The sequence below is a fragment of the Ruegeria sp. HKCCA5491 genome (assembly GCF_013034565.1).
In the GTDB taxonomy this organism is placed as follows: Bacteria; Pseudomonadota; Alphaproteobacteria; order Rhodobacterales; family Rhodobacteraceae; genus Ruegeria.
Genome location: NZ_WQGG01000001.1, coordinates 517,816 through 746,837, shown reverse-complemented (window position 1 = coordinate 746,837; position 229,022 = coordinate 517,816). Strand labels below are relative to the sequence as shown.

Genomic DNA, 229,022 nt, shown 5'->3' with positions numbered 1-229,022 from the left:
CTTCCCTTCCGCTATCGGGGTGCGCGGGGTGCCGAGGTGAATTCGCCCCGTGCGACACTCAATCGAGTGTATTCTTGTAGATCACGCCGTCTTTCATGATGATTTTCAGATTGGCGTCCGGCTCGGCCAACAGAAGGATGTCCTCCAGCGGGTTGCCATCGACGAGTAGAAGATCTGCATAGGCACCTTCCTCGACCACGCCGAGGGGGCCGTCTTGATACGGGTTGTTCAAGCCGGTCAGTTGGTTCATGCGGGCGCCGTTCGACGTAGCGATGCGCAGAATGTCATATGCGCTGAAACCCGCTTCGTGCAGATACCCGATTTCGTCGTTCATCTTCTTGTCTTGCTCAAGCGTCTGATCCCAGTTGTTCACAAGGTCTGTGCCCAGTGTGTAGAGATCGATCATGCCCGGCGTCGTCTGGATTACTTCGATCATATTGGCTGCAGCATCGCGCACGCTTTTCCATTTTACAAAGGACGCTGGCGTGTAAAAGGCTTCCGCTTGTTCGGTGGTCACCGAGTAGACCGGGGCCACCGCCGTCGCGAACATGATCTGCTTTTCGACCATAATCTCGGCAGCCTCCTTGGTCAGGAACGGGATGTGTTCAATCGTCTTGGCGCCATTGTCGATGCAGTTGCGGATCGCCTCTTCGGTGAACACATGGCAGGTGACATAGGTGCCCCATTGCGCGGCCGTCTTGACCGCCATCTGGATCTCGTCAGCCTGATACTGAAGTGAGTGCAGCGGATCAAACTCTGACGTAACCCCGCCGCTGACCATGATCTTGATCTGGGTTGCCCCGCGACGCAGGTTTTCACGCACCGCCATTCGGATTTGCTCAGGTCCGTCGGCGATAAAGCTCATGTCCGTCTCGACCCAATGCGAAGGACCCTGTCCGGAGAGTGTCGGATGCCGGTCGTTCAGTTTGCGGAAATCGGCATGACCGGATGTCTGAGTGATAAACGCTTCCGAGGAATAGATACGCGGGCCGGGAAACATTCCGGTGTCAATGATGCGGGCGATGGATTTGGCCGGACCACCAAGGTCGCGCACGGTTGTGAATCCGTTCATCAGGATGCGTTCGGACCGGATCGTGGCGACGCCGCCAAGGTGAAAGGGAGTGATGTTCTGGCGTAACCCGTCGCTGAGCGGATTGAATACCGTAAGATGCACGTGCTGGTCATGCATGCCTGGCATTAGAGTTCGCCCACCGCCGTCGATGATTTGCGCATTGGCCACAGCCAATGGTTCGGTCGAGATCTCGGCAATTAGATTGTCGATCACCAAAACATTGGCATTCTCGATCCGCTCCTCATTGACACCGTCAAAGACATGCACATTGGTGAAGAGGATTGGAAAACTCTCCTCCTGAGCAAACGAATTTGTTGCGACCGCCGAAAGAACAGTGGCGACCATTAAGCTTTTGAACATTCTATATTTTCCTTGAAGATGCGCTGCGCTACGCGATTCTATTTTGGCGTATTGCGCCCAACCTGTCATTGGCTTTATGGTTGATGTTTCAAAAAAATTGATCCAAAGTGCTAATTTGAAGTCCGAAACTTCGACTTGAAAATCTGATCTGCACATGAAGCTCCCCACTGTTGAATGCTCGATGGCGCAACCCTTTGTGTCCGTTGCCCTCAGCCATGGCCTCGAAGTCGAACGCTTTCTTGAGCCATCTGGCCTAAGTTTAAAGGACGTGCAGCGCGGCGAAGCGTTCATGGCAGGGCAGCATTGGTACGATCTTGCCGACAATCTCGCTCATGCATTAAAAAACCAGCATCTGGGGTTTGAGATTGGGGCGAATGCCGCTCTGAAGACATTGCCCAACCTGTCGATCCTTGAAACTGAAAATGCGACGCTGGGTGAACTTTTGATATCGCTTGTAGTGGACGTCGGCCGGATTTCGTCCATGGCGAACTACAATCTCGAGACTGATGGCCGTGTCGGCAGTTTGGTTGCAAAACGGACATTCACGCCATCTTCTCCACCCGGCCAAGCCGACGGCTATTATCTGGGTTTCATGGTCCGATTGGTTCGATCCGTCTGCGATCCCGACTGGGACTCCAAAAAACTACGCTTCTGGGTTTGCCAACCTGATTGCATACCCGATTGGCAGAAAAAGGAGATTTCGGTACGCAGGACCAATCGCTTGGGCGCTCGAATCGAATTCCCGGCGAACTGGTTGCTACTTCGATACGGAGGTGGGCAAAGCCAAAACCTCCCGGAAAACTTCACAGGCGGCGATGATTTTCTTCAGCAAACCCGCGATCTGCTGGAACTGCATCTCGACAAGCAACCTGCCACTCTGAACGGTTTTGCTGAGTTGTTTTCGCAAAACCCCGGGCGTTTGAAACGCACCTTCCGAGCCAATGGTACAAGCTTCAAAGTAGAACTGGAAAAATGTCGGGCGAAGCGAGCCAAGACTTTGCTTGCAAGCAGCCAACTTTCGATAAAGGAAATTGGTGAAAGTGTTGGGCTTCTGGACCAACCGACATTTCACAGGAGCTTTAAACGATGGACCGGGATGACCCCGGGCGAGTTCAGAAATCGCAGTCGAAATGCGACGCCGCCTGATTGATGCCCGGAGGATCACCTCTTTGCAATTCGGAGGAGAAGATGCAATTCGCATTTTGTCGCGGGCGTTAGGTCGATCAGGATATCCGGCGTTTTTCCGTGGGACTTCAACGCCGCGTACAGCGCAAAGACTCTGCCTCAACGCCTCAACGGCCTTCTCATGGGCGATTCTTAGATGGACCGGGATGTCCTCAGCAGCCTTCAAACGATCGGTCCGGTAAGCTTAGCACTCTAAGGAATGCCGCTTCTGGAAAGCGGACGTTCGCCAAATGGCGGCTTCGTCCTTTTTTGTGTGAGTTCGAGCAGCTCCAGCTTTGCGCGTGCAGCGAATGTCCGGTTCGACAGGCCGCGCTGCGGCAACGGGCACTAAAAGAGAATGTCCGCAATGGGCCGTTCACGAGGGTCTGAGATCGTGCTGCGCTTGCGAAGTGCGGTGCTCGACCAACGACCGCAATGCGCAGATAGCGGCCGTATAGGGGCGCAAGGCGAACGGCGGGAAAGTCCGCAATGCAGTCATTGAGCGTAGTTGAGCGAACGTCTGCCTCGAGCCCAAAATACGGAACGCTGCACCGTGTGCCAATGTCGGCATTGCGGTGCCCAAGGCTGACAACCGACGATGAAAAGGAGGAGCATCGAAACTTTGACACAATCTTTTCATGGCCTCTCTGGCGGAATCAGCTTTGGAGATCTCCAAAAGAGATTCTTCCCCCGCAAATTGTCAGCGCAATGCGCGCATGGGCCAACTGGTTTTTATCAATTGAAAACAGATCCTGTTCGAGGATGGCGATGTCGGCCAGGTATCCTGGCTTCAAGCGGCCCTTTCGGTCCTCGTTAAACTCTAGCCAGGCATTGTCATGCGTATAGGCAGACAGCGTAGCCATAAGGCTTTGACGGTTGTCCAGCCAAGGAGGTGGCAGCTCAGTGCAGTTAACGGCCCCGGCAACCGTCATCATTGTGTCGACAGGGACGACTGGCCAATCCGTCGAGAAACAGACTTTGGCGCCGCTCTCACGGATCTTGTTCCATGCAAAAGCAAAAGGGATTTGCTCCGCTGTCAGAATATTTCCGGCGGAATAGGGGGAAAACAATCCTCCTGCGGGTGAGTGCAGGGGTTGAAGAGAGGCAACGACGTCAAGGGCAACCAGCCGGGGCAGGTCCGCGGGGTCTATTACTTCAATATGTTCAATGCGGTGTCGGGAATCTCGGGCGCCGTTGGCGTTGCGCGCTGCCTCGTAACCGTCCAACGTACGCCGAACGGCACCGTCGCCAATGGCATGCGTGCTGAGTTGCAACCCCATTGCATCAGCGCGAATACAGGCTTCGTTGAAGTGTTCCGCACTGAAAACGGCATCACCGAGGCTCTTAGGTTTTCCCGGATAAGGCGCAAGCATCAGCGCCGTGTAGCTGTCCAGCACGCCGTCCATGAACATCTTAACCCGCCCTGACCAAACCATATTGGACGCAAAACGGCGGCGCATTTCATCGGCCTCTTGCAACCGATCCAGAGGGTCGGTGTTCTTCAAATGCATGGGCACCTGAACACGGATCGGAAGGCGCCCCTCGGCCTCAAGTTCGCTGAGCAGTTCAAGTTGATAAAAGTTGCCATCCATGTTGTGCAGCCCCGTAATCCCGTGGGATGCACAGTGATTCAGGCCACGTAGGATGACCTCTTTGTCAAAGGCGCGTTCTTTGGGCGTTGCGGGTGGCTCGGGATCCGCTCCTGTGACGTAGCCCAGCAGATCACGTCCTCCCAGTTGCGACAGGCGCAGAACCGGGCCAAAAGCACCGGTTTCATTCAGCTGACCTTGTGCGGTGCCGTCCCCAGCCATCACGATTTCCGAACCGGGGGGAACAACTGAGCCGTGAAGAATGCCTGCCTTCTCCAAGGCAATTGTGTTCGCCCAGACCGTGTGGTGGTCAGCCGACATCAGCGCAACGGGACGCTCAGACAGAATGCGATCCAAATATTGCCGAGTGGTTTTAACGCCTGGTCCAAGAATTTCGTAATCGGCCGCAACGCCCATCAGCAAAGGTTCTTCTGGGTGCTCAGCCGCAAAAGTTCGCAACGCCTTGGTCAGAGCATCTGCGCCCATCGTTTCGCGCAGGTCCAGCATTCCCAACTCGGCCGCCCCGCCAAAAAGGTGCACGTGGCTGTCAATAAAGCCGGGCATAACTGTGCCACCGGCAGCGTCGATGATTTTGGTTCCGGCCCCAGCCATGGCGCGAATGTCGTCGGTGTCTCCGACAGCCACAATTGTGTCGCCCCGAATGGCCAATGCCGAAGCCTTTGGTGTGGCCTCGTCAAAGGTCAGAAGAGAGCCGTTGAGGATAATCAGATCAGGTGTCGGCGACATGCGGCCTCGTGTGTCTGAGATGGGTTTCGAACTAACCAAGCGCGCGAATGATGGCCTCGCAAGCGAGCACGGCATCGTGGCTAAAGGACTGGATCAGATAGTCGGGCCAGCTGGACAGCTTGACGATAACGACGTCCGCCATCAGATCAATGAAGATCAGTTGACCAAAAACTCCACGCGCCATGAACACGCCCCGACCGGGGTCGTGAACCCACCAGAACCTTCGGTATGCCCCTTGGGGAGACAGCACGTCATAGGGATCACCATGTTTCGAGGGGTCCGCACCCGAACAAATCCCCGAAACCCAGCTTTCCGGCACCACTTGTTGGTCACCAACTTTGCCACCATCGGCCATCATCCGACCGAACCGCGCATAATCGCGCAGCGTTGCGTTGAACCCACCGTCCGCGAGCGCGGTCTTGGCGTCGTCCACTGTGAAAAAGCCGGAATGCACGCAGCCAATTTTTTGCCAGATACGGCTCGACAAGAGCGAAGCAAGGTCTTCTCCGCTGACGCGTTCCAAGGCCCAGGCTACGACATCCGTCTCGATCGAGCGGTAAGAAAACACCTGCCCATGGGGTCTGACTTGAGGCAATGTCAGAATAACGTCCCGAATGGTTGGCTTGATTTCACCCTTGCGAACGGGGCGCCAGCCTGACGCCACATCGACGCGGGTCATGTCGCTGTCCGGAAGGCCGTAATCCTCGGTGAAACGCACCCCTGATTGCATATCAAGCGCCTGATCCACGGTGCATCCGGCATAGCCTGTCGCGGCCAATTCCGGCACGATGTTTTCAAGCGGTTCCGTGAGGTCGAGCTTGCCTTCTCCATGGAGCACACCGGCCAGAGATCCAATCAGGGATTTGGAGACGGATTGGCCCAGATGCGTAGCGTCTGGAGTGAAATCGTTGGCGTAAATCTCGGTAAGTATCTGGTCACCCTTCAGCACCAGGAAACCATCTGTGTAGCTTTCAGAGAGCCAGGCCGCGACGGAAAGGGGGCGGTCGTCAAAAGTTTGAAATTCGATTTCCAACAGGTCGCGGTGGGCCTGTTTCAATTCTCGGGTCTCCGGTCCTGGACGCACATCTACCGTAGGAAACAGGCTTCGCATGTTCTGGAAAGTCCAGCGATTGAACGGAGCAAGGTCCCAGTTCTCGAGCGAAGGACGCTTCTCAGGCGGGGGCGGGAAGCCCTGCATGATGCCGATCTCACGCGCCGTCTTGGGCCTGGTGCCGGATTTGCTGTCGTGCATTTTCCACGCTCCCGCAGGGCGACCAAAAAGGGGTCGCAGTCAGAGTAAGAAACTTCGGAAAGTGACGGCCCGGCCAACGGCGGGCCGTCATTCAGGAGACTTCAAGCCTTATTGCTTCAGGCGGGTCCAAACCTTGTTGTAAAGGTCAACGACATCCTGATCGCAGGGCTTCACAAAGTCCGGAATCGGTGCATCGGCGGGCATGACGATCTCAGGCGCGCTGAGCATCTCGGGGTCCATAAAGGCCTCCGACCCTTTGATACCGTTGGCATAGCGCGCGAAGTTCGAGGTCATCGCGGCGTTCTCCGGGTCCATCATGAAGTTTACAAAGAGCTTTGCGTTTTCCATGTTGGGTGCATCGGCAAGAACGGCAACATTGTCCATCCAGCCAGTGAAACCCTCTTTTGGATAGGCGTATTGCAGCGAGGGGCGATCCGCCCGAGCGCGCATGGCAGCGCCATTCCAGCTTTGCGACAGGTCTACGTCTTTCGATGTCAGCTTCTCGATCACCGCATAATCCATCGTGCGCCAGTCGCCCTTGGCCTTGGCGAGAAGCGCCATCAGCTCTTTCATCTGATCGGGGTTCGAGTTGCAACGCGGGTATCCGAGGTAACGCAGGCCGGCGTTGATCACATCGTTCATGTCATTGAGCATGTTGATGCGACCTTTGAGTTCTTCGGGAGTATCAAAGATCAGACCAAGCGTGTTGATGTCGCCGCTGTAGACTGCGCTGTCGACTGTAAAGCTGGTGGTGCCCCACTGGTAGGGAACTGAATACTTGCGACCCGGATCCCAGTAGACATCGACCCAGTTCGGATCCATGTTCTTGAAGTTCTCCATTTCGGACGCGTTGATCTCGGCCAGCAGGCCTTCGCCAACCATGATCGCAATCATGTAGTCGCCGGGCACAACGACGTCATAGCCGGTGTTGCCTTCCTTGACCTTGGCCAACATGGTTTCATTGCTGTCATAGCCATCCAGCGTGACTTCGACGCCATATTGGGCTTCGAATTTCTCGATCATCTCGGGGTTGGTGTAGTTGCCCCAGTTGTAGATGTTCAGTTTGCCTTCGGCGTGGGCCGAGGCTGCGCTAAGCGCGAGGGCTGAGACAGCGGCGGCTTTGAGTAGTGAGAGTTTCATTTTAGTCCTCCGTTGAGTGGTTAGCGTCCCGCACCGACGCGGGCTTCTTGTTATTTTCGTTTGCGTTGCAGAAAGAAGGTGAGCGTGACCATGGCCACGGTCAGCCCGATCAGGATTGTCGAGACGGCGTTGACCTCTGGCGTCACGCCACGACGGATCTGGCCGAGGATGTAGATAGGCAAAGTGGTCTCGCCCGGGCCGGCCACCAGAAGCGTGATGATCACGTCATCCAGCGATACGACAAAGGCCAGCATGGCGCCCGCCATGACTCCGGGCATCAGGAGCGGCAGCGTCACATGGCGGAATGTTTGCCAGGGTGTTGCGTACAAATCCGCAGCGGCGGCTTCATAGGTCACGGACATATCTGACAAACGTGCGCGGATCGGCATGTAAGCAAAGGGCACGCAGAAAACCGTGTGGGCGAGGATCAGCCAGCCGATCCCGGTTACCCCCGTGAGCTGGCGCAGGATCGAAAAGAAGGCCAGCGTGGCAATCGCCGTGACAATCTCGGGGATCATCAGGGGTTGGTTTATGAGCGCGATGGCCGCAGAGCGACCGCGATAGACGCCCCCGCGCGTTGTTGCCAATGCTGCCATTGTGGCAATGATGGTGGAAAACACGGTCGCCGTGAGCGCAACCTGAATAGAGATCATCGCCGAACGCCGGATGTCGTCGTTTTCCAAGGCTGCCGCGTACCAGCGCAAGCTGAACTCGGTCCACCGCACAACAGAGCGGTTGTCGTTGAAAGAGAACACGACCAGTACGGCAATTGGTGCGTAGAGGAACAACAGAACCAGCCAGGACATGCCAGTAAACAGGGGTTGCCTGCGCAACTCGCGAGACCCGGTCGACGGGCGGAAGATCGACAGCAGTTTATCCATTTCCACCCTCCTTCGAAGCACCTGCCCGCAGGCTGACAAGGAGCGCGATCAACACAACTGCCATCAGGATCAGCGCTGCCGCGGCCCCAAAGGGCCAATTGCGCCCCGACCCGAATTGCAAGGCGATCAGGTTGCCGATCATCAGTTTCTTGCCACCGCCCAACAGTTCCGGCGTGATGTAGGCCCCGAGCGCCGGGATCAGCACCAGCACGCAGCCTGCGACGATGCCCGGGCGGGTAATCGGGATGATGATGTGGCGGAAAACCTGCGTACGCGTCGCATAGAGGTCATGTCCGGCCTCAAGCAGCGAAAAATCGAACTTCTCGAGCGAGGCATAGATCGGGAGGATCATGAATGGCAGGTAGCTGTAGACCAGCCCGGCAAGTACCGCGCCGTCGGTGTACAACATCTCAAGCGGTTCGCTGATCAGGCCGATCTTCATCAGCATCAGGTTCACAAAGCCCTCGTCCCGTACGATCAAAAGCATCGAGTAGGTACGGATCAAGAGGTTGGTCCAGAACGGCAGCGTGATGGCGAAGAGCCAGAAATTGCGTTGCTCCGGAGGGCGGGCCGCAATGAAGTAGGCCACGGGAAACCCGAGGATCAGGGTGCCAATCATGGTGGTGATGGCGAGACCAAAGGAGCGCCCGAAGATTTGCAGATAGGCGCTGTTGAAGCTCAGCGTATCATCAAAGATGTCCCTCTCGAAAAGGAACTGCACGTAGGCGTCGTAGGAGAACACCCATTCAACGCCGCCGTATGTTCCGGGCTCAAGAAACGAGTAAACCAGGGCAATCGAGAGCGGGAACAGACCAAAGATGCCAATGATCCCGAGTGCTGGGGTCAGCAGGAAGAGCCGCGTTCTGCGCCTTTGACGCGCGCGTTCTTCTTGGGCCGCGCGCAATCTCGTTTCGGCGTCGGTGCGCGAGATATGTGCAGCGGCACTCATCAGTCTTCCAGTACGTGCAGCATGGAGGTGTCACATTCGAGGCCAACCCGCGATCCGACGGGGCGTGGGGTGGAAACCTGGACATGAACGCTGACGCCATCTTCCAACAGCACGAGCATCTGTGACCCGGCCCCGAAATAGATGCTGTCTACGACCTCACCTCGCAAGAGCGCCGTCTCTGCACTCTCATCAACCACGCGGATGGTTTCAGGGCGTAGAGCCACATGCACGGGGCCGGGTGTGAGCGAGGTGCTGGCTGTATGAACCGTGAGTGGTGAACCCTCGCCAAATTGGATTTTTGCCGCATCCCCGTCAAAGCCAAGCAACGTCGCATGCACGATATTGGTGTCGCCAATAAAGTCCGCGACGAACCTGCTTTGTGGAGCTGTGTAGATCTCTTCCGGTGTGCCAACTTGGCGTATCGCACCTGCCGACATCACTGCGATCTGGTCCGACATTGCCAGCGCTTCACCTTGGTCATGGGTGACAAAGACAAAGGTAATGCCTGTCTCATGCTGCAGCCGCTTCAACTCGCTCTGCATCCCTTTTCGAAGTTTCAGGTCCAGCGCAGAAAGTGGCTCATCAAGAAGAAGAACCTTGGGACGCGGCGCCAGCGCGCGCGCCAAAGCCACGCGTTGCTGCTGCCCGCCTGACAACTGATCTACACGACGCGTTGCAAACTCTCCGAGCTGGACCAGATCCAGCATCTCGTTGATGGTGCTGTCGATTTCGGCCTTGGGCCTCTTCAGCATCTCAAGGCCAAACCCAACGTTGCGGGCCACGCTCATGTGGGGAAACAGCGCATAGTTCTGGAACACTGTATTCACGGGGCGATTGTTTGGAGCCAAATGGCCGATCGACTCGCCATCCAGTGTAATCTCGCCTTCGGTCGGAAGCTCGAACCCGGCGATCAATCGCAAAAGCGTCGTCTTGCCACAACCCGACGGGCCCAAAAGCGTGAAAAAGCTTCCTTCGGGAATGGTCAGCGACACGTCTCCCAGAGCCGTTACGGCCGCTTGGCCTTCGCCAAAGCGTTTTGTCACATTCTTTACGTCGATCATGGTCTGATCCAGACACCTGCACTTGTTGGTATGCAGAATCAGCCTAGAGCCATGAGACCGAACCTGTGAATACCTCCAAAGGGCGGGGTGACTTGTACCCCCAAAGGGGTAGGCCTAGTCGTTGGTCGAATGCAGGAACATCGAAAACAGGGCAGATTGAGAAGAAATCCCCAGCTTTCGGTAGATGTTCTTGCGATGCACTTTGATCGTCGAAGGGGAAACGTCCAGCAAAAGTGCTATCGACCGCGTCGAGTGCCCGCGCAAAAGGGATTGCACCACCTCGATCTCCCGCTGTGTCAAACCCTTGCAAACCTTGTCGATCACCCCATCGAAATCGACCTCGCTATCTTCGAACTGGCCTGATGAGGGGGTGCGATGAAAGTGCTGCTCGCAAAGCGCCGATATTATTGGATGTAGATCCGTTAGCCTTTCGACATCCCGCCGGGAGAACCGGGTTCTTCCCTCCGAGGGACCGAGGGAAAGAAACAAGGTGCCGTTGGCAATTGTCACGAAAACCCCCATCTCATCTCTTAGAAACAGGGTCTTGTAGTAGATGCGAAAGTAGTCGGAGTTGGCAAACCTGTCTGGCGCTACATCTCTCAGCACCATCACCGGTTCGTGGCGTTCACCGATGAAACGAACAACAAATGGGTCCAGCAACCAAGCGCGATCAAGCCATCGGTCCACAACGACCGAGCGGCGTTCTGCACGTACATTGTCATAGACATGTTCGGGCGCTTTTCCTGGGTTCAGAAGGCTGACAAACGCGCCCTTGAACGAAGCTGCTCCGCGCATGAGGTTCAACAACTCTGGCATAAAGTTGGACGTCCCTACGGCCCGAATAGCCCCAGCTACGTCTTCCGAGTACGTTGGTTGTGCGGACTTACCCAAGTATCCCACCTAGCGATAGGGCGTTTCCAAGCCAATGTGGACAGTCGGAATTAACTTGGCAACCTTTTCACACTGAAATCTGCCTCGAAAAGCTTTTCCGCATCGGCTCGCTGGATCAATTCCGCAATCTGCTCCAGCACAAGTCTTCTAAGATCAAAGAGGCCAGGTAACTTTGAGTTGTCACTTGTATCGCTTCAGCACTTGAACCTGATGATTTGCCAAATCTGGGTAACTTCGTGTCTGTGCAAAGGAACTCTGATCCAAGGAATAGCTGAGTGTTTCGACTGGAAGCGGACATTGCATCAATGGCGATGGATGGCAGCTTTGTCCGCACAGCAGACATAGTCGTTTTACGACACAAAGTCTGGTTCCGTTCTTTAGCGGACATCCAGGAAAACTGCTCAAGACAGAGAGTATCTGGTCCCCATCGAGCCACCCCGCTGAAACATGGTCAGCTTTTGTTCTTCAAAACTTTCAATTTCTTATCATCTTTCTGTGACCGGATAGCTTACCCTGAACTGGTCGCGGAGCATGCGAAAGATGAACTTGGCCTTGTGACTTATAGTCAAAGGTTCATTCGAAATTCTAAGACTGTTCCACTTGCTGGAGCAAGTTGATCGCCAGGTGTTCAGCGTAGCTGCGCCAACACATCTTCCGCGGCCCTTAATCCTTCTAGGTGGGCTCCGCTGACCGAGCATTGTTGGTTAGGATGTGTAGCTTCACCGGCGAAGTGCACCCGCTCAGCATGAGACTGGCGTAAGACAGCGCGTTTGTTGTGGCCTCCCGGCTTGGCTCCAGCGTAAGAACCACGCACATAGGGTTCATTTCGCCAAGCGGTAGCGTGGCCTTTGATGAAGGCTTTTCTGACTGTTGTGCCGAAAAAGCCAACCAATGTTTCGAGCGCGTGCTCTATGGCGCTTTCAGGCCCCGCGTCCTGCAAAAGTCTGGAAAAGCTTCCAGAACTTTCAAAGCTGGTAAGGCCGGTGTTTGCGATGTTGCAAAGAAAACCGCCTCCGCGGGCTACCCCGTTGGCGTCGGGTTCTAAGTGGTACGTCAACCAAGTATCGGGTTGCACTGGCAAAGCTCCGGAGCGGAAAAGGAGGCCAGCGTGATTGTAGTCTCCCATAGTGATGAGCTCGAGCGCTGAGCGTCGGTCGGATTCTAGCGGGGGATCAAAGTGGATGATGTCTTCGGCTAGGACGCCGACGGAAACTGTAACAATTACGGTTCGAGCTTTGATCTTGCCAGTGGCCGTAGTTATCTGCACCCCTTCAGTGAGAGATTTTATTTCTGTGACCGGAGTGGCCAATTTAATTGGCAGCCCCTTTGCAGTGCATGCAATTAGGTGTCCGAAGCCTTCGCGACAAAACCAATCGTCTCCGCCCTCCCAGGCACTGATGTCTCGCAGAGATGTATCCGGCAAATCTCTGGCAATCGACAAGGCAAATGTCATCGCTGCCGTGAACGACCAATGCCCTTTGTTCTGCCAAATGTCTGCCAAGGACCGGTCTGTTGAAATTCCGGTACTTGCTTCAATTTCTGCATCGATGCGCGCCGCTTCAGTGATCGCGCTATGAAGCTCGTCGACTTCGTCCCACAGAACAGCGTCATCCTCCAAGCCATATGTCACCGCGTTGTCTGGGGCTGCATAGAGATCAAGGCCGAGTGCGAGACCTGGAGCTTTCAGAGCGTTTGCATGTTCGGTATGCATCCAGTGCGCACCCATGTCGAACGGGACGCCAAAGATTTCCGTGTCCGTGTGTGTGCGCCCCCCGACGCGGTTGGATGCCTCGATGCAGACTACTGAGAGTCCCGCGGATTTGAGAGCGTGAGTAGCTGCAATTCCTGCTGCTCCGGCGCCAACGACAACGACGTCAAAGTCGTGAACTTTCAATGCTTTCGCTCCAGAAATGAGATTGGCATGAGAGATGGTTTTCGGAGTGGGTTTGCGCTTTCCTTACATTTTGAGAATTTACAAGGATTTGAGTTATCCAAGGATTTTGTCGTTTGCGCGGAAGCAGTCATTGATTGGTTCTTGAGTTTAGATTGCAAACGAATTCTGGAATTGAAACGCCCTCGTATCTAGCCAGATCGAGCGGATCTTCCGTGTCAAGCTTGCTGCATCTTCGGTAGATTTCCAGCATCTCGGCAGAAAGCTCGCCGCTCTTAAAAAAATACATCGCGGCAGCATATCTTGTGGCGCCAGAGCCAGGTTTTCCGATGGCTGTTACCAGGAACTGCGTTTGAGCTTCTGCTTCCTCCACTTTGAATATACCTTTAGTCACGATTTCGGCTCAGCGGACATCGCATCATTCAACGCGGCAACTTCATCTTCTCCAGGCGCTGATTCAGAGTTGTAGATTGGCAGAATGTTCCTGAGATGGTCATGATGAGAGCGCACGCCGTACTCGAGATCAGAAAGATAGAAGCCTTCAAACGCCTCCGAAGCCATGGCTTCGTTGGACCATATCGTGAGCTGAATATCTTCTTCCACTGTCTCTCGATCAATCCGGGCGGCAAGGTAGCGTGCCGCTCTTTGTTGGCGGTCTTCGTTCGGGTTTCGGTATGTCGCGCTCCGTAGAATGGATTTATCCGTCGTGATCGGAAACTCTTGATAAAAGAGGGTCGTCTCAGGTGTGACGGCTATGACCGCATTTGGAAAAATGCCGTAGTAAAGCCAAGTTTTGTGCAAGTGTTCTGGCAGGTGAGGCTGTGGTTTAGTGAATTTCTTGTAGTTGCGAACGGCCCACCTCCGGCCCTTTGTCGGAGTGAATTTTCCGTCAGAACGTGAGATACCATCGACATATGGTTCGTCTGAATAGGTCGAGCCATACAGATCCTGAAGGGCAGGGTGCGCGAGCGGGACATGATACCCTTCGTTGTCGACATCTCTGATCGATTTCCAGTTTACAGGAGTCTCCTCGGTCCAGATTCCGTCCGTCGGGACATGTTCGGCCATTTTGTAGGCAGAGACTTCCTGTTCAATCGGGGCTAGCAGTTCGGCTACTGATGGCTGGGGTCCAGGTTTGAATCGGACGAAGACAAAACCCTGCCAGATTTCCATTTCAATCTCTTTCAGGCCAAACTCGTGCTTGTCTAGATCGGGGAACGACTCTGGACGGGCGGCGCCGCGTAGCGTTCCATCAAGATTGTAAACCCAGCCGTGAAATGGGCAGACTAGAGCGTTTGCACATTTTCCTTGCTCTTTCGAGACCAGCCGAGAACCGCGGTGACGACAAACGTTTAAAAACGCGCGGATGTCCGAGTTGCTGTCCTTCAAGATCAGGGCGCGCTCACCGCACATGTCAAAACATAGAAAATTACCGGGTTCCGGAACATCCGAAACATGGCACGCGATTTGCCAATGCGTTTTGAAAAGTTCGCTCTTCTCAAGTTCAAGAAGGGCATTGCTGTGATAGCACCAACCGGGCAACCCGCGACGGTCCCAATTGGTAGGAATTTCTGTGTTTCTTACTTCGTCGCGCATCGGAACAACCCGCATAGTTTTGGTTTGGTCAGTTTGGGTCTCAGATGGGGACAGTATCCAGGAGTGAAAATTTGGCCTTACTGGATCCGCCACTCTTCGACTGAGTGTAGGTGTCGCTTAAATTGACTTGCTCGTCAACTTTTTCTGACTGAATGATCATTCAGAAATGTGCTGCTAGTCACGCCTGTGAGGTTTCCTTGGTCGATGGTTTTCGATTTACCTGCTCAAATCAGGTGCAAAACCAGTGATACGTAGAGATATGATCAAAATTCATTCAACCAAGCTTGACAGTGCAGATTTCAGCGGACTACCGTTTTGAATGACCAGTCAGATAAAAACATAGCGACTTGGGGGAATGGGGTGCTTGGTGATCGCGCCGGCAACGCAGGCGCGATCATTCGAGAAGACAGACTAGCAAACAAGGCAAGACAAATTCAGCCACCACTCAGGGAGAGGAAGCGAAGTTATGAACTCAATCAGGAAAATCGCCGGAATTACAGTTATAGCAGCAACTACTACTGCAGTTTCGGGATCGGCTTACGCGCAAGAGCGTGTGTTGAAGGTTACGAATTGGGGAGAATACATCGCTGAAGACACAATCGAGAACTTCGAAAAAGAATACGGTATTAAGGTGATCTATGATCCGTATGACTCTGCCGAAGCAATTGATGCCAAGCTACTCGCGGGAAACAGCGGATATGATGTGGTTAGTCATGCCGGCAGTGATACGGCTCGTCTGATTAAGGCGGGAATTGTTGCACCGTTGGATATGTCGAAGCTGGACAATATCAAGCACATCGACCCGGCAATCATGGAGCAGTTGTCAAGTGAATGGGATCCAGGCAACCAACACTTCATTCCTTATATGTGGGGAACGCACGGCGTCACATACAACGAAGAATTGGTGAAAGAGACGTATCCAGATGCCCCCATAGGCTCGATGGATATGGTTTTCGATCCTGTTCACATGAAAGAGCTGTCCAAGTGTGGAGTTTCATTCCTGGATTCCCCGGGCGACATCATTCCGATGGCTTTAGCGCATATGGGCCTGGATGCGAACTCCACAAACAAGGAAGACTATGAGAAGGTTGGGGAGATGTTGGCGGAAATCAGGCCATACATCAAAACCTTCGATAACTATGCTTATCAACGGATGCCTCAGAAAGAGTTCTGTGTCTCAACCACATGGGGCCCTGACGGTCTCCTTGCCATGTCTGGCGCAGCGGAAGCCGACACTGGTGTAGTGCTAGACTTCTTCCTGCCCGAAGGTGATCGTACAGCGCAGCTGTGGATTGATGGTTGGCTAATCCCGGAAGACGCCGCGAACAAAGAAGACGCTCATCTTTTCCTGAACTATATGATGCGCCCCGAGGTTGCGGCCAATGATAGTAACTTCACCTGGTATGCGACCGCCAACCTGACGGCCAAGCCCATGGTTGATGAGGCTGTAACCTCCAGCCCAGCCGCGTTCCCAACATCGGATCAGGTTGCCAAGATGTACACGACTGCCGTTCTTCCTCCCAAGGTCGAGCGCTTGCAGACACGTACCTGGACTGACTTTAAGGCCGGAAACTAAATCCACTCACACCGGCAAATGAAGTAGCGGACCAGACCGGTTCGCTACTGCATCCCCAGATCCCGACTGGCAGACTAAGAGGCCCAAATTGACTGTTTCCACGGCTGTCAGCCCAGAACCATGGCTCGATCAAAAAGAACAGGAACCTCTGGTCAAAATCAGAGGCGTAACCAAAAAATACGGTGCAGTGACTGCTGTCGATAACGTTGATCTGGATATCTACAAAGGAGAGTTATTCTGCCTTTTAGGCGGATCTGGATGTGGAAAGTCGACACTACTTCGAATGCTTGCTGGGTTTGAGGATTTGAACAGTGGTACAATCACTATCGACGGAGTCGATATGGCCGATGTGCCAGCTTACGAACGTCCGACCAATATGATGTTCCAAAGCTATGCGCTGTTTCCGCATATGACCGTCGAAAAAAACGTGGCTTTCGGGTTGGAGCAAGACCATGTCCCCAAGCTAGACATTGCGGACAGAGTTCACGACATCCTCAAGCTTGTTGAGTTGGAAGATTTCAAAAAGAGAAAACCTAAACAATTGTCCGGTGGGCAACGCCAGCGTGTTGCATTGGCGCGGGCCTTGGTCAAACGTCCCAAGTTGCTGCTCCTGGATGAACCTTTGGCTGCTCTGGACAAAAAACTGCGTAAGCAAACGCAGTTTGAGCTTGCCAACATTCAGGACAAGGTCGGCGTCACGTTCATCGTCGTGACTCACGATCAGGAAGAAGCAATGACCCTGTCTTCGCGAATGGCCGTTATGGACGCGGGTCGCTTCAAACAGATTGGAACTCCGACAGAGATCTACGAGTTTCCAGAATCCCGCTTTGTGGCTGACTTTATCGGATCAGCAAATATTTTTGAGGGCAGGGTGACCGAGGATGGGGTCGACCATGTTCGGGTCGAAACCGAGTTCTGCGAAGTTTATATTGATCACGGTCATTCTGTTAAGGCTGGCAGCAAGATTTGGGTTGCGCTGAGGCCCGAGAAAATTCGACTTGAGAAATCTGATACAATTGCTGAGGGCGCGAACCAGACAGCGGCCGTTATCGACGATGTTGGGTATTTGGGAGAGACATCGATCTACAAGGTAAGGCTTCCCAATGGCGAAATCTTCGACGTCACTCAGCCCAACCAGTCACGTCCGACGCATGCTGCGCAGCGATTAACCTGGGAAGACAAGGTAAATATCAGCTGGGATCCGTCTAGCGCCATGTTGCTCCACTCATGACGGATTTCACCGAGGATATGTTCGAACCGCCGCAGGTTGAACGACAACCCATGATCCGTTTAGTGATGCGGCGTATCCATAGCAGATGGCGTCAGATCGTCACCGTCATACCGTTCTTCTGGTTGCTTGTATTCTTTCTGGCACCGTTCTTCATTGTCGCCAAGATAAGCTTAGCTGAACTGGCGATTGCGAGCCCGCCATTCACAAGTTTAATTGAGTGGACAGGTGACGGGATCATGACAATCCGCCTGGTCTTCGACAATTTTGTCTACATCTGGGAAGACAGCCTGTACTTTGACACTTACGTAAATTCACTCAAGATTTCAGTAACGTGTACGTTCTTGTGCCTCTTGTTTGGCTACCCTATTGCCTATGCAATTGTACGATCGGGGCCGGTTGCGAAGCCGCTCTTGTTGTTTGCAATCATTCTTCCGTTTTGGACGTCTTTCTTGTTGCGGGTCTATTCGTGGATGGGCCTGCTTGCGGATCAAGGCACGATCAACAACCTTCTGATAGCGCTGGGGGTGATCGATGAGCCGATCCGCATGCTTTACACGGAATTCGCCGTCTATATCGGGATCGTCTACACCTATATGCCGTTCATGATCCTGCCGCTGTACGCGAATATGGAGAAGCTGGACAACAGCCTGAACGAGGCGGCCGCCGACCTTGGTTCCAAACCAACGAACACTTTCTTCAAAATCACATTGCCTCTGACGATGCCTGGAATTGTCGCTGGTTCACTGCTGGTCTTTATCCCTGCGACCGGCGAGTACGTTATCCCCGATCTGTTAGGTGGCGGCAACGTGCAGATGATTGGGCGGGTTCTCTACAATGAGTTCTCTAGAAACAGCGATTGGCCAGTGGCCGCCGCAGTTGCGATTGTTCTGCTGTTCATACTGGTGCTGCCAATCATGGTTTTCCAGCACTACCAAGGCAAAGCAGCGGAGGAGCAATAGATGTACGCCAAACGCTCCCGTTTCTTAACCATCATGCTGACCTTGGGACTGGCATTCTTTTACATCCCAATGATCCTGTTGGTTATTTACTCATTCAACTACTCCAAGCTGGTACCGGTTTGGGGTGGATGGTCGTTGCGCTGGTACAAAGAGCTTTTTCAATCTGCGGAAGTCTGGAGCGCTGTTTCACTCAGTCTTCAGATTGCCGTTGTCAACGCTACTTTTGCCACGGCGCTTGGCACCTTGGCAGGTCTGGCTATGGTGCGCTTTGGACGGTTCAAGGGGCGGACCTTGTTCGGTGGCATGTTGGTCGCGCCCTTGGTGATGCCCGAGGTGATAACCGGATTGTCCTTGCTGGTTTTCTTCATCTCGCTGAACCAGCTGATCGGATGGCCTGCTGAGCGCGGTTTTGCGACGATTACGATCGCGCATATTACCTTTTCCATGGCCTATGTGGCGGTAACAATTCAGGCACGCTTAACCGGTGTGGGGCAAACACTGGAAGAAGCCGCCGCCGATCTTGGCGCAAAACCGTTCAAAGTTCTGACGGCCATAACGATCCCACAGCTGACGCCGGCACTAATTTCGGGATGGTTGCTGGCCTTCACGCTGTCTCTCGATGACTTGGTCATAGCAAGTTTTGTTACCGGCCCAGGCGCAAATACCTTGCCAATTTTGATCTTTTCGCGCATTCGACTGGGCCTCAGGCCGGACATCAACGCGCTAGCAACCATCATGATTCTTGTGATCGCTATCTGTGTCGCTATCGCAGCAATAATTATGTTCCGGCAACAGAGAGCGGATTTGTTGGACAGGCAAATGGCTGAACGAGAGGAGAGTTAAATTGGAGACGCATGAGCTTCAGAAAAAACGACGCACCGAACCTCCCGAAGTTCGTCGCTTACAGTTGATCATGGCCGCCATAGACTCGATCTCGAAACGCGGGTTTTCTGACACGACGCTTAAACACGTGACAGAAACAGCCAATCTGTCCCATGGCGTGGTGAATTATCACTTCGACAGTAAGGAAGCTTTGTATGACGCCGCGCTGGGTTTCCTTGCACAAGAACACTATGAAAATTGGCTCAAATACTATGAGGCTGCGGAACCTACAGCCGCACATCGGCTGGCTGCGATTATTCGAGCGGACTTTGACAAGAGCATTTGTACCCACAAGCGGTTGGCCGTCTGGTTTGCCTTCTGGGGGCAAGCGAAGTATCGGCCTAATTACCTGAAGATTCATAATAAATATGACAACGAAAGATATGATAGAATTTTGCACCTATGTGGTGAATTGATTGCCGACGGTGGCTACGACGATCTTGATCCAGAAAAAACAGCTCGGGCCGTAGAGGCGATGTCAGACGGGGCCTGGCTAAGTTTGATGTTGTATCCAAAAGTGGCTGATCGTCGGGAATTCAGGGATGTTTGCATGCTTTCGCTGTCGCGGTTCTTCCCAAAACACTTTCCAGTCTGAGCGAAAGCATCGAACAATATGGCTTCAGCGCTTTATTTTGTGCATGCCGGGGTCATAGAGCGGCTTTAACGAGGCTGCCGCGTCGTATTTCTCGTCTGCGATTTCGATCTGCCAATGCCCAGTTGCGACTATGTCCGCGGTCAACGGTTCGTCAATCTCGGCGAAACCAATGCCGACGGCAGCGCCGAGCGTGTGCCCATATCCGCCAACTTGAATATATCCGACTTCATTGCCGTTTAGATAAATCATCTCATTGCCGTACATGAGAGGCTCTGGGTCTTTTAGCAGGAACTGCAACATCCGGTTGTTGGGCGTGCCTTTCGCCTTGATCGTGGCGAGTGCTTCCCTGCCGATGAAGCCACCGGGTTTGTCCAATTTGATGGCAAAACCAAGCCCGGCCTCAATTGGGTTGTCCGTGTTGTCCACGTCAATTCCGAAATCACGATAAGCCTTCTCTAGCCGTAGGGAGTTGAGAGTTTGCATTCCAGCATTGCGAACACCCAGATCTCGACCTGCTTCCATAATCAGATCGTAGGTCTGAATGGCCTGAGTGGCCGGTACGTGAAGTTCCCAGCCGAGTTCGCCAACAAACGTCACGCGATAGGCCATAACTACGGCGTACCCGATGTCGATTTCACGCGCTGTCATGAAGGGAAAACCTTCGTCCGACAAATCAGCTCCGGATATTCTGCTCAATAGTTCACGCGACTTTGGGCCGTGAACGTTGATTTGGCAGCGCCCTGCGGTGATGTCTGTTATAACAACGTTCTCGTTGTCCAGGACGTGCCGTCGCATGCGCATCTCGGTATGACCCGCCGAGTTTTCTCCCACGATGACCCAGTATTTCCGATCGGATAGCCGGGTAACCGTAAGGTCTGCCTCAAACCCACCCCGTTCATTTACCCAGGCCGTGTAGACGACGCGACCGGGTTCAACATCAACGTCATTGCAGGAAAGGCGAGAGAGGAGGGCGCAGGCATCCGGTCCTTCGACGCTGAAACACGCCATTGATGTCATGTCCATTACGATGACATCCTCGCGTGCTGCCCGGTGTTCTTCAGCGTGCCATTCAAACCAATTTTGGCGATGCCAACTGTATTTCTCGACTTTGGCCTCTTCGGGCGTCGGAGCAAACCAATCAGGTTGTTCCCAACCATTTCCTTCGCCGAAAAAGGCTCCGGCCGCTTTGAGACGGTCATAGAGCATTGAACGCTTAACGTTCCTGGCCGTTTTGTAGTTCTCATTGTGGTAGTGCTGACCAAAGAGCTTTCCCAGCAACTCAGGTGTTCTGTCGCGTCGAAAGGCCGGTGTCGCCATTTCACGGGAAAAGCGATTGACGTTGATGCCGGTAACATCGATGGGCGGCAAGCCGTCCACCATCCAATGGGCCAAAACCATTCCCGTACCCGCGCCATTCAGGATGCCAAGTGAGTTCATCCCACATGCAACCCAGAGATTGCGCAGTTCAGGCGTCGAGCCAACAAGCGGCGCAAGATCAGGCGTAAAGCTCTCAGGGCCGCAGAATAGTTTTTTGACACCGTAGTTCATGGTGTCAGGCACGCGCGAATAGGCTTTCTCCAGGTCGGGCCCAACACGTTCCCAATCTGGTTCAATCTCTCCGAATTGCCATTCATCCGGGATACCATCGAGCTTCCAAGCCGCAGCGCCGGGCTCAAAAAGCCCTAACATCATCCCGCCGACTTCTTCACGGTAATAAGTGTAGGTGGAAGGGTCTTCGAGAACGGGTAGATCGCGAGGTAGGCCCGGGATACTTTCCGTTATCAGGTAGTAGTGTTCAGCCGCCTGGAGCGGTAGATTTACACCGTGTTTTGCACCAAGTTGGCGAGACCACATGCCTCCGCAGATCACAACGTTTTCGGCTGTTATAGTATGACCGTTCGCAGTGCGGACCCCGGTCGCAGTGCCGTTCCTGGCTAAAATCTCTTCAACCCGCACGCCTTCAAAGAAACGTGCGCCTCTGTTTTTGGCTCCCTTGGTCAGAGACATTGTCACGTCCACCGGGTTGGCCCGACCGTCCTCCGGAATGAGGAACGCTCCAACGACGTCTGAGAGGTCCCCTATAGGGAACATATCCTGCGCTTCTTTTACTGAGACTTCGTGGTTGTTTATCCCAAAACGCCGCATGAAGGCTGCGACGCGACGCATCTCATGCAGGCGTTCTTCATTGGTTGCAATCTGCAGATATCCAACGTCGCGGAAACCTGTGGATATACCGGTTTCCTTCTCTAGTTTCGCATAAAGGTCTCGACCGTGCGTGTAGATAGCGCACTCAGCTTCGGATTTGAGAAGGCCGGCTACTATCAGGCCGGCGGCATGCCAAGTGGTCCCTGATGTCAGTTGTCCCTGTTCCAGAACGACAACATCGGTATGGCCAAGCTTAGTCAAGTGATAGGCCGTGTTCGCGCCGATCGACCCCCCACCAATAATCACGGTTTGGGCATGCGTCGGTAGGGTGTCAGCCATTGCGAGAAAATCCTTTTAGGCGTTCTTTTCTCCGAATACCAGCCAAATCACTTGCTGTCTACTGACTGAATGATCATTCAATTATAGCTGAATCTATGACCTGCGATTTCGCGATAAAGCTTGTCTGAGATGAGATAAAAGGTTTCACTGCAGTGACTGACTGACAATCAGATGCGGGGGAATCCTATGTCAGACGAGATCCTATATGACCAACAGGCAATCAGCTTTCTGGAAGAGCTCTGGGGAGAGGGGTTTCTTTCACCGGGAGGCCCTGAAGAAGTTGCGCGTGTTGTTAAAGGGATTGATCTGAAAGATAAGCATATCCTTGATATCGGATGCGGATCTGGGGCCATTGCAGTGTTGATGGCACGGGAGTTCGGCGCCGCTAGAGTTACGGGGATTGATGTAGAGGCCCCAGTTTGCGCGGCTGCGAGAGAGCGAGCTAAGCAGGCAGGCTTGGAGGAGAAGGTCGAAATCATACGGGTCACTCCAGGTCCAATGCCATTCGAAGATGGTGCTTTTGACGTAGTGTTTTCGAAAGACTCGATAATCCATATCCCCGACAAAGTAACGATGGCTGCGGAAGCTTTTCGTGTGCTCAAACCAGGCGGTCATTTCGCTGCTTCTGACTGGCTGACCAATCATGATGGTGAGATGTCACCAGAAATGGCGCACTACGTAAAGATGGAAGCCTTAGAGTTTCAGATGGCGTCGCCCTCTAAGTACCGCGCTGCGATGGAGCTGGCTGGCTTTGAGGACGTAGAGTTAGTCAACCGCAACCCTTGGTATGCTCAGGTATCAGCTGCTGAGCTTGAGGAATTGACCGGGCCAAACCGAGCCGACTGGGAAGCTCGGCATGGTGCGGAGTTTATCGAACATCAGATCGAGATCTGGGACGCTATGCAGCCAGTGTTGAAAACCGGAGAGCATTGCCCGCATCACATCCGTGGTCGGAAACCTGCCTGATCTGACTGGAACTTTGAATGGGCGCGATGACCGTTATGCGTCGTAGTCCTTGCTGACCTGCGCCATACCAGCTTCCATGATGTCGAACATTTCATCTATCTGCGACGGAGTTATGATCAGAGGGGGCGAGAACACGGCCATGTTTCCAAATGGTCGCAACAGGAGTCCCATCTCCTCGCACGCATCGTCCAGTTTCTGTCCAAACTTCACATGCGCTTCATAACTCTCGACGTTCAATTCAGGGCGACATTCTATGCACCCGAGGAGCCCGTCACCGCGCACATCCCCAACTATCGGAAACTTTTCCTTTATTTGATTTAGGCGGTCCTGGAAATGCGGTGTGACGCGTTGAACGTGTCCTAGGATGTCCTCGCGCTCCATGATTTCAATATTTTTAATGGCAGCCGCGCAGCTCACAGGGTGCCCGGAGTATGTGTAGCCGTTGTAGAAAACATCCTCTCCCGGTGCGTCTGAAATGCGTTTCACTACTGCGTCCGAGATTACGCAGGCACCTAGCGGCAGATAGCCCGAGGTTAAACCTTTTGCGCAGGTGATAATGTCAGGGACGATGCCAAAGACCTCTTCTGAGGCGAACCAATGGCCCAGCCTGCCAAAGCCGGTTACGACTTCATCCGAAATGTACAGAATGTCGTTTGCCCGGCAAATTTCGAGCGTGCGCTTGTGATAACCCGGAGGTGGAACGATCACGCCACCGGAACATAGGATCGGTTCCGCGATAAAGGCGGCAATACGGTTGGCGCCGACGTCAGCAATCAGGTTCTCAAGGTCCGCAACTTTGGCGTCGCACCAGGCATCAACACTCATGCCCTCTGGCCGGTGGTAGGGATTCACGTCGGGCAGAAAACGCACCAGATCCTGAGCTTTCTCAAAGCTCGTTTCGAAACGTTCTTTTCCAGTGACAGTCGCGGCGAGAAAGGTTGAGCCGTGGTAGCCTTTTTCCCGGCCGATCACGATCCTCTTCTCCGGTCGGCCAAGCCGTTTGTTCATGAAAAGTGCGGTCCGCAGTGCGGTGTCAACGGCCGTAGACCCACCGGTCGTGAAGTGCACCGTGTTCAGATCGCCTGGTGTACGTTCGGCGATCATTCGCGCCAAAACTGCCGCGGGTTCGGTCGTAAACGACCACGGCGACGCGTAGGGCATCTTCACAACCTGTTGGGAAATGGTATCAGCCATCTCTTGACGCCCATATCCGATCTGTGTGCACCACATTCCGCCAGGGCCATCGATATATCGCTTCCCTGCAGCATCCCAAAGGTAGATACCATCCGCTGTATTTACCCGCATGTACTCGTCAGACCCAAAGCCGTTGGTTCCGGCCCAAGGATGTAGGTGATGGTCGCGATCCCAAGCGACAAGGTCGCCGTCGGTTGGTGTATTACCCAGGGTGTTCACGTCTGCTTCTCCTTTAGGTGCGGGCCGGTGGCGTAGCTCGTGCGCGGGGCGGTGCGAAAAAGGCTTTGGTGACAGGAGTGAGGCGCGCCATCCTGGTGCGCCATTTGCCTTCTTGCAGAGTGTAAATCTCGGCCTTTAAGCCAGATGACCGGCCAGCATCCGGCATACGGACATGGGCCAACGCAATGCTGCGCTTGGCGGTCGGCGACCATATCCCGGATGTTATGTGCCCAACTTCTTTTTTGCGTCGATTGTAGATCAACGACCCTTCCGAGGGTTTGAATCCTTCGACATCGAAACGTAGGAGGAGGCTTCTTGGATTCTCTCGCTTGGACAGCAGCTCTCGCCGGCCATTGAAATGTCCTTTGTTGAAATCGACTAGCCGACCCAGACCAAGTTCGAAGGGTGTTTGGCCTCGGTGCAACCGTTCGGTCGCATGAACCGGTTGAAAATCCACACCTGCGGTCAGAAAACCGGCTTCGATGCGGGCCAAGTTTACAGCTTCGTATCCAATGGCGCGCAGTCCCTGATGTGTGCCGCCTTTCCAAATTCTGTCCCAAAGCGCTTCTGCCTTGTCCCAGTCGCACCAGAGCTCGTAACCTAAGTCACCAGTAAAACCCGTCCGCGAGATCATGAGACTGTGTTCAATTTGAGCGAGATCGAATGGCTTCAGCTTGCTGACATCTAAACCAGCGGCTTCCAAAACTGCATAAGAGGTCGGCCCTTGCAGCGAAAGTCCAGCAACACTGTGAGTTTCGTCGACGACTGAAACGTCAAAACCCCATGCAGCGTCGAGTAGCCATGTCAGCATTTGTTCCTGACAACAAAGGCGCCAATCGTTGTCGCCAAGATGGAAAAGAGTCCCGTCATCGATGATCATACCCTCTTCATCACACCAGACCGCGTACCCCACGCGACCAACGCTGATTTTTCGGACGTCCCGTGTCACGAGGCGATTGAGCATCGCGGTCGTGTCCGGCCCGGTCAATCGGTACTTGTGCATTGGTGAGATATCAAACAAAGAGGCCTGATTTCGCAGCGCGAAGTACTCGAACTCGACACTGTCCAGCACACCCGGGCCAGCATAACCGGCCCAATCGTACCAATTTTGTGCGCGATTTTGCTCTTCGAGTTTTTTGTGAAATGGCCCGGGTATCAAACCGAGTTTTGGATCGGTAAAGATGCTCATGGCAGAGCCTCCAGCGCCGCCAGGGCCGCATTGCGACCAGCGAGGCCCATGACGTCGCCACCGGGATGCGTTGCTGCACCGCATTGGAACAGCCCTTTCGGCCCCATGGAGTATCTGGACATCCCGTTCGTGGGCCGAAGTGTCAGGAGCTGGTCCAAAGACATTTCTGCATGGTGCCAGTGCCCGCCGGGCGCTCCGGTTGCGCTTTCGATTTTATCCGGTGTTATGACCTGCTTACCTGCAATTTGATCACCCAAGCCGGGCAGGGCGCGGCTAAGAGTTTCGACTGCAATTTCCGCAAGCTGTTCCTTTGCAGTCTCAGTCCAGCCGCCTTCAAGGTCAGATGGCGCATATTGCACTATGGTTGACAGCCAGCTTGCCCCGTCGGCTGTCTGCATTTTGAAAGCTTCAATCACAGGTGCTTTGGACATTTGACCATACTTAGCCGGATTGAACGCAGCTTCGACGTATTCCACAGAAGGAGCATAGATCAGACGTTCGTGTGCCAATTCGTCACTCAGGCTGGGCAGGGCGGAGCTATCCTTGAGCCGTAGATTGACCTTAGCCGTTGTTCCACGCGCCCGTATATTTCGCACTCGCCGCATCGTTTCGATGTCAAAGGCAGAGGGACCGGTCATTCGGCTTGTTAGTTTCGGGGCAAGGCTGCTGAGCACATTAGGCGCGGCAATGGTTCGTCCATCGGTGGTTTCCACTCCGGAGACTGCATCGTTGTCCAACAGAATGCGGGATACTTCAGTGTCCGGCATCAGCAGGCAACCTGCCTTTTGCGCAGCTTCCACCATCAAATCGGTTAACGCGCACATCCCGCCTGCTGGTTGAGTGATGGTCCCTCCGTGACCCAAACGATAGATCAGATTGAACACAGTGCCCGGAGATCTTGGACCAGTGGCTGTCCCCCAGATTGCATCAGCAGCAAGCATTCCAGCCACCGGTCCTTCCGACAGGTCATCTAGGATAATGTCGTGGACATTAGATAAGACGACCTGCAGGAAACGCCGCATTTCAGATTTGCCCAGCTTTTTCAGGTCTATGCCCAGTTTCGCCAGGCGCAAGAACTCGTTGAGCGCACCCCGGGAAAGGATGGCCTTTTGCCCCCCGGGAGGTGGAGCCTCGGCGAGTTGGCGCAAAAGGTCTCCATATGTAATCAGCTGGCGTGTCAGATCAGACCAGGCATCTGATTCCCGGTGTTTTGTCCCGTCGCTCCAATACACGCCGTCGTTCTTGAAGACGATGTGCCGCCCATCCTCAGACAGAGAGACCGTGGAGACGGGTTTGCTGGACAGGACAGGGTGTTGAATACCTATGCCGATGTCACCCAATGCCCGCGGGCTCAGGTTGTATAGCGAATGTGCAAGGGTCGGACCGCCGTCCACAGAATAAGACGCCATGCCGCCGAACCTGTCGGATTTCTCAATGATACAGACATTCTTGCCGCGTCGACCAAGGAGTGTTCCGGCAATCAGGCCGTTTACACCGCCGCCAACGACAATCGCATCAAATTGGCTCATGCGGCATACCCCTTCATTCGGCCATGCCGTGTTTCTTTTCTGAGAATAGCGCGGGCAGCGTTTGCACCTGGGGCCCCCATAACCCCTCCGCCGGGATGGGCGGACGACCCGCACAAATAAAGCCCCTTGATAGGTAAATTGTACTGCGACCAACCCGGGACGGGCCGATTGAAGAAAAGCTGATCAAAAGTCAGTTCGCCTTGGAAAATGTTGCCCTCTGTCAGACCGACCTCGCGCTCAATTTCCAATGGTGAGCGAACTTCCATATGAACAACGCGCTCGCGAATGTCGGGACACGCCACAGACATCTGGTCGAGTACAGTTTCTGCCATCGCGTTGCGCTGCTTTTCGTCCCAATTCTCGGCCGATTTAACGCCGTCGACTTCTAGGTCATAAGGCGCATATTGGACGAAAACCGTCATCATGTGGGCACCTGTCGGCGCCATAGTCGGATCAATCTGGCTAGGGATGAGCATGTCAATATAAGGCTTTTCCGACCAGCGCCCGACTTTCCAATCATCGTAGGCCTTTTCAAGTTCAAGGAGGCTCTGCGACACATGCAAATCACCCCTGAGGAAGCTGGTGTGCTCGGGTGCTGCAGGGAAATTTGGAAAGCGATCAAGTGCGATGTTGAGTTTCGCCGAAGATCCGCGAATTTTGAAGTTCCGCACCGCCTTGGTGAAGTCATCCGGCAACTCGGCCGCGTCAATATGGTGCAGAACAGTGCGTTTGATATCCATATTGGAGGCAACGACAGGGGCATAAAAAACCTTGCCGTCCTCGAGAGCTACACCTTCAACGCGTCCATCTTTGCTGAGGATTTTCTCAACCCCTGAACCTGTGTGAATCGTACCCCCGTGCTCTTTGAATGAGGCAGCAATCGCATTCGAAATCGCGCCCATCCCACCGCGCGCGAAACCCCAGGCACCGATGCCGCCATCAATGTCACCCATGTAGTGGTGCAGCAGAACGTAGGCTGTTCCGGGCGAATACACCCCGAGGCCGGTTCCGATAATACCTGAGCCTGCCAAATGGGCCTTAATCAGGTCGTTTTCGAAATGTTCATCCAAGAAGTCACCAATGGACATTGTCCAGAACTTCAGCGTTTCACCAAGCTCCCGACTGCCCAGACCATGTGCTTTTTTTACGAGGTATGCCAGTTCGCCGAGATCGCGCGGATGGAGAGAAGCGGGGTCCGGTGCGTCCCGAAGTAGAAAGGGACGGATAAAACGGCATTGCCGCATAATGGCTTGCGAATAGCGGCGATAGGCGTCGGCATCTTTTTCAGAATGACGTGCCATCTCACGCTTCAGTGCGTTGTGATCGGAATAGTAGGCGAAGTAATCCCCATCGCGTGTGAAGCTCGCGCCGCCTTCATACGGAATAACCTGAAGTCCGTATTTCGGAAGCTCGAGGTCCCTGGCAATCTCGCGCCGCAGAAGAGAGCAAACGTACGAGCAGTTGGAGTATGTCCAACCCTCGTGTAGCGACCGGCTGACTGCCGCGCCACCAATCCAGTCGTTCTTTTCGACCACCAAAACACGCATGCCAGCGCGCGCCAAATAGGCTGCGGCGGTTAATCCGTTGTGACCAGCGCCAGCCACAATCACATCGTATCTGTTATCAACTGTCAAATTGCTCCATCCCTTTCTCTTCCGTTTACAGATCGGGTGCGCGTTCGTAAAGTTTATTTGAGCGCTCAAATAAACTTCAAGCTATTGACGCATCTTTTTTGCGCGCTGTAGATGGCTGCATTCGTAGGAGGAGCGGCAATTGGTCGAAGTTGAGCGGAAACGTCCTCGCAAAGAGCGGAAGGAGAACGCAGATCGTCGTCGCCGGCAGCTGCTGGACGCGGCTTGCCGCTCTATATTGACGCACGGGTTGGCAAAAACGACGCTTGCAACGGTGGCGTCTGAGGCTGAGCTTTCTCAGGGTGTCGCGGCGTTTTACTTCAAGTCAAAACTAGGTCTTCTGACAGAAACATTGCGTGACCTTTACCAGCGTTACGAAAAGCACTGGACAGCTTCTTTAGAGCGAGCAGGGGACAAGCCCGCCGAAAAGATAAGGGCTTTGATAAAAGCTGACTTCCACCCGGATGCCTGTGGTCCCGATGTCTTGCCCCTTTGGTATGCATTTTGGGGCGAGCTTCGATTTCAGCTGCAGTATGACGAAGTTGCCGAGCATTTTGAGACACGTCGAAGAGAGACTTTGAGATTGATCTGGAATGAACTGCTCTCAGCAGACGACGCTATATCAGCAGATCAAATGGCTGAATGGATGGAGACATTAACTGATGGCTATTGGCAACGATTGCATCTAGCTCCGGAAGGCCTGAGCCGAAAGCAGGCGGAGCAAGCTGCCTGGGGATGCCTTGTTCGTTTGGTTCCAGAATTACTTGGAGATACGGCTTAGTCAATTTCGACTGAAAGGCCCCACAATATGACGCGAGTTCGGATATCGCAGCGGCCTCGGCCATCCTGGGGCGCCATCTTAAAAGAGGCGCGTTACCTTGCGCGGCTTGCCTTTCCGATAGTCATTTCTCTTGCTGCTGCTGCTTTGATTGGCGTCGTTGACACAGTGATGGTGGCCCCGTTGGGCACACTTCCTCTGGCGGCGGTCTCAATTACGGCCTCGGTGCTGATCATTTTCTATTCAGCGCTCTACGGCTTTGTGTCCGCAATTGGTGTGCGTATGGCCGAAGCTTTTGGGAAAACAAGTGACCAAGGGTTGGCAGCAGCAACAAACGCCGGGGTTTTTGTTTCCCTAGTCGTGGGGTCAGTTGGCGCTGTTGCAATGATCTGCCTTAAGCCTGCTCTTTCTTGGATTGGGCAGCCGCCTGAAGTGGTCAGTCTAATTGGCGGGTATTGGATTGCGATGAGCCTTCTTTTGGTGCCCTTCACGGTTTTCTACACGCTTAAGGCTCTCTTTGACGCCATGAACCGTCCGTGGATTGGGGTTGGTCTTGCGTTTCTTGCGGTCGGTTTCAACATCCCTTCAAACTATGTTTTGATCCACGGAGTTGGTGGCTGGCCAGGTCTGGGTCTTGTTGGCGCCGGGATTGCAAGTCTGTTGTCTCAGATAGTGCCGTTGATCATGGCGCTCGTGATCATACGAGTATGGAAAAGAAAGAGAGGCCTTCTGAGGGCCGCGAGTTTCGACAGATCCGAGGTCAAAGCGCAGCTCAAAGAAGGATTCATTATCTCCGTTGGTTATCTGGGGGAGGGGGCCGCTTACGCAGTTGCCGGCCTTATGCTTGGTTGGTTCAGCGCCGCTGCGCTCGCCGCGCATCAAATCGTTTCTGCGGTCAGCGACGTAGTTTACATGGTGCCCTTGGGCGTTTCGATTGCAATTTCGATACGTGTAGCTCAGGCCATTGGCGCCAATGAAAAAGAAAGGCTGAAGCCGATAGTATTGGCATCGCTGTTGGTCATCGTTAGTTGGATGGCCGTTGTCGTTACTGGTATTTTGATTGGCCGCGCTCCTTTGGCCAATAGCCTCTCAGATGATCCAAAAGTTGTTTCTCTCGCGATATCGATGTTCCTTGTGATTGCTGCAATGCAGATCGCAGATGGCGTGCAGGGGACAATGCTGGGCGCTTTTCGGGGCATGATGGACAATCACGTTCCTGTTGCGATTACCCTGATTGCATATTGGCTCTTTGCATTGCCGCTTGGATATGCGCTGGGCTTTTGGCTTGGGTTCGGTCCCAACGGAGTTTGGATCGGATACGGCTCAGGTCTCTCTTTGGCGGCTATCGCGTTGACCTATCGCTTCTTCTCCCAAAACCGCTAAGCGGCGCTGTTTGCTGGCCTTCTAAAGGCCCAACTTGTCTAAGAGTTTCAGGCGCAGGATTTCCGCTTCGACCAGAGTCTCTTTCGCAAAGGAGAAAGGCAGTGGTCTGAGGGGGGAGACCGGAAATTCCAACTCGTCTGATTTGGTTCCACTCGCCCATTTAGCGAGGACGCGCCCCATTGTAGTAGCTATAGCAACGCCGCGCCCATTATATCCCAAACCTGTCATAATCCCCGGTGTGAGCTCATGCAGATGTGGATAGTGATCTCTCGTCAATGCAACAAAGCCGCCCCACTCGTATTCCCACTGAACTCCAGATAACTGGGGGAAAAGTTCAACAGAAATGCGTTTCAACCGCTCAATTTGTTCGAGAGTGGAATTGTCGTTGTATGTGCCGCGTCCTCCCATCAGAAAGCGACCTTCCGCGTCTTGCCTGAAGTACAGAAGCAGGCGTCGTGCGTCCGACAAAGCGTTGCCTTCTGGCAGAATTGACTGGCGGACATTGTCGGACAGGGGCGCCGTAGCGACTTGGACCGAGCGAACGGGCAAAACGGATTTAGCCAAGCGCGGATGCAGATCTCCAGAATAGGCGTTCGTACAGATCAGCACTTTTTCTGAGATAACCGCTCCTTTGGGAGTTTCAATCCGAAAGCGACCGGCCTCTGACAAAATCTGCTTGGCAGGCGTTCCACCGAAAATTTGCACGCCATTGCGGCGACCTGCTTCGGCCAGCCCAAGTGCATAGTTTAACGGGTGCAAAACACCGCCGCGGCGATCCAGAACGCCGCCAAGGTAAGCTTCGGTCCCGGTCAGTCGCTGCATTTCGCTTTGATCAAGCGATACCATACCCCCGCCGTGGTTGTCCCAATCCTCGGCTAGTTTGTGTAGTTCACTGAGTGTTTTTTTACTATGCGCCGCGCGCAGCCAGCCAGGACGATTTGCGTCGCACTCAATCCCGTGCCGAGTTATTAAGTCAAACACAAGATCGGCGGCGTCACCGGCCATTCGGATCATTCTGGTTCCCCAGATGTCACCAAATTTGGTTTTGATGCCCGTCGGCCCGTCCTTTAGGCCTACATTGATTTGACCGCCATTACGTCCAGAAGCTCCCCAGCCCGGATGATGCGCATCGATGACAACAGCTTTGACGCCTTTCTCGGCCAGGTGAAGTGCTGCCGAAAGCCCGGTAAACCCGGCGCCAATCACGGTCACGTCAGAGTGCTGTTCGCCAACCAATTGTGGACATTCTGACGAATAGCCTGCTGTTGCTGACCACAGGCTATTTGCAATGACTGGGTTTTCGTTTCGGATCATCTAGTGGCCTCGCGCTTGCCTTGTGGGGGGAACTACGTAGGTTTGGCTCGTGATACTTGCCGGATAGTATGTGACGAATGCCCAGACTTTTGAACCAATTCGAATTGAAACCAACCGTCGAGCTCGATGCATTCGAGCAGGCGTGGAACGCGTTTGTCGAACACTTGATCAAGACGGACCTTGCCGCCGAGGGTGCGCCTTTGTGCAGGCGCATCCCCGCAAGTGGTTACGATACCGACGAGCTGCGCAACCATACGCTTATGGCTGTTGTAGAGTTCAGGGATCAATCGCAGGCAGACGCGGCTTGGGCCGCCATTGAAGGCCGCGTTGAGCCTTTGGGGGCTTTGCATCGTAGAGTTATTTCTTTGGTGCACGATCCGGTTTTCACTTTTTGGTCGGAACTCTAGATCTGCGATTGCGTACGTCCGGATGTTTTCACATCATTTTCTCTTTTCCATTGAATGATCGTTCAATCAATGGCATCTATCGCTTAGATGTCAATCGTCCACACGCTGAGTGAGAACGGCTGTTGGGGGCAGGCAAGACAAAAGAAGTGCTTAGTAGATGGGATGCATTTTGGTGAGACAATCGCCAATCGAAAAAACAAACCCTGAGGGACGGCGTCGTACCGAGTCCAAGGAGGTAAGGAGACAACAACTCATCGATGCGACAATCGACTCGATTGCCGAAAACGGGATTGGTGGAACGACCATGTCCACAGTGACCGAGATTGCAGGTTTGTCATTGGGCATCGTCAACTTCCACTTCAAAAGTAAGCAGAACTTGCTGGAAGAAACGTTGCTGTTTCTAGCAAAGGAACACCACGAACAGTGGTTGGAAGCCTTTGACAATGCAGGATTGTCAGCGCCTGAAAAATTGTTGGCGATCGTCGATGCGCACTTTTACCCTCAGATTTGCACGCCAAAAAAGCTAGCTGTTTGGTTTGCGTTTTTTGGAGAAGCAGGACGGCGCGAAGTCTATCGCAGTCTGATCAATGACATCGATCAGGAGCGGTACGACGTAGCACTGAGACTGTGTTCAGAGATTGCTGAAGACGGTGGATACAAGGACATACCGCCAAGGCAAGTCGTCAATATTCTGGAATCTCTGTACGACGGAATCTGGTTGGAGCTTTTGACCTATCCCGAGAACTTTCAACGTTCGGTTGCCCGGGATCACATTGCCGCCTTTCTTGCCAAGGTCTACCCAGATCACTTTCGAATGCCCGCGTTCAAAAACGGTGGTTGAAACAGAGCGGCTTTCAAACCGGACACTCCAGACAAGATCAGCCAGCGCATGGCGCAGCCAACCAAGGATCAAAAAATGGATAGGGACCCTCGCTACGATATCCTTTTCGAACCGGTTCAAATCGGGCCAGTTACTGCGCCAAATCGGTTCTATCAGGTGCCGCACTGTACAGGTATGGGTTGGCAATATCCGCGTACTCTTGCTGCAATGCGAAAAGTGAAGGCGCAAGGGGGGTGGGGCGTCATATGCACAGAGTATAACTCGATCCACCCGTCGTCTGATGACCTACCGCATCCTTATGCTTCGCTTTGGGATGAAAGTGATGTTCGGGCGCACACCCTTATGACCGATGCCGTACACGAATACGGTAGCCTGGCAGGTGCTGAGCTTTGGTACGGAGGCGCCAACTCGAACAACTTGTTTTCCCGGTTGCCGAGCATGGACGTCGACAGCCGTCCCAATACGAAAGGGCACCCTTTTCAGACCCGTGCAATGGACAAGCAGGACATCCGGGATCTACGCCGCTGGCATCGAAAGGCCGCATTGAGGGCACGGGACGCTGGATTTGACGTTGTCTATGTCTATGCAACGCACGGATACCTGATCTCGAATTTTTTGCATCCGCGCGTGAATACGCGCGGTGACGAATATGGTGGCAACTTAGAAAATAGGGTGCGTCTCACCCGAGAATTGATTCAGGAAACCAAGGACGCCGTTGGCGACCGGTGCGCCGTGGCCGTTCGGTTCTCGGCTGACGAAGAGATCGGCGAGGATGGCCAGCCAATCTATGGTGAGCGACGAGAGATGTTTGAGATGCTCTCCGATCTTCCGGATTTGTGGGATATCAACATCGCAGATTACTCGGTTGAGATGGGTGTCTCCCGTTTTACTAAAGAAGCTGCTCTTGAACCCTATATGCATTGGGTCAAGTCCGTGACGGATAAGCCCGTCGTGACCGTTGGTCGCTTCACGTCACCTGATACCATGGTCTCGCAAGTCAGGCGGGGGATTACGGATTTCATTGGGGCTGCACGCCCCTCAATCGCTGATCCTTACCTTCCAAAGAAGATCGAAGAAGGACGCTTGTCCGCGATCCGCGAGTGTATCGGATGCAATGTTTGTTACGCCAGTGACTCGATAGGGGTACCTATTCGATGCACTCAGAACCCAACAATGGGAGAGGAGTGGCGCAAAGGCTGGCACCCTGAAATCATTCGTAAGAAATCCTCAGATGCGCGCGTCTTGATTGTCGGGGCAGGCGCTGCCGGACTGGAAGCGGCACGGGCACTTGGCGTGCGTGGGTATGATGTCCAATTGGCGGAAGCTACTCGTGAGTTGGGTGGCAGGGTCTCGCGCGAAGCGGCTCTGCCTGGAATGAGCGAGTACATTCGCGTCAAAGATTATCGCGAGCAGCAATTGATGGAGATGCCCAACGTTGAAATCTACCGTGAAAGCCCGCTGACAGTTGACGATATCTTGGCCGTCGATGCTGACCACGTTGCGATCGCAACCGGCGCGACTTGGCGAAAAGAGCATTTTGACGAAGAACGTTTCGCCCCGGTCGCAAAAGGGTCAGCCTTAGGTCGGGTCTTTACTCCCGATGACATCATGGATGGGAATCTTCCCATTGGACCAACGCTCGTTTTTGATGGTGATGGCTACTACATGGCCAGTGTTGTTGCTGAAAAAATCAGAACGCAGGGACATGCCGTCACGCTGGTCACACCGTTTGACAGTGTTTCTGACTGGGCAAGAAATACGTCCGAACGTTGGCGCATCAGAAGGCATTTGCTTCGCTTAGGGGTCGAGGTCCTGCCGTCAAAGTCGCTTAAGCAATTTGATGGCGAAATCGCAGAGTTGGAGTGCGCCTATGGCGGTCCAAATGTGAATGTTCCGGTTGCCAACATAGTGATGGTTACTGCTCGGAAGCCAAATGATGGTCTCTACAGGGGATTACTGGGGCGGGCGAGTTCCGAGGATTTGCCGTTCAGCCTTCGTCGCATAGGAGATTGCGACGCTCCGGCGATAATTGCGGCGGCGGTTTATTCAGGCCATCGATACGCGCAGGAATTGGACGAAGCAGTGGATGAGGACATTCCACTTAGACATGATCGTCTGGATGTCCGGCAGCAGCCGATTTGACTGCGCTGGACGATCTCGGTTGTACGCACTCAAGGGAACGCAGGAGAAATCACCCATGCCGGAAGGCTTAATCATCCGTCCGCTTGAATTGAAAGACAACGAAGAGTGGCGGCGCTTATGGACGGCATACTTGGATTTCTACGAGACCTCTGTCTCAGAAGAAGTCTACGAGGTTTCGTTCAACAGATTGTTGTCAACAGATGCAGGTGAATACAATTGCCTCATCGCTGAGTTGGAAGGGAAACCGGTTGGACTAGCGCACTACCTTTACCATAGGTTCATGTGGTCGGTGGAGGATACCTGTTATTTGATGGATCTCTTCGCTGATCAGCAGGTTAGAGGAAAAGGTGTTGGTCGAGCTCTAATCGAAACTGTCTTCCAGATCGCCAAGCAGGACGGTGTTCCGACCACCTACTGGACAACTCAAGAATTTAATTATCCCGGTCGAGTTCTGTACGACAAAGTCGCTAAGAGAACGCCATTTATAGTTTATGAAAAAGATGAATAATTGGTAGCGACTTGCCAGAAAAACTCGTCTTAGCGCTGGTCTTGTCAGAAGAACTTGTCTTGAGGCAGGCAGGACGGTTGCGTAGCTTTTGCCCATGACCAAACCTGCCTCTTTCAAGTACTTCAAAACCAGTCCCGAGGTCATCCGCCTTGCGGTGATGCTGTACATCCGTTTCCCGCTCTCGCTTCGAAATGTCGAAGATCTGTTGCACGAGCGAGGCATCGACGTGAGCCACGAAACCGTCCGATATTGGTGGAACAGGTTTGGTCCAATGTTTGCAGCTGAGATCCGACGGAAGCGTGTGCAGCAGCTGCGCGCGTTCTCGAAATGGAAGTGGCACGTGGACGAGGTTTTCGTAAAGGTGAATGGCAAGCGACATTATCTGTGGCGTGCAGTAGATCACGAAGGTGAAGTGCTGGAAGCAGTTGTCACCAAGCGCCGAAACAAGGCTGCAGCACTAAAATTCCTCAGGAAATTGATGAAACGGCACGGTTGCGCCAAGGAGGTCGTCACAGATCGCTTCGCTTCCTACAAGGCTGCGCTCAGAGAAATAGGCGCGTTCGAAAAACAACAGACGGGCAGGTGGCTCAACAACCGCGCCGAGAATTCACACCTGCCGTTTCGACGACGCGAACGCGCGATGCAGCGTTTCAGGCGCATGCGAAGTCTACAGAAATTCGCCTCCGTCCATTCCTCCGTCTACAATCACTTCAACCAGGAAAGATCGCTAGCCAGTCGAGACACCTTCAAGCTGACCCGCGCCGCCGCTCTTAGCGAGTGGCGTCAGCTTTGTTCCGGATAGGTTCGCGGTTTCCGCGGCAAACTGAGACTGGTTCGAATTCGTCTGACAGCACCCTTGTTTACTTGAAGTAAACGTCGGGTTAAAACGATGTATTATTTCATTTTTGTGACAGCGCCGAGGCGTGGTCAGCTATTGTGTTAACGAGTGCAGGAGGCCCAAAATGCCGGGAGAAGAATTTGTCGTTCCTCTTGGCCAGAGCGCGTCGGTTCGTTCTAAGTACTTTCGTATCAATTCGTTGATTATTGTTTGTTTATTTGCCCTCTCGATGATCTCGATTCTGATCCTTGAGAGCACGGACAACCGGGTTCTTAAGTTCTTCGCCTGGCGTTTTAATCACGATGTCGAGCAAAGCGTTCCAACGATTTACAACTACTTTCTGCTCGTCTCGAACTTTGGCCTGTTAACCTATGTTTTTTTGATTAAACGAACGCAAAAGGATAGCGACTCGGTCTATTGGTTGATCCTTGCTGTGGTCATGTTTCTGATGGGATATGACGAAGCGGCCCAAGTGCATGAGAAGTTTACGCAGCCCATGCGCTCTATCCTGCCCGAAAGCCCGCTTTGGCATTTTTCCTGGACGCCGATCGGGGCTTTTTTCGCACTTGTTGTGGGGGGGTTCTATTTGCCCTTTCTCATGCGCCTGCCAAAAGCAGTCGCCAGTCTGATGGCACTTGCTGGCGCCACTTACCTGTTTGGTGCGTTGATGGTCGAAACTTTGGGCGGTTGGGTGGATTTCTACAATGACGACCGCGGCTGGAGGTTTTTCTTACTGGCGACGATTGAAGAATCCTTTGAGATGCTTGGAATGGTAATCTTCGGATATGCCCTTTTGCGGCAGATTTCCTTTTTACAAAACGACGACAACCCGGCCTCGGCATAGGATGCCTCCCGCCCGCTGGGTAGAATGGCTCAAATGTGTTCGAACAAGCGGCCCGGTAATGCGGCGTGGCGGTCAAGTTTCAACCTTTGGATCATGCAAAAGACCATTGCTTGATTGGAGGTGATCACTGGCTTTCCCAGATGCGCCTCAACTCTGTCGATGACCTCGACCGCGCGCATGTCAGTGCAACTCAGAACGATTGCCTGCGCATCCGGATGGTCTGCTTGGCAGGCTAGGTCAAACACCTCATCTGGGGTCAGTTCGCCTTGTCCGTAATTTCCCAATTCGCGCCCTATATCTGCGCAACACACGGTCTCAATCCCGTTCTGAGACAAAAAATCCATGGCCTGTGTGTTGATCTCACCAAGATAAGGCGAGGAAAACCCAACCTTTGTTGCGCCCAGAGCTTTGATCCCAGCGATCAATGACCCCGCGGCTGTCAGAGAGTCTGCACCTGATTGTGTCTTTATCTGACCTGCGAGTTCTGTATCGAATACAGGACCATGCGTCAGGGTGGCTGACGTGCAGCCGTACAGCACAATATCTGGCCGAACGCCCGCGATCATCCGTAGATCATGGCTGATATCCGAGGCACCCAAACCTGCCATCTGTTCAGCCCCCGGAATCTCATCCACGTCATAGCCACCCATGCGTTGGAAATGAACCGTGGTATTCGGCGGACGCAACATCTCCATGTCAGGTTCAAGATTGGTGTTTGTGTAGGGGACGAGCACACCAATCTTGGCTGCGGTTCGTGTCTCTGTCATGCCAACACTCCTTTCAACACGTTCAGGGCATTGTCCATAATCGCAGGAGCGCAAATCGTTGCGCGCAGACAGTCCGGCAAGCCATAGCCTGCCATTCCGCGCATCAGTAGGTTTTCGGTCCGCAATGCGGCGTCGGCTTTTTGAGCGTCGTGTGTGGAACCAAAGCGGAGCAAGACAAAATTCGTGTGGCTGTTCGGCACGATCAGCCCAAGGGCACAGCAATCTTGCGCAAATTGGTCGCGAAGGCTTGCCGTTTGGCTGACCACATCGCGCATGTGGGATTGGTCGCGCATAGCAGCGGCGGCTGCAGCTTGTGAAGCTGATGATATGTTGTTTGGGTTGAGAAGTTTCCGCAACTCAGCGGCGATGGGCAGAGAGAAATATCCCCATCCGACGCGGGCGCTGGCTAAGCCATAGGCTTTGGAAAAAGTTCGGGTGATGACGGTGTCACCTCGGTCCACCAGCGCGAAGATGTCCGCAGGGTTGTTGGCCATGTCCGAAAACTCGGCATAGGCTTGATCAACTACTAGCAGCACATCGTTCGGCAGGGCGGTGCGCAGTCTAAGTATGTCGGAGTTCGGGATAAGCGTTCCAGTCGGGTTGCCTGGATTGCTAATGAAAACAATGCGTGTCGCAGGCGTTACCCCGGCAAGAACTTCGTCAACTGATACGGTCAGGCCAACCTCGGGTGCCGTCCGATAGTCCGCCTGCGCTTGTGCGGTTGCCGACGCCACGAAAGCATATCCGTACTGCGTGCCCAGAACCCGAACACCGGGTCCGGCGAATGCGCGGATCAGGCAACCTATCAGCTCCATTGATCCGGCTCCGCATAGGATGCGCGCTGGGTCCAGGTGGTGCACGGTCGAGATCGCTGTGCGTAATTCTGTCCACTCGGGGTCAGGGTAAAGCGTCAGGTCAGACGCCGCAGCTTGGCCTGCACGCATCGCGGCGGGGCTGGCGGGAAACGCGCTTTCATTCTGCGCCATCGAGATTGTCTGCGCCCCGCCCAGATCGGCAAGGGCATAGGCCGCCATGTTAGCGACATAAGCGTTCGGGCGGATCATGTGTCATCTCCATAGGCTTTTGCCCCTTCTGCGGTCACCAAACCACGTTTTAAATCGAGGTCGAGGGAAAGGGGATCGCGCAGCTTTGGATCTCCGAACCCGCCGCCGCCGGGCGTTTCAAAGATCAGGTAATCGCTCGGTTCAACGCGCAGCTCACCTTTGCCCGAAATGTCCTCGGCAGAGTTGCGAAGGTGAATGCGGCCAGGTTTGCCCGCACCGCCGCCCATCCTGCCAAGGGCGGGGAATTTCAACCGTTCAACCGATAAAAACACGACAAAAGGCGCGCCATTGGACGAGGTCATTTCTATGCGCTGACCCAGCCCGCCGCGAAATTGCCCCGCGCCGCCGGAATCCGGTCTAAGCTCGCGCCGCCAAATCGTCACGGGCGCGACGCTTTCGGTGATTTCGACCTGACTGCCAAAAACGCCGGACGGGTAGGCCGTCGCGGATAAGCCATCCGAATGAGGCCGCGCGCCTGTTCCACCATTATGTACTGGTTCGATCGCAAACTCCCGTCCACCGTCGCGGGCCACTTCGGGCGCGTGACGCATGGGCAGGTCAAACATGCAGCTTGCGCCCTCTGCCGGGACTTGATCAGGCAAGGCTTGATGCAAGCATCCCAGTACCAAGTCAGGTGTCACCTGACCAAGAGTATGCCGCATGGCGACGGGAACGGGCCTTTGGGCGTTCAGGATGCACCCTTTCGGCCCATCAACGGTGAAGGGCTCTAGTGATCCTGCGTTGTTCGGTATGTCCGACCCAACGATGCAGCGCAGCGCAAATACGGTATAGGCCGTGGCATAATTCAGCGGCACGTTGATCCCTTTGCGCGAACATCCAGAGGTGCCAGCGAAATCCACATGCATCCTGTCCTGATGGACGGTCAGCGTGGCGTGAAGTTCCAGTTCATTCTCATACCCATCCATTTTCAGGACGTTTTTATAGACACCATCAGGCACTTCGGAGATTGCAGCTTGGGTGCCACGGCGCGACGTGTCGATGATATAGGCGCCCAGCGTTTCCAGATCGTCGAGGTTGAATTCCTCCATCATGGATAGCAGACGGTCGACCCCAGACTCGCAACAGGCAATTAGTGCGTAAATGTCGCCCTCATTCGCGACGGGTTCGCGGGAATTTGCGCGGATGATGTCAAGAAGCAGGGCATTTGGCACGCCTTGATCGACCAGTTTGCAGGGCGGGATCAACAAACCCTCGTCATAGATATCGGACCCCTCAGGCCCCATTCCAAGCCCGCCCAAATCGACCAGATGAGAGGTGCATGAGGTAAAGCCAACGACCTGTCCGTTCCGGAAGGCCGGCATCATCAGAAGAAAGTCGTTCAAATGCCCCGAGGCCAGCCACGGGTCGTTGGTCATATAGATGTCACCCGGTTTCATGTCTTGAACGGGGAAGGCCGCGCGCAGGTGCTGAACCGCTTCGGCCATTGTGTTGATATGTCCGGGCGTGCCGGTGACGGCCTGCGCCAGCATGCGCCCATTCGCATCAAAGATACCGGCGGAAATATCCCCGCACTCGCGCACGATCGGGCTAAACGCCGCCCTGATCAGGGTTTGCCCCTGTTCTTCGACAACTGCCAGAAGACGGTTCCACATAACTTGAAGTCGGGCCGGAGAGAGAGTCATCATTCTGTTCCTTTCCGGGTAAGGACAAGGTTCCCGATCGCGTCCACACGGGCTGCGAAGTCGGAGGAGACCAACGTTGTTGTCTGTGGCTCGGTAATCAGCGCGGGTCCGGGGACATAGTCGCCCGCGCGCAGGTCGGGGCGGGCGATCAATGTGGCCTGTACGGTTTGTCCGGTCAGGTCGCAGGTGATGGGGCGTGTCTGCGATGACTTGGTTGCGCGAGGTACCGGCGCATCTGTCAATGCAGCCGGTTCCTTTCCGACGGTCGCCACGCGCACCGACCAGTTCAGGATTTCTATCTGCATTCCCGGCACTGGGCGCGAGAATTGCTTGCGGTATTCCTCTTCAAACGCATGGGTAAGGGGGGCTATGTCTGCGCCAGAAAGAGGACGGTCGGGCATTGGGATTTCGATCTCGTGGCCCTGACCGCTGTAGCGCATGAACGCGGTACGCTGCGTTTGAGTTGGCGCATCGCTTGCGCCTTGGGATACCACCTGTTTTGCTTCGGAAATCATTGCGTCGAAGAGCGTGTTGATTGCGTTAACTTCGATGCTTTCCAACAAAGAGTAACGAGACCGCACAATCTCAAAACTGACAGGCGCGTAAAGAAAACCAACAGCCGAGCCGACACCAGGGTTTGGTGGGATCACGATCTGGTTGACCCCGGCGGACCGGGCAACCCGTGTTGCGTGCAGGGGACCATTGCCGCCAAACGCGATCATAGTTCGGGTGCCCAGTTCCTTGCCGCTTTCGACGGCGTGCATGCGTCCGGCGCTGGCCATGCTTTCGTCGACGATGCGACTGACACCATCTGCGGCACCGGTTGCGTTAAGACCGAGCTTGGTCCCGATCACGCGATCCAAAGCATGTTTCGCAGCCTTAAGGTCAATCGCGATGTGCCCTTCGGCAAAGGTTTCGGGGGTGATGTAGCCCAGTGCGATATCGCTATCTGTGACCGTTGGCTCTGTGCCGCCGCGTAGGAACGCGACGGGGCCGGGTTCCGAGCCAGCCGATTTCGGCCCAACCGTCAATCGCCCCAACCGATCCACCCCAGCGATTGAGCCGCCGCCCGCTCCGATTTCGATCATTTCGATCACGGGAATTCGCACAGGCATGCCTGAGCCCTTGATGAACCGGGCCGCACGCGCGATTTCGAACTGACGCGAGGTCTGCGGGCGCGCGTTGTCGATCAGGCAGAGCTTGGCCGTTGTTCCGCCCATGTCAAAGGACAGAACCTGATCCAGACCCGCGCGTGCGGCGATCCGGGCGGCCAAAATGGCGCCCCCGGCCGGGCCGGATTCGACAAGACGGATGGGGAATTGCGCCGCGGTGTTTAGGGTGCACATTCCGCCACCGGCCGTCATCATCAGGATCGGGCAGGCAAGACCTTCGTCACGGAACCGATCCGCGAAACGCGTCAGGTATGCCTGCATCAAAGGCTGGATATAGGCGTTTGCAACCGTGGTGCAGAGGCGATCAAACTCACGCGCCTCGGGGCTGACCTCGGACGAGATTGAGATGGCCAGTTCGGGGCGTTCTTGGGCCAGAGCTGATTGCAACTGCCGTTCGTGCGCAGGGTTGGCGTAAGCGTGCATAAGGCAGATGGCGACGGCGCCCACACCGCTTGCGTCGATCTCTTCCAGCACTGCGTCGATTGCGGACTGCTCCAGCGCGATCAAAACTTCACCGTCTACCGACATACGTTCACGCACCGTAAACGCCCGTTCCCGGGGCACCAGCAGGTCGGGCTTTTCCAGGTTGATATCGTATTGCGCATATCTCCGCTCGTAAGCGATTTCGAGGATATCGCGGAAGCCTTCTGTCGTGATCGTTGCAACCTTGGCCCCGCGCCGTTCGATCAGGGCATTGGTGGCCAAAGTTGTTCCATGAATGAAGCCGGAGATGTCGGATAATGAGCGTTCAGATAGCTCGATAACCCGCCTCGCGCCCTCCATCGCGCCGTTAGCGGGGTTTTGATGAGTGGTCAGCGTCTTGGTGGATGCAAGGATTGTGTCCTCACCCGAGAATAGAACCGTGTCGGTAAAAGTGCCGCCAATATCAATGGCGAGGCGCAGCGCATCAGGGGTCATTCTGTAGTCCGAAGTCAGAGTAATCGCAGTCCGTCGCAAAGGGTACAAAGCCCTTGGCTCAGGCGGCAACCACCAGATCACAACCCGTCGCGCGACGGTTCATCGGATGAGAAATACAGGCCATACGCATACCGGAAGTTTGCAGGCGCAGGCGGTGCCTTACTAGTGGAAATGCGACGTTATTGCATGTAAGCGACATCAAAACGCGCAGTTTTCGGGAGGCATCAATAATGCGGCGGGTTGAGCCCGGCCTGAAACCAATTGACGAAGGTGACCATCGAAAACACCGGAAGGTTCGTAGCCTTTTGAATGTCAGCCGCATAGGGACACATGTTGGTGCATTCCAGAACGATCGCTCCCAAGTCAGGGTTCTTTGCCTGCAGGGATAACGCAGCGGCGATGTTATCCGCACGGGCCTTGTCCACATCCATCGTCAGCTCATTGCCAAGAATTGCGCGTGTGAATTCGTCACCCCCCTCAGTAGTTCCGATTGGAGTACCCAGTGGAACATGAGCGCCAGACAAATGTTCATCCGTCAGGGTGGACGCTGAAATCGTCAGGATGCCCGCGCGTTTGCCCGCTGGAAGGGTGCGGTTTACCATTTCCACTTGCATCAAAGATGATGTCGCGACCGGGACGGGAATGGCTTCGGACAGTTCCTTTTGAAAGACCGAAAGAAAGCCGCAATTTGTGGTAATGCCGTCAGCCCCGTCCTTGACCAGATCCAGAGCCGCATCGACGAACGCGCCCAACATGCCTTCGGCCTTTTGGCGAACAACTCGGTCCGGTGACGCATCACGCACTATTCGGTAGAGCACGGGAAAGGGCCATGTCAGCGCGTTTCCCATATCTCCGGGAATTCGTGGAAACTGCGCATCCAGCATAAGAATGCCCACCGAGGCACCGTAAATGGATTTTCCACCTTGCACGATCATGCCTCAAGCCTCCTCAATGATGCGGGTCGCGATTTCGTCGGGCCCCTCCATATAGATGCTGGAAATTCCCTGACGTACTGCGTCCTGTACCTGATCCATCCGCCTGGAGATATGGGCCCCCATTATCCGCGCGGCCTCGTCCGTGTTTCGCTCAAGCATGGCGTTCATTACACCCTTGTGCTGATCTTTCGAGCGATGAATGCGGTCCGCAGTCATCGAAACCCACCGGATATACCGGATACGGTCATTGATCCGGCTGAGGGTTTGCAGCAATTCGCGATTGCCCGACAACCGCGCGATTCCGATATGGAATACCTCGTCGCGCGCTACGGCTTCTTCGACCGTCAGGCCAGTTATGTCGATGCCTGTGTCGTACAGTTCCTGTTCAAGCGCCTTCAGCTCTTGATCCGTTGCCTTGGCGCAAGCCGCACGTACTGCGGCCACTTCTATGATCTGGCGCAGTTCGAACAGGTCGTACACGCTCTGGGCATCCAAGGGTCTGCAAAAAAACCCCTGACCGGGGCGAAAGTCGAATAGGCGTTCGGCGACCAGACGGTTCAGCGCCTCGCGCAGGGGGGTCCGGCTTACGCCGAGTTCTTTGGAGAGTGCGACTTCGTTCAGGCGGTCACCCGGACGCAGGCGAAATGACACCGCCATCGCCTTTACCTGATCGTAAATGTCATCGACTCGTGGACCCGCCATCAAATATTGCCTTCCTCTGCTTCTTTTCAGGGGTGCCACAGGTCGATCTTGAATTCAATATGCAATACTGTATACAGTTATGTATTCAATCCTTGATGAGGGCAAATATGACGGGCGTGAACTACCTGACAGGGGCTGAGGCGATGGTAAGAATGCTTGAAGCCCATGGCGTGACTCACATGTTTGGTTTGTGTGGGGACACGACCCTGCCGTTTTATGATGCGTTGGCGCGGATGGATCACGGCATTCAGCACATCTTAACCCGCGACGAACGACACGCGGCATATATGGCTGACGGTTATGCCCGCGTTACGGGCAAACCCGGTATTTGCGAGGGGCCATCGGGCGGTGGGGCGACCTATATACTGCCGGGTGTGGTCGAGGCCAACGAAAGCTCGGTGCCGATTCTGGCGATCACCTCTGATGTCGCGACAACCAGCCGGGGAAAATACCCGCTGACAGAATTGGACCAGACAGCTTTGTTCAAGCCGCTGGCGAAGTGGAACGCCTCGATCGACGATGCCTCGCGGTTGCCTGCAATGATGCGGGCGGCGTTCCGGGCTATGACGACCGGAACGCCCGGTGCGGCACATCTTGCTTTGCCCTTTGATGTTCAAAAGGCCTCGGTGGACGAAACTGAAATCTGGGCGGACGCGCGGCATCGCAGTTATCCGGCTGAACGGGCGGGGCCTGATCCTGACGCGATAGACGCGGCCGCGGAAGTCTTGGCTAAGGCAAAATCGGCAGTGGCCGTTTGCGGGGGCGGGCCTGTTCTGTCGGGGGCCAGCGATGCGCTGCGCCGGGTGGCAAAGGCTTTGGATATGCCTGTGGCCACAACGGTTTCAGGTCAGGGCGCGCTGGCCGAGACCGAGCCTTTGGCGCTGGGCGTCGTGGGATCAAACGGAGGCGTGCCAGCGACTCGGGCGGTTGTAGATCAGGCGGACGTGGTTCTGTTTATCGGTTGCCGCGCAGGGTCGGTTACGACCGAACGCTGGAGAAGCCCGGCCCGAAACGCAACGATCATCCACATCGACAGCGACCCGATGGTGATCGGCGCGAACTATCGGACTGAGGTGGCGATCTGCGCCGACGCGCGGCTGGCGCTGGAAGCGCTGGCGGACGCGCTGGAGGGAAATGATGATCTGCCCGGCCAAGGCGGTGCAGCCAAGGCCAAGGCCGCCTGGGCTGCCAAAACCGCCGCCTTTGCCCCGCTAGCGGCAAGCCGTGAAGCCCCGATCCGCCCCGAGGCCGTCATGGCAGCGCTCATGGATGTTCTTGATGACGATGCCACGATTGTCGCAGATCCGGGGACCCCTTGCCCCTATTTCAGTGCACATTACCGGTGGCAAAGCGCCGGGCGCCACTTCATCACGAACCGAGCGCATGGTGCCTTGGGATATTCGTTAGGGGCCGCGATGGGGGCGCATATCGGCAGGCCGTCCGTCAAAACGCTGGCCGTCATGGGAGATGGCTCTTTCGGGTTCACATGTGGTGAGTTTGAAACGATGGTACGGCACAAAATGCCGATCACTTCGATCGTGTTCTCAAACTCGGTCTTTGGGTGGATCAAGGCGGGTCAGGATGCTGGGTTCGGGCAGCGGTATTACAATGTCGACTTTGATCGCACCGACCATGCTGCGGTTGCTTCGGCCTTTGGGGTCAAGTCGTGGACTGTGAAAGACCCGGCCGACCTGCGCAGGGTGTTGGCGATGGCCGTGGAACATGACGGGCCAACCTTGGTGGATATACATTCCCAACCGCTTCACGAGGCCGCCGCGCCGGTGTCCGAATGGGTGGCGTAAGTCGCAATTGAAGCTGTGAGTTGGGCCAGAAAGTCCTGCGCAACAGTTGAGAGAGGGCGACCCTTGGCCGTTATGATCGCTAGGTCCAGCATCACGGCCGGCCGGAAGGGGCGGGTCTGATAGCCGGTCTCTTCATCGAAATTAACTGTAAAGGGATCAATCAGGGCAACGCCCATGCCTTGTTTGACGAAGCTCAGTAAGTTTTCAGACAGATGCGTGTGGATTTGTGTTCGCCACGTGCGCCCCTGCGTTTGAAACGCATCCCTAGTGCGCCGGTGCGTTTGATGTTCCGGCCCCATGACAATGAAAGGCTCGTTCTCCAGCAACGCAGGCGTCAGGACATCGTGGGCGGCTAGCGGACTGCCTTCGGGGAACGTGGCCAGAGTTTCGAAGTGGAACACCTGATAATTCAGCGTGTCGTGAAGGATTGGCATCTCGACGACCCCGATCTCGAACAGGCCCGAGGTTACCCATTCTTGTATTTTTGACGAATACTGCGATTGAAAACTGACGGACAGGTTTGGTCGAGTTTTGGCAAAGCGGGCGACCTCGCGCGGGATAAAGCCGAAGGACAACAGATGAGGGGCCGCGATCTGAAGCTGACCGGGATGCTTGTTTTGCAGGTCAGAGACCGCTTGGGCAACGTGATCCAGGCCGCGCACGACGGTGTCAACCTCACGGTACAGCAGCTCGGCCTCGGGCGTGGGTAATAATCGGCCTTTGCTGCGTTCAAACAGGGGCAGTCGGGCCTCGCGCTCAAGCTGTGCCAGAAGATTACTGATGCCCGGCTGCGAAATGCCCAGTACAGACGCCGCGCCGGTGACGGTTCCGGTTTCCATGATGGCGTGAAAAGCCTGCAATTGGCGAAAGCGCAGAGACATGGTTCATCCTATCATTTTTTCTGATGGAGTTGCGAAAACATAGTATTTGAAATGATATACAGGTCAAGGCAGGCTTCCGCTCATCAAGGGGATGCGGCATGGGCGACCTGTTTCAGAAAATTGTTGGGTTTGACCTGTGGCATCTGAAGCTGCCGGTCACGTCACGCCGTGATCATGGAATTGGCACTGTTGAAGGAAGTTGCGAAGTTGTCGTCTTGCGCCTGACGTCCGAGGACGGCTGTCATGGGTTTGGCGAGGCCTCGCCCTGGTCGGTGTTCACGGGAACGCCCGAGGCCACCTATGCGGCTTTGGACCGGTATATCCGGCCGCTGGTGATTGGCTCGTGCATTGCCGACCGGGCCGCCATCACGGAACAGGCGTCCCGCGTCGTCGCACATTGCACCGAAGCGAAGGCCGCGTTGGACAGTGCGCTGCTTGACTTGGCTGGTCGGATCAGTGGCGTGCCGGTGTGGGCATTGTTGGGTGGAAAGTGCCGCGATACCATTCCGCTGAGCTGTTCAATCGCCAACCCTGAATTCGCGCAGGACAAGGAACTGCTGGATCGGCTGCAGGACGACGGCGTTCGGATCGTTAAGCTGAAGACGGGGTTCAAGGATCATGCCTTTGACATCATGCGGCTGGAATATCTGGCGCAGAACTACCCGGATATGTCTGTCAGAGTGGACTATAATCAGGGGCTTGAAATTACGGATGCCGCTGCACGGGTGCGGGACGTCGCGCAATTTGCACCGGATTTCATCGAGCAACCCGTGCGGGCGCATCACTTTGGCATGATGGCCCGTTTAAGGCAGATGATTGATGTGCCCCTGCTTGCAGATGAAAGCGTTTTTGGTCCTGAAGATATGGAGCGCGCCGCGCGCGAAAACATATGCGACGGCGTTTCGGTGAAAATCATGAAATCCGGTGGGCTACACCGCGCCCAGACAACTGCGCGTATCGCAGCAGCCCATGGGTTGAGCGCGTATGGCGGCGACATGTTCGAAGCAGGGTTGGCCCACCTTGCGGGCACCCACATGATTGCGGCAACGCCCGAGATAACTCTGGGCTGCGAGTTTTATCAGTCTTCATACTTCCTTGCGGAAGACATTCTGCAAGATCCTTTCCGCGTGGCCGACGGCAACGTGATCGTTCCCGTTGGTCCGGGGCTGGGCGGGTGTCCTGACATCGGAAAACTGAACCACTATGCAATAACCAAGGCGGTGGCAGCATGAACGACGCAAAAACCATCGCGATCATCGGGGCCGGTATTGTCGGCGTGTCCTCTGCAATCTGGCTTCAGCGTGATGGGCATCGGGTGATCCTGATCGACAAAGCAGGCCCGGGCGAAGGCACCTCATACGGCAATGGCGGAGTGTTGGCTTCTTGCTCAATCGTGCCGGTGACCGTTCCAGGGTTGCTTCGAAAAGCTCCGAAGATGCTGTTTAGCCCCTCTCAGCCGTTGTTCATGAAATGGGGGTACTTGCCCAAGCTTCTGCCGTGGCTGTCCCAATATCTCAAACATGCGAATGCAAATGATGTGGAACGTATTGCGGCTGCACTGACCCCGATCGTGGGGGACAGTTTGAATGACCACGAAGCCCTTGCCAAAGGGACAGGGGCCGAAAAGTGGATCGTGCCGTCCGACTATCTGTTTCTTTATGAAAACCGGGCGCAGTTCGAAGGTGACGCGTTTGGGTGGGCGATACGTCGAAAGTACGGGTTCCAATGGCAGGAACTGGAGGGCGAGGCATTTCGTGCCTATGACCCTGTCTTTGGTCAGGAGATCGGATTTGCTGCAAAGCTTTCAGATCACGGCCACATCACTGATCCGGGGCGTTATGTGAAAGACCTTGCGGCACATGTCGAAGCGCAGGGCGGTCAAATTGTTCGCGCCACTGTCGAAGACATCGCCTATGAAAACGGTCGGGTGGTTGGTGTGCGGGCAGGTGGTGAGACCATCGCCTGTGATACAGCCCTGATCACTGCGGGTGTTTGGTCGGGCCCTCTGGCCGCGCGTCTTGGGGTTTCTGTTCCTTTGGAAAGCGAACGCGGCTATCATCTTGAATTGATAGAGCCTTCTGCGATGCCGCGTAGCCCGGTGATGGTGGCTTCGGGCAAGTTTGTGGCCACTCCGATGGATGGGCGAATTCGTTTGGCCGGTATCGTCGAATTCGGAGGGCTGGATGCGGCGCCGTCACGCGCGCCGTTCGAATTGCTGAAGAAAAACGCCCGAGCTGCCTTTCCGGGTGTAACATGGAAGGAGGAAGTTGAATGGATGGGGCACAGACCCGCCCCGGCGGATTCGATCCCGATCATCGGCGAAGTACCTAATATCAAAGGTGCGTATCTTGGCTTTGGGCACCATCACATCGGTTTGACGGGTGGGCCGAAAACCGGGCGCCTGTTGGCCCAGATGATCGCGGACAGAACTCCGAACACAGACGTGAGCGTCTATGCGCCCTCACGCTATGCAACACAATAATGTCGGTGAGAAACACCGGCGGTTCGATATTCAATAGGGAGAATACGATGAAGAAACTAACAAGTCTTTTGGCGGCAACCGCTTTGACAGCCGCTTCGGTCGTTCCGGCTGTGGCGGAAAAATGGGATATGCCCATGGCATATTCTGCATCCAACTTCCATTCCGCTACGGGGGCCGAGTTTGCTAAGTGCGTTACCACCGGAACCGGCGGTGAGATTGAAATCGTAACCCATCCGTCGGGGTCCTTGTTCAAGGGCGCGGATATCAAACGTGCAATTCAGACCGGACAGGCGCCAATCGGGGAACGCCTGTTGTCGGGGCACCAGAACGAAAATGCGCTGTTTGGTTTTGACTCGATCCCCTTCCTTGCGACGTCATTCGATGACAGCGCAAAACTTTGGGAAGCGGCCAAGCCGTCCATTGAGAACCTGCTGGCAGAACAGAACCTGACGTTGCTTTACGCAGTTCCATGGCCGCCGCAGGGTCTCTATTTCAAGAACGAGGTGAACTCGGTCGCGGATATGGAAGGCATCAAGTTCCGATCCTACAACAACGCGACCTCACGCCTTGCAGAGCTGACCGGGATGCTGCCAGTCACGATCGAAGCGGCAGAAATCAGCCAGGCATTTGCAACCGGCGTGGCCGACTCGATGGTGTCGTCGGGGTCCACCGGGTATGACCGTAAGGTATGGGAAAGCCTGAATTATTTCTACGAGGTGGATGCCTGGTTGCCGCGCAACTATGTGATGGTCAACTCAGATGTCTGGGGTGGTGTGTCTGACGCCAACAAGAATGTCATCAAGGCCTGCGCGGAGCTGGCGGAATATGCCGGTAACTGGCGTGCCAAGGAATATACTGGTTTCACCCTTCAAGGCTTGCGTGATGGTGGTATGACCGTTGGTCCGGCTTCTGAGCAGATGGTCAACGAGTTGAAAGAGATCGGTGTGACCATGACAAACGAGTGGCTCGAGGCGGCAGGGGACGAAGGCAAGGCCATCGTCGACGCATTCCAGTCGCAATAAATCCCTCAAACGGGCGGCGGGGTATCCTGCCGCCCTTTGTCTGACCAATCATAACATCGCGGGGACGGTATGGCAGCATTGCGAGGGCTTCGGTCCGTATTGGATTTCATTTATCAGGCCGCAGGCGTTCTGGCCGCGCTGAGCCTGATCGCCATCTTGTTGCTGATTGTGGTGCAGATGCTGGCCCGCTGGACAGGCGAGGTTTTTCCCGGTGCCCCTGACTATGCCGGATATGCCATGGCTGCGGCGTCCTTTCTGGCCTTTGCGAACGCATTGAACCGGGGTAGCCATATTCGCGTGTCGATCCTGTTGAACGCCGTTCCCAATGGTGTCCGCAGGGTGCTGGAGATCTGGTGCTTTGCCGTCGGTGCTGCCGTGATGTGGTACTTTTGCTGGTATGCCTATCGGTTTGTCTACTGGAGTTGGAAATTCAACGACGTGAGTCAGGGGCAGGACAAGACCGCCCTTTGGATCCCTCAGTCATCTATGCTGATCGGCGCGGTGATCCTTGCAATCGCCCTGACGGATCACCTGATCCATGTCGTCGTGAAAGGTGATCACCGCATCACTCGTGATCTCGCAGATCAGAGCCACGGGGAGTGACGGCATGGAAAATATCTCAGTCATCATTCTTTTTCTTTTCGTTCTGTTCACCTTGCTCGGCACGGGCGTATGGGTCGGCCTTGCCCTGATGGGCGTGGCTTGGGTGGGGATGGAACTGTTCACCACACGGCCGGTCGGCGATGTGATGATCACTACGGTCTGGTCAGCTTCGTCCTCGTGGACTTTGACCGCGTTGCCCATGTTTATTTGGATGGGGGAAATCCTCTATCGAACGCGATTATCTGAAGACATGTTCAAGGGGCTTTCGCCTTGGATGGCCCCGCTGCCCGGCGGGTTGGTACACACGAACATCGTAGGCTGTACCGTGTTTGCTGCGGTGTCTGGATCGTCTGCTGCGACCCTGACGACCGTGGGCAAGATGTCCATTCCCGAGCTACGCAAACGCAACTACCCCGAGCGCATGATCATCGGCACCCTGACGGGGGCGGCGACGCTTGGCTTGATGATCCCGCCATCCCTGACCCTGATCGTCTACGGCGTGACGATAAATGAATCCATTACCAAGCTGTTCTTCGCTGGCATCCTTCCGGGTCTGGTTCTGGCCGCCATGTTCATGGGCTATGTCGCGATCTATTCAAAGTTGGGCAAGGATTGGAATCCGAACGACGAGGGCAAGCTCAGCTTTTCCGAGAAAATCAGGAACTCTCGGTTTTTGTTGCCCGTGATCCTGCTGATCATGGTTGTGATTGGCTCAATGTATTTGGGCTATGCAACTGCCACCGAAGCTGCAGCGTTTGGGGTGATCGGGGGGCTTCTGCTTGCGGCGGGGCAGGGGTCACTGAACTGGAAGACCTTTACGGAAAGCCTGATGGGAGCAACCCGCACAAGTGCCATGATTGCGTTAATCCTTGCGGGGGCGGCCTTTCTGTCACTGTCGATGGGCTTTACGGGATTGCCACGTGGTTTGGCCGACCTGATCGCAGGGTGGGAGCTGACACGGTTTGAGCTGCTCATGGTGCTTTTGGTCTTTTACATCATTCTGGGTTGTTTCCTTGATGGCATCTCGTCGGTCGTTCTGACCATGGCCGTTGTGGAGCCGATGATCAGGGAGGCCGGTATCGATCTGATCTGGTTCGGAATATTCATCGTTGTTGTGGTTGAGATGGCGCAGATCACCCCTCCGATCGGTTTCAACCTGTTCGTCATGCAGGGCATGACCAATCATGAGATGGGCTATATTGCCCGCGCCGCGATCCCGATGTTCCTGATCATGGTCTTGATGGTCTTCGTGTTGATCTGGTTCCCGGAACTGGCCACATGGCTTCCGGACAACCTACGTCAGAGCCCCGGTGGGTAGCCCGTCTTGAACCCCTTGCATTGGGCCGCGCGCAACGGCCCGCTTGTTCTAGTGGCTGGACTGGTTGGTGGGTTGCTGCTGCCGGGACTGGCCGAACCGATGCGCCCGATGCTGCCCCCGCTGGTGGTTCTACTGTTGTTTGTGACCGTCCTGAGGATGGAGCCGTCGTCCATTCTGGGCTCGATGGGCGACTGGCGGCTTGTATTCGGGACTGTATTGGGTTTTCAATTCGCCATTCCGTTGGCTGTGCTTGCTGTTGGCTTTCTGTTTGGTTGGAACGCGGAGCCCGTGCTTTTGGCTTTGCTAATCATGACCGCAGCGCCATCCATCGCAGGCAGCCCCAATCTGTGCCTGATGATGGGGTACCCGGCGGAACACGCGATGCGTTTGCTTGTGGCCGGGACTGCCGTTTTACCGCTGACCGTGTTTCCCATCTTTTGGCTGATGCCCGAGATTGGTGATTTTCATACGGTGTTGCAGGCCGTGCTAAAGTTGTTCGTGACGATTTTCGCTACGACATTTGCAGCGATAGCTCTGCGTCGAACAGTGCTAAAATCCCCGTCGCAAGGAATACTGATGAACCTTGAAGGGTTGGGCACGATCACATTGGCCGTTTTCGTCGTGGGGTTAATGCCTTCGGTCAGCAGCACAATGTTGGACCAGCCCGGTACTGCTTTGTTTTGGATCGCTTTCGCGTGTTGCGCAAATTTTGGCGCTCAGGCGGTGACATATGTCCTGACACGCAACAGGCTGTCCCCGGCCAAAAGAACGGCCATGGCCTTGATTGCGGGCAACCGGAATATTGCCATCTTCTTTGTGGCGCTGCCTCCGGAGGTTACCGCGCCGTTGATGGTGTTCATCGGCGCGTATCAAATTCCGATGTATCTGACGCCGACCGTCATGCGACGGCTATACCGCGCAGGATAGTCTTGCTGGGGTTAAGGAACCTCAGTCCACCAAATTACTGCAACTGCAAGATATCGGGCACGCAAAGTTTGCGCTTGGCGGGCATCTGATCGGCCCCGTCTGACCGTTTCAGGCGCTTCGGCCCGTCCTTGACCTTAATGTTTGGCTTTGCCAGCGGACCGGTCGCCGTCACTGGCCACGGACTGCGGGACAGGGGATCACCGATTTTGCGAGGTTGCAGGTTAAGGTCCAGTGCCTTGTTGTTCACATCCACCGCGCCAAATACGACGACCTGAACCTGATCGGTCTCCAAGGTGGTTTGTTTGGTCGAGATATTGCCGTTTGCAATAGCCAGCGGTGCGCGTAAACAAACGATTGGCGCAACCTTCTGCTTTTCCTTTGAAAAGACCCAAGGTAGCAACCCAAGGCCCGCAAGATCCAATAGCTGGGTTTCAATCGACCCGTCGCGCATGGAAACGGTGGCGTTACCGCTCATGGATTTGACGAAATGTTTGGCCGAGTCGATCCCGCCGGTGACGTCGAAATCCGCGTAAATAGTTCCGCTGGCGCCTTTCTTGAAATTCAGGTTGTGCAGAATGTCGTTCAGCCGCCACCCCCCAGCCTGACCTTTAAGGTTCAGCCGGTGATCTTCGCCCGACAAGTCCATACGGCCACTGACGTCGAAATGGGCGCCACCATATTCAAACTTCAACGGCCCCGCTTTCAGTTCGCTTTCGTTCAGGGTCAGTTCGCTTTGCAAAGTGCTGATACCGTCCGAGCCTTCGATGTGGCGCAAGTCGATATCAACATCCATATTCATTCCAGACAGAAGGATAGAGCGCCCAATCGGTTTCAGCGTTACGTCCCTTAGGGCGCCGGGTTCCGCATGTGCGTCTGTTTCTGCTGTGGTATCCTCGTCGGCCACACCCAGTTTGCGTAACTGAGCGGTCGCCAGAACGATGCTGCGGATCTGGTCAATACGGATCAGGTCGCTTTCGATTAACCCCTTGAGGACAGGGTCCGAGGTCGCGTCGTCCAGAGTGGCTGAAAAGGTCAGGCCGGAATCGGCGACGGTCACATCCGCCTGTGCGCTCCAATCCGTACCATCGCTATGAAGGTCGATCGAAAATCCTGTATGTCCGGTATCTACGGGCTCTAGCGACAATGCCTGCAAAAGGTCGGCACCGGATGGGACTTCGATTTCGATGCCAAGGTCCAGGTTTTCGAACTTAAGAACGTTCTCGACAGAACCATGAACGTCCAGAGACCAGACATCCGTGTCACTTGTGCTTCCGTTCAAGTCCGAGAGCGAGAGCTGTTTGATATTGCCGGTCAGGGAAAACGCGCCGGAGAACTTTCCAAGTTGATCATCTTCGCCCAACAGTTCGGGGGAAATCAAACTGCTTGCCGGAATTTCAAGTATTCCTTCGCCTAAGACCTCCTGCAACTGCAACGCGTCCCCTACCGATCCGTTGAGAATGACAAACGGGTTCGCGGGGTCACCGATCCGCAGGTTCACATTGCCAACTCGCAGTTTTCCATCCGGCGTTCTGGACACTTCCGAGAATTTAACTGGGGGCGGGCCTTCGCCCGATGTGTCCAGTGTGAAACCATTGGTTTCAATGACCATCTGCCGCTGCGGTATTTCACCGGGGACGCTGTCCATGACCATGTCCACCGAAATCAGTTTCAGGTCATAGCGCGATGCAGCCGGCGCGGGCTCGGCCCCTTCTGGGTACAACCGAATCCGGGTCGTCAGGGACACATCTTCCGGATTGCCAAGCTCACCGATCTGACCGGTGAGCTCCAGGCTCTGCCGGCCTTCCAATTGTGCCTGTATGTTAAGGTCGTCCAGACGTGACACGCCCTCAGAGACCTTCAATACCGCTTCCGCACTTCCAGAACCTTCAAGAACACGGTTCAGCTTTAGAATATCGAGAAGTTGTCCAAGTTCATCAATCGTCGCAGTGGTAGCAATCGCCAAGCCCGCTTCGGCTTGAACCTCGGTCGCGGCAAGTGAAACCTGATCGAACTTGGCCGTTACCTGAAAAGGGTCTTGGTCAGGGAATTGGGCGCTTAGGTCAAATGCCTGCCCATTCAATGTGCCGTGCCCGTTGGCCGAGGCGACCGCGACCCCGTCGCCAGACGCCAATGTCAGTTCCGGCAGGCGTAGATCGAAATCGAGACCATTTTGCGCACTTTGATACAGGACCGTGATGTTGGTTAGGCTAAGTTCACGGTCTGCAAAAATCTCTGAAACAGCATTCGTCGTTAGCATTGGGCCGCTTGCGTCGTCTGTCTTTTGACCGGTTGGCCAGCTTGTCTTACCGTTTTCTGTTGCAATCAGGTTTAGGTGAATTCCGTCCACCATCAAATTGCTGATCGACAGTTTTGCCTTCACAAGATCCGCAGCAGAAACCGAAAAGCTGAGCGTATCTATCTTGGCAAGGTCGGTACCCTCCAGCGACGCAGAAGGCATCACAATGCCGTTGGCTGTGACCGACAATTGTGAGCCAAGCCCAACACTTATGTTTTCGTTGATAACCAATTGCTGACCCAGCTTGTTGGTCAGAACCTGTTGGGCCATGGCGGTGCGCGGGGTCGACAGAAACGGGGATGATAGAAACAGCCATGCGGCGGCAACGACGAAAAGGATAATTACGCCAATTATCAGCGCGCCTTTTAGCAAAACTCGCACTATATGCCCCTCTCAATTCATTCTTGCGTCCACTGTTGCTTGGTTCGCGGTGCGTCTTTCAGATCAAGTATTATCGGTTCTTCGTTAACCGATTCATTGCATCCACCTTAGCATCAAAACCCGCTAACACGTTCAACCAACCAATATATCGACACGCACCCGATCGCGTAGCCTGCGATCGGCATGGAATAAGTCGCAAGCCGCCCCGATCCAGAGGGTGTCATGAAATGCCATGCCATCAGAACCGCTGACAGGGTCGCAATAAACAAAAGCTGACCAGCTTCAACACCCAGATTGAAAGAAAGCAAGGCGGCGAAAACGTCCTGAGGGGGGATGCCGATTTCGGCCAATGCCCCGGCAAAGCCCAAGCCGTGCAGCAGCCCGAAGCAAAAGCATACGATCCAAGGGTACTGTTCCGACAACCGCAATTGCCCGTCCTTTCGGCGCAGGATTTCCAGCGCGAGGAAAACGATCGACAGGGCGATTACTGCTTCCACAGGCGGGCCGGGGACGTTCAGCACGCCCAGAGTTGCCAAAGCCAAAGTGATCGAATGGGCAACTGTAAACGCTGTCACCGCGCCGACCAGACGCCACTTGTCACGCACCAGAAGGAACAGGGCAAAAACGAATAGCAGGTGATCCCAACCTTCCAGAATGTGTTCGAAACCAAGGCGAAAATAGCTTGTGAAGACGGCCAACGTCGTAGGTTGTCGGGGAATTTCCAGTTCTACAGTGTCAGGCGTGAACCTGAGAGTTGTTGTCGGTGCATCAATGGGTTGAAGCCGCAAAAGCACGTCATTTCTTTGTGTTTCCAGCCCATCAATTTTAACTGAATTTCCCCCAAGGCCGGTTTCGCATTCAGCGACCCAAATCGATATCCATGCAACGCCGTCTGATGTGGGTTCAGGGCCTCGCGCGGGCGAGCAGGACTCTGGCAAAACCGCATCAATCGTCATGGGGCGGCCTGTCACATCAGGTTTTCGCCACAACACTTGCCAAGTGTTCTGAGCCAATTGCCTCAGCTCCAGATAGCCCGGGTCCAGCGCATGTGCCTGCGCCGGCGCCCCCGAAAGTGCGACCCAAACGGTCAACAACACAAACAGCGCAGCCTTCATTCTTGCGCCTTTTCGGTTTCCGGAGTGACGACCTGATAGGTTGCGGCCAAATCCTCGAACTGGGCCTGCGCCAATTCTTCACCCGTGTCCCGCCGCCATTCAAGCAAAACCGCATCATGGATATCCTCCAGTTCGGGCAATTTGGAGGGTTGCGTGTCGGTGATCCGAACCAGATGAAGACCATAACCCGACTGAATGGGGCCTTCCCACTCACCGAGCTTCAATTGGTTTACGGCGCCAGAGAACCCGTATCCGAACGCCGCATCGACTGAGCGTGCGGCAGATAAAGGCAGGGACAACGGCAGCAGTGTGCGCGCCCCGACGCCGGTCCAGTCTTCGCCGGCTCTTAGCCTTGCTAGCGCGGAGTCCATGTCAGCAGGCGTCGGCGCTTCACCCAGAAACACCTGATCAAATGCAATTAACCGAGGTGTGGTGAAGCGTTCCGCGTTCTGCTCCAGGTACGCTTGCAGAACGTCGGTTTCCGGCTCTACCGAGGACGCGATTGCATCTGTCAGAAAATCCATCTTCTGCGCCAGCCGCGCCCGGATTACCTGATCGCCACGGTCTAACCCAAGTTTGCGCGCTTCGCGAACAAGGACTTCTTCACGGATCAGAGCTTCAATCAACGCCTGTCGTTCGGTGTCCGTCGGTGGCCGTTTCCAACTGTCGGTAAAACGTGCAACCAGCAAATCCACATCATCCTGGTCGACAATTATCGTTTCTGCTGGAGGGGCAACTTCACCGTCCGGGGCAACAAGGAAGAACCATCCAAATATTCCGCACCCGATCAAGAGGAAGTGGAGCAAGGGGTCTTTCAATACACGCATGGGCTCTTTCTCGGAAGCGGAGGGCCGTGGTCATTACTGACCAGCGGCTCTTTTTCCGGTGACTTAATAGTGTTGATTAGTTGACGACTTAAGCCCGCGCATCACTCGCTGGGGGTGTACCATATTGGCGAGGAATAAGCGCGTTCCTGATGAACCAACTGGGCTTCTTCTGGCAAATCAATGCCAAAGCGCAATTTGTCATACAGAACCCAGCGCGGTGTCGGGATTTCCAACACTCGAACATAGTAGAATGCTCTTTGGCTCGGATCGAACTCGGGGTCGGTCCACACGGTCAGAAGTTCAGATGTCCCGATCGTATTGCTCCAGCTTGCGGTATCGAGATCGACTGTATTGCCAACCTCAGGCAACTGGCCATTCGAATCCAATGCGCGATCGCCGGACCAGGCGACATTGAACACTTTCTCCTGAAGCTCACCTTCAGCATCCAGCCAGCCCTTTACGACCTGTACCCGGTCCAGATTTGCGCCAATGGGGTCGCGCAGAGCGCCAATCAGGAAAGATGGCGCGCCATCGCCCTCACGCGGGCGCAAGTCGCTGCCCATGGGCACACCTTTGGTATAACCGACATCCGCGACCAGCCGCGTCAGTAGGTCGTCGTCCTGAAAATCCCAGCCACCGAAAAAGCGCAGGCCGATGCGCGGCCCGGTCGTGGCATAGGTCTCCCGGCGTTTGAAGGCGTCAAAGATCGCCGCACGAGTGTTATCGGACGCCCAAACCGCAGTGTACCCGGACGCGACAAGCGTGTGTCCTTCGAATGCGCCCAGTTCACTTTCCACAAAGGGATGCAGAACGCGCGTTGCCGAAGGTTCAGCACTTACCGACTTGCCAAAGTAGTTTTCCTCTTCCGCGGTCGCCAGTGAGGTGTGGCTGTCCGTGGCGCCGCCCATGCCGAATTTGTAGGGGTTCACTCCGAACTTTTCCTCAAGCGCCAAGCCGCGTTTCAACGCCTCGCGCGCGTATTCACCGGCCAGCATGTCCTCGGTCTTGAGTTCGGTGATATCCAGATTGCCAACATCCCAGTTTTCGTAATCGGCAAACGGATCATCGGGGCTGAGATAGGGGTGAGCCTCGCCGTCGCCCTTGATTTGCGTGACTTCGTAATGCGGCTCCCACTTTGCGCGGTTTTGAACATACTCTTCGTCCACTTTTCCGCCGTGGTAGGTGTCTTCGGTCGGGAACATCCAGCCATTGGACAGGTTTCCGTTATGGGCAAAGGCAACGGCCCGCCCACCGGTTTTTTCCTGATACTCTTCCAGCCAGGCGTACAAGGCCTTGGGATCGGTATCCCCATAGGGCGGCTGCGTGACCGGTGGAACCATTTGCAGCGCACGAATTGGACCATCGCGCAGCATGACGTTCCGGTGCAGGTTGAACCCTTTCGGAACCGAGGTCCATTCAAAGCCGATGAACGCAGTGAACTTGCCCGGATCATTATGACGTTCGGCCGCCAAAACGATCTGTTCCCAGGTGAACGCAAAGGCATCCGCGCCGGGGCTGTAGGATTCAAGCAGGATTTCCGGCAGGGTCATCTGCGAAAAATTCGTAATGATGTCAAAAGCAGCCTTGGCCGCGTTCTCGCCACCTGCCTTGTACCCCTCGTACCACTCCAGTCCTTTCGGATCGGACAGAACACCGGGTTTCCCGGCTTGCAGGTCAGGTGCAAACCCCATCAGATCGGTATGATCCGTCAGAACCATCCAATCCAGGGGCCGCGCCAACCGAACGGGCTGGCCTGTGGATGAAATGACTTGTTCACCTTTTGCAAACCGCCAGGCTTCGTCGGGCAGCAAGGTATTCCCGAATGCGCCAGCATCCAGTGACAGCCCGGTGTGAAGGTGCGTATCCCCCCACAAGGGGCGCTCGGGGAACGTGCGATTGGCGTAAGGTGAAAAGGGGCGTTCCGCAAACGTGCCTTCGGCGGCTTGCTTGCTTGGAACAGCGTCAGCAAAAGTAATGGTGGGCAGCGAAATAAAAGCCACCAAACACGAACGCAGTCTGACCATCGAAATCTCCCCAGTAAAAAAGTCGAAAAATACAGGCGATTCAGCCGTCTCCTAAGGATATTCTATTTTTCTAATATATCCGAATGAATTTTTGTTTGGGCGCGCCGGTAGGAGGGGTGAAACCAGAACCGCGCAACTGCGGCGTATCCCGCGAACAAAAAAGGTGCGCTCAGTTGTCCCGAACGCACCTAATTTCAGATCGTGTATTAGGCTTAGCCGAACCGTGCAATCGGGCCTTGCGGAATATCGGCCAATTCCACGGCTTTGTCGATCAGGAACAGCGCCTCCATCTTGGAGTGGGCCAGCAAAGAAACGTCGTCTCCAACATGGAACGAGAAGTTGGTCGGTGAATGCACACCTGCAAGTTCACCTGCCGGAATCTGGGACAGTCGGTGCGTCAATTGTTGAGCGCCCATACCCTTTTTCTTGTCATGGATAAGCAGGAATACCCCGTTGCCCCAATAGGTCGCAAAGTTGCGCCCTTCCTGTGTGACGGACAAAAGCGACGATCCTGCCGAAGCCAGGAATTCCCGGAATTCGCTGGACGGGCTTGACGCAAAAATCTCTTCTACATCTGCGACTTTTACGGCCACGATCTTGGAGGTTCTGGAGTGCATTGTCGCCAGTTGAACAACGTAGTTTTCGAACTCGGCCAATCCAATGCAACCTGTCAGATCTCCAAAATAGAGCGGGTCGGTCAGGCTGAAATTTGGATTAACTTCCGAGTCGTTATTCGCGTAAACATCGGCTTCCATCACTTCGATCGCTGCGCGTCGTTCCGCCGCCAGCCTGTATGCATCAGAAAGCCGTTGCTTCAGATCGGCAAACTCGAAGGGTTTGGTCACATAATCTGTTGCGCCAACCTCGAAAGCCTCGTCGATATACTGCTTTTGCACCATGGCAGTTACCATGATGATCGGCGTAAACTTGTAATCGGGCAACTTGCGCGCTTCTTCGCACAACGTAATGCCATTCATCTCGGGCATTTGCACGTCAAGCAGCAGGCAGTCGAACGGCTGATCGGTTTCTGACAAAATTCGAATTGCTTCGTGACCGCTGTTTGCCGTCACAACATCTTCGTAGCCGAACGCTCCCAGAACGCAGATTAGCAGCTCCAGAATGCTTGGGTCGTCGTCTACAGCAAGTATCCGCATAACTATTCACCAGGTTTTGCCACCGAACCGACCTTTGGGCATTGCAGACGTCAGGCAAAGATCGGTTGGCGAGTGGATTATTTAGGTTTGGTCAGCCTGTCGGACAAAAGCGGCAAAACATTGACACTTGAAGGGCGCGCATGTGTCCCACCTTACATTTTTTCGCGTTGCATCTTGGCACGGGTGAAATAGGCCGTAGGGCGCTATTGGTAGACTTGACCGTGCCAAAACCAGGCATTCCAAGTTGTGTACGATGCTCAGTTGTAGCCCGCGACTATTACGCGTTCCTTAATGTTTCCTGAAATTCTGGCTGAGTTTGGCGACCGCAAAGAAAAGCGGAGGTAAGTCAACCTCTTGCGAGAATGATCATGCCCTTAAAGCTCATGCCTAGAGCGTAAAATGGTCAAGCAAATATACATATAGGTATCTTGCGTTTGCTCAACCCAAGGTATGGGAGGAGATTTGGTCACACATGCCATACAATCATAAGGAGAGCGCCACTAATATATAGACTTGCCGTTCAGCTTCTTGGCATAAGTGTGGCAAAATTAAGAGCAAAATATGGACCGACCACTCAGGTACGAGCAGGCATACCCGGCGTCGCAACTTCTGCCGGACCTTGAACCTGCCAATGATATTCCGGCTGGGCCGAAAGTCTCGGCGCGGCAGAAGATGTTCGCGCTCAAGCGTGGATTGTCCGAGCGTCAAAGCAAGCTCGGCAGCATTCGTGCAACCACGTTGAACTTCCGCAATATGCACGAGCACGGCACTCTGCTTGCAAAGTACCTTGAGACCCGAAAGGCAATCTTCATAGACCGGCTGAAGTGGCAGATCGGCGAAGTCGATGGGATGGAGTTCGATCAATACGATACCCCAGCCTGCCGCTGGGTGATCCTGCACGAATTTGGCGAGGTGATTGGCGGGGTGCGGTTGCTGCCGACTTCGGCGCGCTGTGGCATGTACACTTATATGCTGCGGGACGCGCAGAAAGGCATCCTTCCGGGAATGCCTACAGACGTTCTGTTTTTTGAGGCTCCGGTAAATCCGAAAGTTTGGGAGGCGTCGCGCTTCTTCATCGCTGACAGTGTTCCGTCAGCACGCAGGATGGCCGTACAGCACGAACTGTTTTATCAGATGACGGTGAACGCCGAAAAAGGCGGTGCATCACGGATACTGGGAATTGTGCCGTCCATCTGGGCGCGTTGGTCGCGGCGTTTGGGCGTAGGGGCCGCACCCGTTGGTGCCAAGTTTGCGATCGAGGGAAGCTACAGCCAATCCGTGCTGTTTAATATTAAGAACGATTCAGACTGATCCGCCGCGATTTCTCGATAACAAGAGTGAATTCTGGCGCTTTTCGACGGCGCCCGGATCTGATAGAATACGGAGTAAGGTCAAGCCGTTTGGCATGCGCGCGCAGAAGCGCGTTTTGGACTTGAATTAACTATTTGATTTGACTTGTAAAAAATACGATCGGGGCACGGCATTGTCGAAATCCGCCCGTTGCCCGACAAAATAACGTCAAGAAATGAACAACATTTAGGGGCTTTTCCGGGCTTTTTGCCGCTGTTTCGTCCCACTCACTGCCTAGGCTAAGGGCGTTAATGAGGTCAAATGCGGTTCACCAGTCATGAAACATACGAACCCGGGAAAAGAACAATTCCAGCGTAAGCTGGAAACCCGCGCGCTGCAGAAAAGAACACTAAGAGTGCTTGCCGTCGACGACGAGCCGAGCATTTTGGAGTTGCTGCAGGCGGCACTGGCTGAATTCGAAAACTATGAAATCTCGGTCGCGGGTTCAGCCAGCGAAGCGTTGCAGGCCATAGAGTCGTCTGAGACACCGTTTGATTGTTTCCTGCTTGATATTCAGATGCCCGAAACAAACGGCATCGAATTGTTGCGCCGCATTCGACAAATCCCGGAACACGCGGAAACCCCGGCCATCATGCTGACCGCAATGAGTGGCCGCAAATACGTGGAAGACGCGTTTTTGCAGGGTGCGTTTGACTATGTCAGCAAGCCTTTTGATTTCTTTGAGCTGCGCAGTCGAATGCACGCGGCCCACTTGTTGATGCAGGAGAGGATCAAGGCGCGCAGGACATCTGCGTCGGTGAAAAATCTCCGCGAAGAACTGGACCATAATCAGCAATTCAGCTTCGAGGACCCGCTTACCATAGATGGGCTTGAACGCTGCTTGAAATATGTCGAGTTCGACAACTATATCGAACAACTTTCAAGAGGCCGTCTTTTTGAATCCTGGGTGACCGCTATCAAACTTCAGGATGCAGAGTTCCGCTTTGATCTGAACGATTTCGGAGGCTTCCGGCGCGCGATGGCCGATCTGGGCCGTAGTATCGAACTGACAACCGGGAACTCTGAGGCCGTGTTTTCCTACAGGGGAGGCGGCGCCTTCCTTGTGGTTGTTCATGGGCGGGATCGGGCGGCCGGGCTGCCCAAGGAAGACCAACTCAATCATGTTTTCAGTGACACACTCGGTCGACGGGGTGCCTCTGGCTATATGAGGGCTGTGATGAGCCCGCCGGTTTCAATGCGTTCAATTTCCAAGACAGGTGCGTTTGCTGCAATGAATAATGCTATCGAAAAAGTTGACGGTCGCGAAAAGGCTCTTCGAAAGGGGACCGAAGTCGAGCCCCAACAAAGATGCGAAGTCCGAGTAGGGCGCAAAGAAAAATCTCAGAAAAGACTTTTCGACACGGTTTTGCGCGAGATGTACGGAAACGAATCCTATCTGGCGGGTAAATAGTCTCGCCACCCTTGTTTCCATCAGGACCCTGCGGGGACTTCTTCCGCGTTCAAGATCAATGGACCGCTGGTCCGCATTGTAAATGTGAGAACAGGTTCCGGCATTTCGACATCTGACAGCGAAAAATGTATCCGCCTCAGGACTGAAGCCATCAAAATCATGATCTCGGTTTCAGCGTACTGCGCGCCAATGCAAATTCTGGGTCCGGCTCCGAATGGAATATACTGGCCGCGGGGTGGTGGAGTTCCCATAAATCGCTCGGGGCGGTATTGCGCGGGATCTTCCCACAACACTTCATTCCGATGCAGCGAATAAACTGGGAAGAAAAGCGCATCCCCTTCTTTAATTTTGACATCTTTGACCTGAATGGCCTCGGAGGCGTCACGGGCGAAGAAGGCCGCAGATGGGTAAAGGCGCAGGGTTTCCTTGATGTGGGCCCGAAGCAGCGGCAAATGCTCCAGATGAGAAAACTCAAGCTTGCCTTCGGGACATACTGTCCGAATTTCGTGCCGGATACGGGTTTGCATCTCTGGGTTCAGTGCCAGCAGGTAGTATCCCCACGCCAAGGCATTGGCCGAGGTTTCGTGGCCAGCGACAACAAAGGTCAGCAGGTTGTCGACGGTTGTCTCGGCATCCTCAAAGTCTTCCTTCAACGCATCAATCATCAGGTCGAGGAAGTCTTCTGGTTCTTCGCGGTTTTCCGACCGGCGCAGTTCAATAACATGCCGGGCCAGATCGCGCATGTCCGTGACCGGAGCCTTACTGCTAAGCCATTTCTTGCGAGGAAGCCATTTCGGAAGCCCCATCAAATCGAACAAGGACAGGTCTGAAATATAGTTGAAATAGGCGATAAGCCCGACGCGAATTTGCTCGGAGCTGACTTCTTCGTTCCCCGAGAAGATGACCCGTGAAATGTTTGTCAGCGTAGAAGCGGGCGCGATCTGCGAAACGTCGACCGGACCCTCGTTTTCGGCAAGAGACTCGGCAACTTCATACCCGGTCTCGGCAAAGTGGCGGGACAAAACAGGCAGGTTTCTGGCTGCAAAAAGCGGAGAATAACGGTGTCTTTGTTTGCGCCACTTTTCGCCTTCCGACAGGATCAGGCCGTTGCCGACCGCGGATCCGATAATGTCCTTTGTGAACTTTGCCTTTGGGAAATAACGGCCGCCTCCGACAAGCAGTTCGGTGACCATTTCCGGGTCGCAAATGTAGTGGATGTTCAGAGGCCCACGCACATAGGTCTGACGAAGCGTTTCGGCCGGAATGACTTCTAACATGTTCCGACCAGCGGATCGCGCGAACTGAAGCAACGTTACCGGCTTTTCAGCGAGCTTCGCTGAAACCGGCGTCACGTCGAACTGTTCCATCTGACGTTTCCCAATTGTGGTCAAAACGCGGTCCCTTTTCGCTTTTCGCCGGTTATTGGGAATATTTACGTGGAGAAAGTTCAAAAAAGCAATGAGTTAGTGATCTTAGACGAGATTGATTGGCCTATTTGGGGGAAACAATTCAAGACGTATGCAATTGTGCAACGTTCATCTAGGCGGGACAATTCTTAATAAGGTTCGGGAGTATTGCCAAACTGTGAACTAAATTCCGACCAACTACGTCCTCATTGTGCCGGTACAGACATCCTGAGAGGCAAAGTAATGAAGACACCGGGATGACGGCAATCGACGCATCGCAACAGGTTCGGGACTCGGGTGAGCCCGACGACAAGCTGCTGCAAAATATCAAAGACTATACCGCCATGAGCTTTGCGCTGCTGTGGCAGCGGCAAGCGATTTTTCTGGCGACCACGATACTTACGGGCTTTTTCTTCGACCCTCTCAACGCCCTGCTGTTTTATGGAACAATCCTGATCTGCGAAGCGCAGGACCTGTACCTGGCAAAACGGGTTGCGCGCCTAAACCCGGATGAACGCGGCGCAATCGCGGTGATGGTCGCCTGGATTTTGTTGAATACAATCCTCAGTTCCACCGCGATATGCTTGTACGCTGTTTCGGTGGCGCTTGAGCAGCCTACCGGCGGCCACTTCACCCCTTTGTTTTTCCTTTTTGCCGCTGCCCTGTTTGCCGCGATGAACAACCACCAGTTTGTGTGGGCGATGATCGTGCGACTGGCCATGTACGGTGTTTCGTTCATGGTCATCGTGGTTCGGGATATCTGGGTTGAACAACCTGACTTGTCTTCGGATTTGTGGCTGCACTTCTTCACAGTCGTTTTCGTGATGTACTTTTTGATCGACTGCTCGTTGGTCTTTCTCAAGCTCTACCGCAAAAACCTCGAACAGCTTGAAAAACTGAAAGAGGAACATGAGCGCACCAAGGCAGCTTACATCGCAAAAACTCAGTTCATCTCGACTGTGAGCCATGAATTGAGAACTCCTCTGACCTCGATAAAAGGCTCGCTGGACCTGATAAACTCCGGGGTCATGGGCGAGGTGCCGGAAAACATGCAAAACCTGATCGCCTTGGCGAGCAAAAACAGCGAGCGTTTGGCGTCCCTTATTAACGACGTTCTGGACATTCAAAAGATGGAAGCCGGCGAAATGGTCATGCGCCAGACGATGATTGAGGTCGCCCCGCTGGTTCAAGAGGCGATTGCCTGCAACCTTGGCTTTGCCAGCGCGCATGACGTGGAACTTGTCGAGGACGCACCTGAACAGCAGGACCTGTTGATCAAGGGCGATGCATCCCGCCTTATTCAGGTTCTGACCAACATGATCTCTAACGCGGCCAAGTTTTCGTTCGAGGGCGGAACTGTGACAGTCGGGTTCAAGAAGATCGGACCACGGGTGCGGTTGTTCGTGAAAGACCAAGGTGTGGGCATTCCCGAAGGTAGCCGGGACAAGGTCTTTGATCGCTTCTCTCAAATTGACTCGTCCGATGAGCGCCACGCCGGAGGCACCGGGCTTGGGATGAACATTTCCAAGGAAATCGTGGAACAGTTCGGCGGAACGATCGACTATTACAGTACCGTAGGTGTGGGGACTGAGTTTTTCGTAGAATTCCCGATTGTTGACGGGAAAAGGGGCGCAAGTCGCGCGTTTTCAAGAAAGCCCGACGCCGCTTGATGAGGCTTCTCCGCGACCCACGCGGCACTTTGTCGACGGTTTAGTTAGCGGCTTGCCGAGCCTACCCAAACCGTTGCCACGGACGAAGCCGACCTGTGCGCCTCGTAGCGAACAAGGCCAAAGCCGCTGACCTTGCTGCATTGGCGTGTCTCTTGCGCGAGCCAGCCAAAACCTTTCTTCTGGTGGTCTGAGCCCTGCTTGCAAGAGGTGGTCATATGGCAAAGTCTCAAGGGACGGAAACTCGGTTGCTGGTTGTTGTAACGCCAAGTTTCAATTTGGCTGCAACAATGGGTTTCATTGATCCTTTTCGGGCCGCCAACTACTTGGATGGAAAGCCGTATTTCAAGTGGGAATTTGCCTCGGAAACAGGTGGTTACTGTGTTTCCAGTAACGGCGGCGGGATCGACACGGTGGCGTTGGATCAAGTCGCAACCAAGGGCTATGACATTGTCATCATCTCGTCCAGTTGGACGCCGGAAAAACACGTGACAGCACATATCGCAAAAGCTCTGCGACAGTGGGCGCGCAATGGCGCGACATTGGGGGCGCTGGATACGGGTGCCTTCATTCTGGCGCAGGCGGGGTTGTTAAACGGAAAGAAGGCAACAGTGCATTATGAGCATATCGACGCTTTTCAGGAGTTGTTTCCGGACGTTGAGGTGGTCGAAAACCTGTTTGTGCTGGATGGCAACCGTATTACCTGTTGCGGGGGAACTGCCGCGGTTGATTTGGGGCTGCAAGTTCTGCAGGGCATCCATGGCAGCGCCTTGGCGAACGCTGCGGCGCGGTACGTTTTCCATGACAGATTGCGCGGTCCGTCGGACATGCAGCAACCGAAGACAAACGAGCCATTGGGGACGACTGTCCCGGCCAAGCTGAGAACGGCGATTCAGGTGATGGAAGCCAACCTTGAAGAGCCCCTACTGGTTCCAGAAATCAGCAGGGCGGCGGGCCTTTCGCAGCGTCAGCTTGACCGGTTATTCTCAACCTACATAAAGAAAACACCTGCCTTGTATTATAGGGACATTCGTCTGGACCGCGCGCGTGGGCTGGTCACCCAAACGGACATGCCGATCGCCGAAGTTGCGATGGCTTCGGGATTTGCCAGCCAAGTGCATTTCAGCCGGTCGTACAAGCAAAGGTTTGGGCTGCCCCCCAGTCAGGATCGGATCGAAGGCCGCGTTCCCTTTGAGTTTCGCGCCTGGCCTATGCATCGCAAGCCTCAGGCGGGGTGATCGGGCATCGGTTGATGTCTTGAAATATCAATTTTGTGGCCAGAAAAGTTTAGAATATTAGAGTTTTTCGGCAGAAAATAACTTCTACTATCCAACACCCAGTCAAGACATGGCCAAAATAAGCGGAGTGACCGATGAGCGAGCTTCCCTCGAAAACCCAGTTTGCGCGAATTTCAGATGGCTTCAGCCCTGATCCTTTGAACACCAGTTCCTTGAAGGCAGAAGCCTATGTTGATCCGGCATGGCACCAAGTGGACCTGAACGAAATCCTTGCTAAGACATGGCAATGGGTGTGCCATGTCGAAAAACTACGGGCGCCGGGGTCTTTTGTGACAGTTGAGATTGCGAACCGCCCGATTGCCGTTGTCCGCGACCGCGAGGGGACGCTTCGCGCATTCTACAACGTGTGCAAGCATCGCGCGCATCACCTGTTGTCTGGCGAGGGCGAGACCACTCGGATCATGTGCCCGTACCATGCGTGGGTTTACAAGCTGGACGGACAGCTTGTCCGTGCGCCGGAAACCGAAAACCTGACGGGGTTTAACACGTCGGACATCTGTCTGGATCAGGTTCAGGTCGAGGAATTCGCAGGCTTCGTGTTTGTGAACCTCGACAACGACGCGCGTCCGCTGACCGAAGTTTCGGGCGACTTGCAGACCGAGATACGCCACTGGGCACCGGATATCGAAGACCTAACCTTTGGGCACCGGCTGACCTATGACATCAAGTCGAACTGGAAGAATGTCGTCGACAATTTTCTGGAATGTTACCACTGCCCAACGGCCCACAAGGATTTCTGCGATCTGGTCGATATGGACACCTACAAGGTGACAACCTACGGCATTTACTCCAGCCACATGGCCGAAGCCGGTAAAAACAGCAACACCGCGTATGACGTGTCCAACGCAACCGTGCGAACGCATGCGGTTTGGTGGCTGTGGCCCACGACCTGCCTGATGCGGTATCCGGGGCGGTCGTCCATGATCGTGCTGAATATCATTCCGGTGGGCCCGGACCGGACGCTGGAGACTTATGATTTCTATTTGGAAACACCCGAGCCTGACGAGGCCGAGCTAGAGGCGATCCGCTATCTGGATGAGGTTCTGCAACGCGAAGACATCGATATCGTTGAAAGCGTCCAGCGTGGGATGAGCACTCCGGCCTTCACGCAGGGTCGTATCGTTCACGACCCCAGCGGATCGGGCAAGTCGGAACATGCCGTTCACCACTTTCACGGTTTGGTGCTGGATGCTTACGCGAAGGCCGCGCCGTGAACAAGCCCAACATTGTTGTGATCATGGCTGATCAGTTGGCACCCCATTTTTGCGGAGCCTACGGGCATCCAACGGTGAAAACCCCGCATATTGATGCGCTGGCGCAGCGCGGGATGCGGTTTGATGCGGCCTATTGCAACTCACCGCTGTGTGCTCCGTCGCGTTTTGCCTTCATGTCCGGGCAACTGATCAGCCGGATCGCGGCCTATGATAACGCCAGCGAGTTTCGCGCCTCGGTCCCGACGTTTGCGCATTACCTTATGTCGCTGGGATACAGGACGTGTCTGTCTGGAAAAATGCATTTTGTCGGACCGGACCAGAAGCACGGCTTTCAGGATCGGGTCACGACCGACATCTACCCGGCCGATTTTGCCTGGACGCCGGACTGGGAAGCACCGGACGAGCGGATCGACAAGTGGTATCACAACATGCAGACCGTCAAGGAAAGTGGCGAGGCAATAGCCACCTTCCAGACGGATTACGACGACGAGGTTGAGTTCGCAGCCCGCCGCTGGCTGATTGACCGCGGGCGAGAGCGAGCAGGCGGGGATGACGCGCCCTTTTGTCTGGTGGCCAGTTTCATACATCCGCATGACCCCTATGTCGCAAAGCCAGAGTGGTGGAATTTGTATTCCGCTTCAGATGTGCCGATGCCGGATTTTACGCTTGCTCCGGACGAGCAGGACCCGTTCTCGCGCCGCGTAATGGATGGGATCGAGGCAAGCTATATCCCTCTGACCCAAGAAGAAATTCAAAGGGCGCGCCGAGCGTATCTGGCGAATGTCAGCTATTTCGACAGCAAGGTCGGGGCAATGGTGCGTGCGCTGAAGGATATTGGTGAACTGGACAATACGCTGGTTGTCGTCACAGCGGATCACGGCGACATGTTGGGGGAACGTGGCCTGTGGTATAAGATGAACTTCTTTGAACACTCGGCCCGCGTGCCGTTGATCATGGCCGGGCCGGGTGTGGTTCAAGGTGTGGCTGGCAACGCCTGTTCTCTGGTCGATCTGCTACCAACCTTTGTCGATTTCGCGGGTGGTACGGCAGATATCTTCGGAGAGCCCATAGACGGCCGTTCGTTATTGCCCCTTGCGCGTGGAGAGTATGACCCGGTGGACGAAGCCATTGGCGAGTACTGCGCCGAGATGACACCATACCCGGTTTTCATGATCCGCAGAGGGGCGTTGAAATACATTCATTGCGACCCGGATCCACCGCAGCTTTATGATCTGGCGTTGGAACCGCACGAAAAGACCAATCTGGCCGCTGATCCTGCTTATGCGTCTGTTGCCAAGCAATTTGCTGCAGAGGTCGTAGAGCGTTGGGACAGCGAGAGCCTGCGCGCCGATGTGATCGCCACGCAGAAATCTCGCCGTGCCCTTCATGCGGCGATGGAGGCAGGAGCAGGCGAGACGTGGGATTACAATCCGCCACGCGATGCCTCGCAGGAATACGTGCGCAATCACATGGACTGGACAGTGGCCGCAAAACGGTACCGGTATCCGCCGTTGAAGGAGAACTCTGAATGATGCTGAAGGGGAAAACTGCACTGGTCACAGGCGGGCGCGGTGGAATCGGGCGGGCGATCGTGGCCCGGTTCCTGCGGGAGGGTGCGCGGGTCTATGCCGCAGACTTAACGCCAGAGGGGTCGCTTGCTGCCCACGATGACGATGGCAGCATCTTCGTTAAACTGGACGTCACGCAAGAGGCCGACGCGGTTGCAGCAATGGCGCAAGTCGGGCGCGAAGCGGGGCAGCTTGATGTGCTTGTAAATGCGGCTGGAATCGAGATCGAAAAGACCATCGAGCAAACGACGCTGGAGGAGTGGAACCTTTCGTTCGCTGTGAATGTGACAGGAACTTTCCTAACTGCCAAACACGCGCTGCCGCTGTTGCGAGAGGCGGCACAAGGGACAACCGCTTCGATCATCAATTTCGGCAGTTATGACGGATTTATTGCCGATCCCGGTCTTGCCGCATATTGCGCAACCAAGGGGGCCGTACATGCGCTGACAAAGGCGATGGCCTGCGATCACGGACCCGAGGGAATTCGTGTCAACGCCATTTGCCCGGGTTATGTTGATACGCCGATGCTGCAAAGTTTCTTTGCAGGCGAAGGCTCTGGCGGGGGCGGTCAGTCCATCGACCAGTTGCAACAGGCCGTTCGGGACGTGCACCCCATGCGCACTTACGGAACGCCCGAAGATATCGCCAATCTGGTCAACTGGCTGGCCTCGGACGAGGCACGCTACGCCAGTGGACAACTTTGGGTTCTGGACGGAGGGCTGAGCGCGCAGGTTCAGCAGATGAAGCTATGAGCACGCTACTCACTCATGCCGTGGAAGCATCGGTGAAGCGGGATCGGGCCGCGATAGGTCCGTCGATGCGCAGCAAACCTGCACATTGGTTCAACGTATGAGGGTCGTGCAGTGATGCGGTTAGCAGGAAAAACAGCATTCGTGACTGGTGGGCGGCAGGGAATTGGCCGCGGAATTGTTGACGCTTTCGCACGCGAAGGCGCGTCAGTGACGACATGCGGCCGTGGGCCAAGACCGGACGGGTTGAAGGGCGACATCGTCTGGATATCGCTTGATGTCACAGACGCTTCTGCCGTGGACGAATTGGCAACCTCGATCAAAGACCTGAGCATCCTTGTGAACAACGCAGGCGTGCAGGTTGAAAAGAATGTGGTCGACAGCTCGGAAGCAGATTGGGACGCGGTGGTTGGAACGAATTGTAAAGGCGTATTCAACCTCTGCCGCGCGATTATCCCCCGAATGGCAGAGGGCGGCTCGATCATCAACATCGGTTCGATATCAGGAATGGTCGCGGATCCCTCGATGGCCTTGTACAACGCATCCAAGGCCTTTGTGCATGGGCTCACCCGATCAATCGCGGTCGATCACGGACCGAGGCTGCGCTGCAATGCGATTTGCCCCGGCTGGATTGAAACAGGGATGTTGGACGCCGGGTTTGATCTGGCGAATGACCCCGACGCTGCGCGTCGCGACGCGCTGGCGCGGCACGCTGTTCGAAGGTTCGGCAAGCCACAGGATATTGCAAACATGGCGGTCTGGCTGGCTTCGGACGAGGCAGGTTTCGCGACCGGTCAGTTGTTCACTGTGGACGGTGGCATGACAGCGGCTTCGCCTCTAAATCCGGGATTGTTTTGATGGATATCCAGCATACGGCCTGTCTTGGCGGCGGTGTTATTGGCGCAAGTTGGGCCGCATTGTTCCTGGCATCGGGACGGTCCGTTTCGATGTTCGACCCTGATCCGCAAGCTGAAGGAAAGGTGCGCAGCTATATCGCTGACGTCTGGCCGTCTATGGAGGAACTTGGTCTTGTTCGAAACGGAAACCCGGACACGATCACCTTTTGTCACCGTGCGACGCAGGCCGTGGAAGGTGCTGGTTTTGTGCAGGAAAATGTACCTGAGCGGCTCGACATCAAGCACGCAACCTTCCACTTGATCGAACCTGCGTTAGAGCAGGATGCAATCGTCGCAAGCTCTGCCTCCGGCTTGACGCTGGGACAGATGCAAACCGGATGGGCGGACCCCTCACGCTTTGTCTTGGGGCACCCATTCAACCCGCCGCATTTGATTCCGCTGGTTGAAGTGCAGGGAAACGACAAGACAGCTTCGGGCGTTGTCCAAGCTGCACAGGGTTTTTACGAAAGCCTCGGCAAAACGACGATCCGAGTGAACAAAGAGGTGCCGGGGCATGTGGCCAACCGCCTGCAGGCTGCACTCTGGCGCGAGGCCATTCACCTTGTTGTCTCTGGCGTTGCGTCGGTTGAGGATGTCGATAAGGCGGTCTGGGCTGGACCGGGCCTGAGATGGGCGGCAATGGGACCGACCATGTTGTTCAACCTCGGGGCAGGAGAGGGTGGTCTGGAAGCGTTCTGCGACCACTTCTCAGACACGTTCAACGGATGGTGGGATGATCTGGGTCAGGTCCATTTGACGGATGATGTGAAATGGCAAATGACCGAGGGTGTTCAGGCGGCGTCACAGGGGCAGACGCCTGCTGAACTTTCCAGAAAACGCGATGCGCTTATCGTTTCAGTGCAAAAGTCTGTATCTGGGTTGCGATAAAGCAAAAACCTTACCCCCGGACCTAGTCAGGCGTCGTCTGCCCACCGGTCTTGCGACGGCCAGCCGCGCGGAGTTTGTCGGCCGCGCTGTCGCTCCACTCTAAACGATCCTCGCGGCTTTCCAGTATTTCAACGCGATCAGCATCCAGCATGAACGTCGCTCGCATTGGCATAAGACCGTCCACGACAACCATCTGGTGGTCGGTCGGATCAATGTTCAACTGACCCGTCAAACGGACAGGTTCGTGAAAATAGGCAGGTGTCCAATCACTGTTCAGCCTGACCCGGATCATCTGGTTCGGCGGAGGAGGGGGCATGTGGCTGCACATTCCCCGTTGGGGGACCAGATACGCAATCTGGCGACCTTCTGCGTCGGGCGGTGCCGGGATTGCAAATCCCGCAACGGTTATGTTTTTGCCATCAAATACCGGATTTCCCGCGTTCGCCGCTTTTTCCCGACGCTCCATGACGACGTGACGCTGGTCAAGCAACCAGTCGATGTCGATGCCGCCTGCGGCCAAGGCAGCTTCGGTTTCGTCCAGCATCTCTTGCCAGTTCTGACGTTCTTCTCTGGTTCCGCTATCCTGCTGTAGCCTGCCGCGCAGTCGGACGACAAACAGCACATCATCGAATTCTTCGGGGCTCAGGTCGCTGTAGGGGTCTTCAAAGACTTGGGCGATCGGGTCGGGCAGGTCCGCCCAGTCAACCGAAACACCAGCCGACGCACCACTCGCATGAAGTGATAGCGCGACACTCGCGACAGCCAAACCTTGAGCCCATTTCTTCAACAACAACGACTTTTCCCGCATTTCTTGCTTTCGCCACTCATAATATAGGTCACTTTGAGCCTGGAGAAGGCGGATAATTTCACCACCCAAGGTCAAAACAATCTTTTGATCCCGCGAGCGCCCATCCAAAGGGTCGTTCACTCACCCGCATATTGGTCGGCCTGAGTATAAATCGCCGCCTTAACTGCGACTTCGCTTTAGTTTCGCGCGTGCCGTTTCCCGCCTGATTTTCGCAAAGGCCGTCCTAAATCGAGGTAAATTTTTAGGTTTTGCCAAAACCCACTCAAAAAAAGTATAATTACCCAGCTTACTGTTGCTCTGGCTGGTTTTGGCCGTTCGCGTATTTGTTGTTTGTAAGAGTATTGTGGTTACCGATGGCTTCACAGAAACGAACTGTTAAGCGGCGGCACGTTTTTGGTGTGCTGGCCGCTATTGTTTTGATACCGCCGATCACACGGGTTGGTTTCCTGCGGATTAAGGACAACCCTCTTCCACCTGTTGCAGACCCCAAACCTGTCCTAGTCGATGGCTGGTTGCTGGACGAAAGCGATCTCGACGGTGGAGAGGTGTCATGATCCTCGACGCACGAGGCGACATTCCCGCATTGGATGACCGCTACGATTGCTGCATCGTGGGTGCCGGGCCTGCAGGAATGACGCTTGCCTTCAAACTGGCAGAATCCGGGCAACGTGTTCTTTTGCTTGAAGCTGGCGATTGGGAAGTGACCTGGGAATCTCAGGACCTGTACGAAGGGGAAAATCTGGGGTTGGAATACTACCCCCTGTCCGCCCCGCGCCTTCGGGCCTTGGGTGGAAGCACGGGTCATTGGGGCGGGGTGTGCCTATTGTTGGACCGTTCTGATTTCCTGCCGCGCGATGATGTTCCGCTAAGTGGCTGGCCAATCCGCTTTGAAGATCTGGTGCCCTATCAGGTAGAGGCGGCAAACCTTCTGCAAACCGGTCGCTTCAGCGCGGATATTCGAAAGCCCGTTGATGACCTTGGAAATCTGGAGGTCGTTGAACAGCGTTTCAGTTCCGACCGCCAGTTTCATGATGTTCGAAATGAAGACCCCGTTCGTTTTGGTGTCTCTTTTCAAGACAGATTGAAGAACACTCCGAATATTGATCTGGTCCTGAACGCCAATGTCGTGGGGTTTGCGGTCGATGGTGATACAGGCCGTATCACCCAGGCGCAGGTTCGCAATTATGAAGATGGGCAGGGCGTGGCCACGGCCGACCGGTTTGTGTTGGCATTGGGCGGCATCGAAACCAGCCGCATGTTGCTGCATCTGAATGCGGGTCACGAAAATCGCTTTGGCAACCAGAACGATATGGTCGGGCGGTGTTTCATGGAACACCCGATTATCGACAACGACACCTACTTTATTACCAAGCGGCTCTATTCGCACTCACCCACGTGGGAGCTTGAACGCCTGTTGCGCCGGTCCCGGCCTGAACTTTTGCTGAGCCCCAGTCACGATTACATGCTCAAGAATGGATGGCTGAATTCTGCTGTGCGGCTGCAACGTCTCAACCCTCTGCCGATCAGAGAAAAAGCAATCGGCGACGCCGAGTTTATCAAGAGCCTGCAATTCGAAGAGGACTACTTCTTTACCGGGACGTCCTTTGTGATGGGGGAACAGCAACCCAATCCCGCAAGCCGAATTGTGCTGACCGAAAATCGGGACAGGTTTGGCTTGGGCATCGTCGGGCTGGACCTGCGGTTGACCGAGAGAGATATCGAAACCCTGCGCGGCTCTACAGCCGAAGCTGCCAAGTTCCTGATCCGCAGCGGGCTTGGTCGAATGCGCGTCGATCCGTCCCTTTGGAATCGTGAGCCGCTGGAACAGTTGCCGCTTGACTATTCCAGTCACCATATGGGCGGCGCGCGTATGTCTTTGACATCTGAAACCGGCGTGGTCGACGCCAATTGCAAGGTGCATGGTGCGCCCAACCTTTATGTTGCGGGGTCAGGGGTTTTCCCAACCAGTGGGCATGCAAACCCGACCTTCACGATTGTTCAGCTTTCACTACGTCTGGCCGAGCATTTGGCTGATCCAACCGCCTAGGGTACCGCAGACCGCAAAAGACCGGATGGCCCCAATAAACGGTTGCGCAGTCGCGGTGTCCGCTGGCAAATTGCTGTCGCAAGCTGGGGGGACATCGAGCACATGAAATCGGGATCGTCGGGCAAGGCTGTTTTTCTGACAGGCAGCCTGATGCGGCACGTCACACGGATGTCGCTGACCACTAGTATCGGGTTGATGGCAATATTTGCCGTCGACTTCGTGGATATGGTTTTCATTTCGATGCTGGGTAATGACGCGCTGGCCGCGGCCGTGGGATACGCGGGCACTCTGCTGTTTTTTACGAATTCCGTTAATGTCGGTCTTTCGATCGCCGCAGGTGCGTTGGTGGCGCGAGAACTGGGTGCTGGGCGGCCCGAACGTGCAAGGCAGTTCGCGACCAGTGTTGCTATTTTGGGCATATTGTTTGGTTTAATCGTGTCCGCCATCGTGATGATTAACATACGCTTTCTTCTGTCTGCCTTGGGGGCAGAAGGTGAGGTGCTGCGTCTGGCGGCGCGCTACGTGTCGATCATTTTGCCGACCATGTGGGTCATGGCCATGGCGATGGCTGGCATGGCCGTTCTGCGCGCGAACGGGGACGCCCGGCGTTCGATGATGGCGACGATTTATGGTGGGATCACAAACGCTGTCCTGGACCCGATCCTGATTTTCGCTGTGGGGCTCGGTCTGGACGGTGCGGCCATTGCGTCAGTGATCGCACGCCTTTGCATGTTGATCGCTGCGATCAGGCCCGCCGTGCGTGTGCACCGCGCGTTTGCGCGCCCGTCGATTCAACAGGTTCTTGGCGATTTCCGCTCGGTACGGGCAATTGCTGTGCCTGCTGTTTTGACGAATGTGGCAACCCCGGTGGGAAATGCAATCGTCATCCGTGAAATCGCCCAATTCGGCACAGATGCCGTTGCTGGTATGGCCGTGATCGGACGGCTGATACCTGTTGCATTCTCGGTCATCTTTGCACTGTCAGGGGCAATCGGGCCGATCGTAGGGCAGAATTTCGGAGCCGGACAACACGACCGCGTAAAAGAAACCTTTTGGTCCGGGGTCAAGTTTACGGCCGTCTATGTCTGCCTCATGGCTGCAACGCTGTATTTCCTACGCGCACCTATCGCGGACTTGTTCCGCGCGCAGGGGGAAACGCGGGTCTTGATCTATCTTTTCTGCGGGCCTCTGGCGCTTGCGTCATTCTTCAATGGGGTGATTTTCGTCTCCAATGCCAGCTTTAACAATTTGGGTCACCCCGTGTATTCGACCTGGGTCAACTGGGGGCGACACACTTTGGGAACCTGGCCATTCGCCGTGGCTGGTGCCTATATCGCAGGCGCGCCCGGCGTTTTGATCGGGCAGGCACTGGGGGGCGTCATATTCGCGGCGATCTGTATCGTTTTAGTCCGCCGCGTCGTGTCGCGATTGAAGGAACCTCAGCCAGTTGATCCGTTTTCGGGACAAAAACGGCTTCAGGCCCTATTTGGACGGCGCGGTTGGTAGGCAAGGTCAGTCGAACTGACTGCTGCGCGCTTCCAACCTTTCAAGGTTCACCACAGTGGACAGCATGATGCGGTCGTGGCTCCAATCATCTGCCTGACGCACCGAGGCTGCGGCCAATCCAAGCACCATCGCAAACGCGATTGTCAGGCCGAGAAACAGAAGCGGCATGGAAGATTGAACCGAGGGTGCTTCGGCCAAGGCGATTACCCGTTGACGCAGCACTCGTTTTGCCTTGCCTCCCGTTACCAAGGCTACGTTCAAGACGCGTGGGCTTCCTTGAACAACGGTTCTGGCGCAATAGTCCAATAGACAGGTTGTATAGTCACGCGCATTGATACCCCTGCGGGCAACAACGGATTGGTCGCAAGCAAGTTCGCGGAGCCGGTCAAACTGGTATTTCAAAACAACATAGGCCGGGTTCCAGAACAGGAGCGGGCGCATCAATTCAAAACCCAGTTCCCACTCAACATCTCCGGCGCGCACGTGCTGCAACTCATGTGCCAGCGCAAAGCGCAATTCGCGCGGGGTATCAAGAAGATGGCTGGGCAAGACTACATGGCGTCGGCGCAGACCGCGCACCGCAAAAGGTACGGCGATGCGATCAGATAGCCGGATATCTACCTTGGCAGAACGCCGCCATAGATAGCTGCTGTTGATCGTGTTGCGTATCGCCAAAGCGTCATACGCAATCCGAACCGCGTACCCCACCGATATGATTGCAAGAAGGACAAGCACAGCAGAAACAACCGGATACTCGCCCGAGAAGACCAGATCGCCCCAGCGCTGACGTGTGTTGAGCAACGCCTCAAACTGAGTGGCTGGCATGGCAATATCGCCTCGCAGATAAGCGGCGACAGCGATATCCCCGATCGCGACAACACCGCGGGCCGATGTCTGAGCGGCCAGTGCGAAAACGCCAAGGGCAAGCACAGGACTGAGAACAACGCACAGGCACAGCGCCTTTAGCGCACGAAGCTGGATTACAAACCCATGTTGCAAAGGCGTCTTTGCAAGGGCAGCTCTGACCGCCAACCAAACAAATGCTGCCAGAACAAGTACAAGGTTCAGTTCGAGATAGGCATCGAGAACCGGTTTAACCGCCGTCATTTTGCAGTCTCCTTTCTACCAATGCCCGAATTTCCTCTAGATCGGCTTCGCTAAGGCCGGCGTCGTCCACCAGACGCGCGACAAGTGTGGCAGGTGTGTCGTCGAACAAAGTTCGTGACAGGTTCTGCAACGACCGGGCCTGATACCTGTCTTTCTCCAGAAGCGGCGTATAGATCAGCGTCTTTCCGTCCTTGCGGCTTTCGACAAAGCCTTTTTCGTCGAGAATACGCAGGATGGTAGCGCCGGATGTATAAGCGAGATTGCGTTCAGCAGGCAGACGATCAAGCACGTCACGGACCGAGCCCTGACCAAGTGCCCAAAGCTCATTCATGAACTCGAGCTCTACTTCGGTCAGCAGGTTTGTTGTTTTTTTCTTTCGCATCGGTCTTTCGTGTCGCATTTTTTAGTATGCCTGACAGACAAGCATCCTTTCGCTGTTTCGCAAAGCTCAAACTTTCCAGAAGACGAAAATACCCCAGCCGATTGACAGGAACAGCGGTGTCCAGACGGGCTGTCCCACGAACCCCAGCCAGGCAAGAAAGATGTAGGCCGATCCCAATAGGGTGATGAACAGACGATCGCCCAGTGTGGTCGTCAGGCCCAGAACGCCGCGCCGTTCGATCCCGTCGCGGTACTTGGTGGCTTCGAGGACGCCGATCAAAGCAATAGCTGAGAAGATGCCAACAAACACGGCCAGTGTGGCCGGCGTCCATGCCATCCAAAAATCGGGCCAAAGGGGATCCGTCCAGGAAAAACCTTTCTCTTCTTCCTGTCCGACATTGCCCCAACCGGCTTTGGCTTGGGCGAAGGCCGTTGAAGGCAGGAAGGGGAGGGTAAGTAGTAGTTTACGCATATCGAACCTCACACACGGCCCATCGCGAACCCGCGCGCGATGTAGTTGCGGACAAACCAGATGACGATGGCGCCGGGGATAATGGTGAGCGTCCCGGCGGCTGCCAGCAGGCCAAGTTCATACCCAGCGCTAGAGGCGGTGCGGGTCATCACAGCGGCGATGGGTTTGGCCTCAACCGCCGTAAGCGTCTTGGCCAACAGCATCTCGACCCACGAGAACATGAAGCAGAAGAACGCCGCCACACCCACGCCCGCTTTGATGTTGGGCAGAAAGATCGTCACGAAGAAACGCGGGAAGGAATAGCCATCGACATAGGCGGTTTCGTCCAGTTCCTTGGGGATGCCGCGCATGAAACCTTCCAGAATCCACACCGCCAGTGGCACGTTAAACAGCGTATGCGCCAGCGCCACAGCCAGATAGGTGTCGAACAGGTGGATCGACGAATAAAGCTGAAAGAAGGGCAGCGCGAACACGGCTGCCGGAGCCATGCGGTTGGTCAACAGCCAGAAGAACAATTGCTTGTCACCCAGGAACCGATAGCGCGAGAACGCATAGGCCGCGGGCAGGGCAACGCAGACCGAAAGTACTGTGTTAAGGGTCACATAGGTGATTGAGTTGATGTATCCCCAGTACCACGTCGGATCCGTAAAGATCGTGATGTAATTGTCCAGCGTAAAGGTCTGTGGAAACAGGGAAAAGCCCGACAGGATCTCGTTCGTGGTCTTGAAGGACATCGCCACTAGCCAATAGATCGGCAGCATCAGGAACGCGATATACAGGATCGGGATAAGGGACCGCTTCTTCATTGCGCGTCATCCTTTGTCATCAGAGTGTAGAAGAGCCATGAGACCAGCAGCGTGATGGCGAAATAGATCAGGCTCATCGCAGCTGCAGGGCCAAGGTCGAACTGTCCCAACGCGATCTTCACAAGGTCGATCGACAGCAAGGTGGTCGAATTGCCGGGGCCGCCTCCAGTCAGAACGAAGGGCTCGGTATAGATGTTGAAACTGTCCATAAAGCGCAGCAGGACGGCGATGGTCAGAACGGTTTTCATCTTGGGAAGCTGGATATAGCGGAACACCGACCACGGGCTGGCTCCGTCGATCTTGGCGGCTTGGTAATAGGCATCCGGGATCGACACGAGACCCGCATAACACAGCAGCACCACCAGCGAAGTCCAGTGCCAGACATCCATGACGATGACCGTGATCCAGGCCGACAGGGGCTGTTGCGTCATGTCATAGTTGATGCCTAGAACGTCATTCAGGAAATATCCCATCAGGCCGATTTTCGGCAGGGTGAAGATGTTCCACATCGAGCCAACCACGTTCCACGGGATCAGCATCGGCAGGGCCATCAGCACCAGACAGACCGGCACCCAGAACCCTTTGCGGGGCATAGACAGGGCCACGATGATGCCCAAGGGCACCTCGATCAGCAGGATCAGGAAGGTAAAGAGGAACTGCCGACCGAGGGCCGCTTGGAACCGGTCCGAACGCAGGATTTGTTCGAACCAGCCCAGCCCTTCCCAGAAGAACTGGTTGTTACCAAAGGTTTCCTGCACCGAATAGTTGACTACCGTCATCATCGGCACCAGCGCGTTGAATGCGACCAGTGCCAGCACGGGCAGGACAAAGAACCACGCTTTTTGGTTTTCCGTTCTCATTGCGACCGCTCCTCGGTTGCGATCCAGCCGTCGCGGTAGACGCGGGATTGTTCTGGTTTGAATTGCAGAAAGACCTCTGATCCTGGCTCGGGCACACTGTGTTCCGTCACCGCTTTCAGGGCCGTATTGCCGACCATGGCGCTGATTACATAGTGGCGGCCGATATCAGCCACTTTGGTCACATGGGCCGGGATTCCGGTGTCGCCAAAACCCACATACTCGGGGCGAATGCCCAGATCGGTGCGACCTCCGTCGCCGTGAGTGGGGCCTTCCAGCATCACCTCATGACCCTCGAAAACGGCACGGTCGCCTTTGGCCTCACACGGCAGAACGTTCATGCCGGGCGATCCGATGAAATGGCCGACAAACGTGTGCTGGGGCCGCTCGAACAGTTCAACCGGCGTGCCAATCTGTACAACTTCGCCTTCCTGCATCACCACCACTTCGTCGGCAAAGGTCAGCGCCTCGGTCTGGTCGTGGGTCACGTAGATCATCGTTGCTTTGACGCGCTGGTGCAGCTCTTTCAGCTTGGACCGAAGTTTCCACTTCAGGTGCGGGTCAATAACGGTCAGCGGCTCGTCGAACATCACCGCGTTCACGTCATCGCGCACCAACCCGCGCCCCATCGAGATTTTCTGCTTGTTGTCCGGGCTGAGGCCACTGGCGCGGGTGTTCAGCATATCGGTGACGTCCAACATCTCGGCAATCTCATCGACGCGGCGCTTGATGGTTGCAGGATCGACTCCCCGGTTCTTCAGCGGAAAGGCCAGGTTTTCGCCTACGGTCATCGTGTCGTAGATCACCGGAAACTGGAACACCTGCGCAATGTTGCGCTGATCAGGGGGCAGGGCGGTCACGTCCTGACCATCGAACAGGATCTGCCCCTCGGATGGGGTCAGCAGGCCCGAGATGATGTTCAGCAGAGTTGACTTGCCGCAACCCGACGGACCCAACAGCGCATAGGCCCCGCCATCGCGCCACGTCACGTCGATTTCCTTCAGTGCATAGTCCTCGGGACCTTTCGGGGCCGGCATATAGCTGTGCCTAAGGTTTGAAAGCTTGATCTGAGCCATTAGACAACCCTTTTTCCGTCTTGGCTGAAGTACCGGCAATGCGCTGGATTCATGTAGAAACTATGGTCTTCGCCAACCTGATAAGGGTGCACACCTGCCGCCAATGACACCCAGGCGTCGTCCCCATGTTGGAAATGCGCACTGGAATCCGAGCCCGAAAGCTCGGTCACGATCACGCGGCCCGTCAGTTCTACATCGATGTCAGATGTGCGGAATGGGGTCACCCGGTGCGGGCGGACGGCGACCATGTATTCGCCATCGGCCATGTCCGAGACTGCCCAGCCTCCACCACCTGCAAGCTGCGCCTGCGTGCCTGATACGGTGATGCGCGCCACGTTGATCGGCGGGTCTGAAAAGACGCGTGCAGCCGCGATGTTTTCGGGGTTGCGATAAATATCTGCGGTCGGGCCGAACTGCGTCACACGTCCATCTTCCATCAGGGCGGTGTAGCCGCCCAGCAGCAACGCCTCTTCGGGTTCTGAAGTCGCATAGACCACCACGGCCCCGCGCCCGGCGAACAGATCGGGCAACTGCTCGCGCAGTTCTTCGCGCAATTTGTAGTCGAGGTTGGCCAGCGGTTCGTCCAGAAACACCGCGCGGCTTTCCTTGGCAATTGCGCGGGCCAGCGCAGTACGTTGCTGCTGCCCGCCCGACAGCTCATGCGGGCGGCGGTGCAACATAGGGCGCAGTTGCAGCAGATCGGCTGCCTCTTCCACGCGGCCCTCGATCTCGGATTTCGCCATGCCCGCCACGCGCAGCGGCGAGGCGATGTTGTCGAATACAGTCATATGCGGGTAGTTCACGAAGAACTGGTGGACGAGGCTGATCTGCCGTTTTTGCGTGTTCAGCCGGGTCACGTTCTGCCCGTCCATCAGCACTTTGCCAGAGGCGATCGGGTCCAGCCCGGCCATCATCTTGATCAGAGAGGTCTTGCCTGATCCCGTCGCGCCCAACAGCACATTGAAATGGCCGGTCTGAAGCGTCAGGTTTGTGGGCTTGATGTGGATGACGTTGCCAACCCGTTTGGTGGCGTCTTGAAGTTCGATCATGTCCGTGGGTTCCGGTCCTTCAGTGCGGTGCACTGGTCTTGGTGTGGGGATGCCGCGCACGGCATCCCCGGTTTCATTGGCTTAGTTGGCCTGCCAGCGCGCCACCAGCTCGTCATAGTTGACAGTCTGGCCTTGCGGCTTTTCGTTTTCCAACTTGGCCTTTGGCGAACCGGCTTTCTCCAACCAGAAGGCAGGATCTTGCGGTTCGTTCAGACGCGGACCACAGCCGCCGTAGACACCGGCGCTTTCATCCGCAGCCTGCATCCGGGCCATGGTGATGTCCATTTCCTCGGCCAGACGGTCCATCGCCTCTTGCGGAGTGAACGCGCCCGAGTTCACATCACCGATCTGCTGCCACCAGATTTGGGCCAGCTTCGGATAGTCCGGCACGTTGATGCCGGTCGGCGACCATGCCACACGGTCAGGCGAGCGGTAGAACTCGACCAGACCACCCAGCTTGGGTGCACGTTCGGTGAACGACTCGTGGTTGACCGAGCTGTCGCGGATGAAGGTCAGACCCACATGGGACTTCTTCACATCAACAGTCTTCGACGTCACGAACTGAGCGTAAAGCCAAGCCGCCTGAGCACGATCTTCGGGGGTCGATTTCAGGAAGGTCCACGACCCCACGTCCTGATAGCCAACCTTCTGGCCGTCTTCCCAATAGGGGCCATGCGGGCTGGGGGCCATCCGCCACAACGGCGTGCCCTCGTCATCCACGGTGTTGTTGCCTTCGGATTTCGGCTTCACCATGTCGGCGGTAAAGGCGGTGTACCAGAAGATCTGCTGTGCCACGTTGCCTTGGCTGAGCGCGGGCAACGACTGGTAGAAGTCATAAGACGCCGCACCCGGAGGCGCATAGTTCCGCAGCCATTCGTCCCACTTGCGGATCGCATAGACCGCAGCCGGGCCGTTTGCAGCACCACCGCGCGAAACGGACGCACCAACAGGATTACAAGTGCCCGCTTCCATGCGGATGCCCCATTCGTCGACCGGAACACCGTTAGGCTCGCCCACGTCACCGGCACCGGCCATTGACAGCCATGCGTCGGTCATACGCCAGCCAAGGTCAGGCGCACGCTTGCCGTAATCCATGTGGCCATAGATCGCGACGCCGTCGACTTCTTTCACGTCGTTGGTGAAGAATTCGGCGATGTCTTCGTATGCCGACCAGTTGACCGGAACGCCCAGGTCGTAGCCGTACTTTTCTTTGAAGGCCGCCTTGTTTGCTTCGTCGTCGAACCAGTCCTTGCGGAACCAGTAAAGGTTGGCGAACTGCTGGTCAGGCAATTGGTACAACTTACCATCGGGACCGGTGGTGAACTGAATGCCCATGAAGTCATCCAGATCCAGTGTCGGCGAAGTTGTCGCCGACCAGTCGCCTTCCATCATGTCTGTCAGCGGATAGGCCAGTTGCAGACGCGAGTGGGTGCCGATCAGATCACTATCGTTGACATAGCCGTCATACAGGTTACGTCCGGTTTGCATCTGAGTTTGAACAGCCTGAACCACCTCACCCTCACCGAGGATCTGGTGGTTGACCTTGATGCCGGTGATTTCCTCGAACGCCTTGGTCAGAACCTCGGATTCATAGGAATGGGTTGGGATACCCTCTGACAGGACGTTGATTTCCATGCCGGCATAGGGCTGTGCAGCTTCGATGAACCACTTCATCTCACCCATCTGCTCGTCTTTCGACAGCGTTGATGGCTGGAATTCGTCATCAATCCAACGTTGTGCTGCGGCTTCGTCAGCCCAAGCAGGGCCGTGCCCCGCAATGACGGCAGCCGCCGCCACTGCGGAAAGTAGATGTCTCCGCATCTGTCTCCTCCCAAAGATTATGAGTTCCGGTATTGACCGGATGACGAACAGCATCAGCGATTTCGCGCTTAGCTGTCAAACTAATTTTTTAGTAAATGGCATAGTTTCTCGGTAAGTAATTGTTTTACATTGGAACGCATCGTTCTTGCGCAGTCTGAGGAGGCCGCGGATTAAAGCGCGCCTCATTCGGTCCTCAGGTTTATCTTTCCTTGCCAAGTCCTTGATTCTTTGTAAGCTGATCGTGATTTTACTGGTTTCGAGCGGATATCTTGTCCAGTGAATTCTCTATTTCTTTTAGACGACTGAGGTTCGACGATGTCCCAAAGTCTTTTGAAGTACACTCGTGTTCTGGAAATTGTCGGGGACACTATCAAGGTCAGGGTCCCGCTGGACGGCGAAGCCGATGCGGCGGTTCGGTTCAACGACCTGGCCGTGATCGAAACGGTGGACGGGCACAAGACGCTGGCGCAGGCGATTTTCATCGACCGCGATGTTGTGACCCTACAGGTGTTTTCCGGCACCAAGGGTATCTCGACCGAGGCAACCGCGACCTTTCTGGGCCACCCGATGCAGACGCCCTATTCGGCCAACATTCTGGGCCGCGTCTTTGACGGGGCAGGGGTGGCGATCGACGGTGGGCCGGACCTGTCCTCCGAGCCGCGGATCGACATTGGTGGGCCAACGGTGAACCCCTCGGAGCGGGCTGTGCCCAACAAGATGATCTGCACCGACGTGCCGATGATCGACGTGTTCAACACACTAGTCGAAAGCCAGAAAATCCCTATCTTTTCGGTTTCGGGCGAGCCGTTCAATGCGTTCCTCAGTCGGATCGGTATTCAGGCTGATGCCGATATCGTGGTCTTTGGGGGGCTGGGTCTGATCTTTGACGATTACCACACGTTCCGGACCTCGTTTGAGGATGCGGGCGTGTTTTCCCGCACGGTGATGTTCGTCAATCAGGCGATGGACCCGCTGGTGGAACGGCTCTTGGTGCCAGATATGGCACTGGCCGTGGCCGAGAAATTCGCGGTGGAAGAGGGCAAGCGCGTGCTGGTGCTGTTGACCGATATGACCGCCTATGCGGATGCAATGAAAGAGGTGGGGATCAGTCAGGAACGCGTGCCGTCGCAGCGCGGTTATATGGGAGATCTCTATTCCCAACTCGCGCGGCGGTATGAGAAAGCGTGTGATTACGCCAAGGGTGGCTCGGTCACGGTGTTGACCGTGACGACGATGCCCGGCAATGACGTGACCCACCCGGTGCCAGATAACACGGGTTATATCACCGAGGGGCAGTTCTACCTGCATTCGGGGGTTATTGATCCGTTCGGCAGCTTGTCGCGCCTCAAGCAGAACGTGATCGGTAAGACCACGCGCGAAGATCACGGGCAGATCATGAATACGATGATCCGGTTCTATTCGGAAAGCCGCGATGCGGCGCAGAAACAGGCGATGGCGTTTGATCTGTCGGATTACGATCACCAGTTGCTGAAATTCGGCGCGCTGTTCCGGGCGCGGTTCATGGATATCAACGTCTCGATCCCGCTTGAGGACGCGCTGGATCTGGGGTGGAAGACGCTGGCCGAGTGTTTCCAGCCTGATCAGTTGCTGATGAAGCAGGCCTTGGTCGACAAGTATTACCCAAAGGATGTCGATGGCGCGGTTGCAGCTGAATAAATCGTCGCTGGCCCGCCAGCAGACCCAGCTGAAAAGCTATGAGCGGTTCCTGCCGTCGCTGGACCTCAAACGCCAGCAGTTGATGGCGGAACGTGCCAAAGCCCGCGAAGACGTCCAACGCTTGCAGCAAGAGGTGCACGATCTGGCGCAGCAGGTCGGGGAAAAACTGCCGATGTTGGCGCAGCAAGGGGTCGATCTGGATGGGTTGGTTCAGCTGAAGGACTACAAGCTGAAAAAGGTCAACGTGGTCGGCGTCAAGATGCCCGACCTAGACCGGATCGAAGTTGCTGTGCGGCCCTATTCGGTGTTGGCGAAACCGCATTGGGTCGATGCCGCTGCCGGCCTGTTGCATGACATGATTGAGGCGCGGTTGCGCGTCAAAGTCGCCGAAGAACGGGTGCGCATCTTTGACAAGGCTGTGGCCACGATTACGCAGCGGGTTAACCTGTTCGAAAAGGTTCTGATCCCGCGCGCCAAGGCCAATATCAAGAAAATCCGCATCTTTCTAAGTGATGAACAGATGCAGGCGGTTGTGCGCTCGAAAATCTCTAAGCGTAAACATGCGCAGGAGGCGCTGACATGAGCGTTGCGCGGCTGAAGAAACTGTCCCTCGTCGGACCTGCCGCGCGGAAGGGCGATACGCTGGAGGCGTTGCAGGAGCTAGGCTGTATGCATGTGCTGCCACTTGCGCCTCCGCCCGCCGAGCCGGAAAAGATCAGCGAGCGCGGCGCGCGCAATGCGTATAAGGCGCTGCGCTTTTTGACGGATGTGCCAGAGCCGCGCCGACAGATACAGCGTGATCCGGTGTTCGATATGGATCAGTTCGTGCGTGACGTGTTGGACCTGATGCAGCGCACCCGCGATATGACGGATCGCCGGGATTTTCTGACCTACCGGATCGCGCAGGTTCGCCCTTGGGGGGACCTGGATTTTCCGCCGACCGATGTGCTGGCGGGTAATCGGCTATGGTTCTATCAGCTTCCCCTGAAACATCGCGATGCATTGTCAAACATCAATCTGCCCTGGGCGATTTTGCAGGAGGACCATCGGTACTTTTACGCCGTTCTGATCGCGCCCGATGATCCGGGCGATGATATCCTGCCGGTGCCGCGTACGCATACCGGTTCTTTGCCGATTCACGAATTGGAAGCGCAACTGGAAGAAGCCGAGATCGCGATTGAGGCGTTGGAGGCTGAACGGGTTGCCCAAACACGTTATCTGACCCTGATGCGCCGTAACTTGTCGGCAGCAGAAAGCGCCGCGGAACTGGCTCATGCGACCCAGAAGGTCCGCGACGCAGAGGCGATGTTCGCCTTGCAGGGCTGGGTGCCCGAGGACCGTATCGAAGCGGTTCTGGACATGGCCAAATCCAAAGATGCCGCTGTTCTGATTGAAGAACCGGGGCCGGATGACAATCCACCGACTCTGCTGGAGCAACCGGAGGACCGAAGCGCGGCCGTTGATCTTGCGTTGTTCTATCAGGTGCCGGGGTACAAGGACTGGGACCCGAGTATCATCGTCGCGGCCTCATTCGCGTTTTTCTTTGCCATGATCGTGGCGGATGCAGGTTACGGAGCAGTCATACTGCTGGGTCTTTTGGCATTCTGGAAACGCATGGGAAAAACGCCGAGCGAAAGGTCTTGGCGCCGATATGGAGTGATGATTTCCAGCGCTACGATCATCTACGGTGTGCTGGTCGGCAGCTATTTTGGTGCATCACCAGCCGACGGCACGGTTTGGGCCAAGCTCAAGATACTGGACCTCAACAACTTTGGTGCGATGATGATGATCTCGATCGTGGTTGGCGTATTGCATCTGGTGTTGGCCAATGCTTTGGCCGCGCGCGCGGCGTGGGGGCAGCGGAGGGCCGTTGCAAACCTTGGCTGGATCGGAGCCTTGATTGGTGGGTTTATTCTGTGGCTCAGCTATATGAAGGGTGGGACGAAGCTGCCGGGCTCGATTGTATTGGCTGCGGGTGTTCTGGCCATTGTCCTGTTTTCAAGTGAGCGGGCTGTGCGTAAACCAATCGACTGGCTGTGGCGGCTGATAGATGGGCTGCAAAGCCTTGCTGGTGCGATGGGGGCATTTGGCGATGTGCTGAGCTATATGCGTCTGTTTGCGCTGGGTCTGGCCTCGGCGTCGCTTGCGATCACGTTCAATGATCTGGCGGTTTCGGTGATGCAGGCGATGAAGGGGCCGGGCATTCTGTTCGGGCTGTTGATCCTGATCGTCGGTCATATTCTGAACTTCGCCCTCGCGATGATGAGCGGTGTCGTTCACGGATTGCGTCTCAATTATATCGAATTCTTTAAATGGGGTCTGCCGGATGAAGGCATCGTCTTTCGCCCGTTCGCCCGCAAGGAGGTACAGGAATGAATGAGCTTGTATTGACATTGGGTTGGCTGGGTATTTACGCGCCAATGGCGTTGGGCGCGGCGGCAAGTGCCATTGGGTGCGCAATCGCTGGGCAGGCCAGCATCGGCGCGATGACTGAAACCGAAGGCGGCTATGGTCGGTTCGTCGGTGTCTCGGCATTTCCGTCAACGATGGTGATCTACGGGATTGTCATCATGTTTACCCTGAACCGCGATGTGACGCCCGAAAATGCGGGCGGGTTGTTCGGGATCGGCATCCTATCGGGCATTGCGCTGATGTATTGCGGCATCTGGCAAGGACGGGCCTGCGCCGCGGCGATCAATGCAACAAAAGAGAAACCAGAAATCTTCGGCTTGGCGCTTGCTCCGGCGGCGATCATCGAAGGGTTTGGCGTTTTCGCCTTCGTATTTGCCTTGGTCATCAGCGCGGGGATTAGCTGATGGCACAGGATGGAATGATTTCTCATGGTGTTGATGCCCTGATCGACAAGCTGCGAAATGACGGCGTTGCCGCAGGTCAGGCCGAGGCCGAGAAGCTACGCGCCGAGGCCAAGGCTGAGGCCGCCAAGATCCTTGCAGATGCCAAGCACGAGGCTGAGGCGCATCAGAAGAAAGCCCGCGCCGACTCGGACAATTACCGCGCGGCTGGAGAAGAGGCGCTGAATACCGCGATGCGCGATGCCGTTTTGACGATGAAAGCTGGCCTGACCGACCGTTTCCGCAAGGATGTCGAGCGCCTTGTCACCAAGGAATTGGCTGATCCCGAGATGCTGAAACAGATGATCCTTGAGGTTGTTGGGCGGGCCGCAGCAGGTGCCAAGCTGGATGGTAAAGTGCAGGTGATCCTGCCCGCGAAAGTGGCCACTCAGGAAGATATCAAGCAGAACGCCGACGATATCCAGTCTGGTAAATTGACCAAGTATGTGCTGGGTTTGACCGCCGAAATGCTGCGGGAACAAGTCGAGCTGCACGCGTCAGACGATACGCAGGATGGCATTCGCATTCAGGCCGAGGAGCAGGGCGTTGTTCTGGACCTCACCGACAAAGCCGTGGCCTCGCTATTGATGGAGCATCTGCAACCCAGATTCCGCGCCGTGCTGGAAGGCGTGATCCGCTGACATGTCGGACCCGGACGCCTATATCGCGCTGATCAGCAGTTTGCCGGGCTCGGAGCGGTTGTTTGTGGCCAAGCAGCCGCCTCTGTCGCGACTGCGGCTGGATCGACGGTTGAAGGCGCTGGCACCCGAAGATGCCCGGGTTCTGCGCGTGTTGGAGCACGCTCTGAACTGGAACGATTACGACATGGATGTCACGGACGATCAAGCGATTGCGCGCTGCAGGAAGGCACTGGATAACATCCCGCAACCGACATTGAAAAAGTTGCTTATCGAACGGATGGACTTGCGCACCGTAGTTGCCGCGTTGCGACTTCGGCATCGAGGGGAACCACCGCCTGCGACGCCTTTGGGGTTTGGACGATGGAGCCGCCATATCCCTGCCCATTGGAATGACCCCGGTTTCGGGTTGGATGCGGCAATGCCTTGGATCAAAGACGCGCGTCAATTGCTGGAAGTCAACGATCCACTGGGGCTAGAAAGGCTGCTTTTGTCGATTAGTCACAAGCAGTTAAAGCGCCACGCCGCACGACATCTTTTCGATTTTGAGGCCGTGGCGATCTATGTGCTGATCTGGAATATTTTCGACCGTTGGGCGCAAAGCAGCGCGCAGGAGGCGGCAACACGATTTGAAAAACTGGCGCAACAGGCCATGGCCGACGTCGCTGATATCGACTTTGAGGGAGCTTACGCATGACCGCCCCAACCCCCGCTATCCAAACAGCCACCGCCCGTGTTGTCTCGGTCCAGGAGGGGCTGGTTCAGATCGAAGCAAAACCGGACGCAGAAGGTCGCCCCGGGCAGTTGATCAAAAACGAGGTGGTGTTTATTTTGCCGACTCGCCTCGGCCCCGGAGGTCGACAGGAACGCCTGAAGGCCGAAGTTCTGCGTGTGCGTGGGAAAACAGCGGACGTACAGGTCTATGAAAGCACGGATGGCGTTGCGGTGGGCGATCCGGTGGAGCAATCGGGGCAGTTGCTGTCGGTCGAACTTGGGCCGGGATTGTTGGGTCAGGTGTTTGACGGTCTGCAGTCCCCTTTGCCGAAAGTCGCGGCTGAGTTTGGCACTTTCCTGCCGCGCGGTGCGGATGTGGCCCCGTTGGACGATCAGGCAAAGTGGTCGTTTTCACCGTCCGTCAAAGTTGGTGATAGTGTTCGAGCAGGGGACAGTATCGGAACGGTGCCCGAGGGCAGGTTCGAACACAAAATCATGCTGCCGTTCAACTGGGTCGGCGACTATAAGGTTGTCTGGGTCCAGAAGGGCGCGGCTACGATCCACGATATCATGGCGCGGCTTGAGGACGAACAGGGCGGAGAGCATACTCTGACCCTTTCACAGAAATGGCCGGTGCGACGTCCATTGCCCGAAGGGGTTCTGAAACGCGCGCTGTCCGAAAGGCTTTATCCAACCGAACCGGTCCTGACATCTCAGCGCCTGATCGACACGTTCTTTCCCATTGCCCGGGGTGGAACAGCCTGTATTCCGGGGCCGTTTGGTGCCGGTAAGACAGTGTTGCAGAACCTGATCGCGCGAAACGCCAAGGTAGACATCGTCATAGTCGTCGCCTGTGGAGAGCGCGCGGGCGAGGTGGTTGAAACCATTAGCGAATTTCCAAAGATGACTGACCCGACCTCGGGTGGTAGCCTCATGGACCGGACGATCATAATCTGCAACACGTCCTCGATGCCCGTTGCGGCGCGTGAGGCGTCGATTTTCACCGGCATCACGCTGGGCGAGTACTATCGCCAGATGGGGTATGATGTTCTGTTGATTGCCGACAGCACAAGCCGCTGGGCACAGGCCATGCGAGAGACCTCGGGCAAGTTGGAAGAAATCCCCGGAGAAGAAGGGTTTCCGGCCTATCTGGAAAGCTCGATCAAGGGGTTGTACGAACGCGCGGGCGCATTGAAAACTAATGACGGCGCGCTGGGCAGCCTGACCCTGATCGGAACGGTCTCACCTGCCGGGGGCAACTTTGACGAACCGGTCACGCAATCGACCTTGTCGACGGTTAAATGTTTCCTCGGTCTGTCTTCCGAACGTGCCTATAAGCGGTTTTACCCTGCGGTCGATCCGATGCTCAGTTGGTCGCGCTATCTGGACCAGTTGTCCGACTGGTATGACAAGAACGCTGAGGCGGGTTGGACCAGCAAGGTTCGTGATCTTCTGGCGTTGATCGAAAAGGGCGAACAGGTCGACCAGATGATGCAGGTGACAGGCGAAGAGGGCGTTACGATCGAGGATTTCGTCACCCAGCAAAAGGCCTTGTTCGTGGACATGGTCTATCTGCAACAAGATGCGTTCGATAAAGTGGATGCGACCGTACCGCTTGATAGGCAGAAGATGACTTTCAAGCTGGTCTACGGCGTGACACAATCCACCGCCGAATTCGCCGATAAAGCCGAGGTTCGACAGGTCTTTACGCAGCTGACGGGATTGATGAAGAACTTCCACTATGCGACTGAAAACACGCCGGAATTCAAATCTACTTGGGGTCAGATAGAAGATCTGTGTCGCGAAAAATTCGGAGTGTAAGGGAAATGGTAGCCCGTAGGGGAATCGAACCCCTCTTTCCAGGTTGAAAACCTGGCGTCCTAACCGATAGACGAACGGGCCATTTAGGCGATACAAGCACAAGTGGTAGCCCGTAGGGGAATCGAACCCCTCTTTCCAGGTTGAAAACCTGGCGTCCTAACCGATAGACGAACGGGCCACGTTAGCTTGTGGAGCGCCTTTTACGGTTTACCTATCACCCCCGCAAGCCGAAAAATGCAGGGATGTGAAAGTTTTTTGGCGGGGCCGGGTGCTGGCCTAATTGGCCTCGGCTGCATCCTCCAGCCGAAGCTGCACAGATTGCCGTCCGCCCCATGTGTTGACCTCAAGCCTGCCGGCGAAATGGAACCGCGCGCCGCCATGGTTGGACAGCTTTTCGCCCATCGGCCCGTCGAACGCTCCGAACGCGATGGCGTCCAACCCGGCGCCTACGCCATCGGACAGCGAAAGTTTGAGATGAGATTCGCCCACTCGTTTGGCAAAGCGCACTTGTAGATCAGGCAGGGCATACCGTGGGGCAGGGGCACTTGCCCCAAATGGACCTGCCTCTTCGATCTGTTCGATAAGGTCCACTGTGGCTGCGCCCGGCATCAATGTGCCGTCCAGTTTCAGGTCCGCCGGGCCGCTGTCGCCCGCGCCTTGTTTGGCCAGAAGTTCAGACAGCCGCGCCATGGCCGGTTCCAACTGATCGCGCATCACGGTCAGACCGGCGGCCATTTTGTGCCCGCCGCCTTTGACCAGCAGCCCCTCGGCAGCCAGTCGCTGAATCGACGCACCCAGATCAACGCCCGAGACAGAACGGCCCGAGCCTTTGCCCTCATCCCCGTCAAAGCCGATCACGATGGCAGGGCGGTTCGCGGCCTCTTTCAGGCGAGAGGCGACGATGCCGACGACGCCCGGATGCCAGCCCTCACCTGCTGCCCAGACCAAGGGTGCGTCCAGCCCGCGTACTTCGGCCTGTTCCATGGCGGCCGCGCGCACGGCGTTTTCGATATCGCGGCGCTCGGTGTTCAGTTCATCAAGCCTCTGCGACAGCGCTTCAGCCTCGTGCGGCGACTCGGTGCTAAGTAGACGCGCGCCCAGATCGGCCTGACCAATCCGCCCGCCCGCGTTTACGCGCGGGCCAAGCAGGAACCCCAAGTGATAGCTGTTGGGGGCCGAATCCATCCGTGCCACATCCGACAGGGCCACCAGACCGGGCCGCTGCCGCTGGGCCATCACCTTCAACCCCTGCCGTACCAGCGCCCGGTTCGCCCCGATCAGAGGAGCCACATCGGCAACCGTCGCCAGCGCCACCAGATCCAACAGTGAGATCAGGTCAGGCCCCTTAACTCCGGCCTCGCGCAGTTGCCTCCCCGCCTCGACCAGCATCAGGAACACCACGCCCGCCGCACAGAGATAGCCAAGATCGCCGCTTTCATCCTGCCGGTTCGGGTTCACGACTGCCGCGCAATCAGGCAGGGTCTCGCCCCCCAAATGGTGATCCAGAACGATCACATCCGCACCCTTGGCAGCCGCTATCGGTTCATGGCTGAGGGTGCCGCAATCGACGCAGATGATCAGGTCGTGACGGGCGGCCAGGTCCTGCATGGCGGGTACGTTGGGGCCATAGCCTTCATCAATCCGGTCGGGGACATAGAGCGTTGCCTGAAGCCCCATCTGACGCAGCCAGACCAGAAGCAAAGCGGCTGAGCTGCCCCCATCCACGTCGTAATCGGCAAAGACGGCAATTCGCTGTTTGGCGCGTACCGCCGCCAGAAACCGGGTCGCGGCGGTTTCCATGTCTTTCATCGCGCGGGGATCGGGCAGTAATTCTTTCAGCTTGGGGTCCAGAAACCCGGGAGCCTCCATCGCGGGAACGCCGCGCCGGGCCAAAACCTGACAGACCGCACGCGGCAGGCCCGCTTGTTGCACCAGCATCTCGGTCGCGCGTTCCACATCTGCCGAAGGGCCGACCCAGCGCCGCCCGGACAAAGACTGTTCAACCCCTAGAAAGCTCATGACCTGCCCCTGATATGCCAAGGCCGGACCCTCGCGGACCCGGCCTTTGTTATTGTATGGATCGACTTGCGCACGCGGTTACGCGTTGTCGTGCGACCACATTGGCGTGCGGTAGGACATGCGCCGAACCGACCCGGTTTTCGACCGCATCAGCAGGGTGGTGGTCTCAACCCAGCCTGGCTCGCGTTTGATGCGCGGCAACAGCGATCCTCCGGTCACGCCAGTCGCGGCAAAGATGACGTCCGCTGTCACCATCTCATCGCGCGCATAGACACGGTCCAGATCGGTGATACCCGCCTTGGCCGCTCGTCCGCGTTCGTCATCGTTGCGGAACAGCAGGCGGCCAAAAATCTGACCGCCCATGCATTTCAAGGCAGCCGCAGCCAGCACACCCTCGGGCGCGCCGCCTTGACCCATATACATGTCGATGCCGGTCACTTCGCTTTCGGCACAGTGCATCACGCCCGCAACGTCACCATCGGTGATCAGACGGATGGACGCGCCGGTCTCGCGCACCTCGGCGATCATGGCCTCGTGCCGGGGGCGCTCAAGAATGCAGACGGTGATGTCGGCGGGTTCACACCCCTTGGCCTTGGCCAACGCTTCAACCCGTTCACGCGGGCTCATGTCCAGGCTGACGACACCTTCGGGGAAGCCGGGCCCAACGGCAAGCTTGTCCATGTAGACGTCAGGTGCGTGCAGCATCGAACCGCGCGGACCCATTGCGATTACAGTCAGCGCGTTGGGCATGTCCTTGGCGGTTAGCGTGGTGCCTTCCAGCGGGTCCAGCGCGATATCAACGCCGGGGCCGTTGCCGGTGCCAACCTCTTCACCGATATACAGCATTGGTGCTTCGTCACGCTCGCCCTCACCAATGACAACGACACCTGCGATGTCCAGCAGGTTCAACTGTTCACGCATGGCGTTCACAGCAGCCTGATCCGCAGCCTTTTCGTCCCCGCGACCCACCAGAGATGCCGACGCGAGTGCGGCCTGTTCTGCCACCCGCGCTAGGCCCAGTGACAGCAGGCGGTCGTTGAAATCAATCTTGGCAGCACTCATTTTTCAGTATCCTTAACTCAGTATCGGCGTTGTTTTGGGCATAGCCTGCGTTTTGGGCAGGCCGCAAGGGTCAAACCTCTTCGATCCGCAGGGCGACAGGCTCTCCGGCAACAACGTCTGTCTCGCGGAAGCCATCCAGCGCAACGTCGAGCGTGGCACGCGTTGTTTTATGCGTAACGATCAAAACCGGCGCGGTGCTTTCGGAATGCCCGTATTGGCGCATCCGATCGATCGACACACCTGCATCGCCCAGAATAGCGGCAACTTTAGCCAGCGCGCCGGGTTTGTCGAACAACGCAAGACGCAGATAATAGGGGGCAGGCAGGCCCGTGATCGCCGGGGCTGCATCCTGAAGCGATGTAGCTGGGCGCCCAAACGTCGGAATTTGCAGTCCGCGTGCCAGATCGCAGACATCACCCATCACAGCGCTGGCCGTGGGCCCTTCGCCTGCGCCAGGGCCGCGCAGAACAACCTGTTCCACTGCGTCGCCTTCGATCACGACCATGTTCGTTCCGCCTTCGAGCTGTCCCAAAGGTGAACCGCTGGGTACCAGACAGGGCTGCATCCGCTGTTCCAGCCCGCGCGCGGTTCGTTGTGCGATGCCCAGCAGCTTGATCCGGTATCCCATATCATCCGCCTGATGAATGTCATCGAGGCTGATTTGCTGGATGCCTTCGATCTCGATCCCGTCGAAATTCGGCTTGGTGCCAAAAGCGATTGAGGACAGCAGGGCCAGCTTGTGTGCGGCGTCGATTCCGCCGACGTCTAGATTTGGGTCGGCCTCAAGATATCCCAACTGCGCGCATTCTTCGAACAGAGCGTTATAGCCAAGTTCCTGCGACTGCATTCGCGTCAGGATATAGTTACAGGTGCCGTTCATCACCCCCATCACGCGGGTAATCTCGTTGCCTGCAAGCCCTTCGGTCAGGGACTTGATGACGGGAATACCGCCTGCGACGGCGGCTTCGAAACGAATGACGCGGCCAGCGGCCTCGGCCTTTTCCGCCAATTCCTGACCGTGGATTGCCAGCAGCGCCTTGTTTGCGGTGACGACGTCCTTGCCACTTGTCAGCGCCGCCTCGACCGAGGCTTTGGCGGGACCATTCTCACCGCCCATCAATTCGACAAATACGTCGATATCATCGCGTTTGGCCAAAGCGACCGGGTCGGTTTCCCAAGCGTAGTCAGACAGGTAGACGCCACGGTCCTTGCTCGCATCCCGCGCGGATACTGCCACGATTTCCACAGGGCGGCCTGTCCGCGCCTGCAACAGGTCCGCATGACGGCGCATGATCTTGACGACGCCCACGCCGACAGTTCCCAAGCCCGCAATTCCAAGCCGCAGCGCCTGTGTCATCCCGTGGGTTCCTTTCCGCTCGTAATTCTTTAATGCCGGGTTGCCCCGTTCAACGCTGCCTTAGCGGGTTCGGCGAAGGGGTGCAATGCGTGGTGAGCCGCAGCAATCACTTGGTCAGTTGATTTGTTCGCTTTGTAGCTGATCCGCCTTTTTCTGCAGCTCTTTGCGCCGTGTCTCAAGCTCTTCCTCTACCTCGGATGCCTCGCTGATCGGGTCGATCGTAGGGCCAAGGTTTTCTTGTAGGGGGATTAGTTTTGGATAGCGCGCTGATTTCAGGCTGGCTGGTTCGCTGCCTTCCAACTCAGGAAAGTCGGCACAGGCCGCACAGCAAAGGGTCAGGATCAGCAGGGGCAGGGGTTTCATACTGCTCTTTCGAATACCATTGCCCCCGTGATGCACTTTTTACCGTGGGCATTCAAGCGGGGTTCTATCTGAACATCCGTTCATATACGGTTGGGGCATGGCACGCACACAAGGTTCCCATTCCGATATTACCGGCCCCCGCATCCGAAAGGCGGCTTTGCGCCTGTTCGCGCAGCAGGGCTATGCCGCAGTTTCCATGCGCCAGATCGCGGCAGACGTCGGCGTGCAGGCTGGCGCGCTTTATAATTACACGCCGGACAAGCAGAGCCTTCTGTATCGCCTGATGAACGATCACATGCAGCATCTTCTGTCGACCTACGCAAAGCTTGAAAGGCCAGCGACCGCCCTTGAGGCGCTGCGCCAGTTTGTCGGTTTCCATATCCGGTTCCATCTTGAGCGTCCGGATGAGGTGTTCATTGCCTATATGGAGCTGCGCAACCTGACCCCCGAAAATTTCGGTGAAATCGAGGCGTTACGCCGGGCTTACGAAGACTCGCTCGAACAAATCCTAAAGGATGGGCAAGAGGTAGGGGCCTTCTTGGTCGCCGACACCAAGATGGCGACCTTGGCCGTCATTGCCATGTTGAACGGCGTGATGACGTGGTATCGCGCAGGCGGACGCCTTTCGCTGGATGAAGTCGAACAGGTCTATTGGGATATGGTCCGGCGATCCGTGACCGCCTGATCAATGCGCGGGCCGGATGAAGGTGCCGTTGCGCAGTTCCCGGAATGCCTGCTCAAGCTCGGACCGTGTATTCATGACAATCGGGCCGTGCCATGCAACCGGTTCGTCTATCGGTGTGCCGGAAATCAGCAGAAATCGCACACCCTCAGCACCTGCCTGAACCGTGATCTCGTCGCCGGTTCCGAAACGAACCAAAGTTCGGTCGCCTGACATATCGCGGATATTGACCTCTTGCCCGACGATTTCCTTTTCAAGCAGAACGCCGGTGGGTTGAGATGCATCCGCAAATGCCGCTTGCCCCTGAAAAACATAGGCAAACGCCCTGCGGTAGGTGTCGATACGAAACGTCTTTTTCACACCGGCCGGGATATGAATGTCAAGATATTGCGGATCGGCGGCGATGCCGTCTACGGGACCTGTCTTTCCCCAGAATTCGCCGACGATGACGCGGACCGTCGTGCCATCGTCATCCGTGATCTCTGGGATGTCCTTGCTTTCGACATCCTGATACCGCGGAGCCGTCATTTTCTGGCCGGACGGCAAGTTTCCCCAAAGTTGAAACCCGTGCATCTGACCCGCAGCGTTCCCTTTTGGCATCTCTTGGTGAAGGATCCCCGAGCCTGCGGTCATCCATTGCACGTCGCCTGCGCCCAGCGTTCCGGTATTTCCAAGAGAGTCCGAATGCTCGACTGTTCCCGACAAGACATATGTGATCGTTTCTATCCCGCGATGTGGGTGCCACGGGAAGCCAGCCTGATAATCCCGCGGGTGTTCGTTGCGAAAATCGTCAAACAGAAGAAACGGGTCAAGTTCGGACGGGTCTTGAAATCCAAAGGCACGATGCAACTTGACGCCGGCGCCCTCCATCGTCGGGACGGATTTCCTGATTTCCAAAGTGGGTCGTAGCGACATCGCGGCCTCCTGTTACTTGGTCGATCATGTAGTCTGTGCGCAATGTGCGTCAATTTGCGATTGGGCACGTGCTATGTGCAAAAATTAGCAATCAAACCGCCTCTGTCTTTCACCGCGGAAAGCCGCTAAACCCGGTCGAAATCATGCAGGGGATGGACATGCAGCAGGAAGTTCTGGCCACAGTAAAAGCGTCGACGCCCAGGCGGTGGCTTGGGGTTGGTATGTTGGCCGTGGTCGGTGCCATGGTTCTGTACGTGGCCTTGGCCGCGCCGCCCGAACCCCATTGGCAGGTGTTCCTGATCGCTGTTGGCGCTGCTGCGTTTTGGCTGGCGTATCGCATGTGGAATGCGACCGAAGATTGGATTGAGCTGACACAGACCGAGCTGCGCACCGGAACAGGGCGCATCATTGCGCGCGTTCAGGATGTCGAGGCCGTTGACCGAGGGGTCTTTGCGTTCAAACCATCAAACGGTTTTCTTGTGCGGACAAATTCCAAGGAAAAGAACGTTTGGGCACCGGGTCTGTGGTGGCGACTTGGGCGTCGGGTCGGTATCGGAGGAATGACCGCCGCTGCTGAAACCAAGTTCATGTCCGAGATGCTGTCTGCGATAATCGCAGACAGAGCATAAATCAGACGTCAGCCGCGATCTCGTTGGTGAAACGGGGGCGGGTGAACACAAAGTTGCGGAACGTATAGTCGTCAGAAACCCAACCGGACCCAAAAACAGGTACATAGTTGTTGGCTGTTTCGACGATAATCAACGTGTCCTGATCGGGCATCGGGGGCAGGCTATCCCGCATGTCCTTGATGTTCCCGTCGGTCCAGACTTGATTGTACCCACGTTCGGTTGACCACCGGACGTAGTGGCGATCATCCACTTCATCAAAAACAATGAGCGTGACCCGCAGCTTCATTTCCGAGCCATTGTTGACCATGCGCAGCATCAACTCATACAGAGAATCCACATAGGTGTCCGTAACTGTTTGAGTTTCCCGCGAGATGAGGTCGCCGATTGTATAGGCCGCCTTCAGGTTGGCCGCGCTTTGACGGAACCCGTCGAAAAAAGTGAAGGCCCCCGTCACAGTCCAGACCAGCATGGGGAATATCAAAACAGCTTCGACGGTCAGCAGACCGCTTTCGTCACGCGCGGTGCGGCTGAAGAGTTTTTTGAACTTGGACAGAAAGGACATGGGTCTATCAAGGCTCCTGAACAAATGCTGTGGTCGCGGTCAACGCGATCTGGCCAGTTTCGTCCGAAAGCGCACGACCCATCGCAGAGGTCGGGAACACCGGATCAACTTTTGCGCATGCGCGCAGGATCATCAGTTCGTTGGACTGGCCTTGTTTGAATTGACGCACGGGCTTCACTTCTTCGGAATTGTCAGTGCAATCCGGGGCAGGGGGCAGGTCGACGCCAACAAACGCGTTTTGGATGATCATCTCGAGCCGCAGGTTCTTCCCGCACTCTCTGACCATAATTGCCTTGTTGCAGATCGAGTCCTTGATCTGATCGTGGGTCAAGTTTGAGCCTGTGCCCAGGCGAATGTCCCGAACGGACTGATCGACCGCGCGCTCCAGCATCGCCTGCTGCAGGGTGACAAGCGAATACTCCACCGCGCTCAGGATGAAAAACAGGAACGCGGGGAAAATCAGCACGAACTCTACCGTCACAGAGCCGGCCTCTGATTTTCGGAATTTCAGGAGTTTTGCCAGGGCTTTCATGCTCATTGTGTCAGCCTCAGTTTTTTGATCGACGAAGCGATGGAGACAAAGGCGTCTCCCAGCGAAATACCTTCTGGATCATCGAATTCGTCGACTTTGTAGACATGACTGTCCGAACTCGCACAGTTCTTGATGGTCGTCAGACCTTCGTCCGGTGCTTCGAACGCGATACCGTAAACGATCACGCCCATGTCTTTGGCAGCGCCGCAGATGTTGCTGGTGCGCGTGTTCTTGGTTGTCGCACCCACCGATGAGCGAATGTTATAGTGCCAGTTACTCTCGTGGTTGTTCTGCCAGTAATAGTTGTTCTTGGCATTCCACCAGGTCGAAGCAAGGTTGAAGAGTTCAGGATAGGTCAGGCGCACAGATGTGCCGACTTCTTCGTTCGAAGCGTTTTCGTCGGGCGGATTGCCAAACGGATGCGTCGCCGTGACATAATAGCCCGCCGCATCTGTGTGCTGCATCCAGACCCAGCGATCCGGATTGGTCGAATAGCGAACACTGTATTCACCCAACTTACCATCGCCCCGGTCGTATTCGGGGTTGAACCAGACATTCGAATTGCCGCTGCGGTAATTTGAATTCAGCATATACTGCGTCGTGTTCTTACCGTCGGTCATGACGATGATAACTTTCAGAACATCATCCTCATAGCGCAACGGACGGTCGTCGAATTTCACAGGAACCGCGCCTTCGGTCGACAAGCTTTTGATAATGCCCTTGAATTTTGGGTCCAACATTGCGGATCCCCACTTCATTCCAACGTCGATTGATGTGTTGCCTTTCGCGGTCAGGGCATCAATGCGGTTGTGAAGTACGTCGATATCGTCTGTGACGGCCGTAATTTCACTGCCGACGCGGGTTGGGCACACAGGATATCTTGGAAATTGCTCTGCACCATTGGTGTAGCGGAACGGGTCAAAATGCGCGGTGCGCTGGAATGCCGAAGTCGGATCCATTGACGGGTCGTCAAATTGGGTCGACGAAAAGTTCACGCAGTGCGAATAGCTGTGTTCAGAGGTGACATTGCTGAACTTGCTCAGAATATCCTCGCCCGCATTTACCTGCGTCGCGTAAGGAACAATCGACATGGAAACTTCTGTCGCGTCTTGCTTCGACAGCATCAGCGTAACGAATTCTTTCGCGGCATCCCGCAGAACTTCGATCTTGGTTTTGCCGGCTTCGGCCGACGGGTTGTCCATCGAACCCGACATGTCGAGGACCAGCGAGATTTCGACAGCACCCACTGATTCTTCCGCAGTGCTCGCGGCGCGTGCGGTCAGTGAGTTGACCCCCGAAAAGCTCATGAAATGCGTTTTGACGACGGTTTCGGCGGTGGCCGAAACGGTTCTTGATCCCAATCCTTCAATCACGACGGGTTCGCCGACAAGTTTGCCTTCCAATCCGGCTTTTTCCAAATAGGAAGCAACAACCTCTTTCGGGGGCAGTTTCTGATCAAGGTCGGCCGCAGCCAGCACGGCGCGATCCAGCGTCGACTGCAAATTCGCGCGGTCACGCTCATAGTTCATCAAATCGACGCCCATCCCCGTTGTGGCGAAGATAACCAAGAAACCCAATAGTACGAAAATCGTGAACGTCCCGTCTTCGCGTTCAGCGAAATCGCGGACCGGTGCACTCTTTTTTCCAAATTTTCCAAATCCGCTGACAATAGCGTTCTTAATCATAGTGCTGACCTCGCTGAGCAGTGGCTTGGCCCTGCTAAGGAAAAGTTAACGCCAGAAAATTAGCTGGGAAACGTGGCGGGAATTGGGCGAAAAAACCTTAGATTAGGCCCTTTTCCTGTCGAATGGCGGATAATTCACAGAGTTCGCGCCGCTCTGTATTCTGATTGGGGACAATTCCGGGCGATGATCGAAAAGACTGCGACTCACCGCGGTTCGGTAAAAAAGTGTGAGGATTTTGAATTTTATTTTTGCTTAAATATTGATCGTTTACGCAAGGGGTGCGACAAAAAGTCAGAGCGTAGATCGCTCTTTGGCACGGAGGATTAAATGACGGCCACAAACGAACCCAGCTTTCGAGAGAGTGTTGATTTGATGTTCAACAGGGCGGCGTCCCTGATGGACCTCCCTCCGGGGCTAGAGGAAAAGATCCGGGTCTGTAACGCCACCTATACCGTGCGATTTGGTGTGCGGCTACGGGGCGATATTCACACGTTCACAGGGTACCGTTCTGTTCATTCAGAACATATGGAGCCGGTGAAGGGCGGTATCCGCTTTGCGTTGGCCGTGAACCAGGATGAGGTTGAAGCACTGGCGGCCCTGATGACCTATAAGTGCGCTTTGGTCGAAACACCCTTTGGCGGGTCCAAGGGGGGATTGTGCATTGATCCTCGGCAGTATGAGGAACACGAGTTGGAGCAGATCACGCGCCGGTTCGCGTATGAGCTGGCCAAGCGTGATCTCATCAACCCTTCGCAGAACGTCCCGGCGCCGGATATGGGCACGGGTGAGCGTGAGATGGCGTGGATGGCGGATCAATACGCCCGTATGAACACCACCGATATCAATGCGCGCGCCTGTGTGACTGGCAAACCCCTGAACGCTGGGGGGATCGCGGGGCGGGTCGAGGCCACGGGCCGGGGTATCCAGTATGCGCTGCGCGAATTTTTCCGGCATCCCGAGGACGTCCAAAAGGCAAACCTGTCCGGAAGGCTGGATGGGAAGCGCATTGTCGTACAAGGGCTGGGCAATGTGGGTTACCACGCCGCCAAGTTCCTGAGCGAGGAGGATGGCAGCCGTATTGTCGGTATCATCGAGTGGGACGGAGCACTTTATAACCCGGACGGAATTGATGTTGAATCGGTTCGACAGTGGATCGTCAAACACGGTGGCGTAAGCGACTATCCCGATGCGACCCATTCGGCAGACGGTGCGGCGGTTCTTGAGGCCGAGTGCGACATCCTGATTCCCGCCGCCTTGGAAGGTGTCATCAACCTGACCAATGCCGATCGCATCAAAGCCCCCCTGATCATCGAGGCTGCAAATGGTCCGGTGACTGCGGGCGCCGACGAGGTTCTACGCAAGAAAGGCACGGTTATCATCCCCGACATGTACGCCAATGCGGGCGGTGTGACCGTTTCTTATTTTGAGTGGGTAAAGAACCTCAGCCACATCCGGTTTGGCCGAATGCAGCGCCGGCAGGAAGAAGCCCGCCACGAGCTGATTGTAAGTGAGCTTGAGCGGTTGGATCGCTATCTGGGGGATGCCTGGTCAATGTCACCGGACTTTAAGTCCAAGTATTTGAAGGGCGCCGACGAATTGGAGCTTGTACGCTCGGGCCTGGATGACACGATGCGTATCGCCTACCAGTCCATGCGTGAAGTCTGGCATAACCGCGACGATGTCGAGGATCTGCGGACAGCAGCCTATATCGTGGCCGTGGACCGTGTGGCGAAAAGTTATCGCGCCAAAGGTCTCTGACGCATATGAAATCGGGGCGGTCGATTAAATGTTCGGCCGCCCTTATGTTTTCGGAAAGTACTCCGGGCAGGTGCAAATGGGCGATGGCGGGGATGCCCAGTGGCGGGTAAGCTGCCCGGAAGGAATCAAATCCGGGAGACAACCGTGTTGCGAATAGCAATGATTGCCTTTCTTGCGGCCACGCCTTTGGCTGCGCAGGAAGCCAAGAAACAAGACTGCCAATATCAGGCCGACGTCGTCGCAGCGATTCAGAAAGCGCGGCTTGATAAGGTGAAAGAGCGGGACGTGCCGGAGGCCGTTGCTGCATCAGCCCCGACTTGGCCGGATAATTACAATGCCGCAATTCCGCTGATCACACCGTGGGTCTATGAGCAAAAGATGCGCGATATCCGCAAAAAGGACCTTGCTGCCGCATGGCTGGAGCTGTGTTTGCAGCAATAATCCACAAGTTCAGTAATTCGCTGTGGACAAACGCGCGTCATCCCCTTGGCGCGCGTTTTCATTTCTGTCAGGTTTGACCCATGTCGTTGCCCCCCGGATTTCTTGATGAACTGCGCACTCGCCTTAGCCTGTCTCAGGTCGTTGGGCGCAAGGTCATGTGGGATCAACGCAAGTCCAATCAGGGCAAGGGTGACATGTGGGCGCCGTGCCCGTTTCACCATGAAAAGACGGCCTCGTTCCATGTGGATGATCAAAAGGGGTTCTATTACTGCTTTGGTTGTCACGCCAAAGGCGACGCGATCAGCTTTGTGAAAGACACCGAGAATGTCTCGTTCATCGAAGCGGTTGAGATTCTGGCACGCGAGGCCGGGATGCCGATGCCACAGCGTGACCCCAAGGCGCAGGAAAAGCAGGACCGCCGTGCGCAACTGGCTGAGGTGATGGAGCAGGCTGTGCAGTTCTTCCGCCTGCAGCTTAAGACCGGTGCAGGGAATGCTGCGCGCGACTATCTGACCGGCAGGGGGCTAGATGCGCAGGCGTTGGACCGGTGGGAGATCGGCTTTGCCCCCGATGGATGGCAGGCGTTGTGGGACCATTTGACGGGTAAGAACGTCACCGAGGACTTGATCCTTGGGGCAGGTCTGGCGAAGCCGTCGAACAAGGGCAAAAAACCTTACGACACGTTCCGAAATCGGATTATGTACCCGATCCGCGACCCGCGCGGGCGCTGCATCGCTTTTGGCGGCCGGGCGATGGACCCAAATGACAACGCCAAGTACCTGAACTCGCCCGAGACTGAGCTGTTCGACAAGGGGCGCAATCTCTATAACCACGGTCCCGCGCGGCAGGCTGCGGGTAAGGGGCAACCTCTGATCGTTGCCGAAGGGTATATGGACGTGATTGCGCTGGCCGAGGCTGGGTTCGGCGCGTCCGTTGCGCCTTTGGGCACGGCGATTACCGAACATCAGTTGCAATTGCTGTGGCGGATATCGGACGAGCCGATCATTGCACTGGATGGCGATACAGCCGGTCTGCGCGCCGCGATGCGCGCGGTTGATCTGGCGCTGCCGTTGCTTGAGGCTGGCAAATCCCTGCGCTTTGCCCTGATGCCCGAGGGCAAAGATCCTGATGACTTGCTGCGTGCCGAAGGGCCGGGGGCTGTGCAATCGGTGTTGGAGGGCGCAATCCCCATGGTCAAACTGCTGTGGCAGCGCGAAACCGAGGGTAAAGTGTTCGACAGCCCCGAGCGCAAGGCTGCGCTGGACAAGGTGCTGCGCGACAAGATCAAGCTGATCCGCGACCCGTCGATCCGGTCGCATTACGGGCAGGAAATCAAGGATTTGCGCTGGCAGCTATTCCGCCCACAGCGCCAGTCGCAGAATCGCCCTTGGCAACCGCGTGGCAAGTGGCAGCCCAAACCGGCGGCGACACCGGGTGCGCGCGCTTCGTTCCTTGCTTCGTCAGAGGGCGCGGAAATCCAACTGCGCGAAGGTGCGATCTTGGCGATCGCGGCGCTGAACCCGCAGGTCGTGGTGCAGTTTGAACATCAATTGGAAGAGATGGAGTGTCGTGACCCTGATCATGCCGCCCTGCGCGGCGCGATCTTGCGCCATGCTATTGATGATCCCGACAACCTGAAAGACCACATTGCCGAAACTTTGGGGCCGGACGCCCTTGAAAACCTCCTGCGCCTTCGCCATGTCGCAGTGATCCCCTGTGTGTTCAAACCGGGCGACGTTGAGAAGGCCGAGATGACACTGGCCGAGGAACTCGCAAAAATCAAAGCTCTCAGGGGGTTGGACGCAGAGATTGCCGAAGCCGAGGAGGAACTGTCTGAACTGCCGGATGAGGCGCTGACATATCGGCTGGCTCAGGCCGCCGAAGAGCGAAACCGCACAAGCCGCAGTCAGAACGAAGACAGGGCGATTTTCGACGTGGCCGACAATGGCGCGCGAATCAACCGCGACGAGAAAGACGCGTTCGAGGCAATCATGTCCGGAATCAATTTTGAGCGAAAACGCCGGTAAAGTGGTGTTTTCGTAAGGCACTGGAAAAGAAAAACGAGTAAACGGGTGGCCGAATCACTTCTACGCGCTAATGATTCGGCTCAGACGAATCACCCATCCCTGCAGGAGCATTGAATGGCCGCCAAGGATACCAACGAAGACCGCAAATCCGACGAGCAGGAACAGGAAATCTCGCTGGACATGAGCCAGGCCCAGGTCAAGAAGATGATCGCCGAGGCCCGCGAGAAAGGTTACATCACCTACGACCAGCTTAATCAGGTGCTGCCGCCGGATCAGGTCAGTTCGGAACAGATCGAAGATGTAATGTCGATGCTGTCCGAGATGGGCATCAACATCATCGAGGATGAAGAGGCCGAAGAAGAAGAAAACAAAGGTTCGACCGAACTCACCACGACCGAAAGCAACCGCGAAGTTGCCCTGTCAGGGGCAGCAACCGAAAAGCTAGACCGCACCGACGATCCGGTGCGCATGTACCTTCGCGAGATGGGCTCGGTTGAACTGCTGAGCCGCGAGGGTGAGATCGCCATCGCCAAGCGGATCGAGGCCGGCCGCAACACGATGATCGCCGGTCTGTGCGAAAGTCCTCTGACCTTCCAGGCGATCACCATCTGGCATGACGAATTGCTGTCCGAAGACATTCTGCTGCGCGACGTCATTGATCTGGAGGCCACCTTCGGCAACCAGATGGACGAAGACGGCGATGTCGAAGAACCGGTGGTCGATACCTCGAACGTGCAGGCTGCCAAGCCCGCGAAAGAGAATACCGGCCCCGAATTGGATGCCGACGGCAACCCGCTGAACAATGACGATGATGATGACGACGACGATCAGGCCAACATGTCGCTGGCCGCGATGGAAGCCGCGTTGAAAGATCAGGTTCTGACGACACTGGAGCGGATCTCGACCGACTTCTCGATGCTGTCTGAAATGCAGGACAGCCGGATTTCGGCCACCCTGAACGAAGACGGTTCATTCAGCGAAAAGGACGAAGAAACCTATCAGAAACTGCGGGCCGAGATTGTTGAGCTGGTGAATGGTCTTCACCTGCATAACAACCGGATCGAAGCTCTGATCGACCAGCTTTATGGTATCAACCGTCGCGTCATGTCGCTGGACAGTGCGATGGTGAAACTGGCGGATCAGGCGCGGATCAACCGTCGGGAATTCATCGACGCCTATCGTGGCCGCGAGCTGGACCCGAACTGGCTGTCGGCTATGGCCGAAAAACCGGGTCGGGGCTGGCAGATGTTCATCGAACGCTCGACCGCCAAGGTTGAAGAATTGCGCAACGATATGGCCCAAGTCGGGCAATACGTTGGTCTGGATATCCCGGAATTCCGCCGCATCGTGCAGCAGGTTCAGAAGGGCGAGAAAGAGGCGCGGCAGGCCAAGAAGGAAATGGTCGAAGCCAACCTGCGTCTGGTGATCTCGATTGCCAAAAAGTACACGAACCGTGGCCTGCAATTCCTTGATCTTATTCAGGAAGGTAACATCGGCCTGATGAAGGCGGTGGACAAGTTCGAATACCGTCGTGGCTATAAATTCTCGACCTATGCGACCTGGTGGATTCGTCAGGCGATCACGCGGAGCATCGCGGATCAGGCGCGCACCATCCGTATTCCGGTGCACATGATCGAAACGATCAACAAGCTGGTTCGGACCGGCCGCCAGATGCTGCACGAAATCGGTCGCGAGCCGACGCCGGAAGAATTGGCGGAAAAGCTTCAAATGCCGCTTGAGAAGGTTCGCAAGGTGATGAAAATCGCTAAAGAGCCGATCTCTCTGGAAACGCCGATTGGCGACGAGGAAGACAGCCAACTGGGCGATTTCATCGAGGACAAGAATGCCGTGCTGCCGCTGGACAGCGCCATTCAGGAAAACCTCAAGGAAACCACAACGCGCGTTCTGGCCTCGCTCACGCCGCGTGAGGAACGGGTTCTACGGATGCGTTTTGGCATCGGCATGAATACCGATCACACGCTGGAAGAGGTGGGCCAGCAGTTCAGCGTGACCCGCGAACGTATCCGTCAGATCGAAGCGAAAGCCCTGCGGAAACTGAAACATCCCAGCCGATCGCGCAAACTGCGGTCCTTCCTGGATCAGTGATCAAAAAAGGCGCCTGACATCAGGCGCCTTTTTCTTTGGGCATTCGTCATAAACACGAAGTCTTGTTCAAACCTCAAATTGGCGAGAACTCACAAGTTATAAGGTCTCGGGGTTTCTATATCGCGCTTGTCCACTCATGGGACGGGCCGGGGCGAGGCGTTTGCGCCAATGACCCCCGGTCTCAGGCTTTGGTCGACACATCCAGCCTGCTTCGAAACGCACTGGGGGCTTGCCCTGTCCATCTTTTGAATGCGGTCGAAAACGCAGGTTGATCGGCATACCCCAACGAGAACGCAATCTCGGACAGAGGCATTCCGTTGGTGATAAAGGTCTGGGCCAAATCACATCTCAAGTCCTCGACGATTTCGCGATAGCTTGTGCCTTCTTCCTTGAGCCTGCGGGCAAAGGTCCGGGTACTTAGCCCCAAATTTGCGGCGGCGTCTTCGGATTGAATGATCGCGCCGGGCAATGAGCGGGTGATCAGCCCTTCGACCTGAGCGCGCAGCTTTTGTTTCGGTTGCCGCTTTTCGGCGATGACACGGTCACCATATTCCAGCAGATGTTCGCGCAGTTTTGGGTCGTAGGTTGGAACCGGAAGATCCAGCGAAGACAGAGCCAGAACGATTTCCACCCTCTCAGCCCCAAACAACACGGGAAAACCCGCCAACCTTTGGTATTTGTTTCTGCTGCTCCCAACTTCGTGCTGAAAGCGAATTTCAATAGGAAAGAAGTTTGATTGCGTCAGGTCCCGCAGGCGGGCAAGACCCGCGAACAAAAGAAACTCGGTTCGCCGATGATAACGGGCATAACTTGCATCTTTCCATTCCGCCTCAATCGCGGCGAAATTTCCCGCAACCCTCAGGCTGAACATTAGGGCAGGGTCTATGAGACCGTGAAACCGGGACGCGTTTTCCAGTACCTGCTTCAGATCGCGGGAGTATTTACTGATATATGCCGTCAGGCTTGATGACGATTTGAACTGTAGGCCGGCCCTGGCCGCAAATGTAGCGTCAGCCAGCACATCGCAGGCGAACCGCACAAAAAGCGCCTCTTTTTGGGCGCTATAGGTCGCTGATGTCTGGTCGTCGCGAGTTAGGCCACTTTTTTCCAGAACCTGATCCACAATAGCCGGATCGTTCGCTTGATCTTCAAGCATTCTGGTCAACAATTGAAGGCGAGCAATATCAACGTCCATAATGTGATTTTAGCGCATACATTGTGATTTCCACCAGTTTACCTGCTGGGGTTCCCGTGTGAACTGTCTTTCAACTGACTGTAAATCGTAAAAGGTTGGCAGGATTCAGCAAGACCTGTGTTGGCGATCCATCTAATATCCGCGCGTTGTCGGGTCGGTACCGTTATGGGGATGAAGGTCAGAGCCCAGCCAAATTGTCGCGCAGACGACCAGAGGCTCCCCGACACGTGACCTGCCAATTATCCAGTGTACTTTGGCGCTTTCGGGGCGAAGCCCTGTAAAGAACGCGTGCAACTTGATACCATTCTAACGCGCGCTCACGTGAATTTTGGGCGCGCCTGAATTGATTGTGAACCGGTCTTGCTCGCTATGAATGTACACTATTTCAAAATTCACCTCGCAACAGGAAAGAGTATGATTATGAAAAAGTTTATCACCACGGCAGTGACCGCTGCGGTCTTGCTGAGTACACCAGCTTCTGCCTCAGCGGCGCGGAACGGATTTCAGACAGTTGCGCTGAACAACTCGGTTTTCGAAGTGATCCCGCGCTCACGCAGGGATGTTGATGGATATTGGTGCGCGGCTGCGGATTTTGCGCGTCGAACTCTGGACGCTGGCTGGCAGGATCGCATCTATGTCGTGCGTGGCTATGGCCCCAGCGAGGCAACGGGCCGCCGTACAGCCGTCCAGTTCTCGACCCAACCGCCTGCGGGTGAGGTGCCCCAGCAAGGCAGTTTCATAACTTCGGGTTTCAACCCCGGCGAAAGCATGTCAGTTCAGGGTGCCAATGGGCGTTGTAATGTCCGTCCTTTCTTGAACTGAGGTTAAGTGAACCACTAAATGCAGACCGAGTTTTTTATTTCGACGAAAGGGCCGGGGTTGTATGAATTCACCTTGGACCTGCGCAACTGGCTTAGCTCGGTCTCAGGTGACGGTTTGCTGACATTGTTTGTGCGGCACACGTCTTGTTCGCTTGTGATACAGGAAAACGCAGACCCCGAGGTTCAGACGGACCTAAAAGCCTTCTTTGAAAGGCTTGTACCGCCATCAGATCATCCGTCGATGTCCTACCTGCGTCATACCTACGAAGGGCCCGACGATATGCCCGCGCACATCAAGGCTGCTCTTTTACCGGTTTCCCTCAGCATTCCGGTAACGAACGGGCAGCCGATGCTGGGAACGTGGCAGGGCGTTTACCTGTTTGAGCATCGTGCGATGGCACACAATAGAAGGGTCGCTGCGCATTTTGCCTGAACCCTTTATCTTGCGGTGATAAATTCCGACTACCCAAACCCTAGCGGCTGCCCTATAGTTGTGGATAAGTAAGCCGTAGCGCTTACAAAAAGAGGTGGACAAAGGGACGAGGAGACGGCGGATGCGCTGCCCGTTTTGCGGAAATATCGACACTCAGGTCAAAGATTCACGTCCGGCTGAGGATCACGTTGCGATCCGCAGACGTCGCTTCTGCCCGGCGTGTGGCGGACGGTTCACGACGTATGAGCGTGTACAGTTGCGCGACTTGGTTGTAATCAAGACCAACGGCAAGCGCGAAGATTTCGATCGTGACAAGCTGGAACGTTCTATCCGCATTTCGATGCAGAAACGCCCGATTGAGCCGGATCGCATTGACCAGATGATCTCTGGCATTGTGCGCCGTCTGGAAAGCATGGGTGAAACCGATATCCCCTCAAGCAAGATCGGCGAGATCGTGATGGAGGCTCTGGCGCGGATTGACACGGTGGCTTATGTTCGCTTTGCCAGCGTGTACAAGAATTTCCAGGCGGCCGATGACTTTGAGGAGTTCGTCCACGAGTTGCGACCGCCGCAGCCTTCGTCAGACGAGTGATCGAAACAGATAAGCGATATATGGCGTTGGCCCTGTCCTTGGGTCAGCGCGGTCAAGGAACGTGTTGGCCAAATCCGGCTGTTGGTTGCGTTGTCGTGCGCGACGGTCGGATCGTTGGGCGTGGCTGGACGCAACCGGGCGGACGGCCCCACGCCGAAACCGAAGCTCTGAGGCAAGCCGGAGATGCAGCGCGCGGAGCGACAGCATATGTTTCGCTGGAGCCGTGCTCACATCATGGCAAGACGCCGCCCTGCGCCGAAGCCCTGATCGCGGCGGGTGTCTCACGCGTTGTTTCTGCGATTGAAGACAGCGATCCGCGCGTGGCCGGGCAGGGCTTTGCGATGCTTCGTGATGCGGGAATTGAGGTGACGACCGGGGTTCTTGCCGATCAAGCGGCGCGGGATCATGCGGGGTTCTTTTTGAAAACCGAACAGGGGCGGCCTTTTGTGACGCTCAAACTGGCCAGCAGTTTTGATGGCCGGATCGCGACCTCAAGCGGTCACAGCCAGTGGATAACCGGCCCCAAGGCAAGACGTGTGGTTCATGCGATGCGCGCCCGGCATGATGCGGTGATGGTCGGGGCAGGAACCGCGCGGGCAGATGACCCGTCGCTGAATGTCCGCGATCTTGGAATAGACAACCAGCCTGTCAGGGTCGTTGTCTCGCGCCACCTGGACATTCCGCTGATCGGTCAACTTGCCAGAACCGCCGCTCAAATTCCGCTGTGGCTGTGCCACGGCCCGTCGCCGGACACCGAACGTGCACGTGCGTGGGAAGGGCTTGGCGCGACGCTGATCCCTTGCGCGTTGAATGATCACCAGATTGATGCCACGGACCTTTTGCAGCAGTTGGGGCAGGCCGGTCTGACCCGTGTCTTCTGCGAAGGAGGGTCTGCGCTTGCGGCGTCACTACTTGCCGAAGACCTTGTCGATGAGTTGGTCGGATTCAGTGCTGGCCTGACAATCGGTGCAGAAGGCTTGTCGGCAATTGGTTCACTGGGGCTAGAGACTTTGGACACCGCACCTCGGTTCGAATTGTTGGAGGTGCGGGCCGTTGGGCCGGATGTGCTGCACCGATGGACGCGATCTTTCCGCTAACCTCTGCGCCAGAAATGCGCGTGCGTGGCAAAAACGCCCTGTAGTTTGGACAGCAGTCGAACAGACGCGCCACCTGTCGCCCCATAACCGTCCACCAAACGTTGTAGGGCGACTTCAACGGGGCAGGGTTGGCCAGTTACGGGGTCCAGATAGCGTGGATAGTCAATCAAAGACGCGTGCACCAAACCCAACAATGATGGGCGCGCTCCGCGCCTTGCAGGAACGGACCCCAGATCTTGGGTCAGTCCCCAGCCCGCATAGAAAGGTCCGCCAAGCGTCGTAACGCTGACACTGCGCAAAAGTGCCTCAAATCCCAGCAGCGACGTCATGGTCCAGACTTCTTGCACTTGGGTAAGCAACAGTGCGGGGTCGGAGTTCACTGCAACGACGTCAGTAAGACCTGCCGTGTCAATCTCGCCTTCGCGCAGCTTAGCTTCGACATCCGGGTGAGGCTTGTAGATGATGACGGCGTCTGGGTTCGCCTCGCGCGTCGTTCGCAATAGTTCAAGATTTGTCCGCACGTTGTTGGTGCCCAAAAGGATTGACGCATCATCCTCTACCTGACCGGGGACGAGTATCCGGTGACCCTCGGGCAGTTTCGGGCATGACCCACCCGTATTGTACTTGCTGAGGTTCGCAGACACGATGCGCGAGATAAGCTTTTCAGCTCGGATTTGCTGATCGGGACGCAGGGTTTCCCGCCGGGCGATCATCTCCTCAAGCTGGCTCGGACGGGTAGGGTCGTAGTAGATTCCGATGTCGTCGGTTGCCAGAGACAGGGGTGGCACAAGACGCGCGCCAAGCCCTCGGGACCGGAGAAATCCATCTTCGACCCGCGTGACATGCCCGGCATCGCGTGCGTGATTGCCCCACACCATGTGCGGCCGGTCCGTATTTTCAGGAATCTCGGTCGTGAACCGCATTTTCTTTTCGCGCCCGAACATCTGTTGCAGGTGTTTGCGCTTCCACAGCCGCATACCCGAGGCTGTCCAACCTTGGTGATCCTGCCGCCAAGCGCGCGTTTGCGCCTCAAGAATGTCGAGAACCGTTTCCAACTCGCACAATTGATCCTGAAACGGATCATACCACTTTGGGTACAGAACCATCGCAGCCGCAAACAACTGCGCGCGGGTCAAGGTGCGCTGCCTGCGGGGAAAAAAATGTTCGTCCTGCGTCAATCCCCAACCGGCATAGAACGGCTCGCCAAAAATGCGGGGTTTGTGCCCGGCGAGGATGGCTTCGAACCCCAACTGGGACGACAGGCTATAAACGCCGACGGCACCTTCCAGCAGCGTCCAGGGGCTGAGTGGTGCGTCAAAGAGTGTGACCCGGTCGGACAAGTCCTGTTCAGAATAATACCCGGCGCGATGCCCTTCGATCGTTTCAGGGTGGGCCTTAATCAAAACGCGTGCGCCCGGATTCTCTTCCTGCGCCATGACAAGCATCTCACGGAACCGGGCAGCGTCGCCTTTGCTGGCGGTGACGGATGCGTCGTCGCGCGCCTGATCCACGACCAAAACATATCCGGGGTCGGGTGGCGAAAGGGCCGTATCAAACGCGGAATACTTGCTGATGTTGAGCTCTTTCATACGGGCGATCCCGCCGCGCGCCCTGTTCAGCAGGGCGGTATCGTCCAGCGGGTGCGTGCTCAGAAGCGTTTCAATATCCGACGGTTGGGCCGGATCGAAGTGCAGCCCGGTTCGATCCAGCAACAGGCCCAGCGGCGCCTCGCCACTTCGGCCGGGATGCAGCGATCGAATAAAGGCATCCTCGACTCTGAGAAGGGGCGCGTTATGCTTCTCGGCTATGTTTAGGCCGCGATGGGCCGTTGGGCTGTTGCCCCAAATGCCGACAACATCGCCGTCCTTGGGAAGGCCTAGTCGGATGTCATACCTGGCAAGCGTCAGAATTCGGCGTATGCGCCGCCCGGTCAGAAAACCGACATTGTACACAAACAATCGGGTGCGATCCGCCCCGGCCGATTTCTCGGGATACATCAGCCGCCCGTAAGCGTGGCGACGTTCGCGAAGGGTGTCAGCCCGCCCGCGATAAGGGAAATTGACTTACTCCACTGGGAGTAGGGCGCCTCGGTCACATAGATCGTGTCGTCGTCGCGAATGACAAAGTCTCTGGCCACGAAAAGCCCGTTCGGGGCAGTCAGGTTCAGCAGGTAGATCATACGTTGATCCCCTTGCAAATCCGCTCGCCCCATAACTGTGCGTGCGATGTCCTGCCGCTCTCGCCGCAGAACGAAAATGCCTGTTGGGTCCGAAGACAAGGACTGCAAGCCACCAACCTGAGCAAGCGCTTCAAGCGCGGACAGGTCCTGACTGTCAAAGGCAACACGCGACTGTCCACCAGTGGCGCCCAATGCGATATATGACCGCGCGTCAGCCTCAACCAGAATTCGGTCGCCGCCGCGTAAGGCCACATCCATCCGAGGGTTGCTAAACAGGTCCTCGTACCACACCGTGCCCCGTTCGTTGCCGCGAATAAGCGTCACCAGTGCAATATCCGACCCGACAGCAACACCACCAGCTTGGGACAGCATGCCCGTCAGAGTGCGCGTCGGACGTTCAATTGGGTAGATGCCCGGCGCCCCGATAGTGCCTGTCAGTGAAACGGTTGATCCATCACCCGCGATACGGCGCACTTCGACCTGCGGGTCGGGCGTTTGATCCTTGAGCTCTTGGGTGATCTGCATGCGCAACTGTTCCGGGGTGTTCCCGGCTGCACGGACGCGCCCCGCGTAGGGCACAAAGATAAACCCGTCGCTGTCTACCTGAACCTCGTTCAGCGCAGTTGCGGCCCCGGCTGGCCCCGTCAACAGGCCGTCATCGACGTTTTCCCATACGGTCAGTCCCAACACGTCACCCGGTCGCACTGTGTCGGCGGCCAAGCTCTGCGCGCTTTGAAACGAGGCGGGAAAGCCAAATTGTGGAATCGCGGACGTGGCCTGCGCGACACGATCATCGACTTCTACAACGAAGGCGTTGCCACCGTTTTCGACGGACCCGGCCAGAATCTGGTTCTTGCTGGGGCCGGACTTTGGAAGTTGACACGCCGCCAGAAGGCCAAGCGCGGCCACAAGGGAAACCCCCCGTATCCATTGGATTGGAAAGCTCTGCACTGCCGAATATCCTCAGTCTTTTTTGTTTGCGTTACGCTATCTGTTTCTTCTCGCAACTTCCAGCATCAACCTGTTCGTTTCCTTCCACTATTCTTAACTGTGGCGTCTGAGTCTCTGTCACATCAAGGACCGAATGGTAAGGATCGTGCGGGCTGAGCATCATGTCCGCGACGCGGCGCAGCAACTGGCGTCGACCGTGTCTGGAATAGAATCCGCCCGGCACCTGGCAGGTTTTCAAAAGAAAGTCCCGATATACCTGATAGGCGTCGTGGTCGGGCGGATCAGGGCGCGCAAAGAACTCTGCAATAGGCTGTTCTGACACGAAATCCGGTTTGTCATAGACCGATGTGCCGAAGGTGCGAATAGGGATGCCACGCCACAAAACTTGCTGACCTGCTGTCGAGTTGATCGTAACTGCGGAATTCGCATCATCCAGCAGTTTCGCCAATTTTCCGCCCGGAACATAATGGACCCGATCCGCGATCCCGTATTTCTTGGCAAAAAAGCGGGTTTTGCGTCGCAAGGGTTCGCGATGGTTTTCCAGCGGATGCTCTTTTACGACAAGCTGGTGATGCCGGGGTGCGCCTTCAGCAAAACCTTGGATTGCATGTTCGAGAAAGTCGGACATGCATGTGTAATCCGAATGAGTCTGAACCGAACTGTCATGCCCCAACTGAAGCAGGACCAGATGATACGGCAATCCACTTCTGCGTGCTCGCGCCGTGGCCCATCGCCGCTGAACCCTGTGAAACGGCATTAGCATCAACCGTTTAAAGTACAAGCGGAATTCTTTTGAGACCGGCAGCTCTCGGTGCCGTCGGAAGTTGCTGTAACGATGGTTCAGAAACAAAAGGAACCAATGGTAGAGCGCGCCATAGAAAATGTGCTGCCGCATATCACCCCAATGCGACGGAGGGGGCGGCTTCGGCGCGTCAGAGCGATCCAGCGCCCGCTCCATCTGCCTGACATTCAGTGTCATCAGACGCGAATTGCCGTTGGAACCCGAGCGCTCATAAGTGGTCCACCATGGGCGAAGATACCCTTCTTCGAACACATGCACGGTGATGCCGCGGGTGCGCGCGATTTCGACCGCTTGGGCGTGGACGGGCCGGGTGTCTCCGTACAACACGATATCGGTGACGCTCAGGGTTTCGACGAAATTGCAAAACCACTCAGGCCATGTGTCGGCAGGGTCGGGGAAGGGAACGAAGCTGCTCCGGTCGAACCAGAACACCTCATCCCCGGCATTGAAACCCACGCGCCAGACTTTGGCCCCGGTTCCGCGCAGCGCGCGACCCAGAGCGCTGAAGAACGGCCCATGTGGCCCCTGTAGGAACAGGAACACGCGGCCATCGGCGCCGGAATTGAGTGGTGGCATTGGTACTGCTCGTTTCATTTTGGTGCGGAAATTATGCCTATTTGTGTCTATCACGGCAAGGCGGGGCTTGCCCCTACAGTCGGTTACGCTTACCTCGGCTTGGAAAACTGGTCACAGGTTAGAAGCTGAGGGTTAAAGCAATGTTTACCGGGATCGTTTCAGATGTTGGCACTGTTACCGAGTTGGACCAGCAGGGCGATCTGCGGGCGCGGATTAAAACGGCCTATGATACAGCCGGCATTGATATCGGCGCCTCGATTGCCAGCGACGGTGTTTGTCTGACTGTAATCGCGTTGGGTGATGATTGGTACGATGTCCAGATCAGCGCTGAAACCGTGTCGAAAACCAACTTGGATAGTTGGCAGGTTGGCAAGCGTGTAAACTTGGAGCGTGCTCTGAAAGTCGGGGATGAACTGGGCGGGCACATTGTATCCGGTCATGTCGACGGTGTGGCCGAAGTTGTCGCGGTGGAAGACGAGGGCGACAGTACCCGTGTAACTCTGCGTGCGCCCAAGGACTTGGCGCGTTTCATTGCGCCCAAGGGCTCGGTCGCTCTGAATGGAACGTCCCTGACAGTCAATGACGTGGCAGGTTGCGATTTCGGCATCAACTTCATCCCGCACACCAAGGAGGTGACAACTTGGGGCGGCGTCTCTGTCGGTGACAAAGTGAACCTCGAGATTGACACGCTGGCCCGCTATGTCGCGCGTCTGGCCGAAATGTCCTGACCAGACGCCGCGTTCTGGCCGGTTCGGGGCGTTTGCAGACTGGCCTTTGCGCGCGTGGTGGTCTATCCACCCGTGCAAACTTGCTCAGCGAAAGGCTGCCCAATGAGCTTTGAAACCCCCGGACCCGTCGAGGCGCAATTGCGCGACGCGATCAGCCCGATCGAAGAGATCATCGAAGAGGCGCGCAAAGGCCGGATGTATATTCTGGTCGACCACGAAGACCGCGAGAACGAGGGCGATCTGGTTATCGCCGCCGAGTTCGCGGATGCCGAGGCGATCAACTTCATGGCCACCCATGGGCGCGGATTGATCTGCCTGCCGATGACCGCCGAACGTGTGGACGCATTGGGTCTGCCGATGATGGCGGTCAACAACTCGTCGCGTCATGAAACAGCGTTCACCGTATCGATCGAGGCGCGCGAAGGTGTGTCGACCGGGATTTCCGCCGCTGACCGCGCGCTGACCGTGGCGACCGCGATCAACGAACAGAACACTATGGCGGCCATCGCCACCCCCGGCCATGTCTTCCCGCTGCGCGCCAAGCGGGGTGGGGTGCTGGTGCGCGCAGGCCATACCGAGGCCGCAGTGGATATCTCGCGCCTGGCCGGGCTGAATCCCTCGGGCGTAATCTGCGAGATCATGAAACCCGATGGCACCATGGCGCGGCTGCCCGATCTGGTGGAGTTCGCCAAAACCCACGACATGAAAATCGGCACGATCAGCGATCTGATCACTTACCGCTCGCGCAATGACAATTTGGTGGTCGAGACCTCGCGGGAAACCGTCACCTCGGAATATGGTGGCGAATGGGAGATGCGGATTTTCACTGATCAAACCCACGGCATCGAACACGTCGTCATGGTCAAAGGTGACGTGACTACACCCGAGCCGGTTCTGACCCGTACTCACGCTTTGCATGAAGCGCCCGACATTCTGGGCCTTGGACCCAAATCCTCGCGCGAATTGCCGCGCGCGATGGAGAAGATAGCCGAAGAAGGCCGCGGCGTGGTCTGCCTGTTCCGCCAGCCGCGCAATTCGCTTTATGCCGCCGAGGACGAAGGCCCGCGCACCATCAAGCAAACCGGTCTGGGCGCGCAAATCCTGTCCAAGATGGGCATTCAGGAACTGGTGCTGCTGACTGACTCGCCCGAAACCGTATATCTGGGGCTCGACGCGTTTGGCCTGTCCATCGTCGGCACCCGCTCCATCCTCAAGGAAGACTGATCGTGGCTGAACAAGATAAACACGGCGTCCTGCCGACCCCGACCTTCGACAAACCGGTGAAGCTGCTGCTGGTGGTGGCCCCGTTTTATCGCGCTATCGCTGACAATATGGTCGCCGGTGCCAAGGCCGAGATTGAGGCAGCAGGTGGTACCTGTGACGTGGTCGAGGTTCCCGGCGCGCTGGAAATCCCGACCACCATCGCCATGGCAGACCGTCAGTGTAACTATGACGGCTATGTCGCGCTTGGTTGCGTCATTCGCGGCGAGACCACGCATTACGAAACGGTATGCAATGACTCCAGTCGTGCCATTCAGTTGATGGGCCTTCAGGGTCTGCTGATCGGCAACGGCATCCTGACCGTCGAGAATGACGAACAGGCCGAGGTCCGTGCGAACCCAGAAAAGATGAATAAAGGCGGCGGAGCAGCCGCTGCGGCCTTGCATCTGATCGCGCTCAGCCGTAAGTGGGGCTCTTCCAAAAAGGGCGTGGGCTTCAAGCCGCCGTCCGAGTCCATCCTTGTGGCGGGCGACAGCAACGGACCCACGACAGCATGACCCAGACAGACGCGCCGAAACCGGCCAACCAGAAACGCCTGATGAAATCCGCCGCCCGGTTGTATGCCGTGCAGGCGCTGTTCCAGATGGAGCAGTCGGGTCAGACCACCGAACAGGTTGTCAACGAGTTTCTGGATCACCGGTTTGGTGCCGTCTATGAGGGTGAGGAAATGCTGGACGGCGATATCCGCCTGTTCCGCAAATTGGTCGAAGACGCCGTGAACTATCAGGCACCGATCGACCAGATGACAGACCGCGCGCTGGTTGCCAAATGGCCTATCGCGCGCATCGACCCGACCCTGCGCGCTGCGTTCCGCGCCGCAGGCGCCGAGCTGACCCAAAGCGACACGCCGCCCAAGGTGGTCATCACTGAATTCGTCGACGTGGCACGGGCGTTTTTCCCCGAAGGGAAAGAGCCGAAGTTCGTCAACGCAGTTCTGGACCACATGGCGCGCGAGGCCCAGCCCGAGGCGTTCTGACGCCTTTACGCAGGGCCCATATGCGCTAGGCTGAACGTCGGAGCGCAAGGAGGCCCGCAATGCCCAAACTGATCCGTCTGTATATTACTCAGGTTGCCTGGGGTTTCGCGATCTCGGCAGTGTTTGTCGGTGTCTTGCTGGCGTTTAACGTGGCCAACCTGCGCAGCCTCATCACCGGATCAGATATCGGTCTGGTCGCGCTGTTGATGATCTGGTTCATGAACGGCATCGTTTTTGCCGGTGTGCAATTCGCTTACAAGATCATGAGCATGGCTGAAAAGCCCGGTGGCCCGCGCCGTGGCTCGCCGGTTGTGCACAGTTTTGAGCCTGCTGTCGTTCGTCGGGACGCCCCTGCGGGGAAATAAGCTAAGCTTGAAAAAAATGTGGCGGGACCGCCAGTCAACCGTGCGGTGTGATTCCCGAGGACCTGTATGTACAGGTGGGCGCCAGGTAATCAGGCCAGGACCTGAACAGAGCCAGCCCCCTCGGAATTGCTTAAGGCCACCAGAATGCTACCAATCACAAGAAGGGCAGAACCCGCCAAGGGTCTAACTAGGTGTTGCTGACTGGATAAGCAAGGGTAGGCGGGTTGATTTTTGTTCTCTAATTGTTCACATTCCCCGGATGGTATTGGACTTGCAGCCTGGACAGAAGCTTGCACGCGGTGTCGCGCGCCATCTCAGCGCGCATGGATTTGTTTCTGTTGAAGAGTTTGTGCCCGTGCGCGGGTTGCGTGTGGATGTCATGGGGCTGGGCCCCAAGGGTGAGCTTTGGGTGGTTGAGTGCAAGTCCAGCCGCGCGGATTATCAGTCGGATGCCAAATGGCAGGGCTATCTTGAATGGTGTGATCGGTTTTTCTGGGCCGTGGATACTGATTTTCCAACAGACCTGCTGCCACAGGAAACCGGCCTTATTATCGCTGACGCCTATGATGCCGAGATTGTGCGCATGGCGCCCGAAGACAAGCTGGCGCCGGCAAGGCGCAAGAAAATGATACAAAAGTTTGCAACGGACGCGGCACGTAGACTGCACGCGCTTCGCGATCCAAGGTTTTGAAAAATCAGCCTTTTACCTCACGTGCGGCTTGCGCGGCGGCTCGGATTTCATCCGCAATCTCCTCGGCTTCTTCGGGGTCAAAATCCATCGGGACTTCCAGACCGTCGGCTTCGATGAACAGGCGCACCATGCCCTGATCGGTCGGGCCGATTTGCAGGTTGGCCTGAATGTCACGTTCGGTGTTGATGCCCATATTCGCCTCCGGAGATGAGCATTCGTGCTATCGCGCAAAGGCTTGAGAATCAAGACGCTGATGCGGTCAGATGCATTATGAACAATGCAAAGATAAGACCCTTTTGCGCTTCGGATGTGCCGTGGCTGGTTGAACAGCACGGGACCCTCTACGAGCGTGATGAAGGATTCGACGAAACCTTCGCACCGCTGGTTCAGCGGATTCTTGAGGATTTCGTAGCGACCCATGACCCTGAGTTTGAGCGAGGCTGGATTGCCGAACAAGAAGGTCAGCGTTTAGGCAGTATTTTCTGCGTCAGACTGGACGATAGCACCGCAAAGCTGCGCCTGTTTTTTCTTGTACCAGAGGCGCGGGGAATGGGGCTGGGCAAACGCCTGTTGTACACATGTATGGACCACGCGCGCGCTGTCGGGTTCGCTCAGATGTCATTGTGGACGCACGAAAGTCACCGCGCCGCCTGCGCGCTTTACAAGGCGACAGGCTGGCATTTGACTGGCAGCAAACCGGTCCATTCCTTCGGTGTCGATCTTGTCGAACAAAGCTGGAAAATTCGGCTTTAATCCTCTTGCATTCCCCGGGCGCGTTCGGTAAATCGCCCCTCACGAGTGCCGCCTTAGCTCAGTTGGTTAGAGCGCTGGATTGTGGATCCAGAGGTCCCCTGTTCAAGCCAGGGAGGCGGTACCACTTCTCCCTGATCAGAGATTGGTGGCACGGCAGGCTAGGCCGTTCATTCATGCATTGAAAATGAAGTAGCGCGCCGAAAATCAGCGCGCCAGGTTCAGCCTCAGCTTCATTTTGCTGCGCTTGGCGGCAGGCAGGTGCCGGTTCAGGCGCTTGTTGACCAGCCCGAACGCCCAGATGACCACGAGTGTCAGCAGGATGAAGTAGAAGGCCAGAATTGGGTAGGGAATGAAGGGGTTGAAGGTCTTGTCTGCAAAATACCCTGCGTAATACAGCGCATCGCCTCGTTGCTGCCAGACCGGAAACGCCGAGAAGAAGACCAGTGTGGTGGCGTGGAACAGAAAGATTGCTTCGTTCGTATAGGCGGGCCACGCCAGTCGCAGCATCGTGGGCCAGATGATGCGACGGAAGCGGGACCAACCTGTCATGCCATAGGCGTCTGCAGCCTCGATATCGCCCTTGGGAATTGAACGCAGCGCGCCGTAAAAGATCTCGCCCGAATAGGCGGCCGTGTTGAAGAACAGCACGATTAGCGCGCCCAGCCAGGCCGAGGTCAGCGCATCAAGGAGCGGAAAGCTCTGCTTGAGAGACAAGAAGAAGAAATAGGCAAAGAAGAACTGGATGAACAGCGGCGAGCCCCGGAACAGAAAGATGAACCATTCCGACGGTTTACGCAGCCATACATTTGTTGACGCTTTGCCCAGTGCCAGTGCCGTGGCCAGAAAGAACCCCGTGACCAGCGCCATGATTCCGAAATAGATGTTCCAGATCATGCCTGAACCGATCAGGGTGAATTGTTCGCACAGGGTGAAATCAGCCTTGGGAATGGCCCGCTCGCCAATACCGATTGAGCGCAGGCCATAGTCCTGAATGGTCTGGATACAGCTCATGCGGTGGTCTCCTTGCGCAACAGCTCTCCGCCTGATGTGGCCTGACCGTGGGACAGGCGGCGCATCAGCCGTTCGAGACCAATTTCAGAAACTCGGGTCATGCCCAGGTAGAACACCAGCAGGGCAAGGAAATACCACATGCGCCAGTCGCCATGCGGGTATTGCGTGAATTTCGGGTTCTTGAACGCGCCCAGTTCGCGCGCCCAATAAACGATGTCTTCGATACCCAGCAGGAACAACAACGGCGTAGCTTTGATCAGCACCATCCATAGGTTCGACAGGCCGGGCAGGGCATACACCCACATCTGGGGCACAAGGATACGCCAGAAGGTCTGGCTGTGTGTCATCCCATAAGCCGCCGCCGTTTCCAATTGCGCATGGGGAACCGCGCGCATCCCGCCAAACAGGACGTTGGCGGCGAAAGCTCCGAACACGATGGAAAAGGTGATCACGGCCAGAAAGAAGCCATAGGTTTCGTGCACCCATTCGGGGGCTGTGCCCAGCGGCAATTTCGCCGACTGACAGACGATAAAATCATTGCCCTGCCGGATTGGGTCCGTCCATTCAGGACACAGTATCTTGTGCCGCGTCCATTCAAACGCCTGATCCAGCGCGATTACGAAAAACATGAAAAATGCGATGTCCGGCACGCCGCGCACGATCGCGATATATCCCTTTCCCAACCACGTTAGCGGCAGGATATGCGACCGGGCAGCCATAGCCCCCAGAAAGCCGAATCCCAAGGCTACGGGCGCGGTAATGGCCAGCAGCAGCAAAACCTTGAAGAAGGACAGGTAAAACAGCCAATGAACGCCGTTGGTCAAATAGCAAGAGAACCAACGGACAGTGCCGAGCGTTTCGGGATCAGTGCAGAACGAGAAAATGGCGGGCCTCTTTGACTGGCAAAGGCTCAGAATGCGGCGCGCCCGGTTGTCAGGCGCGCCGCAATTAGCAATTTAGAAGGTCGAGGACACTTCCCACTTGGTGATCAGCTCGTTCAGGCTGCCATCGTCCTTCATGGACTGGATGGCGGCGTTGAACTTCTCTTTCAGCTCACCGTCGGACTCGCGGATGCCCATGCCGACGCCACCGCCCAGCGGGACTTCGTCACCGACAAAGACCATGCCCGAGCCGTCTTCGGTGAAGGGCACCAGGAAGGATTTGTCAGCTAAAACCGCATCAGCTTCGCCATTGCGGACGGCTGCGATGGTTTCTTCGGGGCTTGCAAACTCCACCAGAGTTGCGCCGGAATCTGCAATGTAGCCAGCCTGAATGGTGCCTGTTTGGGCCGCCACGACGCCGCCTTCCAGATCAACACCATCGGACATGGCAACATAAGCCGACGGATCTGGCGGGGTGTAGTTCTGGGTGAAGTCGATGACTTCGTCCCGCTCATCGGTGATCGACATGCCGGCGATGATGGCATCATAGTTGCCCGAGACCAGGTTCGGGATGATCGAATCCCAGTCGTTCTTGACCCATTCGCAATCCAGGCTGGCGCGCTTGCACAGCTCGTCGCCCAGTTCGCGCTCGAACCCGTCGATCTCGCCCGCGTCGTTTACGAAGTTCCACGGTGCATAAGCACCTTCAGTGCCCAGACGGATCGTGTCCGCCATGGCCATGCCCGCGCCAAGCGCCAGCGCTGCTGTGGTCAGAATCAGGTTTTTCATTGGTAACTCCCCAGTTTAGTTCTGTCCTGAGTTTATGCCGCCTTGGTGGCGGATAGAAAGCCCTGAAGCCGTGCGGATTCAGGGGTGGTGAAGATGTCTTCCGGAAGGCCCTCTTCCTCGATCAGCCCTTGATGCAGGAACACCACGTGGCTTGAGATATCGGCCGCCATTTTCATGTCATGGGTCACGATGATCATGGTGCGGCCTTCAGCGGCCAGATCCTTGATAACCTTGATGACTTCCTGCTCCAACTCAGGGTCCAGCGCCGAGGTCGGTTCGTCAAACAGCAGCGCCTCGGGCTCCATGCACAGTCCGCGCGCAATCGCGGCACGTTGTTGCTGACCGCCTGAAAGTTGCGCCGGATATACGTCGCACTTGTCGCCGATACCGACTTTTTCCAGATATTTCCGCGCGCTGTCCTCAACTTCGGTCTTGTCACGGCCCAACACGGTGACCGGGGCTTCCATGACGTTTTGCAGGATTGTCATGTGGGCCCACAGGTTGAATTGCTGAAACACCATCGACAGGTTGGTGCGGATACGCAGAACCTGTTTTGCGTCGGCGGGACGACGGTGTTGACCTTGGCCTGCCCAACGGACGGGTTCGCCCTTGAACAGAATTTCCCCCTGCTGACTGTCTTCCAGCAGGTTGCAACAGCGTAGAAGCGTGGATTTACCAGACCCGGACGACCCGATCAAAGACACCACATCACCGCGTCTGGCCGTAATATCCACCCCTTTCAGCACTTCTAGATTGCCGAAACTCTTGTGTAGGTTTTTGATCTCGATGACCGGAGTGGAATCTGTCACGGGAGCCCTGAGTGTTATTGGTGTTGGTGCGGTACTAGGGCTTAAATTTTTGAGCAATGCAATGCGCAAATGATGCGTTACCGCTCAGAAACTGTCAAAATGACCAGACGTTCTGGCCAAATCGGTCAGGGATTGAGCAAGTCGGCAACCGCTTGCGGTGGATTGGGAACAGCCAGATAGTCATCCGCCGGGATGTAGATAAGGTCCCGCAGAAGCAGCAGTTCTGCGTCCTGATCAGACAATTCGGTTATCGCCTTTTGAGTTGCCCGTGCGATGGCGGCTGCGTCTTGCCCGATGGCCGTGATGAAGGGAAGGGCGGGTGTCGGGGATGTTTCTTCAACAGGGCGCAACGCTGTTCCCAAGTCTGAGTGTTTCTTCAACAACGCCCAAGTGACGGCATCCAGACAGGCATAGTCGGCGCGACCATCCGCAACCGCTTGGGCTGAATACGCGTGACCGCCAGTCATAAGCAATTCAGACGGAAACTGGGCGTCTTTGGCAAGGTGAACCATAGAAGCGGCCCAGCCGGACTGCGAAAGCGCCTCGTTATAGGCAAATGTCCCGCCTGCAAGCTCTTTCAACCCACGGGGGTCATCCTGCCGGGCAACAAAGACCGAACGATAATGCCCCGGTGGACATCCCGGCAGCCCGTAATCCGGTGTTCCAACCAGTTGCACATTGCCGTGCAATCGGGTTCGGTAGGGCATCCCGCACGTCTGGGCAAACAGAAGGTCGGGACTCTGCCATATGCTCCATGCATCTTCGTCCCGTGTCAGGCTGGCGGGGCCGAAGCCAAGGTTTTCACGAATCAAAAGCCAGAAACGATCATTCGCGGATCGAACAGCGGGCATGTCATACATGCCCAACGCAGCGATCACGCTTTGGCTGCCTTTTGCCGCGCCAAGGCCGAGTCGACATCGCTGACCCCCAACAAGCTGACCACCAGTCGCAAAAGGGAATCTTCCTCTCCCGTGCGGTGCCCATCGGCCAGCGCAACCGACCACATTGCCTGAACCACGGCAAGCCGATCTTCATATTGGACGGCTTCCTTGATCGCGCGGGTAAAGCGGACGGTGTCCGGGGCTTCGGCCTCAAGATCTTCGGCGCGAGCGCGCAGGGCGGCCGCTTCGAACGGGGACAGGCCATAGCGTTCGGCGGAAATACGGTCGATCCGCGCCATCTCGCTGTCGGCATAGTCGTTGTCTGACCGAGCAATGCGGACCAATAGGGCGGTCAATGCCAATCGCGCATCGTCATCGGCAAGCGGGTCGGGCTGAGGCTGAGTAAGCCGGGACAGGAATTCACTGAACATGCGAAAGATATAGAGGCCGACTAGGTTTCTTCCAAGCGCCTTTGCACGCGGCCGCGTGCAGCTTGGCTGTCGTTGAAGCTGAGGCCCATCGCAATACGGGCTTCCTCGACGATCTTCATCTCGCCTTCGTCGGAATTGCCGTCGGCCAGAACGACCTCCCACAGGGCGTCTAGGGCGGCCAGTCTCTCGTGCAGGTCTGTGGTTTCGCGGATCAGTTTGCCGAACGTGTCAGTCTCGGGGGCCGCCGCGTGCAGTTTTTCGCAAGTGGCGCGGACCTTGGCGGCCTCAATCGCGTTGTGCTGGTACAGACGGGCAAGTATCCGATCAATCAGGCTGATTTCTTCCAGCTTATAGTCGCGATCCGCCTGCGCCACGCGCACCATCAACGCACCCAACGCCAATTCGGCGTCCGGGTCGGGCAGATTCGTATGCTGTGGCGGGCGAAACGCCTGAAAGAACTTCTTCAACATAAATTTAGAATATTCCATATTTTGTAGCCCGCCAAGCACGGACTACATGTCATGGACTGGAATCGTCAAAATCCCGCTTTGTGGGTTTCAGCGGGCCATAAGGCCCTGAAGTTTAGTTCAGAGCCTTTGTCGCCTGTTCTTGCAGCCATCCCAACATCTGTTTGTAGGGCACGGGGCCATAGCTGATGCGCGCCACGCCCAGTGATGCCAATGTTGCAGTGTCCGGTGTTCCGGGCAGGGCGATGATGTTTACAGGCAATTCGGTCGATTCGCATAACCGCGCGATAAGCACCTCATCCTTCAGTCCCGGCGCAAAAAAGCCGCTGGCCCCTGCTTCGGCATAGGCTTTGGCGCGTGCGATTGCATCGTCCAACATGTCATCGCTATGTGTATCGGGCCTGGCCTTGAGGAAAATATCTGTGCGCGCGTTGATAAAGGCGGGAATCCCGGCGGCATCACAGCCCTCGCGCATTGCCCGTACCCGCGCTTCCTGAGTCTCGATGTCATACAACTCTTTCGTGCCGACGATCTGATCCTCGAAGTTGAAACCGATCACCCCGGTTTCCAAGGCACGTTCGACATTTGCGGCCACGCCAAGCACGTCCGATGCGTAAGCCCCTTCGAAATCCAGTGTCACAGGAAGATTGACGGCCGACACAATGCGACGGGCATTGTCCAGCGCGGCCTCCATGGGAATGTTCTCACCATCCCCGTACCCTTGCGCCATCGCGACCGGGGCGCTACCCGTGGCAATCGCTTTGGCCCCGGCATCACGCAGGGCACCGGCGCTGCCAGCGTCCCAGATATTGTACAGAATAACCGGGTCGCCCTTCTTGTGCAGGGCGGCAAAGGTTTCTGCGCGTGTGATCTGATCTGTCATGGCCGGTCTCCTGTCGTTGTTGTGACGACAGTTAAAGGCGCAAACAGCCGATGCGTACAGAATTTTTCGCATCGGCTGTCACAAGGCAGTGATCCTGTGAAGGTCAGACCAGACGAGAGGTATCCTTGGCCGCGCGCACAAACTCGCGGAACAACGGATGCGGGTCGAACGGCTTCGACTTTAGTTCAGGGTGATACTGAACACCGATGAACCACGGATGGTCCGACCATTCGACGATTTCCGGCAGACGTCCGTCAGGAGACATGCCCGAGAATTTGAGCCCGGCCTTTTCCAATTGCTCGCGGTATTTGATATCGACCTCATAGCGGTGGCGGTGGCGTTCTTCGATGTTGGTGCCGCCGTAGACCTCGGCCACTTTCGAGCCATCGGCCAGAACCGCATCATATGCGCCCAGACGCATGGTGCCGCCTTTGTCGTCGCCGACTTTGCGTTCGACCTTGTGGTTGCCCTGAACCCATTCCTTCAGGTGATAGACCACAGGTTCAAAACGCTTTTTGCCGGCTTCGTGGTCGAACTCTTCGGAACCCGCCTCTTTGATGCCAGCCGCGTTCCGGGCTGCTTCGATAACCGCCATCTGCATGCCAAGACAGATACCCAGATAGGGAACCTTGTGCTCGCGCGCGTATTGCGCGGCTTTGATCTTGCCTTCCGTGCCGCGCTCGCCAAAGCCGCCGGGGACAAGGATGGCGTGGAATCCTTCCAGATGGGGCGCGGCGTCTTCTGTATCGAACACCTCGGCGTCAACCCACTCGACCTTGACCTTGACGCGGTTGGCCATGCCACCATGAGTCAGCGCCTCGGCAATCGACTTATAGGCGTCTTCCAGTTGGGTGTATTTACCGACGATGGCAACCTTTACCTCGCCTTCGGCGTTGTGGATGCGGTCGCTGACATCTTCCCATTTGGCCAGATCGGGTTTCGGGGCAGGGCTGATCTGGAACGCGTCCAGAACTGCCTGATCCAGACCTTCCTTGTGATAGGCCAGCGGCGCGTCGTAGATCGTGCTAAGGTCCTGCGCCGCGATCACGCTGTCAGGGCGCACGTTGCAGAACAGGGCCAGCTTTTCACGTTCTTTCTTTGGGATAGGACCTTCCGACCGGCAAACCAGAATGTCAGGGGCCAGACCGATCGAGCGCAGCTCTTTGACCGAATGCTGGGTTGGCTTGGTTTTCAACTCGCCCGAGGCCTTGATGTAGGGCAGCAGCGTCAGGTGCATGAACAGGCACTGGCCGCGCGGCTTGTCCTGGCTAAACTGACGGATGGCTTCGAAAAAGGGCAGGCCCTCGATATCGCCGACGGTGCCGCCGATCTCACACAGCATGAAATCAACCTCATCCTCGCCAATGGCAATGAAATCTTTGATTTCGTTGGTGACGTGCGGGATCACCTGAATGGTCTTACCCAGATAGTCGCCGCGGCGCTCTTTCTCGAGCACATTCGAATAGATCCGCCCCGAGCTGACCGAGTCGGTCTTGCGCGCGGCGACTCCGGTGAAACGCTCATAGTGGCCAAGGTCCAGATCGGTTTCGGCCCCGTCATCGGTGACGAACACCTCACCATGTTCAAACGGAGACATAGTGCCGGGGTCGACGTTCAGATAGGGGTCCAGCTTGCGCAGCCGGACCGAGTATCCGCGTGCCTGCAACAAGGCACCCAAAGCTGCCGAGGCCAACCCTTTGCCCAAGGACGAAACCACACCACCGGTGATGAAAATAAAACGCGCCATGTTGTTCGGCTAGCTCCCGTGAGACGTCAAAATCAGCTGCCCGACGGTTCCGAAAAACCGTTGCATCACGGGACTCCATACATAAAGGATTCGCGCCCAAAGCGCAAGAGAACCGCAAGATGCTGTTTCAGTTCTCTGTCAGGTTTCTAGGTTTTGTGGATCAGTCGGCCTGCGGGATCAGCGGCGCGTTGTCGCCCTGTACCGGAGGCAGAAGATCGTCCGCCGACGGAACCGCCGGTGCGCTTTCTTCAGTCGCAGCCGGGGCGGGAACGCCCAACCGGTCGATAACCGAGCTGCCCGAGGATTTCTGAGCCGCCAGAATCGTCAGCGTGATCGACGTGACGATAAAGCACGCCGCCAGAATCCATGTGACCTTGCCCAACGCAGTTGCAGCCGCGCGGCCACTAACGGCGCCGCCACCGCCGCCACCCATGCCAAGACCACCGCCTTCGGACCGCTGCATCAGGACGACGGCGATCAGGCCCAGAGCCAGAAGAAGATGGATGATGAGAACGACGTTTTCCATGGTGGTCCTGTACAGCGTGGCGTGTATCGCGTGGTACTTATGCAAGTTTGGTTCCGGGGGCAAGTCACGAGTTTCCATCAGGATCAATGATGTGTCTTATCACGGCAAAGGGACTGGACAGATCGGCGGATCGTGGCACAACCTGCGGCCATGCCCCATGATGATCACGACCACCCGCACGCCCTTTTGCCACCCGAACCTGCCTTGCGCGTCAAGGCGCTCGAGACGATTCTGACTCGCAAGGGGCTGGTTGACCCCGCGGCTTTGGATGAGATTATCGACACCTACCAAAACAAGATAGGCCCTCAGAATGGTGCACGTGTCGTCGCAAAGGCGTGGACGGACCCGGAATTCAAACGCGCTTTGCTTGAGGATGCGACCCCGGTTGTTGCTGATCTTGGATTTTATGGGCGGCAGGGCGAACACATTGTAGTGGTCGAGAATACGCCTGCCCAACATAATATGGTAGTTTGCACCTTGTGCAGTTGTTACCCGTGGCCGCTGCTCGGTATCCCCCCGGGGTGGTACAAGTCCGACGCATATCGCGCGCGTGCCGTTCGGGAACCGCGTAAAGTACTGACCGAGTTCGGCGTGACGCTGCCATTCGAAACTGCCGTTCGGGTTTGGGACTCGACCGCCGAGATCCGCTATCTGGTTCTACCAATGCGGCCCAAGCGCTCTGTATCGCTTGACGAAGACGCTCTGGCCGCCCTGGTGACACGCGACAGCATGATTGGAACCGGTTTGCCCAAGGTGCCCTCATGACACGGGTTCACGACATGGGTGGGCGGTTTGGCGATGGCCCGGTAGTCCCCGATGCCGTAGACGCGCCGGTTTTTCCCCAGGAGTGGCATGGTCGCGCATTGGCTGTAACTCTGGCAGCAGGCTTTCTAGGCCAGTGGAACATCGACATTTCGCGCCATGCGCGTGAGCGCTTATCGCCGAAGGATTACACGCGGTTTTCCTATTACGAAAAATGGATATCTGCCTTGGCTGACTTGTTGGTCGAGCAAGGTGTTCTGACATTGGCCGACTTGAGAGGGGCGGAACAAGAGGGGCCGCATCCTCTGGCATCAAGGACGCTCAAAGCTGAAGCCGTTAGTGCCGCGCTATCCAAAGGTGGTCCCGCGGATCGACCGTCCAACGTGCCCGTGCAATATGAAATCGGCCAGAACGTTCGGACAGTTCACCCTGCTTCCAATCGGTTGGTGGATGGCGGTCACACACGATTGCCAGCCTACGCCGCTGGAGCCGAGGGGCGGGTTCTGCGTGTTCACGGCAGCCATGTCTTACCGGACTCAAACGCGCACGGCCTCGGAGAATCGCCCGAGCCGCTTTATGCAGTGGTTTTCGCCGCATCGGAACTTTGGGCAGCGCCCGAAAATCCCAAGGACGAGGTCGTACTAGACCTCTGGCAAAGTTATCTGGAGCCATCATGACCGATTGCATCGCGCATACAGCTCCCGAGCCGGTATTTGCCGAACCATGGCACGCTCAAGTCTTTGCCGTGACAGTTGCGCTGAACGAAGCGGGGCGATTCGATTGGCCGGAATGGGCGACACGATTTTCTGCTACGTTGAAGCGTCACGGGTTGAAGAAGGAACTCGATGGCGGCGAGGATTATTTTCGCGCTTGGCTTGAGACACTGGAAACGCTTCTGGCGGATAGTGGTGAAACCAGTGCCGGCGATATCGACGATGTATCAGCGGCATGGGAAAAAGCGTATTTGACCACACCCCATGGCAGCCCTGTTGAATTGAGTGCCGACTAGGGGGCTCTGCCCCCGCCGGAGGCATCGCGCGCAGCGCGGTTATGGTCTGCGGCGAATTACCGGTTTCCCTGCCGCTTTCTCCTCGTTATACGAGCCGAGTTTGATATCTCAGCGCAAAAGGACCGGATATGGCCAATGTGGTTGTTGTCGGCGCCCAGTGGGGTGACGAAGGAAAAGGCAAGATCGTCGACTGGCTCAGTGAGCGGGCAGATGTCATCGCGCGTTTTCAGGGTGGGCATAATGCCGGGCACACGCTGGTCATCGATGGTGAAGTTTACAAGCTGAACGCGCTGCCTTCAGGTGTGGTACGTGGTGGCAAGCTGAGCGTGATCGGCAACGGTGTTGTTCTGGATCCTTGGCACTTGGTGAACGAAATCGCCTCGATCCGCAAACAGGGGGTCGAGATCACCCCGGAAACGCTGATGATTGCCGAAAACACGCCTTTGATCTTGCCCATCCATGGTGAGCTGGACCGAGCGCGGGAAGAAGCGGCAAGCAAGGGTACCAAGATCGGTACCACAGGGCGCGGCATTGGCCCGGCTTATGAGGATAAGGTGGGGCGCCGCTCGGTGCGCGTTGCTGATCTGGCTGATGAGGCAACGCTTGAGGCACGGGTTGATCGGGCGCTGCAACACCATGATCCGTTGCGCAAAGGTCTGGGGATCGAAGCAGTGGATCGTGACGCGCTGATCGCTCAGTTGAAAAAGATCGCCTCGGAAATCCTACCTTTTGCTGCTCCGGTCTGGAAAGTGCTGAATGAAAAGCGCAAGGCAGGGAAACGCATTCTGTTTGAAGGGGCGCAGGGGGCGCTGCTGGATATTGATTTTGGCACCTATCCTTTCGTGACGTCTTCGAACGTGATCGCAGGGCAGGCCGCAACGGGCGTAGGCATTGGGCCGGGGTCTGTGGATTTTGTTCTGGGTATCGTCAAAGCCTATACCACCCGCGTCGGTGAGGGACCTTTCCCGACCGAGTTGGATGACGAGGACGGCCACCGTCTGGGCACTCGGGGTCATGAATTTGGAACGGTGACGGGACGCAAACGCCGCTGCGGGTGGTTCGATGCCTGCCTTGTTCGGCAGACCTGTGCCACCAGCGGTGTGAACGGCATCTCGCTGACCAAGCTGGATGTGCTTGACGGGTTTGAGACGCTGAAAATCTGCGTGGGTTATGATCTGGACGGCGAGCGACTGGATTACTTGCCGACCGCCGCAGATCAGCAGGCCCGCTGTAAACCGATCTATGAAGAAATGCCGGGTTGGAGCGAATCCACCGAGGGCGCCCGCAGTTGGGCAGACCTGCCTGCCAACGCCATCAAATATGTGCGCCGGGTCGAAGAACTGATCGAATGCCCGGTTGCCCTGTTGTCGACAAGCCCGGAGCGGGACGACACCATTCTGGTGACTGACCCGTTTGCAGATTGATGGGCACAGATCAGAAACCAGGACTCAGCTATAAGGCACGCCGTCGTTGGTCGATGGTGTTGCTCCTGGTTGGTCTGCCGGCCTATATCGTGGCGGTGGTGACAATTGTGAATTGGCTCGACCGACCGCCGATCTGGTTGGAACTGCTGGTCTATGTCGTGCTTGGCGTCTTGTGGGCTTTGCCATTTAAGTTCGTGTTTAAGGGCGTCGGCAAAGAAGATCCGGATCAGCCATCGGAATAGGCGGTCTTTACTGCCTGTTTCCGTGCTCGGGTAATGGCCAAGTCAGGATTGCGCGCGCTAAGGCGTGATACTCGCCCGAAATTTCTTCGGCGAGGCTGAACGGGCTTGGCCATGGTGTGGTCAGTGTGGCCTCGACCTGTCCGGTGACAAGCTTCAATTCAGCTTTGTGTTTTGCCGCCAGACGGCGCATTTTCTGGTTCGTCGCCAGGCACAGCATATGAACCTCCCGAATGCCTCGGTTTCGCGCGGCTGCAATGATCCGAGAGAGTAGGGCGTCGCCGATACCGCGGTCTTGCCAGGATGCTTCGACTGTCATCGCAACTTCTGCCACGAAATTCTGGCTATCGGGTACAGTCCGAAGCTCTCCAACACCTCGCAGGCAGGAATCTGGAAAGGCCCCGAAAACAAGCGCGGCATTGTCAAATATTCCATCCAGATAGTTTTGCACGAATTCCGGTCTGACAGGGACGCCAAACCGAGAGGTCAGCGTGTCTTCGTTTAAGTTTCTGTAATGGCTTACTATTTTCGGTTTGTCGTATATTCGAAGGCGCCGTATTGGGAGTTCATACATGGCACGACTCCTGTTTTAATGAATTGTGGGCATCAAATTAGATGGCGACAGGTTACCATTATTCTGCAGTGCAGCAAAAAGGACGTTTCGTCACAATCGGGCACGGAGGTATCAGTTTGAATAGGCAAAAGAAAAGGCCGGTGCATAGCACCGGCCCCTTGATTTCAAGCTTGTATATGGTCAGCCAGCGGCGCGTTCGTCATTCGGGCGAAAGCCAATCTGGTTTGACGCTGCAAATCGTCCACCACCTGCTTTCTCGATCTTGCCGTCGCGCAGCAACTGACCGAAGGACCGCAGGCTTTCTTCGCGGTTGAACTCATCTTGCTTGAGTGAGCGAATCTTATTCATCAACTGCGGGCGCGAGAATTGCTCCTGACCTTCGATGAACGACAGGTAGGCCGCTGCGGCCTCAAGCAGATCGGGCAGGGACTGCGCGCCTTGCTCTTGCGCGAAGGATGCAAATCCACCTTCCTCGCTCGCCTGATCTTCATCCTCGGACTTTACACGGCGGGGCGTAACGGGGCCGGCATCTTCGTCGTGAGTGTCAATGCGTTGTTCTGCCACCAGCTTCAACGGAGCCAGCGTATTCGATTGCGGGCGCATGCTGGTCACCTGAACCTCGGGGCGGCGAGGGTTGACTACGGACGATGTCAGGTTGCGATATTCTTCTTCCTCATCGTCTGCCTCGGGCTGTTCTTTGCGCTCTGCTTCGGTTGCAGCTACAGCCGCGCGGAGGTGAGAATAGGTCTCGCGCTGTGTGTTCGCCGGATCGTCCATCTGAACACCGGCTTTGTCCATCAGGCGCGTCAAGTCCTGATCTGATGCCGCTGAATCGGCTGCGGGTTCGTTCGCACGATTGGCAAGAAACGCTTCAACCTCAGAGATTTCGCTAAGGAGGTTTTCTTCGTCCTGCGCGCTCAGAACACCTTCTTCGGCAGCGGTCTCTTCAATTTCGACATCGTCGTTGTCCGAGGCATCCTGGCTGAGGATATTGAGGATCTCTTCGTCTTTGTCCTGTTCGTCATCCGAAAGCTTGATTTCAGTCTCGGCAATCTCTTCCTCGATCACGTCCTCGGTGGGCAGCACCGAGGTTTCGTCCAGATCTTCGACGGCTTCAATCACCGCCTCAATGGACGGATCGTATTCTTCGGCAAGCTCGTCCAGTTCAGCAACAGGTTCCACGGCTTCGGGAGCCGCCTCGGCCGTGGGCATCTGGTCGTCTTCGGCAATTGGTGCGGTGTCCTCTGCTTCGAACGGCGCTGCGTCGGCTTGGGCAACATCTTCTGCCGGGACGTCTTCCTGCAGGTCTGCCGCGCTCAACGAACCGGCTTCAAAGGCGGCAGCGACGGCATCCGAGGGGCCAGCGGCCTCTCTCATCAGCGTCGTTTCTTCGTCCTCAGCGTAAATGACCGAATTCTCGTCGGTATGGGATACGACGGCACGGATGCGCTGCAGCTTGGCGGCTATGCTGTCAGCGGCCGGGGCAGGGGCGTTTTCAACCGCTTCCGCGTCATCAAAGAAAACAGCGGGGGCTTGTTCCGGCTCTGCCGCGCTCGGCGCTTGCTCTACTGGCGTTGCAGGTTCGGAAGGCGCTGCCGCAACTTCGGTTGCACGCAGCAACAGGCCGCTTTCGTTCTGGCGGGCTTCCACGCGTGTGGATGCGTCGCGCTGCGCGATGCGGGCCAACATCTCGGCGTCGGGCTGGGGAGGTTCTGACCCAAAGTACCGGTCTTCCGCAGCAAGGTCGCGAAAGTACTCGGCGATGGCCTTCATCGTTTCGAAGGAATCGTCAAAGCCTTCCAAAGTGCATGAGAAGGTTCCGTAGGAAACGGTTAAAACCTTGTTATTCTGTACCATCAGACGCACGTCCTTTACAAACTACCTGAACCAACCTGCCCAGGTCCGGGCACCCCTATTGGTTCGAAACTTTGCTTATAAACCTATCATTTTGTGGTCTGAATGTGTCCAAAACCGGGAAAAATGATCAATCTTAGAAAAAATAAGCCAATTGTGCGCTCTGACGAGCCAATTGTGCTGGTCGGAGGCGGGCAAATTGGGCCCCGCGATCTGGAAATCGCGCTGATTCGCGCAGGTAGGGTCGTAGCTGCCGATGGCGGAGCGATACCGGTGCTTGAGGCCGGACATATCCCCGAGGCCGTGATCGGTGATTTCGATTCGTTGGAGGCATCCCACAAAGCGCAGATTCCATCCGACCGTCTGTTTCCAATTCGTGAACAAGACAGCACGGACTTTGACAAGGCATTGCGCAGCGTAGACGCGCCGTTGATCCTGGGGGTCGGGTTTCTTGGCGGGCGGTTGGATCACCAATTGGCCGTGCTTAACGGGTTGGTCAGGCGGCAGGATCGGCCCTGCGTCCTGTTGGGGGAGCATGAGGTCGTGTTTCACGCACCGCCAAAAATCAGGCTTGCGCTTGCGCCGGGTGACGTCGTCTCATTGTTTCCATTTCAGCAGGTAACGGGGCGGAGTACGGGATTGGAATGGCCGATCGACACGCTGGTTCTGGAACCTGACGGAGTGGTCGGGACATCGAACCGGGCAGTATCTGAGGTTACGCTAATCATGGACGCGCCGGGGTTGTTGGTGATGGTCCCGAGGACGGCCTTGGATACGGTTATGCAGGCTTTTCTGTCGGGGCAGACCGGGCGCTGGCCCGCTCGCGCAGAATGACATACAGGCCGGCCAGAACGGTGATCGTAATACCGATCGCGGCCATGCCGTTGGGCAGGTCCGAAAAGACCAGCCAGCCGAACAGGGTGGCGACTGGTATCTCAAGGTACTGCATCGGGGCCAGCGTCGCCGAGGGCGCATAGCGCAGTGACCACGTCATAAACAGATGCGCGACGGTCCCAAGCAGGCCTATCGCCAAGAACAGGAAATGGGTGCCTTCAGTTGGGACGACCAGCGAAAGGTGCCAGACCTCCGTCGCGGTTCCAGCGATCAGGACGGGCAACATGATGATGGTGGCCATCGCACCCGAAACAGCTTGAAGGGTAATCGGGTCGGCCTCTTTCGCTATTTGTCGCGTGACCAGCATGAACAATGCAAAGACGATGGCGACGACCAGGGGCAGAAGGGCAGCCGCTCCGACCTGAATGAAGCTTGGCTGGATAACCATCAGCGTCCCCGCGAAACCTACGGCGCAGGCCACAAGGCGCCTCAGGCCGACTTCTTCGCCGAGCACGTAACGGCCCAGCAACAGCATGATGAAGGGCATGACAAAGGCGATGGCCACCGCGTCGGCCAATGGCAGATATTGCAAGGCGCTGAACATCGCGCTGATACCGAGAATGTGCAAAATCGTTCGAATGGCCGTCAGGCGCAGTACGCGCCCCCGCATCCGCCAATGTCGTCCCGTCAAAGCAACCAGCGGGATCAGGACCATCGCCTGCACCGCGAAACGGACGAAGACCAGCATCGCAACGGGCGTTGTCTCACCCAAAAGCTTGGCCATCGCGTCGCCCAAGGGGGCGAGCACGCAAAACCCAAGCATCAAGACGATGCCGAAGACGGGGCGATCCTGTGTCATGCCCGGGACGCTAAGTTGAATGGGGGTCTTCGGGCAAGGGCTGTACTTGGGTGTAGTCCGGCCCAATGCAGACCGGCAGATCGTCATTCAGCCTAAGCCATTCCAGCTTTTCTTCGTGGGCTACATGCAGCGTCGGCTGCAAAGCGTCGGGATTGTCCAGCGTCGCGACGTATAGATGCAGGATGCCCGACATCGCCTGAGACCGAAACGAGATCGGCGTGCCGCATTCCGGGCAGAAACTGCGTTCAACGCCGGGCGAAGACGTAAAGGTCTTTGGTTCCGTGCCCGTCCAGCGCCACTGGCCGTCGCGCACCCCGAAATATGTTGTCATTGGTGCGGCGCATTGCCGTCGGCAACTGTCGCAGTGGCAGGTCACGCAGGACAGGGCAGGGGGATCGACCTCAAAGGTTATAGAACCACATAGGCAGTGTCCGTGCATAAGGCTCCTCCGACTCGGGGCTCAACAATTGGGCACGTTCACGGCCAGACCACCCAACGATGTTTCTTTGTACTTTTCATGCATGTCATGCCCGGTTTGGCGCATGGTTTCGATGACTGCGTCCAAGGGGACAAAGTGACGACCATCACCGCGCAACGCTAAAGACGCTGCGGAAACTGCTTTGATTGCGCCCAACCCGTTGCGCTCGATGCAGGGAACCTGAACCAGCCCTGCGACCGGGTCGCAGGTCATGCCCAAGTGGTGCTCCAACGCGATTTCAGCCGCGTTTTCCACTTGCTCAGGCGTGCCACCCATCACAGCGCACAGCCCCGCCGCAGCCATTGCCGAGGCGCTGCCAACCTCGGCCTGACACCCAGCTTCGGCACCCGAGATCGACGCGTTGAACTTGACCAGCCCGCCAATGGCAGCCGCAGTCAGCAAGAAATCCTCAATATGCGTTTCCGAAGCACCGGGCACGTGATCGAGGTAATAGCGCAGGACCGCAGGCAGAACCCCGGCAGCGCCGTTTGTTGGCGCTGTTACGACCTGACCACCGGCGGCGTTTTCCTCGTTTACGGCCATGGCGTAAACGCTCATCCAATCGTTGATGGTGTGCGGGGCATTCAGGTTCATCCCTCGTTCAGCCTGAAGCGCGTCGTGGATACCCTTAGCGCGGCGGCGCACGCTCAGGCCACCGGGCAGAATGCCATCGGTGTGCAGGCCGCGCTCGATACAGTCGTTCATGACTTGCCACAGACGGGCCGAGCCTTTGGCAAAACTGTCGACACAACCGCGCGCGATTTCGTTGGCGCGCTTCATCTCGGCGATGTTTTTGCCGCTGGCCTTGGCCATGTCTAGCATTTCGACCGCCGATTTGAACGGAAAGGGGACGGGGGCGCCTTCGTCGGTGGCTTTGCCTGCGGCCAGTTCTTCTTCGGTCAGGACAAACCCGCCCCCGATCGAATAGTAGACCTGCCGCAGGATTACGTCGCCTTGTGCGTCCGTGGCCATCAGGATCATGCCGTTGGCGTGGCCCGGTAGGGTGTGATCGTAATCAAAGACCAAATCCGCCTTGGGGTCGAAATGCAGCGTCGGCAAACCATCGGGGGTAACGCTGTGGCTCTCTTTGATGGCCAGCAGCGCGGCTTCGGCTTTTTCATTGTCGTAAGTATCGGGAACAAATCCAGCCAGCCCCAGTATCGTCGCGCGGTCCGTGGCGTGCCCAACACCTGTAAAAGCAAGAGAGCCGTGCAGCGAGCCGCGCAGGCCCGCAAATTCGAACGGAGAATCGCGCATAAGGTCCAGAAAACGTGCCGCGGCCACCATCGGACCCATTGTGTGCGACGAGGATGGGCCAATGCCCACTTTGAACATATCGAAGACAGACAGGAACATATCAGGTAGCGGAGCCTTCTGGAGGGTTAGCATAAGTCGGAGAAGTAAACGGTGTAACCCCCAACCCTTCGGCTTTGATAACCGCGCGGGTCGCAGGGCGGGTTTCCAGGTGCATAAGCACGTCCCGCAGGCGCGGTGTATCGTGCACCTGATACCAACTGCGGTCGGACTGCATCGGGTAGAGGGCCATCCACCGCATCTGGCAAGCGAGGTAATACGTTAGAACCGAGGGTTTCTCGGGGTGCAGCCAGTTCGGGGTTTGCTCTGCTGTGGCTTCCAGAACCTGAAGGTGCTGGCGCAATCTCTGGCGTATTCCTGCGCGCAAAGGATCGGTCTGCGTCGCCTCAATGTATTTTTCTGCATAAAAAAGGATGCGCAGGTCAGCGTGTAGAGTGTTCGATGCAAAGAACAGCCACTTCAAGAACGCGGCCCGGTCGGGGCTGTGCGGTGCAGGTGCAAGTTGTGAATGGGTGTCGGCCAGCCAAAGCAAAATCGCGGCCGTTTCAAAAATCGGGCCCTGAGGGGTTTCGAGCACCGGAATCAGACCGTTGGGGTTCAGCGCGCGATAGGCCGCACCGTCTTGTGCATTCTGACTGCGATCGACCAGAGCCGTATCGTAGGGCAGGCCCATCTCTTCCATCGCCAGCCGGATCACCAGCGAGGCGTTGTCGGGGGCATAGTGCAGACGGTAGCGCGCGTTCATAACGCTTGTGTACACCGCTGCGCAGAAGGCGAAACCTTCGATTGCGACGTTTCCAATCGGAAACGCGTAGTTTTCAGCCGCGCAAGCATTGCGAAATGTTTTATTCGCTCTCGCAGTCGCCGCAGGCATTCCGTATAAGTCCGGCAGCAAAATAAGGATTTACGGCGATGATCGGAGAGTTGTCACCCATCGACAAAGCCAAATATGTCGCCGCGCGCCGCGCGGCTGACATGGTGCAGGACGGAATGCGCGTCGGGCTTGGCACCGGGTCGACTGCCGACTGGATGGTGCGCCGTTTGGGGGAACGGGCGCAGCAAGAAGACCTGAAGATCAAGGGTGTGCCAACTTCGACCCGCACGGCGCAACTGGCCCGTGAGGTCGGGATTAACGTTGTCTCTCTGGATCAGGCTGGATGGCTGGATATCACCATTGATGGCGCGGATGAGTTTGACGGCGAACTGAACCTCATCAAAGGCGGTGGCGGAGCGTTGCTGCAGGAAAAGATCGTCGCCACAGCCAGTGATCAGATGGTCGTGATCGCAGATGCCGGCAAAGAGGTTGAAACGCTGGGCGCGTTTCCACTGCCGATCGAAGTCATTCCATTCGGCTGGCAGACAACACGCACTTTGATCGAAGAAGTGCTGGATACGATGGATGTGTTGGGCACCTCGACCGCGTTGCGCATGATCGGGCAAGCACCGTATGTGACTGACGAAGGCAACCACATTCTGGATCTGCACCTTCAGCGTATTGGGAATGTGCGGCAGTTGGCATTGGTCTTGAACCAGGTCCCCGGTGTGGTTGAGAACGGATTGTTCGTGGATATCTGTGACCAGATCGTGATCGGTTATGGGGATGGCCGTGTCGAAGTGCGCGATATCAACGAAGGGACAACCGAAGTGGATCAGCCCACTGAAGGCGGAGAAAACCTGTTCGCGGATCTTGCGGATTAACAAGGTGGTGAAGCTGAACTTTGCGCGAACGCGAATAGCTCAGCGAACTTTCTGAAACATCAAGGGTTGGCAGTTTGGTAATCGACCCCAGATACTCAACGAATTTTGGCTTGAAAGAACAAGGGAACTCAGGATGAGCTTTGACTATGATCTGTTTGTCATCGGCGGAGGCTCGGGCGGGGTCCGCGCGGCGCGCGTTGCAGCCGGGGAAACCGGGGCAAAAGTCGCACTTGCAGAAGAAGACCGTTATGGCGGTACATGTGTCATCCGGGGATGCGTGCCCAAGAAACTGATGGTGTTTGCCAGCGAATTCTCGGGCACGGTCGAAGACGCGCAGGCGTATTGCTGGGACATTCAGCCCGGTGCATTCAACTGGAACACCTTTCACGGCAAGCTGGTTGCCGAACTTGACCGGCTCGAAGGTATTTATCGTAATATCCTGAAGAACAACGGCGTCGAAAGCTTTGACCAGCGCGCTCATGTAGTTGATCCGCATACTGTCGAGTTGGCGGACGGAACGCGCAAGACCGCCAAGCATATCCTGATCGCCACTGGTGGCCGCCCGGTTGTGCCGGATTTTCCGGGGTCGGACCTGGCGATCACATCGAACGAGATTTTCCATCTGGAGAAGCTGCCCGAAAGCATCCTGATTGTCGGAGGCGGCTATATCGCCAGTGAATTTGCCGGGATCATGAACGGGTTGGGCGTGAAAACCACTCAGTTTTATCGGGGTGCGCAAATCCTGCGGGGCTTTGACGAAGAAGCCCGTGGCCTGATCTGCGAAGAAATGCGCCAGAACGGCATCGACGTCCGTTTGGGGACCAACGTGCTTGAGATGACCAAAGAGGGCGAGCAGATCCGTGTGAAAGCCACTGACGGTACCGAGGACCGGTTCGATGTGGTCATGTACGCAACGGGCCGTGCCCCAAATGCCGACGATCTTGGACTTGAAGCGCTGGGCGTTGCGCGCGGACGCAAGGGTGAAATCGTCGTTGATGAATACAGCCAGACCGCTGTGCCCTCGATCTATGCCATTGGGGATGTGACTGACAGGGTGAACCTGACGCCGGTAGCGATTCGCGAAGGCATGGCGTTTGTTGAAACGGTCTTCCGGGGCAATCCGACCCCGGTAGATCATGAGCTGATCCCAACGGCGATCTTCACACAACCTGAAATGGGAACCGTCGGCCTAAGTGAAGAAGAGGCTGCCGCACAGGAGCCAATCGAGGTTTATGCCACGTCGTTCAAACCCATGCAGAAGGCTTTTGCAGGTGGAACGCAGCGGGTTTTGATGAAGCTGATCGTCAGTCAGGAAACCCGTAAGGTGCTGGGCTGTCATATCGTGGCACCGGGCGCGGGCGAGATGATCCAGCTTGCAGGTATCGCCGTTAAAATGGGCGCCACCAAAGAAGATTTCGACCGCACCGTCGCCGTTCACCCGGTCATGGCAGAAGAGCTGGTGACAATGCGGCAACCTGTACGCACTGCTTGATTTGCAACTGCGCGCACACAAGTTACAAGGGAACCCGTGATCACACGGTCCAACACAAGGGAATATATACATATGGCGGGCAACAGCGGCGGCCCCTGGGGGGGCGGAGGCTCTTCGGGTGGCGGAGGAAATCGGGGTAACAACGGGAACGGGCAACGCCCGCCCGAAGGCGACGGCCCGCAGATCCCCGAGATCGACGAATTGATGAAAAAAGGTCAGGAACAACTGCGCGTCCTTATGGGCGGTCGCGGTGGTTCCGGCCGGGGCGGAAACGGGCAGGGCTCTGGCGGGGGCGGTCCCATTTTCACCAAGGGAACCGTTTTGATCGGCGTGGTCGTTGCGGCGGTTCTTTGGGGTGCGGCCAGTTTTTATACCGTCAAACCCGAAGAACAGTCGGTTGAACTGTTTTTGGGTGAGTTTTCAGCCGTCGGTAATCCGGGTCTGAACTTTGCGCCTTGGCCCTTTGTTACGGCTGAGGTTATCCCGGTAACGCGCGAACAAACCGAAGATATGGGCGGTACGCGCGGAAGCGATGATGGCCTGATGCTGACCGGCGACGAAAACGTGGTCGACATCGACTATCAGGTCGTCTGGAACATCAGCGACCCGGCCAGGTTCCTCTTTAACCTGCGTGACCCGCGCCAGACGATCCGCGCCGTGTCGGAATCGGCCATGCGCGAGATTATTGCGCAAAGCGAGCTGGCACCGATCCTGAACCGTGACCGTGGTGTCATTGCCGAACGCCTGCAGGAACTGATTCAGACAACGATGGACAGCTACGATTCGGGCGTGAACATCATCCGCGTCAACTTTGACAAGGCCGACCCGCCGCAGGACGTGATCGCCGCCTTCCGTGACGTTCAGGCCGCCGCGCAGGAACGTGACCGTTTGCAGAACGTGGCCGACGCCTATGCCAACCGCGTTCTTGCCGAAGCACGTGGTGAAGCCGCGCAGGTTCTGGAAGAGGCCGAAGCCTATCGCGCGCAGCAGATCAACAGCGCACAAGGTGAAGCCAGCCGCTTTAGCGCGGTTCTGGAGGAATATTCCAAAGCTCCGGACGTGACGCGCAAGCGTCTGTATCTGGAACGGATGGAACAGGTGCTTGGCGACGTGGACAAGATCATTCTGGACGAAAACTCGACCGGTCAGGGGCAGGGCGTCGTGCCTTACCTGCCGCTCAATGAGTTGCGCCGCAATCAGGCTGAGGAGAGCAACTGATGCGTAAATCACCCCTTATCCTCATTGCCTTGGTGATCATTGGCGTTGTTGGTCTGTCTTCGATTTTCATCGTGGATGAACGTGAACGCGCGCTGGTCCTTCAGTTCGGTCGCGTGGTCGCCGTCAAAGAAGAACCCGGACTGGCGTTTAAAATCCCGTTGATTCAGGACGTTGTCCGCTATGACGACCGCATCCTTTCGATCGACGTGCAACCGCTGGAGGTCACGCCTCTGGATGATCGTCGTCTGGTCGTTGATGCCTTTGCCCGCTACCGGATTTCCGATCTGGAACAGTTCCGTCAAGCCGTTGGTGTCGGCGGCATTCCGGTCGCCGAAGATCGTCTGGACCGTATCCTGCGCGCCGAAACGCGTGAGGTTCTGGGTTCGGTGTCGTCCCGCGACATCCTGAGCTCGGACCGTGCGGCGCTGATGCTGCGTATCCGCAACAGTGCGATTGCTGAAGCCCGTGCGCTGGGCGTGAACGTGATCGACGTGCGCCTGAAGGCGACCGATCTGCCGCAGGCCAACCTTGAGGCGACATTCGACCGGATGAAGGCCGAGCGTGAGCGTGAAGCGACGGACGAACGCGCCCGTGGTAACGAGGCGGCGCAGCGTGTGCGCGCGCAAGCTGATCGTACCGTGGTCGAACTGGTCTCGGACGCCAACCGCGAGGCAGAGATCATCCGCGGTGAAGCTGACGCTGAACGTAACGCGATCTTCGCCGAAGCATTTGGCAAAGACCCAGAGTTCTTTGAATTCTATCGGTCTCTGTCCGCTTATGAGCGCGCGTTGGGCGGCAGCAACAGTTCGATGGTTCTGAGCCCGGATTCAGAGTTCTTTAACTATCTGAAGTCACCAACAGGGCAGGCATCCCAGTAATGGGTATGATCCTTCTGGCCCTCGGGCTGGTACTGATTGTCGAGGGGCTGGCCTATGCGCTGGCCCCTTCGCTTATTGAACGGATGCTGGAAGCATTACGATCGCTGCCTGAACAGGCGCGACGACTGGCGGGGCTGCTTTGCGTGGTCAGCGGCTTTATCCTGCTTTGGGGCGCGTATCAGGTCGGGTTTTAGTGCCGTGTTTTCAATTGCAGGTGATTTCCCCGCGATCCTCAGTTGCGGGCCTGATTAAACCGACTACATTGGTTGCCAAGAGGGAGGCGTTCATGCGCGATCCCGCAGAATTGACGACAAGGAGTACCCAAGTGCAGGCACAAGCGCGCAGTATTTCCGTCCGAGCGGACGACAGGGTTGGTTTTTTGCGGCTGATGTGGCTGGCATTTGCTGGGATGTTGATAATCCTGGCGCAGACATCGGCAGCATTTGCGCGCGGGGAAAGCCTTGCGCCGTTGGCCGAAAAGATCAGCCCGGCGGTGGTGAACATCACAACCTCGACCCTGATCGAAAATCAGACCGGGCCGCAGGGCATCGTTCCCGAAGGGTCGCCCTTCGAAGATTTTTTCCGCGAGTTTCAGGACCGGGGCAATAATGGCGAGAACGCCCCGCGACGCAGTAATGCGCTTGGGTCGGGGTTCGTGATTTCAGAGGATGGTTACATCGTCACCAACAACCACGTGATCGCCGAAGCGGATGAGATTCTGATCGAATTCTTTCCGGGTGACGGGCAGCCCAAGAAGGAATTGCCTGCAAAGGTAATTGGCACGGACGAAAAAACCGATATTGCGCTGCTCAAGGTCGAGGCGACGGGGCCGCTGCAATATGTCAAATTTGGCGATAGCGACGTGGCCCGCGTAGGCGATTGGGTGATCGCGATGGGCAATCCGTTGGGGCAGGGATTTTCGGTTTCGGCCGGGATCGTGTCGGCCCGCAACCGTGCGCTGAGCGGATCTTATGACGACTACATTCAGACCGATGCGGCGATTAACCGAGGTAACTCGGGCGGGCCGTTGTTCAACATGGACGGCGAAGTGATCGGTGTGAATACGGCCATCCTGTCGCCCAATGGTGGTTCGATCGGGATTGGGTTTTCGATGGCATCGAATGTTGTCGTTAAGGTTGTGGACCAACTGCGTGAGTTCGGTGAGACCCGCCGCGGCTGGCTGGGTGTGCGCATTCAAGACGTGACCGAGGATATGGCCGAAGCCATGGGACTGGACAAACCGGGTGGCGCTTTGATCAGCGATGTGCCGGACGGGCCGGCAAAAGACGCCGGTTTGTTGGCTGGTGACGTGATCCTCAGCTTCGATGGGGTCGAGGTCGAGGATACGCGCGGCCTTGTCCGTAAGGTTGGCGAAACCACAGTTGGCAAGTCGGTTCGCGTGGTCGTACACCGGGATGGTGGAACGCAGACTGTTCTGGTGACACTCGGACGGCGTGAGGACGCTGAGCGGTCTGAGGACGGCGAGGAAGAAACGTCAGAAGCGCCAGTTGAGGAAAATGCCGACATACTGGGTCTTACGATCTCGCCTTTGACGGATGAGATGCGTACCGACATGGGCTTGGATGAAAACGCCGAAGGTTTGGTTGTAACTCAGGTTGACGAAGCCTCGGAGGCCTACGCAAAGGGATTGCGCTCGGGTGACCTCATTACCGAGGCTGGCCAGCAAAAGGTCACTTCGGTCGAAGATCTGGAAGCACGGATGGACGAAGCGCGAGAGGCTGGGCGGAAATCCCTGCTGCTTTTGGTGCGCCGTGGCGGTGACCCGCGATTTGTGGCTCTAAGCTTGGAAGAGTGAAATTCGGGTCTACCTGAATGAATGGGCCGGGGCGTTTGCTCCGGCCTTTTTTCTGTTCTGCAAAGAAGTGAGCCACACGCCGGGGAAGGCGCGTGGCTCTGATACAGGGAGAGGTCAGTGGACAGATATCGGGGATGATTCTCTGACCTCCTACGGTAACAATTACGAAGATAGTCTTAACGCAGCCGGTCGTATGTGAAGCAGGTCACAACGGATCAGATCAGATCGGATTCCGCCAATTCGCGCAGGGCTTCGAAGTCATGGATCATCAGACCGCCGCGTGATGCCTCGACCACGTTATCGCGCTTCCAGGTCGAGATTGTTTTGGATACGGCTTCCCGTGTCGCGCCAACGAACTCGGCCAGTTCGCTCTGCGACAGGGTGATCCGTTTGGCAGGGTCGTCCTGAAGGCCGGACAGGTGCAGCAGCTTACGCGCCAAACGGATGGGCATTGGCAGAAAGACCTGCTCATTCATTTGCGATCCCATCCAACGCATACGCAATCCCGCAAGGCGGATCAAATCGACCGCAAGATCGGGATGCTGACGGATTTGGTTCATTACGTCGCTGCGCCGGACGCGTAGAACACGGGACGGTTCAGCAGCCGCAATCGTGGCGGTGCGCGGTCCGTTGTCGAACAGGGCGATTTCACCGAAGATTTCGCCCGGCTTCATCAGGCTCAATGACAGTTTTCGACCACTCATGGCCAGAAAGGACACTTCCAATGTGCCCTCAGTGAGGGCGTAAAGTGAGTCACCTTCGTCACCTTGTTCAAACAGGGTCTCACCCTGTTCAAGCGAAATTTCTGTCGCCTGGGCAGAAAGCATGGCCCTGAGCCTGTCAGACGCCTCGGCCAAAAAGCCGCTGTTTGGGATGGCCGTCATGTGGATGTGGTGCTCCGGCTGCCAATGGTGAGTGGTTCCACAATTTTCCACAGCTATGACGTTTAGCCAAGGATTTTATGCGAATTCCGAAAGTTGGCTGTGCGTTGGCGCTCCACAGGACCGGTTCGACCACCCGGTTTACTGATGATCGGGGTCGTCCATATAGCTTTGTAGCATGCTGAACTGAAGCATGAGAAAGACCATCAACGCGATCGGAAACCCGAACGTTTCGATCTTGACCCAAAGGTCGGTGGACATCGTGCGCCAGACTAATTCGTTGGCCACGGCTAGAACTGCAAAACACCCGCACAGTCGGCGCGTGAGGATCATCCAGCCCTCGTTGCGCATGGGAAGCATTTCATCGAGAACATAGGCGAGATAGGATTTACCCTGCAGCAATCCGATGCCAAGGATGATCGAAAAGAACCCGTAGACCAGCGTGGTTTTCATCTTGAAAAACCGTTCGTCATTGAACCAGGCTGTCAGGCCGCCGAAGAAAATGACCATGAACGCGGTGAAAATCTGCATCCGGCTGAGTTTCCCGGTCAGGTACCATAGCACGGCCATTGCAGACAGCATCAGGGGCACGAAGATGATGGTCGCGACGATGAACCCGGAATATTCAGTTCCGGCAAGCTCGAAACTGTCATCCCGCAAGCGTAGGTAGATGAAGAAAAAGGCCAGCGGAGGGCCAAGTTCCAGCACCTGTTTTAGAAATGGATTGATTTCTTTCTTGCCAGTCATGTCAGTTTCCTGCTGTTTACCCGCCCATTTCAACTATTACGGCGCCCAACGCAATCAATGCCATCAAAGCGATCCGCCTTGGCCCAACGGTTTCTTTCAGAATCAGCCAGCCGATCAGGGCAGCAAAGACGGTCGAGGTTTCGCGCAGAACGGCAGCCTCGCCAACTTTGTCCAATCGCGTTGCCAGCATGATAGAGCCAAAGGACAGCGGGGCAATGATGCCGCCAGCCAAACCGCGCAGCATCAAGGGGCCGATCGCGGGCCGGTTGACCATCGCACGCCATCTCAGGAAGGCGTAAATGGGCATGGTGGCGCCGTCGATCATGAAGAACCAGGCCAAAAAGGTGAAAGGGTCGGCGGTCGCGCGTATGCCATAAGCGTCATAGGTTGTGTAAAGCGCTACGAACAATCCGGTGGCGATTGCCAGCGCCAGGGCGATCCCAAGCGTTTCGCGGTTGGTTTCGAGAAAGCGGAAGTTGTAGGCCGCCAGTCCGAATATGCCGGCCAGCAAAACCGCGACACCCAGCCATTGGATGCCGGTAAAAGTCTCCCCGAACAGCAGGTAGGCGCCGATAACGGTGAACAAGGGGCCGGTTCCACGGACGACCGGGTAAACGACGGTGTAGGAGCCTTTGGTATAAGCCATAGCCTGTAGCGTTTTGTAGACGATGTGAATCAGCCACACGACGGCGAAGATGGGCCACATGTAGGGCTCTGGCCACGGCACGACGAAAAAGGCAAAGGGCGCTGCCATCAGGCAGTAACACGCGTCGATGGCTCCACGGGACAGCCAGGGATCGTGACGACCCTTCTGCAATGCTCCGAAAGCCGCGTGAAGGAACGCCGCCATCAATGCCAATCCCAGCGCGAGCTGATGGCCTGCTTCGGTGCCTTCGAGTGAGATCAGCCAGTCGCTCAAGTGTCAGATCTTTGCGTTGGGAGGAGAGGGTGGGGGGCTGTCTGCCCCCCACACCCCCCGAGGATATTTTTAGCCAGATGAAGCGGCGGGTCAGCTTTGGTCAAGGCCGGTGAGGGCGGCGGCGAATTCTTCAGGGTCGAAGGGGGCAAGGTCGTCGATCTGTTCCCCGACGCCGATCGCGTGGATCGGCAGACCAAATTTGTCCGCGAGCGCCACCAGAACGCCGCCTTTGGCCGTGCCGTCCAATTTGGTCATCACAAGACCCGAGACATCGGCCAGCTTGCGAAATGTCTCGACCTGACTGAGGGCATTTTGTCCGGTGGTCGCGTCCAGCACCAAAAGGGTGTTATGCGGAGCGGTTTCGTCGACCTTGCGGATGACGCGGACGATTTTGGCGAGCTCTTCCATCAAATCGGCGCGGTTTTGCAGGCGGCCAGCGGTGTCGATCATCAGCAGGTCTGCTCCGTCCTCTTGCGCGCGCGTGAGGGCATCGAATGCGAGAGAGGCGGGGTCGGATCCTTCGGGCGCTGTAAGGACGGGCACGCCGGCACGTTCGCCCCAGACTTGAAGCTGTTCGACCGCCGCAGCCCGGAATGTGTCGCCCGCTGCAATTACGACCTTTTTGCCTGCAGCTTTGAACTGGCTTGCGAGTTTGCCGATTGTTGTGGTCTTTCCGGATCCGTTCACGCCGACCACAAGCACCACCTGAGGGCGCTTGGGGTAGATCGGCAGCGGTTTGGCGACAGGCTCCATCACGCGGGAAACTTCCTGTGCCAGTAGCTGTTTGATTTCCTGTGTTGAAAGTTTGCGGCCCAAACGCCCTTCGGCCATGTTGGAGGTGACGCGCAATGCGGTGTCTACACCCATGTCCGAGGCGATCAACAGCTCTTCGAGTTGTTCCAGCATGTCGTCGTCAAGCGTGCGGCGAATAACGGTTTTTGCCTCGTTTCGGCTGAACATCCGCGCCAGAACACCTTTGGACGGTGCGGCCTCAGGTGGCGGGGGGGCTGGCATTGGGTCTGCCGGAACTGGTTCAGGGGTTTCAACAGGCTGTGGTTGAGGCTGTGGCTGCGGAACTTCAGGTACGGGTTCTGGCTGCGGCTCTGGCTCGGGGATGACAGGGTCAGGGGCTGTTGTTTCTTCGCCGCCATCTTCGATGATGGCGTCCAACCCCTGTTCGAGTCGGTACGAGGATTTGAACAGCTTGTCCTTGAGCTTTGAGAAAAACGCCATTTTTGGTCTCCGCAGATGTTCCTCTCACCTAATGCGGATTTGAACCAGTTGCAAAGGGTCACAGAAAGGCAATCAGCAACCCGGCCTGAGCGCCCCAGTACAATATCCACACCATGTAAGGCGTGAGGCGGAGGCTTGGATGATTTTGGGGCAGCAGGAACTTTTCCGTCGCTAGGATCAGGTCGGACGCGATAAAGGCCAACGCTGCGGGCAACGCCCAACGCAAAGGGCCGATGTCGGGCACTGCCAAAACGGTAAGACCCATACCGAGGATAATCGGGATATATCCAAGAACGGGCACCTTTAACTCTCCGGCGCGGGGGGCGAGCAAGGTTACGGCAACGATGCCTAATATAATCAACGACCAGAAGAAGCCGGGCCTGTCGAAGATAAGCGCTGTTTCGCTGGACGGATGGGACAGAAACAAAGCGATATAGGTCAAGTGTCCGGCGGCAAAAGCACCGATGCCGGCCATGAATGTGGCGTCGGAGTCCCGAGACAGTAATGCGTCGCCGACCGCGCAGAGAGCCAGAGCTGTGGTCAGCAACAGTGGCGCGCCCTGTCGGGCTGCGATAAGCGCAAGTATGGCAACCGACAGCGTCTTTAGGACTGACCTTAGCCCACTTGCGGGTTTCGGTGACATCGGCAGATACACAAGCGCGCAGGCTGCGGCGATCAGAAACAGGGCGGTCATTTGGCGGCTCTCCCGTAATATGGTTTTTTGAACAGCGTCGCCGGGAACTCGGCATTACCTCAACCTGTTACGTTGGGTAAGTCGTGCGTTGCGCGCAGAGTTGGCGTTGCTGCACCACATCTGCGAAGATGATCATATGCTGAGGTCTATCGCGATTCTGATGGTAATGTCCGGTCCGGCTGTGGGCGCGGAGCCTGGTCTTTCGGGATCGGAATTTGATGCATACACACGCGGGAAAACTCTGTTCTACGGGTTTCAGGGGCAGGTTTACGGGGTTGAACGTTACCTGCCAAACCGCAGAGTTATATGGTCTTTTTTGGATGGGGACTGCAAGGAAGGTGTTTGGTACGAGCAAAGCGGCCAGATATGTTTCCTGTACGAGGATCGTCTGGATCCGCAATGCTGGTTGTTCACGGATTCGGGGAGCGGCTTGATCGCTCAGTTTGAAGGGAACCCGGACAGAACCGAGCTGTATGAAGCCGATGAGATCGACGAGGAAATGGTCTGCCACGGCCCCGACGTCGGCGTTTAGCGCGCCCCTTAAAATAGCGATCCCTGGTCCGGAGTATCCTTTGATGGCGTTTTCTTCTGCGATGGACGTGACGGGTTTGCCTGACCTGTACTTAGCACACCGTCCGCGAACTCGATCTCGAAGGAAGCGTGCTTTCCAGCCTGTTCTTTGGTCGTCAGGACCTGACCTTCTGCGCGCACCACTGCGTAGCCCCTTTCTAACGTCGCTTTGTAGCTGAGTGTTTCGCGCAGACGGTCCGTCGCCTCAAGATTCTGGCGCATCCGGTCGAGACGTGCGGTCTGCGCGCCGCTCAGGCGTTCCGCCAGTCGGGTGACGTTATTTCGCTGCGCTTCGATCTCGCGCTGGATTGGCCGCAGGGACAGCCGGGAAGACAGGTTGCGAACGGCCTCTTGCCGCGCCGCCACCAGATTGCGCAGCGTGGCCGGACGCAGATGTGCAGAGATCTCAACGACACGCAAACGCCGGTTCTGAACACTTCGGTCAAGCGCGGGTGCCAGCCTATCTGCAACAAGATCAAGACGTTGGCGTGGAATGTTCAACAAGGTATCCGGTCGTGGCAAGGCCCGGGACAGATCGCGCAAACGCTGGGCGCGGCGTTGAACCGCATCTGTGGCCGAACGGGAAAGACGCGCGCCTTGTTCTCCGGTCCAGGCCAACAGTTCCATACGAACGGGAACCGCCAGTTCCGCTGCGGCCGTCGGCGTGGGTGCGCGTCGGTCAGAAACGAAGTCGATCAGTGTTGTATCTGTTTCGTGCCCCACGGCCGAAATCAGTGGAATATCCGAGGCGGCGGCGGCGCGCGCGACGATTTCTTCGTTAAAGCCCCACAGGTCTTCGATCGACCCACCGCCACGGGCGACAATGATCAGATCGGGGCGCGGCAGGGCGCCTCCGGGGGTCATTCGGTTGAATCCCTGAATGGCGTTCGCCACTTCGGGTGCGCAGTTTGATCCCTGTACGGCCACCGGCCAGATCAGCACCTTGCGCGGAAACCGGTCGCGCAGACGGTGTAGGATATCGCGGATCACAGCGCCTGATGGGGATGTCGCAACGCCGATGATCTGCGGCAGGTAGGGCAGAACCTTCTTGCGCTCTGGCGCGAATAGCCCTTCGGCCTCAAGCTGTTTCTTGCGTTTTTCCAGCAGCGCCATCAGGGCACCTTGTCCGGCGACCGCGACCTCATCGACATTCAGGTTGTACTTGGATTGTGCACCGAAAGCTGTGAGGCGACCGGTTACAACAACCTCAAGCCCTTCTTCCGGCACCACGGACAAGCCCGAGATTTGGCCCTTCCACGTGGTGCACGCCAGCACGTTTCGGTCATCCTTGATGTCGTAATACAGATGGCCCGAGCGCGCTTTGAACACGCGTCCGACCTCGCCGCGCACACGGATTCGGCCAAACGCGCCTTCAAGCGTGCGCTTAACCTCTCCTGAAATGTCCGAAACGCTGTATTCGGGGGTGTTTTGGCCGGGAATGGGGTCGTCAAGCAGGTCGGACATTTCAGCGCCTTGTGTCAAATGCCTGCCCAGCTTAGAACGCGCGGAAGGCGAGGCCAAGCAGATCGGAGAGCAGTCATGAATATCCTCATTCTCGGCAGTGGTGGGCGGGAGCACAGCTTGACTTGGGCAGTGATGCAGAACCCCAAATGTGATCGGCTGATCGTCGCGCCGGGAAATGCCGGAATCGCGCAGATCGCCGAGTGCGCGGCGCTTGATATCGAGAATGGCGGCGCAGTGGTCAGCTTTGCCGAGGAAAACGCGATTGATTTCGTGATTGTCGGCCCCGAGGCGCCTTTGGCAGCCGGGGTTGCAGATCGGTTGCGAGAGGCAGGCGTTCTGGTCTTTGGTCCGTCGGCAGAAGCAGCCCGGTTGGAAGCCTCCAAGAGCTTTGCCAAGGAAATCTGTGATGCCGCCGGTGCTCCGACTGCGGCTTATGCACGGTTTACCGAAGCTGACCCCGCCAAAGCCTATATTCGCGAACAGGGTGCGCCGATTGTAGTCAAGGCCGATGGTTTGGCCGCCGGTAAGGGGGTGATCGTTGCAATGGACGAAGAAACCGCGCTGGAGGCGATCGACGATATGTTCGGCGGCGCGTTTGGCGGGGCCGGCGCCGAGGTGGTGATCGAGGAGTTTATGGAGGGCGAGGAGGCCTCTTTGTTTGTGCTATGTGACGGTGAAAACATCCTGTCAGTCGGCACAGCGCAGGACCACAAACGCGTCGGCGAAGGCGATACCGGCCTGAATACCGGCGGAATGGGGGCGTATTCTCCGGCACCGGTTCTAAGCGCCGAGATTGAGGCACGCGCAATGGATGAAATCGTGCGCCCGACCATGGATGAGATGAAGCGTCGTGGCGCGCCGTTTCAGGGCGTGCTTTATGCCGGTCTCATGATCAAGGACGGACAGCCGAGGCTGGTGGAATACAACGTGCGCTTTGGCGACCCGGAGTGCCAGGTGCTGATGATGCGTCTGGGCGGACAGGTGATGGACCTTATGCATGCCGCGGCCGAGGGACGCTTGGCAGAGGCGCGCGTGAACTGGGCGGATGACCATGCGATCACCGTTGTGATGGCGGCGAACGGGTATCCGGGAGCTTATGAAAAGGGAAGTGTGATCAACGGTTTGGGCGCACTTCCTGAAGACAGTAAGAACATGGTCTTCCACGCGGGAACCAAAGCTGAGGATGGTCAAATTCTGGCGGCGGGCGGTCGTGTGCTGAACGTGACTGCACGGGGGGAGACTTTGCAGGACGCGCGTGACCGGGCCTATGCGATGGTGGACGGGATAGACTGGCCCGGCGGATTTTTCCGCCGCGATATCGGCTGGCGCGCGTTGTAATCCAATTGCCGGGCTGCGCCCGTCTTGAATTCTTGGGGCGAGGGGCGCTGCCCCGCCGCCATTGGCGCTTGCGCCAATGGCGGCTCCCCGGGATATTTATAGCCAGATTAAGGGCGGATCAGCAGTTCGGGGTTTGGGTAAGGGTCTTGCGGTCTTTGAGCGGACCGAGATCGCTTTTTATCCAGCCGTTTCTAAAGGTGACACTGATGATGCGGGACCAGTCGGCGCTTGCCAAGATCAGTTCGGGGCCTGTCGTGCAATAGACTAGACCGCCAGCGATAAATGCATCTCCGATACGGTGATTGGTCAGGCCGGGAAGAGCAGCGATTTCAGTAAGTTTGCCGTCCGAGTAGCGCCAGATGCGCAGGGTTTTGACCAAGTGCGGGCGATCTACATAGGCGATTTCGATTTTGCCGTCATTGTCCAGATCCCAAATCCCTGCAGGGGCAAGCCAGCGGTTGCGAGTGCCAATATGAGGCGTGGCAGCTATCTTTTCGCCGCGTGCATTATAGATGGCGAGTTGTGCGCCGGTGTTTTCCTGCGATTCCACGACGATGACCTCGTTTGTTCCATCAAGGTCAACGTCTGACAATCGGGGGGCGAGGTCCTCGAACACCCGGTCCTGCGGCAGTCGGATCGTTAGTACCGACTGTTCGTTCGCCTGTTCCTTGGAGTCGGTGCTTTCAACGGTGATTTCCAGTGCACCATATTCGATATCGTCCCCCAAAACGCCATGGGCATAGCGTGTGGTGGGTTCGGTGTACCGTGCGGCAGTTACAGTGTCGGCGGCGGTGGCGAAGCCAACTCCGGAAAACCATAACCCAAACGCCAGCAGCGCGCCGCGGGTCCCGCGTTGCCACAGGCGAGCGGGCAGGCGCGGCGCTTTGGACTGCATTAGATCTGTTTTTCCGGCATCTGAACGACCAGACCGTCCAGCTCATCCGTGACCTTGATCTGGCAGGTCAGGCGCGAGCGGGCAGGGTCGGGTTCAAAGGCAAAGTCCAGCATGTCCTCTTCCATGTCATCCTTGGCGGGAACTTTCTCGACCCAGTCGGGATGGACATAGACGTGGCAGGTCGAGCAGGCGCAGGCGCCGCCGCAATCGGCCTCGATGCCGGGGATGTTGTTGTCGCGGGCCCCTTCCATGACGGTCAGTCCGTTGGCGACCTCGACAGTATGCTCGGTACCGCCATGCTCGACATAGGTGATCTTTGCCATTGCGTGCGTCTTCCTTTTTCGATTGTCGAATTCTTCCTTAGTGAAGGCATTTAGGTCTGACCAGCCTCATTTGCGACTTGGCGCGCTATGTCTGGACTTTCTGGCTGCATGTTCTATTTTTGTTCTCATGCTTGTTGCCCCTGTTCGCCCTACGGTTTCAAACCGAGACTGGCCGCGCCCACCTGCCTGTCTGCCAGCCAAGCGGCTGGACGACCCACCCGAAGGCGCGCGGGTGGCCGTTGCCGGGTTGGTGATCCTGCGGCAGAGGCCGGGGACGGCCAAGGGGGTGATCTTTCTGACGCTTGAGGATGAGACCGGTATCGTGAACGTGGTGGTCTGGCGTGCGATCTATGAACGCTTTCGCCGCGCCGTGATCTCGGGTCGGTTGTTACGGGTCACGGGACGTATGCAGCGCGCGCATTCGGTGACCCATGTGATCGCCGAAGAGATTGAGGATATCTCAGGGATGCTGGATGTACTGGTGCGGGGGAAGGGGTAGTCACGTAAGCTGACTTTGCTGCCGTTCAGTTCGTACAGCCCAACATCCGAATAAACTTCTGAGGCGCATTCTCTTACGGCGTGATTATGGACAGCGTTGTCTCAAGTGCTTGGTGAGCCATTTCACGGGCCTGTTCGACAGACATATCAACAAATGTCGGGTCCAAGTTACTGGTGCTAACGGTTAGACTTGATCCATTGCCAAATGGTTGCCAAACCCAACACTGAGTTTTACTCCCTTCTTATGACAACAGACAAATGGAACCTTCGGTCAGATCGCCTTGCTTCTCTTTCTTGAGCGACCCTCCCTCTCTCCAGTAGGGCATGGGAAAGCTTGGCTCGGTATCTGTAGCGATCAGAACTTTCCCGATGTGACGGTATGGATAAGGTGAGTACATACCGCACCAGTCAGGCGCCTCATCGGCTTCACATACAGAAGTCAAACGTGGATGGTTCGATCTCGGGGTTATCCAAACCAAGTCCATATCGATTTCTTGTGCGCCGTTTCGACTAATTCTACACAAGCGCGAATAGCCAGATTTTCTATCCAATCTACCGAAGAAGCTAATATTCCGCCCCCTCTCAAGACGAGGGCGCAGCTCTGGTGGAAGACTCAAGGTTTCACCGGCTAGGCGAACTTGAAGAGTCTTTCCAAGACAAGCGTTTGGGACGTATTGGTTCCAAAGCGCGCGACCCGCATAGGCACTGGTAACAATGACCGGAATCAATATTGAAATCGCCAATGAGACCCGCGCCAATCTCATGACATTTCCCCATCCCGCGCCTACTAAAATTAATGCAATAGATGGAACAATTGTGAGCACATACCCTAGCCCAGCGTGATCACCAGTTGGCGAAATAGACCATAAAAAACAGCCGGGAGCGCCAATGCCATAAGAAGAAGTGGAGCACGGACCTTCCATCCAAAACGAAACGCCACTGCTGAAAGTAGGGCAACACCCGCCAAGACAAGGGAGAAAATTGTAGGGTCGTTGAGCGGGAACATAACAGGGCACCTTTTCCCGCAAGTTGCCCGAGGAACATACGCTTTGCAACCAGTGGCCGAGAGACTCTCAGATAGCTCGCCCCTGAAGCCCTGGAAATTTCTGGAATAGCCGACATTGGTTGCATTGCACGAGACGGCACCAATGGGCTCAAAGAAGACATTCGTATGAGGTGGATTATCGCTTGAACAAAATCCCCTGTGCCTGCCTGTCCCTATGATCTCCGCGCAGTTCGGCATGTAACGCCCGCCCTGCCAGAACCCCCGGACGAGCGCTGACCGTTTCAAGCCAGCGAGCGAAATGCGGTTTGTCATCTAAAACCTGTTGCTGACCTTCCCACAGGCTCGCCCAGCCCCAGATCGACATATCTGCGATGGAATAGAAATCGCCTGCCACGTACTCATTCTCGGCCAGTCGACGGTCCAAAACGCCATACAACCGCCCGACCTCGGTCCGGTAGCGATCCTTGGCGTAGGGTAGATCCTGCGGTGGTTCGAGGTTGGGGGCGTATTTAAGGAAGTGATGCGCCTGACCCGCCATCGGTCCGACGCCGCCCATTTGCCACATCAACCATTCTTCAACCGCCACACGATCTCTCTCCGTCGTGCCATAGAACCGGCCGGTCTTGCGGGCCAGATACATCAGGATCGCGCCGCTTTCAAAAACCGAGATCGGCTGTCCGTCCGGTCCGTCCGGGTCGACAATCGCAGGCATCCGATTGTTCGGAGCGATTTTCAGAAACTCGGGGTCGAATTGGTCGCCCTTACCGATGTTGATCAGATGAGTTGTATAGGGCAACTCCATCTCTTCCAGCGCGATGGAGGCTTTCCAACCATTTGGCGTGGGCCAGAAATACAAGTCGATCATGATGTCTCCTCAGGTTGAGAGGATCATGGGGCTTTCTGACCGAAGGGCAATAGCTGTTGTGACTGAGATAAGGCAAAAAGCCGTGACCAGCGGCGGTATGCCCAGCACAAGATATTGTGGCACCGTTTTGCCTGGGCGCTATGGCGCTTGGGTGAGCGGGGCGAAGCGGACCCGCGACGTTGCACCGGTCAGGGTTGACGCGCTGACAACTGAGGCGTAAGCGCAAGGTAATACGTGGCGATTTGTTGCCGGATTGCGGGCCACGCTAAACAACACCGCTAAAAGGTCAGGATGAAAGGCCCCTTTCGCTTGACCGCGACTGGGGTTTTTTTGATGCCCTTGCCAGACAAGGGCCGAGAGGAATGAGATGAGCGAGAGCTGGAACAAACGCACCCAAGCCGTCCACGGCGGCATTCGTCGCAGCCAATATAACGAAGTGTCCGAGGCGATCTTTCTGACGCAGGGCTTTGTTTACGAAAACGCTGAACAGGCCGAGGCACGGTTCATCGAAGCCGGCCCGGATGAGTTCATTTATGCCCGCTACGGAAACCCGACCGTGTCTATGTTCGAACAGCGCATCGCGGCGTTGGAAGGGGGCGAGGACGCCTTTGCCACCGCGTCTGGTATGGCGGCGGTGAATGCTGCTTTGACCTCGATGCTGAAAGCGGGCGACCATGTAGTTTCGGCCAAGGCTTTGTTTGGTTCTTGCCTGTATATCCTTGAAAACATCCTGACCCGCTATGGGGTCGAGGTGACGTTTGTAGACGGCACCGATCTGGACGCGTGGCAAGCGGCGATCCGCCCGGATACTAAAGCCGTGTTTTTCGAGTCCATGTCGAACCCGACGCTCGAAGTGATCGACATTTCGGCTGTTGCCAAACTCGCCCATGCTGTCGGCGCGACCGTGATTGTCGACAACGTTTTTTCGACTCCGGTCTTCTCGCGTGCGATCCAGCAAGGTGCGGATGTGGTGGTTTATTCTGCAACAAAGCACATTGACGGGCAGGGGCGGGCGCTTGGCGGCGTCATCATAAGCACCAAGGATTTCATTCGCGGAACTATCGAGCCGTATCTCAAACACACCGGGGGGGCGCTTAGCCCGTTCAACGCGTGGGTGATGTTGAAAGGTCTGGAAACGATGACCTTGCGGGTCAACGCGCAGGCCGAGTCTGCCCAGATCATTGCCGAGGCGTTAGAGGGGGATGCCGCGCTGGAACGCATATTGTATCCCGGCCTGAAGACACACGCGCAGAACGCTTTGGTTCAGTCTCAACTAGGCGGCAAGGGCGGCACGGTTCTGTCATTGGACATCAAGGGTGGAAAAGAGGCTGCATTTGCCTTCCTCAACGCGATGACGATTCCGGTGATCTCAAACAATCTTGGGGATGCAAAGTCGATTGCAACCCATCCGGCTACGACGACCCATCAGCGCCTGAGTGACACGCAGAAGGATGAATTGGGGATCACACCGGGCCTGATCCGTTTTTCGGTTGGGCTTGAGGACGCAGGCGACCTGCTTGCCGATATCAGGCAGGCATTGGCCGCTTCTCAGCGATAAGGAAGCGTCCAGACCTGATAGGGTCCTGTCAAAGGTTAGTGTGCGGGGTGGTAAATTGCTTTTCCCGCACCGAAATTCGATCCGGACTGTGTTTTCCACCGTATAGAGAATAATTGGTAAACACGCCAAAGCTGTATATAGTCCGGCGACCAACCCCGAGGAAACCCGATCGATGAACGTGCATCCCCGTGACATTGACGAAGCCCCAAACAATGACGAAGCCGCAGCCGCGCTGAAGACGCTGCGCAAATGGGCCCAGACCGCGACCGAGGCCGAGATCAGCCAGCTTGATCCCGCAATCGCGCGCCTTGTTCCGGGGCTGGTGCCGGTTAACTATCCCTCGCTGTCGCGCGAGTATCCCGAAGGGTTCGAGGTTGACGCAGCCTATCGCTCCACGCTGCCCGATCTTCAAAACGGACCGTCCAGCCTGATCCGTGGGGCAAAGCAGCAGATTCAGCACGTTGGCATCTCGAACTTCCGCCTGCCGATCCGGTTCCACCGTAAACAGGGCGATGATCTGACGCTTGAGACCTCGGTCACCGGCACGGTCAGTCTGGATGCCGAGAAAAAGGGCATCAACATGTCCCGGATCATGCGGTCCTTTTACAGACATGCCGAGCGGACATTCAGTTTTGAGGTCATGGAGGCTGCGTTGAGCGATTACATGACCGATCTGGACAGCTTTGACGCGCGGATACAGATGCGGTTTTCCTATCCCGACAAGGTGAAAAGCCTGCGTTCGGGACTTGAGGGCTATCAGTACTACGATATCGCGCTGGAACTGGTCGAACAGAACGGCGTGCGCCAGAAGATCATGCATCTGGACTATGTATATTCCTCGACCTGTCCTTGTTCGCTGGAACTAAGCGAACACGCGCGGTCCACGCGCGGCCAATTGGCAACACCACATTCGCAGCGCTCGGTTGCGCGTATTTCCGTTGTGGTGGACTGTGATGCCGATTGCCTGTGGTTCGAAGATCTGATTGCGTTGTGCCGCCGCGCGGTGCCCACGGAGACTCAGGTCATGGTCAAGCGCGAGGACGAACAGGCCTTTGCCGAGCTTAATGCGGCCAACCCGATTTTTGTCGAAGATGCTGCGCGGCTATTCTGCGCCGAGTTGCTGGCGGACCATCACGTGGGTGATTTCCGCGTTATCGCCAGCCATCAAGAAAGCCTGCACAGCCATGACGCAGTGTCTGTCCTGACGGAAGGGCCGACATTTGTGTCAGCCAGCCTGGACCCAAAGCTGTTTTCAACTCTGTTTCACGTTGGGTGAGGTTTTAAGGTCTCAGTATTGACCTTACGGCATGTTTTTGCCGCATCGCAGCGAAAAATGCTGCAACAGCATAATCTTTGAAGTAGGCTCATGTGGAATGCAGCCGTGGCAGGGCCGTTTCTTGGCGGTACGGGCCACTCCTGAAGGAAGCTGAGACGTGCGACGCCTGAAACTGCGCGACATCGCTTTCCGCCCGAAACTTCGCGGCGGGCAGGGCTTATTACTCTTCGGCTGGCTGCGTTGTTTTCAGAGGAGAGACTACGTATGAACCCGATTATCCAGCCATTGGAATTTCAGGCTGCCGCCATCAAGATGGCGGGCTATGCGGTTAGCAACCAAATGAAAATAATGCATATTTTGACGCAATCGGCATTGGAGTTGCCGTTTGTCTCGGTGCATGCGTTGCACACGTCTTCGTCTGCACCTGAGCCGGTTACACCCAAGCCAAAAGCCAAGCCAAAGGCAAAGCCAACCGTACGGAAAACGGCGCGCAAGGCCGCGCCGACTGTGAAAGAAAAGCCCGCTGTGGCTGCGAAGACAGTTGCAAAACCCAAGGCCGAATCATCTCAACCCAAAGCGGCGGCTAAAGCTAAACCAGCAAGTGTTGCGGCCAAACCTGATGCGAAACCTGCGGCGCGCGCTGGTCGGACAACAGTCGCAAAGCCTGCTGCGCCGAAAGCGCCTGCAGCGCGTAAACCCGTCGCTAAGACTGCCCAGGCCATACCCGCTGTTGCAAAGCCCGCGCCCAAGGTGGCGGCTGCACCGGTTGCCCCGAAACCTAAGGTCAGCAAACCTGCACCCGCAAAACCTGTGACTGTTAAGCCTGTGGCGGCAAAACCGGCGGCCAGCAAACCTGCGGCTACCAAAACAGCCACCGCAAAACCGGCTGCCGCGAAACCTGCGGCTGCAAAACCGGCAGCGCCAAGCAAAGTGGTTGTAAAAACTGTTGCGCAGAAGGCCGAAGCGGAAAAGCCCGCGGCCCCTGTGCGGCGAACGCGTGCCCCGTCCAAACCTCCGGCAATGCCAGTGCCGACCGGCAAAACGACCAAGTAAAACCGGACTATTGCTTGACACCGTCGTGCAGGCGCGCCAACGCTGCGCCTCATGACGGATATGCGCCCGGTTGGATATGTGATTGGCCTCTTGGTCGCCATTCTTGGGGCGACCATGATTTTGCCGTTGATTGCGGACCTGATCGAGGGGCGCGGCGAATGGCACGTTTTCCTTGAAAGCGGCGTCATCACTGTCCTGACCGGGGTGGTTCTGGCAATGAGCTGTTCCAACGGGGTCGGGGAAGGTCTGACAATTCGACAGACCTTTTTGCTGACCACCGGAGTTTGGGTGGCTCTGCCCTTCTTTGGTGCCATTCCGTTTCTGTTCGGTGAGACTGAGCTGCGCTTTGTTGACGCCTATTTCGAGGCGATGTCGGGCCTGACAACGACCGGTTCTACCGTTATTTCGGGGTTGGATGACCTTCCTCAGGGGTTGCTGCTGTGGCGTGGTGTGCTCCAGTGGCTTGGGGGTATCGGGATCATCGTTGTGGCGATGGTGTTCCTACCCGAACTCCGTGTCGGAGGGATGCAGATTTTCCGCTCTGAAGGGTTTGAAACCATGGGGAAAATCCTGCCGCGCGCGCAGGAGATTGCCGGGCAGATTTCTCTGATCTACGTGTTTCTGACCTTCGTCTGCGTTCTGGTCTACGCGGGCTTTGGCATGAGCTTTTTCGACGCTTTGGTGCATGCGATGACGACGATCGCGACGGGCGGGTTCTCGAACTATGACGACTCGTTCGCAGCGTTTTCCGGGCCGACCGAGTACGCTGCGGCAATTTTCATGATCCTCGCCGCGCTTCCTTTTGTGCGGTACGTGCAGCTTGCAAATGGCAATACGCGGTCCCTTTGGCAGGATAGCCAAATACGGACGTTCCTGATCACCATCATTGTGCTGGTGCTGGTCATGACGGTGTTTTTGCTGTGGGTCTTTCCGCATCACTGGGAGCAGGCGTTTCGGCAATCCCTGTTTAATATCACCTCGATCATCTCGGGCACCGGGTACGCCAGTGTGAACTACATGACCTGGGGAAGCTTCCCAGTGATGGTCTTCTTCCTGATTGGCTTGATCGGCGGGTGCGCGGGATCAACCGCATGCTCCATCAAGGTTTTCCGCTATCAATTGTTGTTCGCCTCGATCAAAACCCAGATCAGGCGCATTCGATCGCCGCATGGGGTTTTCATGCCGCTTTACGATGGGCGCCCCATCGGAACGGACGTGCTGACTTCTGTCATGAGCTTTTTCATGTTTTTCGTCCTTTCGATGGGCATTCTGGCCTGGGCGCTGGCCTTGACCGGGCTGGATTTTATCACGGCGGTGTCCGGGGCGGCGACTGCGTTGGCCAATGTGGGGCCGGGGCTGGGGGAGCAGATCGGTCCGGCTGGTAACTTTGCAGGGCTAAGCGATACGGCAAAGTGGCTGCTTTCGATTGGTATGCTGGTGGGGCGTCTTGAATTGTTGGCCGTGTATGCCCTGTTCACCGTTCAATTCTGGAGAAGCTGATGAAAAGACCGCTTGGTGCGCAGATATCGCATATGCTGAAAGAGCGTGGTGTGGATGTGATCTTTGGTATTCCGGGCGTCCATAACCAAGAGATGTATCGCGGTATCGAAGAGGCGGGCATAACGCACGTATTGGCGCGGCACGAACAGGGTGCGGGCTTTATGGCGGACGGTTACGCCCGCGCGACAGGCAAACCCGGCGTGGCCTATGTGATAACCGGGCCGGGCCTGTGCAACATCATGACTCCGATGGGGCAGGGCTATTCGGATTCAGTCCCGATGCTGGTCATCTCGTCCTGTCTGGATGAAACGCAGGCTGCGAGCGGTCAGTTGCACCAGATGAAGGATCAGCGCGCCGCAGCTGAGGCCGTGGCTGACTGGTCGTGTCAGGCCAACACCGCGCAGGCCGCTTATGGTTTGGTGGAGCGCGCGTTTGAAGAGTTTGCACTGGCCCGTCCGCGTCCCAAACATATTCAGGTGCCGATTGCCCAGCTTGAGGCTGAGGCTGATGCCGCGCCATTTCCAAACCAATTCGGGCTCAGGACCAGCGTCAAGCCGCCGGATGTTGCCCCGGTTCTGTCAATGCTCAACATCGCGCGGCGGCCATTGTTCATTTTGGGTGGAGGCACGCGGTCGAACCTTTGGCGTCAGATACTGACGCAATTGGGGGCCGCTTGTTTTACGACTTTTGCAGGTCGGGGCATGGCCGGTCTGAATTATTCGTTGGATTTTGGGGCCCACTTGTCGCGGCCGGGCAGTGCCGAGGTGATCGCGTCGGCCGATCTGGTCGTCGCGGTGGGCGCAGAACTGGGCGAAGTTGACCTGTGGCGTAACGAATTGGGCAACACGGCAAGCCTTGTCCGCGTGGATTTGGATCCCAAAGTGCTGTCGGATCACCATCGCGCTGCGGTCAAACTTCAAATGGATGGTGAGAGTTTCGCCCATGCTTTGTGGGCCTCCATTGACCATGTGAAACCCGCGACCGGTTGGGCGAAGGAAGAGGTGGCCGAGGCCCGGGCCCGTTGGAAGGCCGAAGTCGACGCCGTGCGTCCGGGTGTTGTGCCCGTGATCGACGCACTGCGCGACGCGTTGCCGGCTGATACGATGATTTATTCAGACATGACCCAGTTCGCCTATGTCGCGAAAGAGGTTTGGGATATGGCCTATCCCTATCTCTGGCATCACCCCACGGGGTTCGGCACCCTTGGGTATGCGCTGCCTGCGGGAATCGGTGGAGCCGTGGCCCGCCGCGGAAAGCCGACAGCTGTCATCGCGGGCGACTATGGTTTTCACTACACGATGATGGAGCTGGGCGTTGCGGTTGAATTGGGGCTCTCATTGCCCATAATCCTGTGGGATAACGGTAAGCTAAAAGAGATTGAGGACAGCATGGTCCGTGGCCAGATTGCACCCAATGCTGTCGTCGCGCACAATCCCGACTTTTGCAGACTGGCCGAGGCATTTGGTGCGTTGTCGGCAGAACCATCCAGTTTGGATGAAATGCAAAAGACTGTGCGGGCAGCGCTCGACGCTCCGGTCCCGACGCTGATCCGGGTCACTCCGGATATTGTCTGAAAAAAACGCCGCTCGAATGAGCAGCGCTTTGGTTTACTGGGCTCTTGGTTAGTCCCAACAGTGAACCAATACCGTCATTCCCGTGGCCCGGCGATTCAGTTCATTCGGGGTAACCTGTGCCGTGGCCTGCCCGGACTGCCCCGATACGCCAGCCTTATCCAAAATCTCGTTCAGACGTGCCGCTGAAGCTGCCAAACTGACCGAGGCGGGCAGGGTGCGCCCGTCTGACGGTGTTGGCAGCAACATGCCAACCACTTGGCCACTATCGTCAAAAACCGGGCCGCCCGCGTCGCCGGGTAGGGCGGCCAATGCCAGGCGTTTCACACCTTCTTCACCGTTCAGGCCGCGAATGTCTGCCACTTGGCCGTATGTCAGTGTCGGAGCACCCAATGCCCCCTCGTAAGAGTACCCCGAAACCGCCACTTCGGATTGAATTCTGGGTGTGTCAGAGTTGAATTCCGCAATGCTGATCGGCGCAAGATTGTTTTTGGGCCGCAGGACAGAGACACCTAAATCCGCGTCGGTCCAGGCAACCTGCAACTCTTGCTCATCGTCCAGTGTCACGCGTGCGCAAGTGTCGGCTGCCTCGGAAACGGTAAGAACCGTACCGCTGGAATCCGCGAAGAACCCCGAGCGTGAAAGACGCGGTTTGCGCACCTGCAAACCAGATACAAGGTCGACGCGCTGATCTGCGTTCGCCCCTGCACCCGCGTCCAGAACAGCGTCAGTTGTCGTGAAGCTGGCTTTCATCGCGGCCAGAACGCGCGCGCGGCGCGCCTCGTCCCCGTCGGGCCAGACAAGGGTAAAGCCTTTGATTGCGCCGTCTTTCAATTGTGCTTGTGTATAGGACACGATGTCGTTTCCGCGCCCTTCGATCATAAAGCTGTCTGCGCGCAACTGTCTTGGGCCCTCCAAGGGGATGATCTCAAGCGATTGCATAACTTCGTAGAGCGCGCGCAGCGTGTCCTTGCCGCCGTCCTGACTGATCAGCAGGGCTTTGGCGTCCAGACTTGAGGTGCCGTTGAAATGAGCGAACGGTGCCTCGTACCGCTCGAATTCAACCACGCTCAGTGGCATGTCCATATTTATCCCGGCCTGCGGGTCGGTATGGCGTGCCATGCCTACACTGATCAGCGGCGCATTGTAGGCATCCATCAGTGCCTGCCTTTGGGCGGTGGTCAGAACGCCTGTAGCCTCAAATCCATTGAATCGTTGCCAATCGCCCATCGACCGGCGTGTGCCCGGACCAAACGCGCCGTCGATTGTCGAGCTATAGAACCCGGCGGCCTGAAGCGCCGTCTGCAGGTCTTTACGTTCCTGTGCGGTCAAAAGACGCTCGCTCTGAAGGGCTTGCGCGCGGCTTTCATCTGAAACTTGGGGCGTAAGTCCTGTCACGGGCTGCTCGGCCGCAGGCTCGACAGGTGGCGTTACGACCCCTCGGTCCAGAATGTTGACTCCGACGGGCCAGAACTGCTGCTCCAATGAGTTTGAGAACGCGATGTAGCTGTCAGCGGGGATTTGGCCCTCAGCGCGGTAAACCCTCAGGACCTGCTCGGCGTCGTTTTGCAAATATGGTCCGATTACAATGGCATACCAGCCAGAGTTGAGGCGAAATCCGTTGACGTCTGGCAATACGTTGGCGTAAGCCTGCGCCCGTTCCTGCGCCTCACGAAGTGAGGGCTGTGCCTCGACCTGAACCCAGACGCCAGCGTCTTGCTGCGCAAATACGGCGCGCACGCCAAAAAAGAATAGAAACAGAATTGCAGTGAATATGCGTGTCATTTTCTGCCCGTGTCCGCAGTGTTTTATCTTTGGGTCAGACTAAGCGATTTGCACCATTGAACGCTATGCCCCGATTACGGGGAATTTCCAGTGTGGCGGTCCAGTGACAGCCAAGGTGCACTGGGACGTTGACGCCCATTGGCCCCTTGCATAGGAAGGGCAAAACCCATCGGAACCGGGCGCAAATCCGCCCAAAGGGAAAGTCATGACCGAACAGTCCAGCGCACCTCGTTCTTTTCAGGAGATAATCCTGCGGCTACAAACCTATTGGGCCTCGAAAGGGTGTGCCATTCTACAGCCCTACGACATGGAAGTTGGCGCAGGTACGTTCCACCCGGCGACCACGTTGCGCGCATTGGGGTCAAAGGCTTGGGCAGCCGCCTATGTGCAGCCCTCGCGTCGCCCCACAGACGGGCGATACGGTGAAAACCCGAACCGGCTGCAGCACTATTATCAGTATCAGGTGTTGATCAAACCCAGCCCGCCGGACCTGCAAGAGCTGTATCTGGGGTCGCTTGCGGCGATCGGGATCGACATGGATCTGCATGACATCCGTTTTGTCGAGGATGACTGGGAAAGCCCCACCCTTGGCGCGTGGGGGCTGGGCTGGGAAGTCTGGTGTGACGGTATGGAAGTCAGCCAGTTCACCTATTTCCAGCAGGTCGGCGGCCATGACTGCGCGCCTGTTTCAGGCGAGCTGACCTATGGCCTTGAGCGTCTGGCCATGTATGTGCTGGGCATCGATCATGTTATGGACATGCCGTTCAACGATCCCCAATCCCCCAGCCCATTGAAATACGGTGATATCTTCAAGCAGACCGAAGAGGAATACGCCCGCTGGAATTTTGACGTGGCCAATACTGAGGTTCTGCTGCGGCATTTCGAAGAGGCCGAGGCCGAGTGCGCCACTATTTTGGCGCAGGAACATGACGACCCGAAAACCGGCAAGCGGATCGTGATGGCGCATCCGGCTTATGATCAATGCATCAAGGCCAGCCACATTTTCAATCTGCTGGACGCGCGGGGGGTGATCTCGGTCACTGAGCGGCAGGCTTATATCGGTCGTGTTCGGGCGTTGGCCAAGCAATGCGCCGACGCCTTTGTGATGACTGAGGCCGCCGGGTTCGAGGCCTGATGCCTCGATCACGCCAAACCGGGCAACAGAACCTTCAGGCCGTCTGCAATCATCCCGATTGCGATGGCCGACAGGATCATGCCCATGAAACGGCTCATGATGACGCGGGCGTTTGCAGACAGCCGCTTGGCCAATGCCGATGCGTTCCAGAAGGTGATGAACAGCAAGAACAGCACCGCCAGAAAAACGCCCGAGTAGATCATGGCGTCAACTGGTTTGGAAACGTGGTGCGCATACAGGATCAGCGTCGTGATCGTGCCGGGCCCAACAAGAATGGGGAAGGCCAACGGATAGAAAGCTACGGTTTCGGGCTTGGGGTAGGATTGTTTTTCTCCTTCCGTCCCGTGATGAGAGGTGCTTTCGTTCCCGTTCAGCATGTTCAGTCCAATCATGAGAACAACCAACCCGCCCGCGACACGCAGGTCGTCCACGCTGATGCCGAAAAGACCAAGGGTTTTGTTGCCAACAGCGGCAAACGCTCCACCCAGCATCAGGCAATAAAGTGCGGTCTTGGTCGCGACCTTTCTCTGATCAGTGGGCGACAGACCATCTGTCACGCTCAGGAAGACGGGCAGGTTGGTGATGGGGTTCATGATTGCGAACAACGCGCCGAAAAAACCGGCGGCAAGGGTGGGGTCCATTCCGTGTGCCTCAACTCAACCTGTACTGGATTGAAACCTGTCGCATTTTTCGCAAGTTTGAAAGAGGCCGCGTGATCGGGATGTGGAAACTATGACCGGAAAACTGCTTGCTATTTTGTTGCTTGTGTCGGCTGGCATCGCTGGTGCGGCCATGTACTACTTACAGGTCTATGGGTTCTATTATTCGGTCGAACCCGGTTCGGATCAGGATGTCGTTCTTTTGTCCGCGGATGGTGAAACGTCCATTCCCCTTGAACACACCGCTTTTCAAGCGATTGACGCCGACAGCTCGCCGATCCGGTATCGGGCCTGTTTTGAGACAGAAGAAAACGCTTCGACTTTGTCTGCCTTCTTGCCCGCCGAAAGCCCCGAGCCGTTGACGGCCCCAAGCTGGTTCGAATGCTATGATGCGGTAGCCATCGCAGATGCTTTGAAATCGGGGCAGGCCCGCGCGTTTGTAGGGGTCAAAAACATCCACTACGGCGTTGATCGCATTGTCGCCATTACAGAAGATGGCAAAGGTTTTGTCTGGCACGCGCTAAATAATTGCGGTGAGAAAGCCTATGACGGAACGGTAGTGGGTGAGGAATGCCCACCCCGACCGGAGAGTTGAGGGCCCCATGAACGACGCCGCGCTGCACGTTCCTAATTTTCTTACCGCGACGCTTGGCATCGCGGTTTACCTGATCGGGGCCGAGATCAACGCGCGCTTCGCGTTGCTGCGTCAGTTCAACATACCCGAACCGGTCACGGGCGGTTTGCTTGCCTCGTTCACTTTGCTGTTTTTGTATCTCATCACCGGCCTTGAGCTGAGTTTCGATCTGTCTGCCCGCGATTTCCTGTTGATCGTGTTCTTCGCAGGGATCGGGCTGAACGCTCGGCTGTCCGATTTGATTTCTGGCGGCAAACCTCTGTTTCTGCTTCTTATTTTGACGTTAGTTACGATTGTCGCTCAGAATGTGGTTGGAGCGGCAGGCGCGGTGGCGTTCGGCTATCCGGCACAGGCAGGGGTTCTGTTCGGCTCGGCTGCCCTGATCGGCGGTCATGGAACTGCGATCGCCTGGGCGCCTGAGGTCGGCGCGATCACCGGTCTAAGCGGCGCCACCGAATTGGGGGTCGCCGTGGCGACTCTGGGTCTTGTACTGGCGGCGGTGGTTGGCGGGCCGATTGCCCGCTTTTTGGTTGAAGGCAAGAACCTGACGCCTGACCGCCCAAACGAAGAGCATACGGTCGGCCTGCCTGAGGACGCCACCGAGGCCGAGGCTAAGATCGACCACCTGACCATCATGCGCGTTCTGCTGTATCTGAATTTGGCGATCATCTTTGGATATATGCTGAATGGGGTCATTGAGGCGGCGGGGCTGAGGCTGCCTCTGTTCGTGCCCTGCCTGATCATGGGGATCGTCATCGCAAATATCCGCACGGCCCTGGCCCCCAACGCGCCTCCCGTGTCGCGGACACCGTCACTGGCTTTGATCTCGGAATTCTCGCTGGGCGCGTTTTTGGCCATGTCGTTGATGAGCTTGCAACTGTGGACTATCGCTGAACTTGGAATGGCCATTGTCGTGATCATGGCCGCGCAGACGTTGTTTGCGGTGATGTTCGTAATCTGGGTGCTGTTCCCGGTGATGGGCAGCAACTACCGCGCCGCAGTTCTGGCCGCCGGGTTCGGAGGGTTCGCCTTGGGTGCGACACCTACCGCTATTGCCAATATGACCGCAGTGACCAAGAGATATGGTCCATCGCCTATTGCTTTTATCGTGCTGCCCCTTGTATCCGCCTTCTTTGTGGATATCGCCAATGCAATCGTCATCCAGACGATCGTTAATTTCTAAGGACTGACAATGCCCGACCTGCTGATCGAACTGTTCTCTGAAGAGATCCCCGCGCGTATGCAGACCCGCGCCGGTGAGGACCTGAAAAAGCGGATCACCGACGGTCTTGTCGAGGCCGGTCTGACCTATGCCGGGGCCGCCGCCCTGACCACGCCGCGCCGTTTGACGCTGGCAATCGAGGGCTTGCTAGCGGAAAGCCCCACCATTCATGAAGAACGCAAGGGGCCTAAAGTGGGCGCCCCGGACAAGGCGATTGAGGGCTTTTTGCGTGGTGCAGGTTTGACCCGCGATCAGTTGGAAGAGCGCGAAACCCCCAAAGGCGCAGTCTATTTCGCCACCATCGAAAAAACTGGACGTCCGGCTGCCGAGATCGTGGCCGAAGTGCTTGAAACCACCATTCGCAATTTCCCGTGGCCCAAGTCGATGCGCTGGGGCAGTGGACCATTACGCTGGGTGCGCCCGCTGCACTCGATCCTTTGCATTCTCAGCGATGAAGCGGGCACAACAGTTGTCCCGTTAGAGGTCGAGGGGATTAAATCCGGTGACACAACGGCCGGTCATCGTTTCATGGCGCCGGATCGTTTCGCGGTTTCGTCGTTTGACGATTATGCCGCCAAGCTGAAACGCGCGTTCGTCGTCCTGAACCCTGCGGACCGGGCCGAGCATATCTGGAACGACGCGCAAAACATGGCGTTTGCTGCTGGTTTGGAAGTGGTCGAGGATAAGGGCCTGCTGGCCGAGGTCTCGGGGCTGGTCGAATGGCCCGTGGTGCTGATGGGCAAGATCGACGACGAATTCCTCGACCTGCCGCCCGAGGTATTGCAGACCTCGATGAAAGAGCATCAGAAATTCTTTTCCGTGAAGAACCCCAAGACTGGCCGGATCGAACAGTTCATCACCGTAGCCAACCGCGAAACTGCCGACAATGGCGTGACCATTCTGGCGGGGAACCAAAAGGTGCTGTCGGCTCGTTTGGCTGACGCGAAATTCTTCTGGGAGAATGACCTGCGCATCGTCAAATCCGACGGATTTGAACCGTGGGTCGAAAAGCTGAATGCCGTTACCTTCCATGCACAGTTGGGCTCGCAGGGCGAACGGGTTCAGCGTATTGCTGCGCTGGCGCATGAGTTGGCCGGGGCTACGGGCGCGACGCCCGCGCTGGCGATGATGGCTGCACAGGCGTGCAAAGCCGACCTGTCATCCGAGATGGTGTTCGAATTTCCTGAGCTACAGGGCCTGATGGGCCGCTATTATGCTGACGCCGCTGATCTGCCGATCGAGGTGGGGCAGGCGAGCGAGGAGCATTATTCACCCCTTGGTCCGTCGGATGATGTGCCAACCGAACCGGTTTCGGTGGCGGTTGCGCTGGCTGACAAGTTGGACACGCTGACGGGGTTCTGGGCGATTGACGAAAAGCCCACCGGGTCGAAGGATCCCTTCGCTCTGCGCCGAGCAGCGCTTGGGGTGATCCGGTTGATCCTGACCAACGATCTGCGCCTGTCGTTGAAGGATACTTTTGCAGGGGCGCTTGGCAAATTGCTGAAGCTGCCCGAATGGCAGGCTGCCTTGCTTGAGGCCAAGGCGAAGCAAGCCAAGGCCGAGGATGCCGAGGCCGCCGCGCAAGAGGTTCACGGGCTGGCCCATCAGGTCGAAGCAGCGACCGCAATCGTTACCAATGCCCCGGCAGACCTGTTGTCTTTCTTCCACGACCGCCTCAAAGTGTTCCTGCGCGATGAGGGCATCCGACACGACATCATCGACGCCTGTATCGCGATGGACGGCAATGATGACCTCAACCTGTTGGTCAAACGCGCCCGCGCGCTGAATGCGGTGATCGCGACCGAGGATGGTGAGAACCTTGTGCAGGGGTTCAAACGCGCCAACAACATCCTGACGCAGGCCGAGGAAAAGGACGGTGTCGAATACTCGTACGGTGCGGACGTGAAATTCGCGGAAACCGACAGCGAAAAGGCGCTGTTTGCGGCACTGGATCACGCACAGGGGCAGATCGAGGCGGCGCAAAAGGCCGAGGATTTCCCCACCGCCATGACCGCTATGGCCGCCCTGCGTGGTCCGGTGGATGCGTTTTTCGAGGATGTTCAGGTTAACACCGACAACGATATCCTGCGCCGCAACCGCCTGAACCTGCTCAGCCAGATCCGGCAGGTTTGTGCGCGCGTGGCTGACCTCAGCAAGATCGAAGGTTAAGCCAGATCGCCCTTGCGCCACTGGTGCAGGGGCTTATGCTGCGGTGAAACCAAAAGGTGCCGCAGTGCAGAATAACCCGCATACCACGCTTATTACTCCGACAGCGCCCGTTGCGACCACATCTCATGGTGGCCGGGCGAAATGTCTGCAACGCCTTGTTCGTTTGGACTTGCCTGTGCCACGCACGGTGGCTTTGTCCTTTGATGCCGTGCAAAAGATCGCAAGTGGTCAGGTTCCTGACATTGACGCAATTCTTGAACAGTTTGATCAGGCTGCGTTGCTATGTGTCCGCCCAAGCTCTGAGGATCCTGACTGGGGCGGGCCTGGCGCTATCCTGAATATCGGGATGAATGACGCGCGCTATGTGGACCTGTCCGATTCAATGGGTGTCGAAGCTGCGGCGGCGCTTTACCTGCGTTTTGTCCAAAGCTTTGCCGTCCATGTCGCACGTTTGGATGCCGACGTATTTGACGATATCGACTCTGACGGCCGCGAAGGTCTGAAGCTATCGCTTCGCGCCTACGAAGATGAAACGGACGAAGCCTTTCCCCAGGATAGAGGAGAGCAACTGGTTGCCGTTCTCCGCTCGATGGCGCGGGCTTGGGACGGGACGTCCGCGCGCCTGTTGCGGCAGGCCAAGGGAGCCCCTGCGGATGCCGGGCTGGGTCTGGTCATTCAGGAAATGATCCCCGGTGTCGGGCAAGGCGAGTGTGGGTCGGGGGTGCTGCAACTGGTTGATCCCACGACCGGAATGCCGCAATTGACTGGCCGTTACCTTAGTCAGAGCCAGGGCCGCGATGCATTGGGCGAAGGCGTTTCCGCACTGTATTTGGAAAAGGACCCGCGCGGGACGTCTTTGGAAGACGTCGCGCCCGAGGCTTTTGCCGAACTTAAGGCGCACGCTGCCCTGATGCGCATTAAATTGCGCGAAGAGATGCAGGTCGAGTTTGTCATTGAAAACGGCCACGTCCATATTCTGGATGGCGTTCGCGTTCAGCGCAGCGCAAGGGCTTCTATGCGGATTGCCGTGCGGCTGGCCGAGGATGGTATCATCCCACCGCAAGAGGCTGTCATGCGGGTTGATCCGCATTCTCTGAACGAACTGTTGCACCGTCAGGTTCATCCCGAAGCGCGCCGGGATGTGCTGGCCACTGGCATCGCAGCCAGCCCCGGCGCAGCCACAGGAAAAATAGTATTCACCGCCGCCGAAGCGCAGGCCAGCGCAGCCCGGGGCGAGCCGTGTATTCTGGTCCGCCGCGAAACCGCGCCTGAAGACGTACGCGGGATGCATGCGGCCGTCGCGGTCTTGACCGAGAAGGGCGGGATGACCAGCCACGCAGCCGTTATCGGGCGCGGTCTGGGCCTGCCCTGTATCGTCGGCGCGTCCGAGATGCGGTTTCAGACGAAAAAGAAACTGCTGACGGCATCTGACGGGCGTGTGTTCCAGACTGGCGATACGCTGACCATTGATGGGACCTCCGGTCAGGTTCTTGCCGGGCAGCCCGCGATGCTGGAAGCCGCGCTGGATGACTGTTTCCAAACGCTAATGGGCTGGGCCGATGCCGAACGCGACATCGCCATCCGTGCCAACGCCGATACACCCGCCGACGCGCAAACTGCGCGAAACTTTCTGGCGCAGGGGATCGGCCTGTGCCGGACCGAGCATATGTTCTTTGATCCCGGCCGCCTGATCGTGATGCGCGAGATGATCTTTGCGCAAACCTCGTCGGGACGAGAGGCGGTGCTGGAACGGCTATTGCCGATGCAGCGCGACGATTTCGTGCAGCTTTTCCGGATCATGGAAGGTCAGCCCGTTTGTATCCGACTGTTCGATCCGCCTCTGCACGAGTTTCTGCCCACCACGCGCAGCGGTCAACGCGAGCTGGCCGAGGCGCTGGACCTTCCGGTGTCGGATGTCGAGCGCCGCGTCGCCGCCATGACCGAGTATAACCCGATGCTGGGGCTGCGCGGGGTTCGGCTGGGTGTCACTGTTCCCGAAATCTATGACATGCAGGCGCGAGCGATTTTCGAGGCAACGCTTGAGGCCAGCAAGAACGGTGCACCCGTTGTGCCCGAGGTGATGATCCCGCTGGTTTCGGCCAAGCGTGAGGTCGAGCTTGTGAAATCCCGTATCGATTCCGTCGCAGCCTCGGTTGCATCCGAACAGGGGCAGGAGTTCGAGTACCGTCTAGGGGTCATGGTCGAAACACCGCGTGCATGTCTGCGAGCGGATGAGATCGCGCCACAGACTTCGTTTCTCAGCTTTGGGACGAACGACCTGACCCAGATGACCTATGGGCTTTCCCGAGATGACGCGGGGCGCTTTATGTCGGCTTACGTTCGGCAGGGTGTTTTCGCCGAAGACCCGTTCCACGTGCTTGATCCGGACGGTGTGGGCGAGTTGCTAAGATTGGGGGCCGAGCGCGGCAGACAGGCCCAGCCGGACGTGACTTTGTCCGTCTGCGGCGAGCACGGGGGCAATCCCGAATCAATTGCCATCTGCCGAGAGCTCGGATTCGATTATGTGTCCTGTTCACCGTTCCGTGTGCCGGTCGCTCGGCTGGCTGCCGCGCAATTAGCGATTTCGTCCAGACTTGGGGGTTGACACTTACCCTTTCCGCTAGGATTAGTAGGAAACAAAACACGCCGTCGTCGATCATTTTTGACGTTACGGCGATTTTCCACTTGCTTTTCCGCGAAAACTGGACGTTTCCGTTTCAATTCGGTATGAGCCTCGTCGCGCCCGCCGGGGGAGGGTTTGGCGCGGAATGTGCCTGTGCGAGGTTATCTGATGCTACGATACATACTGGCTGTTGCCACATTGGCAGCAACCGTGCTGCCGAGTGTTTCCGTCGCTGAGAGGGAAACCACGGATACTGCCAAGCGTGAACTTGTGACGCGGAGCGAATTGCCTGGTCAGAATTTCCGTGAATATCTGAGTTTGTTCAAACCGCGAAAAACGGTTGAACCACAAAAAATGTCTTACTCGAAGTCATGGCTGGACGAACAGCCTGCGGCTGCGGGGGATGAACACTTCAAGTGTTTGGCCGAGGCGCTGTACTTTGAGGCCCGTGGCGAAAGCGTTCGCGGCCAGTTTGCCGTGGCCGAAGTTATTCTGAACCGTGTCAAAAGCAGCCGGTTTCCAGATTCGCTGTGCGGTGTGATCAAGCAGGGGACAGGCAAAAAGTACCAATGCCAGTTCACTTATACCTGTGATGGACGCAAGGAAGTGATCCACGAGAAGAAGGCCTACGAGCGTGTGTCGAAAGTCGCGCGGGCGGCCATTGATGGTGTAGTCGGTGAAATGACCGAAGGTGCCACGCATTACCACACCACTGCGGTTCGCCCGTCCTGGTCGCGTGTGTACAAGGAAACGGCGCGCATTGGCGTGCACATTTTCTACCGTCACAACTATCGGACGGCGAGCAACTAACTGACGCACCCGCGCTGGAAGCTTGCTGGCGCGGGATGTTTTTTGACTTATGTTGCTGGCCGGGAGGCCCGTAATGACATTGAACCGCAGACAATTCATGCAAACGACTGCTGCGGCGGTCGTTTTGCCCAGCTTTGGGTGGGCTTCATACCCTGCGCTTGTGGCTCAGGAAGCTGTGCAACAGATTGCCCCGGAAGGGTTTTCTAAGACGCGCGTCTGGACCTATGGCGGTCGGGTGCCCGGTTCGGAAATCCGGGTATCTCAGGGTGCGCGCGTCCAACGAAGATTGTCGAACACTCTGCCGCAGCCGACAACCGTGCATTGGCACGGGATTCGCATCGACAACGCAATGGACGGTGTACCGGGGCTGACTCAGGATGTCGTTCAACCGGGATCTTCCTTTGACTATGATTTCAAGGTCCCAGATGCCGGAACATATTGGTATCACGCGCATAATCGCTCGATGGAGCAGGTTGCGCGGGGGCTTTACGGGCCGCTGATCGTTGAAGAGGCGGTCGCGCCGGATGTCGATCGCGATCTGACATTGATGTTGGATGATTGGCGACTGGACCCTGAAACCGCGCAAATCATGGACGATTTTGGGAATGGTCATGACCTGAGCCATGCGGGACGGCTGGGAAACCTTGTTTCCGTCAATGGGCGGTTTGATCCTGCCTATTCGGTGGACGGCGGCGAGAGGTTGCGTTTACGACTGATTAACGCGTCCAATGCCAGGATATTTGATCTTGGGCTGGATGGCTTGACCGGTTGGATCGTTGCACTTGACGGTATGCCCTTAGAGGGTCCGCTAGAGGTCAGCGACAGATTTCCCCTGGCACCGGCGCAAAGGGTAGACCTGATCGTGGATGTCCGGGCAGAACCTTTTGGTACTGCGAACCTCGTGAGTTTTGAAAGGGACGGTAGCTATGGGCTGGTTCGGTTCGGCGTTTCCGGCCCGTCGAAACCTGCTCGAGCCGGAATTACGCCATTGGTCCCGAACCAAATGCCTGAGGTCTTGGTTGAGGATACTCCTCTGCATCGAATGGAGATGCAGGGAGGCGCGATGCGTTGGCTGGACACGGCAAGGATCGGAGAGACAGAGCTTTCGGGGCAGGAACTGGCTCAGCTCGGGCGGTTTTGGGCATTGAACGGCAATGCCGAGCGACCGGCAGAGCCGTTTTTGGATGTCCAAAAGGGGACGACCCATAGGATCGAGTTCGTCAACGAGACTGCGTTTCCACACGCGATGCACTTACACGGTCACCATTTTCGCCTGATCCTTCAGGACGGGACCTTGGGCCCGTGGCGTGATACTGTTTTGGTTGAGCGTGGGCAAACCCGTCAAATCGCACTTGTGGCGGATAATCCGGGCGACTGGCTGTTGCATTGTCATATGCTGGGACATGCTGCTTCGGGTATGATGAGCTGGTTCCGCGTCACCTGACGCCGCATTCGACGACTAGAAAGGCGTTTGTTGCGGTGTTATACGCGCCCGCATCGTTTAATTTGGGTAAGCCCGTCCCAAAAGCCCGAAAAGGTTCGCTGCATGAGTTCCGAAATCCGTCTTGCCTTTGCGCACCCCTCTGAGCGGTCCGAGGCAACTGCCACTCTGGGGCCGTTGGATCGCATTTCTCTGCGCGACCATATTGTCGAAGTTGAGATCGGCGCATTTCAGGCGGAGCGCGGTACGACGCAGCGCATCTGCTTTAACATAGTTGTTGAAGTGCGCCCGCTGACCGATCCTATCGACGATGATGTTGACCGGATTTTGTCCTATGACCGGGTGACAGAAGCAATCGCATATGAACTGGCCGCCGAGCGTCTAAACCTGCTGGAAACACTGGCCGACCGGATTGCGGAACGAATTTTGCTTGAGCCTCAGGCTGTAAGGGCTTTTGTAAGAATAGAAAAATTGGATCGCGGCCCAGGTGCCTTGGGCGTTGAGATCGTGCGTGGCCGGGATATGGCCCATCATGATCTGGTCGAGGAAGAGCGCCCGCACCCGCGACTGGTATTCTTGTCGAACGAGGCCATTGCGTCCGACAATCTGACCGGTTGGATTGATCAGTTGGAGAACCGTAAACGCCCGCTGATCCTTTGTGTCGGGGCCGCAGATATGGCGGTTCCGCAAACAGGGCACGCGATGACACAGCGTCGGATTGACCTGCTGGCCATCGAACAAAATGCTTGGGTGCTGGCCGCGCGGGATCATCGCTGCGTCGTTGTGTCGACCCGAACGGAACTGGATTGGGCGATGAAGAACGGCCAGATTTGTGTATGGGCACCGTCCAAGATTGTTCTAGACGCGGTGGATGGACCGTCTGCCGCTCCTTCTGATGCAGTTGCATTGGCCGCATGGTTCGCCGCGACTTTTGAGGCCAGCGAGATGATGGTGATCGGTGGGGGCTTGCCCGAAGCGCCGAAAACCCCGTTGCGTGCAGTACCCGTGGATCAGGCGCGACTGTGACAGAATACTACCGCCCTTTGGTTCAGCATGGCCCGGCTCGTCCCGATGGGGCAGTAGCCTTGGCTGGGCAGCAGCTTTGGTTTTCTCACGTAGAGCGGCTTAGCCGCGTGGATGCCCCTGTGGTTCTTCCGGTTGGCGAAGTACCGGATCCGGACTTGGATCGCTTGACGAGACCACGCCAGCCGGTTGCTGGTCTGGCGATGGACCGCCCTCAGATCATGGGTATCTTGAACGCCACGCCCGACAGTTTTTCGGACGGTGGGCTTCACAACTCGGTCCATGCGGCACAGGCGGCTGCGCGGGCTATGGTTGACCATGATGCAAGCATTCTGGACATCGGCGGTGAATCCACACGGCCCGGTGCCTCTTTTGTGCCTGAAGCCGAAGAAATCGCGCGGACCGAACCGCTGATCAGGGCAATTCGGGCTGAAACGAATGCGCTCATTTCCATAGATACGCGCAAATCTTCGGTTGCAAAGGCCGCGTGGAAGGCGGGCGCAGGGCTGATCAATGATGTCTCGGGCTTCACTTTTGATCCGCAACTGGCGCCGTTTTGTGCCGAGGTTGGTGCGCCGGTCTGCATTATGCATATGCAGGGTGATCCGGCCACGATGCAGGATAATCCCACTTATGATGACGTTCTGCTGGATGTGTATGATTTTCTAGACGGCCAAGTGAATTATCTGGAGCGGCTGGGGCTGGACCGCAGCAAGGTCCTGGTCGATCCGGGGATTGGCTTTGGCAAATCCGAGGCCCATAACCTGACTCTGCTCCAGAACCTCAGCCTGTTTCACGGGTTGGGCTGTCCGATTCTATTGGGTGTATCGCGCAAGGGCTTTATCGGCCAGATCGGCAAAGAGACGCGCAAGGATGCCCGTGCGCCGGGGTCGATTGCAGTCGGGTTGGCAGGTCTGGCACAAGGGGTGCAGATCCTGCGGGTACATGACGTAGCTGAGACGGCTCAAGCCTTGCGTCTTTGGGCTGCCGTCCGGTAAGCCATCTACAGGCAAGAATTTACGGAGTGACATCTATGCGCAAGCTGTTCGGAACCGACGGGGTGCGGGGCACCGCGAACACGCATCCGATAACGGCTGAGATGGCCCTTCGCATCGGTGCGGCGGTTGGGCGGTATTTCCGCCGTAGTCAATCCGGAGCACACCGGGTGGTAATCGGTAAGGATACGCGTCTGTCAGGCTATATGCTGGAAAGTGCTTTGACGGCCGGTTTGACGTCGACAGGTATGAACGTGCTTTTGCTTGGGCCGGTGCCGACTCCGGCGGTGGGTCTGATGACCCGGTCAATGCGTGCTGATTTGGGGGTCATGATCTCAGCCAGTCACAATCCGGCGGAAGATAACGGAATTAAGTTCTTTGGTCCTGACGGGTACAAGCTGTCCGATCAGGCCGAGATCGAGATTGAGAAACTAATCGAAGAAGGTGTGCGCCCAGCCCAAGCGCAGAATATCGGGCGTGCGCGGAGGGTTGACGATGCGCGTTTCCGCTATGGTGAGCGTATCAAGTCGTCATTGTCCCGCGATTTACGACTGGACGGGTTGAAGGTCGTGGTGGACTGTGCAAACGGTGCCGCGCACCGGACCGCGCCCGAGGTTCTTTGGGAACTGGGGGCCGAGGTTGTTCCCGTTGGCGTTGCGCCCAACGGCAAGAACATCAATTTGAACTGTGGTTCAACCAAGCCGCAACTGGCCGCAGAAACGGTTGTGGCGCATGGTGCAGACGTTGGGATTTGCCTTGACGGTGATGCGGATCGCGTCGTCATGATCGACGAACACGGACAAGTGGCCGACGGTGATCAGTTGATGGCATTGCTGGCAACCTCGTGGGCCAAGGCCGAAAGGCTTAATGGCGGCGCTTTGGTTGCTACGGTCATGTCAAACCTTGGGTTGGAGCGGTATCTCATCGCTCAGGGGCTGCGGCTGGAGCGAACGGCGGTCGGCGACCGTTATGTGGTTGAGCGGATGCGTGAAGGCGGGTTCAATCTGGGTGGCGAGCAATCCGGCCATATCGTCATGAGCGATTTTGCGACGACCGGCGATGGTCTTATGGCGGGGCTGCATTTCCTGGCCGAGATGGTCCATTCTGGCCGCAAGGCATCCGAGCTTTCGGCGCAGTTCGAAACCGTGCCTCAGTTGTTGAAGAACGTGCGTTATGCAGACGGGCAGACGCCGTTGGAATCCGCAAGCGTTCAGGCCGCAATCGCGGATGCCGAGGCGCGTTTGAACGGGCAGGGGCGTCTTCTTATTCGCAAGTCTGGGACCGAGCCGCTGATCCGTGTCATGGCAGAATGCGAGGACGATGCCTTGTTGGGTCAGGTCGTCGACGGTATCGTGGCCGAAGTCGAGGCTGTTACCGGTTAGTAACCAAACAGCATCTTGCGCAGGCTGAACCATTGGCTGATCGCCAAGCCGGTCAGGATCATGGCTAGGGCGACGAAGAACCAAAGTGGCAACGCTTCGGACAAAATCCATGCGCCAAAAACCATTGACCAGATTGGGACCTGGTAATTCACCAGCGTCAGAAAAACCGATCCTGCGCTGCGGATGATCGAAACGCGCAGCAATGTGGCAAGCGCCGTTGGCACGAGGCCAAGTGCAATGATGGCTAGGCTTGGTCGAGTACCTTCCCATGCCGGCAACCCTTCGGTCATCAACATGATGGGAAGCAAGATGATCGCGCCAACCAACAGGGTCAGGGCGGCCAGAACCACGGGGTCAATCGGTGGGCACCGTCGTGTGAAGATGGATGCGCAGGCGTAGCACAGAGCGGCGCTGACGCAGGCCAGTTGGGCCAGAGGTTCCGTGCCTTGCCCGATCTGCGCCAATCCCGGTCCGATCAGCACCAGCGCGCCGGAAAATCCAAGACATACACCCACAAGGCGGCGCGCATTCAGAGGCTCATCCGAGAAGAAATGCGCCAGCGGCAGAACCATCAGTGGAATTGCGGCCATCGACAGACCTGCAAAAGCCGACGGTACAAATTGCTGCCCCCAGCTCAACAACAGGAAGGGTAGGGCCGAGGACAGGATGCCGATGATCACAATCGACCACCACAGTGCCGCAGAAAATCCCGGCATCCGACGTTTTGTGACGGCCACAAGCCCCAGCAACGTCACCGCACCCAAAGTGGTGCGCGCGGTCGCGACTGTGATCGGTCCGTACCCTTCAAGCGCCATGGCGACGACCATGAATGTGCCGCCCCAGATCAGGCCCAGAGAGAATACACCGCTCCAGTCGCGGGATGTGGGTTGATTGACCATTTACGCCCTCCGGCCCGGACAAAAAGGGCGACCCGTGGGCCGCCCTTTCGCACTATCCCAAAAGGATCAGTTCTTTTCTTTGTCGACCATTTTACCAGCCGAGATCCAGGGCATCATGGCGCGCAGCTTGGCACCGGTTTCCTCGATCATGTGCTCGTCATTGGCACGGCGCGACGCTTTGATGGTCGGCTGGCCAACGGCGTTTTCCAGCATGAAGTCACGAACGAATTTACCCTGCTGAATGTCGTTCAGAACCTCTTTCATGCGCGCTTTGGTCTCGTCGTATTTCAGGATACGCGGGCCGGTGACGTACTGGCCGTACTCAGCCGTGTTCGAGATCGAGTAGTCCATGTTGGCGATGCCGCCTTCATAGATCAGGTCCACGATCAGCTTCACTTCGTGCAGACACTCGAAATAGGCCATTTCAGGCGCGTAACCTGCCTCGACCAGCGTTTCAAAGCCGCAGCGGATCAGTTCGACCAGACCGCCGCACAGAACGGCCTGCTCACCGAACAGGTCGGTTTCGCATTCTTCACGGAAGTTGGTTTCGATGATGCCCGAGCGGCCGCCACCGATGGCCGAGCAATACGACAGGCCAATTTCCAGCGCCTTGCCGGTTTCGTCCTTATCGACGGCAACTAGACAGGGTACGCCGCCGCCTTTGACATATTCGCCACGAACGGTGTGGCCGGGACCTTTGGGGGCCATCATGATGACGTCGACGCCTTCTTTCGGCTCAATCAGGCCGAAGTGGACGTTCAGGCCGTGGGCAAAGGCAATGGCCGAGCCGGGCTTGATGTTGTCATGCACATATTTCTTGTAGGTTTCGGCCTGCAGTTCATCGGGCATGGTGAACATGATCAGGTCACACCATGCGGCTGCTTCGGCGATGCCCATCACGGTCAGACCTTCGGCTTCGGCTTTCTTGGCCGAGGCCGAGCCTTCGCGCAGCGCAACGACAAGGTTCTTTGCGCCCGAGTCACGCAGGTTCAGTGCGTGGGCATGGCCTTGGCTACCATAGCCCAGGATGGCCACTTTCTTGTCTTTGATCAGGTTGATGTCGCAATCGCGATCGTAATAGACGCGCATGTCGCTGGTCCTTTCTGTTTAACTTGGCGACGGTTCTACTTGCGATCTTTTGGGATGGCGATAGCGTTTTCCTTGTTATTGAGTGTGGATTGTGAGAAATTATTCTCTCAATTGCCACAATTGGAAAAATTCATGCTCGATGACGTCGATCGGCGAATCCTGCGCCATTTTCAATCTGATCCCACATTGTCGACTGCGGAACTGGCCGAGCGCAGTCGTATCAGCGCAAGCCTGTGTTGGCGTCGCATTGAAAAGATGCAGGAAGCCGGCGTGGTCGAAGGGCAGGAGGCCATCATCGACTGGGCCGCGCTGGGGTATGCCGTAGAAGTATCGCTTCGGGTCACGCTGGATAAAACGCAACCCCGCGCGTTTGACGAGTTTACAGCGGCCGCCCGTCAGGTGCCCGAGGTGATAGAGATTCAAACCTTTCTGGGCCGTGTGGATGTTCGGTTGTCGATATTGGCGCGGGATATGTCCCACTATCAGAAACTCTATCGGGATCAGATTCTTACTCTGCCGCATATCGCGGATATCGAGGCCCTGATGCACATCGCGCGCGTCAAAAGCGAAGTGGCTCTTCCAGTATGATCGAGTTGGATGAGATCGACCGCAATATCCTGCGCGCTTTGGTGCAGGAGGCATCGCAAAGCGCAGGGGCATTGGGGCGCAAGTTGGGACTGTCGCAACCCGCTACCTGGCGCCGTATTCGGCGACTGGAAGATGCAGGGGTGATAAAGGGTCGCCGCTTGCGTTTGAACGCCGAAGCTTTGGGTTTTGGCGTGACGGTCTTTCTTGGCGTCAAACTGGCCCGCAAAGGGCAGGTGAGCCTTGAGGACTTTGAACGCGCCGTCAGCGCAATCCCCGAAGTGCAAACCGTCGAGCACGTACTAGGGCTGTATGACTATCGGTTGCGGGTCGTTGCACGCGACCTTGCTGACTTTGAGCGTGTCCTGCGACGGCGAATCATGACCTTGCCCGGAGCCGGAGATGTCGAGGCCAATGTTCTTCTCAGCGAAGAGCGATTGCCCGGACCAATCGGCTAAATCAGTATTTTGTGCGGATGCGGTACTCCGGATGATGGGTCATCCGCGCAAAGGTCATGGGCTGACCGTTCTTCCATGTGGTGCGTTCAAGTTGAATCATGGATGCCCCTGCTGTGGTCCCCATGAATTCAGCCAGGCGACCATCCGCAGACACCGCGCAGAATGCGACCTCGGCTTCGGTGAAAGGAGCTGCATTCAACAACCACTCGTGCGGGCCATGTGCGTTCAGATCGGCGTGCTCAACTTCTGGGACGGCATCTATGTTGATCCAGCGTTCTTCCAGTTGGAAGGGGCGATTGTCGGCGTAATGCATGCAAATCACGTGCAGCACCCGCACGTCCGGCGAAACGCTAAGCTGTGATGCAAGCCAACCCGGACTTGCAACCACGTTCCGTTCGACCAAGGAATACCGGTAGGTAGAGTTTTGGTTTTCAACCGACTGACGTGCCAGCGAAAATTCCAACTTTGCATGTTTGCTGGGCTCTTTTTTGACGCGCGTACCACTTTTACGCTTTCGCTCGACAAAGCCTTGTTCGGCCAATTCTCGTAAGGCCCGGTTCACGGTTGCGCGCGCGCAATTGAACTCTTCAGCGAGTTGCGTTTCCGTCGGCAGCAAGGATCCCTGTGGCCAAATACGAGTTTCGATTCGCCTTTTAACCTCGTCCCGAACAACCTGAAAACTGATCCGTTTTTGCGCCGTCACGACCCGAATTACCTTTCTTCCATAAAGTGAGTGTATCTGGTCAGAAACACGCATCGGTGTAAAGGGGCGTTGACACTGTTTGGCGTCACATTTTGGGGTGTTTTTCGCCAAAAAAATCAAGTTTTCTATTGAACTTATGGGCTTCCCTGACGTCAATTGCGTTCGGCAGGTATCACTTGCCACCAAGTGCCCGTATTTGGGGCCGGCAATGCAAAGTGAAAGGACGTGTCATGCCAGCACTATTGGATACCGTTGACCCAAATGGGCTTGAAGAATTTTCGGTCGTCTTTACGGACCGTTCTCTGAATCACATGTCGGTACAGTTTCAGCAGGTCATGCGGGACATTTCGGCGATGCTAAAAGACGTCTACAACGCGGACGGCGTCGCGGTTATCCCCGGAGGCGGCACCTATGGCATGGAAGCCGTCGCGCGTCAGTTTGCCCGGAATCGAAATGTTCTGGTCGTTCGCAACGGATGGTTCTCTTATCGTTGGAGCCAGATCATAGAAACCGGCGGTTTGACGGCCTCGACAACGGTGCTCAAGGCGCGGCAGGTCGGGAACTCCAGCCCTTCGCCTTTCGAACCAGCTCCAATCGAAGATGTCGTTGCGACCATACAAGATCAGCGCCCGGATGTGGTGTTCGCCCCGCACGTGGAAACGTCGGCGGGTGTCATTCTGCCCGACGACTACGTGACAAAAATGGCTAGAGCCGCTCATGAGGTTGGTGCGCTGATGGTGCTGGATTGCATCGCGTCGGGATGCGCGTGGGTCGACATGAAGGCTACAGGTGTCGATGTTCTGATCTCTGCCCCTCAGAAAGGGTGGAGCGCGTCGCCCTGCGCCGGTTTGGTTATGTTGTCCGAGCGCGCAGAGGCGCGGTTGGAAGAAACCACCTCAGACAGCTTTGCGATAGACTTGAAAAAATGGCGTCAGATCATGGCGGCATACGAAAACGGTGGCCACGCGTATCACGCGACGATGCCGACGGATGCTTTACGCGCCTTTCGTGACACGATGGTTGAAACCCGCGACTATGGATTTGACAAGCTACGCCGCGCGCAATGGGCGCTGGGTGACGGTGTCCGCGCGATGTTGAAGGAAAAGGGCGTGATCTCTGTCGCGGCCGATGGCTTTGGCGCACCCGGGGTGGTGGTAAGCTATACGTCAGACCCGGACGTGCAAAACGGCAAGAAATTCGCCGCTCTGGGCATGCAGATCGCGGCTGGTGTGCCCCTTCAATGCGATGAACCGGAAGGGTTCAGCACATTCCGGCTGGGTCTGTTCGGACTGGATAAGTTGTATGACGTAGACAGGACCATCGCACGGTTGAAACGCGTCTTGGATCAGGTTCTTTGAGCGTCGGCCTTCACCGAACGCCAAGGCCCATCTGCATCAGTGTCTTTCGCACCGTCGGCAGCGAATAGAGGGCGTTCAGCCCCATCGCCCGAGCATCACGCAACGCCCGCGTTTCGATCATCGAGGCGCGGTTAAGAAGGTCGATGCCTTTGACCCTCATCGCGATCTCGGTGTGTCGGGCTTTGTGATAGGCATCCAGCATTTGCACGTCACCAAGGCCCTCGGGCCGTTCAGCGGCAAGGTCCAGCAGGCTGCGAAGATCACCCAGTGACATATTCAGACCCTGCGCGCCAATGGGCGGAACGACATGCGCAGCCTCGGCCATCAATGCGATCCGTTCCCCGGACAGACGTTCAGCCGACTGGCTGACGATCGGCCAGATGGTTCGCTGCGAGGCAAGTTTCAGCGGGCCGAACAACCCGCAAGAGCGTTCGGTCATGGCGGCCTCAAACGCTTGCGGCTCGGTGTTCAGCAACTCGACCGCGCGCGGTCCACGTTCCATCCACACAACCGCGGAAGAAGGCTGACCCTGCCAGTCCGGTAGAGGGACCAGAGTGAATGGGCCACCGGATCGGTGAATCTCGGTCGAGACATTGTCGTGAGGGATTGGGTGCGTTACTGCAAAGGCCAGCGCCTTTTGCCCGTAGCGCGTTGTTTGCACAGAAATTCCAGCAGCTTCGCGCATCGGGGAATCGCGCCCATCGGCAGCCACAACAAGTTTGCAAGAAACACGGCTGCCATCACTCAGTCCGACGCGGGCGTGGGCGGTGCGGGTGAACAGGCTGGCGGTTCCGGTCCCCGGGCGGAAATCGACATTCGGAAGTTCAGCCAGACGGTTCACCATTTCGCGCCGAAGCAACCAGTTCGGCAGGTTCCAGCCAAAGGGCTGATCCGAAATGTCGGAGGCGTCAAAGTCCCGCACCACACGTGGTTCAGGCACATCACCGCCTGCATCCACGATACGCATGATCTGAAGAGGGGCGGCATGCGGGGCCAGCTTTTCCCACAGCCCACATTGTTCTAGCAAGCCACGCGCAGGTTGCAAAAACGCCGTGGTCCGCATGTCTGAGCCGTCGACATCGCGTTCGGTAACTGGTGGGGCAGGGTCGACGCACACGACGTCAAACCCGGCTGTCCCAAAGGCTGCCGCAGCAGTCAAACCGGCAATCCCGCCACCAGAAATCAGGATGTCACAGCTTTCAGTCATGGCCTTGGTCTCCGTATCTTAGGCAGACCCTAGTGCGGTTCCAAGGCGCGTGCCAAGTGACATCCTGTCCCGTGTCTTAACCTCGGGTAATCAGCAAAAGGATCAAGAACATCACCGGCACCATCATCACGGCGGGGATGTAAAGGCCCGGCAGGCCGAACAACAGGGTCGAACAACCCCACATGCTGAAGATCGCAAGTGCGGCATAGCCCCAATCCTCGGCCTCACCATGGGCAACGTCTTTGGCCATCCAGCCAAACAGGGGAATTGCAAACAACAGACGCTGCCAGATTGGCAGGCGCCGAGGAGCCTCGATCGCGGTCATGGGTGTCTCCGTTTCTATTCGTCGCTGAGGCGCATATAGGGGCGATGCTGCGTCTGCGAAATACGCGGAAAGTCGTAGTGTGACAGCCTACCGCAGGCGGGACAGAAATGACGTCAGGTCGTCGGTATGATGGTGGATATGATCGGCCTCGTGCGGCTCGGGTGCGACGTGGACCGTCCGCATCCCCATCTCGTGCGGGGCAGCCAGATTGCGCGGGTCATCTTCGAACATCGCGGCTTTTTCTGCGTCAATTCCGTCGCGCTCAAAGATTGCTTCGAACGCGGCTTTCTGTGGCTTTGGGCGATACTCTGCGTGCTCGATGCCGTAAATCGCATCGAACAATCCGCTCAGGCCACGCGCCTGCAATACGCGCTCGGCATAAGGCGCGCTGCCGTTCGTATAGACGATCCGGCGGCCCGGCAGGGCACGGATGTGATCGGCCAGATCGGCGTCCGGGTCCATATGGCTCATGTCGACCTGATGAACTGCATGAAGATATGGGTCCGGGTCAAGGTCGTGCTCGGCCATCAGCCCGGCCAGAGTGGTGCCGTATTCGCGCCAGTAATGCGACCTAAGCCGATCCGCCTCGGCCCGGTCGACGCCGATCGCCTGAACCACGTAGTCCGTCATCAGCACCTCGATCTGATCGAACAGGCGCATATGCGGCGGATAAAGCGTGTTGTCGAGGTCGAACACCCATTGGGTGACGTGAGCAAATGCAGGTTTGACCATGACTTGGGTTTAGGCCGCCATGTCCCGGTTTTCAATGCCGGACTTGATTGCGGGGGTCTGAGGCGGATACACAGGTCCGAACGAGGAGACGAACCATCCCATGCCCCAGTCCAAACAGTCCAACAAGGACGCCTACAGCCTGATACTCGAAGCGATTGACGTGGGCGTCTACAAACCCGGAGACCGACTGGTCGAGAGCGAACTGGCCGAGCGGTTCGGCGTATCGCGCACCCCCATTCGCGAAGCGTTGCAGAGACTTGAGACCCAGTCTCTGCTAGAGCGGGACGGGCGGTCGCTGATCGTGGCCTCGCTGGATCATAACCAGATGGCCGAGCTGTATGTGGTGCGTCGTGAGCTAGAGGGATTGGCCGCAAGTCTGGCGGCGAAACACGCGACCGAAGAAGAGATCAAGGTGCTTCAGGATATGGTTGCCGCCGACGATGCATTGGTCGATGACCCGACCGCTTTGTCCCGTGCCAACCGCCGTTTCCACGAACAGATCCACCTGGCTTCGCACAACCGCTATTTGGTTCAGCAATTGGATTTGGTGCATCGAACGATGGCTTTGATGGCAACCACTTCTTTGGCGGTGCAGGGCCGAGGCGAGATCGCCCAGAGCGAACATAAAGGCATTGTCGAGGCCATCGCTGCCCGTGACGAAGCCGCTGCCGCCCGCGCGCTCAAAGAGCATATTTCCGTCGCCTTCATGACGCGTCTGAAACAGGATGCAGTGCGCCGCGAAAACTGACGTTTATTCTGGCTGAATCTCTTCGCAGGCTTGCCCGTGTTGGGTTTTGTCCCAGAAGAATGGGTTTCTGATCAATTCCCACAACGCTTTGTAAGCTGCGACAACCCCAAGCGGAAAGTACAAGGGCATAGTTGGCACCCAAGGTACAAGAAACCTTCTTTCCCGCGCCCAGACCGACAGGACTCCGGCGAAAAGGTTTGTGAGTTCTGCGGCAAGGAAGAGGGCAAATAACGAAAACAGCGCCCAACGCGGCAGCAGTGCCTCCATCGGGTTAAGCATCCCCAGCGCAGTCAGCCAGAACACCCAAAGAGCGGGTGCCAACAGAAATTGCCCTACCGTTCCAAGAAAGAACGCTTGAAAGCCTAGAAACTTCAAGGCTCCGAGGTCGTTCCAAAGCTGGACGGGGTCACGCATGTGAACGAGATAGGTGACCATGAAACCCTTTAGCCAGCGCGAACGCTGTTTCACCCAAGGCCAAGCGCGGAAATTAGCCTCTTCAAAGGTGGTGGTGTCGACCATCTCGGTTCTGTAACCCGCGCGGCTTAACCGTACACCCAGATCTGCGTCTTCAGTGACATTGTGGGCGTCCCATCCGCCCAATTCCAAAAGCTTTTTCCGGCGGAAAAAGAAGGTTGTCCCGCCCAGCGGAACCACAAGACCCAAGCGCGCGATACCCTGCAACAGAATGCGGAACCAGCTATTGTATTCGATTGTAAAACAGCGCGACCTCCAGTTGGTGCGCGGGTTGTAATAGTCCAGTCCCCCTTGCAGACAGACGACGCTATCGTCTGCATTCGCGAAATGCGTGACCACACGTTCGATCTGATCGGGCTGTGGAGCATCCTCGGCGTCCCAGACACCCAGAATGTCGCCCCTGCAAAAATCGAGTGCATAGTTCATTGCCCGGGGTTTCGTTGTCAGCCCGCTTGATGCCGGAACTTCGACGGACCTGATCCAAGACGGCAGGTCGACATGCGCAAGCGCCGCGCGTGTGACATCGTCGGATGCCTCAAGAACCAAAATGACGTCCAATAAGGCCTTGGGATATGTCAGGCGTTGCAACCGTCGTATCAGGGCGTCTGCTATTTCTTCTTCCTTGTACAGAGGCACCATGATCGACACACGGGGAAGGGGCTGCGGCAAGGGTTTCGGGGTGCTTTTGGGGGTCTGAAACCTCTGGTGCAGAGAACTCAGCAAGCCGCTTAACCGTAGTGCAAAAAACAAGATCAGTGAGCAGACCGCGAGTGTCACGAAGAACATCAGTCCAATTTTTGGTAACGCTGCGAAAATCGCCACCACAGCGATCAGGGCTGCAAGTGGTTTAATCCATGCGCGACGTGCCCAGGATCGACAGCTATGCTTTGCATCCACTCGGGTCTCGGCATCCGCTGCCAGTTGGGGCGAAAACGTAGCGGCAATCGTGCCGTCGATATCATCTGTCGCCGCAAGGACGGGCAGGACAGTAAGGCCGACTTTGTCCAAGTGCGCTCGAACTGTTTCAAAGTAATCCGGCTTGGCAGTCGCCACCAAAAGGAATGGGCCCACCTGTTTCCAAGGGATCGCGTTATGTTCAAGCCAGAAGCGAACGGGTTTTATCTGGCAAAGCTCAAGAGAAGGCGGGGATGCGATCAGATCAGCAAATTGAAGATGGTTTTGGTCAGCAAGCGCGTTCATCACGTCGCGGCGGTTGACCCAGCCTTCAGCCACAAGAATCTCGCCCAGTGGCACGTCCTGCCGGGATCTGAGATCCAGCGCTTTTTCCAACTGCGCCTGGGTAATCAGGCCACTCTCAAGCAGGTAGATGCCCAAAGGTTTTCTGACCTGCACAGGAATAGGCGCCGCCTGCGCAAAGTGTTGCAGGTTCAGTTCAACCATAAAAAAAACCCTGACACGTAAAACCGGTGTCAGGGTTGTTATATTAAGGTTAACAGCGGGTTAATTCTAACTAAAGCAGCCGTTATACCTTTGCTTTTTGGTTCGCCATCGCCTCGGCGAACCGCTCGAACAGGTAGAAACTGTCCTGTGGACCAGGTGATGCCTCGGGGTGGTATTGCACCGAGTAAACAGGGCGATCTTTCATACGAATACCGCAGTTCGACCCGTCAAACAGCGAGCGATGGGTTTCCACGACACCTTCGGGCAGTGATTGCGCGTCGACAGCAAATCCGTGGTTCATCGAGGTAATCTCGACCTTGCCAGTATCCAGGTCCTTGACCGGGTGGTTTGCTCCGTGGTGGCCGTGGTTCATCTTGACGGTCTGACCACCCAGCGCCAAGGCCAGCATCTGATGACCGAGGCAGATCCCAAAGACGGGCAGGTCGGTGGTCTCTAGCACCTCTTTGATCATCGGCACGGCGTATTCGCCGGTCGCCGCAGGATCGCCCGGACCGTTCGACAGGAACACCCCGTCGGGTTCGTGCGCAAGGACTTCGGCTGCTGTTGCCGTGGCCGGCAAAACTGTGACGTCGCATCCTGCGGTGGCCAGGCAGCGCAGGATGTTGCGCTTGGCACCGAAGTCCAGGGCCACAACCTTGTGCACAGGGGCGTCCTGACGGGCGTAGCCATCGGGCCAGGCCCAACGCATCTCGTCCCACCGATAGCTCTGGGCGCAGGTCACTTCCTTTGCCAGATCCATGCCTTCCAGTCCGGCAAACCCGCGTGCGGCCGCCACCAGAGCCTCGATATCGAAATTCCCCTCAGGGTCATGAGCCAGCGCGACATGCGGCGCTCCCTGCTGACGGATCGCGCGGGTCAGGCGGCGGGTGTCCACGCCGCCAATAGCAATACGTCCGCGACGGGCCAGCCAGGTTTTCAGTTCTTCCGCCGCGCGCCAGTTTGATGGCTCGGTCGGGTTCCATTTGACCACCATCCCGGCTGCAACAGGGTCAGCGGTTTCGTCATCTTCGGGGTTCACCCCGACATTGCCGATATGGGGGAAGGTGAAGGTGACAATCTGACCGGCATAGGACGGGTCCGTCATGATTTCCTGATAGCCGGTCATGGCGGTGTTAAAGCACAGTTCGGCCACGGTCTGCCCGGTGGCGCCAAAGCCCATCCCGTAGAACAATGTTCCGTCGGCCAATGCCAGACATGCGGTGGGCTTGGTCGGGGCGTTCTGCGACATGGGGCGACTCTCTTGCAGGGTAAATCGGCGCATACCTAAGGGGCTTGGGCGCTTGGGTCAAGTCTGTTCAAATTTTGTGCTATTGTTAAAAATCAATAGGTTAGCCATATTTCTTCCCTGTTGTATCACGCTTTTTGTTTAGATATGGTCGTGGTTCCTTTTCCATGGGGATGGACAGATCATATGGATATGCGATCAAGGGTGAACTCAGCCCTGAAGCAGGCAATGAAAGATAAGGAGGCCGAGCGTCTGTCGACGCTGCGGCTGATTAATGCCGCGATCAAGGATCGTGACATCGTGTCACGTGCCTCTGACAACGAAGAGGTGAAGGGCTGCGGCGATGCTGAGGTTCTTGAAATCCTTGGCAAAATGACCAAACAGCGCAAGGAAAGCGCGCGCGCCTATGAAGAGGGCGGGCGGTTGGACCTTGCCGAGCGTGAGCTTCGCGAAGTCGAAGTTATCGAGGAATTTTTGCCCAAACAACTGGATGAAGATGAGGTCTCTCAGGCCATCCAGACGGCAATCTCGTCAACAGGCGCTGGTTCGATTCGGGATATGGGCAAAGTGATGGGCGAGCTGAAGTCGCGCTACACTGGCCAAATGGATTTCGGCAAAGTGGGACCGATGGTCAAAGATCAGCTCTGCGCGGCTGCAAGCGGCGGCTGCTGACCGCTTTCGCCTCAAACACGACGTTACTGCGCGACCGGGTCGCGCAGTTTCTCTGTCAGATCGTCATACAGGGCGATCCGTTCTTCTTCGGTCAGGAAAGACCCGATTTCCACTTCGCGCCCGTCGCCCTTCAGCGTGACATAGTTGGGTACGGGGCCGCCATGCTTGTGCATCTCAGGGCGCGCCCAGTATCGGTTGCAGGTCCATTCCTGTGACCCTCGGCCAGGATGGTGATGGACAAGCCGGGCCTGCGTACATGTCAGAGTGAATACCTCAAAAACGCTGCGGGAACGATAGTTCGACTGTATCGCCAACCACAATCCGACCACTGTCAGCAGCAGGAATGGCAGCAAACCCCATAACAGCACGGAACCCAGAACTGCCATCATGGGGATGAGGCCGAACAAAAAGACCGCCAGAACAACACGCATAGCCCATTTTGGCGGCAGTGAGTTATGCGGCCACAGGCGCAGTTCCAGATTCGATCCAGAGGTTTGATTCCACCGGTAGGGCATGGTCAAAAAATAACGTCTTGCAATGCAAAGTCGACGCCAAATGATCACACAACGTGACCTACGCGCGACCATGACAAGGCGTCGTCCAGCCGGTCGTCGCCCCAGAAAACCTCGCCCCGCACGACAAGGCTGGGCGCGCCGAATACGCCAAGACGGGAGGCGCGGTCAGTTTCGAATTCCAGTGCTGAAACCGCATCAGGGCTGCGGGCACGTGCCAGAGTCAGACGAGGGTCTTGCTGGCACCGTAAAAGAGCCTCGGAAATTGCCGCCTCGCTGCCAGCTTCGATGCCGTCTTCGAACCAGATCCGGTAGAGGTTTTGTGTAAAGCTCTTGCCCCATCCATCCTGTATTCCCATCAAGGCGACCTGATTGGCAAGTTCGAGGTCAGAAATTGGATAGGGCGCAGGCAGACGGGCGTGGATATGATACTTGGCAGCTCGCCGCTCGATATCGCGCCACATATACGCCGACTTAACAGGCTTACCAGCAAATGGGATGTTCTTCTGTTCGGACATGACGCTTCGGACATTGAAAGGGCGCCACGCAACTGCGACATCATTCTCAGCGCACCAGTCATCCAGGCGCATGATCGTCAAGTAGCTGTACGTACTGCCAATGGAATACCAAAAATCAATTTCGGGCATTAGATCACCCCGATCTCAGAGTTTCAGTTTCCATAATAGCCTAATTTTTGGATTTTTTCGATCTCTGCCGTTTGGCGACTTTCCACAAGGGCCAGTACAGGGTGCTATTCATGCGTCCCATGGGCATGACCTCGCTCACCGATTGCCTGACGCATGTCGATAGCAACGTTCTGCACATGGTGGACTGATGTGAAGGTCCGCCAATCTTCTGAAACATCATGAACTTCAAATTGCGATCTTTTTGGGAGTCTCGGAGCAACTGTCCAACGCGCGTTACCGACGGGTAATGAAAAAGCCCCGCACGAGGCGGGGCTTTCTTTGTTCCTTAATGGAAGGGATCAGTGCGCGTGGCCTTTGTCCCAGTCTTCCTGCTTTGGAAGCTGCTCGAACGTGTGTTCGGGCGGCGGGGTGGGCAGGGTCCATTCCAGCGTGTCTGCGTATTCGTTCCACGGGTTAGGGCGTGTTTCTTTAGCGCCGCGCAGCAGGGCGTAGATCACGATGCCGAAGAACAGCAGGAACGAAGCGAACGAGATGAACGCACCAATCGACGAGACAAAGTTCCACTGAGCGAATGCCTCGGGGTAGTCGATATACCGACGCGGCATCCCCTGACGGCCCAGGAAGTGCTGCGGGAAGAAGGTCAGGTTGGCGCCGATGAAGAACAGCCAGAAGTGAACCTTGCCCCAGAATTCCGAGTACTGGCGACCCGTCATCTTCGAGAAGTAGAAGTATACGCCCGCGAAGATCGCAAAGACGGCGCCCAGGCTCATCACGTAGTGGAAGTGTGCCACGACGTAGTAGGTGTCGTGATAAGCACGGTCGATACCGGCCTGAGAAAGAACAACACCGGTCACACCGCCAACGGTGAACAGGAATAGGAAGCCGAAGGCGAACAGCATCGGCGTCTTGAACTCAATCGAGCCGCCCCACATGGTTGCAATCCATGAGAAGACCTTAACGCCGGTTGGAACCGCGATGACCATCGTTGCCAGCATAAAGTAGGCCTGCTGACGCAGCGACATGCCAACGGTGTACATGTGGTGCGCCCAGACGACGAAGCCCAGAACACCGATCGCAATGATCGCCCAGACCATCGGCAGGTAACCGAAGATCGGCTTACGCGAGAAGGTGGCGATCACGTGGCTGATGATGCCGAATCCGGGCAGGATAACGATGTACACTTCCGGGTGGCCGAAGAACCACAGGATGTGCTGATACAGGATCGGGTCACCGCCACCGGCTGGATCAAAGAAGGTGAAGCCAAAGTTGCGGTCCATCAGCAGCATGGTGATCGCGCCTGCCAGAACCGGCAGCGACAGAAGAATCAGCCACGAGGTGATGAAGATCGACCAACTGAACAGCGGCACCTTGAACAGGGTCATGCCCGGGGCACGCATGTTCAGGAACGTGGTGATCATGTTGATCGCGCCGAGGATCGAGGAGGCGCCCGATACGTGTACGGCAAAGATTGCAAGGTCCATGGACATGCCGCCCTCTGTCGTGGACAGCGGCGGGTAAAGCACCCAGCCAACTCCTGAACCGAGCTGGTCATTGCCACCGGGGCTCAGCAACGAGGCCACACCCAGCGAGGTACCAGCGACATACAGCCAGAAGGACAGGTTGTTCATCCGCGGGAACGCCATATCCGGCGCGCCGATCTGCAACGGCATGAAATAGTTGCCAAATCCGCCAAACAGGGCGGGGATGACAACGAAGAACATCATCAGAACGCCGTGATATGTGATCATCACATTCCACAGGTGTCCATTGGGGGTACATGGGTCGGCCATGAACCCTTCGAGGCACATGTACTGCACACCGGGGTGCATCAGTTCGAGCCGCATATAGACGGTCATCGCCACCGAGATAAACCCGGCCAGCGCCGAGAAGATCAGGTACAGAATCCCGATGTCCTTGTGGTTGGTCGACATGAACCAGCGGGTAAAGAACCCACGCTGGTCTTCATGATCGTGACCATGAATGGCTGCGTCTGCCATTAGGTGCCTCCTGTTACAATTCTACCGCGCAGCCGGACCTCTCCGGCGCGCGGGATTCCTGCTGGTTTTAGAATGCGAAGAGGGCGCCTTCAATGGTCGAGTTTGATCTGGATCAAGATTAATTGTCGCGGGCAGGGGCCCGAAACGTGCATTGTCGGCTAAATTCACCTTTCAGTTGGGTATTGGTTGCCAAAATTCAAGCGCTGCGCGTGACAGAGGTTTCTTCGCTTGACCCTGGTGCGGACGAAACGCAGAACTGGGCGTAACGCCGAAATCGGAGATTTGACATGACCGCCTACGATCCAGAAAACATCTTTGCCAAGATCCTGAAGGGGGAGATCCCCGCGAACCGCGTTTACGAGGATGACGATACACTTGCGTTCATGGACATTATGCCCCGATCGGACGGTCACCTGTTGGTGATACCCAAAACACCGTGCCGTAATATGCTGGACGCATCTCCGCAGCAACTGGCATCAGTGATGGCCACTGTTCAGAAACTGGCCAAGGCGGTGGTGAAGGCCTTTGATGCTGACGGAGTAACGATCCAGCAATTCAACGAAACGGCCGGAGGGCAGGAGGTGTTCCATCTGCATTTCCACGTTCTTCCTCGCCACGAAGATGTTGCTTTGCGTGCGCCCGGAACAATGGGGGATTTCGACCTGATCGCGGAGCACGCCGAAAAAATCAGAACTGCTGTTGGCTGAGCGTCACGCACTTGATCACCGGGTAGTCGGAACTTCTTGCGGGCCTTGGGCAGTTGATGCGGCTTCGGCCAAAGTGAGAAAGTTTGGGAAAGCCGGATGCGCGAAGTCCGGAAGGTGGATGCCCCAGAAATGAATTGCCGTTCCGATTTGGGGTCGGAACGGCAGACTCGTAAAAAAAACTTTTCCGTTTTCGCAGAAATCCCACGATTACCGGTTTAACACACCACTCACTCTAGAACGGTGAAATCAGTCTAACCGTAAATCTCGGGCCTGTATTCATTTGAGTGGGGTTGGACAGACAATTGTCATGATTCACTCGGCTTTTGCGCGAGTTTTGGGCGCGCTTTGGAAACAGAGCGCAAGGTGGGGTATGGATTGTTAACCAATTGGAGTCGCGAAACGATTCGGTTTATGACGTCAGGCCCTTATCGTTTCGAATATTTGGGAAAAGGTTTTCTGTAGTGCGGCATCCATGTCTGCCATCGTGACAGGCAGTCCCAAGTCGACCAAAGACGTTACACCATGTTCGGAAATCCCGCATGGCACGATCCCTGAGAAATGATCAAGATCAGGTTCCACGTTGATCGAGATTCCGTGAAAGCTGATCCATTTGCGTAGTCGCAAGCCAATCGCTGCCACCTTGTCCTCGGCAGGGGCGCCCGAAGCCGTCAAAGGCTTGTCATCCCGGCGCACCCAAACACCGACGCGACCATCCCGGATTTCACCTTTGACATTGAATTCCGCAAGCGACGCGATCACCCAGGCTTCTAGCTGTTTTACAAAGCGCCGGACGTCTTTCCCGCGTTTGTTCAGGTCAAGCATGACATAGGCAACCCGCTGGCCGGGGCCGTGATACGTGTACTCACCGCCGCGCTTGCTTTCGTAAACGGGAAACCGATCAGGATCGGTCAGGTCTTCGATCCGGGCGGATGTTCCTGCGGTATAGAGCGGGGGGTGCTCGAGCAGCCAGACGCATTCATCTGCTTCACCGGCCGCAATTGCCGCTACCCGCGCCTCCATGAAGGCCACGGCATCGTCATAGTCGGTCAAGCCGTCAGTGATTTTCCATTCCATGAGGTCTCTTACCGCGCGGTATCAGGCAGGAAAAGGGGTTACGCCGCCTCTGCCAAACAGCGCCTAAGGATTTGCGCATAGGTATCTCGGCCCTGCGCCCCTGTCACAAGGTACTTGCCGCCAAACACCATCGAAGGCACGCCCGAGATGCCGCGACTTGTCCAGAATTCCTGCTTCTGTCGCACTGGTTGCACGTGGGCACCAGAGGAAAGGACCTGCTGTCCGGCGACCCTGTCCAATCCGACGGCTTCAACAGCGTCGAGAAGGACTTTGGGATCGGAAACATCCTTTTGGTCGGTGAAATATGCCTGAAACAGAGCCATCTTTAGCGGGTGTTGACGCCCTTGGGCTTCAGCCCAGTCCAAAAGCTGGTGTGCGGCAAAGGTATTGTAGATTCGGGACTCTTCGTTGAAATTAAATAAGAAACCCAACTCTGCGCCGAGCTGCGTCAACCGATCACGCGCCTGCTGACTTTGCTCGGCCGTAGACCCGTATTTCTCAGCCATGTGCTCGCGCAGGTTTTGCCCTTCGGCCCCCATAGCAGGGTTCAATTCAAACGGGTGCCATCGGAGTTGGGCAAGCACCCCCTCTTGCTGCAGTGCCAGATCAAGCTGCCGGAAGCCGACAATACACCAAGGGCATACCACATCCGAGACAATGTCGATCTGGATGATCGGGCGCGTGTCTGTTGAAGTCATGATGCATCTCCGGATCAGGTGGCAAAGTGAAATCTGTGATACAGATATGAAGGTCGAAAAGGAATTCAATCCGGCTTGTTTTTTGCCTCTTCACATCCCGTTCCGCACCGTCTATACGCGCCTCTACCAAGTCACATACAGTGCGGTCGTGGCGGAATTGGTAGACGCGCAGCGTTGAGGTCGCTGTGGGGTAACACCCGTGGAAGTTCGAGTCTTCTCGACCGCACCAATACAATCCTCCGGGTTTTCATAGGTTTTCATGCCATGTGTGACCAGACTGTCATAAGTCGTTATTTTGTCACTCTTTTCGCGCAGTGAATAGCGCTGATTGTTCATAGGACACCATTAAGCACGCCGTGCATGACGAATTGGTTGAGGCGGTCACGCGTCTTTATTATTAGTGCCTTAAATGCCTTTGGTATCTGAACACAATTTCCAGGAAATGCCGTGTCAGGCGCTAGGCTCAACGCAACAGCGAATTGACGTGTTCAAAACATCAACTCAAGAGAACTTTCCGCGATGAAGCCTAGATTTTTGTGCGTCGGTACACATCACAAGACTGGCACAATTTGGATGCGAAAGGTTTTTCGTGAAATCCATCAAGATCAATCCATCCCATTTATGCAGTGCTACAGAGCGAAAAGACTTGCTGACGCGGCTGAGACAGGGCCACAGATTATTGTGAATTGGTCGTCTAAATTTCCTAGAGAGCTCCTGGAGCTGGGTCACGCCAGATTTCTGCACGTTATCCGAGACCCGCGTGATGTGCTGCTGTCCGGCACCCGCTATCACCAGATAGCGCCGACCGGCAATGAGAAGTTTCTGCGAGAGACAAGAGTAGAATGGGATGGCAAGACTTACAAAGAGTATATTTCCAGCCTGCCAAATGAGCTCGACAAGCTCATGTTTGAAATGGAAAACAAGCACCATCAAACTCTGACCGAAATGATGGCTTGGCCATATGGTCATGAGAACGCGATAGACGTGAAGTACGAGGATTTGATCGAAGACTCGACGTGTGATTTGTTCCGAGAAATTCTTAGCAATTTTGACATTGAAGGATTGGATATCGACAAAGCCGTGCGGTCCTATTGGAAGCACTCTTTGTTTGGGGGCTTGAAAAAGAAAACTGACCGAGCGGAACGGATTTCGTTGCATATCGGGTCAGGGGCTAAAGCACAGTGGCAAAGCAAACTGCCACGTGAAGTCGCCGAGGTTTATGAGGCGCGCTATGGTGGTGCTCTGAGGAAGCTTGGCTATGAAAGTAACTCGGATTGGGTGAAGACCTGCCCGCCAAGCAGTCAAATCTTCGCATAATTGCCGTCGAAAAACCGGAATAGCGTGGCTCGGTGTGTCGCGCCGCAATCGGTCGGATTCAAATGAGCCGTGACTTTGGCTTGCATCAAAGATGCAACGACCCATGCTTCATGAAGTTTCAGCTTCCGGTTTCGGAAAATACCCAGAATCCACAAACTCTCGAAACTCGGGCGCCTCAAGTTGATAATCCAGAACACGTCGCGCGCAGTCGTGGCAGGATCGAAGCAGAGCCGCCAGATCGCCATCTTTCAGCCAATCAGACATAATTGAACGAATGGCTGAGGTGTCGATTGAATCGTCATGGCTTGTGTTGATGTCGTATTTCCCAAAATATTCCATGTCGATGCGGTCTTTGTTTTTTGAATTGGCAGTTCCACGTAACCGCTTGAGCAAAAACTCTTCCCGGCTTTTGACCGCATAGTGATTTACTTGTGCAGTTTTGCCTGTGACGTTGTCTCTGTTGCCGCGCCATCCTTTTTGAAGAATATTCCCGCCCATTGGCTTTCCGTCCGCGTTTGTCCAACGCGCCATGTCTGGCTCGATCTCGCGGTGTTTGAAAAAGCGGGGGCGGTGCACTCCGAAATAGTCAAACGTTGAAGGGCGGAACAGCGTTTTGAAACCCCAGACCAAACCGTTTTCAGGGGCCTCGAAAGTTGATCCGCGCGTGAAGCGTTCCGTGACCAGAGCTTCTGGGTCCCAATGTTCCAGCCCACATGACCCCATAAGGCGCCAGTTGACGGATATCGCGTCTGGCGCGCCACAATTGTCGATCAATGCATCTATGCTGCGATCACCTACGTGGACGTTAAGGAATTCATCTGCGTCAAGTATGAGCACCCAATCGGCATCCCGCACCCAGTCCATTCGGTTCGCTCGTGAGTAGGCAGCGCGCTGCGGGTCCATCCTCGGGCCGATGGGGTTATCAAAGTGACGGACCACCCCCAATTGATCAAGGCGGTTGAGCATTAGATTGGTGCCATCGCTGCAGTCGTTGGAAAAGATGCAGAAATCGTCAATGCCAATTGATTTGTGATAGGCCAGCCATTCCAGCAGGTATATTCCTTCGTTTTTTACCGTAGAAAGCAACAGCTTGCGGCCTGCGTTCGGGGGGGTGTCTTCAGTTTTCATCCTCATCCCCGTTGGTCGGTCGTTTCAATGCCCCCTTGGCACTGTATCTGCCAACTGCGTGTTTCACGGATTGGGCTTTACCTACCACGTCAGAAACGCGGTTGTCGGCCTCATCTGCCGCTTGAGCAGCCAACGCCATTTTAAGGGTGCGGTCCTTGGACAATGGTACACCCAAACCTGCGGCAGCCTCAGTGTTCATAAATGGATTGTCCGGGCCGTTTTCGTCATCCATTCGGTTGTCGGCCCCCGGTTCGTCGCCTTCAAGGGCGTTTGCCGGGGCCTTGCCGGAAAGTTCAAGCAACTCGCGGCGCGTTTGACCTTTTTTCGCCGTCTGAGTCTGAGCGATCATTTTGGCAATCTCGCTGTCGGATACTCCTTGTGCCTGCAGCTCCTTGACCTTCAACTGCCATTCTTTTGGCAAGTGTTGAACAAAGAGAACTTCGTCAAGCTTATTCAGCGGAACCTGACCCGCTGTCTTCAACTCTTCCAGCCATCCTTCATATTCTTCGGTCTCGCGCAGTTGTCGAACGCGGTTCTCATGGTGGTGGATTGCTTTGTCCTGCAGTTCCCGCATTATCGGGTCGGCCAGGATCGCTTCGATTTTTCGCTTGGTCGCGCGAATATGACGCTTCACGTTGGTGGCTTCGGACTCGTTTCGATCAAAAAGCGCGAAATAGGCGGCGTTATACTTGTCTGGTTTGTTGTTCACATTGCCCCGAATGCGCCTGAGCAAATATGACTCGTATGACTTGACCGCATAGTGGTTCATCTCGACCAAGTCATACCCCAAGGTCGGTTTCGTAGAGCGCCAGCCTGACAAAGAAAACTCGTGCGGCATGGGATCGCCTGATCCGTTTAGCCAGAACTGGTCCAAAAGCAGTTTGGCGTTGGCGGGAAGTTTCTTGGCTTTTTTTATGTGCGGTCGGTGGATGCCAAGTTTCATGTCCCGATATGGCTTGAAGAGGGTTTTCACCCCCCAGCCTTTTGGAAACCTATCCGGCGCGGATCGGGTGTAAGATTCGATTGCCAACCCTGGGTCCCATCGCGTCAGGTCATTCGATCCGAAAAAGCGCCAGGTAATGGCAATCCCATCTGCCTTGGGGTCAATGTTTTCCACAAGGTCTGTGATCCGGCCGCGCCCAACTTTGATGGAAAGGAATTCGTCCGCGTCCATCGTCAGAATCCATTCGCTGTCGGTCACTTCCGGATTTCTGGTTCCAAGCGCAAGGGCATTTGGCTGCGGTTTGCGCCCCTCGGGTACGTCGTTGCGGAAGTGTTGTACCCATCCCAGCTCTTGCAGACGGATCAGCATGTCGTCTGTGCCGTCGGTGCAGTCGTTTGTATAAACGACGATATTATCGAAACCTATGTGCTTGTGATAGGCGACCCATTCCACCAACGAATGACCTTCATCCTTCATCATGGACATGATCGTGAAGCGGTGTTTGGGCATTAGTTCTCCATGCCTATCGGTTCCGGCGATAAACAGCTCTTACGAGGGTCTTTCCCGATCCAAGCGGTTCGAGGTTTTTCGCGCATAGTGATGTTCACGGACATTCAGTAGCAAATTCAAAGCTCAAGTTAAATTCCACAATCTGGCGAAAGCGGGTATTTTTGAACCTTTTGATGGAAGCCTGATGGCGCAAGCTGCGGGGCATTCTGTCTTGAGGTTGTCAAAATGGTTCGATCAGACGCAGCCAGACCAAATCAAACACAGCCTGTCCTTCCAAAGCGTTACTCGACCTGAACTTCGCTGCGCAGCTTTCCGGTTGTTTTGTCAAATATCAAAATACGATTGTCATCGGTCACGACCGCGTACCAATTGTTGCCAATTGTCACAGCCTGTGCCTTTGCGCCGCCCGGCAGTTCAATCTGGTCGGGCAGAGTGGGGGTTCGGTCCGATAGCCGGATGACAATCAGGGCGAATGTCACTAGAACGCCGCCAATCATCACCGCGGTCAGCAGCATGACCATTCGCCGCAACAATCTGATCTGCGGCGTTTCCAGCGGTTCTTGGGGTTCGGAAGGGACAGTCATGGGCACTCGCCAGATTGAATTTCACATCGCGGCTGATCCGCCGTCACGCCTTGATAAGGCGCTTTCGCGTGATGTGCCAGCCGAGGAAAACCTTTCGCGTACCCGGTTGGGGCGTCTGATCGAAAGCGGTGCTGTTCTGGTTGACGGTTCTCAGGTCACGGATCCTAAGGCCAAGGTCACAGAAGGGGCCACGGTCAAGATAACCGTCGCAGAAGCCGAGGATAGCCATATCGGACCCGAAGAAATTCCCTTGGATGTCGTGTACGAGGATGACGATTTGATCGTCATAAACAAACCAGCGGGGATGGTGGTTCATCCGGCGCCGGGGTCTCCGAACGGGACGCTGGTAAACGCGCTGCTGCATCATTGCGGATCGGATTTGTCCGGCGTCGGTGGTGTAAAGCGCCCCGGCATCGTCCATAGAATTGATAAAGAAACCAGTGGCTTGCTGGTTGTCGCTAAATCAGACGCAGCGCATCACGGGTTAGCCGCCCAGTTTGAGGCGCATACGGTCGAGAGGTATTACCGCGCTATCTGTTACGGGGTGCCGGATGCGAACGAACCCAGATTGCGTGGGGTCAAAGGGGTCAGTTTTGAGCCCGGCAATGTCATGCGTCTGACCACGCAACTGGCCCGCCACAAGACGGATCGTCAAAGGCAGGCCGTTCTGTTTCATGGCGGCAGGCACGCGGTGACGCGGGCGCGGGTCGTTGAGACTTTTGGCGCTCCTGCTGGGTTGGCCCTGATCGAATGCTGGCTGGAAACGGGACGCACGCATCAAATCCGGGTCCATATGGCGCATGTGGGGCACGGTTTGGTCGGTGATCCGGTCTATGGAGGTAAGCGAAAGCTGGCCGTCAAAGCCTTTGATCCCGCAACTGTCGAAGCGGTGCGCGCCTTTCCCAGACAGGCCCTGCACGCGGCTGTTTTGGGTTTTGAGCACCCGATCACAGGCGAATCTTTGCGGTTTGAGGCAAATCTTCCCAAAGACATGGAGAATCTGATTGATCGGCTTCGCGCGCCACTGTCATAATGTGCAAACCATTGTGAGTAACGCGTTCTTATCTTTCCTTTATAGATCGTTAATTCCAAACTGTTACAGGTACCTCTTGAATGGATCGGGACGACCTCCCATATCCTATGTTAACGAACTAAACATTTGTCGGAGGGACATGAAACATGGCAAATTACGCAAATCTCCCCGCGCCGACGCCGGAAGGCGGACTGAACCGCTATATGCAGGAAATTCGCAAGTTTCCCCTACTGGAGCCGGAAGAAGAATATATGCTCGCCAAACGTTGGGTGGAGGAGCAAGATACTGAATCTGCGCATAAAATGGTCACATCGCACCTGCGATTGGCGGCCAAGATCGCCATGGGCTATCGCGGCTATGGATTGCCTCAGGCCGAGGTGATCTCTGAGGCCAATGTGGGTCTGATGCAAGCCGTGAAACGGTTTGACCCTGAAAAGGGCTTTCGCCTGGCGACCTATGCGATGTGGTGGATTCGTGCCTCGATTCAGGAGTATATCCTGCGGTCGTGGTCGCTGGTGAAGTTGGGTACGACTTCGGCGCAGAAAAAGCTGTTCTTTAACCTGCGCAAGGCCAAAGCCCGTATCGGCGCGTTGGAAGAGGGCGACTTGCGTCCCGAAAACGTGACACAGATCGCCAACGATCTGGGCGTGACCGAAGAGGAAGTGATCAGCATGAACCGCCGGATGTCCGGTGGCGATGCTTCGCTCAACGCGACGGTTGGGTCCGAAGGCGAAGGCACCATGCAGTGGCAGGACTGGCTTGAGGACGAAGATGCCGATCAAGCTGGTGACTATGAGGCGCGTGATGAATTGGACGCACGGCGCGAGCTGCTGGCCGCTGCTTTGGAGGTTCTGAATGACCGTGAGAAGGACATTCTGACTCAGCGCCGTCTGATGGATCAGGCCGTCACGCTGGAAGAGTTGAGCACGCAGTACAATGTCAGCCGTGAGCGCATTCGTCAGATTGAGGTGCGCGCGTTTGAAAAGCTGCAGAAAAAGATGCGTGATCTCGCGCGTGAAAAGGGAATGTTGGGAACGGTTTAAGCCACCCTAATTCTGGAAAAGCCCGCCGAAGTTGGCGGGCTTTTTTTGTTACTGGGCAAGCTGTTGCCTGAACACGCGCACCATGTTTCCGCCCATCACCTTGCGGATTTGATCCTCGGTCAACCCTTCGTAAAGTAGGGCAGAGGTCAGAGCCGCCAGTTCGGATGTGTCAAACGCGGTCTCGACCGAACCGTCATAATCTGACCCAAGCGAAACATGGTCTTCGCCAACCGTTTCAACGGCGGCCATGATCATCTTGGCGATACCGGTTGGCGTGATGTCCCCACAGGTGACGTCCGCCCAATATCCCATGCCGATGACGCCCCCGGTTTCGGCAATATCCAGCATCAGATCGTCAGGGTAGTTCCGTTTGACGGGGCAGAACCCATGCAACCCACCGTGGCTGACGATCAGGGGGACGTCTGTCATTGCGATCACGTCCCGCGCGACCTGCGGGCTGGAATGCGCAAGGTCGATCACAACTGGCATCGCTGCCAACTCTGCTACGACCTCACGCCCGAAATCTGACAGTCCGGTATTTGCCTGCCCGTGAAGCGATGCACCCAGTTCGTTGTCGAAAAAGTGGTGAAGCCCGAACACCCGATGCCCGGCGTCAAAAATGTCATTGAGATTGGCCAAATCACCTTCCAGTGGATGACTACCTTCGATGCCCAGAATTCCGCCTACGATTGGCTTGCCCGCGGCGCGCGCTTCAAGCACCTGTTCCAGATCACCGCGTGTCTTAACGACTTTAAGCTGGCCATTGGACGCGGCCTCGAACTGGTGGAGCTTTTCTGCCTGATATATCGCGCGTTCCTTCAGACTGCCCCATGTACGCAGCGGCCATAACTGACCGACGGCCAGAAGGGTGATGTTGTCAAACGACTCCGCGGAATTGGCTTCATAGTTCTGGCCCGCCGGGGATTTCGTTACAGCTGTGAAAACCTGCAGGGCCACGTTTCCTTCGATCAGGCGCGGGATATCGACCTGTCCGCGTGTACCACGCTCAGTCAGGTCCCGGCTCCACAGCAATGGGTCGGCGTGAAGATCACCGACGATGAGGGTCTCGTGCAAGGCGGCGGCATCATTCGTTACATCGTAGGGGGCGTGCGCAATGACATTGTTGCGTTCCGCTTCGATGTAAGGTGGTAGAAACACGAAGAAAACCAACGCCCCGATAACCACCGTGACGGCGATCAGGATACCAACCCATTTGAAAAACCTGCGCATTTGCTCTCCCTCTCCTTGTTGGCGCTAGGTTACGGAGAATGCCTGCCGAGAAAAGCCTGACTTAACGTCCACTGGTTGATAAAGAGGTCACGGCGGCACGGGCCGGCTGAGACTGGATTGGGAGGAGACACATGCAAAAACCTGTTCAATGGGGCGTTTTGGGCGCTGCCAATTTCGCGCGTCGCTATATGGCTCCGGCGATCCATGCGGCAAATGGTTCGCGTTTAGCCGGGCTTGCCACGTCCAGCGCAGAAAAAGTCCAGCCGTTTCAGGCGTTTTGCCCTGATCTGAAAGTCTATGACGACTATGAGGCGATGTTGGGGGATCCGAACATCGAGGCCGTCTATATCCCGCTGCCCAATCATCTGCACGTGGAATGGAGCCTGAAGGCGCTCGAGGCTGGCAAGCACGTATTGTGTGAAAAGCCGATGACGATGCAGGCCGCTGAATTCGATGCGTTGATTGCGAAACGTGACCAAACTGGGCTGCTGGCGGCCGAAGCGTATATGATCGTGCACCACCCCCAGTGGCAGTTCACGCGCAATCTTATTGCGGACGGAGCGATTGGGAAGCTGGCGCATGTGACCGGCGCATTCAGTTTCGACAATCGCACCGACACCGGAAACATCCGAAATCGGGCTGAGACTGGCGGCGGTGGCCTTCGCGATATCGGCGTCTACGTAATCGGAAGTGCCCGGTTTGCAACGGGGCAGGAACCCGTTTCGGTGCAGTCCGCGATCCGCTGGGAAGACGGCATTGATGCCTTTACCGAAATTCGTGCGCAGTTCCCGGATTTCACCTATTCCAGCTATGTCTCCATCCGAATGCATCCGCATCAGGAAATGGTGTTTCACGGCGAAGGGGGTGTAATCCGCCTTACGGCACCGTTCAACGCGCGGGTTTTCGGCGAGGCGCGCGTGGAATTGCATCGCCCCGGTCTGGAAGTGCAGGTCACGCGTTTTCCCGGCGACAATCACTACAAGCTGCAGGTCGAAGCGTTCTGCCGATCGGTCCGTGACGGTGCAGATTACCCATGCTCACTTGAATTCTCGCGCGGCACGCAAGAGGTTATCGACCGCGTTTTCGAGGGCGCGGAACCCATCTGACTTGCACGCCGCCGCGCAACTGGACTAACCTGTCGGGTACCGGATGAGGAGAGTGCAAATGGCTGGCGGCTGGGCGCGCGATGGCGCGGTGGGTGAACAGATCGAGGCGTCAATTTCAGACGAGCTTGCTCGCATGCAGGCCCAAAAGCACCCTGTGGGGCAAAGCCTGACCCATTGCGCTGAGTGCGAAGAACCGATCCCCGAAAAGCGGCGGGTCGCCATACCGGGCGTGAAACTGTGCCTGGATTGTCAGCAAGACCGCGACGGGACCTACAAGTCGCGCGTTGGGATCAATCGGCGCGGGTCGAAAGACAGCCAGCTTAAATAACGCCGGAGGTACCGCTTGTCCGACATCCGCACCCAGCAGTCGATATGGCAAAACGGGCTGGTTTTGGGGTTTATGGCGGCGTTCCTGTGGGGCACGCATAGTGTCATCGTTCGGTTTCTGACCAACGATCTTGGTGGAATGCAGATCGCCGTATCACGTCTGTTTATTGCTGCGCTGGCGATCTATGGCCTGCTGCGTGTTTTGAACGTTCCGGTGTCAGTCCGATGGCGCGATCGCTATTTTCAGCTTGCTGTCTTGTCCACCGTTATCAACTACATCCTCTTTCACATAGGCCTGGAACATACCGGGGCCGTAAATGCCATGGTGCTCGAGAACACGGCACCGTTTTTCGTGTTGGTATTTTTGTACTTTTTCGCCGAAACACCCGTTACCCGTACCGATGTTCTGGCGACGGGCCTCGCGATTTTGGGCGTGTTTCTGACCGTTTTTCAAGATTTTCAGGGCGGTGGCGAACCGTTGTTCGGCGATATTCTTGAAATCGGCGCGGGCCTGAGTTGGGCGGTATTCCTGATCGCAAGCAGCCGGGCAATGCGAAACTCGAAATCCACTGGCGAGCGTTTGAATTTTCTATTCGGGATATTCTTGTGCTCGGGACTGCTGTTGCTACCATTCGCGGCACTGTCCATGCAGGTACCGACGGCAACAGACCTTGTGTTCCTGATCCTTCTTGGTGTTTTGCCGACGGCGTTGGCATATTATCTGTGGTACGAGGCTGCTGCGCGTGTCTCTACTCTGACCGCGACACTCATGTTCGCGGCCTCGGTCGTGTTCACATTCATCAATGCGGCGATATTCTTGGGGGCCGCGATCACGCCAATCGCGGCCACAGGTGCTGTACTGATTGTGATCGCCGTCTTTTTGACGACCAAGAAACAGACGTGATCAGTCTTCCATCGCTTCCAGTTCGTCGATGAAGCCCGAGATCATGCTTAGCCCTTTGTCCCAGAACTTCGGATCGCTCGCGTCCAGCCCGAAAGGGGCCAGCAAGTCTTTATGATGCTTTGACCCACCTGCGCGCAGCATTTCAAAGTACTTGTCCTCGAACCCTTCTGATCCGCTTTCGTAAACCGAGTAGAGCGCGTTCACCAAACCATCGCCAAACGCATAGGCGTAAACGTAGAAGGGCGAGTGGACGAAGTGCGGAATATAGGCCCAGAAGGTCTCGTACCCTTCCATGAACTCGAATGCGGGCCCAAGGCTTTCGGCCTGAACGCTCATCCAAAGGGCGTTAATGTCGTCGGGCGTCAGTTCACCTTCGCGGCGGGCTGCGTGGAGTTTGCATTCAAAGTCATAAAACGCAATTTGGCGGACGACCGTGTTGATCATGTCCTCGACTTTTCCGGCCAGCAGCACCTTGCGCTGTTCCGGCGTATCGGCCTGATCCAGCATCTTGCGGAAGGTCAGCATTTCGCCAAACACCGACGCTGTCTCGGCCAGAGTCAGCGGGGTCGAAGACAACATCTCACCTTGATCTGCAGCCAGTACCTGATGAACGCCATGGCCCAGCTCATGCGCAAGCGTCATCACATCGCGAGGTTTACCCAGATAGTTCAGCATCACATAGGGGTGCACGTCAGTCACGGTCGGATGTGCAAACGCACCGGGCGCCTTGCCCGGTTTCACCGCCGCGTCGATCCAGCCCTTAGAAAAGAAGGGGGCCGCGATCTCACCCATGCGGGGATCGAATGCATTATAGGCGTCCATCACCGTTTTCTCGGCCTCGTCCCAGCCTACGACACGCGTGTCTTCCATCGGTAGCGGTGCGTTGCGGTCCCAGACCTGCATGATGTCCAGCCCCAGCCATTTGCGTTTTAGCTCGTAATAGCGATGACTCAGCTTGGGATAAGCGGCCACAACCGCCTCGCGCAGCGCCTCTACCACCTCAGGCTCGACATCGTTTGATAGATGGCGACCGGTTTGGGCGGTCGGCATGTTACGCCAGCGGTCCACGATTTCTTTTTCCTTGGCCTGCGTGTTGTGAACGCGGGCAAAGGTCTTGATGTTGTCCTGAAAGACCGAGGCCAGCTCTCGCGCTGCTGCTTCGCGCTTGTTGCGGTCTTGCTCGGTCAAGAAATTCAATGTGCCTTCGATGTTCAGTTCTTCGCCGTCGACCGTAAAGGTCAGTCCGGCGATGGTTTCGTCGAAAAGACGTTCCCATGCGTCGCCAACCACACCGAGGTCATGCAAAAACTTTTCCAGTTCATCAGACAGTTGATAGGGTTTCATCGCGCGGATACGGCGGAATACGGGCTCATACCGGGCAAGATCAGCATTCTCCGCGAAATGCGTCTTCAGCACTTCGTCGTCGATGCGGTTGATTTCCAGGGTGAAGAAGACCAGCGGGGTTGTGAAGATCGTGATCTTCTCCTGCATGTCCGACAGGAATTTTGCGCGCTCGGCATCCGTGGTCAGTTGGTAATAGCGAAGCCCGGCAAAGGACATGATCCGTCCGGCTATCGCGTTGATCTTTTCGTTGCGCAGAACGCATTGCAGCAGGCCGTCGGCATCCAAATCAGCCAGCTTACCTTCGTAATCGGCGGCGAAAGAAGTACATTCCCCTTCCAGCCATTCCAGATCGGCAGCCAGTTCAGGCGCGTCCTCAGAGCTGTAAAGGTCCGTCAGGTCCCATTCCGGCAGGTCGCCAAGATTGTCGGCTCCTCCGATTGCATTTGCGTCACGGACGGGAAAGGGAAGGTCGCGCATGGATCACCTCGAAAATCTGCATTTGCAAACATCTAGGCGCGACGCTCAAGGATCACAAGCAGGGTCTTAGCTCGACAGGGCCGCTTTCGCCTCAGGGTCGGTGCTGGCTGCGCCGAAATGGGCTGCAAGCTGGTCAAATACGGGGCCGCGGACATCCGGCGCTTCCATCATCACTTCGTGTTCACCGTCTGGAATTTCGACCAGAGTTCCATTTGGCCAATTCGCCATACGCGCACGGATCGCCTTGCGGTCGACGATCTGCTCATGCGAGCCAAGGAAGGTCAAGCAAGGGGTGGAAGGGGCGGTCTGCGCCATCAGCCACGAACACTCATCCAGCGCCTCGCGCAGCCAGATGGTCGACGGCGCGCCCAAGGTCAGCTCAGGATGCGCGACCAGTTGATCCTGCATCATCTTGTACATGTCGGGATCGCGGGTCAGTACATTGCCGTCAAAGGGTTGGGACAGAACATAGCTTTCCAGCGACGTGGTCGGGGGCGTCTTTTCACCAAGGCCAAACCGAGGTCCCCAATAAGCCGTCAACCGGCCAAGAGGTTTCATCAGGGGCGTAAAGAAGATTCCCCACATCGGCCCGGTAAAGGCGCAGGCGGCAAAGCAGTCGTTTTCCAGTACCGCCCGCAAACCGATTGCACCGCCCATCGAGTGGCCGATGACATACCAGGGTTTTGGCAGGTTCTGACGCTGGGCCAGATCAAGAACGGCCCTTACGTCGTGTTGGTAATCGGTGAACTTGTCGACATGTCCAACACGATTGTCATCCAGCAGGCGATCCGCCAGCCCCTGTCCACGCCAGTCAACAGAAAGAACAGCATACCCACGGCCCACAAATTCGGATGCGGCTTCGCCATATTTTTCGATATATTCTGTTCGCCCCGGGAATATCATTACCGTTCCGCGGGCTTCGTCTTTGGGCGACCAATGGGCGGCGCGAATGCGCACGCCATCTTCGGTGTCCAACCAGTGCGCCACACCGCCAGAGGGTGCGCCGGCCACGTCTTCAAACAAAGGGGCCGGCGACATTTTCATCAGGCCAGAGCCGATGCTAGCTGCATGGCGATACTCATGTCGCCATCAACGCTGAGTTTGCCGGCCATGAACGCACCGGTCGGGTTCAGCTCACCGCTGAGAATTTGTTCGAACGTGTCGACATCCGCGCTCATGGTGACGTCGGTTTCTTCATCGCCAACGCGTGCACCGCTGCCGTCCAGAACAATCGAACCAAGACCTTCGATGGCAAATTTGGCCGATGCGCCAAAACCGCTGCCGTCCAGTTTTTCGTTCAGCGCTGCTGCGGCTTTCTCCAGAGTGTCGCTCATGATTCTCCTCACTTTGATTTGAGCGCGAGGAATGGACATCCTTCTGCGCTACGCTACACTGAACGTTGTTATGGGCACTAATTACACAAATCTCAAAGGTATCGTTGCGGCAACCGCAATGCTAGTCACGTTTTCCATTCCTTGTGTCGCTCAGACCGCCGATTCCCGGGACGAAACCGAATTGCTTGAACAACTGGCGCAGTCGACGCCGGAACAGGCGCTGGGGTTAGACCGGCAGCTTAAGGCGCTGTGGGCTTTGTCCGGGTCTGCATCGGCGGACCTGTTGCTGGAACGCGGGCGTGAGGCATTGGATGACGGTGACACAAAGGCAGCAATTGATCACTTGACGGCTTTGACCGACCACGCGCCCGAGTTCGCAGAGGGCTGGCATGTCCGTGCCTCGGCGTTTTTCGGGATCGAGCGTTTTGGAATGGCTGCGGCCGATCTGGAGCAGGCCCTGACTTTAAATCCCAACAATTACGAGGCGATTTACGGCTTGGGTTTGATTTTCGAGATTGTCGGTCAGCCTGATAAGGCGCTTGCGGCTTATGAACGCGCGCTGGCTATACATCCCCATCACGAAGAAGTAACCAATGCCGTGAATCGACTGAAGCCTCAGGTCGAGGGCTCGGCCCTCTAAGGGGCAGGGGGCAAGAGTGAGCGGGTCATCCCGAATTGTGGCCGTACTTGGCCCGACGAACACAGGTAAAACCCATTACGCGATCGAGCGGATGCTGGGTCACCGGACAGGTGTGATCGGTCTGCCGCTACGCCTGCTAGCACGCGAGGTCTATGACAAGATCGTTGCCATTCGCGGGCCGTCTGTCGTGGCGCTGGTCACGGGTGAGGAACGCATTGTGCCCCCGCGCACCCAGTATTGGGTCTGCACCGTCGAAGCGATGCCCGAGGGCATGGGCGCTGATTTTGTGGCCATCGACGAAATCCAGCTCTGCACCGACCCCGAGCGCGGCCATGTCTTCACCGATCGCCTGTTGCGGTCGCGCGGCACAAGCGAAACGCTTTTTCTGGGCTCGGACACAATGCGCGGCCCCATCGCGGCGTTGTTCCCCGAGGCGCAGTTTGTGCGGCGCAAACGCATGTCTCAGCTTGTTTATGCCGGGTCGAAAAAGATCAGCCGGATGCCTCCGCGTAGCGCCATCGTCGGGTTCTCGGTCGATAGTGTTTATGCCATTGCGGAACTTCTGCGCCGTCAAAAGGGTGGGGCGGCGGTCGTCATGGGCGCGCTTAGCCCGCGCACGCGGAATGCGCAGGTGGACCTCTATCAGAATGGCGAGGTCGATTATCTGGTCGCCACCGATGCCATCGGCATGGGGCTGAATCTGGATGTAAATCATGTGGCGTTTTCCTCGCTGACCAAATTCGACGGTCGGCGGATGCGACCCTTGGCCCCCAACGAACTGGCACAGATCGCTGGCCGGGCAGGGCGTGGCATGTCGGACGGCACGTTCGGCGTCACGGGCGAGGCCCCTCCGCTGGATGAAGGTGTGGCGCAGGCGATCATGGACAGCCGCTTTACGCCGATGAAAAAGCTGAACTGGCGGAATGCCGCCCTGCGGTTTGGCTCGATCGAGGCGCTGATCACATCGCTTGAGGTTGGCCCGGACAATGAAAACCTGCTCAAGGCGCGCCCGGCCGACGACCTGAACGTGCTGAAATCGCTGTCACAAGTGACCGAGGTCATGGCCCGCGCCAGCGATCCGCAATCCATCCGTCTGCTGTGGGATGTCTGCCGAATCCCCGATTTTCGCGGTATCAGCCATGCCGAACATGCCAGCCTGCTCGAGGTGATCTACGGCTATCTGCATGAGCGTCAGTCGATCCCTGATGACTTTATGGCGCGGCAAATCCGCCGGATTGACCGGACAGACGGAGATATTGATGCACTGTCCAAACGGCTGGCATATATTCGCACCTGGACATATGTTGCGCAACGAAACGGATGGGTGCGTGACGAATCCCATTGGCGTGAGGAAACGCGCACTGTAGAAGACAGGCTGTCGGACGCTTTGCATGACCGTCTGACCCAACGATTTGTGGACCGGCGCACATCCGTTTTGCTGCGGCGGCTCAAACAGAAGGAGGCCCTTTTGGCCGAAGTAAATGACAAGGGTGAAGTGACCGTCGAAGGCGAATTCGTCGGTCGTCTGGAAGGGTTCCGGTTCATTCCGGACAAAGCCGCGCAGGGGACCGAGGCGAAAGCCTTGAAATCGGCGTCCTTGCAGGCTCTCGCGCCGCAATTCCATCTGCGTGCCGACCGCTTCTACAACGCGCCCGATACCGAAATTGATTTCACCGAACAAGGTGGCCTGATGTGGGGCGAATATGCTGTCGGCAAGTTGGTCGCCGGGGCTGAGCCACTCAAGCCCATGGTTGAAGTCTTCGTGGACGAAGCCGCAGGCCCTGACGTTGAACAGAAGGTGCAGCGCCGTCTGCAACACTTCATCGACCGTAAGGTTGCCGCGCTGTTCGAGCCGCTGCTGAACCTGTCGCGGGACGAGGAACTGTCCGGTCTGGCCAAAGGCTTTGCCTTCCGCATGGTCGAAGCTTTGGGCGTGCTGCCCCGCGCGCAGGTCGCGCAAGAGGTCAAGGATCTGGATCAGGACACCCGCGGTGCGCTGCGCAAGCACGGCATCCGGTTCGGTCAGTTCACCATCTTTATGCCACTGCTGCTGAAACCCGCGCCGACGCGCCTGCGTCTGGTGTTGTGGGCACTGTCCAGCGGGCTGCAGGAATTCCCCGAAGCACCACCTCCGGGTCTTGTGACTGTTCCTGTCGCTAAAGATGCGCCCAAAGGCTATGACACAATGTGCGGCTATCGTGACGCAGGTGAACGCTCGATCCGCATCGACATGCTGGAGCGTCTGGCCGATATGCTGCGGTCTGAGGACAGCCGTGGCGGGTTCGAAGCCAAGCCCGACATGCTGTCGATCACCGGCATGACGTTGGAACAATTCGCCGACCTGATGCAGGGTCTGGGCTATAAGGCTGAGCGTGGCGAGCGTGAAAAGATCAAAGTCACGCCTGCGGAACAACCTGCGGTAGATGCGCCCGAGCAACCTGCCGCCGAAGAAACTCCGCCAGATGCAGTCGCGACAGATAATGCAACTGTATCCGCCGAGGCGCCAGCCGAGGCCACCGACAGCACCGAGGCGGCAGCCGAGGCTCCGGCTGCGGAACCCGTCACTGACGAACCCGAAGTTGAGGTGTTTTACACCTTCACATGGGGTCGTCAGCGCCAGCCGAACCGTGGCCCGCGCCGCGAGCAGGGGCAGGGCAAGGGCAAGCCGCGTGGCAAACCTCAGGACGGTCGTGGCAAGCCGCAGGGCAAAAAGGGTGGCAAGCCGCAGGGCGCGAAATCCTTCTCGGCCCGTCCGCCCAAGAAAGAAAAAGCCATTGATCCCGATAACCCCTTCGCCGCTGCGCTGATGGGGCTTAAGGACGGCAATTAAGCGCGGATGTCCGAGGCCAAGCTGCGGATCGACAAATGGTTGTGGCAGGCGCGGTTCTTCAAGACCCGCAGCCTGTCTGCCAAACAGGTCAGCGGCGGCCATGTGCGCGTTAACGGCAACCGGGTGCTGAAACCGGCGACAGCCATCGGCACCGGTGATGTATTAACCTTCCCGCAGGGCCGCATCGTTCGGGTTGTCCGCGTGGAAAAGCTGGGTGATCGTCGCGGGCCTGCGACCGAAGCTCAAACGCTTTATGTTGATTTGACCGAAAAACAGGACACACCGCCACGAAATCCCGGGTTCGAGGGAAAAGGTCGTCCAAACAAGAAAGATCGGCGTGCTCTTGATCTTTCTCGCACTCAAGATAGCTGATCCTATCTTGAAGCTGACGCCAGACTGATTTAGCTAGACGCCCAAAGCGCAAACGGGAATCCGACCATGACCTACGTTGTCACTGAAAACTGCATTGGCTGCAAATACACTGACTGTGTCGAGGTATGCCCGGTGGATTGTTTCTATGAAGGTGAGAACACGTTGGTCATTCATCCCGATGAATGCATCGACTGCGGCGTGTGTGAACCCGAATGCCCTGCAGACGCCATCCGCCCCGATACCGAGCCGGGGATGGATCAATGGGTCGAGTTCAACCGGAAATACTCGGAAATGTGGCCGGTGATCGTAACCAAGAAGGACCCGCTGCCCGAGGCCGAAGAACGTGACGGCGAAGAAGGTAAGATGGAGAAGTATTTCTCTGAAGCTCCGGGTGAGGGCGGCTAACCGATTCGTTTTTATCAACCGGTCAGTCAATATCGGAAATACCGCCTAAGCTATTGGACGCAAATAGTTTTGTAAGGCACCTGAACTGTGCTGCTTTCGTATGTCTCAGTTTTGTGATATACTCGAAAGCTGAATGATGACTGAGTTGGGGATGTGCTCCGTAAGTATGTGCGCTTTGGAGTTCTGATTTATTGACAAATACACCGCCTGACCGGGCCGAAGATGGCGCGGGCTGGTGTGTTGTTTTGTCTGTCCTTCGCTCTGGAAACAAGGATGAACCTGTATGTCTAAGTCGAAAAAGCTTGAGTTCCGCCCGAACGATTACGTTGTTTACCCTGCCCATGGCGTGGGTCAGATCATCTCGATCGAAGAACAGGAAGTCGCGGGATACTCGCTTGAGCTGTTCGTCATCTCGTTTGAAAAAGACAAAATGACCCTACGGGTCCCAACCAACAAGGTCACCGAATCCGGTCTGCGCTCGCTGAGTTCGCCAGATGTGATTAGTCAGGCGATGAAAACCCTAAAAGGTAAGGCCAAGGTAAAGCGGGCCATGTGGTCGCGCCGTGCGCAGGAATACGAACAAAAGATCAACTCGGGCGATCTGATCTCGATCGCCGAGGTGGTTCGTGACCTGCACCGCACCGATGACCAGCGTGAGCAGAGCTATTCCGAGCGTCAGCTTTACGAAGCCGCGTTGGAACGTCTGACCCGTGAAGTTGCCGCTGTTTCCGGCGCCGGCGAAGTGTCTGCTGCCAAACAAGTGGATGAGGTTCTGACCTCGCGCGCAGCCGCCGCCTGACCCGGCAGAATGACGATTTAAGGCCGCTCTGGTAACAGGGCGGCCTTTTTTTCGTGCCCGAGCGCTTGGTGAATTGCCTGATTGCGGGTAATTTCCCTGTAAACAGAGGCGGGTACATGGCCAAGGTAAAGCAGACCCTCAAGTATCTCTATATCGGGCGCGATCCGATCTCCGTCTGGTTCCGCTATGGGCTGATCCTGTTTGATCTGGTGACGATCGTGTTCTTTGTCGCTACGGCCCATGTTCCGCACGGGCCGGGGCTGACGGTTCTAAGCATGTTCATCGGTCTGTTGATCCTGTGCGATTTCTCGGCGCGGCTTTGGATATCAAAGGATCGGTGGAAACTTTTCTTCAAGGTCTACACGCTTGCTGATCTGGTCGTGATCATTTCGTTGATGCTGGATCCATTCGTTTCCGGCAATCTGGCGTTCCTGCGTATTCTGCGCGCGTTGCGATTGATTCACTCCTATCACCTGCTCAGAGATTTGCGCCGTGATGTTGAGTTCTTCCGAACCCACGAAGACGCCGTGATAGCGGCCATTAACCTGTTGGTGTTCGTGTTCGTGACCTCAACCGCTGTTCTGGTCTTTTTTATCCCCGAGGAGAGTCAGACTGCCTATATCGACGCGCTGTATTTTACGATGGCAACGCTGACGACCACCGGTTTTGGTGACATCACCTTGGCGACACCGGGGGGGAAGCTGTTTTCAGTGTTCATTATGGTTGTTGGCGTCGCGCTGTTTGTTCGATTGGCGCAAGCGATCTTTATGCCGCAGAAAGTGCGCCACAAGTGCCCAAGCTGTGGTCTGTTTCGCCATGATCCCGACGCAGTGCATTGCAAGCATTGCGGCGAAGTTCTGAAAATTGAAACCGGAGGCGTTTCTTAGGACGCTACGACCAGAACCAGCAGGAATGCGATTTCGGACACTTGTTGCGTTGCGCCCAGAACATCTCCGGTTTGGCCTCTGATCTTGGCTTTTGCGACAACGGCGATAACAAACAGGCATATGGCAATAACCAGTATCGCGGCCATTGCTGGGGCACCTACCAAAACCATCGCACATACCAGTGCAACCAACGCGCCCAATGCGACTGAACCAGCACTGGGTGCCCCGACCGAGTGGCTTAGGCCCGCGCGCCGTGCATTTGGAAGTGAGGCCATCAAAACCGGCATCGCTGCGCGGGAAACGATGCATGCGGCTAAGATGCCCGACAAGCCACCCTGGGACAGCAGCGTCGCTATCAAAACGACGCGCAGGCCTTGCGATATCAACAGAGCCAGGACGCCATAGGTTCCGATTTGGCTGTCTTTCATGATTTCAAGCCGTCGTTCGGGGGTAAACCCTCCCCAAAACCCATCTACCGTGTCCGCAAGCCCATCTTCGTGCATGGCACCCGTGCACAGTACCAGAACGGCAATGACGAGTATTGCGCTGGCCAAGGGCGGAAGGTTTACTGCAACGCTGGCCCACCCGATAGCGCCGGCAAGTAGGCCGACGACCAGCCCAACAACAGGGAAGGCCCAGGCCGCATCTGCCTGGCGTTCAAAAACGTGTTCAGGCAGTCGCGGAAGCGGTAGGCGTGTCAAAAGAACCAGCGCCACAGGAATATCCCATCTGGAAACGAGGTTGGTGTCGGTTTTTTGCACTCCCATGCCTTTCTGGGTCTTGCCGGATTGATCGCTTTGGTTAAACACGCAGGACCACTCTGATGCAACGAGGCTTTGAATGCTGCCCGAACTGAACGATCTGAATTCCTTTCGTCAAGCTCTGAGCGGGGCCCCCGGTCCTGACGATGATGCCGCGCAAGGTGCGGCTGAACGAAACGGTCAATTGACAAAACCACCGGGAGCGTTGGGGCGGCTGGAAGATCTGGCGATCTGGTATGCCGGATGGCGTCAAGATGCGCGCCCTCAGATAACCGCGCCTCAGGTCATCGTTTTTGCTGGCAATCATGGGGTCACTGCGCAGGGTGTATCAGCTTTTCCGCCTGAAGTGACCGTTCAGATGGTTGCGAATTTTGAGCATGGCGGAGCGGCGATCAACCAATTGGCCAAGGCCGCCGGTGCCACCATGGACGTACACGCGCTGAATCTGGATGTCCCGACAACGGATTTCACAACCGGACCAGCCCTGTCGGAAGATGAGTTGCTGCAGGCGTTGCAAACCGGGTGGAGCTCGGTGAACCCCAATGCTGACCTTTTGGTTGTTGGTGAGATGGGGATAGGAAATACCACCCCGGCGGCTGCGATTGCGTGTGCGTTGTTCGGCGGCGAGGCGTCCGATTGGACCGGGCGTGGAACCGGCGTTGACGATGCGGGTCTGGCAAACAAGACGCGGGTCGTCGCCGAAGGTGTGTCCTTGCATGCAGGCACGGGCGATGGTCTGGAAATTCTGCGCCGACTTGGGGGACGGGAAATCGCTGCCATGGCCGGAGCGATCGCTGCCGCCCGTGCATTGCGCATTCCTGTCATCTTGGATGGGTTCATCTGTTCTGCTGCCGCAGCTTGTTTGGCTGAGACGGTCAAAGGCGCGTTGGACCACACCGTAGCAGGCCATCAAAGTGCCGAAGGCGCGCATGGGGCCGTTTTGGCAAAGTTGGGTAAAGAGCCGCTCTTGAACCTTGGCCTGCGTCTTGGCGAAGGCTCTGGAGGGGCGTTGGCAATCAATATCCTGAAAAGCGCCGTGGCCTGCCATTCCGGAATGGCGACATTTGCCGAGGCAGGCGTGTCGGACGGGTGATCAATGCAGCCTGATCCACGACGGATCAGGCGGACTTTTTCGCGTGTTTTTCGGAAAGCTCCAGCAACTCGGTCTCAAGGTCTTTTTCCAGTTGCTGTGCGCGTTCGATGTATTTCTTGTTTTCAGCCGTCGGCATTCCGGGAACCCAAAGTTCAGCAAGCTCGCGGACGGACATCCTGTCGTGGTGATAAAAGGTCTGTTCAGCGTGGGCTGCCTCGTACTCACTAAGTCCGATATTTTCGAGGACATACCGGCCCGCACGTAGTGATCCGTCGAACATCTCGCGCACGATATCGTCCGCGCCGGCCTGGTACAGCTCATAAACATGGGTACGATCATGCGCGCGCGCGACGATGTGCAGGTCGGGGCGCTGGCGGCGTGCAAAACTGACAAGACGGGTGACCGTCTTTGGATCGTCCATCGCCGCAACCAGAACCGCAGCTTTCTCAAGCCCCGCGGCCCGCAAAAGTTCTGGTCGGGTGGGGTCGCCTAGGAACCCCTTGACCCCGAAGCGGCGCATAAGCTGGATCGTTTCGATGTCGTGATCCAAAACGATCGTCTTAAAACCGCTGGCGCGCACCAAACGGTTTACGATCTGACCAAAGCGACCGATGCCTGCAATGATCACTGGGCCTTTCTCGTCGATCTCATCCGGTTCAGGGGTTGGTGTTCCTTCGCCGATACGCCGCGAGAGCAGGTCGAAGATGATGAACAAAAGCGGTGTGATCAGCATCGTCAACGCGATGATCATCAACAGTTTTTGCGACAGGTCCGGGGGGATCACGTTCTGCTGGGTCGAAAAGGCCAGAAGAACAAAGCCAAACTCACCAGCTTGTGCCAGACCTAAGGTGAACAGCCAGTGATCACGTCCCCGCAGCTTAAATGCGCGACCAACCAGATACAGAATGATCCCTTTGGCCAGGATGACCAGCAAGGCCAACCCGATCAGATCAAACGGGTCATTGAAGAAATAACCGATATCAATTCCGGCGCCGACCGTGATGAAGAACAGGCCAAGAAACAGGCCTTTGAACGGCTCCAGATCGCTTTCCATCTCGTGACGGAATTCTGAGCTGGCGAGAACCACGCCGGCCAGAAACGCACCAAGGGCAGGGGACAGGCCCACGAGGGTCATCAGGAAGGAAATGCCGACGACGATCATAAGGGCAAGCGCCGTATACATTTCGCGCAGACGGGTTGCGTGGATAAAGCGGAACAAGGGGCGCGTCAGGTAAATCCCGGCAAGAATGACAAATGCAACCGCGCCGATGGTGACAAGCGTCACGGCCCAACCCGGTAGCCCTTCAACCAGCGACAAGCTGTGATGCGCGGTATCGTGAAGGTCCTTCACCCCACGGTCGATAGAGCCGTCATCTTCGAAATGAGGCATGGCAGGCATGGCCAAAAGCGGCAGCAACGCCAGAATTGGGATAACCGCGATGTCCTGTGTCAAAAGCACGGAAAAGGTGGCGCGCCCCCCGTTCGTTTGCATCAACCCCTTTTCCGAAAGGGTTTGCAAGACGATCGCCGTTGAAGACAAAGACAAGGTCAATCCAACGGCCAGGGCAACAGACCACGGATGGTTTGCATAAATAGCAACACCCGCGATCACAGCCGTCGATAGCAGGACTTGCAGACCACCCAAGCCCAACAGCCTGTCCCGCATATCCCAAAGGGCGCGCGGCTCAAGCTCTAGCCCGATCAGGAACAGCATCATGACGACGCCAAATTCGGCGACATGCTGCAGGCTTTCTGTTTCAGCCCCGACAAGGCCGAACATGGGGCCGATCACAATCCCGGCTGCCAGATATCCAAGAACAGATCCCAAACCCAGACGGGCCGACAAAGGCACGGCAATCACCGCGGCGGCCAGATAGATTGTCGCCTGATAAAGGAAGTCGTCCATTTTGGTCCTTTCGTTCGGGTCAGGTGGGCAGCGGCGCGTCGCGCTTGAGCTGGTCCATCACAATCTGGCTTTGCACTCTGGCTACTGCAGGATGCGGCAGTATCACCTGGTGAAGCAAGCGGTTCAGGGCAGAAAGATCGTCGCAATAAACATGGAGCAAATAATCCGCTTCTCCAGTCATCGTCCACGCGCTGGTGATCTCTGGGCGGGTGTCGACCATGCGGGAAAAGCTTTCGGATTGCTCGGGGCCGTGGGTGCCCAGATGAACCTGTATGAAGCCTTGAACCTGTAGTCCCAATTTCAGCGGATCCAGCCGGGCAGCATAGCCTGTGATATAGCCTTCAGCCTCAAGCCTTTGCCGTCGCCGCCCTGCCTGACTAGGCGACAGGTTCAACATTTCCCCCAACTGATGCGCAGTCAAATGCGCATTCTTCTGCAGCTCGGACAAAAGGCGTGTGTCGGTGGAGTCCAGCATATGCGAAAATTCTCTAAAATATTCGTAAACCATGCGCAAATCGCGCGCTCTATATCAGGTTACACGAAAACAATGCGCAGAAAAAGCATTGGATAAGGCGTATTTTGGAATCAGCAAAGAAATTCCTGTTATTTACGGAGACGCGCCATGGGTCCTTTCCCGCACAACGCCCCGAAATCTGTCATCAGCTCTGAAAACCCCGCCGGAACCGACGGGTTCGAGTTTGTTGAGTTTGCTCACCCCGATCCTCAGGAACTGCGCGACCTGTTTGCCAAGATGGGGTTCGAACTGGTTGGGCATCACAAGGACAAGCCGGCGGTTGAACTCTGGCAACAGGGGGATGTGACATACATTCTGAACGCAGACGAAGATAGCTTTGCCGCGAAATTTGTGGCCGAGCACGGCCCCTGCGCCCCTTCGATGGGGTGGCGGGTAGTGGACGCCCAAAAAGCGTATGAGCACGCTGTGTCCAAAGGGGCAGAGCCTTATGACGCCGAAGACAAGACAATGAACGTCCCTGCGATCAAGGGGATTGGTGGGTCGCTGATCTATTTTATTGATCAGTATTACGATACCTCGCCCTATAACGAAGAATTCACCTGGACCAAGCAATCAAAGCCGCGCGGTGACGGGTTTTATTACCTCGATCACCTGACGCACAATGTCTACAAGGGCAACATGGACAAATGGTTCAAGTTCTACGGTGATCTGTTTAACTTCCGCGAAATTCGTTTCTTTGACATTCAGGGCAAGTTCACGGGCCTTTTCAGCCGCGCATTGACGTCGCCCTGCGGACGCATTCGCATTCCGATCAATGAAGATCGTGGCGAAACGGGCCAGATCGTGTCGTATCTGAAAAAGTACAAGGGTGAAGGCATTCAGCATATCGCCGTGGGCAGCGAAGATATCTACGCCTCGACCGACGCTATTGCGGAAAAGGGTTTGAAATTCATGCCAGGTCCGAACGAAGCCTATTACAAGATGTCTACGGATCGGGTCGCCGACCACGAAGAGCCGCTGGACCGGATGATGAAACACGGAATCCTGATCGACGGAGAAGGTGTTCTGGATGGGGGCGAGACCCGCATTCTGCTTCAGATATTCTCAAAGACCGTCATCGGTCCGATCTTCTTCGAGTTCATTCAACGCAAAGGTGACGATGGGTTTGGCGAAGGTAACTTCCAGGCCCTGTTCGAATCCATCGAGCGTGAGCAGATCGAAAGCGGAGAAATTTCCGCGGCTTAAAAGGGCTGGCTAACGTAATGCTCAGAGGGTGTGATCCAGCCTCTGAGCCTTTTCCTCAGCTTCGTGGCATTCGCAGGGTCACGTTCTGACCGCGTTTTTGATAGCGTAACTCGCTGTCACTAATGGCGACCACATTTCCGCCATCCAGCCGATCCCCGACCTTCAGCTTTTTGTAGCGGCCACTGGGAAGCCGCACCAGCGCGCGCCTGTTTGCCGGGGAGCCGTAGACGCCAATCAGATTAAGTTTGCGCAGGTTGATCGCATTGTCGATTGTCGCCTGACGGGCAACCGATGCAGATGACGGAATTTTCGGAGCAACGGCCCGTGCCTGGAAAGAACCCGCCTCATCGTTATTTTGTGGAACTGCTGCGGTTGACCCCAGCCGGGCCGTATTTGTTTCCTGTCTTTGAATAAGCCCTGCCGGGCGCGGTTTGGGGCGCGGTACGCGCACCACCGCCAGCGCCGTTGGCGTGTGATCAACCTGTGGCCGCTCTTGAACAGATTTGGGGCGCAGCTTGGGCCTGACGCTGGCCAGTTCTTCGCGCGTTCGTCCACCCAATTGCTGACGCTCGAAGCGCTCAATCAAGTCACTGGGCCGGGGTTTCGGGCGTAACTCTGCCAAACGCGAGGTCAGTTCTTCGACGATGGGTTCTTGTTCAAAGCGAACCGGAACGTCTGGCGGCACCTTCGCTGGGCGCCCTAAATAGACCACGATGCCATCGGGATTCAGTGTGCCATCCACTGTGGCCGCAACAAGCCCCCGGTCGTCCAGATCGAAACGCGTGCCGGGCTTGGTCGGGTCGGCGACCTGCTCAAACGGGGTGTCTGTGTCAAAGCTGCCGACCTCCGGCAGGGCGATCGCATCCCGCGAAAGATCGGATTTGTCGATTGACGTAAGATAGACCGTCTCAGGTACGGCGGGTTCGGGCTCAGGCAGGAGGGCGGGGACGACGATCCGTGCACTGGCATGTACCTGTACGGGCTCCGGCTCTGGGTCTTTTGCGACATCTTCAACGACCGTCGGGGCGATTTTTAGCGCCTCAAGAATTGCGGCGTCTGTCGGTGTTTCGTTCAACGCCTCAAGGATCGCGGCGTCGGTTGGGGAAATCTCACCCGCCAAGTCTTCATCTGCCGGCGGCGCCTTGGGTTCCGGTAGGGTGACGCTTGCCGTTTCCGATTCTTCGACGTCCAAAGCTTCGGTTTGCAAAGGCAACGGCACAGGTTCAACCGGTTCTTCCTGTACGTCGGCAAGTTCCGTATCCAAAGGCACATCGCCATCAGAGCCGAAAACGCCCCAACCGATCAAAACCACCGCGATCACCGCCGCTGCTGCCAATGGAATCGCAAGGCCTTGGGGCAGTTTCATTCCTGCAGTAGAACCTTGACCAGCGGTCGCTTGCGACGGGGCCGAGCGGAACTCAGCCGGGGTCGAAGATGCGGCTATCGCATGAACCGCAAGGCCGTCAGGCTCCTCTGGGGTGATGGGGGCGGCAGGATGCGCAATCGGTTGGTCTGCCAAGGAAAACAGAGGGTCGGCCGGATAGTCCTGATCGTCCACTTGTGTTGTAAATTCTACCGGGATGAACCCGTGATCGGCAGCAAATGCCTGCGCCTCTTTCAGGGTCTGCTTGGCGACCGCGGCGATATAAGTGGTTGAGCCGCTGCTGACGGTGTCGAACGCCAATTCGTCCAGTTCATAGGGCGTTGCCTCGGACAAAGCGTTGCGAACGCGTTGCTCCGTCCCGGCAGGATCGGACGCATCGGTTTCGACCGAAAGGAACCGGGCCTGATCAGTTGGAAGGATCAGCCTACAGCTCAGGTCGTTTTCCAGTGCGAAACCCTTGTTGCGCAGGTCTTCGATCTGCGCGTTCAGGTCTTCCACATCCAAGGAAACTTCGCCAACGCAGAACCATTCATCGTCCGCGAAGTGGTGCAAAGAAATCCCGGCAGAAGAAAAAGACAGCGCAAAGGCAGGTTTCATATTCCGGAGGAACCACAATTGTCATCATCAACGCGGGCGATGTCTCGTCCGCAGACTGACATTAAAGCAGGATCCCGCCGAGGGAAAGAAAAAGCCAATCCTTCCCCTTGTTCGGCAGACCGTTGCCACCCCATCTTAGTATAAATGAATTTGGAGGGAAGACCTTGAAGAACCTTGCTTTTCTGGCCGCCGTGCTGGCCATAACCACTGCGGGAATGGCACATGCGGAAGAACGTCGCATCTCAGTCGCCGCCGCTGGCACCGTTCAGACGGCCCCGGATATGGCGACGATCAATCTGGGTGTCACGAATGAGGATGCGCAAGCGTCAACCGCGATGCAGGCCACGTCGGACGCTGTATCTCAGATCCTCAGCAGGTTGGAGGAACTGGGAGTAGAAGCGCAGGATATCCAGACCCGAGATATCTCTTTGTCGCCTGCGTGGTCTGGGCGCGGCAACCAGGCCGGAGAAAAGGCAGAGATCACGGGATTTGTCGCCTCGAACCGGGTGATCGTACGTGTTCAGGACCTTTCGCAGCTTGGATCGCTCATGGACGCTGTTATTCAGGACGGTGCTAATGACTTCGGCGGCCTCAGTTTCGGTGTCAAAGACCCGAAACCCCTTGAGGCCGAAGCGCGCGCCAAGGCCGTGGCCGAAGCGACCGCCAAGGCTGAACAATTGGCACAAGCTGCGAACCTGACGCTGGGTCCGGTCAAAACGATCAATGAGCAGGTGGCGAGCGTCCGGCCTGCCGCGCAAATGCGCGAGTTCAACATGGCGGATTCCGGTGGAGTGCCAGTCGCAGGCGGGGAAATCTCGATCTCTGTCACCGTTTCGATGGAGTTCGGAATTTCACAGTAACCCTAGCTTTTGGCGCGGGCCTGCAGCGATTGGCGTTGCTGGCCCGTTTGGTCGAAATTGTCGGGCGACAGCCATGCTTCGAACGCGGAACGGACGCGGGGCCATTCAGTGTCGAGTATGGAATACCAAGCCGTATCCCGGTTGCGGCCCTTGTAATGCGCGGCCTGCCGGAAAACCCCTTCGAATGTGAATCCCAGACGTTCGGCCGCGCTGCGTGACGGGGCATTCAGTGCGTCGCATTTCCATTCATAGCGCCGGTAGCCCAGCTCATCGAACACGCGGCGCATCATCAGAAACATTGTTTCGGTCGAGGGCGGCTTGCGCTGCAATAGCGGCGAAAAGTGGATGTGCCCAACCTCGATGACGCCCGCAGCGGGGTCGATCCGAAGGAACGAGGCCATCCCAACCGGGGTGCCCTCGTGATCCAGTACCGTGTGAAACATCGGATCAGCGTCTACGCACGATGCACGCGCCCAAACTTCAAAGTCTTCTTCGGCCTTGAACGGACCGTATGGCAGGTAGGTCCAGTTCCGTCCGTCAGTATCGTTGGCAAACGCCCGGTATAATCCGGGCGCATGCCGGTTCACGTCCAGTGGCACGACCGAACAATAGCGCCCCTCCATCGGCGTGTAGGGCGGAGTCGGGCGTGGAAACTCGCCCGAAACCGGCAATCCGATGGGTTGGCCCAAGTCGTTCGTTACGTGCTCGACCATGATTTAGGCCGACGCTTTTGCCAGTGCCTGATCCAGGTCAGCGATCAGATCGCCGGCGTCTTCGATCCCGATGGATACGCGCACAACGCCGGGGCCGGCACCTGCGGCCTCTTGCTGTTCGGGGGTCAACTGGCGGTGGGTGGTCGAGGCCGAGTGGATGATCAGTGACCGTGCATCGCCTAGGTTGGCCACATGGCTAAAGATTTCCAACGCATTCACCAGCTTGACGCAGGCGTCATACCCACCTTTGACAGCAAAGGTGAACAGCGCGCCAGCGCCCTTCTTGTACTGCGCCTTGACCCGGTCG

At 56.5% G+C, this 229,022-nt stretch carries 214 protein-coding genes, 4 tRNA genes and 1 riboswitch (1 of these 219 running past the window's edge); of the genes, 110 read left to right on the top strand and 108 right to left on the bottom strand.

Translation table 11 applies throughout. The annotated features are described in order from the left end of the window. Positions 1-58: 58 nt before the first annotated feature. Positions 59-1,432 carry an amidohydrolase family protein gene (locus GOV88_RS03490; RefSeq protein ID WP_170464497.1) on the bottom strand — a complete coding sequence of 458 codons (1,374 nt, stop codon included), beginning with the start codon at positions 1,430-1,432 and terminating at the stop codon, positions 59-61. Between the two features lie 181 nt (positions 1,433-1,613). On the opposite strand from GOV88_RS03490, the gene GOV88_RS03485 reads away from it, so the two are divergent. Further along, a complete protein-coding gene (locus GOV88_RS03485; RefSeq protein WP_170486581.1) occupies positions 1,614-2,582 on the top strand; it encodes an AraC family transcriptional regulator in 969 nt (322 codons plus the stop codon). Between the two features lie 670 nt (positions 2,583-3,252). On the opposite strand, the gene GOV88_RS03480 is transcribed toward GOV88_RS03485, so the two are convergent. From GOV88_RS03480 to GOV88_RS03435, 10 genes are all read right to left on the bottom strand, one after another. Continuing rightward, on the bottom strand, positions 3,253-4,932 hold the full coding sequence (locus GOV88_RS03480) for an amidohydrolase (RefSeq protein WP_170352653.1): 1,680 nt from the start codon (positions 4,930-4,932) through the stop codon (positions 3,253-3,255). Between the two features lie 31 nt (positions 4,933-4,963). Continuing rightward, positions 4,964-6,184: a serine hydrolase gene (locus GOV88_RS03475; protein WP_170352654.1), complete on the bottom strand. Its 1,221-nt coding sequence runs from the start codon at positions 6,182-6,184 to the stop codon at positions 4,964-4,966. Positions 6,185-6,292: 108 nt separating this feature from the next. Then, positions 6,293-7,324 carry an extracellular solute-binding protein gene (locus GOV88_RS03470; protein ID WP_170352655.1) on the bottom strand — a complete coding sequence of 344 codons (1,032 nt, stop codon included), beginning with the start codon at positions 7,322-7,324 and terminating at the stop codon, positions 6,293-6,295. Positions 7,325-7,374: 50 nt separating this feature from the next. Next, complete coding sequence (locus tag GOV88_RS03465) at positions 7,375-8,205, bottom strand: ABC transporter permease (RefSeq protein ID WP_170464495.1); 831 nt, start codon at positions 8,203-8,205, stop codon at positions 7,375-7,377. Then, the gene (locus GOV88_RS03460; RefSeq protein ID WP_170352657.1) at positions 8,198-9,154 is read right to left on the bottom strand and encodes an ABC transporter permease; all 957 of its coding nucleotides are present in this window, start codon (positions 9,152-9,154) and stop codon (positions 8,198-8,200) included. The genes GOV88_RS03465 and GOV88_RS03460 overlap by 8 nt, the downstream gene beginning before the upstream one ends. After that, positions 9,154-10,215, bottom strand: a complete 1,062-nt coding sequence (locus GOV88_RS03455) for an ABC transporter ATP-binding protein (RefSeq protein ID WP_170352658.1) — start codon at positions 10,213-10,215, stop codon at positions 9,154-9,156. The genes GOV88_RS03460 and GOV88_RS03455 overlap by 1 nt, the downstream gene beginning before the upstream one ends. 114 nt (positions 10,216-10,329) lie before the next feature. Then, positions 10,330-11,106: a helix-turn-helix transcriptional regulator gene (locus GOV88_RS03450; RefSeq protein ID WP_170352659.1), complete on the bottom strand. Its 777-nt coding sequence runs from the start codon at positions 11,104-11,106 to the stop codon at positions 10,330-10,332. A gap of 628 nt (positions 11,107-11,734) precedes the next feature. Further along, a complete protein-coding gene (locus tag GOV88_RS03445; RefSeq protein WP_170464494.1) occupies positions 11,735-13,000 on the bottom strand; it encodes an NAD(P)/FAD-dependent oxidoreductase in 1,266 nt (421 codons plus the stop codon). A 127-nt stretch (positions 13,001-13,127) separates the two neighbouring features. Next, positions 13,128-13,391, bottom strand: a complete 264-nt coding sequence (locus tag GOV88_RS03440) for a hypothetical protein (protein WP_348540225.1) — start codon at positions 13,389-13,391, stop codon at positions 13,128-13,130. After that, positions 13,388-14,593: an aromatic ring-hydroxylating dioxygenase subunit alpha gene (locus GOV88_RS03435; RefSeq protein WP_170352661.1), complete on the bottom strand. Its 1,206-nt coding sequence runs from the start codon at positions 14,591-14,593 to the stop codon at positions 13,388-13,390. Before GOV88_RS03435 ends, GOV88_RS03440 begins: the two co-directional genes overlap by 4 nt. A gap of 466 nt (positions 14,594-15,059) precedes the next feature. Here GOV88_RS03435 and GOV88_RS03430 point away from each other — a divergent pair, with 466 nt between their 5' ends. The 5 genes from GOV88_RS03430 (at position 15,060) to GOV88_RS03410 (ending at position 19,836) form a co-directional block, all read left to right on the top strand. Then, positions 15,060-16,169: an extracellular solute-binding protein gene (locus GOV88_RS03430; RefSeq protein WP_170352662.1), complete on the top strand. Its 1,110-nt coding sequence runs from the start codon at positions 15,060-15,062 to the stop codon at positions 16,167-16,169. An 88-nt stretch (positions 16,170-16,257) separates the two neighbouring features. After that, a complete protein-coding gene (locus GOV88_RS03425; protein WP_170352663.1) occupies positions 16,258-17,400 on the top strand; it encodes an ABC transporter ATP-binding protein in 1,143 nt (380 codons plus the stop codon). 65 nt (positions 17,401-17,465) lie between these two features. After that, a complete protein-coding gene (locus GOV88_RS03420; protein ID WP_216599185.1) occupies positions 17,466-18,359 on the top strand; it encodes an ABC transporter permease subunit in 894 nt (297 codons plus the stop codon). Beyond that, a complete protein-coding gene (locus GOV88_RS03415; RefSeq protein ID WP_170352665.1) occupies positions 18,360-19,202 on the top strand; it encodes an ABC transporter permease subunit in 843 nt (280 codons plus the stop codon). A 1-nt stretch (position 19,203) separates the two neighbouring features. After that, a complete protein-coding gene (locus GOV88_RS03410) occupies positions 19,204-19,836 on the top strand; it encodes a TetR/AcrR family transcriptional regulator (RefSeq protein WP_170352666.1) in 633 nt (210 codons plus the stop codon). Positions 19,837-19,860: 24 nt separating this feature from the next. On the opposite strand, the gene GOV88_RS03405 is transcribed toward GOV88_RS03410, so the two are convergent. Continuing rightward, positions 19,861-22,320: an FAD-dependent oxidoreductase gene (locus tag GOV88_RS03405; protein WP_170352667.1), complete on the bottom strand. Its 2,460-nt coding sequence runs from the start codon at positions 22,318-22,320 to the stop codon at positions 19,861-19,863. 186 nt (positions 22,321-22,506) lie between these two features. Here GOV88_RS03405 and GOV88_RS03400 point away from each other — a divergent pair, with 186 nt between their 5' ends. After that, a complete protein-coding gene (locus tag GOV88_RS03400) occupies positions 22,507-23,286 on the top strand; it encodes a class I SAM-dependent methyltransferase (protein ID WP_170485041.1) in 780 nt (259 codons plus the stop codon). A gap of 33 nt (positions 23,287-23,319) precedes the next feature. Here the strand turns inward: GOV88_RS03400 and GOV88_RS03395 are convergent, their stop codons facing one another. The 4 genes from GOV88_RS03395 to GOV88_RS03380 are packed head-to-tail and all read right to left on the bottom strand — an operon-like array spanning position 23,320 to position 29,120. Further along, positions 23,320-24,699, bottom strand: coding sequence for an aminotransferase (locus GOV88_RS03395; RefSeq protein WP_170352669.1), 1,380 nt, complete (start codon positions 24,697-24,699; stop codon positions 23,320-23,322). A 13-nt stretch (positions 24,700-24,712) separates the two neighbouring features. After that, entirely contained in the window at positions 24,713-25,888 is a 1,176-nt protein-coding gene (locus GOV88_RS03390; protein WP_170352670.1) for an aminomethyltransferase family protein, read from the bottom strand. Continuing rightward, positions 25,885-27,417 (bottom strand): NAD(P)/FAD-dependent oxidoreductase, encoded by a 1,533-nt coding sequence (locus GOV88_RS03385; RefSeq protein ID WP_170352671.1) that lies wholly within the window; start codon positions 27,415-27,417, stop codon positions 25,885-25,887. Before GOV88_RS03385 ends, GOV88_RS03390 begins: the two co-directional genes overlap by 4 nt. Then, positions 27,414-29,120: an NAD(P)/FAD-dependent oxidoreductase gene (locus GOV88_RS03380; RefSeq protein WP_254449144.1), complete on the bottom strand. Its 1,707-nt coding sequence runs from the start codon at positions 29,118-29,120 to the stop codon at positions 27,414-27,416. Before GOV88_RS03380 ends, GOV88_RS03385 begins: the two co-directional genes overlap by 4 nt. 70 nt (positions 29,121-29,190) lie before the next feature. Between GOV88_RS03380 and GOV88_RS03375 the strand changes: the two genes are divergently transcribed. Together GOV88_RS03375 and GOV88_RS03370 are read left to right on the top strand one after the other, a co-directional pair. Beyond that, positions 29,191-29,829: a TetR family transcriptional regulator C-terminal domain-containing protein gene (locus GOV88_RS03375; RefSeq protein ID WP_170352673.1), complete on the top strand. Its 639-nt coding sequence runs from the start codon at positions 29,191-29,193 to the stop codon at positions 29,827-29,829. A 27-nt stretch (positions 29,830-29,856) separates the two neighbouring features. Then, the gene (locus GOV88_RS03370; protein WP_170352674.1) at positions 29,857-31,209 is read left to right on the top strand and encodes an MATE family efflux transporter; all 1,353 of its coding nucleotides are present in this window, start codon (positions 29,857-29,859) and stop codon (positions 31,207-31,209) included. A 21-nt stretch (positions 31,210-31,230) separates the two neighbouring features. On the opposite strand, the gene GOV88_RS03365 is transcribed toward GOV88_RS03370, so the two are convergent. Then, positions 31,231-32,523: an FAD-binding oxidoreductase gene (locus GOV88_RS03365; RefSeq protein ID WP_171239537.1), complete on the bottom strand. Its 1,293-nt coding sequence runs from the start codon at positions 32,521-32,523 to the stop codon at positions 31,231-31,233. A gap of 77 nt (positions 32,524-32,600) precedes the next feature. Here GOV88_RS03365 and GOV88_RS03360 point away from each other — a divergent pair, with 77 nt between their 5' ends. From GOV88_RS03360 to GOV88_RS03335, 6 genes are all read left to right on the top strand, one after another. After that, positions 32,601-32,930: a DUF6614 family protein gene (locus GOV88_RS03360; protein WP_170352676.1), complete on the top strand. Its 330-nt coding sequence runs from the start codon at positions 32,601-32,603 to the stop codon at positions 32,928-32,930. A gap of 157 nt (positions 32,931-33,087) precedes the next feature. Then, complete coding sequence (locus GOV88_RS03355; protein ID WP_170352677.1) at positions 33,088-33,771, top strand: TetR/AcrR family transcriptional regulator; 684 nt, start codon at positions 33,088-33,090, stop codon at positions 33,769-33,771. Between the two features lie 75 nt (positions 33,772-33,846). After that, positions 33,847-35,913, top strand: coding sequence for an FAD-dependent oxidoreductase (locus GOV88_RS03350; RefSeq protein ID WP_170352678.1), 2,067 nt, complete (start codon positions 33,847-33,849; stop codon positions 35,911-35,913). Between the two features lie 55 nt (positions 35,914-35,968). Further along, positions 35,969-36,421 carry a GNAT family N-acetyltransferase gene (locus tag GOV88_RS03345; protein WP_170353132.1) on the top strand — a complete coding sequence of 151 codons (453 nt, stop codon included), beginning with the start codon at positions 35,969-35,971 and terminating at the stop codon, positions 36,419-36,421. A 94-nt stretch (positions 36,422-36,515) separates the two neighbouring features. Beyond that, positions 36,516-37,223 carry an IS6 family transposase gene (locus GOV88_RS03340; protein ID WP_010442732.1) on the top strand — a complete coding sequence of 236 codons (708 nt, stop codon included), beginning with the start codon at positions 36,516-36,518 and terminating at the stop codon, positions 37,221-37,223. Between the two features lie 160 nt (positions 37,224-37,383). Continuing rightward, positions 37,384-38,103, top strand: a complete 720-nt coding sequence (locus tag GOV88_RS03335; protein WP_171239536.1) for a hypothetical protein — start codon at positions 37,384-37,386, stop codon at positions 38,101-38,103. Between the two features lie 29 nt (positions 38,104-38,132). Here the strand turns inward: GOV88_RS03335 and GOV88_RS03330 are convergent, their stop codons facing one another. The 6 genes from GOV88_RS03330 to GOV88_RS03305 form a co-directional block, all read right to left on the bottom strand. Next, complete coding sequence (locus tag GOV88_RS03330; protein WP_171120876.1) at positions 38,133-38,870, bottom strand: Asp/Glu racemase; 738 nt, start codon at positions 38,868-38,870, stop codon at positions 38,133-38,135. Next, the gene (locus GOV88_RS03325; RefSeq protein ID WP_171239535.1) at positions 38,867-39,934 is read right to left on the bottom strand and encodes a histidinol-phosphate transaminase; all 1,068 of its coding nucleotides are present in this window, start codon (positions 39,932-39,934) and stop codon (positions 38,867-38,869) included. The genes GOV88_RS03330 and GOV88_RS03325 overlap by 4 nt, the downstream gene beginning before the upstream one ends. Then, the gene (locus GOV88_RS03320; protein WP_171239534.1) at positions 39,931-41,577 is read right to left on the bottom strand and encodes a hydantoinase B/oxoprolinase family protein; all 1,647 of its coding nucleotides are present in this window, start codon (positions 41,575-41,577) and stop codon (positions 39,931-39,933) included. Before GOV88_RS03320 ends, GOV88_RS03325 begins: the two co-directional genes overlap by 4 nt. Continuing rightward, the gene (locus tag GOV88_RS03315; protein WP_171239533.1) at positions 41,577-43,667 is read right to left on the bottom strand and encodes a hydantoinase/oxoprolinase family protein; all 2,091 of its coding nucleotides are present in this window, start codon (positions 43,665-43,667) and stop codon (positions 41,577-41,579) included. Before GOV88_RS03315 ends, GOV88_RS03320 begins: the two co-directional genes overlap by 1 nt. 224 nt (positions 43,668-43,891) lie before the next feature. Further along, positions 43,892-44,602: an aspartate/glutamate racemase family protein gene (locus tag GOV88_RS03310; protein ID WP_171120884.1), complete on the bottom strand. Its 711-nt coding sequence runs from the start codon at positions 44,600-44,602 to the stop codon at positions 43,892-43,894. Positions 44,603-44,605: 3 nt separating this feature from the next. Beyond that, positions 44,606-45,304, bottom strand: a complete 699-nt coding sequence (locus tag GOV88_RS03305; RefSeq protein ID WP_171239532.1) for a GntR family transcriptional regulator — start codon at positions 45,302-45,304, stop codon at positions 44,606-44,608. A gap of 107 nt (positions 45,305-45,411) precedes the next feature. Between GOV88_RS03305 and GOV88_RS03300 the strand changes: the two genes are divergently transcribed. Then, entirely contained in the window at positions 45,412-47,106 is a 1,695-nt protein-coding gene (locus GOV88_RS03300) for a thiamine pyrophosphate-binding protein (RefSeq protein ID WP_171239531.1), read from the top strand. Here GOV88_RS03300 and GOV88_RS03295 read toward each other — a convergent pair. Continuing rightward, positions 47,067-47,987, bottom strand: coding sequence for a LysR family transcriptional regulator (locus GOV88_RS03295; RefSeq protein ID WP_171122678.1), 921 nt, complete (start codon positions 47,985-47,987; stop codon positions 47,067-47,069). The genes GOV88_RS03300 and GOV88_RS03295 overlap by 40 nt on opposite strands. A 98-nt stretch (positions 47,988-48,085) precedes the next feature. Between GOV88_RS03295 and GOV88_RS03290 the strand changes: the two genes are divergently transcribed. The 6 genes from GOV88_RS03290 (at position 48,086) to GOV88_RS03265 (ending at position 54,339) form a co-directional block, all read left to right on the top strand. Further along, the gene (locus GOV88_RS03290; RefSeq protein WP_171239530.1) at positions 48,086-49,219 is read left to right on the top strand and encodes an enolase C-terminal domain-like protein; all 1,134 of its coding nucleotides are present in this window, start codon (positions 48,086-48,088) and stop codon (positions 49,217-49,219) included. Next, positions 49,216-50,469, top strand: coding sequence for an FAD-binding oxidoreductase (locus tag GOV88_RS03285; protein ID WP_171239529.1), 1,254 nt, complete (start codon positions 49,216-49,218; stop codon positions 50,467-50,469). The genes GOV88_RS03290 and GOV88_RS03285 overlap by 4 nt, the downstream gene beginning before the upstream one ends. Positions 50,470-50,516: 47 nt before the next feature. Further along, positions 50,517-51,491: a TRAP transporter substrate-binding protein gene (locus tag GOV88_RS03280; protein ID WP_171239528.1), complete on the top strand. Its 975-nt coding sequence runs from the start codon at positions 50,517-50,519 to the stop codon at positions 51,489-51,491. Positions 51,492-51,560: 69 nt separating this feature from the next. Continuing rightward, complete coding sequence (locus GOV88_RS03275) at positions 51,561-52,094, top strand: TRAP transporter small permease (RefSeq protein ID WP_171120898.1); 534 nt, start codon at positions 51,561-51,563, stop codon at positions 52,092-52,094. Between the two features lie 4 nt (positions 52,095-52,098). Then, the gene (locus tag GOV88_RS03270) at positions 52,099-53,412 is read left to right on the top strand and encodes a TRAP transporter large permease (RefSeq protein WP_171210499.1); all 1,314 of its coding nucleotides are present in this window, start codon (positions 52,099-52,101) and stop codon (positions 53,410-53,412) included. Between the two features lie 6 nt (positions 53,413-53,418). After that, positions 53,419-54,339, top strand: coding sequence for a hypothetical protein (locus GOV88_RS03265; RefSeq protein ID WP_171239527.1), 921 nt, complete (start codon positions 53,419-53,421; stop codon positions 54,337-54,339). A gap of 34 nt (positions 54,340-54,373) precedes the next feature. Here GOV88_RS03265 and GOV88_RS03260 read toward each other — a convergent pair whose 3' ends face one another. The 5 genes from GOV88_RS03260 to GOV88_RS03240 all read right to left on the bottom strand — a co-directional run bounded on the left by GOV88_RS03260 (position 54,374) and on the right by GOV88_RS03240 (position 62,136). Continuing rightward, on the bottom strand, positions 54,374-57,016 hold the full coding sequence (locus GOV88_RS03260) for an AsmA family protein (protein ID WP_171239526.1): 2,643 nt from the start codon (positions 57,014-57,016) through the stop codon (positions 54,374-54,376). A 113-nt stretch (positions 57,017-57,129) separates the two neighbouring features. Further along, positions 57,130-58,131 carry a HupE/UreJ family protein gene (locus GOV88_RS03255; protein WP_171239525.1) on the bottom strand — a complete coding sequence of 334 codons (1,002 nt, stop codon included), beginning with the start codon at positions 58,129-58,131 and terminating at the stop codon, positions 57,130-57,132. Beyond that, positions 58,128-58,958, bottom strand: a complete 831-nt coding sequence (locus GOV88_RS03250; RefSeq protein WP_171239524.1) for a peptidylprolyl isomerase — start codon at positions 58,956-58,958, stop codon at positions 58,128-58,130. Before GOV88_RS03250 ends, GOV88_RS03255 begins: the two co-directional genes overlap by 4 nt. Positions 58,959-59,059: 101 nt before the next feature. Next, entirely contained in the window at positions 59,060-60,982 is a 1,923-nt protein-coding gene (locus tag GOV88_RS03245; protein ID WP_171122692.1) for a DUF3604 domain-containing protein, read from the bottom strand. Between the two features lie 212 nt (positions 60,983-61,194). Continuing rightward, entirely contained in the window at positions 61,195-62,136 is a 942-nt protein-coding gene (locus tag GOV88_RS03240; protein WP_171120912.1) for a PleD family two-component system response regulator, read from the bottom strand. Positions 62,137-62,697: 561 nt separating this feature from the next. Here GOV88_RS03240 and GOV88_RS03235 point away from each other — a divergent pair. Then, complete coding sequence (locus GOV88_RS03235) at positions 62,698-63,447, top strand: acyl-homoserine-lactone synthase (protein WP_254428674.1); 750 nt, start codon at positions 62,698-62,700, stop codon at positions 63,445-63,447. Between the two features lie 316 nt (positions 63,448-63,763). Further along, positions 63,764-64,897, top strand: coding sequence for a PleD family two-component system response regulator (locus GOV88_RS03230; RefSeq protein WP_171239523.1), 1,134 nt, complete (start codon positions 63,764-63,766; stop codon positions 64,895-64,897). A 20-nt stretch (positions 64,898-64,917) separates the two neighbouring features. Here GOV88_RS03230 and GOV88_RS03225 read toward each other — a convergent pair whose 3' ends face one another. Beyond that, entirely contained in the window at positions 64,918-66,264 is a 1,347-nt protein-coding gene (locus GOV88_RS03225; RefSeq protein WP_171239522.1) for a cytochrome P450, read from the bottom strand. Positions 66,265-66,560: 296 nt separating this feature from the next. On the opposite strand from GOV88_RS03225, the gene GOV88_RS03220 reads away from it, so the two are divergent. From GOV88_RS03220 to GOV88_RS03190, 7 genes are all read left to right on the top strand, one after another. Next, positions 66,561-67,973: a cell wall metabolism sensor histidine kinase WalK gene (locus tag GOV88_RS03220; RefSeq protein ID WP_171120918.1), complete on the top strand. Its 1,413-nt coding sequence runs from the start codon at positions 66,561-66,563 to the stop codon at positions 67,971-67,973. A 215-nt stretch (positions 67,974-68,188) separates the two neighbouring features. Further along, positions 68,189-69,208, top strand: a complete 1,020-nt coding sequence (locus GOV88_RS03215) for a GlxA family transcriptional regulator (protein WP_171239521.1) — start codon at positions 68,189-68,191, stop codon at positions 69,206-69,208. Positions 69,209-69,342: 134 nt separating this feature from the next. Continuing rightward, on the top strand, positions 69,343-70,482 hold the full coding sequence (locus GOV88_RS03210) for an SRPBCC family protein (RefSeq protein ID WP_171120922.1): 1,140 nt from the start codon (positions 69,343-69,345) through the stop codon (positions 70,480-70,482). Further along, positions 70,479-72,014: a choline-sulfatase gene (gene betC, locus GOV88_RS03205; RefSeq protein ID WP_171239520.1), complete on the top strand. Its 1,536-nt coding sequence runs from the start codon at positions 70,479-70,481 to the stop codon at positions 72,012-72,014. The genes GOV88_RS03210 and betC overlap by 4 nt, the downstream gene beginning before the upstream one ends. Further along, complete coding sequence (locus GOV88_RS03200; protein WP_171120926.1) at positions 72,011-72,802, top strand: SDR family NAD(P)-dependent oxidoreductase; 792 nt, start codon at positions 72,011-72,013, stop codon at positions 72,800-72,802. Before betC ends, GOV88_RS03200 begins: the two co-directional genes overlap by 4 nt. A 114-nt stretch (positions 72,803-72,916) precedes the next feature. Then, on the top strand, positions 72,917-73,657 hold the full coding sequence (locus GOV88_RS03195) for an SDR family NAD(P)-dependent oxidoreductase (RefSeq protein ID WP_171239519.1): 741 nt from the start codon (positions 72,917-72,919) through the stop codon (positions 73,655-73,657). Continuing rightward, entirely contained in the window at positions 73,657-74,583 is a 927-nt protein-coding gene (locus tag GOV88_RS03190) for a 3-hydroxyacyl-CoA dehydrogenase NAD-binding domain-containing protein (protein ID WP_171239518.1), read from the top strand. The genes GOV88_RS03195 and GOV88_RS03190 overlap by 1 nt, the downstream gene beginning before the upstream one ends. Before the next feature lie 22 nt (positions 74,584-74,605). Here the strand turns inward: GOV88_RS03190 and GOV88_RS03185 are convergent, their stop codons facing one another. Next, a complete protein-coding gene (locus tag GOV88_RS03185) occupies positions 74,606-75,391 on the bottom strand; it encodes a DUF3299 domain-containing protein (protein ID WP_171239517.1) in 786 nt (261 codons plus the stop codon). Positions 75,392-75,744: 353 nt separating this feature from the next. Here GOV88_RS03185 and GOV88_RS03180 point away from each other — a divergent pair, with 353 nt between their 5' ends. From GOV88_RS03180 to GOV88_RS03170, 3 genes are all read left to right on the top strand, one after another. After that, entirely contained in the window at positions 75,745-75,945 is a 201-nt protein-coding gene (locus GOV88_RS03180) for a hypothetical protein (RefSeq protein ID WP_171120929.1), read from the top strand. Then, entirely contained in the window at positions 75,942-77,438 is a 1,497-nt protein-coding gene (locus tag GOV88_RS03175; RefSeq protein WP_171239516.1) for a GMC oxidoreductase, read from the top strand. Before GOV88_RS03180 ends, GOV88_RS03175 begins: the two co-directional genes overlap by 4 nt. A 102-nt stretch (positions 77,439-77,540) precedes the next feature. Next, a complete protein-coding gene (locus GOV88_RS03170; protein ID WP_254449143.1) occupies positions 77,541-78,944 on the top strand; it encodes an MATE family efflux transporter in 1,404 nt (467 codons plus the stop codon). Between the two features lie 6 nt (positions 78,945-78,950). Here GOV88_RS03170 and GOV88_RS03165 read toward each other — a convergent pair whose 3' ends face one another. The 8 genes from GOV88_RS03165 to GOV88_RS03130 all read right to left on the bottom strand — a co-directional run bounded on the left by GOV88_RS03165 (position 78,951) and on the right by GOV88_RS03130 (position 86,513). Then, complete coding sequence (locus tag GOV88_RS03165; protein ID WP_171239515.1) at positions 78,951-80,051, bottom strand: M56 family metallopeptidase; 1,101 nt, start codon at positions 80,049-80,051, stop codon at positions 78,951-78,953. Beyond that, positions 80,038-80,433, bottom strand: a complete 396-nt coding sequence (locus GOV88_RS03160) for a BlaI/MecI/CopY family transcriptional regulator (RefSeq protein WP_171120934.1) — start codon at positions 80,431-80,433, stop codon at positions 80,038-80,040. The genes GOV88_RS03165 and GOV88_RS03160 overlap by 14 nt, the downstream gene beginning before the upstream one ends. A gap of 66 nt (positions 80,434-80,499) precedes the next feature. Then, a complete protein-coding gene (locus tag GOV88_RS03155; RefSeq protein WP_171210516.1) occupies positions 80,500-80,904 on the bottom strand; it encodes a DUF2160 domain-containing protein in 405 nt (134 codons plus the stop codon). 8 nt (positions 80,905-80,912) lie between these two features. Beyond that, positions 80,913-81,710, bottom strand: coding sequence for a carbohydrate ABC transporter permease (locus GOV88_RS03150; protein ID WP_170410573.1), 798 nt, complete (start codon positions 81,708-81,710; stop codon positions 80,913-80,915). Then, entirely contained in the window at positions 81,707-82,570 is an 864-nt protein-coding gene (locus GOV88_RS03145; protein WP_170383538.1) for a carbohydrate ABC transporter permease, read from the bottom strand. The genes GOV88_RS03150 and GOV88_RS03145 overlap by 4 nt, the downstream gene beginning before the upstream one ends. Beyond that, positions 82,567-83,643, bottom strand: a complete 1,077-nt coding sequence (locus GOV88_RS03140) for an ABC transporter ATP-binding protein (protein WP_171120938.1) — start codon at positions 83,641-83,643, stop codon at positions 82,567-82,569. The genes GOV88_RS03145 and GOV88_RS03140 overlap by 4 nt, the downstream gene beginning before the upstream one ends. After that, positions 83,643-84,692 carry an ABC transporter ATP-binding protein gene (locus tag GOV88_RS03135; RefSeq protein ID WP_171120941.1) on the bottom strand — a complete coding sequence of 350 codons (1,050 nt, stop codon included), beginning with the start codon at positions 84,690-84,692 and terminating at the stop codon, positions 83,643-83,645. Before GOV88_RS03135 ends, GOV88_RS03140 begins: the two co-directional genes overlap by 1 nt. Before the next feature lie 81 nt (positions 84,693-84,773). Next, entirely contained in the window at positions 84,774-86,513 is a 1,740-nt protein-coding gene (locus GOV88_RS03130; RefSeq protein WP_171239514.1) for an ABC transporter substrate-binding protein, read from the bottom strand. Positions 86,514-86,828: 315 nt separating this feature from the next. Here GOV88_RS03130 and GOV88_RS03125 point away from each other — a divergent pair, with 315 nt between their 5' ends. From GOV88_RS03125 to GOV88_RS03095, 7 genes are read left to right on the top strand one after another with little or no spacing between them, the layout of a single operon-like run. After that, on the top strand, positions 86,829-88,190 hold the full coding sequence (locus GOV88_RS03125; protein WP_171239513.1) for a V-type ATP synthase subunit B: 1,362 nt from the start codon (positions 86,829-86,831) through the stop codon (positions 88,188-88,190). Continuing rightward, positions 88,168-88,773 (top strand): V-type ATP synthase subunit D, encoded by a 606-nt coding sequence (locus GOV88_RS03120; protein WP_171239512.1) that lies wholly within the window; start codon positions 88,168-88,170, stop codon positions 88,771-88,773. Before GOV88_RS03125 ends, GOV88_RS03120 begins: the two co-directional genes overlap by 23 nt. Further along, on the top strand, positions 88,770-90,566 hold the full coding sequence (locus GOV88_RS03115; RefSeq protein ID WP_171239511.1) for a V-type ATP synthase subunit I: 1,797 nt from the start codon (positions 88,770-88,772) through the stop codon (positions 90,564-90,566). The genes GOV88_RS03120 and GOV88_RS03115 overlap by 4 nt, the downstream gene beginning before the upstream one ends. Then, on the top strand, positions 90,563-91,006 hold the full coding sequence (locus GOV88_RS03110; protein WP_170422131.1) for an ATP synthase subunit C: 444 nt from the start codon (positions 90,563-90,565) through the stop codon (positions 91,004-91,006). Before GOV88_RS03115 ends, GOV88_RS03110 begins: the two co-directional genes overlap by 4 nt. Next, entirely contained in the window at positions 91,006-91,683 is a 678-nt protein-coding gene (locus GOV88_RS03105; RefSeq protein ID WP_171239510.1) for a hypothetical protein, read from the top strand. Before GOV88_RS03110 ends, GOV88_RS03105 begins: the two co-directional genes overlap by 1 nt. A gap of 1 nt (position 91,684) precedes the next feature. Beyond that, on the top strand, positions 91,685-92,377 hold the full coding sequence (locus GOV88_RS03100; protein WP_171239509.1) for a hypothetical protein: 693 nt from the start codon (positions 91,685-91,687) through the stop codon (positions 92,375-92,377). Then, the gene (locus tag GOV88_RS03095; protein WP_171239508.1) at positions 92,374-94,215 is read left to right on the top strand and encodes a V-type ATP synthase subunit A; all 1,842 of its coding nucleotides are present in this window, start codon (positions 92,374-92,376) and stop codon (positions 94,213-94,215) included. The genes GOV88_RS03100 and GOV88_RS03095 overlap by 4 nt, the downstream gene beginning before the upstream one ends. Positions 94,216-94,221: 6 nt before the next feature. On the opposite strand, the gene GOV88_RS03090 is transcribed toward GOV88_RS03095, so the two are convergent. The 6 genes from GOV88_RS03090 to GOV88_RS03065 form a co-directional block, all read right to left on the bottom strand. Continuing rightward, a tRNA-Glu gene (locus tag GOV88_RS03090) sits at positions 94,222-94,296 on the bottom strand. A gap of 22 nt (positions 94,297-94,318) precedes the next feature. Beyond that, positions 94,319-94,393 (bottom strand) — tRNA-Glu (locus GOV88_RS03085). A gap of 98 nt (positions 94,394-94,491) precedes the next feature. Then, positions 94,492-96,234 carry a single-stranded-DNA-specific exonuclease RecJ gene (gene recJ, locus GOV88_RS03080; protein WP_171239507.1) on the bottom strand — a complete coding sequence of 581 codons (1,743 nt, stop codon included), beginning with the start codon at positions 96,232-96,234 and terminating at the stop codon, positions 94,492-94,494. Between the two features lie 78 nt (positions 96,235-96,312). Continuing rightward, positions 96,313-97,296, bottom strand: coding sequence for a class II fructose-bisphosphatase (glpX, locus tag GOV88_RS03075; protein ID WP_171120956.1), 984 nt, complete (start codon positions 97,294-97,296; stop codon positions 96,313-96,315). 70 nt (positions 97,297-97,366) lie between these two features. After that, the gene (locus GOV88_RS03070) at positions 97,367-98,653 is read right to left on the bottom strand and encodes a homoserine dehydrogenase (protein ID WP_171239506.1); all 1,287 of its coding nucleotides are present in this window, start codon (positions 98,651-98,653) and stop codon (positions 97,367-97,369) included. A gap of 114 nt (positions 98,654-98,767) precedes the next feature. Beyond that, entirely contained in the window at positions 98,768-99,016 is a 249-nt protein-coding gene (locus GOV88_RS03065; protein ID WP_171122734.1) for a hypothetical protein, read from the bottom strand. 97 nt (positions 99,017-99,113) lie between these two features. Here GOV88_RS03065 and GOV88_RS03060 point away from each other — a divergent pair, with 97 nt between their 5' ends. After that, complete coding sequence (locus GOV88_RS03060) at positions 99,114-99,701, top strand: TetR/AcrR family transcriptional regulator (RefSeq protein WP_171239505.1); 588 nt, start codon at positions 99,114-99,116, stop codon at positions 99,699-99,701. Here the strand turns inward: GOV88_RS03060 and GOV88_RS03055 are convergent, their stop codons facing one another. Continuing rightward, a complete protein-coding gene (locus tag GOV88_RS03055; RefSeq protein WP_171239504.1) occupies positions 99,702-100,613 on the bottom strand; it encodes a pirin family protein in 912 nt (303 codons plus the stop codon). Positions 100,614-100,771: 158 nt separating this feature from the next. Here GOV88_RS03055 and GOV88_RS03050 point away from each other — a divergent pair, with 158 nt between their 5' ends. Then, entirely contained in the window at positions 100,772-101,242 is a 471-nt protein-coding gene (locus tag GOV88_RS03050; RefSeq protein ID WP_171239503.1) for a hypothetical protein, read from the top strand. Between the two features lies 1 nt (position 101,243). Here GOV88_RS03050 and GOV88_RS03045 read toward each other — a convergent pair whose 3' ends face one another. From GOV88_RS03045 to GOV88_RS03035, 3 genes are read right to left on the bottom strand one after another with little or no spacing between them, the layout of a single operon-like run. Further along, positions 101,244-101,804 (bottom strand): TadE/TadG family type IV pilus assembly protein, encoded by a 561-nt coding sequence (locus GOV88_RS03045; protein ID WP_171120967.1) that lies wholly within the window; start codon positions 101,802-101,804, stop codon positions 101,244-101,246. Between the two features lie 7 nt (positions 101,805-101,811). Next, a complete protein-coding gene (locus GOV88_RS03040) occupies positions 101,812-102,342 on the bottom strand; it encodes a TadE/TadG family type IV pilus assembly protein (RefSeq protein ID WP_171120969.1) in 531 nt (176 codons plus the stop codon). Next, the gene (locus GOV88_RS03035; RefSeq protein ID WP_171239502.1) at positions 102,339-104,021 is read right to left on the bottom strand and encodes a TadE/TadG family type IV pilus assembly protein; all 1,683 of its coding nucleotides are present in this window, start codon (positions 104,019-104,021) and stop codon (positions 102,339-102,341) included. Before GOV88_RS03035 ends, GOV88_RS03040 begins: the two co-directional genes overlap by 4 nt. A gap of 327 nt (positions 104,022-104,348) precedes the next feature. Between GOV88_RS03035 and GOV88_RS03030 the strand changes: the two genes are divergently transcribed. From GOV88_RS03030 to rpoD, 4 genes are all read left to right on the top strand, one after another. Further along, positions 104,349-105,779 (top strand): Glu/Leu/Phe/Val dehydrogenase, encoded by a 1,431-nt coding sequence (locus GOV88_RS03030; RefSeq protein ID WP_171239501.1) that lies wholly within the window; start codon positions 104,349-104,351, stop codon positions 105,777-105,779. A 144-nt stretch (positions 105,780-105,923) separates the two neighbouring features. Continuing rightward, complete coding sequence (locus GOV88_RS03025; protein ID WP_171120975.1) at positions 105,924-106,220, top strand: hypothetical protein; 297 nt, start codon at positions 105,924-105,926, stop codon at positions 106,218-106,220. A gap of 80 nt (positions 106,221-106,300) precedes the next feature. Continuing rightward, a complete protein-coding gene (gene dnaG / locus GOV88_RS03020; RefSeq protein WP_171239500.1) occupies positions 106,301-108,247 on the top strand; it encodes a DNA primase in 1,947 nt (648 codons plus the stop codon). 114 nt (positions 108,248-108,361) lie between these two features. Further along, positions 108,362-110,353, top strand: coding sequence for an RNA polymerase sigma factor RpoD (gene rpoD, locus GOV88_RS03015; RefSeq protein ID WP_171239499.1), 1,992 nt, complete (start codon positions 108,362-108,364; stop codon positions 110,351-110,353). 181 nt (positions 110,354-110,534) lie between these two features. On the opposite strand, the gene GOV88_RS03010 is transcribed toward rpoD, so the two are convergent. Then, the gene (locus tag GOV88_RS03010) at positions 110,535-111,509 is read right to left on the bottom strand and encodes an AraC family transcriptional regulator (RefSeq protein ID WP_254428676.1); all 975 of its coding nucleotides are present in this window, start codon (positions 111,507-111,509) and stop codon (positions 110,535-110,537) included. 459 nt (positions 111,510-111,968) lie between these two features. Between GOV88_RS03010 and GOV88_RS03005 the strand changes: the two genes are divergently transcribed. The 4 genes from GOV88_RS03005 (at position 111,969) to ribD (ending at position 114,491) form a co-directional block, all read left to right on the top strand. Next, positions 111,969-112,370, top strand: coding sequence for a hypothetical protein (locus GOV88_RS03005; protein ID WP_171239498.1), 402 nt, complete (start codon positions 111,969-111,971; stop codon positions 112,368-112,370). 18 nt (positions 112,371-112,388) lie between these two features. Beyond that, entirely contained in the window at positions 112,389-112,802 is a 414-nt protein-coding gene (locus GOV88_RS03000; RefSeq protein ID WP_171239497.1) for a secondary thiamine-phosphate synthase enzyme YjbQ, read from the top strand. A gap of 121 nt (positions 112,803-112,923) precedes the next feature. Further along, positions 112,924-113,394 carry a transcriptional regulator NrdR gene (gene nrdR, locus GOV88_RS02995; protein WP_171120987.1) on the top strand — a complete coding sequence of 157 codons (471 nt, stop codon included), beginning with the start codon at positions 112,924-112,926 and terminating at the stop codon, positions 113,392-113,394. Further along, complete coding sequence (gene ribD, locus GOV88_RS02990) at positions 113,394-114,491, top strand: bifunctional diaminohydroxyphosphoribosylaminopyrimidine deaminase/5-amino-6-(5-phosphoribosylamino)uracil reductase RibD (RefSeq protein ID WP_371808213.1); 1,098 nt, start codon at positions 113,394-113,396, stop codon at positions 114,489-114,491. Before nrdR ends, ribD begins: the two co-directional genes overlap by 1 nt. On the opposite strand, the gene GOV88_RS02985 is transcribed toward ribD, so the two are convergent. Genes GOV88_RS02985 through GOV88_RS02975 form a run of 3 tightly spaced genes read right to left on the bottom strand, consistent with a single transcriptional unit; the run spans position 114,488 to position 118,999 of the window. Continuing rightward, the gene (locus GOV88_RS02985) at positions 114,488-116,488 is read right to left on the bottom strand and encodes a capsular polysaccharide biosynthesis protein (protein ID WP_171239495.1); all 2,001 of its coding nucleotides are present in this window, start codon (positions 116,486-116,488) and stop codon (positions 114,488-114,490) included. The genes ribD and GOV88_RS02985 overlap by 4 nt on opposite strands. Further along, positions 116,488-117,621 carry a polysaccharide biosynthesis/export family protein gene (locus GOV88_RS02980; protein ID WP_171239494.1) on the bottom strand — a complete coding sequence of 378 codons (1,134 nt, stop codon included), beginning with the start codon at positions 117,619-117,621 and terminating at the stop codon, positions 116,488-116,490. Before GOV88_RS02980 ends, GOV88_RS02985 begins: the two co-directional genes overlap by 1 nt. 31 nt (positions 117,622-117,652) lie before the next feature. After that, positions 117,653-118,999 carry a capsule biosynthesis protein gene (locus GOV88_RS02975; RefSeq protein ID WP_171239493.1) on the bottom strand — a complete coding sequence of 449 codons (1,347 nt, stop codon included), beginning with the start codon at positions 118,997-118,999 and terminating at the stop codon, positions 117,653-117,655. Positions 119,000-119,139: 140 nt separating this feature from the next. On the opposite strand from GOV88_RS02975, the gene GOV88_RS02970 reads away from it, so the two are divergent. The 6 genes from GOV88_RS02970 to GOV88_RS02945 all read left to right on the top strand — a co-directional run bounded on the left by GOV88_RS02970 (position 119,140) and on the right by GOV88_RS02945 (position 123,040). Next, entirely contained in the window at positions 119,140-119,727 is a 588-nt protein-coding gene (locus GOV88_RS02970) for a riboflavin synthase (RefSeq protein WP_171239492.1), read from the top strand. A gap of 102 nt (positions 119,728-119,829) precedes the next feature. Continuing rightward, entirely contained in the window at positions 119,830-120,951 is a 1,122-nt protein-coding gene (gene ribB / locus GOV88_RS02965) for a 3,4-dihydroxy-2-butanone-4-phosphate synthase (RefSeq protein ID WP_171122764.1), read from the top strand. 2 nt (positions 120,952-120,953) lie between these two features. Next, complete coding sequence (locus GOV88_RS02960) at positions 120,954-121,505, top strand: 6,7-dimethyl-8-ribityllumazine synthase (RefSeq protein ID WP_171121000.1); 552 nt, start codon at positions 120,954-120,956, stop codon at positions 121,503-121,505. Continuing rightward, positions 121,502-121,984 carry a transcription antitermination factor NusB gene (gene nusB, locus GOV88_RS02955; RefSeq protein WP_171121002.1) on the top strand — a complete coding sequence of 161 codons (483 nt, stop codon included), beginning with the start codon at positions 121,502-121,504 and terminating at the stop codon, positions 121,982-121,984. The genes GOV88_RS02960 and nusB overlap by 4 nt, the downstream gene beginning before the upstream one ends. A gap of 59 nt (positions 121,985-122,043) precedes the next feature. Continuing rightward, positions 122,044-122,349 carry a hypothetical protein gene (locus GOV88_RS02950; protein ID WP_171239491.1) on the top strand — a complete coding sequence of 102 codons (306 nt, stop codon included), beginning with the start codon at positions 122,044-122,046 and terminating at the stop codon, positions 122,347-122,349. A 259-nt stretch (positions 122,350-122,608) separates the two neighbouring features. Then, positions 122,609-123,040: an MmcB family DNA repair protein gene (locus GOV88_RS02945; protein ID WP_171239490.1), complete on the top strand. Its 432-nt coding sequence runs from the start codon at positions 122,609-122,611 to the stop codon at positions 123,038-123,040. A 4-nt stretch (positions 123,041-123,044) separates the two neighbouring features. Here the strand turns inward: GOV88_RS02945 and GOV88_RS02940 are convergent, their stop codons facing one another. Next, positions 123,045-123,233, bottom strand: coding sequence for a DUF6324 family protein (locus GOV88_RS02940; protein ID WP_171121008.1), 189 nt, complete (start codon positions 123,231-123,233; stop codon positions 123,045-123,047). Between the two features lie 77 nt (positions 123,234-123,310). On the opposite strand from GOV88_RS02940, the gene GOV88_RS02935 reads away from it, so the two are divergent. Together GOV88_RS02935 and GOV88_RS02930 are read left to right on the top strand one after the other, a co-directional pair. Beyond that, positions 123,311-123,793 (top strand): GNAT family N-acetyltransferase, encoded by a 483-nt coding sequence (locus tag GOV88_RS02935; protein WP_171239489.1) that lies wholly within the window; start codon positions 123,311-123,313, stop codon positions 123,791-123,793. Between the two features lie 47 nt (positions 123,794-123,840). Next, positions 123,841-123,917 (top strand) — tRNA-His (locus GOV88_RS02930). Positions 123,918-123,997: 80 nt separating this feature from the next. Here the strand turns inward: GOV88_RS02930 and GOV88_RS02925 are convergent. The 10 genes from GOV88_RS02925 to secG form a co-directional block, all read right to left on the bottom strand. Further along, positions 123,998-124,804: an ABC transporter permease gene (locus GOV88_RS02925; protein WP_171122775.1), complete on the bottom strand. Its 807-nt coding sequence runs from the start codon at positions 124,802-124,804 to the stop codon at positions 123,998-124,000. Continuing rightward, positions 124,801-125,688, bottom strand: a complete 888-nt coding sequence (locus tag GOV88_RS02920) for an ABC transporter permease subunit (protein WP_171121691.1) — start codon at positions 125,686-125,688, stop codon at positions 124,801-124,803. The genes GOV88_RS02925 and GOV88_RS02920 overlap by 4 nt, the downstream gene beginning before the upstream one ends. 72 nt (positions 125,689-125,760) lie before the next feature. Then, on the bottom strand, positions 125,761-126,474 hold the full coding sequence (locus GOV88_RS02915) for a transporter substrate-binding domain-containing protein (RefSeq protein ID WP_171122777.1): 714 nt from the start codon (positions 126,472-126,474) through the stop codon (positions 125,761-125,763). A 32-nt stretch (positions 126,475-126,506) separates the two neighbouring features. Beyond that, positions 126,507-127,283, bottom strand: a complete 777-nt coding sequence (locus GOV88_RS02910; RefSeq protein ID WP_171239488.1) for an ATP-binding cassette domain-containing protein — start codon at positions 127,281-127,283, stop codon at positions 126,507-126,509. 125 nt (positions 127,284-127,408) lie between these two features. Further along, positions 127,409-128,161, bottom strand: a complete 753-nt coding sequence (locus GOV88_RS02905; protein ID WP_171239487.1) for a PhnD/SsuA/transferrin family substrate-binding protein — start codon at positions 128,159-128,161, stop codon at positions 127,409-127,411. Beyond that, positions 128,158-128,595 (bottom strand): TerB family tellurite resistance protein, encoded by a 438-nt coding sequence (locus GOV88_RS02900; RefSeq protein ID WP_171121021.1) that lies wholly within the window; start codon positions 128,593-128,595, stop codon positions 128,158-128,160. The genes GOV88_RS02905 and GOV88_RS02900 overlap by 4 nt, the downstream gene beginning before the upstream one ends. 20 nt (positions 128,596-128,615) lie before the next feature. After that, positions 128,616-129,065, bottom strand: a complete 450-nt coding sequence (locus tag GOV88_RS02895) for a TerB family tellurite resistance protein (RefSeq protein ID WP_171121692.1) — start codon at positions 129,063-129,065, stop codon at positions 128,616-128,618. A 112-nt stretch (positions 129,066-129,177) separates the two neighbouring features. Then, positions 129,178-129,945: an isocitrate lyase/phosphoenolpyruvate mutase family protein gene (locus tag GOV88_RS02890; RefSeq protein ID WP_171239486.1), complete on the bottom strand. Its 768-nt coding sequence runs from the start codon at positions 129,943-129,945 to the stop codon at positions 129,178-129,180. Positions 129,946-130,048: 103 nt separating this feature from the next. Continuing rightward, positions 130,049-131,692, bottom strand: a complete 1,644-nt coding sequence (locus GOV88_RS02885; RefSeq protein ID WP_171122785.1) for a CTP synthase — start codon at positions 131,690-131,692, stop codon at positions 130,049-130,051. A gap of 160 nt (positions 131,693-131,852) precedes the next feature. Then, on the bottom strand, positions 131,853-132,218 hold the full coding sequence (gene secG, locus GOV88_RS02880) for a preprotein translocase subunit SecG (protein ID WP_171121693.1): 366 nt from the start codon (positions 132,216-132,218) through the stop codon (positions 131,853-131,855). Between the two features lie 150 nt (positions 132,219-132,368). Here secG and nthA point away from each other — a divergent pair, with 150 nt between their 5' ends. From nthA to GOV88_RS02855, 5 genes are all read left to right on the top strand, one after another. Next, a complete protein-coding gene (gene nthA / locus GOV88_RS02875; RefSeq protein ID WP_171239573.1) occupies positions 132,369-132,983 on the top strand; it encodes a nitrile hydratase subunit alpha in 615 nt (204 codons plus the stop codon). Then, positions 132,980-133,657 (top strand): nitrile hydratase subunit beta, encoded by a 678-nt coding sequence (gene nthB / locus GOV88_RS02870; protein ID WP_171239485.1) that lies wholly within the window; start codon positions 132,980-132,982, stop codon positions 133,655-133,657. The genes nthA and nthB overlap by 4 nt, the downstream gene beginning before the upstream one ends. Then, positions 133,654-133,989: a nitrile hydratase accessory protein gene (locus tag GOV88_RS02865; RefSeq protein WP_171239484.1), complete on the top strand. Its 336-nt coding sequence runs from the start codon at positions 133,654-133,656 to the stop codon at positions 133,987-133,989. The genes nthB and GOV88_RS02865 overlap by 4 nt, the downstream gene beginning before the upstream one ends. 128 nt (positions 133,990-134,117) lie before the next feature. Further along, on the top strand, positions 134,118-135,413 hold the full coding sequence (locus GOV88_RS02860; RefSeq protein WP_171122790.1) for an adenylosuccinate synthase: 1,296 nt from the start codon (positions 134,118-134,120) through the stop codon (positions 135,411-135,413). After that, positions 135,413-135,655 carry a DUF2842 domain-containing protein gene (locus GOV88_RS02855; RefSeq protein WP_171121034.1) on the top strand — a complete coding sequence of 81 codons (243 nt, stop codon included), beginning with the start codon at positions 135,413-135,415 and terminating at the stop codon, positions 135,653-135,655. Before GOV88_RS02860 ends, GOV88_RS02855 begins: the two co-directional genes overlap by 1 nt. Before the next feature lie 7 nt (positions 135,656-135,662). Here GOV88_RS02855 and GOV88_RS02850 read toward each other — a convergent pair whose 3' ends face one another. Together GOV88_RS02850 and GOV88_RS02845 are read right to left on the bottom strand one after the other, a co-directional pair. Further along, positions 135,663-136,226, bottom strand: coding sequence for a GNAT family N-acetyltransferase (locus GOV88_RS02850; protein WP_171239483.1), 564 nt, complete (start codon positions 136,224-136,226; stop codon positions 135,663-135,665). A gap of 180 nt (positions 136,227-136,406) precedes the next feature. Next, positions 136,407-138,083 carry a hypothetical protein gene (locus tag GOV88_RS02845; RefSeq protein ID WP_171121038.1) on the bottom strand — a complete coding sequence of 559 codons (1,677 nt, stop codon included), beginning with the start codon at positions 138,081-138,083 and terminating at the stop codon, positions 136,407-136,409. A 153-nt stretch (positions 138,084-138,236) separates the two neighbouring features. Between GOV88_RS02845 and GOV88_RS02840 the strand changes: the two genes are divergently transcribed. Continuing rightward, complete coding sequence (locus GOV88_RS02840; RefSeq protein ID WP_371808210.1) at positions 138,237-138,914, top strand: thiamine diphosphokinase; 678 nt, start codon at positions 138,237-138,239, stop codon at positions 138,912-138,914. Here GOV88_RS02840 and GOV88_RS02835 read toward each other — a convergent pair. Genes GOV88_RS02835 through GOV88_RS02820 form a run of 4 tightly spaced genes read right to left on the bottom strand, consistent with a single transcriptional unit; the run spans position 138,859 to position 142,310 of the window. Beyond that, on the bottom strand, positions 138,859-139,773 hold the full coding sequence (locus GOV88_RS02835) for a DMT family transporter (protein WP_171239481.1): 915 nt from the start codon (positions 139,771-139,773) through the stop codon (positions 138,859-138,861). The genes GOV88_RS02840 and GOV88_RS02835 overlap by 56 nt on opposite strands. Before the next feature lie 10 nt (positions 139,774-139,783). Continuing rightward, positions 139,784-140,212 carry a GFA family protein gene (locus GOV88_RS02830; RefSeq protein WP_171239480.1) on the bottom strand — a complete coding sequence of 143 codons (429 nt, stop codon included), beginning with the start codon at positions 140,210-140,212 and terminating at the stop codon, positions 139,784-139,786. Between the two features lie 21 nt (positions 140,213-140,233). After that, positions 140,234-141,607 (bottom strand): L-serine ammonia-lyase, encoded by a 1,374-nt coding sequence (locus GOV88_RS02825; RefSeq protein WP_171239479.1) that lies wholly within the window; start codon positions 141,605-141,607, stop codon positions 140,234-140,236. 1 nt (position 141,608) lies between these two features. Then, on the bottom strand, positions 141,609-142,310 hold the full coding sequence (locus GOV88_RS02820) for a glutathione S-transferase family protein (RefSeq protein WP_171122800.1): 702 nt from the start codon (positions 142,308-142,310) through the stop codon (positions 141,609-141,611). Positions 142,311-142,477: 167 nt separating this feature from the next. Between GOV88_RS02820 and rpiA the strand changes: the two genes are divergently transcribed. The 6 genes from rpiA to GOV88_RS02790 all read left to right on the top strand — a co-directional run bounded on the left by rpiA (position 142,478) and on the right by GOV88_RS02790 (position 148,667). After that, a complete protein-coding gene (rpiA, locus tag GOV88_RS02815; RefSeq protein WP_171239478.1) occupies positions 142,478-143,263 on the top strand; it encodes a ribose-5-phosphate isomerase RpiA in 786 nt (261 codons plus the stop codon). A gap of 133 nt (positions 143,264-143,396) precedes the next feature. After that, positions 143,397-144,755 (top strand): glutathione-disulfide reductase, encoded by a 1,359-nt coding sequence (gene gor, locus GOV88_RS02810; RefSeq protein ID WP_171239477.1) that lies wholly within the window; start codon positions 143,397-143,399, stop codon positions 144,753-144,755. 72 nt (positions 144,756-144,827) lie between these two features. Then, positions 144,828-145,973 carry an FtsH protease activity modulator HflK gene (hflK, locus tag GOV88_RS02805; RefSeq protein WP_171122806.1) on the top strand — a complete coding sequence of 382 codons (1,146 nt, stop codon included), beginning with the start codon at positions 144,828-144,830 and terminating at the stop codon, positions 145,971-145,973. Beyond that, positions 145,973-146,851 (top strand): protease modulator HflC, encoded by an 879-nt coding sequence (gene hflC, locus GOV88_RS02800; RefSeq protein WP_170482680.1) that lies wholly within the window; start codon positions 145,973-145,975, stop codon positions 146,849-146,851. Before hflK ends, hflC begins: the two co-directional genes overlap by 1 nt. Then, entirely contained in the window at positions 146,851-147,045 is a 195-nt protein-coding gene (locus GOV88_RS02795; RefSeq protein ID WP_170482677.1) for a DUF2065 domain-containing protein, read from the top strand. Before hflC ends, GOV88_RS02795 begins: the two co-directional genes overlap by 1 nt. Positions 147,046-147,137: 92 nt before the next feature. Continuing rightward, positions 147,138-148,667, top strand: coding sequence for a Do family serine endopeptidase (locus GOV88_RS02790; protein ID WP_171239476.1), 1,530 nt, complete (start codon positions 147,138-147,140; stop codon positions 148,665-148,667). A gap of 215 nt (positions 148,668-148,882) precedes the next feature. Here the strand turns inward: GOV88_RS02790 and GOV88_RS02785 are convergent, their stop codons facing one another. From GOV88_RS02785 to GOV88_RS02765, 5 genes are all read right to left on the bottom strand, one after another. Further along, positions 148,883-149,551, bottom strand: coding sequence for a Crp/Fnr family transcriptional regulator (locus GOV88_RS02785; protein WP_171121056.1), 669 nt, complete (start codon positions 149,549-149,551; stop codon positions 148,883-148,885). A gap of 138 nt (positions 149,552-149,689) precedes the next feature. Further along, on the bottom strand, positions 149,690-150,295 hold the full coding sequence (locus GOV88_RS02780; RefSeq protein ID WP_171122810.1) for an inner membrane-spanning protein YciB: 606 nt from the start codon (positions 150,293-150,295) through the stop codon (positions 149,690-149,692). 16 nt (positions 150,296-150,311) lie between these two features. Next, positions 150,312-151,214 (bottom strand): EamA family transporter, encoded by a 903-nt coding sequence (locus GOV88_RS02775; protein ID WP_171121060.1) that lies wholly within the window; start codon positions 151,212-151,214, stop codon positions 150,312-150,314. 90 nt (positions 151,215-151,304) lie between these two features. Next, positions 151,305-152,447 (bottom strand): signal recognition particle-docking protein FtsY, encoded by a 1,143-nt coding sequence (gene ftsY / locus GOV88_RS02770; RefSeq protein WP_171239475.1) that lies wholly within the window; start codon positions 152,445-152,447, stop codon positions 151,305-151,307. A gap of 58 nt (positions 152,448-152,505) precedes the next feature. After that, a complete protein-coding gene (locus GOV88_RS02765; RefSeq protein WP_171239474.1) occupies positions 152,506-153,141 on the bottom strand; it encodes a lysoplasmalogenase in 636 nt (211 codons plus the stop codon). A gap of 136 nt (positions 153,142-153,277) precedes the next feature. Between GOV88_RS02765 and GOV88_RS02760 the strand changes: the two genes are divergently transcribed. Beyond that, positions 153,278-153,673 carry a hypothetical protein gene (locus GOV88_RS02760; RefSeq protein ID WP_254449141.1) on the top strand — a complete coding sequence of 132 codons (396 nt, stop codon included), beginning with the start codon at positions 153,278-153,280 and terminating at the stop codon, positions 153,671-153,673. A gap of 8 nt (positions 153,674-153,681) precedes the next feature. Here the strand turns inward: GOV88_RS02760 and xseA are convergent, their stop codons facing one another. Beyond that, on the bottom strand, positions 153,682-155,175 hold the full coding sequence (xseA, locus tag GOV88_RS02755) for an exodeoxyribonuclease VII large subunit (protein WP_171239473.1): 1,494 nt from the start codon (positions 155,173-155,175) through the stop codon (positions 153,682-153,684). A 75-nt stretch (positions 155,176-155,250) separates the two neighbouring features. On the opposite strand from xseA, the gene purD reads away from it, so the two are divergent. Next, positions 155,251-156,513 carry a phosphoribosylamine--glycine ligase gene (gene purD / locus GOV88_RS02750; RefSeq protein WP_171239472.1) on the top strand — a complete coding sequence of 421 codons (1,263 nt, stop codon included), beginning with the start codon at positions 155,251-155,253 and terminating at the stop codon, positions 156,511-156,513. 118 nt (positions 156,514-156,631) lie between these two features. Here purD and GOV88_RS02745 read toward each other — a convergent pair whose 3' ends face one another. Together GOV88_RS02745 and GOV88_RS02740 are read right to left on the bottom strand one after the other, a co-directional pair. Continuing rightward, positions 156,632-157,408, bottom strand: coding sequence for a VCBS repeat-containing protein (locus GOV88_RS02745; protein ID WP_254449140.1), 777 nt, complete (start codon positions 157,406-157,408; stop codon positions 156,632-156,634). Then, positions 157,408-157,731 carry a 2Fe-2S iron-sulfur cluster-binding protein gene (locus GOV88_RS02740; protein ID WP_171121070.1) on the bottom strand — a complete coding sequence of 108 codons (324 nt, stop codon included), beginning with the start codon at positions 157,729-157,731 and terminating at the stop codon, positions 157,408-157,410. Before GOV88_RS02740 ends, GOV88_RS02745 begins: the two co-directional genes overlap by 1 nt. A gap of 127 nt (positions 157,732-157,858) precedes the next feature. Here GOV88_RS02740 and GOV88_RS02735 point away from each other — a divergent pair, with 127 nt between their 5' ends. Next, positions 157,859-158,230 (top strand): OB-fold nucleic acid binding domain-containing protein, encoded by a 372-nt coding sequence (locus GOV88_RS02735; RefSeq protein WP_171121071.1) that lies wholly within the window; start codon positions 157,859-157,861, stop codon positions 158,228-158,230. Positions 158,231-159,410: 1,180 nt separating this feature from the next. Here GOV88_RS02735 and GOV88_RS02730 read toward each other — a convergent pair. Further along, positions 159,411-160,100 (bottom strand): glutathione S-transferase N-terminal domain-containing protein, encoded by a 690-nt coding sequence (locus tag GOV88_RS02730; RefSeq protein ID WP_171239471.1) that lies wholly within the window; start codon positions 160,098-160,100, stop codon positions 159,411-159,413. 224 nt (positions 160,101-160,324) lie between these two features. After that, positions 160,325-160,402: riboswitch (SAM riboswitch) on the top strand. Between the two features lie 65 nt (positions 160,403-160,467). On the opposite strand from GOV88_RS02730, the gene metZ reads away from it, so the two are divergent. Both metZ and folE2 read left to right on the top strand, forming a co-directional pair. Next, the gene (metZ, locus tag GOV88_RS02725) at positions 160,468-161,658 is read left to right on the top strand and encodes an O-succinylhomoserine sulfhydrylase (protein ID WP_171122828.1); all 1,191 of its coding nucleotides are present in this window, start codon (positions 160,468-160,470) and stop codon (positions 161,656-161,658) included. Positions 161,659-161,830: 172 nt separating this feature from the next. Continuing rightward, entirely contained in the window at positions 161,831-162,934 is a 1,104-nt protein-coding gene (gene folE2, locus GOV88_RS02720; protein WP_171122830.1) for a GTP cyclohydrolase FolE2, read from the top strand. A 566-nt stretch (positions 162,935-163,500) separates the two neighbouring features. Here folE2 and GOV88_RS20670 read toward each other — a convergent pair. Then, positions 163,501-164,040, bottom strand: coding sequence for a hypothetical protein (locus GOV88_RS20670; protein WP_171239470.1), 540 nt, complete (start codon positions 164,038-164,040; stop codon positions 163,501-163,503). Between GOV88_RS20670 and GOV88_RS02710 the strand changes: the two genes are divergently transcribed. Both GOV88_RS02710 and GOV88_RS02705 read left to right on the top strand, forming a co-directional pair. Then, a complete protein-coding gene (locus GOV88_RS02710) occupies positions 164,039-165,487 on the top strand; it encodes a TrkH family potassium uptake protein (RefSeq protein ID WP_171121077.1) in 1,449 nt (482 codons plus the stop codon). The two genes, GOV88_RS20670 and GOV88_RS02710, sit on opposite strands and share 2 nt — an antisense overlap. Beyond that, positions 165,487-167,061 carry a thiamine pyrophosphate-binding protein gene (locus GOV88_RS02705; protein ID WP_171239469.1) on the top strand — a complete coding sequence of 525 codons (1,575 nt, stop codon included), beginning with the start codon at positions 165,487-165,489 and terminating at the stop codon, positions 167,059-167,061. The genes GOV88_RS02710 and GOV88_RS02705 overlap by 1 nt, the downstream gene beginning before the upstream one ends. 48 nt (positions 167,062-167,109) lie before the next feature. Here the strand turns inward: GOV88_RS02705 and GOV88_RS02700 are convergent, their stop codons facing one another. Continuing rightward, complete coding sequence (locus tag GOV88_RS02700) at positions 167,110-168,843, bottom strand: serine protease (RefSeq protein ID WP_171239468.1); 1,734 nt, start codon at positions 168,841-168,843, stop codon at positions 167,110-167,112. Positions 168,844-169,048: 205 nt separating this feature from the next. On the opposite strand from GOV88_RS02700, the gene GOV88_RS02695 reads away from it, so the two are divergent. Next, positions 169,049-169,978, top strand: a complete 930-nt coding sequence (locus tag GOV88_RS02695) for a glycine--tRNA ligase subunit alpha (RefSeq protein ID WP_171122838.1) — start codon at positions 169,049-169,051, stop codon at positions 169,976-169,978. An 8-nt stretch (positions 169,979-169,986) separates the two neighbouring features. On the opposite strand, the gene GOV88_RS02690 is transcribed toward GOV88_RS02695, so the two are convergent. Beyond that, entirely contained in the window at positions 169,987-170,619 is a 633-nt protein-coding gene (locus GOV88_RS02690) for a MarC family protein (RefSeq protein ID WP_171239467.1), read from the bottom strand. 91 nt (positions 170,620-170,710) lie between these two features. Between GOV88_RS02690 and GOV88_RS02685 the strand changes: the two genes are divergently transcribed. The 9 genes from GOV88_RS02685 (at position 170,711) to glmM (ending at position 182,936) form a co-directional block, all read left to right on the top strand. Continuing rightward, positions 170,711-171,232: a DUF6446 family protein gene (locus GOV88_RS02685; protein ID WP_171121082.1), complete on the top strand. Its 522-nt coding sequence runs from the start codon at positions 170,711-170,713 to the stop codon at positions 171,230-171,232. A gap of 7 nt (positions 171,233-171,239) precedes the next feature. Next, positions 171,240-172,454: a sodium/glutamate symporter gene (gene gltS / locus GOV88_RS02680; protein ID WP_171239466.1), complete on the top strand. Its 1,215-nt coding sequence runs from the start codon at positions 171,240-171,242 to the stop codon at positions 172,452-172,454. A gap of 9 nt (positions 172,455-172,463) precedes the next feature. Then, the gene (gene glyS, locus GOV88_RS02675) at positions 172,464-174,662 is read left to right on the top strand and encodes a glycine--tRNA ligase subunit beta (protein ID WP_171239465.1); all 2,199 of its coding nucleotides are present in this window, start codon (positions 172,464-172,466) and stop codon (positions 174,660-174,662) included. A 43-nt stretch (positions 174,663-174,705) separates the two neighbouring features. Further along, positions 174,706-177,267 (top strand): pyruvate, phosphate dikinase, encoded by a 2,562-nt coding sequence (locus GOV88_RS02670; protein ID WP_171122849.1) that lies wholly within the window; start codon positions 174,706-174,708, stop codon positions 177,265-177,267. Between the two features lie 186 nt (positions 177,268-177,453). Continuing rightward, positions 177,454-178,095: a cell wall hydrolase gene (locus GOV88_RS02665; RefSeq protein ID WP_171210581.1), complete on the top strand. Its 642-nt coding sequence runs from the start codon at positions 177,454-177,456 to the stop codon at positions 178,093-178,095. 73 nt (positions 178,096-178,168) lie between these two features. Then, positions 178,169-179,539 (top strand): multicopper oxidase family protein, encoded by a 1,371-nt coding sequence (locus tag GOV88_RS02660; protein ID WP_171239464.1) that lies wholly within the window; start codon positions 178,169-178,171, stop codon positions 179,537-179,539. Positions 179,540-179,641: 102 nt separating this feature from the next. Beyond that, the gene (locus GOV88_RS02655) at positions 179,642-180,562 is read left to right on the top strand and encodes a dihydroneopterin aldolase (protein ID WP_171210583.1); all 921 of its coding nucleotides are present in this window, start codon (positions 179,642-179,644) and stop codon (positions 180,560-180,562) included. After that, positions 180,559-181,557 (top strand): dihydropteroate synthase, encoded by a 999-nt coding sequence (gene folP, locus GOV88_RS02650; RefSeq protein ID WP_171239463.1) that lies wholly within the window; start codon positions 180,559-180,561, stop codon positions 181,555-181,557. The genes GOV88_RS02655 and folP overlap by 4 nt, the downstream gene beginning before the upstream one ends. 35 nt (positions 181,558-181,592) lie before the next feature. Then, entirely contained in the window at positions 181,593-182,936 is a 1,344-nt protein-coding gene (gene glmM / locus GOV88_RS02645; protein WP_171239462.1) for a phosphoglucosamine mutase, read from the top strand. Here glmM and GOV88_RS02640 read toward each other — a convergent pair. Further along, entirely contained in the window at positions 182,933-183,835 is a 903-nt protein-coding gene (locus GOV88_RS02640) for a DMT family transporter (RefSeq protein ID WP_171239461.1), read from the bottom strand. The genes glmM and GOV88_RS02640 overlap by 4 nt on opposite strands. A gap of 66 nt (positions 183,836-183,901) precedes the next feature. Continuing rightward, complete coding sequence (ilvC, locus tag GOV88_RS02635) at positions 183,902-184,924, bottom strand: ketol-acid reductoisomerase (RefSeq protein ID WP_171121092.1); 1,023 nt, start codon at positions 184,922-184,924, stop codon at positions 183,902-183,904. A gap of 132 nt (positions 184,925-185,056) precedes the next feature. On the opposite strand from ilvC, the gene GOV88_RS02630 reads away from it, so the two are divergent. Together GOV88_RS02630 and GOV88_RS02625 are read left to right on the top strand one after the other, a co-directional pair. After that, positions 185,057-185,512, top strand: coding sequence for an Lrp/AsnC family transcriptional regulator (locus GOV88_RS02630; RefSeq protein ID WP_171239460.1), 456 nt, complete (start codon positions 185,057-185,059; stop codon positions 185,510-185,512). Then, complete coding sequence (locus GOV88_RS02625; RefSeq protein ID WP_171122861.1) at positions 185,509-185,967, top strand: Lrp/AsnC family transcriptional regulator; 459 nt, start codon at positions 185,509-185,511, stop codon at positions 185,965-185,967. The genes GOV88_RS02630 and GOV88_RS02625 overlap by 4 nt, the downstream gene beginning before the upstream one ends. A gap of 1 nt (position 185,968) precedes the next feature. Here GOV88_RS02625 and GOV88_RS02620 read toward each other — a convergent pair whose 3' ends face one another. Then, positions 185,969-186,670: a GntR family transcriptional regulator gene (locus tag GOV88_RS02620; RefSeq protein WP_171239459.1), complete on the bottom strand. Its 702-nt coding sequence runs from the start codon at positions 186,668-186,670 to the stop codon at positions 185,969-185,971. Between the two features lie 230 nt (positions 186,671-186,900). Here GOV88_RS02620 and GOV88_RS02615 point away from each other — a divergent pair, with 230 nt between their 5' ends. Then, on the top strand, positions 186,901-188,028 hold the full coding sequence (locus GOV88_RS02615; RefSeq protein ID WP_171239458.1) for an aminotransferase class V-fold PLP-dependent enzyme: 1,128 nt from the start codon (positions 186,901-186,903) through the stop codon (positions 188,026-188,028). A gap of 10 nt (positions 188,029-188,038) precedes the next feature. On the opposite strand, the gene GOV88_RS02610 is transcribed toward GOV88_RS02615, so the two are convergent. The 3 genes from GOV88_RS02610 to GOV88_RS02600 all read right to left on the bottom strand — a co-directional run bounded on the left by GOV88_RS02610 (position 188,039) and on the right by GOV88_RS02600 (position 190,292). Then, a complete protein-coding gene (locus GOV88_RS02610) occupies positions 188,039-189,235 on the bottom strand; it encodes a UbiH/UbiF family hydroxylase (RefSeq protein ID WP_171239457.1) in 1,197 nt (398 codons plus the stop codon). Between the two features lie 76 nt (positions 189,236-189,311). Further along, entirely contained in the window at positions 189,312-189,560 is a 249-nt protein-coding gene (locus GOV88_RS02605) for a hypothetical protein (RefSeq protein ID WP_171121098.1), read from the bottom strand. An 87-nt stretch (positions 189,561-189,647) separates the two neighbouring features. Beyond that, positions 189,648-190,292, bottom strand: coding sequence for a pyrimidine 5'-nucleotidase (locus GOV88_RS02600; RefSeq protein WP_171122868.1), 645 nt, complete (start codon positions 190,290-190,292; stop codon positions 189,648-189,650). Positions 190,293-190,392: 100 nt separating this feature from the next. Here GOV88_RS02600 and GOV88_RS02595 point away from each other — a divergent pair, with 100 nt between their 5' ends. After that, a complete protein-coding gene (locus GOV88_RS02595; RefSeq protein ID WP_171121100.1) occupies positions 190,393-191,040 on the top strand; it encodes a GntR family transcriptional regulator in 648 nt (215 codons plus the stop codon). Between the two features lie 3 nt (positions 191,041-191,043). Here the strand turns inward: GOV88_RS02595 and GOV88_RS02590 are convergent, their stop codons facing one another. Both GOV88_RS02590 and carA read right to left on the bottom strand, forming a co-directional pair. Further along, positions 191,044-192,915: a glycosyltransferase gene (locus GOV88_RS02590; protein WP_171239456.1), complete on the bottom strand. Its 1,872-nt coding sequence runs from the start codon at positions 192,913-192,915 to the stop codon at positions 191,044-191,046. Between the two features lie 82 nt (positions 192,916-192,997). Continuing rightward, positions 192,998-194,164 carry a glutamine-hydrolyzing carbamoyl-phosphate synthase small subunit gene (gene carA / locus GOV88_RS02585; RefSeq protein ID WP_171239455.1) on the bottom strand — a complete coding sequence of 389 codons (1,167 nt, stop codon included), beginning with the start codon at positions 194,162-194,164 and terminating at the stop codon, positions 192,998-193,000. A gap of 183 nt (positions 194,165-194,347) precedes the next feature. Here carA and GOV88_RS02580 point away from each other — a divergent pair, with 183 nt between their 5' ends. Next, complete coding sequence (locus GOV88_RS02580) at positions 194,348-194,833, top strand: GatB/YqeY domain-containing protein (RefSeq protein ID WP_171239454.1); 486 nt, start codon at positions 194,348-194,350, stop codon at positions 194,831-194,833. Between the two features lie 23 nt (positions 194,834-194,856). Here the strand turns inward: GOV88_RS02580 and GOV88_RS02575 are convergent, their stop codons facing one another. From GOV88_RS02575 to ctaD, 3 genes are all read right to left on the bottom strand, one after another. Further along, positions 194,857-195,348, bottom strand: a complete 492-nt coding sequence (locus GOV88_RS02575) for a DUF2244 domain-containing protein (RefSeq protein WP_171239452.1) — start codon at positions 195,346-195,348, stop codon at positions 194,857-194,859. 44 nt (positions 195,349-195,392) lie between these two features. After that, a complete protein-coding gene (locus tag GOV88_RS02570) occupies positions 195,393-195,992 on the bottom strand; it encodes a 2-hydroxychromene-2-carboxylate isomerase (protein WP_171239450.1) in 600 nt (199 codons plus the stop codon). A 338-nt stretch (positions 195,993-196,330) separates the two neighbouring features. Next, positions 196,331-197,989, bottom strand: a complete 1,659-nt coding sequence (ctaD, locus tag GOV88_RS02565; RefSeq protein WP_171121106.1) for a cytochrome c oxidase subunit I — start codon at positions 197,987-197,989, stop codon at positions 196,331-196,333. Positions 197,990-198,276: 287 nt separating this feature from the next. Between ctaD and GOV88_RS02560 the strand changes: the two genes are divergently transcribed. Beyond that, entirely contained in the window at positions 198,277-198,696 is a 420-nt protein-coding gene (locus GOV88_RS02560; RefSeq protein ID WP_171122878.1) for an HIT family protein, read from the top strand. A gap of 417 nt (positions 198,697-199,113) precedes the next feature. On the opposite strand, the gene lipB is transcribed toward GOV88_RS02560, so the two are convergent. Together lipB and GOV88_RS02550 are read right to left on the bottom strand one after the other, a co-directional pair. Beyond that, the gene (gene lipB, locus GOV88_RS02555; RefSeq protein WP_171239449.1) at positions 199,114-199,770 is read right to left on the bottom strand and encodes a lipoyl(octanoyl) transferase LipB; all 657 of its coding nucleotides are present in this window, start codon (positions 199,768-199,770) and stop codon (positions 199,114-199,116) included. 38 nt (positions 199,771-199,808) lie between these two features. After that, positions 199,809-200,468, bottom strand: coding sequence for a DsbA family oxidoreductase (locus GOV88_RS02550; protein WP_171239448.1), 660 nt, complete (start codon positions 200,466-200,468; stop codon positions 199,809-199,811). A gap of 142 nt (positions 200,469-200,610) precedes the next feature. Here GOV88_RS02550 and GOV88_RS02545 point away from each other — a divergent pair. Together GOV88_RS02545 and GOV88_RS02540 are read left to right on the top strand one after the other, a co-directional pair. After that, a tRNA-Leu gene (locus tag GOV88_RS02545) sits at positions 200,611-200,697 on the top strand. A 290-nt stretch (positions 200,698-200,987) separates the two neighbouring features. Further along, positions 200,988-201,785, top strand: coding sequence for a sulfotransferase domain-containing protein (locus tag GOV88_RS02540; RefSeq protein ID WP_171121110.1), 798 nt, complete (start codon positions 200,988-200,990; stop codon positions 201,783-201,785). Positions 201,786-201,893: 108 nt separating this feature from the next. On the opposite strand, the gene GOV88_RS02535 is transcribed toward GOV88_RS02540, so the two are convergent. From GOV88_RS02535 to GOV88_RS02525, 3 genes are all read right to left on the bottom strand, one after another. Next, positions 201,894-202,913 (bottom strand): glycosyltransferase family 2 protein, encoded by a 1,020-nt coding sequence (locus GOV88_RS02535; RefSeq protein WP_171239446.1) that lies wholly within the window; start codon positions 202,911-202,913, stop codon positions 201,894-201,896. Beyond that, on the bottom strand, positions 202,903-204,366 hold the full coding sequence (locus GOV88_RS02530; protein WP_254449139.1) for a glycosyltransferase family 2 protein: 1,464 nt from the start codon (positions 204,364-204,366) through the stop codon (positions 202,903-202,905). Before GOV88_RS02530 ends, GOV88_RS02535 begins: the two co-directional genes overlap by 11 nt. A gap of 281 nt (positions 204,367-204,647) precedes the next feature. Beyond that, complete coding sequence (locus GOV88_RS02525) at positions 204,648-204,950, bottom strand: DUF6476 family protein (RefSeq protein ID WP_171122892.1); 303 nt, start codon at positions 204,948-204,950, stop codon at positions 204,648-204,650. On the opposite strand from GOV88_RS02525, the gene GOV88_RS02520 reads away from it, so the two are divergent. Beyond that, the gene (locus GOV88_RS02520; RefSeq protein WP_171239445.1) at positions 204,949-205,983 is read left to right on the top strand and encodes an RluA family pseudouridine synthase; all 1,035 of its coding nucleotides are present in this window, start codon (positions 204,949-204,951) and stop codon (positions 205,981-205,983) included. The two genes, GOV88_RS02525 and GOV88_RS02520, sit on opposite strands and share 2 nt — an antisense overlap. A gap of 146 nt (positions 205,984-206,129) precedes the next feature. Continuing rightward, positions 206,130-207,026, top strand: coding sequence for an RNA polymerase sigma factor RpoH (gene rpoH / locus GOV88_RS02515; protein WP_170383778.1), 897 nt, complete (start codon positions 206,130-206,132; stop codon positions 207,024-207,026). A 48-nt stretch (positions 207,027-207,074) separates the two neighbouring features. On the opposite strand, the gene GOV88_RS02510 is transcribed toward rpoH, so the two are convergent. Continuing rightward, on the bottom strand, positions 207,075-208,256 hold the full coding sequence (locus GOV88_RS02510) for a dipeptidase (RefSeq protein ID WP_171239444.1): 1,182 nt from the start codon (positions 208,254-208,256) through the stop codon (positions 207,075-207,077). 131 nt (positions 208,257-208,387) lie between these two features. Here GOV88_RS02510 and GOV88_RS02505 point away from each other — a divergent pair, with 131 nt between their 5' ends. The 3 genes from GOV88_RS02505 to GOV88_RS02495 are packed head-to-tail and all read left to right on the top strand — an operon-like array spanning position 208,388 to position 210,593. After that, positions 208,388-209,362 carry a Gfo/Idh/MocA family protein gene (locus tag GOV88_RS02505; RefSeq protein ID WP_171239443.1) on the top strand — a complete coding sequence of 325 codons (975 nt, stop codon included), beginning with the start codon at positions 208,388-208,390 and terminating at the stop codon, positions 209,360-209,362. Between the two features lie 58 nt (positions 209,363-209,420). Further along, complete coding sequence (locus GOV88_RS02500; protein ID WP_171239442.1) at positions 209,421-209,690, top strand: DksA/TraR family C4-type zinc finger protein; 270 nt, start codon at positions 209,421-209,423, stop codon at positions 209,688-209,690. A 15-nt stretch (positions 209,691-209,705) separates the two neighbouring features. Next, complete coding sequence (locus tag GOV88_RS02495) at positions 209,706-210,593, top strand: DMT family transporter (protein WP_171239441.1); 888 nt, start codon at positions 209,706-209,708, stop codon at positions 210,591-210,593. Here GOV88_RS02495 and GOV88_RS02490 read toward each other — a convergent pair whose 3' ends face one another. The 3 genes from GOV88_RS02490 to GOV88_RS02480 form a co-directional block, all read right to left on the bottom strand. After that, a complete protein-coding gene (locus tag GOV88_RS02490; protein WP_171239440.1) occupies positions 210,594-212,414 on the bottom strand; it encodes a M3 family oligoendopeptidase in 1,821 nt (606 codons plus the stop codon). Between the two features lie 66 nt (positions 212,415-212,480). After that, on the bottom strand, positions 212,481-213,458 hold the full coding sequence (locus GOV88_RS02485; protein WP_171239439.1) for an alpha/beta fold hydrolase: 978 nt from the start codon (positions 213,456-213,458) through the stop codon (positions 212,481-212,483). Beyond that, positions 213,458-213,748 (bottom strand): SCP2 sterol-binding domain-containing protein, encoded by a 291-nt coding sequence (locus tag GOV88_RS02480; protein WP_171121120.1) that lies wholly within the window; start codon positions 213,746-213,748, stop codon positions 213,458-213,460. The genes GOV88_RS02485 and GOV88_RS02480 overlap by 1 nt, the downstream gene beginning before the upstream one ends. A 31-nt stretch (positions 213,749-213,779) precedes the next feature. Between GOV88_RS02480 and GOV88_RS02475 the strand changes: the two genes are divergently transcribed. The 6 genes from GOV88_RS02475 (at position 213,780) to GOV88_RS02450 (ending at position 219,681) form a co-directional block, all read left to right on the top strand. Next, positions 213,780-214,388: a tetratricopeptide repeat protein gene (locus GOV88_RS02475; RefSeq protein WP_171121121.1), complete on the top strand. Its 609-nt coding sequence runs from the start codon at positions 213,780-213,782 to the stop codon at positions 214,386-214,388. 16 nt (positions 214,389-214,404) lie between these two features. Continuing rightward, positions 214,405-217,218: a helicase-related protein gene (locus GOV88_RS02470; RefSeq protein ID WP_171239438.1), complete on the top strand. Its 2,814-nt coding sequence runs from the start codon at positions 214,405-214,407 to the stop codon at positions 217,216-217,218. A 6-nt stretch (positions 217,219-217,224) separates the two neighbouring features. Beyond that, positions 217,225-217,590, top strand: coding sequence for an RNA-binding S4 domain-containing protein (locus GOV88_RS02465; RefSeq protein ID WP_171239437.1), 366 nt, complete (start codon positions 217,225-217,227; stop codon positions 217,588-217,590). A 66-nt stretch (positions 217,591-217,656) separates the two neighbouring features. Next, positions 217,657-217,995, top strand: a complete 339-nt coding sequence (gene fdxA, locus GOV88_RS02460) for a ferredoxin FdxA (protein WP_171121124.1) — start codon at positions 217,657-217,659, stop codon at positions 217,993-217,995. 283 nt (positions 217,996-218,278) lie between these two features. Beyond that, positions 218,279-218,794, top strand: coding sequence for a CarD family transcriptional regulator (locus GOV88_RS02455; protein ID WP_170348382.1), 516 nt, complete (start codon positions 218,279-218,281; stop codon positions 218,792-218,794). A 116-nt stretch (positions 218,795-218,910) separates the two neighbouring features. After that, positions 218,911-219,681, top strand: a complete 771-nt coding sequence (locus GOV88_RS02450) for an ion channel (RefSeq protein WP_171210602.1) — start codon at positions 218,911-218,913, stop codon at positions 219,679-219,681. Here the strand turns inward: GOV88_RS02450 and cobS are convergent. Next, entirely contained in the window at positions 219,678-220,490 is an 813-nt protein-coding gene (cobS, locus tag GOV88_RS02445; RefSeq protein WP_371808209.1) for an adenosylcobinamide-GDP ribazoletransferase, read from the bottom strand. The two genes, GOV88_RS02450 and cobS, sit on opposite strands and share 4 nt — an antisense overlap. 31 nt (positions 220,491-220,521) lie before the next feature. On the opposite strand from cobS, the gene cobT reads away from it, so the two are divergent. Further along, the gene (gene cobT, locus GOV88_RS02440; protein WP_171239436.1) at positions 220,522-221,535 is read left to right on the top strand and encodes a nicotinate-nucleotide--dimethylbenzimidazole phosphoribosyltransferase; all 1,014 of its coding nucleotides are present in this window, start codon (positions 220,522-220,524) and stop codon (positions 221,533-221,535) included. A 25-nt stretch (positions 221,536-221,560) separates the two neighbouring features. Here cobT and GOV88_RS02435 read toward each other — a convergent pair whose 3' ends face one another. Both GOV88_RS02435 and GOV88_RS02430 read right to left on the bottom strand, forming a co-directional pair. Next, positions 221,561-223,441, bottom strand: a complete 1,881-nt coding sequence (locus tag GOV88_RS02435; RefSeq protein ID WP_171239435.1) for a monovalent cation:proton antiporter-2 (CPA2) family protein — start codon at positions 223,439-223,441, stop codon at positions 221,561-221,563. 19 nt (positions 223,442-223,460) lie between these two features. Further along, a complete protein-coding gene (locus GOV88_RS02430; RefSeq protein ID WP_171121128.1) occupies positions 223,461-223,916 on the bottom strand; it encodes an Lrp/AsnC family transcriptional regulator in 456 nt (151 codons plus the stop codon). A 147-nt stretch (positions 223,917-224,063) separates the two neighbouring features. On the opposite strand from GOV88_RS02430, the gene hppD reads away from it, so the two are divergent. Next, positions 224,064-225,161, top strand: coding sequence for a 4-hydroxyphenylpyruvate dioxygenase (hppD, locus tag GOV88_RS02425; protein ID WP_171239434.1), 1,098 nt, complete (start codon positions 224,064-224,066; stop codon positions 225,159-225,161). A 55-nt stretch (positions 225,162-225,216) separates the two neighbouring features. Here the strand turns inward: hppD and GOV88_RS02420 are convergent, their stop codons facing one another. Further along, positions 225,217-227,142: a hypothetical protein gene (locus tag GOV88_RS02420; protein WP_171239433.1), complete on the bottom strand. Its 1,926-nt coding sequence runs from the start codon at positions 227,140-227,142 to the stop codon at positions 225,217-225,219. 164 nt (positions 227,143-227,306) lie between these two features. Between GOV88_RS02420 and GOV88_RS02415 the strand changes: the two genes are divergently transcribed. After that, positions 227,307-228,002, top strand: a complete 696-nt coding sequence (locus GOV88_RS02415; protein ID WP_171239432.1) for an SIMPL domain-containing protein — start codon at positions 227,307-227,309, stop codon at positions 228,000-228,002. Between the two features lie 2 nt (positions 228,003-228,004). On the opposite strand, the gene GOV88_RS02410 is transcribed toward GOV88_RS02415, so the two are convergent. Then, positions 228,005-228,715, bottom strand: a complete 711-nt coding sequence (locus tag GOV88_RS02410; protein ID WP_171239431.1) for a GNAT family N-acetyltransferase — start codon at positions 228,713-228,715, stop codon at positions 228,005-228,007. 3 nt (positions 228,716-228,718) lie between these two features. Then, positions 228,719-229,022, bottom strand: partial view of an O-acetylhomoserine aminocarboxypropyltransferase/cysteine synthase family protein gene (locus tag GOV88_RS02405; RefSeq protein ID WP_171210610.1) — the final stretch only. The gene runs 989 nt beyond the window's last position; the window shows 304 of its 1,293 coding nt (coding positions 990-1,293); its start codon lies off the right edge, out of view; the stop codon is at positions 228,719-228,721.

Coding starts and splice junctions, on each gene's coding strand:
- rpiA (WP_171239478.1), top strand. CDS start 142,478: ATGATCGGAGAGTTGTCACCCATCGACAAAGCCAAATATGTCGCCGCG.
- GOV88_RS20670 (WP_171239470.1), bottom strand. CDS start 164,040: ATGAGGCGCAGCGTTGGCGCGCCTGCACGACGGTGTCAAGCAATAGTC.
- GOV88_RS02975 (WP_171239493.1), bottom strand. CDS start 118,999: ATGCCACCACTCAATTCCGGCGCCGATGGCCGCGTGTTCCTGTTCCTA.
- GOV88_RS03465 (WP_170464495.1), bottom strand. CDS start 8,205: ATGGATAAACTGCTGTCGATCTTCCGCCCGTCGACCGGGTCTCGCGAG.
- GOV88_RS02665 (WP_171210581.1), top strand. CDS start 177,454: ATGCTACGATACATACTGGCTGTTGCCACATTGGCAGCAACCGTGCTG.
- GOV88_RS03100 (WP_171239509.1), top strand. CDS start 91,685: ATGTCGGACCCGGACGCCTATATCGCGCTGATCAGCAGTTTGCCGGGC.
- GOV88_RS02925 (WP_171122775.1), bottom strand. CDS start 124,804: ATGAGCTGTATCCAGACCATTCAGGACTATGGCCTGCGCTCAATCGGT.
- nthB (WP_171239485.1), top strand. CDS start 132,980: ATGACACGGGTTCACGACATGGGTGGGCGGTTTGGCGATGGCCCGGTA.
- GOV88_RS02735 (WP_171121071.1), top strand. CDS start 157,859: ATGCTTGTTGCCCCTGTTCGCCCTACGGTTTCAAACCGAGACTGGCCG.
- GOV88_RS03255 (WP_171239525.1), bottom strand. CDS start 58,131: ATGAAGGCTGCGCTGTTTGTGTTGTTGACCGTTTGGGTCGCACTTTCG.
- GOV88_RS02915 (WP_171122777.1), bottom strand. CDS start 126,474: ATGAAAAACCTGATTCTGACCACAGCAGCGCTGGCGCTTGGCGCGGGC.
- ilvC (WP_171121092.1), bottom strand. CDS start 184,924: ATGCGCGTCTATTACGATCGCGATTGCGACATCAACCTGATCAAAGAC.
- xseA (WP_171239473.1), bottom strand. CDS start 155,175: ATGTCCGACCTGCTTGACGACCCCATTCCCGGCCAAAACACCCCCGAA.
- GOV88_RS02560 (WP_171122878.1), top strand. CDS start 198,277: ATGACCGCCTACGATCCAGAAAACATCTTTGCCAAGATCCTGAAGGGG.
- GOV88_RS02640 (WP_171239461.1), bottom strand. CDS start 183,835: ATGGTCAATCAACCCACATCCCGCGACTGGAGCGGTGTATTCTCTCTG.
- GOV88_RS02465 (WP_171239437.1), top strand. CDS start 217,225: ATGTCCGAGGCCAAGCTGCGGATCGACAAATGGTTGTGGCAGGCGCGG.
- GOV88_RS02950 (WP_171239491.1), top strand. CDS start 122,044: ATGCCCAAACTGATCCGTCTGTATATTACTCAGGTTGCCTGGGGTTTC.
- GOV88_RS02940 (WP_171121008.1), bottom strand. CDS start 123,233: ATGGGCATCAACACCGAACGTGACATTCAGGCCAACCTGCAAATCGGC.
- GOV88_RS03030 (WP_171239501.1), top strand. CDS start 104,349: ATGACGGCCACAAACGAACCCAGCTTTCGAGAGAGTGTTGATTTGATG.
- GOV88_RS03330 (WP_171120876.1), bottom strand. CDS start 38,870: ATGACAGAGACACGAACCGCAGCCAAGATTGGTGTGCTCGTCCCCTAC.
- GOV88_RS02835 (WP_171239481.1), bottom strand. CDS start 139,773: ATGACACAGGATCGCCCCGTCTTCGGCATCGTCTTGATGCTTGGGTTT.
- GOV88_RS03155 (WP_171210516.1), bottom strand. CDS start 80,904: ATGCGTAAACTACTACTTACCCTCCCCTTCCTGCCTTCAACGGCCTTC.
- GOV88_RS03060 (WP_171239505.1), top strand. CDS start 99,114: ATGGCACGCACACAAGGTTCCCATTCCGATATTACCGGCCCCCGCATC.
- GOV88_RS03405 (WP_170352667.1), bottom strand. CDS start 22,320: ATGGCTGACACCCTACCGACGCATGCCCAAACCGTGATTATTGGTGGG.
- GOV88_RS03140 (WP_171120938.1), bottom strand. CDS start 83,643: ATGGCTCAGATCAAGCTTTCAAACCTTAGGCACAGCTATATGCCGGCC.
- GOV88_RS03480 (WP_170352653.1), bottom strand. CDS start 4,932: ATGTCGCCGACACCTGATCTGATTATCCTCAACGGCTCTCTTCTGACC.
- GOV88_RS02890 (WP_171239486.1), bottom strand. CDS start 129,945: ATGACAGATCAGATCACACGCGCAGAAACCTTTGCCGCCCTGCACAAG.
- GOV88_RS02695 (WP_171122838.1), top strand. CDS start 169,049: ATGACCGAACAGTCCAGCGCACCTCGTTCTTTTCAGGAGATAATCCTG.
- rpoD (WP_171239499.1), top strand. CDS start 108,362: ATGGCCGCCAAGGATACCAACGAAGACCGCAAATCCGACGAGCAGGAA.
- GOV88_RS02935 (WP_171239489.1), top strand. CDS start 123,311: ATGAACAATGCAAAGATAAGACCCTTTTGCGCTTCGGATGTGCCGTGG.
- GOV88_RS02580 (WP_171239454.1), top strand. CDS start 194,348: ATGGATATGCGATCAAGGGTGAACTCAGCCCTGAAGCAGGCAATGAAA.
- GOV88_RS02625 (WP_171122861.1), top strand. CDS start 185,509: ATGATCGAGTTGGATGAGATCGACCGCAATATCCTGCGCGCTTTGGTG.
- recJ (WP_171239507.1), bottom strand. CDS start 96,234: ATGAGCTTTCTAGGGGTTGAACAGTCTTTGTCCGGGCGGCGCTGGGTC.
- GOV88_RS03010 (WP_254428676.1), bottom strand. CDS start 111,509: ATGCTTGAAGATCAAGCGAACGATCCGGCTATTGTGGATCAGGTTCTG.
- GOV88_RS03470 (WP_170352655.1), bottom strand. CDS start 7,324: ATGAAACTCTCACTACTCAAAGCCGCCGCTGTCTCAGCCCTCGCGCTT.
- GOV88_RS03050 (WP_171239503.1), top strand. CDS start 100,772: ATGCAGCAGGAAGTTCTGGCCACAGTAAAAGCGTCGACGCCCAGGCGG.
- GOV88_RS03475 (WP_170352654.1), bottom strand. CDS start 6,184: ATGCACGACAGCAAATCCGGCACCAGGCCCAAGACGGCGCGTGAGATC.
- GOV88_RS02730 (WP_171239471.1), bottom strand. CDS start 160,100: ATGATCGACTTGTATTTCTGGCCCACGCCAAATGGTTGGAAAGCCTCC.
- GOV88_RS03125 (WP_171239513.1), top strand. CDS start 86,829: ATGTCCCAAAGTCTTTTGAAGTACACTCGTGTTCTGGAAATTGTCGGG.
- GOV88_RS03300 (WP_171239531.1), top strand. CDS start 45,412: ATGACGGGCGTGAACTACCTGACAGGGGCTGAGGCGATGGTAAGAATG.
- GOV88_RS02510 (WP_171239444.1), bottom strand. CDS start 208,256: ATGCGCAGGTTTTTCAAATGGGTTGGTATCCTGATCGCCGTCACGGTG.
- GOV88_RS03170 (WP_254449143.1), top strand. CDS start 77,541: ATGAAATCGGGATCGTCGGGCAAGGCTGTTTTTCTGACAGGCAGCCTG.
- GOV88_RS03430 (WP_170352662.1), top strand. CDS start 15,060: ATGAACTCAATCAGGAAAATCGCCGGAATTACAGTTATAGCAGCAACT.
- GOV88_RS02600 (WP_171122868.1), bottom strand. CDS start 190,292: ATGGTCAAACCTGCATTTGCTCACGTCACCCAATGGGTGTTCGACCTC.
- GOV88_RS02430 (WP_171121128.1), bottom strand. CDS start 223,916: ATGCTGGACTCCACCGACACACGCCTTTTGTCCGAGCTGCAGAAGAAT.
- GOV88_RS02410 (WP_171239431.1), bottom strand. CDS start 228,715: ATGGTCGAGCACGTAACGAACGACTTGGGCCAACCCATCGGATTGCCG.
- GOV88_RS03035 (WP_171239502.1), bottom strand. CDS start 104,021: ATGATTAAGAACGCTATTGTCAGCGGATTTGGAAAATTTGGAAAAAAG.
- GOV88_RS02765 (WP_171239474.1), bottom strand. CDS start 153,141: ATGACCGCCCTGTTTCTGATCGCCGCAGCCTGCGCGCTTGTGTATCTG.
- GOV88_RS03195 (WP_171239519.1), top strand. CDS start 72,917: ATGCGGTTAGCAGGAAAAACAGCATTCGTGACTGGTGGGCGGCAGGGA.
- fdxA (WP_171121124.1), top strand. CDS start 217,657: ATGACCTACGTTGTCACTGAAAACTGCATTGGCTGCAAATACACTGAC.
- GOV88_RS02505 (WP_171239443.1), top strand. CDS start 208,388: ATGCAAAAACCTGTTCAATGGGGCGTTTTGGGCGCTGCCAATTTCGCG.
- GOV88_RS03355 (WP_170352677.1), top strand. CDS start 33,088: ATGGGATGCATTTTGGTGAGACAATCGCCAATCGAAAAAACAAACCCT.
- GOV88_RS03290 (WP_171239530.1), top strand. CDS start 48,086: ATGGGCGACCTGTTTCAGAAAATTGTTGGGTTTGACCTGTGGCATCTG.
- GOV88_RS02700 (WP_171239468.1), bottom strand. CDS start 168,843: ATGACACGCATATTCACTGCAATTCTGTTTCTATTCTTTTTTGGCGTG.
- GOV88_RS03065 (WP_171122734.1), bottom strand. CDS start 99,016: ATGAAACCCCTGCCCCTGCTGATCCTGACCCTTTGCTGTGCGGCCTGT.
- GOV88_RS02745 (WP_254449140.1), bottom strand. CDS start 157,408: ATGCAGTCCAAAGCGCCGCGCCTGCCCGCTCGCCTGTGGCAACGCGGG.
- GOV88_RS03320 (WP_171239534.1), bottom strand. CDS start 41,577: ATGACTCTCTCTCCGGCCCGACTTCAAGTTATGTGGAACCGTCTTCTG.
- GOV88_RS03420 (WP_216599185.1), top strand. CDS start 17,466: ATGCGGCGTATCCATAGCAGATGGCGTCAGATCGTCACCGTCATACCG.
- GOV88_RS03400 (WP_170485041.1), top strand. CDS start 22,507: ATGTCAGACGAGATCCTATATGACCAACAGGCAATCAGCTTTCTGGAA.
- GOV88_RS03040 (WP_171120969.1), bottom strand. CDS start 102,342: ATGAGCATGAAAGCCCTGGCAAAACTCCTGAAATTCCGAAAATCAGAG.
- GOV88_RS02485 (WP_171239439.1), bottom strand. CDS start 213,458: ATGAAAATGTCGCCGGCCCCTTTGTTTGAAGACGTGGCCGGCGCACCC.
- GOV88_RS03240 (WP_171120912.1), bottom strand. CDS start 62,136: ATGCGGATACTTGCTGTAGACGACGACCCAAGCATTCTGGAGCTGCTA.
- rpoH (WP_170383778.1), top strand. CDS start 206,130: ATGGCAAATTACGCAAATCTCCCCGCGCCGACGCCGGAAGGCGGACTG.
- glpX (WP_171120956.1), bottom strand. CDS start 97,296: ATGAGTGCTGCCAAGATTGATTTCAACGACCGCCTGCTGTCACTGGGC.
- GOV88_RS03185 (WP_171239517.1), bottom strand. CDS start 75,391: ATGCGGGAAAAGTCGTTGTTGTTGAAGAAATGGGCTCAAGGTTTGGCT.
- GOV88_RS02530 (WP_254449139.1), bottom strand. CDS start 204,366: ATGCCCAAACACCGCTTCACGATCATGTCCATGATGAAGGATGAAGGT.
- GOV88_RS02490 (WP_171239440.1), bottom strand. CDS start 212,414: ATGCGCGACCTTCCCTTTCCCGTCCGTGACGCAAATGCAATCGGAGGA.
- GOV88_RS02860 (WP_171122790.1), top strand. CDS start 134,118: ATGGCCAATGTGGTTGTTGTCGGCGCCCAGTGGGGTGACGAAGGAAAA.
- GOV88_RS03390 (WP_170352670.1), bottom strand. CDS start 25,888: ATGAGCATCTTTACCGATCCAAAACTCGGTTTGATACCCGGGCCATTT.
- GOV88_RS02760 (WP_254449141.1), top strand. CDS start 153,278: ATGCTGAGGTCTATCGCGATTCTGATGGTAATGTCCGGTCCGGCTGTG.
- GOV88_RS03385 (WP_170352671.1), bottom strand. CDS start 27,417: ATGAGCCAATTTGATGCGATTGTCGTTGGCGGCGGTGTAAACGGCCTG.
- GOV88_RS02985 (WP_171239495.1), bottom strand. CDS start 116,488: ATGTATCCCGAGAAATCGGCCGGGGCGGATCGCACCCGATTGTTTGTG.
- GOV88_RS03110 (WP_170422131.1), top strand. CDS start 90,563: ATGAATGAGCTTGTATTGACATTGGGTTGGCTGGGTATTTACGCGCCA.
- purD (WP_171239472.1), top strand. CDS start 155,251: ATGAATATCCTCATTCTCGGCAGTGGTGGGCGGGAGCACAGCTTGACT.
- nthA (WP_171239573.1), top strand. CDS start 132,369: ATGCCCCATGATGATCACGACCACCCGCACGCCCTTTTGCCACCCGAA.
- GOV88_RS03370 (WP_170352674.1), top strand. CDS start 29,857: ATGACGCGAGTTCGGATATCGCAGCGGCCTCGGCCATCCTGGGGCGCC.
- GOV88_RS02830 (WP_171239480.1), bottom strand. CDS start 140,212: ATGCACGGACACTGCCTATGTGGTTCTATAACCTTTGAGGTCGATCCC.
- GOV88_RS03120 (WP_171239512.1), top strand. CDS start 88,168: ATGGCGCGGTTGCAGCTGAATAAATCGTCGCTGGCCCGCCAGCAGACC.
- GOV88_RS03485 (WP_170486581.1), top strand. CDS start 1,614: ATGGCGCAACCCTTTGTGTCCGTTGCCCTCAGCCATGGCCTCGAAGTC.
- nusB (WP_171121002.1), top strand. CDS start 121,502: ATGACCCAGACAGACGCGCCGAAACCGGCCAACCAGAAACGCCTGATG.
- GOV88_RS03350 (WP_170352678.1), top strand. CDS start 33,847: ATGGATAGGGACCCTCGCTACGATATCCTTTTCGAACCGGTTCAAATC.
- GOV88_RS03230 (WP_171239523.1), top strand. CDS start 63,764: ATGAAACATACGAACCCGGGAAAAGAACAATTCCAGCGTAAGCTGGAA.
- GOV88_RS02590 (WP_171239456.1), bottom strand. CDS start 192,915: ATGGTTGAACTGAACCTGCAACACTTTGCGCAGGCGGCGCCTATTCCT.
- gor (WP_171239477.1), top strand. CDS start 143,397: ATGAGCTTTGACTATGATCTGTTTGTCATCGGCGGAGGCTCGGGCGGG.
- GOV88_RS03360 (WP_170352676.1), top strand. CDS start 32,601: ATGCCCAGACTTTTGAACCAATTCGAATTGAAACCAACCGTCGAGCTC.
- folE2 (WP_171122830.1), top strand. CDS start 161,831: ATGAACGTGCATCCCCGTGACATTGACGAAGCCCCAAACAATGACGAA.
- GOV88_RS02535 (WP_171239446.1), bottom strand. CDS start 202,913: ATGAAAACTGAAGACACCCCCCCGAACGCAGGCCGCAAGCTGTTGCTT.
- hflK (WP_171122806.1), top strand. CDS start 144,828: ATGGCGGGCAACAGCGGCGGCCCCTGGGGGGGCGGAGGCTCTTCGGGT.
- hflC (WP_170482680.1), top strand. CDS start 145,973: ATGCGTAAATCACCCCTTATCCTCATTGCCTTGGTGATCATTGGCGTT.
- GOV88_RS03210 (WP_171120922.1), top strand. CDS start 69,343: ATGAGCGAGCTTCCCTCGAAAACCCAGTTTGCGCGAATTTCAGATGGC.
- GOV88_RS02420 (WP_171239433.1), bottom strand. CDS start 227,142: ATGAAACCTGCCTTTGCGCTGTCTTTTTCTTCTGCCGGGATTTCTTTG.
- GOV88_RS02450 (WP_171210602.1), top strand. CDS start 218,911: ATGGCCAAGGTAAAGCAGACCCTCAAGTATCTCTATATCGGGCGCGAT.
- GOV88_RS02660 (WP_171239464.1), top strand. CDS start 178,169: ATGACATTGAACCGCAGACAATTCATGCAAACGACTGCTGCGGCGGTC.
- GOV88_RS03365 (WP_171239537.1), bottom strand. CDS start 32,523: ATGATCCGAAACGAAAACCCAGTCATTGCAAATAGCCTGTGGTCAGCA.
- GOV88_RS03460 (WP_170352657.1), bottom strand. CDS start 9,154: ATGAGTGCCGCTGCACATATCTCGCGCACCGACGCCGAAACGAGATTG.
- metZ (WP_171122828.1), top strand. CDS start 160,468: ATGAGCGAGAGCTGGAACAAACGCACCCAAGCCGTCCACGGCGGCATT.
- GOV88_RS02790 (WP_171239476.1), top strand. CDS start 147,138: ATGCGCGATCCCGCAGAATTGACGACAAGGAGTACCCAAGTGCAGGCA.
- GOV88_RS02900 (WP_171121021.1), bottom strand. CDS start 128,595: ATGTTCAGTGAATTCCTGTCCCGGCTTACTCAGCCTCAGCCCGACCCG.
- GOV88_RS02885 (WP_171122785.1), bottom strand. CDS start 131,692: ATGGCGCGTTTTATTTTCATCACCGGTGGTGTGGTTTCGTCCTTGGGC.
- secG (WP_171121693.1), bottom strand. CDS start 132,218: ATGGAAAACGTCGTTCTCATCATCCATCTTCTTCTGGCTCTGGGCCTG.
- GOV88_RS03045 (WP_171120967.1), bottom strand. CDS start 101,804: ATGTCCTTTCTGTCCAAGTTCAAAAAACTCTTCAGCCGCACCGCGCGT.
- lipB (WP_171239449.1), bottom strand. CDS start 199,770: ATGGAATGGAAAATCACTGACGGCTTGACCGACTATGACGATGCCGTG.
- nrdR (WP_171120987.1), top strand. CDS start 112,924: ATGCGCTGCCCGTTTTGCGGAAATATCGACACTCAGGTCAAAGATTCA.
- GOV88_RS03175 (WP_171239516.1), top strand. CDS start 75,942: ATGATCCTCGACGCACGAGGCGACATTCCCGCATTGGATGACCGCTAC.
- GOV88_RS03455 (WP_170352658.1), bottom strand. CDS start 10,215: ATGATCGACGTAAAGAATGTGACAAAACGCTTTGGCGAAGGCCAAGCG.
- GOV88_RS03220 (WP_171120918.1), top strand. CDS start 66,561: ATGACGGCAATCGACGCATCGCAACAGGTTCGGGACTCGGGTGAGCCC.
- GOV88_RS03340 (WP_010442732.1), top strand. CDS start 36,516: ATGACCAAACCTGCCTCTTTCAAGTACTTCAAAACCAGTCCCGAGGTC.
- GOV88_RS03190 (WP_171239518.1), top strand. CDS start 73,657: ATGGATATCCAGCATACGGCCTGTCTTGGCGGCGGTGTTATTGGCGCA.
- dnaG (WP_171239500.1), top strand. CDS start 106,301: ATGTCGTTGCCCCCCGGATTTCTTGATGAACTGCGCACTCGCCTTAGC.
- GOV88_RS03200 (WP_171120926.1), top strand. CDS start 72,011: ATGATGCTGAAGGGGAAAACTGCACTGGTCACAGGCGGGCGCGGTGGA.
- gltS (WP_171239466.1), top strand. CDS start 171,240: ATGAACGACGCCGCGCTGCACGTTCCTAATTTTCTTACCGCGACGCTT.
- GOV88_RS02595 (WP_171121100.1), top strand. CDS start 190,393: ATGCCCCAGTCCAAACAGTCCAACAAGGACGCCTACAGCCTGATACTC.
- GOV88_RS03105 (WP_171239510.1), top strand. CDS start 91,006: ATGGCACAGGATGGAATGATTTCTCATGGTGTTGATGCCCTGATCGAC.
- GOV88_RS02550 (WP_171239448.1), bottom strand. CDS start 200,468: ATGACTTCAACAGACACGCGCCCGATCATCCAGATCGACATTGTCTCG.
- GOV88_RS03270 (WP_171210499.1), top strand. CDS start 52,099: ATGGAAAATATCTCAGTCATCATTCTTTTTCTTTTCGTTCTGTTCACC.
- GOV88_RS02970 (WP_171239492.1), top strand. CDS start 119,140: ATGTTTACCGGGATCGTTTCAGATGTTGGCACTGTTACCGAGTTGGAC.
- GOV88_RS03215 (WP_171239521.1), top strand. CDS start 68,189: ATGGCAAAGTCTCAAGGGACGGAAACTCGGTTGCTGGTTGTTGTAACG.
- GOV88_RS02865 (WP_171239484.1), top strand. CDS start 133,654: ATGACCGATTGCATCGCGCATACAGCTCCCGAGCCGGTATTTGCCGAA.
- GOV88_RS03000 (WP_171239497.1), top strand. CDS start 112,389: ATGCAGACCGAGTTTTTTATTTCGACGAAAGGGCCGGGGTTGTATGAA.
- GOV88_RS02690 (WP_171239467.1), bottom strand. CDS start 170,619: ATGGACCCCACCCTTGCCGCCGGTTTTTTCGGCGCGTTGTTCGCAATC.
- GOV88_RS02820 (WP_171122800.1), bottom strand. CDS start 142,310: ATGAACGCGCGCTACCGTCTGCACTATGCCCCCGACAACGCCTCGCTG.
- GOV88_RS03225 (WP_171239522.1), bottom strand. CDS start 66,264: ATGGAACAGTTCGACGTGACGCCGGTTTCAGCGAAGCTCGCTGAAAAG.
- ctaD (WP_171121106.1), bottom strand. CDS start 197,989: ATGGCAGACGCAGCCATTCATGGTCACGATCATGAAGACCAGCGTGGG.
- GOV88_RS02785 (WP_171121056.1), bottom strand. CDS start 149,551: ATGACGGCCATCCCAAACAGCGGCTTTTTGGCCGAGGCGTCTGACAGG.
- GOV88_RS02945 (WP_171239490.1), top strand. CDS start 122,609: ATGGTATTGGACTTGCAGCCTGGACAGAAGCTTGCACGCGGTGTCGCG.
- glmM (WP_171239462.1), top strand. CDS start 181,593: ATGCGCAAGCTGTTCGGAACCGACGGGGTGCGGGGCACCGCGAACACG.
- GOV88_RS03305 (WP_171239532.1), bottom strand. CDS start 45,304: ATGGCGGGTCCACGAGTCGATGACATTTACGATCAGGTAAAGGCGATG.
- GOV88_RS02710 (WP_171121077.1), top strand. CDS start 164,039: ATGACGGATATGCGCCCGGTTGGATATGTGATTGGCCTCTTGGTCGCC.
- GOV88_RS02610 (WP_171239457.1), bottom strand. CDS start 189,235: ATGACTGAAAGCTGTGACATCCTGATTTCTGGTGGCGGGATTGCCGGT.
- GOV88_RS03275 (WP_171120898.1), top strand. CDS start 51,561: ATGGCAGCATTGCGAGGGCTTCGGTCCGTATTGGATTTCATTTATCAG.
- GOV88_RS02895 (WP_171121692.1), bottom strand. CDS start 129,065: ATGTTGAAGAAGTTCTTTCAGGCGTTTCGCCCGCCACAGCATACGAAT.
- GOV88_RS02575 (WP_171239452.1), bottom strand. CDS start 195,348: ATGCCCTACCGGTGGAATCAAACCTCTGGATCGAATCTGGAACTGCGC.
- GOV88_RS02705 (WP_171239469.1), top strand. CDS start 165,487: ATGAAAAGACCGCTTGGTGCGCAGATATCGCATATGCTGAAAGAGCGT.
- GOV88_RS02825 (WP_171239479.1), bottom strand. CDS start 141,607: ATGTTCCTGTCTGTCTTCGATATGTTCAAAGTGGGCATTGGCCCATCC.
- cobT (WP_171239436.1), top strand. CDS start 220,522: ATGCTGCCCGAACTGAACGATCTGAATTCCTTTCGTCAAGCTCTGAGC.
- GOV88_RS03115 (WP_171239511.1), top strand. CDS start 88,770: ATGAGCGTTGCGCGGCTGAAGAAACTGTCCCTCGTCGGACCTGCCGCG.
- GOV88_RS02435 (WP_171239435.1), bottom strand. CDS start 223,441: ATGGACGACTTCCTTTATCAGGCGACAATCTATCTGGCCGCCGCGGTG.
- ftsY (WP_171239475.1), bottom strand. CDS start 152,447: ATGGCGTTTTTCTCAAAGCTCAAGGACAAGCTGTTCAAATCCTCGTAC.
- GOV88_RS02615 (WP_171239458.1), top strand. CDS start 186,901: ATGCCAGCACTATTGGATACCGTTGACCCAAATGGGCTTGAAGAATTT.
- GOV88_RS02500 (WP_171239442.1), top strand. CDS start 209,421: ATGGCTGGCGGCTGGGCGCGCGATGGCGCGGTGGGTGAACAGATCGAG.
- GOV88_RS02525 (WP_171122892.1), bottom strand. CDS start 204,950: ATGACTGTCCCTTCCGAACCCCAAGAACCGCTGGAAACGCCGCAGATC.
- GOV88_RS02475 (WP_171121121.1), top strand. CDS start 213,780: ATGGACATCCTTCTGCGCTACGCTACACTGAACGTTGTTATGGGCACT.
- GOV88_RS03130 (WP_171239514.1), bottom strand. CDS start 86,513: ATGCGGAGACATCTACTTTCCGCAGTGGCGGCGGCTGCCGTCATTGCG.
- GOV88_RS02630 (WP_171239460.1), top strand. CDS start 185,057: ATGCTCGATGACGTCGATCGGCGAATCCTGCGCCATTTTCAATCTGAT.
- GOV88_RS03095 (WP_171239508.1), top strand. CDS start 92,374: ATGACCGCCCCAACCCCCGCTATCCAAACAGCCACCGCCCGTGTTGTC.
- GOV88_RS02780 (WP_171122810.1), bottom strand. CDS start 150,295: ATGACTGGCAAGAAAGAAATCAATCCATTTCTAAAACAGGTGCTGGAA.
- GOV88_RS03135 (WP_171120941.1), bottom strand. CDS start 84,692: ATGATCGAACTTCAAGACGCCACCAAACGGGTTGGCAACGTCATCCAC.
- GOV88_RS03150 (WP_170410573.1), bottom strand. CDS start 81,710: ATGAAGAAGCGGTCCCTTATCCCGATCCTGTATATCGCGTTCCTGATG.
- GOV88_RS02795 (WP_170482677.1), top strand. CDS start 146,851: ATGGGTATGATCCTTCTGGCCCTCGGGCTGGTACTGATTGTCGAGGGG.
- GOV88_RS03180 (WP_171120929.1), top strand. CDS start 75,745: ATGGCTTCACAGAAACGAACTGTTAAGCGGCGGCACGTTTTTGGTGTG.
- GOV88_RS03285 (WP_171239529.1), top strand. CDS start 49,216: ATGAACGACGCAAAAACCATCGCGATCATCGGGGCCGGTATTGTCGGC.
- GOV88_RS03250 (WP_171239524.1), bottom strand. CDS start 58,958: ATGCGTGTATTGAAAGACCCCTTGCTCCACTTCCTCTTGATCGGGTGC.
- GOV88_RS03435 (WP_170352661.1), bottom strand. CDS start 14,593: ATGCGCGACGAAGTAAGAAACACAGAAATTCCTACCAATTGGGACCGT.
- GOV88_RS02855 (WP_171121034.1), top strand. CDS start 135,413: ATGGGCACAGATCAGAAACCAGGACTCAGCTATAAGGCACGCCGTCGT.
- GOV88_RS03310 (WP_171120884.1), bottom strand. CDS start 44,602: ATGATCGTGCAAGGTGGAAAATCCATTTACGGTGCCTCGGTGGGCATT.
- GOV88_RS03245 (WP_171122692.1), bottom strand. CDS start 60,982: ATGGTCAGACTGCGTTCGTGTTTGGTGGCTTTTATTTCGCTGCCCACC.
- GOV88_RS02455 (WP_170348382.1), top strand. CDS start 218,279: ATGTCTAAGTCGAAAAAGCTTGAGTTCCGCCCGAACGATTACGTTGTT.
- GOV88_RS02540 (WP_171121110.1), top strand. CDS start 200,988: ATGAAGCCTAGATTTTTGTGCGTCGGTACACATCACAAGACTGGCACA.
- carA (WP_171239455.1), bottom strand. CDS start 194,164: ATGTCGCAGAACGCCCCGACCAAGCCCACCGCATGTCTGGCATTGGCC.
- GOV88_RS02685 (WP_171121082.1), top strand. CDS start 170,711: ATGACCGGAAAACTGCTTGCTATTTTGTTGCTTGTGTCGGCTGGCATC.
- GOV88_RS03160 (WP_171120934.1), bottom strand. CDS start 80,433: ATGCGAAAGAAAAAAACAACAAACCTGCTGACCGAAGTAGAGCTCGAG.
- GOV88_RS03005 (WP_171239498.1), top strand. CDS start 111,969: ATGAAAAAGTTTATCACCACGGCAGTGACCGCTGCGGTCTTGCTGAGT.
- glyS (WP_171239465.1), top strand. CDS start 172,464: ATGCCCGACCTGCTGATCGAACTGTTCTCTGAAGAGATCCCCGCGCGT.
- GOV88_RS03345 (WP_170353132.1), top strand. CDS start 35,969: ATGCCGGAAGGCTTAATCATCCGTCCGCTTGAATTGAAAGACAACGAA.
- GOV88_RS02845 (WP_171121038.1), bottom strand. CDS start 138,083: ATGGTACAGAATAACAAGGTTTTAACCGTTTCCTACGGAACCTTCTCA.
- ribB (WP_171122764.1), top strand. CDS start 119,830: ATGAGCTTTGAAACCCCCGGACCCGTCGAGGCGCAATTGCGCGACGCG.
- GOV88_RS03325 (WP_171239535.1), bottom strand. CDS start 39,934: ATGATCCGCCCGAACGCTTATGTCGCTAACATGGCGGCCTATGCCCTT.
- GOV88_RS03055 (WP_171239504.1), bottom strand. CDS start 100,613: ATGTCGCTACGACCCACTTTGGAAATCAGGAAATCCGTCCCGACGATG.
- hppD (WP_171239434.1), top strand. CDS start 224,064: ATGGGTCCTTTCCCGCACAACGCCCCGAAATCTGTCATCAGCTCTGAA.
- GOV88_RS03280 (WP_171239528.1), top strand. CDS start 50,517: ATGAAGAAACTAACAAGTCTTTTGGCGGCAACCGCTTTGACAGCCGCT.
- GOV88_RS02850 (WP_171239483.1), bottom strand. CDS start 136,226: ATGTATGAACTCCCAATACGGCGCCTTCGAATATACGACAAACCGAAA.
- GOV88_RS03295 (WP_171122678.1), bottom strand. CDS start 47,987: ATGTCTCTGCGCTTTCGCCAATTGCAGGCTTTTCACGCCATCATGGAA.
- GOV88_RS03490 (WP_170464497.1), bottom strand. CDS start 1,432: ATGTTCAAAAGCTTAATGGTCGCCACTGTTCTTTCGGCGGTCGCAACA.
- GOV88_RS03070 (WP_171239506.1), bottom strand. CDS start 98,653: ATGACACAGGCGCTGCGGCTTGGAATTGCGGGCTTGGGAACTGTCGGC.
- GOV88_RS02480 (WP_171121120.1), bottom strand. CDS start 213,748: ATGAGCGACACTCTGGAGAAAGCCGCAGCAGCGCTGAACGAAAAACTG.
- GOV88_RS03415 (WP_170352665.1), top strand. CDS start 18,360: ATGTACGCCAAACGCTCCCGTTTCTTAACCATCATGCTGACCTTGGGA.
- GOV88_RS03235 (WP_254428674.1), top strand. CDS start 62,698: ATGGACCGACCACTCAGGTACGAGCAGGCATACCCGGCGTCGCAACTT.
- GOV88_RS03165 (WP_171239515.1), bottom strand. CDS start 80,051: ATGACGGCGGTTAAACCGGTTCTCGATGCCTATCTCGAACTGAACCTT.
- GOV88_RS03145 (WP_170383538.1), bottom strand. CDS start 82,570: ATGAGAACGGAAAACCAAAAAGCGTGGTTCTTTGTCCTGCCCGTGCTG.
- GOV88_RS03335 (WP_171239536.1), top strand. CDS start 37,384: ATGCCGGGAGAAGAATTTGTCGTTCCTCTTGGCCAGAGCGCGTCGGTT.
- GOV88_RS02520 (WP_171239445.1), top strand. CDS start 204,949: ATGGGCACTCGCCAGATTGAATTTCACATCGCGGCTGATCCGCCGTCA.
- GOV88_RS02655 (WP_171210583.1), top strand. CDS start 179,642: ATGAGTTCCGAAATCCGTCTTGCCTTTGCGCACCCCTCTGAGCGGTCC.
- GOV88_RS03315 (WP_171239533.1), bottom strand. CDS start 43,667: ATGACCCCTGATGCGCTGCGCCTCGCCATTGATATTGGCGGCACTTTT.
- GOV88_RS02570 (WP_171239450.1), bottom strand. CDS start 195,992: ATGCCCGAAATTGATTTTTGGTATTCCATTGGCAGTACGTACAGCTAC.
- GOV88_RS02740 (WP_171121070.1), bottom strand. CDS start 157,731: ATGGCAAAGATCACCTATGTCGAGCATGGCGGTACCGAGCATACTGTC.
- GOV88_RS02605 (WP_171121098.1), bottom strand. CDS start 189,560: ATGACCGCGATCGAGGCTCCTCGGCGCCTGCCAATCTGGCAGCGTCTG.